Origin of the sequence: Campylobacter lari subsp. concheus (genome assembly GCF_008245025.1) — a bacterium.
GTDB classification, from domain to species: domain Bacteria; phylum Campylobacterota; class Campylobacteria; order Campylobacterales; family Campylobacteraceae; genus Campylobacter_D; species Campylobacter_D concheus.
Window position 1 is genome coordinate 457,351 of sequence record NZ_CP043426.1, and the last position, 230,686, is coordinate 688,036.

At 29.5% G+C, this 230,686-nt stretch carries 216 protein-coding genes, 16 tRNA genes, 3 rRNA genes and 1 pseudogene (2 of these 236 running past the window's edge); 151 read left to right on the plus strand and 85 right to left on the minus strand.

The features are described 5' to 3' along the window. The 6 genes from pyk to CLCT_RS02455 all read right to left on the minus strand — a co-directional run. On the minus strand, window positions 1–1,332 hold the 5' portion of the coding sequence (gene pyk / locus CLCT_RS02430; protein WP_039668148.1) for a pyruvate kinase. 120 nt of this gene lie to the left of the window's left edge; only the first 1,332 of its 1,452 coding nucleotides appear in the window; its start codon is at window positions 1,330–1,332; its stop codon lies off the left edge, out of view. Window positions 1,333–1,344: 12 nt separating this feature from the next. Continuing rightward, on the minus strand, window positions 1,345–2,691 hold the full coding sequence (locus CLCT_RS02435; RefSeq protein ID WP_039668149.1) for an FAD-dependent oxidoreductase: 1,347 nt from the start codon (window positions 2,689–2,691) through the stop codon (window positions 1,345–1,347). A 107-nt stretch (window positions 2,692–2,798) separates the two neighbouring features. Continuing rightward, window positions 2,799–3,422 carry a type III pantothenate kinase gene (locus tag CLCT_RS02440; protein WP_149062146.1) on the minus strand — a complete coding sequence of 208 codons (624 nt, stop codon included), beginning with the start codon at window positions 3,420–3,422 and terminating at the stop codon, window positions 2,799–2,801. Beyond that, window positions 3,409–3,741 carry a hypothetical protein gene (locus CLCT_RS02445; RefSeq protein ID WP_039668151.1) on the minus strand — a complete coding sequence of 111 codons (333 nt, stop codon included), beginning with the start codon at window positions 3,739–3,741 and terminating at the stop codon, window positions 3,409–3,411. Before CLCT_RS02445 ends, CLCT_RS02440 begins: the two co-directional genes overlap by 14 nt. A 1-nt stretch (window position 3,742) precedes the next feature. Continuing rightward, window positions 3,743–4,738, minus strand: a complete 996-nt coding sequence (locus CLCT_RS02450; RefSeq protein ID WP_149062147.1) for a hypothetical protein — start codon at window positions 4,736–4,738, stop codon at window positions 3,743–3,745. Further along, complete coding sequence (locus CLCT_RS02455) at window positions 4,735–5,280, minus strand: hypothetical protein (protein WP_149062148.1); 546 nt, start codon at window positions 5,278–5,280, stop codon at window positions 4,735–4,737. Before CLCT_RS02455 ends, CLCT_RS02450 begins: the two co-directional genes overlap by 4 nt. A gap of 149 nt (window positions 5,281–5,429) precedes the next feature. Here CLCT_RS02455 and gatC point away from each other — a divergent pair, with 149 nt between their 5' ends. The 8 genes from gatC to CLCT_RS02495 are packed head-to-tail and all read left to right on the plus strand — an operon-like array spanning window position 5,430 to window position 11,653. After that, a complete protein-coding gene (gene gatC / locus CLCT_RS02460) occupies window positions 5,430–5,717 on the plus strand; it encodes an Asp-tRNA(Asn)/Glu-tRNA(Gln) amidotransferase subunit GatC (RefSeq protein WP_149062149.1) in 288 nt (95 codons plus the stop codon). A gap of 21 nt (window positions 5,718–5,738) precedes the next feature. Then, a complete protein-coding gene (locus tag CLCT_RS02465) occupies window positions 5,739–6,308 on the plus strand; it encodes a CvpA family protein (RefSeq protein ID WP_039668155.1) in 570 nt (189 codons plus the stop codon). Next, window positions 6,298–6,753 carry a Fur family transcriptional regulator gene (locus tag CLCT_RS02470; protein ID WP_039617809.1) on the plus strand — a complete coding sequence of 152 codons (456 nt, stop codon included), beginning with the start codon at window positions 6,298–6,300 and terminating at the stop codon, window positions 6,751–6,753. The genes CLCT_RS02465 and CLCT_RS02470 overlap by 11 nt, the downstream gene beginning before the upstream one ends. Before the next feature lie 11 nt (window positions 6,754–6,764). Continuing rightward, on the plus strand, window positions 6,765–8,267 hold the full coding sequence (lysS, locus tag CLCT_RS02475) for a lysine--tRNA ligase (RefSeq protein ID WP_149062150.1): 1,503 nt from the start codon (window positions 6,765–6,767) through the stop codon (window positions 8,265–8,267). Then, on the plus strand, window positions 8,268–9,509 hold the full coding sequence (locus CLCT_RS02480) for a serine hydroxymethyltransferase (protein ID WP_149062151.1): 1,242 nt from the start codon (window positions 8,268–8,270) through the stop codon (window positions 9,507–9,509). After that, window positions 9,506–10,051, plus strand: coding sequence for a DUF1882 domain-containing protein (locus CLCT_RS02485; protein WP_012661221.1), 546 nt, complete (start codon window positions 9,506–9,508; stop codon window positions 10,049–10,051). The genes CLCT_RS02480 and CLCT_RS02485 overlap by 4 nt, the downstream gene beginning before the upstream one ends. A 16-nt stretch (window positions 10,052–10,067) precedes the next feature. Further along, the gene (locus CLCT_RS02490; RefSeq protein ID WP_149062152.1) at window positions 10,068–10,871 is read left to right on the plus strand and encodes an SPOR domain-containing protein; all 804 of its coding nucleotides are present in this window, start codon (window positions 10,068–10,070) and stop codon (window positions 10,869–10,871) included. Continuing rightward, window positions 10,868–11,653 (plus strand): shikimate dehydrogenase, encoded by a 786-nt coding sequence (locus CLCT_RS02495; RefSeq protein ID WP_149062153.1) that lies wholly within the window; start codon window positions 10,868–10,870, stop codon window positions 11,651–11,653. The genes CLCT_RS02490 and CLCT_RS02495 overlap by 4 nt, the downstream gene beginning before the upstream one ends. Here CLCT_RS02495 and dnaJ read toward each other — a convergent pair. Beyond that, complete coding sequence (gene dnaJ / locus CLCT_RS02500; protein WP_149062154.1) at window positions 11,647–12,768, minus strand: molecular chaperone DnaJ; 1,122 nt, start codon at window positions 12,766–12,768, stop codon at window positions 11,647–11,649. The two genes, CLCT_RS02495 and dnaJ, sit on opposite strands and share 7 nt — an antisense overlap. A 113-nt stretch (window positions 12,769–12,881) precedes the next feature. Between dnaJ and CLCT_RS02505 the strand changes: the two genes are divergently transcribed. From CLCT_RS02505 to recR, 3 genes are read left to right on the plus strand one after another with little or no spacing between them, the layout of a single operon-like run. Next, on the plus strand, window positions 12,882–13,553 hold the full coding sequence (locus tag CLCT_RS02505; protein WP_012661225.1) for a response regulator transcription factor: 672 nt from the start codon (window positions 12,882–12,884) through the stop codon (window positions 13,551–13,553). Further along, a complete protein-coding gene (locus CLCT_RS02510) occupies window positions 13,550–14,782 on the plus strand; it encodes an ArsS family sensor histidine kinase (RefSeq protein WP_149062155.1) in 1,233 nt (410 codons plus the stop codon). Before CLCT_RS02505 ends, CLCT_RS02510 begins: the two co-directional genes overlap by 4 nt. Window position 14,783: 1 nt before the next feature. Continuing rightward, window positions 14,784–15,356 (plus strand): recombination mediator RecR, encoded by a 573-nt coding sequence (gene recR, locus CLCT_RS02515; RefSeq protein ID WP_149062156.1) that lies wholly within the window; start codon window positions 14,784–14,786, stop codon window positions 15,354–15,356. Here recR and CLCT_RS02520 read toward each other — a convergent pair. Genes CLCT_RS02520 through CLCT_RS07665 form a run of 3 tightly spaced genes read right to left on the minus strand, consistent with a single transcriptional unit; the run spans window position 15,343 to window position 18,606 of the window. Beyond that, entirely contained in the window at window positions 15,343–16,371 is a 1,029-nt protein-coding gene (locus CLCT_RS02520) for a hypothetical protein (RefSeq protein WP_149062157.1), read from the minus strand. The genes recR and CLCT_RS02520 overlap by 14 nt on opposite strands. Continuing rightward, window positions 16,368–18,161, minus strand: a complete 1,794-nt coding sequence (gene uvrC, locus CLCT_RS02525) for an excinuclease ABC subunit UvrC (RefSeq protein WP_149062158.1) — start codon at window positions 18,159–18,161, stop codon at window positions 16,368–16,370. The genes CLCT_RS02520 and uvrC overlap by 4 nt, the downstream gene beginning before the upstream one ends. After that, the gene (locus tag CLCT_RS07665) at window positions 18,154–18,606 is read right to left on the minus strand and encodes a hypothetical protein (RefSeq protein ID WP_170230430.1); all 453 of its coding nucleotides are present in this window, start codon (window positions 18,604–18,606) and stop codon (window positions 18,154–18,156) included. The genes uvrC and CLCT_RS07665 overlap by 8 nt, the downstream gene beginning before the upstream one ends. A 134-nt stretch (window positions 18,607–18,740) precedes the next feature. Between CLCT_RS07665 and nhaD the strand changes: the two genes are divergently transcribed. Both nhaD and guaA read left to right on the plus strand, forming a co-directional pair. Beyond that, window positions 18,741–20,099, plus strand: a complete 1,359-nt coding sequence (gene nhaD, locus CLCT_RS02540; protein ID WP_149062161.1) for a sodium:proton antiporter NhaD — start codon at window positions 18,741–18,743, stop codon at window positions 20,097–20,099. A gap of 9 nt (window positions 20,100–20,108) precedes the next feature. Beyond that, window positions 20,109–21,644, plus strand: coding sequence for a glutamine-hydrolyzing GMP synthase (guaA, locus tag CLCT_RS02545; RefSeq protein ID WP_039668169.1), 1,536 nt, complete (start codon window positions 20,109–20,111; stop codon window positions 21,642–21,644). Here the strand turns inward: guaA and CLCT_RS02550 are convergent, their stop codons facing one another. After that, entirely contained in the window at window positions 21,645–22,196 is a 552-nt protein-coding gene (locus CLCT_RS02550; RefSeq protein ID WP_039617837.1) for a class I SAM-dependent methyltransferase, read from the minus strand. It lies immediately after the preceding gene. 112 nt (window positions 22,197–22,308) lie between these two features. Between CLCT_RS02550 and CLCT_RS02555 the strand changes: the two genes are divergently transcribed. The 23 genes from CLCT_RS02555 to CLCT_RS02665 all read left to right on the plus strand — a co-directional run bounded on the left by CLCT_RS02555 (window position 22,309) and on the right by CLCT_RS02665 (window position 40,888). After that, the gene (locus tag CLCT_RS02555; protein WP_039668170.1) at window positions 22,309–23,748 is read left to right on the plus strand and encodes a hypothetical protein; all 1,440 of its coding nucleotides are present in this window, start codon (window positions 22,309–22,311) and stop codon (window positions 23,746–23,748) included. Between the two features lie 262 nt (window positions 23,749–24,010). Then, window positions 24,011–25,261, plus strand: coding sequence for a phosphoribosylamine--glycine ligase (gene purD / locus CLCT_RS02560; protein ID WP_149062162.1), 1,251 nt, complete (start codon window positions 24,011–24,013; stop codon window positions 25,259–25,261). Next, window positions 25,258–25,716 carry an RDD family protein gene (locus tag CLCT_RS02565; RefSeq protein ID WP_039668172.1) on the plus strand — a complete coding sequence of 153 codons (459 nt, stop codon included), beginning with the start codon at window positions 25,258–25,260 and terminating at the stop codon, window positions 25,714–25,716. Before purD ends, CLCT_RS02565 begins: the two co-directional genes overlap by 4 nt. Then, a complete protein-coding gene (locus CLCT_RS02570; RefSeq protein ID WP_371821332.1) occupies window positions 25,706–27,742 on the plus strand; it encodes an LPS-assembly protein LptD in 2,037 nt (678 codons plus the stop codon). Before CLCT_RS02565 ends, CLCT_RS02570 begins: the two co-directional genes overlap by 11 nt. Next, window positions 27,742–28,398, plus strand: coding sequence for a phosphoribosyltransferase (locus CLCT_RS02575; RefSeq protein ID WP_039668173.1), 657 nt, complete (start codon window positions 27,742–27,744; stop codon window positions 28,396–28,398). Before CLCT_RS02570 ends, CLCT_RS02575 begins: the two co-directional genes overlap by 1 nt. A gap of 132 nt (window positions 28,399–28,530) precedes the next feature. Beyond that, window positions 28,531–30,639, plus strand: a complete 2,109-nt coding sequence (locus CLCT_RS02580; protein ID WP_039668174.1) for a polyribonucleotide nucleotidyltransferase — start codon at window positions 28,531–28,533, stop codon at window positions 30,637–30,639. Between the two features lie 88 nt (window positions 30,640–30,727). Further along, window positions 30,728–30,803 (plus strand) — tRNA-Lys (locus CLCT_RS02585). A gap of 12 nt (window positions 30,804–30,815) precedes the next feature. Further along, a tRNA-Val gene (locus CLCT_RS02590) sits at window positions 30,816–30,891 on the plus strand. Window positions 30,892–30,910: 19 nt separating this feature from the next. After that, window positions 30,911–30,987, plus strand: a tRNA-Asp gene (locus CLCT_RS02595). A 2-nt stretch (window positions 30,988–30,989) separates the two neighbouring features. Next, window positions 30,990–31,065 (plus strand) — tRNA-Lys (locus CLCT_RS02600). A 12-nt stretch (window positions 31,066–31,077) separates the two neighbouring features. Next, a tRNA-Val gene (locus tag CLCT_RS02605) sits at window positions 31,078–31,153 on the plus strand. 19 nt (window positions 31,154–31,172) lie between these two features. Further along, a tRNA-Asp gene (locus CLCT_RS02610) sits at window positions 31,173–31,249 on the plus strand. A 2-nt stretch (window positions 31,250–31,251) separates the two neighbouring features. Next, window positions 31,252–31,327: transfer RNA gene (locus CLCT_RS02615), tRNA-Lys, on the plus strand. A gap of 6 nt (window positions 31,328–31,333) precedes the next feature. Further along, window positions 31,334–31,409 (plus strand) — tRNA-Glu (locus CLCT_RS02620). A gap of 542 nt (window positions 31,410–31,951) precedes the next feature. Then, window positions 31,952–33,465, plus strand: a 16S ribosomal RNA gene (locus tag CLCT_RS02625). 95 nt (window positions 33,466–33,560) lie between these two features. Continuing rightward, window positions 33,561–33,636, plus strand: a tRNA-Ala gene (locus tag CLCT_RS02630). Window positions 33,637–33,644: 8 nt separating this feature from the next. Beyond that, window positions 33,645–33,721, plus strand: a tRNA-Ile gene (locus tag CLCT_RS02635). 455 nt (window positions 33,722–34,176) lie between these two features. Further along, window positions 34,177–37,082: ribosomal RNA gene (locus CLCT_RS02640) — 23S ribosomal RNA — on the plus strand. A 253-nt stretch (window positions 37,083–37,335) separates the two neighbouring features. Beyond that, window positions 37,336–37,452: ribosomal RNA gene (gene rrf / locus CLCT_RS02645) — 5S ribosomal RNA — on the plus strand. Together the 16S, 23S and 5S rRNA genes with 2 tRNA genes alongside form the textbook arrangement of a ribosomal RNA operon. Before the next feature lie 68 nt (window positions 37,453–37,520). Next, on the plus strand, window positions 37,521–37,769 hold the full coding sequence (locus CLCT_RS02650) for a hypothetical protein (protein ID WP_149062164.1): 249 nt from the start codon (window positions 37,521–37,523) through the stop codon (window positions 37,767–37,769). Window positions 37,770–38,116: 347 nt separating this feature from the next. Then, a complete protein-coding gene (locus tag CLCT_RS02655; protein WP_149062165.1) occupies window positions 38,117–38,842 on the plus strand; it encodes a class I SAM-dependent methyltransferase in 726 nt (241 codons plus the stop codon). A 43-nt stretch (window positions 38,843–38,885) separates the two neighbouring features. After that, window positions 38,886–40,241 (plus strand): ATP-dependent DNA helicase, encoded by a 1,356-nt coding sequence (locus tag CLCT_RS02660; RefSeq protein WP_282958258.1) that lies wholly within the window; start codon window positions 38,886–38,888, stop codon window positions 40,239–40,241. Between the two features lie 2 nt (window positions 40,242–40,243). Continuing rightward, a complete protein-coding gene (locus tag CLCT_RS02665) occupies window positions 40,244–40,888 on the plus strand; it encodes a flagellar basal body-associated FliL family protein (RefSeq protein ID WP_149062166.1) in 645 nt (214 codons plus the stop codon). Here CLCT_RS02665 and lolA read toward each other — a convergent pair whose 3' ends face one another. Then, window positions 40,889–41,395, minus strand: a complete 507-nt coding sequence (gene lolA / locus CLCT_RS02670; protein ID WP_149062167.1) for a LolA-like outer membrane lipoprotein chaperone — start codon at window positions 41,393–41,395, stop codon at window positions 40,889–40,891. Window positions 41,396–41,513: 118 nt separating this feature from the next. Between lolA and secA the strand changes: the two genes are divergently transcribed. The 7 genes from secA to CLCT_RS02705 all read left to right on the plus strand — a co-directional run bounded on the left by secA (window position 41,514) and on the right by CLCT_RS02705 (window position 49,033). Continuing rightward, window positions 41,514–44,105, plus strand: coding sequence for a preprotein translocase subunit SecA (secA, locus tag CLCT_RS02675; RefSeq protein ID WP_149062168.1), 2,592 nt, complete (start codon window positions 41,514–41,516; stop codon window positions 44,103–44,105). A gap of 8 nt (window positions 44,106–44,113) precedes the next feature. Beyond that, a complete protein-coding gene (locus CLCT_RS02680; RefSeq protein WP_039668178.1) occupies window positions 44,114–45,403 on the plus strand; it encodes a sigma-54-dependent transcriptional regulator in 1,290 nt (429 codons plus the stop codon). A 12-nt stretch (window positions 45,404–45,415) separates the two neighbouring features. Next, a complete protein-coding gene (locus tag CLCT_RS02685; RefSeq protein ID WP_149062169.1) occupies window positions 45,416–46,432 on the plus strand; it encodes an aspartate-semialdehyde dehydrogenase in 1,017 nt (338 codons plus the stop codon). Between the two features lie 11 nt (window positions 46,433–46,443). Beyond that, window positions 46,444–46,950 (plus strand): YqhA family protein, encoded by a 507-nt coding sequence (locus CLCT_RS02690; protein WP_149062170.1) that lies wholly within the window; start codon window positions 46,444–46,446, stop codon window positions 46,948–46,950. Window positions 46,951–46,962: 12 nt separating this feature from the next. Next, the gene (gene hemE, locus CLCT_RS02695) at window positions 46,963–47,985 is read left to right on the plus strand and encodes a uroporphyrinogen decarboxylase (protein WP_149062171.1); all 1,023 of its coding nucleotides are present in this window, start codon (window positions 46,963–46,965) and stop codon (window positions 47,983–47,985) included. Then, the gene (locus tag CLCT_RS02700; protein WP_149062172.1) at window positions 47,982–48,890 is read left to right on the plus strand and encodes a radical SAM protein; all 909 of its coding nucleotides are present in this window, start codon (window positions 47,982–47,984) and stop codon (window positions 48,888–48,890) included. The genes hemE and CLCT_RS02700 overlap by 4 nt, the downstream gene beginning before the upstream one ends. A 68-nt stretch (window positions 48,891–48,958) precedes the next feature. Next, a tRNA-Asn gene (locus CLCT_RS02705) sits at window positions 48,959–49,033 on the plus strand. Window positions 49,034–49,120: 87 nt separating this feature from the next. Here CLCT_RS02705 and CLCT_RS02710 read toward each other — a convergent pair. The 5 genes from CLCT_RS02710 to der are packed head-to-tail and all read right to left on the minus strand — an operon-like array spanning window position 49,121 to window position 55,601. After that, on the minus strand, window positions 49,121–51,523 hold the full coding sequence (locus CLCT_RS02710) for a tetratricopeptide repeat protein (RefSeq protein WP_149062173.1): 2,403 nt from the start codon (window positions 51,521–51,523) through the stop codon (window positions 49,121–49,123). 8 nt (window positions 51,524–51,531) lie between these two features. Further along, a complete protein-coding gene (gene serS / locus CLCT_RS02715) occupies window positions 51,532–52,767 on the minus strand; it encodes a serine--tRNA ligase (RefSeq protein ID WP_039668182.1) in 1,236 nt (411 codons plus the stop codon). Window positions 52,768–52,778: 11 nt separating this feature from the next. Beyond that, on the minus strand, window positions 52,779–53,738 hold the full coding sequence (trpS, locus tag CLCT_RS02720) for a tryptophan--tRNA ligase (protein WP_149062174.1): 960 nt from the start codon (window positions 53,736–53,738) through the stop codon (window positions 52,779–52,781). Further along, window positions 53,735–54,232, minus strand: coding sequence for a shikimate kinase (locus CLCT_RS02725; RefSeq protein WP_149062175.1), 498 nt, complete (start codon window positions 54,230–54,232; stop codon window positions 53,735–53,737). Before CLCT_RS02725 ends, trpS begins: the two co-directional genes overlap by 4 nt. Further along, window positions 54,216–55,601 carry a ribosome biogenesis GTPase Der gene (gene der / locus CLCT_RS02730; RefSeq protein ID WP_149062176.1) on the minus strand — a complete coding sequence of 462 codons (1,386 nt, stop codon included), beginning with the start codon at window positions 55,599–55,601 and terminating at the stop codon, window positions 54,216–54,218. The genes CLCT_RS02725 and der overlap by 17 nt, the downstream gene beginning before the upstream one ends. A gap of 99 nt (window positions 55,602–55,700) precedes the next feature. Between der and CLCT_RS02735 the strand changes: the two genes are divergently transcribed. The 6 genes from CLCT_RS02735 to pyrF are packed head-to-tail and all read left to right on the plus strand — an operon-like array spanning window position 55,701 to window position 60,371. After that, window positions 55,701–56,633, plus strand: a complete 933-nt coding sequence (locus tag CLCT_RS02735; RefSeq protein WP_149062177.1) for a DMT family transporter — start codon at window positions 55,701–55,703, stop codon at window positions 56,631–56,633. Next, on the plus strand, window positions 56,623–57,984 hold the full coding sequence (locus CLCT_RS02740) for a uracil-xanthine permease family protein (protein ID WP_149062178.1): 1,362 nt from the start codon (window positions 56,623–56,625) through the stop codon (window positions 57,982–57,984). The genes CLCT_RS02735 and CLCT_RS02740 overlap by 11 nt, the downstream gene beginning before the upstream one ends. A 21-nt stretch (window positions 57,985–58,005) precedes the next feature. Beyond that, entirely contained in the window at window positions 58,006–58,809 is an 804-nt protein-coding gene (kdsA, locus tag CLCT_RS02745; RefSeq protein WP_149062179.1) for a 3-deoxy-8-phosphooctulonate synthase, read from the plus strand. Window positions 58,810–58,820: 11 nt separating this feature from the next. Further along, complete coding sequence (gene ribH, locus CLCT_RS02750; protein WP_012661257.1) at window positions 58,821–59,291, plus strand: 6,7-dimethyl-8-ribityllumazine synthase; 471 nt, start codon at window positions 58,821–58,823, stop codon at window positions 59,289–59,291. A 1-nt stretch (window position 59,292) separates the two neighbouring features. Continuing rightward, entirely contained in the window at window positions 59,293–59,691 is a 399-nt protein-coding gene (gene nusB / locus CLCT_RS02755; RefSeq protein WP_039668190.1) for a transcription antitermination factor NusB, read from the plus strand. Then, window positions 59,688–60,371: an orotidine-5'-phosphate decarboxylase gene (pyrF, locus tag CLCT_RS02760; protein WP_149062180.1), complete on the plus strand. Its 684-nt coding sequence runs from the start codon at window positions 59,688–59,690 to the stop codon at window positions 60,369–60,371. The genes nusB and pyrF overlap by 4 nt, the downstream gene beginning before the upstream one ends. A 10-nt stretch (window positions 60,372–60,381) precedes the next feature. Here the strand turns inward: pyrF and CLCT_RS02765 are convergent, their stop codons facing one another. Genes CLCT_RS02765 through rpmH form a run of 11 tightly spaced genes read right to left on the minus strand, consistent with a single transcriptional unit; the run spans window position 60,382 to window position 71,433 of the window. After that, window positions 60,382–60,795, minus strand: coding sequence for an META domain-containing protein (locus tag CLCT_RS02765; protein WP_039668192.1), 414 nt, complete (start codon window positions 60,793–60,795; stop codon window positions 60,382–60,384). 11 nt (window positions 60,796–60,806) lie between these two features. Next, complete coding sequence (locus tag CLCT_RS02770) at window positions 60,807–62,399, minus strand: methyl-accepting chemotaxis protein (protein ID WP_149062181.1); 1,593 nt, start codon at window positions 62,397–62,399, stop codon at window positions 60,807–60,809. A gap of 15 nt (window positions 62,400–62,414) precedes the next feature. Continuing rightward, complete coding sequence (gene purH / locus CLCT_RS02775) at window positions 62,415–63,947, minus strand: bifunctional phosphoribosylaminoimidazolecarboxamide formyltransferase/IMP cyclohydrolase (protein ID WP_149062182.1); 1,533 nt, start codon at window positions 63,945–63,947, stop codon at window positions 62,415–62,417. Beyond that, window positions 63,944–64,714, minus strand: coding sequence for a TerB family tellurite resistance protein (locus CLCT_RS02780; RefSeq protein WP_149062183.1), 771 nt, complete (start codon window positions 64,712–64,714; stop codon window positions 63,944–63,946). Before CLCT_RS02780 ends, purH begins: the two co-directional genes overlap by 4 nt. A 2-nt stretch (window positions 64,715–64,716) precedes the next feature. Then, window positions 64,717–66,894, minus strand: coding sequence for a phosphoribosylformylglycinamidine synthase subunit PurL (gene purL / locus CLCT_RS02785; RefSeq protein ID WP_149062184.1), 2,178 nt, complete (start codon window positions 66,892–66,894; stop codon window positions 64,717–64,719). Between the two features lie 12 nt (window positions 66,895–66,906). Continuing rightward, entirely contained in the window at window positions 66,907–68,235 is a 1,329-nt protein-coding gene (gene mnmE, locus CLCT_RS02790) for a tRNA uridine-5-carboxymethylaminomethyl(34) synthesis GTPase MnmE (protein WP_149062185.1), read from the minus strand. Continuing rightward, entirely contained in the window at window positions 68,232–69,077 is an 846-nt protein-coding gene (locus CLCT_RS02795; RefSeq protein WP_149062186.1) for a Jag N-terminal domain-containing protein, read from the minus strand. The genes mnmE and CLCT_RS02795 overlap by 4 nt, the downstream gene beginning before the upstream one ends. After that, window positions 69,061–70,641, minus strand: coding sequence for a membrane protein insertase YidC (yidC, locus tag CLCT_RS02800; protein ID WP_149062187.1), 1,581 nt, complete (start codon window positions 70,639–70,641; stop codon window positions 69,061–69,063). Before yidC ends, CLCT_RS02795 begins: the two co-directional genes overlap by 17 nt. Next, window positions 70,605–70,988 (minus strand): membrane protein insertion efficiency factor YidD, encoded by a 384-nt coding sequence (yidD, locus tag CLCT_RS02805; protein ID WP_039668200.1) that lies wholly within the window; start codon window positions 70,986–70,988, stop codon window positions 70,605–70,607. Before yidD ends, yidC begins: the two co-directional genes overlap by 37 nt. Then, entirely contained in the window at window positions 70,976–71,302 is a 327-nt protein-coding gene (rnpA, locus tag CLCT_RS02810; RefSeq protein WP_039668201.1) for a ribonuclease P protein component, read from the minus strand. The genes yidD and rnpA overlap by 13 nt, the downstream gene beginning before the upstream one ends. Continuing rightward, window positions 71,299–71,433, minus strand: coding sequence for a 50S ribosomal protein L34 (gene rpmH / locus CLCT_RS02815; protein ID WP_012661270.1), 135 nt, complete (start codon window positions 71,431–71,433; stop codon window positions 71,299–71,301). The genes rnpA and rpmH overlap by 4 nt, the downstream gene beginning before the upstream one ends. 138 nt (window positions 71,434–71,571) lie before the next feature. On the opposite strand from rpmH, the gene CLCT_RS02820 reads away from it, so the two are divergent. The 3 genes from CLCT_RS02820 to CLCT_RS02830 are packed head-to-tail and all read left to right on the plus strand — an operon-like array spanning window position 71,572 to window position 73,870. Continuing rightward, on the plus strand, window positions 71,572–72,045 hold the full coding sequence (locus CLCT_RS02820) for a GNAT family N-acetyltransferase (protein WP_235362456.1): 474 nt from the start codon (window positions 71,572–71,574) through the stop codon (window positions 72,043–72,045). Then, the gene (locus tag CLCT_RS02825) at window positions 72,045–72,656 is read left to right on the plus strand and encodes a uracil-DNA glycosylase family protein (RefSeq protein WP_149062188.1); all 612 of its coding nucleotides are present in this window, start codon (window positions 72,045–72,047) and stop codon (window positions 72,654–72,656) included. The genes CLCT_RS02820 and CLCT_RS02825 overlap by 1 nt, the downstream gene beginning before the upstream one ends. Continuing rightward, complete coding sequence (locus CLCT_RS02830) at window positions 72,653–73,870, plus strand: hypothetical protein (protein ID WP_149062189.1); 1,218 nt, start codon at window positions 72,653–72,655, stop codon at window positions 73,868–73,870. The genes CLCT_RS02825 and CLCT_RS02830 overlap by 4 nt, the downstream gene beginning before the upstream one ends. Here the strand turns inward: CLCT_RS02830 and CLCT_RS02835 are convergent. The 3 genes from CLCT_RS02835 to CLCT_RS02845 are packed head-to-tail and all read right to left on the minus strand — an operon-like array spanning window position 73,848 to window position 77,098. Next, window positions 73,848–74,228 carry a YbgC/FadM family acyl-CoA thioesterase gene (locus tag CLCT_RS02835; RefSeq protein WP_149062190.1) on the minus strand — a complete coding sequence of 127 codons (381 nt, stop codon included), beginning with the start codon at window positions 74,226–74,228 and terminating at the stop codon, window positions 73,848–73,850. The genes CLCT_RS02830 and CLCT_RS02835 overlap by 23 nt on opposite strands. 46 nt (window positions 74,229–74,274) lie before the next feature. Further along, window positions 74,275–75,297: a restriction endonuclease subunit S gene (locus CLCT_RS02840; RefSeq protein WP_149062191.1), complete on the minus strand. Its 1,023-nt coding sequence runs from the start codon at window positions 75,295–75,297 to the stop codon at window positions 74,275–74,277. Further along, window positions 75,290–77,098: an HsdM family class I SAM-dependent methyltransferase gene (locus CLCT_RS02845; RefSeq protein ID WP_070255124.1), complete on the minus strand. Its 1,809-nt coding sequence runs from the start codon at window positions 77,096–77,098 to the stop codon at window positions 75,290–75,292. The genes CLCT_RS02840 and CLCT_RS02845 overlap by 8 nt, the downstream gene beginning before the upstream one ends. A gap of 156 nt (window positions 77,099–77,254) precedes the next feature. Here CLCT_RS02845 and CLCT_RS02850 point away from each other — a divergent pair, with 156 nt between their 5' ends. Together CLCT_RS02850 and CLCT_RS02855 are read left to right on the plus strand one after the other, a co-directional pair. Continuing rightward, window positions 77,255–77,905 (plus strand): thiol:disulfide interchange protein DsbA/DsbL, encoded by a 651-nt coding sequence (locus tag CLCT_RS02850; RefSeq protein ID WP_149062192.1) that lies wholly within the window; start codon window positions 77,255–77,257, stop codon window positions 77,903–77,905. 43 nt (window positions 77,906–77,948) lie between these two features. Beyond that, window positions 77,949–79,799 (plus strand): aryl-sulfate sulfotransferase, encoded by a 1,851-nt coding sequence (locus tag CLCT_RS02855; protein WP_149062193.1) that lies wholly within the window; start codon window positions 77,949–77,951, stop codon window positions 79,797–79,799. Between the two features lie 31 nt (window positions 79,800–79,830). Here the strand turns inward: CLCT_RS02855 and CLCT_RS02860 are convergent, their stop codons facing one another. Together CLCT_RS02860 and CLCT_RS02865 are read right to left on the minus strand one after the other, a co-directional pair. After that, window positions 79,831–81,225 (minus strand): anaerobic C4-dicarboxylate transporter, encoded by a 1,395-nt coding sequence (locus CLCT_RS02860; RefSeq protein ID WP_039668209.1) that lies wholly within the window; start codon window positions 81,223–81,225, stop codon window positions 79,831–79,833. 132 nt (window positions 81,226–81,357) lie between these two features. Continuing rightward, window positions 81,358–82,626 (minus strand): M20/M25/M40 family metallo-hydrolase, encoded by a 1,269-nt coding sequence (locus CLCT_RS02865; protein ID WP_149062194.1) that lies wholly within the window; start codon window positions 82,624–82,626, stop codon window positions 81,358–81,360. A 53-nt stretch (window positions 82,627–82,679) separates the two neighbouring features. On the opposite strand from CLCT_RS02865, the gene CLCT_RS02870 reads away from it, so the two are divergent. Both CLCT_RS02870 and CLCT_RS02875 read left to right on the plus strand, forming a co-directional pair. Further along, the gene (locus tag CLCT_RS02870) at window positions 82,680–83,204 is read left to right on the plus strand and encodes a thermonuclease family protein (RefSeq protein WP_149062195.1); all 525 of its coding nucleotides are present in this window, start codon (window positions 82,680–82,682) and stop codon (window positions 83,202–83,204) included. Between the two features lie 8 nt (window positions 83,205–83,212). Then, window positions 83,213–83,398 (plus strand): hypothetical protein, encoded by a 186-nt coding sequence (locus tag CLCT_RS02875; protein WP_149062196.1) that lies wholly within the window; start codon window positions 83,213–83,215, stop codon window positions 83,396–83,398. Here the strand turns inward: CLCT_RS02875 and CLCT_RS02880 are convergent. From CLCT_RS02880 to CLCT_RS02910, 7 genes are read right to left on the minus strand one after another with little or no spacing between them, the layout of a single operon-like run. Next, window positions 83,378–83,941, minus strand: coding sequence for a hypothetical protein (locus CLCT_RS02880; RefSeq protein ID WP_039668213.1), 564 nt, complete (start codon window positions 83,939–83,941; stop codon window positions 83,378–83,380). The two genes, CLCT_RS02875 and CLCT_RS02880, sit on opposite strands and share 21 nt — an antisense overlap. A 2-nt stretch (window positions 83,942–83,943) precedes the next feature. After that, complete coding sequence (gene cmoB / locus CLCT_RS02885; protein WP_149062197.1) at window positions 83,944–84,819, minus strand: tRNA 5-methoxyuridine(34)/uridine 5-oxyacetic acid(34) synthase CmoB; 876 nt, start codon at window positions 84,817–84,819, stop codon at window positions 83,944–83,946. Between the two features lie 38 nt (window positions 84,820–84,857). Beyond that, entirely contained in the window at window positions 84,858–85,607 is a 750-nt protein-coding gene (locus tag CLCT_RS02890) for a flagellin (RefSeq protein ID WP_149062198.1), read from the minus strand. 33 nt (window positions 85,608–85,640) lie between these two features. Next, window positions 85,641–86,108: a DUF4149 domain-containing protein gene (locus CLCT_RS02895; RefSeq protein WP_149062199.1), complete on the minus strand. Its 468-nt coding sequence runs from the start codon at window positions 86,106–86,108 to the stop codon at window positions 85,641–85,643. A 30-nt stretch (window positions 86,109–86,138) separates the two neighbouring features. After that, window positions 86,139–86,939, minus strand: a complete 801-nt coding sequence (locus CLCT_RS02900; protein WP_170230444.1) for a HemK/PrmC family methyltransferase — start codon at window positions 86,937–86,939, stop codon at window positions 86,139–86,141. Continuing rightward, on the minus strand, window positions 86,939–88,126 hold the full coding sequence (locus tag CLCT_RS02905) for a M48 family metallopeptidase (protein WP_149062201.1): 1,188 nt from the start codon (window positions 88,124–88,126) through the stop codon (window positions 86,939–86,941). The genes CLCT_RS02900 and CLCT_RS02905 overlap by 1 nt, the downstream gene beginning before the upstream one ends. A 53-nt stretch (window positions 88,127–88,179) precedes the next feature. Continuing rightward, entirely contained in the window at window positions 88,180–90,117 is a 1,938-nt protein-coding gene (locus CLCT_RS02910; RefSeq protein WP_149062202.1) for an ABC-F family ATP-binding cassette domain-containing protein, read from the minus strand. Window positions 90,118–90,187: 70 nt separating this feature from the next. On the opposite strand from CLCT_RS02910, the gene CLCT_RS02915 reads away from it, so the two are divergent. Together CLCT_RS02915 and CLCT_RS02920 are read left to right on the plus strand one after the other, a co-directional pair. Then, window positions 90,188–91,318 carry a metallophosphoesterase gene (locus CLCT_RS02915; RefSeq protein ID WP_039668220.1) on the plus strand — a complete coding sequence of 377 codons (1,131 nt, stop codon included), beginning with the start codon at window positions 90,188–90,190 and terminating at the stop codon, window positions 91,316–91,318. After that, window positions 91,319–92,128, plus strand: coding sequence for a phosphatidylserine decarboxylase (locus CLCT_RS02920; RefSeq protein ID WP_039668221.1), 810 nt, complete (start codon window positions 91,319–91,321; stop codon window positions 92,126–92,128). Here the strand turns inward: CLCT_RS02920 and CLCT_RS02925 are convergent. Genes CLCT_RS02925 through CLCT_RS02955 form a run of 7 tightly spaced genes read right to left on the minus strand, consistent with a single transcriptional unit; the run spans window position 92,103 to window position 97,947 of the window. Further along, entirely contained in the window at window positions 92,103–92,393 is a 291-nt protein-coding gene (locus tag CLCT_RS02925) for a FlhB-like flagellar biosynthesis protein (RefSeq protein ID WP_039668222.1), read from the minus strand. The genes CLCT_RS02920 and CLCT_RS02925 overlap by 26 nt on opposite strands. A 2-nt stretch (window positions 92,394–92,395) precedes the next feature. After that, window positions 92,396–94,405, minus strand: coding sequence for a flagellar hook-length control protein FliK (locus CLCT_RS02930; protein ID WP_149062203.1), 2,010 nt, complete (start codon window positions 94,403–94,405; stop codon window positions 92,396–92,398). Further along, a complete protein-coding gene (locus CLCT_RS02935; RefSeq protein WP_039668224.1) occupies window positions 94,395–95,591 on the minus strand; it encodes an MFS transporter in 1,197 nt (398 codons plus the stop codon). Before CLCT_RS02935 ends, CLCT_RS02930 begins: the two co-directional genes overlap by 11 nt. Further along, on the minus strand, window positions 95,585–96,070 hold the full coding sequence (locus CLCT_RS02940) for a hypothetical protein (RefSeq protein WP_149062204.1): 486 nt from the start codon (window positions 96,068–96,070) through the stop codon (window positions 95,585–95,587). Before CLCT_RS02940 ends, CLCT_RS02935 begins: the two co-directional genes overlap by 7 nt. Continuing rightward, window positions 96,054–96,332 (minus strand): AtpZ/AtpI family protein, encoded by a 279-nt coding sequence (locus CLCT_RS02945; protein WP_039668225.1) that lies wholly within the window; start codon window positions 96,330–96,332, stop codon window positions 96,054–96,056. Before CLCT_RS02945 ends, CLCT_RS02940 begins: the two co-directional genes overlap by 17 nt. Next, a complete protein-coding gene (gene hemL, locus CLCT_RS02950) occupies window positions 96,329–97,606 on the minus strand; it encodes a glutamate-1-semialdehyde 2,1-aminomutase (RefSeq protein ID WP_149062205.1) in 1,278 nt (425 codons plus the stop codon). The genes CLCT_RS02945 and hemL overlap by 4 nt, the downstream gene beginning before the upstream one ends. Next, window positions 97,603–97,947, minus strand: coding sequence for a c-type cytochrome (locus CLCT_RS02955; RefSeq protein WP_039668227.1), 345 nt, complete (start codon window positions 97,945–97,947; stop codon window positions 97,603–97,605). Before CLCT_RS02955 ends, hemL begins: the two co-directional genes overlap by 4 nt. A gap of 79 nt (window positions 97,948–98,026) precedes the next feature. Between CLCT_RS02955 and folD the strand changes: the two genes are divergently transcribed. The 5 genes from folD (at window position 98,027) to CLCT_RS02980 (ending at window position 103,018) form a co-directional block, all read left to right on the plus strand. Then, complete coding sequence (gene folD / locus CLCT_RS02960; protein ID WP_149062206.1) at window positions 98,027–98,875, plus strand: bifunctional methylenetetrahydrofolate dehydrogenase/methenyltetrahydrofolate cyclohydrolase FolD; 849 nt, start codon at window positions 98,027–98,029, stop codon at window positions 98,873–98,875. Further along, window positions 98,872–99,720, plus strand: a complete 849-nt coding sequence (gene lepB, locus CLCT_RS02965; protein ID WP_039668229.1) for a signal peptidase I — start codon at window positions 98,872–98,874, stop codon at window positions 99,718–99,720. Before folD ends, lepB begins: the two co-directional genes overlap by 4 nt. Before the next feature lie 163 nt (window positions 99,721–99,883). Further along, window positions 99,884–101,050, plus strand: coding sequence for a pyridoxal phosphate-dependent aminotransferase (locus CLCT_RS02970; RefSeq protein WP_149062207.1), 1,167 nt, complete (start codon window positions 99,884–99,886; stop codon window positions 101,048–101,050). Window positions 101,051–101,138: 88 nt separating this feature from the next. Further along, entirely contained in the window at window positions 101,139–102,260 is a 1,122-nt protein-coding gene (tgt, locus tag CLCT_RS02975; RefSeq protein WP_039668231.1) for a tRNA guanosine(34) transglycosylase Tgt, read from the plus strand. Then, complete coding sequence (locus tag CLCT_RS02980) at window positions 102,254–103,018, plus strand: CorA family divalent cation transporter (RefSeq protein WP_039668232.1); 765 nt, start codon at window positions 102,254–102,256, stop codon at window positions 103,016–103,018. Before tgt ends, CLCT_RS02980 begins: the two co-directional genes overlap by 7 nt. A gap of 1 nt (window position 103,019) precedes the next feature. On the opposite strand, the gene CLCT_RS02985 is transcribed toward CLCT_RS02980, so the two are convergent. Continuing rightward, a tRNA-Arg gene (locus tag CLCT_RS02985) sits at window positions 103,020–103,096 on the minus strand. A 120-nt stretch (window positions 103,097–103,216) separates the two neighbouring features. Here CLCT_RS02985 and CLCT_RS02990 point away from each other — a divergent pair. From CLCT_RS02990 to CLCT_RS03025, 8 genes are all read left to right on the plus strand, one after another. After that, window positions 103,217–104,659 (plus strand): acetyl-CoA carboxylase subunit A, encoded by a 1,443-nt coding sequence (locus CLCT_RS02990; protein ID WP_039668233.1) that lies wholly within the window; start codon window positions 103,217–103,219, stop codon window positions 104,657–104,659. After that, window positions 104,656–104,916 (plus strand): hypothetical protein, encoded by a 261-nt coding sequence (locus tag CLCT_RS02995; RefSeq protein ID WP_039668234.1) that lies wholly within the window; start codon window positions 104,656–104,658, stop codon window positions 104,914–104,916. The genes CLCT_RS02990 and CLCT_RS02995 overlap by 4 nt, the downstream gene beginning before the upstream one ends. Next, window positions 104,916–105,635, plus strand: coding sequence for an arginyltransferase (locus CLCT_RS03000; protein WP_149062208.1), 720 nt, complete (start codon window positions 104,916–104,918; stop codon window positions 105,633–105,635). The genes CLCT_RS02995 and CLCT_RS03000 overlap by 1 nt, the downstream gene beginning before the upstream one ends. 18 nt (window positions 105,636–105,653) lie before the next feature. Beyond that, window positions 105,654–106,460 carry an adenylosuccinate lyase gene (locus tag CLCT_RS03005; protein ID WP_149062209.1) on the plus strand — a complete coding sequence of 269 codons (807 nt, stop codon included), beginning with the start codon at window positions 105,654–105,656 and terminating at the stop codon, window positions 106,458–106,460. Window positions 106,461–106,530: 70 nt separating this feature from the next. Beyond that, window positions 106,531–107,694 (plus strand): putative lipid II flippase FtsW, encoded by a 1,164-nt coding sequence (gene ftsW, locus CLCT_RS03010; RefSeq protein ID WP_039668237.1) that lies wholly within the window; start codon window positions 106,531–106,533, stop codon window positions 107,692–107,694. A 111-nt stretch (window positions 107,695–107,805) separates the two neighbouring features. Then, a complete protein-coding gene (argF, locus tag CLCT_RS03015; protein WP_149062210.1) occupies window positions 107,806–108,711 on the plus strand; it encodes an ornithine carbamoyltransferase in 906 nt (301 codons plus the stop codon). 177 nt (window positions 108,712–108,888) lie between these two features. After that, on the plus strand, window positions 108,889–109,641 hold the full coding sequence (locus CLCT_RS03020; RefSeq protein ID WP_039668239.1) for a transporter substrate-binding domain-containing protein: 753 nt from the start codon (window positions 108,889–108,891) through the stop codon (window positions 109,639–109,641). Beyond that, window positions 109,638–110,396, plus strand: a complete 759-nt coding sequence (locus CLCT_RS03025; RefSeq protein ID WP_039668240.1) for an amino acid ABC transporter, permease/substrate-binding lipoprotein — start codon at window positions 109,638–109,640, stop codon at window positions 110,394–110,396. Before CLCT_RS03020 ends, CLCT_RS03025 begins: the two co-directional genes overlap by 4 nt. On the opposite strand, the gene CLCT_RS03030 is transcribed toward CLCT_RS03025, so the two are convergent. Beyond that, window positions 110,397–111,662 carry a cysteine sulfinate desulfinase gene (locus CLCT_RS03030; RefSeq protein WP_039668241.1) on the minus strand — a complete coding sequence of 422 codons (1,266 nt, stop codon included), beginning with the start codon at window positions 111,660–111,662 and terminating at the stop codon, window positions 110,397–110,399. A gap of 57 nt (window positions 111,663–111,719) precedes the next feature. On the opposite strand from CLCT_RS03030, the gene CLCT_RS03035 reads away from it, so the two are divergent. The 4 genes from CLCT_RS03035 to CLCT_RS03050 all read left to right on the plus strand — a co-directional run bounded on the left by CLCT_RS03035 (window position 111,720) and on the right by CLCT_RS03050 (window position 114,191). Continuing rightward, entirely contained in the window at window positions 111,720–112,571 is an 852-nt protein-coding gene (locus CLCT_RS03035; protein ID WP_149062211.1) for a DUF234 domain-containing protein, read from the plus strand. A 2-nt stretch (window positions 112,572–112,573) separates the two neighbouring features. Then, on the plus strand, window positions 112,574–113,590 hold the full coding sequence (locus tag CLCT_RS03040; RefSeq protein ID WP_039668242.1) for a fla regulon two-component system sensor histidine kinase FlgS: 1,017 nt from the start codon (window positions 112,574–112,576) through the stop codon (window positions 113,588–113,590). Between the two features lie 42 nt (window positions 113,591–113,632). Then, window positions 113,633–113,709: transfer RNA gene (locus CLCT_RS03045), tRNA-Arg, on the plus strand. A gap of 14 nt (window positions 113,710–113,723) precedes the next feature. Then, window positions 113,724–114,191 carry a tRNA (cytidine(34)-2'-O)-methyltransferase gene (locus tag CLCT_RS03050; protein ID WP_039668243.1) on the plus strand — a complete coding sequence of 156 codons (468 nt, stop codon included), beginning with the start codon at window positions 113,724–113,726 and terminating at the stop codon, window positions 114,189–114,191. On the opposite strand, the gene CLCT_RS03055 is transcribed toward CLCT_RS03050, so the two are convergent. Both CLCT_RS03055 and CLCT_RS03060 read right to left on the minus strand, forming a co-directional pair. After that, entirely contained in the window at window positions 114,188–114,916 is a 729-nt protein-coding gene (locus CLCT_RS03055) for an amino acid ABC transporter ATP-binding protein (RefSeq protein WP_039668244.1), read from the minus strand. The two genes, CLCT_RS03050 and CLCT_RS03055, sit on opposite strands and share 4 nt — an antisense overlap. Further along, window positions 114,909–115,661 (minus strand): amino acid ABC transporter permease, encoded by a 753-nt coding sequence (locus CLCT_RS03060; protein ID WP_149062212.1) that lies wholly within the window; start codon window positions 115,659–115,661, stop codon window positions 114,909–114,911. The genes CLCT_RS03055 and CLCT_RS03060 overlap by 8 nt, the downstream gene beginning before the upstream one ends. Window positions 115,662–115,882: 221 nt before the next feature. On the opposite strand from CLCT_RS03060, the gene CLCT_RS03065 reads away from it, so the two are divergent. The 5 genes from CLCT_RS03065 to CLCT_RS03080 are packed head-to-tail and all read left to right on the plus strand — an operon-like array spanning window position 115,883 to window position 121,250. Then, entirely contained in the window at window positions 115,883–117,325 is a 1,443-nt protein-coding gene (locus CLCT_RS03065) for an alanine/glycine:cation symporter family protein (protein WP_149062213.1), read from the plus strand. Beyond that, window positions 117,325–117,465 carry a hypothetical protein gene (locus CLCT_RS07670; RefSeq protein WP_164717489.1) on the plus strand — a complete coding sequence of 47 codons (141 nt, stop codon included), beginning with the start codon at window positions 117,325–117,327 and terminating at the stop codon, window positions 117,463–117,465. Before CLCT_RS03065 ends, CLCT_RS07670 begins: the two co-directional genes overlap by 1 nt. Before the next feature lie 34 nt (window positions 117,466–117,499). Continuing rightward, a complete protein-coding gene (glyS, locus tag CLCT_RS03070) occupies window positions 117,500–119,494 on the plus strand; it encodes a glycine--tRNA ligase subunit beta (protein WP_149062214.1) in 1,995 nt (664 codons plus the stop codon). Beyond that, the gene (gene pgp3, locus CLCT_RS03075) at window positions 119,491–120,297 is read left to right on the plus strand and encodes a peptidoglycan metallopeptidase Pgp3 (RefSeq protein ID WP_149062215.1); all 807 of its coding nucleotides are present in this window, start codon (window positions 119,491–119,493) and stop codon (window positions 120,295–120,297) included. The genes glyS and pgp3 overlap by 4 nt, the downstream gene beginning before the upstream one ends. A gap of 2 nt (window positions 120,298–120,299) precedes the next feature. Beyond that, on the plus strand, window positions 120,300–121,250 hold the full coding sequence (locus tag CLCT_RS03080) for an SAM-dependent methyltransferase (RefSeq protein WP_039669041.1): 951 nt from the start codon (window positions 120,300–120,302) through the stop codon (window positions 121,248–121,250). Here the strand turns inward: CLCT_RS03080 and CLCT_RS03085 are convergent. Continuing rightward, window positions 121,240–122,262: a bifunctional 3,4-dihydroxy-2-butanone 4-phosphate synthase/GTP cyclohydrolase II gene (locus CLCT_RS03085; RefSeq protein WP_149062216.1), complete on the minus strand. Its 1,023-nt coding sequence runs from the start codon at window positions 122,260–122,262 to the stop codon at window positions 121,240–121,242. The two genes, CLCT_RS03080 and CLCT_RS03085, sit on opposite strands and share 11 nt — an antisense overlap. A gap of 111 nt (window positions 122,263–122,373) precedes the next feature. On the opposite strand from CLCT_RS03085, the gene CLCT_RS03090 reads away from it, so the two are divergent. The 3 genes from CLCT_RS03090 (at window position 122,374) to CLCT_RS03100 (ending at window position 123,714) form a co-directional block, all read left to right on the plus strand. Then, window positions 122,374–122,448: transfer RNA gene (locus CLCT_RS03090), tRNA-Gln, on the plus strand. Window positions 122,449–122,461: 13 nt separating this feature from the next. Further along, window positions 122,462–122,537 (plus strand) — tRNA-Met (locus tag CLCT_RS03095). Between the two features lie 835 nt (window positions 122,538–123,372). Next, window positions 123,373–123,714: a hypothetical protein gene (locus tag CLCT_RS03100; protein WP_149062217.1), complete on the plus strand. Its 342-nt coding sequence runs from the start codon at window positions 123,373–123,375 to the stop codon at window positions 123,712–123,714. A gap of 8 nt (window positions 123,715–123,722) precedes the next feature. On the opposite strand, the gene CLCT_RS03105 is transcribed toward CLCT_RS03100, so the two are convergent. Further along, window positions 123,723–123,944, minus strand: coding sequence for a helix-turn-helix domain-containing protein (locus CLCT_RS03105; RefSeq protein ID WP_149062218.1), 222 nt, complete (start codon window positions 123,942–123,944; stop codon window positions 123,723–123,725). Between the two features lie 837 nt (window positions 123,945–124,781). Here CLCT_RS03105 and CLCT_RS03110 point away from each other — a divergent pair. Then, window positions 124,782–129,515: an inverse autotransporter beta domain-containing protein gene (locus CLCT_RS03110; RefSeq protein ID WP_149062219.1), complete on the plus strand. Its 4,734-nt coding sequence runs from the start codon at window positions 124,782–124,784 to the stop codon at window positions 129,513–129,515. A 61-nt stretch (window positions 129,516–129,576) separates the two neighbouring features. After that, on the plus strand, window positions 129,577–129,729 hold the full coding sequence (locus tag CLCT_RS07675) for a hypothetical protein (protein WP_170230431.1): 153 nt from the start codon (window positions 129,577–129,579) through the stop codon (window positions 129,727–129,729). A 165-nt stretch (window positions 129,730–129,894) separates the two neighbouring features. Here the strand turns inward: CLCT_RS07675 and CLCT_RS03115 are convergent. Together CLCT_RS03115 and CLCT_RS03120 are read right to left on the minus strand one after the other, a co-directional pair. Further along, window positions 129,895–129,971: transfer RNA gene (locus CLCT_RS03115), tRNA-Ile, on the minus strand. A gap of 52 nt (window positions 129,972–130,023) precedes the next feature. Next, the gene (locus CLCT_RS03120) at window positions 130,024–131,133 is read right to left on the minus strand and encodes an FtsW/RodA/SpoVE family cell cycle protein (protein ID WP_039668250.1); all 1,110 of its coding nucleotides are present in this window, start codon (window positions 131,131–131,133) and stop codon (window positions 130,024–130,026) included. Between the two features lie 71 nt (window positions 131,134–131,204). On the opposite strand from CLCT_RS03120, the gene CLCT_RS03125 reads away from it, so the two are divergent. The 15 genes from CLCT_RS03125 to CLCT_RS03195 all read left to right on the plus strand — a co-directional run bounded on the left by CLCT_RS03125 (window position 131,205) and on the right by CLCT_RS03195 (window position 147,408). After that, complete coding sequence (locus CLCT_RS03125; protein ID WP_149062220.1) at window positions 131,205–132,167, plus strand: RluA family pseudouridine synthase; 963 nt, start codon at window positions 131,205–131,207, stop codon at window positions 132,165–132,167. Further along, a complete protein-coding gene (locus tag CLCT_RS03130; RefSeq protein ID WP_039668252.1) occupies window positions 132,121–133,335 on the plus strand; it encodes a fibronectin type III domain-containing protein in 1,215 nt (404 codons plus the stop codon). Before CLCT_RS03125 ends, CLCT_RS03130 begins: the two co-directional genes overlap by 47 nt. Beyond that, window positions 133,335–134,525, plus strand: a complete 1,191-nt coding sequence (trmB, locus tag CLCT_RS03135) for a tRNA (guanosine(46)-N7)-methyltransferase TrmB (RefSeq protein ID WP_149062221.1) — start codon at window positions 133,335–133,337, stop codon at window positions 134,523–134,525. Before CLCT_RS03130 ends, trmB begins: the two co-directional genes overlap by 1 nt. A gap of 32 nt (window positions 134,526–134,557) precedes the next feature. Next, window positions 134,558–135,214, plus strand: coding sequence for a cell division ATP-binding protein FtsE (locus CLCT_RS03140; RefSeq protein WP_039625813.1), 657 nt, complete (start codon window positions 134,558–134,560; stop codon window positions 135,212–135,214). Beyond that, entirely contained in the window at window positions 135,201–136,007 is an 807-nt protein-coding gene (locus tag CLCT_RS03145; protein WP_149062222.1) for an ABC transporter permease, read from the plus strand. The genes CLCT_RS03140 and CLCT_RS03145 overlap by 14 nt, the downstream gene beginning before the upstream one ends. Next, entirely contained in the window at window positions 136,004–137,179 is a 1,176-nt protein-coding gene (locus tag CLCT_RS03150) for a murein hydrolase activator EnvC family protein (protein WP_149062223.1), read from the plus strand. Before CLCT_RS03145 ends, CLCT_RS03150 begins: the two co-directional genes overlap by 4 nt. Window positions 137,180–137,234: 55 nt before the next feature. Further along, a complete protein-coding gene (gene pyrH, locus CLCT_RS03155; RefSeq protein WP_039668256.1) occupies window positions 137,235–137,960 on the plus strand; it encodes a UMP kinase in 726 nt (241 codons plus the stop codon). Window positions 137,961–137,968: 8 nt separating this feature from the next. Continuing rightward, window positions 137,969–138,187 (plus strand): DNA-directed RNA polymerase subunit omega, encoded by a 219-nt coding sequence (locus CLCT_RS03160; protein WP_039618002.1) that lies wholly within the window; start codon window positions 137,969–137,971, stop codon window positions 138,185–138,187. Continuing rightward, on the plus strand, window positions 138,171–140,360 hold the full coding sequence (locus CLCT_RS03165) for a RelA/SpoT family protein (protein WP_149062224.1): 2,190 nt from the start codon (window positions 138,171–138,173) through the stop codon (window positions 140,358–140,360). The genes CLCT_RS03160 and CLCT_RS03165 overlap by 17 nt, the downstream gene beginning before the upstream one ends. A gap of 13 nt (window positions 140,361–140,373) precedes the next feature. Beyond that, the gene (gene tyrS, locus CLCT_RS03170; protein ID WP_039668258.1) at window positions 140,374–141,576 is read left to right on the plus strand and encodes a tyrosine--tRNA ligase; all 1,203 of its coding nucleotides are present in this window, start codon (window positions 140,374–140,376) and stop codon (window positions 141,574–141,576) included. Beyond that, a complete protein-coding gene (locus tag CLCT_RS03175; protein WP_039668259.1) occupies window positions 141,576–142,673 on the plus strand; it encodes a nitronate monooxygenase in 1,098 nt (365 codons plus the stop codon). Before tyrS ends, CLCT_RS03175 begins: the two co-directional genes overlap by 1 nt. Beyond that, on the plus strand, window positions 142,666–143,082 hold the full coding sequence (locus CLCT_RS07830) for a hypothetical protein (protein ID WP_149062225.1): 417 nt from the start codon (window positions 142,666–142,668) through the stop codon (window positions 143,080–143,082). The genes CLCT_RS03175 and CLCT_RS07830 overlap by 8 nt, the downstream gene beginning before the upstream one ends. A 93-nt stretch (window positions 143,083–143,175) precedes the next feature. Further along, complete coding sequence (locus tag CLCT_RS07680) at window positions 143,176–144,612, plus strand: N-acetylmuramoyl-L-alanine amidase (protein ID WP_428840479.1); 1,437 nt, start codon at window positions 143,176–143,178, stop codon at window positions 144,610–144,612. Further along, a complete protein-coding gene (gene mnmC / locus CLCT_RS03190) occupies window positions 144,609–146,447 on the plus strand; it encodes a bifunctional tRNA (5-methylaminomethyl-2-thiouridine)(34)-methyltransferase MnmC2/FAD-dependent 5-carboxymethylaminomethyl-2-thiouridine(34) oxidoreductase MnmC1 (RefSeq protein WP_149062226.1) in 1,839 nt (612 codons plus the stop codon). The genes CLCT_RS07680 and mnmC overlap by 4 nt, the downstream gene beginning before the upstream one ends. A 130-nt stretch (window positions 146,448–146,577) precedes the next feature. Further along, window positions 146,578–147,408, plus strand: a complete 831-nt coding sequence (locus tag CLCT_RS03195) for an inverse autotransporter beta domain-containing protein (RefSeq protein ID WP_149062227.1) — start codon at window positions 146,578–146,580, stop codon at window positions 147,406–147,408. Here CLCT_RS03195 and rseP read toward each other — a convergent pair. The 9 genes from rseP to murJ are packed head-to-tail and all read right to left on the minus strand — an operon-like array spanning window position 147,405 to window position 157,713. After that, on the minus strand, window positions 147,405–148,511 hold the full coding sequence (gene rseP / locus CLCT_RS03200; RefSeq protein ID WP_149062228.1) for an RIP metalloprotease RseP: 1,107 nt from the start codon (window positions 148,509–148,511) through the stop codon (window positions 147,405–147,407). The two genes, CLCT_RS03195 and rseP, sit on opposite strands and share 4 nt — an antisense overlap. A gap of 1 nt (window position 148,512) precedes the next feature. Further along, window positions 148,513–149,043 carry a CDP-diacylglycerol--glycerol-3-phosphate 3-phosphatidyltransferase gene (gene pgsA, locus CLCT_RS03205; RefSeq protein ID WP_039668264.1) on the minus strand — a complete coding sequence of 177 codons (531 nt, stop codon included), beginning with the start codon at window positions 149,041–149,043 and terminating at the stop codon, window positions 148,513–148,515. 51 nt (window positions 149,044–149,094) lie between these two features. Then, a complete protein-coding gene (locus tag CLCT_RS03210; RefSeq protein ID WP_149062229.1) occupies window positions 149,095–149,874 on the minus strand; it encodes an enoyl-ACP reductase in 780 nt (259 codons plus the stop codon). Next, on the minus strand, window positions 149,874–150,770 hold the full coding sequence (gene dapA / locus CLCT_RS03215; RefSeq protein WP_149062230.1) for a 4-hydroxy-tetrahydrodipicolinate synthase: 897 nt from the start codon (window positions 150,768–150,770) through the stop codon (window positions 149,874–149,876). The genes CLCT_RS03210 and dapA overlap by 1 nt, the downstream gene beginning before the upstream one ends. A 2-nt stretch (window positions 150,771–150,772) precedes the next feature. Continuing rightward, window positions 150,773–152,014: a M16 family metallopeptidase gene (locus CLCT_RS03220; RefSeq protein ID WP_039668267.1), complete on the minus strand. Its 1,242-nt coding sequence runs from the start codon at window positions 152,012–152,014 to the stop codon at window positions 150,773–150,775. Continuing rightward, window positions 152,011–153,069: a quinone-dependent dihydroorotate dehydrogenase gene (locus CLCT_RS03225; protein ID WP_149062231.1), complete on the minus strand. Its 1,059-nt coding sequence runs from the start codon at window positions 153,067–153,069 to the stop codon at window positions 152,011–152,013. The genes CLCT_RS03220 and CLCT_RS03225 overlap by 4 nt, the downstream gene beginning before the upstream one ends. A gap of 51 nt (window positions 153,070–153,120) precedes the next feature. After that, entirely contained in the window at window positions 153,121–154,884 is a 1,764-nt protein-coding gene (locus CLCT_RS03230; RefSeq protein ID WP_149062232.1) for an ABC transporter ATP-binding protein, read from the minus strand. Next, entirely contained in the window at window positions 154,877–156,259 is a 1,383-nt protein-coding gene (gene cysS, locus CLCT_RS03235) for a cysteine--tRNA ligase (protein WP_149062233.1), read from the minus strand. Before cysS ends, CLCT_RS03230 begins: the two co-directional genes overlap by 8 nt. Further along, window positions 156,259–157,713 (minus strand): murein biosynthesis integral membrane protein MurJ, encoded by a 1,455-nt coding sequence (gene murJ, locus CLCT_RS03240; RefSeq protein ID WP_149062234.1) that lies wholly within the window; start codon window positions 157,711–157,713, stop codon window positions 156,259–156,261. The genes cysS and murJ overlap by 1 nt, the downstream gene beginning before the upstream one ends. A 124-nt stretch (window positions 157,714–157,837) precedes the next feature. Between murJ and CLCT_RS03245 the strand changes: the two genes are divergently transcribed. Genes CLCT_RS03245 through CLCT_RS03270 form a run of 6 tightly spaced genes read left to right on the plus strand, consistent with a single transcriptional unit; the run spans window position 157,838 to window position 163,656 of the window. Then, on the plus strand, window positions 157,838–159,685 hold the full coding sequence (locus CLCT_RS03245; RefSeq protein ID WP_149062235.1) for a flagellar assembly protein A: 1,848 nt from the start codon (window positions 157,838–157,840) through the stop codon (window positions 159,683–159,685). A gap of 5 nt (window positions 159,686–159,690) precedes the next feature. After that, complete coding sequence (gene ruvA / locus CLCT_RS03250; RefSeq protein ID WP_149062236.1) at window positions 159,691–160,242, plus strand: Holliday junction branch migration protein RuvA; 552 nt, start codon at window positions 159,691–159,693, stop codon at window positions 160,240–160,242. A 16-nt stretch (window positions 160,243–160,258) separates the two neighbouring features. Then, window positions 160,259–161,299, plus strand: coding sequence for a D-alanine--D-alanine ligase (locus tag CLCT_RS03255; RefSeq protein WP_149062237.1), 1,041 nt, complete (start codon window positions 160,259–160,261; stop codon window positions 161,297–161,299). Window positions 161,300–161,301: 2 nt separating this feature from the next. Beyond that, complete coding sequence (locus CLCT_RS03260; RefSeq protein WP_012661347.1) at window positions 161,302–161,517, plus strand: type II toxin-antitoxin system Phd/YefM family antitoxin; 216 nt, start codon at window positions 161,302–161,304, stop codon at window positions 161,515–161,517. A 2-nt stretch (window positions 161,518–161,519) separates the two neighbouring features. Next, window positions 161,520–162,263, plus strand: coding sequence for an EstV family lipase (gene estV / locus CLCT_RS03265; RefSeq protein ID WP_149062238.1), 744 nt, complete (start codon window positions 161,520–161,522; stop codon window positions 162,261–162,263). Next, on the plus strand, window positions 162,256–163,656 hold the full coding sequence (locus tag CLCT_RS03270) for a Mur ligase family protein (protein ID WP_149062239.1): 1,401 nt from the start codon (window positions 162,256–162,258) through the stop codon (window positions 163,654–163,656). The genes estV and CLCT_RS03270 overlap by 8 nt, the downstream gene beginning before the upstream one ends. Window positions 163,657–163,667: 11 nt before the next feature. Here CLCT_RS03270 and flgH read toward each other — a convergent pair whose 3' ends face one another. Then, window positions 163,668–164,369 (minus strand): flagellar basal body L-ring protein FlgH, encoded by a 702-nt coding sequence (gene flgH, locus CLCT_RS03275; RefSeq protein ID WP_039668276.1) that lies wholly within the window; start codon window positions 164,367–164,369, stop codon window positions 163,668–163,670. An 86-nt stretch (window positions 164,370–164,455) separates the two neighbouring features. Here flgH and pta point away from each other — a divergent pair, with 86 nt between their 5' ends. Next, complete coding sequence (pta, locus tag CLCT_RS03280; protein WP_149062240.1) at window positions 164,456–165,925, plus strand: phosphate acetyltransferase; 1,470 nt, start codon at window positions 164,456–164,458, stop codon at window positions 165,923–165,925. Window positions 165,926–165,933: 8 nt separating this feature from the next. Then, window positions 165,934–167,118 (plus strand): acetate kinase, encoded by a 1,185-nt coding sequence (locus tag CLCT_RS03285; protein ID WP_149062241.1) that lies wholly within the window; start codon window positions 165,934–165,936, stop codon window positions 167,116–167,118. A 28-nt stretch (window positions 167,119–167,146) separates the two neighbouring features. Here the strand turns inward: CLCT_RS03285 and CLCT_RS03290 are convergent, their stop codons facing one another. From CLCT_RS03290 to aspS, 9 genes and pseudogenes are all read right to left on the minus strand, one after another. Then, window positions 167,147–167,917, minus strand: a complete 771-nt coding sequence (locus tag CLCT_RS03290; RefSeq protein WP_039668278.1) for a MetQ/NlpA family ABC transporter substrate-binding protein — start codon at window positions 167,915–167,917, stop codon at window positions 167,147–167,149. A 70-nt stretch (window positions 167,918–167,987) separates the two neighbouring features. Next, entirely contained in the window at window positions 167,988–169,193 is a 1,206-nt protein-coding gene (locus tag CLCT_RS03295) for a DUF8374 domain-containing protein (protein ID WP_149062242.1), read from the minus strand. A 9-nt stretch (window positions 169,194–169,202) separates the two neighbouring features. Next, a pseudogene (locus tag CLCT_RS03300) lies at window positions 169,203–169,865 on the minus strand (methionine ABC transporter permease); the annotation flags it as partial. Next, complete coding sequence (locus CLCT_RS03305; protein ID WP_039668279.1) at window positions 169,862–170,818, minus strand: methionine ABC transporter ATP-binding protein; 957 nt, start codon at window positions 170,816–170,818, stop codon at window positions 169,862–169,864. The pseudogene CLCT_RS03300 and the gene CLCT_RS03305, both read right to left, overlap by 4 nt. A 3-nt stretch (window positions 170,819–170,821) precedes the next feature. After that, window positions 170,822–173,434 (minus strand): valine--tRNA ligase, encoded by a 2,613-nt coding sequence (locus CLCT_RS03310; RefSeq protein ID WP_149062244.1) that lies wholly within the window; start codon window positions 173,432–173,434, stop codon window positions 170,822–170,824. A 78-nt stretch (window positions 173,435–173,512) separates the two neighbouring features. After that, a complete protein-coding gene (locus CLCT_RS03315; RefSeq protein ID WP_149062245.1) occupies window positions 173,513–174,544 on the minus strand; it encodes an OmpA family protein in 1,032 nt (343 codons plus the stop codon). A 36-nt stretch (window positions 174,545–174,580) separates the two neighbouring features. Then, window positions 174,581–175,099 carry an inorganic diphosphatase gene (gene ppa / locus CLCT_RS03320; protein WP_120759358.1) on the minus strand — a complete coding sequence of 173 codons (519 nt, stop codon included), beginning with the start codon at window positions 175,097–175,099 and terminating at the stop codon, window positions 174,581–174,583. Window positions 175,100–175,110: 11 nt separating this feature from the next. Then, entirely contained in the window at window positions 175,111–175,683 is a 573-nt protein-coding gene (locus CLCT_RS03325) for an adenylate kinase (protein WP_149062246.1), read from the minus strand. Beyond that, window positions 175,680–177,431, minus strand: a complete 1,752-nt coding sequence (aspS, locus tag CLCT_RS03330) for an aspartate--tRNA ligase (RefSeq protein WP_149062247.1) — start codon at window positions 177,429–177,431, stop codon at window positions 175,680–175,682. Before aspS ends, CLCT_RS03325 begins: the two co-directional genes overlap by 4 nt. 85 nt (window positions 177,432–177,516) lie before the next feature. Here aspS and CLCT_RS03335 point away from each other — a divergent pair, with 85 nt between their 5' ends. The 12 genes from CLCT_RS03335 (at window position 177,517) to mrdA (ending at window position 188,216) form a co-directional block, all read left to right on the plus strand. After that, entirely contained in the window at window positions 177,517–178,347 is an 831-nt protein-coding gene (locus tag CLCT_RS03335; RefSeq protein WP_149062248.1) for an NAD(+)/NADH kinase, read from the plus strand. Further along, complete coding sequence (locus CLCT_RS03340) at window positions 178,347–179,861, plus strand: AAA family ATPase (protein ID WP_149062249.1); 1,515 nt, start codon at window positions 178,347–178,349, stop codon at window positions 179,859–179,861. The genes CLCT_RS03335 and CLCT_RS03340 overlap by 1 nt, the downstream gene beginning before the upstream one ends. Before the next feature lie 61 nt (window positions 179,862–179,922). Next, entirely contained in the window at window positions 179,923–181,167 is a 1,245-nt protein-coding gene (gene cbrR, locus CLCT_RS03345) for a bile resistance response regulator CbrR (protein ID WP_149062250.1), read from the plus strand. Further along, window positions 181,158–181,955: a TatD family hydrolase gene (locus CLCT_RS03350; protein ID WP_039668287.1), complete on the plus strand. Its 798-nt coding sequence runs from the start codon at window positions 181,158–181,160 to the stop codon at window positions 181,953–181,955. The genes cbrR and CLCT_RS03350 overlap by 10 nt, the downstream gene beginning before the upstream one ends. Beyond that, a complete protein-coding gene (locus CLCT_RS03355) occupies window positions 181,955–183,106 on the plus strand; it encodes a lytic transglycosylase domain-containing protein (RefSeq protein WP_149062251.1) in 1,152 nt (383 codons plus the stop codon). Before CLCT_RS03350 ends, CLCT_RS03355 begins: the two co-directional genes overlap by 1 nt. Next, window positions 183,042–183,881 (plus strand): septal ring lytic transglycosylase RlpA family protein, encoded by an 840-nt coding sequence (locus CLCT_RS03360; protein WP_149062252.1) that lies wholly within the window; start codon window positions 183,042–183,044, stop codon window positions 183,879–183,881. The genes CLCT_RS03355 and CLCT_RS03360 overlap by 65 nt, the downstream gene beginning before the upstream one ends. A 4-nt stretch (window positions 183,882–183,885) precedes the next feature. Further along, a complete protein-coding gene (locus CLCT_RS03365) occupies window positions 183,886–184,374 on the plus strand; it encodes a 3-deoxy-D-manno-octulosonate 8-phosphate phosphatase, YrbI family (RefSeq protein WP_039618077.1) in 489 nt (162 codons plus the stop codon). After that, window positions 184,365–184,871 carry a hypothetical protein gene (locus tag CLCT_RS03370; RefSeq protein WP_039668290.1) on the plus strand — a complete coding sequence of 169 codons (507 nt, stop codon included), beginning with the start codon at window positions 184,365–184,367 and terminating at the stop codon, window positions 184,869–184,871. The genes CLCT_RS03365 and CLCT_RS03370 overlap by 10 nt, the downstream gene beginning before the upstream one ends. Beyond that, window positions 184,853–185,311 (plus strand): lipopolysaccharide transport periplasmic protein LptA, encoded by a 459-nt coding sequence (gene lptA / locus CLCT_RS03375; protein WP_039668291.1) that lies wholly within the window; start codon window positions 184,853–184,855, stop codon window positions 185,309–185,311. Before CLCT_RS03370 ends, lptA begins: the two co-directional genes overlap by 19 nt. Then, complete coding sequence (gene yihA / locus CLCT_RS03380; RefSeq protein ID WP_149062253.1) at window positions 185,308–185,907, plus strand: ribosome biogenesis GTP-binding protein YihA/YsxC; 600 nt, start codon at window positions 185,308–185,310, stop codon at window positions 185,905–185,907. Before lptA ends, yihA begins: the two co-directional genes overlap by 4 nt. Further along, window positions 185,897–186,388, plus strand: a complete 492-nt coding sequence (locus CLCT_RS03385) for a hypothetical protein (protein ID WP_149062254.1) — start codon at window positions 185,897–185,899, stop codon at window positions 186,386–186,388. The genes yihA and CLCT_RS03385 overlap by 11 nt, the downstream gene beginning before the upstream one ends. 1 nt (window position 186,389) lies before the next feature. After that, entirely contained in the window at window positions 186,390–188,216 is a 1,827-nt protein-coding gene (mrdA, locus tag CLCT_RS03390) for a penicillin-binding protein 2 (protein ID WP_039668294.1), read from the plus strand. Here the strand turns inward: mrdA and queA are convergent. From queA to tatB, 3 genes are read right to left on the minus strand one after another with little or no spacing between them, the layout of a single operon-like run. After that, window positions 188,209–189,231 carry a tRNA preQ1(34) S-adenosylmethionine ribosyltransferase-isomerase QueA gene (gene queA, locus CLCT_RS03395; RefSeq protein ID WP_039669047.1) on the minus strand — a complete coding sequence of 341 codons (1,023 nt, stop codon included), beginning with the start codon at window positions 189,229–189,231 and terminating at the stop codon, window positions 188,209–188,211. The genes mrdA and queA overlap by 8 nt on opposite strands. Continuing rightward, on the minus strand, window positions 189,224–189,964 hold the full coding sequence (gene tatC, locus CLCT_RS03400) for a twin-arginine translocase subunit TatC (RefSeq protein ID WP_149062255.1): 741 nt from the start codon (window positions 189,962–189,964) through the stop codon (window positions 189,224–189,226). Before tatC ends, queA begins: the two co-directional genes overlap by 8 nt. A 2-nt stretch (window positions 189,965–189,966) precedes the next feature. Then, complete coding sequence (gene tatB, locus CLCT_RS03405) at window positions 189,967–190,359, minus strand: Sec-independent protein translocase protein TatB (RefSeq protein WP_039618091.1); 393 nt, start codon at window positions 190,357–190,359, stop codon at window positions 189,967–189,969. A gap of 154 nt (window positions 190,360–190,513) precedes the next feature. Here tatB and CLCT_RS03410 point away from each other — a divergent pair, with 154 nt between their 5' ends. Beyond that, window positions 190,514–191,521 (plus strand): arsenic resistance permease, encoded by a 1,008-nt coding sequence (locus CLCT_RS03410; protein WP_039668297.1) that lies wholly within the window; start codon window positions 190,514–190,516, stop codon window positions 191,519–191,521. 8 nt (window positions 191,522–191,529) lie between these two features. Then, window positions 191,530–191,847: an ArsR/SmtB family transcription factor gene (locus tag CLCT_RS03415; protein ID WP_039668298.1), complete on the plus strand. Its 318-nt coding sequence runs from the start codon at window positions 191,530–191,532 to the stop codon at window positions 191,845–191,847. Here the strand turns inward: CLCT_RS03415 and hemW are convergent. Continuing rightward, window positions 191,844–192,893: a radical SAM family heme chaperone HemW gene (hemW, locus tag CLCT_RS03420; RefSeq protein ID WP_149062256.1), complete on the minus strand. Its 1,050-nt coding sequence runs from the start codon at window positions 192,891–192,893 to the stop codon at window positions 191,844–191,846. The two genes, CLCT_RS03415 and hemW, sit on opposite strands and share 4 nt — an antisense overlap. A gap of 80 nt (window positions 192,894–192,973) precedes the next feature. Here hemW and CLCT_RS03425 point away from each other — a divergent pair, with 80 nt between their 5' ends. The 13 genes from CLCT_RS03425 to CLCT_RS07770 all read left to right on the plus strand — a co-directional run bounded on the left by CLCT_RS03425 (window position 192,974) and on the right by CLCT_RS07770 (window position 209,023). Then, window positions 192,974–193,444: an RNA pyrophosphohydrolase gene (locus tag CLCT_RS03425; protein WP_039668300.1), complete on the plus strand. Its 471-nt coding sequence runs from the start codon at window positions 192,974–192,976 to the stop codon at window positions 193,442–193,444. Further along, window positions 193,444–194,646, plus strand: a complete 1,203-nt coding sequence (locus CLCT_RS03430; protein ID WP_039668301.1) for an aspartate kinase — start codon at window positions 193,444–193,446, stop codon at window positions 194,644–194,646. Before CLCT_RS03425 ends, CLCT_RS03430 begins: the two co-directional genes overlap by 1 nt. Next, a complete protein-coding gene (locus CLCT_RS03435; RefSeq protein ID WP_149062257.1) occupies window positions 194,647–195,183 on the plus strand; it encodes a HobA family DNA replication regulator in 537 nt (178 codons plus the stop codon). Next, window positions 195,180–195,836 carry a DNA polymerase III subunit delta' gene (locus CLCT_RS03440; protein WP_149062258.1) on the plus strand — a complete coding sequence of 219 codons (657 nt, stop codon included), beginning with the start codon at window positions 195,180–195,182 and terminating at the stop codon, window positions 195,834–195,836. The genes CLCT_RS03435 and CLCT_RS03440 overlap by 4 nt, the downstream gene beginning before the upstream one ends. Next, a complete protein-coding gene (gene folP / locus CLCT_RS03445) occupies window positions 195,823–196,965 on the plus strand; it encodes a dihydropteroate synthase (RefSeq protein ID WP_149062259.1) in 1,143 nt (380 codons plus the stop codon). The genes CLCT_RS03440 and folP overlap by 14 nt, the downstream gene beginning before the upstream one ends. Before the next feature lie 2 nt (window positions 196,966–196,967). Beyond that, window positions 196,968–198,923 carry an NAD-dependent DNA ligase LigA gene (ligA, locus tag CLCT_RS03450; RefSeq protein ID WP_149062260.1) on the plus strand — a complete coding sequence of 652 codons (1,956 nt, stop codon included), beginning with the start codon at window positions 196,968–196,970 and terminating at the stop codon, window positions 198,921–198,923. After that, a complete protein-coding gene (gene tlyA / locus CLCT_RS03455; RefSeq protein WP_149062776.1) occupies window positions 198,913–199,635 on the plus strand; it encodes a 23S rRNA (cytidine-2'-O)-methyltransferase TlyA in 723 nt (240 codons plus the stop codon). Before ligA ends, tlyA begins: the two co-directional genes overlap by 11 nt. Continuing rightward, window positions 199,601–200,452: a bifunctional riboflavin kinase/FAD synthetase gene (locus CLCT_RS03460; protein ID WP_039668307.1), complete on the plus strand. Its 852-nt coding sequence runs from the start codon at window positions 199,601–199,603 to the stop codon at window positions 200,450–200,452. The genes tlyA and CLCT_RS03460 overlap by 35 nt, the downstream gene beginning before the upstream one ends. Further along, entirely contained in the window at window positions 200,442–201,146 is a 705-nt protein-coding gene (gene cmoA / locus CLCT_RS03465; RefSeq protein WP_149062261.1) for a carboxy-S-adenosyl-L-methionine synthase CmoA, read from the plus strand. Before CLCT_RS03460 ends, cmoA begins: the two co-directional genes overlap by 11 nt. 253 nt (window positions 201,147–201,399) lie before the next feature. Then, window positions 201,400–204,009: a hypothetical protein gene (locus CLCT_RS03470; RefSeq protein WP_149062262.1), complete on the plus strand. Its 2,610-nt coding sequence runs from the start codon at window positions 201,400–201,402 to the stop codon at window positions 204,007–204,009. An 11-nt stretch (window positions 204,010–204,020) separates the two neighbouring features. Further along, window positions 204,021–207,104, plus strand: coding sequence for a two-partner secretion domain-containing protein (locus CLCT_RS03475; protein ID WP_170230432.1), 3,084 nt, complete (start codon window positions 204,021–204,023; stop codon window positions 207,102–207,104). Window positions 207,105–207,224: 120 nt separating this feature from the next. Next, a complete protein-coding gene (locus tag CLCT_RS03480; protein WP_249040756.1) occupies window positions 207,225–208,865 on the plus strand; it encodes a ShlB/FhaC/HecB family hemolysin secretion/activation protein in 1,641 nt (546 codons plus the stop codon). A 23-nt stretch (window positions 208,866–208,888) separates the two neighbouring features. Next, complete coding sequence (locus CLCT_RS07770) at window positions 208,889–209,023, plus strand: hypothetical protein (RefSeq protein ID WP_282958262.1); 135 nt, start codon at window positions 208,889–208,891, stop codon at window positions 209,021–209,023. Between the two features lie 31 nt (window positions 209,024–209,054). Here CLCT_RS07770 and ychF read toward each other — a convergent pair whose 3' ends face one another. The 6 genes from ychF to rpiB are packed head-to-tail and all read right to left on the minus strand — an operon-like array spanning window position 209,055 to window position 213,497. Next, window positions 209,055–210,155, minus strand: a complete 1,101-nt coding sequence (gene ychF, locus CLCT_RS03485; protein WP_149062264.1) for a redox-regulated ATPase YchF — start codon at window positions 210,153–210,155, stop codon at window positions 209,055–209,057. After that, the gene (locus CLCT_RS03490; protein ID WP_149062265.1) at window positions 210,152–211,603 is read right to left on the minus strand and encodes a leucyl aminopeptidase; all 1,452 of its coding nucleotides are present in this window, start codon (window positions 211,601–211,603) and stop codon (window positions 210,152–210,154) included. Before CLCT_RS03490 ends, ychF begins: the two co-directional genes overlap by 4 nt. After that, the gene (locus tag CLCT_RS03495; protein ID WP_039668313.1) at window positions 211,600–212,193 is read right to left on the minus strand and encodes a DedA family protein; all 594 of its coding nucleotides are present in this window, start codon (window positions 212,191–212,193) and stop codon (window positions 211,600–211,602) included. The genes CLCT_RS03490 and CLCT_RS03495 overlap by 4 nt, the downstream gene beginning before the upstream one ends. 1 nt (window position 212,194) lies before the next feature. Beyond that, the gene (gene apt, locus CLCT_RS03500; RefSeq protein WP_371819228.1) at window positions 212,195–212,740 is read right to left on the minus strand and encodes an adenine phosphoribosyltransferase; all 546 of its coding nucleotides are present in this window, start codon (window positions 212,738–212,740) and stop codon (window positions 212,195–212,197) included. Next, a complete protein-coding gene (locus tag CLCT_RS03505; protein ID WP_039668315.1) occupies window positions 212,731–213,063 on the minus strand; it encodes a hypothetical protein in 333 nt (110 codons plus the stop codon). Before CLCT_RS03505 ends, apt begins: the two co-directional genes overlap by 10 nt. Then, on the minus strand, window positions 213,060–213,497 hold the full coding sequence (gene rpiB / locus CLCT_RS03510) for a ribose 5-phosphate isomerase B (protein ID WP_039668316.1): 438 nt from the start codon (window positions 213,495–213,497) through the stop codon (window positions 213,060–213,062). The genes CLCT_RS03505 and rpiB overlap by 4 nt, the downstream gene beginning before the upstream one ends. Window positions 213,498–213,635: 138 nt before the next feature. Between rpiB and CLCT_RS03515 the strand changes: the two genes are divergently transcribed. Together CLCT_RS03515 and CLCT_RS03520 are read left to right on the plus strand one after the other, a co-directional pair. Then, window positions 213,636–214,187: an MCP protein-glutamate methylesterase gene (locus tag CLCT_RS03515; protein ID WP_039668317.1), complete on the plus strand. Its 552-nt coding sequence runs from the start codon at window positions 213,636–213,638 to the stop codon at window positions 214,185–214,187. 9 nt (window positions 214,188–214,196) lie between these two features. Beyond that, window positions 214,197–214,979, plus strand: a complete 783-nt coding sequence (locus tag CLCT_RS03520; protein ID WP_039668318.1) for a CheR family methyltransferase — start codon at window positions 214,197–214,199, stop codon at window positions 214,977–214,979. Here CLCT_RS03520 and CLCT_RS03525 read toward each other — a convergent pair. Then, window positions 214,976–216,169: an MFS transporter gene (locus tag CLCT_RS03525; protein ID WP_039668319.1), complete on the minus strand. Its 1,194-nt coding sequence runs from the start codon at window positions 216,167–216,169 to the stop codon at window positions 214,976–214,978. The two genes, CLCT_RS03520 and CLCT_RS03525, sit on opposite strands and share 4 nt — an antisense overlap. 104 nt (window positions 216,170–216,273) lie before the next feature. On the opposite strand from CLCT_RS03525, the gene CLCT_RS03530 reads away from it, so the two are divergent. The 14 genes from CLCT_RS03530 to CLCT_RS03595 all read left to right on the plus strand — a co-directional run. Then, window positions 216,274–217,320 (plus strand): dehypoxanthine futalosine cyclase, encoded by a 1,047-nt coding sequence (locus CLCT_RS03530; RefSeq protein ID WP_039668320.1) that lies wholly within the window; start codon window positions 216,274–216,276, stop codon window positions 217,318–217,320. Continuing rightward, entirely contained in the window at window positions 217,320–218,540 is a 1,221-nt protein-coding gene (locus tag CLCT_RS03535) for a M16 family metallopeptidase (RefSeq protein ID WP_149062266.1), read from the plus strand. Before CLCT_RS03530 ends, CLCT_RS03535 begins: the two co-directional genes overlap by 1 nt. Next, a complete protein-coding gene (recG, locus tag CLCT_RS03540) occupies window positions 218,530–220,353 on the plus strand; it encodes an ATP-dependent DNA helicase RecG (protein ID WP_149062267.1) in 1,824 nt (607 codons plus the stop codon). Before CLCT_RS03535 ends, recG begins: the two co-directional genes overlap by 11 nt. Next, the gene (locus CLCT_RS03545) at window positions 220,346–220,948 is read left to right on the plus strand and encodes a Crp/Fnr family transcriptional regulator (protein WP_149062268.1); all 603 of its coding nucleotides are present in this window, start codon (window positions 220,346–220,348) and stop codon (window positions 220,946–220,948) included. The genes recG and CLCT_RS03545 overlap by 8 nt, the downstream gene beginning before the upstream one ends. A 43-nt stretch (window positions 220,949–220,991) precedes the next feature. Further along, window positions 220,992–221,639 carry an amino acid ABC transporter permease gene (locus tag CLCT_RS03550; protein WP_149062269.1) on the plus strand — a complete coding sequence of 216 codons (648 nt, stop codon included), beginning with the start codon at window positions 220,992–220,994 and terminating at the stop codon, window positions 221,637–221,639. Then, window positions 221,632–222,291 (plus strand): amino acid ABC transporter permease, encoded by a 660-nt coding sequence (locus tag CLCT_RS03555; protein ID WP_149062270.1) that lies wholly within the window; start codon window positions 221,632–221,634, stop codon window positions 222,289–222,291. The genes CLCT_RS03550 and CLCT_RS03555 overlap by 8 nt, the downstream gene beginning before the upstream one ends. A gap of 1 nt (window position 222,292) precedes the next feature. After that, window positions 222,293–223,030 (plus strand): amino acid ABC transporter ATP-binding protein, encoded by a 738-nt coding sequence (locus CLCT_RS03560; RefSeq protein WP_149062271.1) that lies wholly within the window; start codon window positions 222,293–222,295, stop codon window positions 223,028–223,030. A gap of 77 nt (window positions 223,031–223,107) precedes the next feature. Beyond that, complete coding sequence (locus CLCT_RS03565) at window positions 223,108–223,935, plus strand: cysteine ABC transporter substrate-binding protein (RefSeq protein WP_149062272.1); 828 nt, start codon at window positions 223,108–223,110, stop codon at window positions 223,933–223,935. A 2-nt stretch (window positions 223,936–223,937) separates the two neighbouring features. Continuing rightward, a complete protein-coding gene (locus CLCT_RS03570; protein WP_149062273.1) occupies window positions 223,938–225,188 on the plus strand; it encodes an MFS transporter in 1,251 nt (416 codons plus the stop codon). Between the two features lie 36 nt (window positions 225,189–225,224). Then, window positions 225,225–226,631 (plus strand): COG3400 family protein, encoded by a 1,407-nt coding sequence (locus CLCT_RS03575; protein ID WP_039668328.1) that lies wholly within the window; start codon window positions 225,225–225,227, stop codon window positions 226,629–226,631. Window positions 226,632–226,638: 7 nt separating this feature from the next. Next, the gene (aroB, locus tag CLCT_RS03580) at window positions 226,639–227,697 is read left to right on the plus strand and encodes a 3-dehydroquinate synthase (RefSeq protein WP_149062274.1); all 1,059 of its coding nucleotides are present in this window, start codon (window positions 226,639–226,641) and stop codon (window positions 227,695–227,697) included. Continuing rightward, the gene (locus CLCT_RS03585) at window positions 227,694–229,223 is read left to right on the plus strand and encodes a mechanosensitive ion channel family protein (protein WP_149062275.1); all 1,530 of its coding nucleotides are present in this window, start codon (window positions 227,694–227,696) and stop codon (window positions 229,221–229,223) included. The genes aroB and CLCT_RS03585 overlap by 4 nt, the downstream gene beginning before the upstream one ends. Beyond that, window positions 229,220–230,476, plus strand: coding sequence for a tRNA (N(6)-L-threonylcarbamoyladenosine(37)-C(2))-methylthiotransferase MtaB (gene mtaB, locus CLCT_RS03590; RefSeq protein WP_149062276.1), 1,257 nt, complete (start codon window positions 229,220–229,222; stop codon window positions 230,474–230,476). The genes CLCT_RS03585 and mtaB overlap by 4 nt, the downstream gene beginning before the upstream one ends. After that, a protein-coding gene (locus CLCT_RS03595) for an AAA family ATPase (protein WP_149062277.1) crosses the window boundary here: on the plus strand, window positions 230,466–230,686 show its 5' portion. Its footprint extends 1,378 nt past the window's final position; 221 of the gene's 1,599 nt are visible here — the first part of the coding sequence; the start codon lies at window positions 230,466–230,468; its stop codon lies off the right edge, out of view. The genes mtaB and CLCT_RS03595 overlap by 11 nt, the downstream gene beginning before the upstream one ends.

Sequence of the window (230,686 nt, forward strand, 5' to 3'; positions counted from 1 at the left end):
CATAAGGCCTTTTTCGACTCCAAGTTTTACAGAATTGCTTAAAAGTTCTGTTAAATTTTCATGTTTTTCTATTAATATAGCAGGTTGAACTCCCCAAACTATACTTAAAAAATTTAAAGCTTTTTTGGAATGAGTGATAGCTATGATATCCATTTTTGGACGATATCTTGCTGTTTTAACCGCGGAAGCACCACTACTTGTGATGGTAAAAATTGCATTTGCATTTAAATCGGTTGCTAGTTGTGTGCTTGATTTAGCGATAATATCGGTTTCATTGAAACATTTAAAGGTTTCAAATTTTTCATAAGGATAGTTTTTTTCTGTTTCTATAATGGTTTGAGTCATAATATCAACCGCATTTGCCGGATCAATCCCTACCGCGCTTTCTTCACTAAGCATAACCGCATCAGTACCATCAAGCACAGCATTAGCAACATCTGAAATTTCAGCTCTTGTGGCAGTTTTGGATTTTGCAAGTGAAAAAAGCATTTGAGTAGCAGTAATGACAGGTTTATTAGCTTCATTGGCTTTTTTAATGATGAGTTTTTGTATATTTGGCACTCTATAATAAGGCACTTCAATGCCTAAATCCCCTCTTGCTACCATTATACCATCACTACAATTTATGATTTCATCGATATTTTCAACAGCATCAAATTTTTCTATTTTTGCAAAAATAGCAATTTTAGCATTATTTTCATCAAGTATTTTTTTAACTTCATCAATATCATGAGCATTTTGCACAAAAGAGATGGCTAAAAAGTCAACATCGTTTTTAATGCCCCATGCAAGATCGTCTTTATCTTTTTGGGTGATAACATCGATATTAATTTTTGTATTAGGAAAATTAATTCCCTTGTTTGAACTAAGCACCCCGCTATTTTCTACTTGAGTTTGGATAAAATCTTTTTCAACTTGTACTACTTTGGTTTTGATGGAGCCATCACAAAGATAGATGTATTCTCCTACCTTTAGCATAGAAAGAATTTCAGGATGATTAATACAGACTTTATAATGTTCGTTAGAAAGTTTTTCTCCTTCAAAAGTATCCTTGTAAAAGTCTAGTCTATCTCCATTTTTTAATTCAAAAGCTTCTGGAATTTTTAAAGTTCTAATTTTTGGCCCACTAATATCTTGCAAAATTCCAATTCTTGCATTAAGTTCAGTTGCTACTTTTCTAATAGTAGCTAGATTTTGACTATGATACTCATGGGTTCCATGTGAAAAATTTAAACGAAAAACATTCACTCCATTAATAATCATTTGTCTTATTGTAGCTTCGTTTTCACTTGCTGGTCCAATCGTTGCAACTATTTTTGTTTTTTTTAGCATTTCTTATCCTTTTTATAGTAGTTCGCTAGTAAATAAATCCTCATTAAAATTAGCACCCAAGTATTGACAAATAAGTTTTGCATCTCTATAGCCATTACCAAGACAACTTGTAGCACCTGGACTTGGGGTCATGTTGAAAATTATACCTGGAATTTCAGTAATACTTGCTTCTCCAAGCATTAATTCTCCTGCCTTTTTATCAAGCACTTGAGGGCGTACTCCACCAAAATTTTTAGCATAGTATATATCATCTGTTTTCAAACTAGGAACTATTTTTCTTGCATCTTTTACAAAAAGTCTTTTGTTAATGTAAGGAATTTCAAATAAATAATTATAAAGAATATAGTTTCTAATAGTAGAATCTTTAAAAAGATTAAGGCAAATTTTGACTACATTCATGTCTAAGTTAAGTGTTTTGAAAAATTCAGGTAGTGATTTAAAACCATGGTATCTTTCTAACATAGGGATAACTAAGGCAGTAGGGCCAAAGCGTGTATTCATATTAGCTAATAAATCAGGATCGCCATGTAGCGCAGCAAATGGTAGTTTTGGATTTTGCACCATGTAAACTTTACCATTTAAAATTTTTCTTTTAGACATATAAAAACTTCCTGCAACCGGAAAGCAAGATTTATCTAATCCTATACCCATTTTATGCGCTAAAAATAAAGAATGCGCTCCTGCATTTACTATAATAGATTTCGCACTATATTCTTTAAAATCTTTTGTTTTGATATAAAAAATATCATCTTTTTTTTCTATAAACACAACTTCTTGATTGTAGGCAACATGAGTATTTTTTTCTTGTTTGCAAGCTTGCTCTATAAGATTTTGACTCATCAAGCCAAAATCTACTGTAGTATAAACCGCTCCTGCTTCTACACCCATAGCTACTACTTCATCGGTTCTATTATTCACGCCATCTTCACCCAATACAACATTAGGTTCTATTTGCTTGATTTTATCTTTGGTATAAAATTTAATATAAGGATATAATTCTTTAAATTCTTCATATCTATTTTTCATATACTCGCATTCTTTGTCTCCAACTGCAAGTGCGAGTTTTTGGTGTGAGTGCATAAACTTATTTTGTGCATTTTGCAAAAGACCATATTTTACAATCATATCTGCTGTTGTTTTAACTTTTTTTGCTTTTTCTAAAGTGTAATTTGTCTCTATATCACCACAGTGGATAGTTTGTGAATTGCTTGTGCTATGGCTATTTAAAGTTGCAGCGCTATTGTATTTTTCTAACAAAGCAATATTTTGAATATTTGTGTATCTAGCCAGCTCATAAAATACTGCAGCACCAGAAATCCCACCGCCAATTACCACGGTATCAAAATGTTTTTGATCCATTGTTATCAATTCCTTTTGTGTGTTTGATTTTGCTAATAATATCAAAATATAGTTGTTTTGGGTAAATAAATTTTATAATTTCAAGTGCAGGGGTGTAGAAATAAATTTTAAAGTATAAAATTTTCACAAACAGCTTTTTTCATACCTCTAAAAATTAAAAATTTATCATAAATTGCATAGTCGAAAAAATTCGCAAGAAATTGCCCATCTCCTCCTGTAAAATATAATTTTTTATCATATGCACTATCTTTTATAAGCAAATATATGCTTTTAAAAACTCCATAACTTAAAGCATCAACGGTTTTTTGAGGGAAAGCATCAAAATTAATTTGTGTGTTTAGCTCGTATCTTAAACGTGATGAAATATTGGAAAAAGATTTTTTGTAGCTTTCAATACCTGGGAGTATAAATCCCCCAAGATGAATAGAATTAGAAATAATATCTACAGTTATTGCAGAACCCGCATCAACTACAACACCATCTTCTATAGTGTAACATGCTGCTATTCTATCAACCCCTAAATTCTTATAAATAGTATCAAAATTAAAATATGGGGCAAGATTGATAAATAAAGGATTTTGCTCTAATCTTTGCTCTAAATTCGGATTTACATTGATATAAAATACTTTTTGTGTAGGTTCGTATTGTAAAAACTGCTCAATACTCATAGAATAAAATTTTTGTTCATTTAGAAAACTAGCGGTTGTATTGCCAATATCACATAAAAGCATAATTTTTAATCCCTTTGGTAGCTAGATATTCTTTTGCTTTAGAACAAATTAAAGCTTGGTGAAATATAAAATAATTTTGAAAATTTAAGTTTAGAGTTTGGCTTAGATTTTGAAAAATATCTTCAAAATCTAAACTTTCTTTTATTAAAATTTTACTTTTTGCAAAAGAAAATAAAATTAAACAACACTGTTTATTTGTATTCTCTCCATAAATACAAATTAATTTTTTCTTTTTACTAAAAGCATGGATATCTAAGGATTTAGTATTTTTTAAAACAATCCCATATTTTATAAGAATATCGCTAAGCTCTTGATTCATTTTAGTTTAATTGTAAAAATTTGTTTTGAAAGAAAAATTTACCATTAGCCATAAAACTTTTTTTATCAACGGCTTCACTTAGTTTATATACTGTATAATCTTTCAAATTTGTATTTAGCTTGATCAAATAACCTGTTTTTTCAAAAATATACAAAGAGTCATTGTACAAGGTGCTTTTAGAAAACAGAGCAAACTGAAATTTTATTTCATCGATTTTTCTAAGATTATAATCATTTTTAATAACTCTTCCATCTTTTGTTAGTACAAAAATTTCATTATCATTAGTGTTTACTTCTTTAATATTTTCGTTTAAATATAAGGTTCTGTTTGGAGTAACAACGATGATTTTTTGTGCAGTTGCAGCAATCATAGTATCATTTTTAACATGAAGATAGATGATATTGTTAAAAAATTCTTCACTGCTTACTAAAATTTCTTTACTCACTTTTAGTGAGCTTTTACTAAGTATGGCTAATTTTCCATTAAGCATAGGATATATGATAATGGTATTTAAAAAATAAGGATTAGCATAACGACTGTCTTGAGCATAGGCTGTGCCAAGATTTTGAAGTATTTTAATACCAAGATTTTTATTTGCATATACTAAGGTATTGCTAGCTAAAATTAAAGCTATATCATCTCCATCTATACTTGCACTCACTACACTTTCATTAAATTTATGAGAAAATAATTCATTACCTTGTAAATTTAAAATCTTAAAATTTCCATTATCATCACCAATAAGAATCTCTTCTTGTTGCATATTTATAATATGATAATTTTTATCTAGTTTAAAATTAATAATATTTCCTATGGTATCTATAAAGGAATTATTGTTTAATTGTGCTATATTGTTGTTGAAATTTATAATCTTACCATTAATACTTTGAGAGCTATAAGGAAGCTGCTCTACTTGTGTTGGTTGATAATACTCCCTTTTTGTGCCACAAGCACTAAAAAATATTAAAGTAATGATAAATAAATAAAAATGTTTCATTTTATTCCTTGATAATGTTTTAAACTTGTAATAATCTGCCATAAGGGAGAATTTATAGGTATTTTATTAAATTCTATATCTGCATTTTTAAAATCATTTTGTTTTAGAAATTCAAAACCTGCCAACAAGGTATTATAATCTTTCAAAAAGTCTGATTTTTGATTGTTTTGAGCAAGCACTATTTGTTTTAACAAAGGATCTATGTTAAGACTTAAAATTTGATTAAGATCTTGATTATTTTGATTCATCATGAATATGGTGTATAGATTTGCATTTTTTTGTTTTAATTCTTCAAGTAATTTTTGGTCTGAAGGATTTTTCAATAAGTTGTTAAAAATCATATTACTTTCTTGGATATTACTTTCTTGTTTTAGATTGTAAAAATAACTTCCACTAAGATATGCAATTAAAAGTACAATGATTACAATGAAATAGTATTTGTATTTTTTTATAAAGCGCTCAGATTTGATAAAATTTTCCATCATCTGCTCTTGAGAGCTTAATTCTACTTGAACCGCTTTTAGGTTTTCTTTTAAAGCCATATTTTCCCTTTTTTAGCAAGAATAAACATTATTTATTGTTTTAAGTCTATAATTGTAACATATAAAAATGAAAAAATAAATGATTTTATGTTATAATTTTTAACCTAAAAAGAGTTTTCTTGAGTTAAAAATTAAGATTAAGGTAAATTATGCAAATTGATGATAAATTATTGACCAAACTTGAAAAACTAAGTGCTTTAAAAATTGCCGATGATAAAAGACAAGAATTGGAAGAACAATTAAGTCAGATTGTTAATTTTGTAGAAAAATTAGATGAGCTAAAACTTGATGATGTCGAAGCTATGACTAGCACTACAAATGCTGCAACGCCATTTAGACTAGATGAAAGTAGAAAATCTGATGTGATAGATACGGTTAGCAAGCATGCTCCAAATTCTCAAGATGGATTTTTTGTAGTCCCTAAGATAATTGAATAAAATATTTGGAGTTTAATATAGATGGAAAATTTTTCTTGGTTTGATGTATTTGTTTTAGGTTTAACTGTGATTTTAGGTTTAAAAGGTTTGGTAAGTGGTTTGTTTAAGGAAATTTTTGGTTTATTGGGTATAGTTGGCGGGGTTTTACTTGCTTCAAGATATGCTAAAGAAGTAGCAGAAATTATTAATAATAATTTTTATGCAATTGAAAATGAAAATCTTGCGGTTTTTGCGGGATTTTTGGTTTTGTTAATTGTAATTTGGGTAGCTTGTATGGCTTTAGGAAATATACTATCAAAGATTTTTAGTATGAGCGGTCTTGGTTTTATAGATCGTATAGGTGGATTTTTATTTGGCAGTGCTAAAATATTTTTGATTTTTGCAATTTTAGTGGCTTGTATTAATAATATAGAATTTTTAAATGCAAGTTTAGAAAAGTATGCTAAAAATAGCTATACGCTAGATCTACTTAGACAAACAGGTGATTTTATAATGAATACTGATTTTACTCAAAATGGTTTAGATAAAATACAAGAACAAATTATAGATTCTAATTTAAGTCTAAATTCGGAGGTAAATAATGCAAATTGAAAATATAGAATATGATGTTTTGCTTGAGCGTTTTAAAAAAACACTTAAAGATAATGGTCTAAAATATACTAAACAAAGAGAAGTGCTTTTAAAAACTTTATATAATAGCGATATGCATTATACTCCAGAAAGTCTATACGTAGAAATAAAGCAAAAAAATCCCGAATTAAATGTAGGCATTGCAACAGTTTATAGAACTTTAAATTTATTAGAAGAATCTGGTATGGCTACTTCTATATCTTTTGGTGCTTCAGGGAAGAAATTTGAACTTGCAAATAAACCTCACCATGATCATTTGATTTGTAAAAGTTGCGGCGAGATTGTAGAATTTGAAAATCCTATTATCGAACAACAACAAATGTTAATCGCAAAAGAATATAATTTTAAATTAACAGGACATTTAATGCAACTTTATGGCCTATGTCCACAATGCAGTAAAAAATAAAGGTATATTTAATGTTTGATAATATTTTAGAGCAACAAAAAATTCAAAAAGCGCAAGAGTTAAAAGAATTAGGAATCAACCCTTATCCGCACTTTTTAAAAAAAGAAATGAGTATAAGTGAATATAAGGCTAAATTCACCTATATTAAAAATATAGAAAATCAGCGCGATGAAAATGCTCATGGAGTATTAGCAGGAAGATTAAAGCTTCTTAGGATAGCTGGCAAATCAGTATTTGCTAATATAGAAGATGAGCAAGATAGTTTACAAATTTATTTTAATCAAAACATTTTAGGGGAAGAGTACTTTGCCATTTTAAAAAAATATCTTGAAGTAGGGGATATTGTTTTGGTTAAAGGTTTTCCTTTTATAACAAAAACAGGAGAATTCAGTCTTCATGTAGAACAAATTCAAATAGCTACAAAAGCCATAGTGCCTTTACCAGAAAAATATCATGGGTTGACAGATATTGAGCAAAGATATAGAAAAAGATATCTTGATATGATTATGAATAGCGAGGTAAGAAAAGATTTTATTTTGCGTTCTAAAATCGTTTCTTATATTAGATCTTTTTTTGATAACAAAGGATTTTTGGAAGTTGAAACACCAATGATGCATCCTATTGCAGGGGGAGCAAATGCAAAGCCTTTTGTAACTTATCACAATGCTTTGGGTGTGGAAAGATTTTTAAGAATTGCCCCAGAATTATATCTAAAACGTTTGATTGTAGGCGGTTTCGAGGCAGTTTATGAGATTAATAGATGTTTTAGAAATGAAGGGATGGATTTAACACACAATCCTGAATTTACTACAATCGAGTTTTATTGGGCTTATCATAATTATCATGATTTAATGGATTTAACAGAAGAGCTTTTTGCTATGCTTTTAGATAAGTTAAATTTAGATAAAAAACTTGAATTTGATGAAAAAATAATTGATTTTTCTAAGCCATTTGAAAGAATTACTTATAAAGACGCATTAAAAAAATATGGCGGTTTGAATGATGAGCTTATTGACAATAAAGAATTAATATTGGAAAAGCTAAAAAAAGATGGATTTGAAGCCAATGAAAAATTGGAATTAGGCCATTTGCAAGCTGAACTTTTTGATAATTATGTTGAAGATAAATTGATCAATCCTACTTTTGTGATAGATTTTCCTATTTCTATAAGTCCTTTATCTAGAAGAAGTGATAAAGATATAGATATTGCTGAAAGATTTGAGTTGTTTATCGCAGGTAGAGAAATTGCAAATGGATTTAATGAGCTTAATGATCCGCTAGATCAATATGAGAGATTTTTAAAACAAATTGAAGCTAAAAATGCAGGCGATGAAGAAGCATGTGAGATGGATGAGGATTTTGTTAATGCGCTAGGCTATGCTATGGCACCAACTGCGGGGCAAGGTATTGGAATAGATAGATTAGTTATGCTTTTAATTAATAAAAAATCAATTCGTGATGTAGTGCTTTTCCCGGCTATGAGACCACTTAAAAATGAGATAAAAGGAGAGTAAATGTTGGAAAAATTTGATAAAGAAATTTTTGATTTAACCCAAAAAGAGTTAGCAAGACAATGCGATGGTCTTGAAATGATAGCAAGTGAAAATTTTACCATACCAGAAGTTATGGAAGTTATGGGAAGTATTTTAACAAACAAATATGCAGAAGGCTATCCTGGTAAAAGATATTATGGTGGATGTGAATTTGTAGATGAGATTGAAACGATTGCTATAGAAAGATGTAAAAAACTTTTTAATTGTAATTTTGCCAATGTACAACCTAGCTCAGGTTCACAAGCAAATCAAGGTGTGTATATGGCATTATTAAATCCTGGTGATAGAATTTTGGGTATGGATTTAAGCCATGGAGGACACTTAACTCATGGTTCTAAAGTAAGTTCCTCTGGAAAAGTTTATGAAAGCTTTTTTTATGGAGTTGAGCTTGATGGAAGAATTAATTATGATAAAGTTAGAGAGATAGCAAAAGAAGTTAAGCCAAAACTTATTGTTTGTGGTGCTAGTGCTTATCCTAGAGTGATCGATTTTGCCAAATTTAGAGAAATAGCAGATGAGGTTGGCGCATACTTGTTTGCTGATATTGCGCATATTGCAGGTTTGGTTGTAGCAGGTGAACATCCTAGTCCATTCCCTTATGCTCATGTTGTAAGTTCTACTACACATAAAACTTTAAGAGGTCCAAGAGGTGGGATTATTATGTGTAATGATGAAGAAATTGCCAAAAAAATCAATTCCGCAATTTTCCCAGGTATTCAAGGTGGTCCATTAATGCATGTAATTGCTGCTAAGGCAGTTGGGTTTAAATATAATTTGAGTGATGAGTGGAAAATTTATGCTAAGCAAATCATTAAAAATACTGCTACTTTGGCACAAGTTTTAATAGATAGAAAATATGATTTAGTCAGTGGTGGTACTGATAATCATTTGATTTTATTAAGTTTTTTAAATAAAGAATTTAGTGGTAAAGATGCAGATTTAGCGCTAGAAAGAGCAGGTATTACAGCTAATAAAAATACTGTTCCAGGTGAAACTAGAAGCCCCTTTGTAACGAGCGGTTTAAGACTTGGAACAGCAGCTTTAACAGCTAGAGGTTTTAAAGAAGAGCAAATTACTATTGTTGCAAATTATATAGCTGATATTTTAGATGATATACAAAATACTAAACTACAAGAGGAAATTAAGATTAAACTAAAGGATTTAGCAAGTAATTTTATTATTTATGAAAGGGCTTTATTTTGATTACAACAATGGATTTAGCTTTAATTAAAATGGTTACAAGCCATTATTATATAAAGCGTGATACTATAGTAAATAAATACGAATACAAAGGTAGAATTTTCTTTGATAAATTTGAAAAAGTCAATGCCCCATTAACCGCTAGTGTTATACAAGAGCATATGGAAAAAAAGATAATCGTGGCGCATTCTTTGATCAATAGTTTTGATAAGGTTGAAAATATTGTATTTGATTATAACGGTTTTAATGCGGAGCGTTTTTGGCATAGAGCACAGCTTGTTTTAAGAGAAGAAGGCTTTATTAATTTTACTGCTTATAGAACAAGAACTAATAATCATTTGCATTTGTATATTCATAAAGGACATACAACCTTTAACGAGGCTTGTTCTTTGGGTTCAAAACTATCTTTGCTTTTTTCTCAAAAGATGCCAGTGGAGTGGAAGGTTTTTCCTAGTATGGATATACCTAGAGAATTTAATATATTAACCTTGCCTTATGAAGTTTATCAAAAAGAACGCGGTGCTTCTTGGTCTAAACATATGTAATTTGAAAGGATGAAAAATGGAAGAAAAAAATAAAAACGAATTTGATGATATAATTTTGCAAAAAAGCAATAAAAGCGAAAAACTTAAAAAAATTTTACTTAGATCAATTATTTTAATCATTGTATTTTTGGTTGTTATGATAGTAATGAAGCTAATTAATGACCCAGGTGAAGAAAAAGCATTACAAATGCCATCGGAACCACAAGAGCAAGCTGCTTATGAAAATAATTTTAATTCTTTGCCTATTACAGATAGTGCTAAAGAAGAGGATGAATTTGAAGCCTTAGCTAGAAAATTAAAAGAAGAGAGCTCTTTGAATGATACAAATACTACCATAGAAGAAAAGCAAGAAGCTCCAAGCAATAGTGTTTTAGATCAAATTACAGTAGAGCCAAAAGAAGAGCCAGCTAAGGTGGAAGAAAAACAAGAAGAGACTAAATCTATAGAAAAATCTATAGAAAAACCGACTCAAAAACCTTCTGAAAAACCAAAAAATAATATAGTTGAACAACAAAAAGTTCCAGAGCAAAGCAATACGAATGAATTATTTGAAAGTATTAAAACACCAAATGTTCAAACACAACTTCCTTCAGGTGCTTATATTCAAGTTTTTTCTTTAAATAGTTTAGATCCTAAATCAAAAGAGTTAAATATACTTAAAGAAAATGGATATGATTATAAAATTTATAAAACAACAGTAAATGGCAAAGAGCTAACGAAAGTTTTAGTTGGGCCTTATAAAGAGAGTGAGTTAAAGGCTGAATTAGAAAAAGTACGTTCCAAAATCGCAAAAGGTGCTTTTACATTTAGAGTAAAATGAAAACTTTTGCAGTTATAGGTGATCCTATTATGCATTCTAAATCTCCAAGAATGCATAATAATGCCTTGCAAGCTCTCAAAGAAGATGCAGTTTATACAAGATATCATCTAAAAGATAAAGCAAAACTAAAAGAGATTATTCAAAAGTTAGATGGTGCTAATATCACCATACCTTTTAAAGAAGCAGCTTATGTAATAGCTGATTTTAAAGATGAAAGTGTTATACATATAGGCTCTGCTAATACTTTATTAAATAAAGATAATAAAATTTATGCTTATAATACAGATTATTTGGGATTTTTAAAAGCGATTGAAGATTTTTCTTTCATTAAAAATGCTTTGATTCTGGGTGCTGGGGGTACAGCTAAAGCTTTGGCATATGCCTTAAAATCTATAAATATTGAAGTTGCAGTAGCAAATCGTTCTAGCGCTAGATTTGAAAATTTAGCTAACTATCCATGTTTTTTATATAATCAACTTGATTTAAGTAAAAAATTTGATTTGATAATTAATACAACTAGCGCAGGTTTAAATGATGAGAAACTACCTTGTCAAGAAGAGATTTTAAAAGGTATTTTTCAGCATGCCAAATATGCTTTTGATGTGATTTATGGTAAAAATACACCTTTTTTAAAGTTAGCAAGAGAAAATGGCTTAAAAATAAAAGATGGCACACAAATGCTTTTATGGCAAGGTGTTTTTGCTCTTGAGTTATTTTTAGAATGTCAAAAAACAGAAGAAATTTTTAAAGCCATGGAAATGGCTTTAAAACTTCCTCAGTGACTAAACCAAGATTTGATTTTATCAAACAAGCTTTCTTGCTCTATAAAGGCTTCTTCATCTGCTAAGCCAAAACTTTTCTCAAGTTGCAATAGTAGATTTTTTTGTTCATCAGTAAGCGTTTTTGGAAACTTTATTTCAATTTGTACAATATGTGAGCCTAATTTTCCATTGTGAATGTTTTTAACACCTTCATTGGCTAATTCGAATTTTTGTTTATCTTTTGCACCTACTGGAAGCTTAAGATTAGCCTCGCCTCTTATAGTAGAAACTTTAATAGTCTTACCAAGAGCAGCTTGGGTAAAAAATACGGGTACTATGGTATAGATATCATCATCATGTCTGATAAATTTATCATCATCTTCTACGATGATTTTGATATATAAATCACCTCTTTGAGAAGAATTTGGAAGCTCATTTGCTTTATTTTGTACTCTAAGACTCATACCACTGTCTATACCTTCTGGTATATCAAGTTCTATGTGATCTTTAATTTCTTCATAGCCATTACCATGACATATTTTACATTTATCTTTTATAATCTGACCACTACCTTTACAATAATCACAGCTTTGCACAAAAGTCATAAAGCCTTGTCTAACACCAACTTGCCCTTTTCCTCCGCAATGAGGACAAGTATCTAATTTTCCATTTTCTGAGCCACTTCCTTTGCATGATTTACAAAAACTTTTATAGGTAAAATCGATCGTTTTTTTGCAACCAAAAATAGCTTCTTTAAAGCTAATTTTTGCTGTTATTTTTAAATCTTGAGGATATTTATCTCCTTTTTCTTTTTTACGCGTTGAGCTGCCAAAACCAAATCCATCTCCAAAAAAGCTCGAGAATATATCCCCTAAATCAACATCTCCAAAACCACCAAAACCACCGGCTTGACCTTTAAGTCCTTCTTTTCCGTATCTATCATATATACTTCTTTTTTCATCATTGCTAAGCACCTCATAAGCTTCGTTTACAAGCTTAAATTTTTCTTCTGCTTCTTTATCTCCTTGATTTCTATCGGGATGATATTTTAAAGCCATCTTTCTATATGCTTTTTTTATGGTTTCTTTATCTGAAGTTTGGGAAATTTCTAGTATTTCATAATAATTAAGTTTCACTTCTTTCCTCTCTTGAAAAATTAATATTGTAATTTTAGCAAAAAAATAAATGAATAGTTAAATTATGTGTTATAATGTTAAGTTTGTAACATATTTTCACTAAAGGGGTAGAGATGATTAATGTTTTAATGATCGAAGATGATCCAGATTTTGCAGAGTTTTTGGCAGAATATTTGGCCCAGTTTAATATAAAAGTTACTAATTATGAAGATCCGTATTTGGGGATGAGTGCTGGTATAAAAAACTATGATTGTTTAATTCTTGATTTAACTTTACCTGGGCTTGATGGTCTTGAAGTTTGTCGTGAAATAAGAGAAAAATATAGTATTCCTATTATTATTTCTTCAGCTAGAAGTGATTTGAGTGATAAAATTGTAGGACTTCAAATAGGTGCAGATGATTACCTGCCAAAACCATATGATCCAAAAGAAATGCATGCAAGAATTATGAGTTTGATTCGTCGTTCTAAACGAACCAATGAAACTCCTGAGAAAATAATCAATTCAGCATTTAAAATTGATGAAAAAAGACATGAGATAAGTTACAATGATGAGGTTTTGGTTTTAACTCCTGCTGAGTATGAAATTTTAAGCTATATGATAAGACAACATGGTTTTTCGGTTAGCAGAGAACAACTTGTGTATCATTGCAAAAGCTTAAAAGATAAAGATTCTAAAAGCTTAGATGTTATTATTGGTAGACTTAGAACTAAAATTGGTGATAGTTCAAAAGCACCAAAACATATTTTTTCAGTTAGAGGAATAGGATATAAATTGATAGGATGAAAGTAACTATTAATCTTAAAATTACCGTTCTTTTTGCAACAGCTTTTTTGTTTGTTTGTGCTTTGTTTGTGCTTTTAGGAAAGGTTCAGATTGATTCTTATTTAACTAACGAGCAAGGAAGACAAAAAGATATTGTGGAAAAAATAATATACAATTTAGAAAGAAAAGAAGGTTTTTCAATACATGAGTATCTTCTTTCTAAATCTTTTAAGTTAGTTGAAAATGATCGCAGTGTAAAACATATCATTGCAAAAGGCGAAAAGGTATTTAGGATTAATTCTTTATACGGAAGTTTTTCTTCTATTATTTATCATAATCAAATTTTTTTCTATGTAGAAAGGTTGAATACAAAACATCTTTATGAATTAAATGCTTCTACGCGTTTAGAATATTTATTTTTATTAAGTTTCTTTTTTAGTTTGATTTTGATTGTATTTTTATATTTTTCAGTATTAAGATCTTTAATGCCTTTAAAAATTCTAAAAAAGAAAATCAAAAATATTAGCGCAGGTAAAATTGAGCCTTTATCTGAATACTCTCAGATTAATGATGAAATTTCAGAAATATCTTTTGAATTTGACCATGCTATTAATAAAATTCAAGAGCTTGTAAAATCAAGGCAGTTTTTTTTAAGAATGATTATGCATGAGCTTAAAACGCCTATTGGTAAAGGTAGAATAGTATGTGAAATGCTAGATAATCAAAAGCAAAAAGATCGCCTAGTGGCGATTTTTGAAAGACTTGAATTGTTGATTGATGAATTTGGGAAAATTGAAAAAGTCTTATCAAGAAATTGTCAACTTAATTTGCAAACCTATCATTTGAGTTTGATTTTGGAGCAAGCTGAAGATTATTTAATGAGGGATGATTTTTATCAAAAAGTAAAAATCTCCTATAAAGAAGATACTATGATAATTGCTGATCTAGAACTCTTTTCCTTAATGCTTAAAAATTTAATTGATAATGCTATTAAGTATTCAGATGATAAAGCGTGTGAGATTATATGCTCTGGAGATTATATAATTGTTAGAAATAAAGGGATGCAGCTTAAAAAAACTTTTGATTATTATTTAAAACCTTTTGTAAGAGAACAAAATACCCAAGTAGAGGGAATGGGGCTAGGACTTTATATTATTAATAATATTTGCAATCTTCACGGTTATAATTTAACTTACAGCTATGAAGATGGCTATCATACTTTTAAAATTGTTTTTTCGAGGTTAAAATAATTTGAAAGGCTTGGAAAAATTTAATGAGCTAGTATCTACCTTTTCTGCTTTGCCTACTATAGGGAAAAAATCCGCTTTAAGACTTGCATATCATGTTTGCATAAAAGATCCTTTACTAGGTTCTAAGCTTGCTTATCATATTGAAGAATCAATTAGAATGATAAAAAAGTGCGCACAATGTGGTGCTTTAAGTGAAAATGAATTATGTGAAGTTTGTTCTAATATAGAAAGAAATCATAGTATTATTTGCATAGTTCAAGATTCTAAAGATGTCTTGGTTTTAGAAGATAGTGGAAGTTATGATGGGCTTTATTTTGTACTTGATAATACAAGTGAAGAAAACATTATAAAATTAAGAAGTATGATTGAGTATAATAAAACCACAGAAATATTTTTTGCTTTCACACAAGGTTTAAATTCTGATGCTATTGTCTTTTTTATAGAAGAAAAATTAAAAGATTTAAATTTGAGTTTTTCTCAAATAGCTCAAGGTATTCCAAGTGGTGTTAGCTTGGAAAATGTTGATTTTATATCTTTGCATAAAGCTATAAATCACAGAACTAAGCTTGATTGATATATTGTTTTAACAATGCTAACCATTCGCTTTTATTAATATCATTTAAGATTAAATTTGCAAAATTACAATCTTTAACTCTGTTTTTGGAAAAAAGCAAAATTACAATTTGCGGATTTTTTATCTTATACTCTTGTAAAATTTGACTAATATGTGTTAGATCAAATTTTATAACTTCATAGTCTACTAAAATTAATTTAAATCTAAATTGTAATGCCTTTTTAAAGTCACTTAAATTATCTATAGTTTGATTATGGGAACAAAATTGATTAGTTATGTTTAAAATAAGATCATTTTCAAAGTAAGAAGATTTAAAAATTAAAACATTATAATAATCTCTTACAGTGTAATACTCTTGCGTAAAATGAATATTTAAAAAATCAACAATCTCCTCAATATGAATTTCTTCAAAAGTGAAATTTAAAACATCATCTATTTTTTCCTTTGAAACGATAAAAGAATAATTTTTATCATCTTTTTGGTTGTGTTTGAATAAAATTTCACTACTAATACCCATTTTAAGCAAAATAGACTGCAATAGAAAATTTTCATTTTTGTTGTTATTGATAATACCTGCATGTATGTTTTTAAAGCGTCTGTACTCTAAGTTGGGTTTATAATCATTGATAAAAGGTTTTAATATATAAGCAGAATTATCTAGATATAGATACCTCAAGCCGTGGACAAGATATTGATAATTTTGTTCTAAATGTAGATTTTCCCTTTTTTGCTCATGCAATTTTTTATTCATTAAATCCAACGATAATTTTAAATTTTCTTTTAATTCTTCTAAAGAGTTTGATTTTGGTAAGGAAAAATATTTTTCTATCTCTTGAATCAAGGTTTTATCTTTTTTGTTTTTATGATTTTTTGAGATTATATAAATACAGGCAATAATAAAAATCAAAATGCTTATAAAAGCATAAATGAAGAATAATTTTTGATCCATAGGATATAAAAAATAATAATTTAAAAAACATAAAATTAAAGTCAAAACACTAATAAATAATATCATAAATTTTCCTTGATTAATTTAGCTATTTTTGCATTGGAAAGTGATTTTAATTCATCAAAGCTAGCTTTGCTAATCTCATTAAAACTACCATAATAATCTAAAAATTTTTTAATATACCCTTGGGAAATTCCAAGTTGTATTAATCTAGAACTTTGCAAATCTTGTTTTCTTTTTGTTTTTTGATGAAAACTAATTGCAAAGCGATGTGCCTCATCGCGTAATTTTTGCAAAAATTGTAATTTTTTATCATCAGTAGAAAGTTGAATTTTGCCTTCTTGGGTATAAATTTTATCTTTCGCGCTTCCTTTTGCCCTGTAAGCTTTTGCATCTATTTTTTCTTTAGAAATTGCTAAAACATCTACATTTGCCCCAGAGCTTTTGATGATATCATTGGCTAGCTTTAATAAAGCATCTCCTCCATCAATTAACCATAAATCAGGCGGGGTATTTTTGTCAAATGACAAAGCCCTTTTGCTAAGGATTTGAAGCATTTGATCGTAATCATTTTTATAGGATAAATGGTAGTGTCTATAAGAACTTTTGTCAAATTTTCCATCTTTATAGGCTACCAAAGCACCGACATTTGCTTCACCTTGCATATGAGAATTGTCAAAAATTTCTATATAATTAGGATAATTTTGTAGGTTAAAAAATTCTTTTAATTCTTTTAAAAACAAATAATCATCACTTTTTAAGTGCTTTTGTATGTGTATTTTTGCATTTTCTAATGCAAGTTCACATAAGGCTTTTTTTTCACCAAGTTTTGGAGTCTTAAGATGAAATTTTTTAGAAAACCTTTCACTAAGTAAATTTTGCAAAAGGTTCATGTCTTCAAATTCTTCATGCGTATAAATTCGGGTTGAATTTATTGGGCTATCTTGGGTATAATTTTCTAATATGTATTGCTTATATACTGCATTTAGGTCAAATTCATCTTGATGATTTAGAGTTAGCACTTTATGGTTTGAGCTAATTATTCTGCCATTATTTATAACAAAACGCACCATAGAGAGTATATTTACTTCATGATATATGGCAAAAACATCAAAATCTTCTAATTTTGCAAGGTCTATTTGTATTTTTACGCTTAAATCTTCTATTGTTTTGATTTGATCTCTTATAATAGCTGCTTCTTCGTAGTTTTCATTTTTTGCATATTCAAGCATTTTATTTTCTAAATTTTTTGTTAAAGATAAGGGATTTAAAAGGGCTTGAGTGGCCTTTTGGATAATTTTTTCATAATCTTGTTTGGAAATTTTTTGCTCACATGGTCCTTTGCAACGCTTGATTTGATAAAAAAGGCAAAGTTCTTTACAAGATTTTTTTTGTCTTAGCTCAAATGATAAATACAAAGCATTTAAAAGCTCTTTTGCTCCTTTAAAAAAGGGACCAAAATATTTTATTTTATTTTTTTTGATAATTTTTCTTGTAATCTCAAATCTTGGAAAATCTTCATTTAAATCTATATAAATATAAGGGTAGGTTTTATCATCTCTTAATAATATATTATATTTTGGATGAAGTTGTTTTATAAAAGAATTTTCTAGTATTAAAGCATCAGCCTCACTTTTTGTAGTGATAAATTCTAAATGATGTGTTTGGCTAATCATTTTTTGAATTCTTAAGCTATTTTTAGGATTAGGACTAAGTTTTGGAGTGAAGTTAAAATAACTTCTAACGCGGTTTTTTAAATTCTTGGCTTTACCTACATATAAAAGTTTACCTTGAATATCAAAGTATTGATACACACCAGGTAAATCTGGTAAGGTTTTGAGTTCATTTTCAAGCATTTTTTATAAGCTTTCGTAGTTCTTCAAATTTGTTATGTAAAATAGGATTTTCAAAATTATTTTTAAAATTTCCATTAGAAAGCTCTAAGTGAACCTTTTTATGTTCATTGGTAGTATTATTTTTAGAAATAAAGTTTTGATCACTGAGTATTTTTATGTTTTCTACCTTTGCAAAATTACTCATTGGTCTAGCTAAAGTATAGTTTTTTATGAGACTTTTAATTATTTTTTTGGTATTATCGTGATTTAATTCCATATATGCAATGTGGTGCTTAACTAAAATAATCAAGGTATTATTTTTTATAAAGAGTTTGGTAATCATTTGTTGGTGATTGTAATTAAATAAATTTAAAAACTCTTTATACTGAAAAAATATTTTTAAAGGTTTATAATGATTAAAATCAGCAAGCTCGTTGATAATGTAATGACTCGTTTTGATTTTCATTTAATTATTCTAACATTTTTTTTATTAATATTTCTAAATGCATGCGGCTATAAGGATGCTCCATTTTATGAGATAAAGGATAATAATGGCAGTGCAAAGGAAATAAAAAAATTCCAATCTTTGGAGAGTGAAATATGAGTAAAATACTTTTTTTACTTTGTTTTGGTGTTAGTTTTTTGTTAGCTAGTCAAACGCATGAGCTAAATTTAGCTTTTAGTGCTTTAGGTATAGGTATTTTAATAATTTTTATATTAGGTTATTATTTTATCGCAGCAGAAGAGAAATATCATATCAATAAAACTAAGCCCGCTTTATTTATAGGAACTTTTTCTTTTATTATCATTGGTATATATATGGTGATGAATGATTTAGACACACAAATACTTGAAGAAAGTGTAAATCATCTTATTTTGGAAATTGCACAAATTGTGTTTTTCTTAATAGCTGCTATGACTTTTATAGAAGCCTTGATAGAAAGATCGGTTTTTGAAACTTTAAAATACAAACTTGTAAGCAAGGGTTATACTTATAGAAAATTATTTTGGCTAACAGGTGTTTTAGCTTTTTTTATCTCCCCAATTGCAGATAATCTTACAACTGCTTTGATTTTATCTACTGTGCTTTTAACCATAGATAAAAATAATAAAGAATTTTTAATTCCAGGCGCTATAAATATTGTCGTTGCAGCTAATGCTGGTGGAGCTTGGTCGCCTTTTGGTGATATTACTACTTTGATGGTTTGGACAGCAAAAAAAGCCACGTTTTTTGAATTTTTTGCTCTTTTTCCTGCTTCTTTTATTGGTTGGTTACTTACTGCTTATTTATTATCACGTTATGTGCCTAATATTAAGCCAAATTTTCACAAAGATAATTTAGAAAAAGTTGAGATTAAACCAGGTGGTAAAGTTTTTATTGTGCTTGGTTTTTTAACTATAGCTTTAGCGGTATTTATTCATAGTATTTGCGATTTACCTGCAATGTGGGGTATGATTTTTGGTCTTTCATTGCTTAGTTTGTATATGTATTTTTTCAACAGAAGGCAAGGCAAAAAAGATTTAAATATTTTTCATTATATGACGCGTATTGAGATGGATACTTTATTATTTTTCTTTGGTATTCTATCTGCTGTTGGCGCTTTACATTTTGTTGGTTGGCTTGCTTATGCTTCTGATCTTTATGCAAAATTTGGAGCTACTAGTATTAATATAGGAGTAGGATTTTTATCTGCTATTGTTGATAATGTTCCAGTTATGAGTGCGGTATTAAAGGCAAATCCGAGCATGGATGATACTCAATGGCTTTTAGTAACTCTTACAGCAGGAATAGGGGGATCTTTGATTAGCTTTGGTTCGGCTGCTGGAGTAGGGGTAATGGGTAAAATGAAGGGAGTTTATACTTTTAATGCTCATTTAAAATATGCATGGACGATTTTGGTTGGCTATATAATATCTATTATAGTTTGGTATGTACAATTTCAATTGTTAAATTTGTAAAGGAGTTAGATGAAAAAAGCAGATATTTTGGTTTTGGACTTTGGTTCACAATACACACAACTCATTGCTAGAAGATTAAGAGAGCAAGGTGTGTATGCAGAAATTTTACCTTTTAATGTAAGTTTAGATGAGATTAAAGCTAAAGAGCCTAAGGGTATCATTTTAAGTGGTGGGCCAGCTAGTGTATATGCAAATGATGCTTATTTTTGTGATAAGGGTGTTTTTGATTTAAATATACCAGTTTTAGGAATATGCTATGGTATGCAACTTATGGCGCATCATTTTGGAGCAAATGTTGCCCCAGCGGGCCATAAAGAATATGGTAAAGCAACTATAGATATTCAAAATGATAGTGATTTATTTAAAAATTTACCTAAAAAGCAAACGGTATGGATGAGCCACTCTGATAAGGTCGAGAATTTGCCACAAGGTTTTGAGGTTTTAGCGACTAGCGAAAATAGTCCATTTTGTGTATTTGGAGATGAGAAGCGTAAATTTTTTGCTTTACAATTTCACCCTGAAGTACAACATAGCGAATTTGGAAAAAGTATCTTGAAAAATTTTGCTAAGTATGCATGTAATTGTGATAGTGTATGGAATATGGGATCTTTTGCAAAAACTCAAGCGCAAAAAATCAAAGAAGAAGTAGGAAATGATAAAGTGCTTTGTGCAGTAAGTGGTGGGGTTGATAGTAGTGTGGTGGCTGCATTATTAGCAAGTGCGATAAAAGATCAAGTAGTAGTTGTTTTTGTTGATAATGGTCTTTTAAGAAGTGGTGAAAAAGAACAAGTTGAGTATATGTTTAGACACACCTTGGGTATTGATTTAATTAGTATTGATGCTAGAGAGATTTTCTTAAGTCGTTTAGCAGGAATAAGAGATCCTGAACAAAAGAGAAAAATCATAGGAAATACTTTCATAGAAGTTTTTGAAGAAGAAGCTAAAAAACATAAAGATGTAAAATATCTAGCACAAGGAACTTTGTATACTGATATTATCGAAAGTTCGGTTGTAGGAGCTAGTAAGACTATAAAATCTCATCATAATGTGGGTGGTTTACCTGAAAAGATGAATTTAAAACTCATCGAGCCTTTAAAGGAAATTTTTAAAGATGAGGTAAGAGCTTTGGGAATGGAGCTTGGCTTAAGTAAAGATGTAGTTTATCGCCACCCTTTCCCAGGGCCAGGTCTTGCTATACGTATAATGGGCGAGGTAAATGAGCCTAGCTTGGAGCTTTTAAGAAAAGCAGATGTTATTTTGATTGAAGAATTAAAAAGCAGTGGCTGGTATGATAAGACATGGCAAGCTTTTTGTGTGCTTTTAAACGTGCAAAGTGTTGGTGTAATGGGTGATAATAGAACCTATGATAATGCAGTTTGTGTGCGTGTTGTTAATGCAAGCGATGGTATGACCGCAACTTTTTCTCATTTACCTTATGAATTATTAGAAAATATTTCACGTCGTATTATTAATGAAGTAGAAGGAATCAATCGCGTAGTATATGATATTTCTAGTAAGCCACCAGCAACGATTGAATGGGAATGATTATTTAGTGCAAAAATAAACAAAAGCAGGGGGGAGATTTTGCCAAATGATGGGTGAAATTTCTACCTTACTAAAAGTGGCAAAAAGTTTTTTCTTAAAAGCTCTCCCTTTTGGCGTTGGGAGTATATAAGCAAATGTTGCAAAACAACCATTTTCCTCTAAAGCATCATGAATGGATTTTAGCAATAAATCTTGTTCTTTGGAATTTAATAAAGCCCAAGGAATTCCTGAGATAATTAAATCTACACTATTGATCGCTCTTTTTTCTAGCATATTTGGTAAAAATTCTGCTGAGTTGACTTCTATATCTATATTTTTTATATTTTGCTTTAATTTTTTTGCCATGTGAGGATTGATTTCTACGGCAAAAAATCTTGCATTATGGCTTTTTTGTTTGAGGATATACTTTGTAAAACTTCCTGTACCAGGCCCTATTTCAACGATATTTTTTGCATGTTGGACATGAGAAGTTATGAGTTTACTTAATTTTTTAGAGCTTGCGCAAAATGCACCTGTTTGTTTTGGGTTTTTAAAATATTGATATAAAAACATAAATAAAATACCTAAAGACGTTTATTTTGTGAAATTTTAAAATATAATTGTAAATTTATGAAAACAAAGTTAGAATAAGAATTGAATTTTTCTTTAAATCAAGGATTTGGATATGCACGGAAAAATAATGGTTTATGTGGATGCTACTGGAAGAGGAACAGTAATCAATCTAGCAAAAACATTTTTTGAATTTAATAAACACGCATGGCATGATAAAAGAAGTATGCCAACGGTTGGTATGTTTGTTGAATTTAGATCCGATGGAAAGCATATTACCGATTTACGTCCTTCTAAATTTCAAGAATTTACAGATGGTGATTTTATCAAAGAAAGAGATTTCTGGAAAACAGATAGTGATGATGAATTAGAAGATTTAAGACTAACAAGACGCGATGCTTATGTTCAAGAACTTTATAGAGAAACAGATTATGATAATCTTGATAAAATCACATTAAATTTAACTATCCCACAAGCCATTCAAAGATATTTTTATAATGAAACCTTGTCAATTAATGCGGTAAAAGACATTAACACAGATGAGGTGCCATATATTATTGATTTTTTTGCTATGAAGCGTTTTTTATATAAGGCTTTAGATACTTTATTATTTTCGGATAACACTATCAATCAAGCCGATTTTTCTGCAATGAAAAATATCATAGTACACCTTGAAATGTCATATAAAGATATGAAAGACAAGCAAAAGCATATCGATATGGAACGCTTATATGAAGAGGTTTTTTTATCTCATCAGTGTCATTATCAAGCACTTCTTGCTTCGATCGACAATAGAAAAAATAGAAAATTAGCACTTGATCGTCAAATGAGTACTTTAATAACAGATATAAAATCAAAACAAGCAAGATTAGAAGCAGAAGGTGGAAAAAAACACCATGAACTAGAAGAAATGATACAAGATAAAAAACAAAAATTAATAGAATTAAAAAATGAAGCTGATTATTTTACTAAAAGTGTAGAAAGATTAGAGTTGATAAAAAAATCTTTCTATGAAAAAAATTTTACTATTTTTAGTAATAGTTTTAATATGGCAAGAGAAAAGCTTTTTGAAAAGATTAAGCAGGGTTTAAATATATGTGCAACAAAACTAGACATAGAAATTTGGAAAAAATCTTTAAAATCAACAAGCATTAAAAACTCTTATTTTAAAACAGCAAGTGAAATTTCTTTTTGTACACTTTCTTTTGCTGAGCTTTATTTAAACAGACTAAATAAACATGCTTTAAATCCAAATGATCAATTGTTATTTTCATATGTAAAGAAAGTAAAAAAAGAATGCGAAAAGAATTTTCTAGTTGTAACTTCTAATCCTGATTTATATGTTAATATGAAGATTCAAATTTTTGCAATGAATCCTTATTATGTAGTCAAGCATGCACCTAAGAAAGTAAATTACCAAGGGTTAATGAAAAACACTGAATTTGATATAGTTTATGTCGATGAAAAGACTATATGGGCGCCTGTTGCTGATGTTATTTTGGAAGGAAAATATTTTTTAAAGAAAGATTCTAAGACAAAATTTAAGATTTTATAAAAACCTTTTAAACGCTATTTTTAAGTTTTCTTAGTTATAATTATACTGCCTAAATGGTTCGATATGGTATTAAAGAGGATCCAACACATTAATTATAAGCTGTGATGTGTGATTTACCGTGTTCTGTGACTTCGTTTGAGTTTTGAAAAAAAGCGAGAAGCTGCAGCCTTTAAAAATCACCTAATGGCATACTTTGACTTTTTGAGGGTCAGACACTTATACTCCGGCCATTTGGGTTTTTGTAATATTTTTAAGGAAAATAATGAAAATTTTAATACTAGGAAGCGGTGCTAGGGAGTATTCTATCGCTTTGGCTCTTCAAAAAACAAATGATAATTTAGAATTTTATTTTGCTCCAGGAAATGGTGCTACTGCTAAAATAGGAACAAATCTTAACATGAAAGATCCTAAAGTTATAACAGCTTATGCAAAAGCATCCGAGATTGATCTTTGCATAGTTGGAAGTGAAAATTTTTTAGCAGAGGGTATAGTAGATCTTTTTAAAGAAAACAATATTGCTATTTTTGGGCCTACTAAAGCTGCTGCTATGTTGGAAGCTTCAAAATCTTTTATGAAGAGTTTTTTAAAAAAATATAAAATCAAAACAGCTAAATTTTTAAACACAACTGATTATGAAAAAGCTAAGAAATTTATCACATCTTTAACACCTCCTATTGTTGTAAAAGCAGATGGTTTATGTGCTGGTAAAGGTGTGATTATCGCGCAAAGTCATGAAGAAGCTTTAGAAACTACTAAAAATATGCTAAGTGGAGAAAGCTTTGGGGAAGCTGGAAAAATTGTTGTGATTGAGGAATATCTTGATGGTTTTGAATTAAGCGTATTTGCGGTTTGCGATGGAAATGATTTTATATTGTTGCCTGCAGCACAAGATCATAAAAGATTATTAGATAATGATAAAGGGCCTAATACGGGTGGCATGGGGGCTTATGCTCCAAGTACTTTAGCAAGTGAAAGTTTGTTAGAGCAAGTGAAGAAAGATATAGTGGCGCCAACTCTTAAAGGCATGAAAGAAGAAGGTGCTGAATTTGTTGGAGTGTTGTTTATAGGCTTGATGGTCGTAAATAATAAACCTTATGTTTTAGAGTATAATGTGCGTTTTGGTGATCCTGAATGTGAGGTTTTGATGCCTTTAATAGAAAATCCTTTGGATTTATTTTTAGCATGTGTGAATAAAAATCTTGCTAATACTCATATAAAAATTAAAAATGAATTTGCTGTGGGTGTGGTTTGTGCAAGTAAAAATTATCCTTACAAGGACTCACCAAAAGCTTTGATTGAGATAGGTGATATTCCACAAAATTCTCATATTTCTTATGCTGGTGTGAGTTTAGAAGATGATAAATTATATGCCAGCGGTGGTCGAGTGTTGGTTTGTGTGGGAACTGGAAAAAGCATTGAAGAAGCTCAAAAAAACGCTTATATGCTTTGTGAAAATGTCCATTTTAAAGGAAAACAATATAGAAAAGATATTGCCTTTCAGGTTCTTAAATGAGCACCAATCAAGAATTATTTGATAAGCTAGAAAAAGAAGAAATAAAAATAGCAAGTTTTAAAAAAAGATTTTTAGCTTATGTTGTTGATAGTTTTGTAATTTTGGGTATCGTAAGTATTATTTTGTTTGATAAAATTAATTCTATGCAAACTTATGAAGAAATTCATAATCTTTTAATGCGTTTTGCTGGTGGGATTTTGATTTTACAGTTTGCATACCATAGTTTATTTACTTATTTATATGGCGCAACTTTAGGAAAAATGCTTTTGAAGATCATGGTGATTGATCAAGAATTGCTAGATAAACCAAATTTTACTCAAAGCGCTCTAAGAGCAGGTGTAAGACAAATTAGTGATATGTTGTATGGTTTAGGATTTGCTTGGGCTTTGAGTAATATTGTTTTGAAAACTTGGCATGATTATGCAGCCAAAACAGTGGTGATAGATCTTGCGTAAAATATTGCTTTCTTTAGTTTGCATAGGGAGTTTATATGCTTCTAAGGTAGACATTTATGCTTTAGATGTTGTAAAAATAAATGATATCATAGAAGCAAAAAACAATGTGGTTGTAGTTTCTGATTTGTATTTAATAACCGCAAGCGAGGCTAAATTTAATGAAACAACTAAAGATTTAGAATTGTTTGGTGATGTAAATATCTTACGAGGACAAAAAGAAAGAACTAATTCTACTTATACTAAAATTAATCTTAAAGATAATACAACAGCTTTTAAAAATTTATTTTTTTCAAATAACGATTTAGAGGTTTGGTTGCAATGCCATCAAGCAGATTTAAATGATAAATTTGTTGTAACTAAAAAATCGGTTGTTTCTAGTTGTAATGTTGAAAATCCTGATTGGGAAATTCGTTTTGATGAGGGTAAATTAAATAAAGAGAGTAATTTTTTACATCTTTATAATGCAAAATTATATGTAAAAAATACCCCTGTGATGTATTTGCCGTATTTTGGTTTTAGCGTAGACACTAAAAGAAAAAGTGGTTTGTTAATTCCTCAGGTGGTTTTAAAACAAAGTGAGGGGTTATATTATAACCAACCAATCTATTATGTTATTGATGATAATGCAGATATTCAATTTGAACCTCAAATTAGAACAAAAAGAGGTTATGGATTATACTCAACTTTAAGATTTATTGATGGTCCTTATTCTCAAGGTGAAATTAGCGGTGGTGTTTTTGGAGAAAAATCAAGCTATAAAAAAGAAGAAAATTTAAAAAACAAAGAACATTATGGTTTAGAGATTAAATATTCAAGTGAAGCTTTATTCAAGAGCCTTTTGAGTGATGAATTTCAAGAAGGCTTATGGATTGATGCTACTTATTTAAATGATGTAGATTATATGAACTTAAGCTCTAGTGCAAAAACTGAAGCTTCTTTGGTTACCTCAAAAATAAATTATTTCTTATCTGATGATGATAATTATTATGGTGCTTATGCAAAGTATTATATAGATACTTCTAAAATTAGTAACAAAGATACCATGCAAGAATACCCTTCTTTTCAATATCATAGATACTTAAATGGTTTTTTTGATAACTATATACAGTATAGCTTAGATGCTTCTTTTCATAGATATTATAGACATACGGGTATTTATGCTAAAACTTTAGATTTTGATTTGCCTTTAATTTATCACACAAGTTTTTTGGATGATTTTTTAAATTTTGCCTTTACAGAAAGAATTTATGCAAATTTTGTAGATTATTCTAATACAGACAGTAAAAATCAAGAGCATTTGTTTAGAAATTCACATAATTTTTCTTTATATACAGATCTTTCTAAACCTTATGAAAATTTTTATCATACCTTATATTTAGGTGCTAATTATTTTATACCTGGAGCCAAATCAGGTAAGATTACTGAGGATTTTATAGAATTAAAAGATGATCCTGAGCAGTTTAATTTTTCGATGTATCAATATTTTTATAGTGCTTTAGGCAAAAAAAAACTATATCATAGTTTGAAGGCTAAATATTTTACCAAAGAAGGTAGTTTTGGTGGTTTTGATAATGTTGTGGAATATTTTTATAATGATTATATAAGTTTAAGAAATGAGGCAGAATATTCAGGTGTAGATAATCACTTTGATAAAGTATTTAGTGAAGTCTTATTTGATTATGGTGAGTGGAAAGTTAGTTTAAATCATGCTTATAGAATATATGAAAAAGAAAAATATAATTTTTTAGGAACTAAAGCTCAGTATGATATAAATACTAACTATCAAATATTTGGTGGTTTGTGGTTTGATCTAAATAAAGATCCTGAAAAATGGGAGATAGGTTATACTTATCAAAGAAAGTGTTGGAATTATTCTTTGATGTATCGTAAGGATATTTCACCTAAACTTACTAGTGGTGGGATTAGCGCTAAAGATCAAAGCGGTGTATATTTTATGTTTAATTTTTATCCTTTGGGTGGAGTATCTTATGATTTTTCTTTGGAAGAAAATGAAAGGTCTATATAATGTTTTTTGAAGATGAAAAAGAAGCACTTGAAAGATTATATGATTTACTTCCATTAAATAAATTAAAAGATTACATCATTATTACTCCTTCTTTAAAATCTATAGTTTTTGTTGATGCGTTGGCAAAAAAATTAGAAATACCCTATGATTTTTTATTTACAGAGCAAATCAAAGCTCCTAATAATGATGAATGTCAAATAGCTATGATTAGTGAAACAAAAGAATTGGTTTATAATGAAGCCTTGGTTAAGGCTTTTGATATAAGCTTAGATTATATTTATGGTGAGGCAAATAGGACTTATGAGGAAAAAATTTTAAAGAATGTATATCGTTATAGAAAAGGTAATCTTTTAAAAGATTTAAAAGGAAAAAATATTTTAATGTTACATGAGGGATGTGAGAGTGGGATTACTGCTTCTTCATGTATAAAAAGTTTGTTAAAAGAAGAGGTTAGTAGTATTATTTATGCCACTGCTTTAATGCCAAGTGATGTATATGATTATATTAGTGTTTTTGCAGATGAGGTTTATTGTGTGCAAAAAATTGATCATTTTGTAGATATTGAGTTTTATTTTAAAAATAAAACGATTTTGCAAGCTCACGAAATTTTAGATATTTTAGAAGAAAGCAGGTATTATTTACCTTTAAAAAAATAAATTTATATCTGAGCAATAAGTTGTTTAGATATAAATTTATAGGCAAAATAAAAACAGGCTTTTTAAGTTTTAGTTTTTAAAATTTAAAAAGCTTATTTGGTTTTGCCTATGATAAAAATTTAAAGGAAAATCATGCGACATGAAATAAATATCAATAATCACCTTGAAATATTTGATACCGATAAAGTGGCAAAACAAGCAGCAGGTGCAGTTTTAATGCAAGAAAAAAATGCAGTAGTTTTAGCAACTGTAGCAAGAGAAGAAAAAATGGTAGAAGAGGATTTTTTACCTCTTACAGTACAATATATAGAAAAAGCTTATGCAGCAGGTAAAATTCCAGGAGGTTATGTAAAAAGAGAAACTAAGCCAGGTGACAATGAAACATTGAGTGCTAGGATTATAGATAGAAGTTTAAGACCTCTTTTTCCAAAAGGATATGCATATCCAACCCAAATTGTTGTAATGGTTCTTTCTGCTGATCCTGAAGTAGATTTACAAGTGATGAGTTTAAATGCCGCAAGCATTGCTTTGTATTTAAGTGATATCCCTATTAAAGCACCAGTTTGTGGTGTAAGAATAGGTCGTATAAACAATGAATTTGTTTTAAATCCAAGTAATAGTGAGTTAAAAAATAGCACCCTAGATCTTTATGTAGCAGGCGTTAAAGATGAGCTTTTAATGATAGAAATGAGAGCTTTGGCAAACAAGCAAGATGATAAACACCGTATGAATGAACTTAGCGAAGATGATACTTTAAAGGCTTTAGATTTTGCAAGTAGCGCAATCTTACGTGGTTCCAATGAATATGAAAAAGCATTTGCTGCTTATAGGAAAAATTCTAAACTCGAGTTTAAAATAGAGTCAGATAATATTCAAATTATTGACTATATAAAAAATACTTATATAACAAAACTCAAAATTGCTATTAACCAAATGGCAAAAAGTGAAAGAGCAAGTGAAATTTTACAAATAGCAAAAGAGATTGAAAGTGAATCTATGGCTATTGAAAACGAATGGAAATTTGAAGATATTGAAAAAGCTTTACATGTATGCAAAAGAGAACTTATTAGAAACCAAATTATTAATGAAAATAAAAGAGCGGATGGTAGAGGTTTAAAGGATGTTAGAAAAATAGACATAGAAACAAATATTTTACCAAGTGCACATGGATCTTGTCTTTTTACTAGAGGGCAAACCCAGGCCTTAGTTGTGGCCACCTTGGGAAATGATAATGATGCGCAAATGTCAGATATGCTTACAGAAAAAAATCCAATTTGTGAAAAATTTATGGTTAATTATAATTTTCCAGGTTTTTCGGTGGGTGAAGCTAGCCCTATAAAAGCTCCTGGTAGAAGAGAGCTTGGCCATGGAAATTTAGCAAAAAGAGCTTTGTATCCTAGTGTTGATACAGATTATGTTCATACGATTCGTTTGGTTTCTGAAATTTTAGAAAGTAATGGCTCTAGTTCTATGGCTACTGTTTGTGGTGGTGCATTGGCTTTAAGAGCTGCAGGAGTAAAAAGTGAAAAACTGGTAGCAGGTGTGGCGATGGGGCTTGTTTTTGAAGATGAAAAATATGCTATTTTAACCGATATCATGGGACTTGAAGATCATGATGGAGATATGGATTTTAAAGTGGCAGGAAGCTATGATGGAATCACTGCTTTGCAGATGGATATAAAACTTGGTGGTATAGAGCAACAGGTTTTAAAAGAGGCTTTATATCAAGCAAAAGAAGCTAGGGAACACATTTTGCAATTAATGGAAGAGGCTAATCAAAACATAGTTGTCAATGAAGCTATTTTGCCAAAGATTGAAATTTTTAATGTAGATCCAAATAAAATTCCTGATATTATAGGTCAAGGTGGTAAAACCATTAAAGAAATCATTGAAAAATTTGAAGTTAATATTGATTTAGACAGAGATAAAGGTGAGGTTAAAATAGCAGGAATTGATCATGATTTGATTTCTCAAAGTAAAGAGTATATATTAAATTTACTTCACTCTAAAGGTTCTAACAAAAAGCGCGACAAAAAGGAAATGCCTAAGTTTGATATCGGAGAAGAATTTTTAGGACGAGTTCAAAAGGTTGTAGAATTTGGAGTTTTTGTAGAGCTTAAAGAAGGCGTGGATGGTTTATTACATAATTCTAAGATTAAAGAAAAGTTAGAGGTAGGATATGAAATTAAAGTTAAAGTTGCAGAAATCAAAAATGGAAAAGTATCTTTAGATTTAGCCTAAATTTTGAGCATATTAAAAAATATACTCAAAATTTTATATTATATCTTGACAAAAGAATATTCTTTTGGCATAATTTCGTTTTTTGATTGTCTCGTTAGCTCAGCCGGTAGAGCATCTCCCTTTTAAGGAGGGGGCCGTTGGTTCGAATCCAACACGGGACACCACTAAATCTTTATGGTCGCTTAGCTCAGTTGGTAGAGCGCCACCCTTACAAGGTGGATGTCATAAGTTCGAGTCTTATAGTGACCACCATTCTTTTATTGTTTTAGGTGCGGCGGTAGTTCAGCTGGTTAGAATATCGGCCTGTCACGCCGGAGGTCGCGGGTTCGAGCCCCGTCCGCCGCGCCATTGTCTCGTTAGCTCAGCCGGTAGAGCATCTCCCTTTTAAGGAGGGGGCCGTTGGTTCGAATCCAACACGGGACACCACTAAATCTTTATGGTCGCTTAGCTCAGTTGGTAGAGCGCCACCCTTACAAGGTGGATGTCATAAGTTCGAGTCTTATAGTGACCACCATTCTTTTATTGTTTTAGGTGCGGCGGTAGTTCAGCTGGTTAGAATATCGGCCTGTCACGCCGGAGGTCGCGGGTTCGAGCCCCGTCCGCCGCGCCATTGTCTCGTTAGCTCAGCCGGTAGAGCATCTCCCTTTTAAGGAGGGGGCCGTTGGTTCGAATCCAACACGGGACACCACTTATTGACCCTTTCGTCTAGTGGCTCAGGACGTCACTCTCTCTGTGTGATAACAGAGGTTCAAATCCTCTAGGGGTCGCCATGAATGCATATCGTAATCAAATACAATAGATTAAAATTTACTTTACTCCTCTTTTTCGTATTTTTCTAATCATTCACCCATAACACACCTATAAAACCCACTCTATCTTTTTTCCTTCTTTTTCTCAACAGCTCTTCCTTTTTTATTTTCTAAAAATAATTTTCTTTTCTCAACAATCTCCTGCCCCCCCCTTTTTTTTCTTTTTTTTAACTATAATTTACACACTTGTACTACCATAAATAACAAATATAAACTCATCCTAAAACAAATTTCTTTAAATGTCTAATCTACATTTAATAAAACTTTAAGCTTTTATTGCTATAATTTCATTTCCTTTTTAAACGAAAGGGTTTTAAAAAGATAAGACTTTTTGTCTTAATTTTTTAGTATTTGTTCTTTAAATTATTAATATTGTTAATCAAATCTTATAGTCAATCTTTGAAATCTAAATAAGTGATCGATTGAGCCAGAAAGATTTATTTTTAAATCTTAACAATCAACTTTTTCTTTGAAGAAAAAGATTAAACTTTTCCAATTATTTTTTTATGGAGAGTTTGATCCTGGCTCAGAGTGAACGCTGGCGGCGTGCCTAATACATGCAAGTCGAACGATGAAGCTTTTAGCTTGCTAGAAGTGGATTAGTGGCGCACGGGTGAGTAAGGTATAGTTAATCTGCCCTACACAAGAGGACAACAGTTGGAAACGACTGCTAATACTCTATACTCCTGCTTAACACAAGTTGAGTAGGGAAAGTTTTTTCGGTGTAGGATGAGACTATATAGTATCAGCTAGTTGGTGAGGTAATGGCTCACCAAGGCTATGACGCTTAACTGGTCTGAGAGGATGATCAGTCACACTGGAACTGAGACACGGTCCAGACTCCTACGGGAGGCAGCAGTAGGGAATATTGCGCAATGGGGGAAACCCTGACGCAGCAACGCCGCGTGGAGGATGACACTTTTCGGAGCGTAAACTCCTTTTCTTAGGGAAGAATTCTGACGGTACCTAAGGAATAAGCACCGGCTAACTCCGTGCCAGCAGCCGCGGTAATACGGAGGGTGCAAGCGTTACTCGGAATCACTGGGCGTAAAGGGCGCGTAGGCGGATTATCAAGTCTCTTGTGAAATCCAACGGCTTAACCGTTGAACTGCTTGGGAAACTGGTAGTCTAGAGTGAGGGAGAGGCAGATGGAATTGGTGGTGTAGGGGTAAAATCCGTAGATATCACCAAGAATACCCATTGCGAAGGCGATCTGCTGGAACTTAACTGACGCTAAGGCGCGAAAGCGTGGGGAGCAAACAGGATTAGATACCCTGGTAGTCCACGCCCTAAACGATGTACACTAGTTGTTGGGGTGCTAGTCATCTCAGTAATGCAGCTAACGCATTAAGTGTACCGCCTGGGGAGTACGGTCGCAAGATTAAAACTCAAAGGAATAGACGGGGACCCGCACAAGCGGTGGAGCATGTGGTTTAATTCGAAGATACGCGAAGAACCTTACCTGGGCTTGATATCCTAAGAACCTTTTAGAGATAAGAGGGTGCTAGCTTGCTAGAACTTAGAGACAGGTGCTGCACGGCTGTCGTCAGCTCGTGTCGTGAGATGTTGGGTTAAGTCCCGCAACGAGCGCAACCCACGTATTTAGTTGCTAACGGTTCGGCCGAGCACTCTAAATAGACTGCCTTCGTAAGGAGGAGGAAGGTGTGGACGACGTCAAGTCATCATGGCCCTTATGCCCAGGGCGACACACGTGCTACAATGGCATATACAATGAGACGCAATACCGCGAGGTGGAGCAAATCTATAAAATATGTCCCAGTTCGGATTGTTCTCTGCAACTCGAGAGCATGAAGCCGGAATCGCTAGTAATCGTAGATCAGCCATGCTACGGTGAATACGTTCCCGGGTCTTGTACTCACCGCCCGTCACACCATGGGAGTTGATTTCACTCGAAGCCGGAATACTAAACTAGTTACCGTCCACAGTGGAATCAGCGACTGGGGTGAAGTCGTAACAAGGTAACCGTAGGAGAACCTGCGGTTGGATCACCTCCTTTCTAGAGTACAAACTGATAAGTCTCACAACTATCAGTTCACATATAGACTCAATCATCCTTGTTTAGATTTCAAAGATTGATGAAAAGCTAATTTTGGGGAATTAGCTCAGCTGGGAGAGCGCCTGCTTTGCACGCAGGAGGTCAGCGGTTCGATCCCGCTATTCTCCACCATTTATTAAGGGCCTATAGCTCAGCTGGTTAGAGTGCACCCCTGATAAGGGTGAGGTCACAAGTTCAAGTCTTGTTAGGCCCACCATAAAAAGATTTGTTTATCAATTATATAATAAAGTTTTAAAACTTAAAGCAAGTATATAACTAATAATAAAGCAGCAATTAAAGTAAAATACTTTATTGTTTATGTTTTTAAATTATTTAAACTCTTTATATATACTTCCTTTAGGTTTTAAGACCTAAGCTAAATAAATAATAGAATATTTTATATATTAGATTAGTTATTTAATGTTATTTGAATTATCATTGTTAAGAGTCACAAGCAAGTTTTAATAAAAACAATTTTACAGGACTTGTTAAAGGATAAAACCTAACTATCTTTTCTTTAGCTTTTAGTTAAAGACAAGTTTTAAACTCACAGCTTAGTGAGACTAATTTGTTTAGTTTTATTAAGTGTTTAAATGCTTTCCGTCTTAAGATAGCAAAGTCTTATCATAAAAACTTTAACAAGGAAGTGATGCGTTTTAGAATGAATTTAAAAGGTAAGCTATTAAGAGCGAATGGTGGATGCCTTGGCTGGTAAAGGCGATGAAGGACGTACTAGACTGCGATAAGCTACGGGGAGCTGTCAAGAAGCTTTGATCCGTAGATTTCCGAATGGGGCAACCCAGTATATAGAGATATATACTACCATAATGGAGCGAACGTAGGGAATTGAAACATCTTAGTACCTACAGGAAAAGAAATCAATAGAGATTGCGTCAGTAGCGGCGAGCGAAAGCGCAAGAGGGCAAACCCAGTGCTTGCACTGGGGTTGTAGGACTGCAATGTGCAATAGGTGAGGTTAGTAGAACACTCTGGAAAGTGTAGCCATAGAGGGTGATAGTCCCGTATACGAAAACCAAACCTTAGCTAGCAGTATCCTGAGTAGGGCGGGACACGAGGAATCCTGTCTGAAGCTGGGTCGACCACGATCCAACCCTAAATACTACTACCAGACCGATAGTGCACAAGTACCGTGAGGGAAAGGTGAAAAGAACTGAGGTGATCAGAGTGAAATAGAACCTGAAACCATTTGCTTACAATCATTCAGAGCACTATGTAGCAATACAGTGTGATGGACTGCCTTTTGCATAATGAGCCTGCGAGTTGTGGTGTCTGGCAAGGTTAAGCACACGCGAAGCCGTAGCGAAAGCGAGTCTGAATAGGGCGCTTAAGTCAGATGCTGCAGACCCGAAACGAAGTGATCTATCCATGAGCAAGTTGAAGCTAGTGTAAGAACTAGTGGAGGACTGAACCGATAGGCGTTGAAAAGCCCCCGGATGACTTGTGGATAGGGGTGAAAGGCCAATCAAACTTCGTGATAGCTGGTTCTCTCCGAAATATATTTAGGTATAGCGTTGTGTCGTAGTATAAGGGGTAGAGCACTGAATGGGCTAGGGCATACACCAATGTACCAAACCCTATCAAACTCCGAATACCTTATATGTAATCACAGCAGTCAGGCGGCGAGTGATAAAATCCGTCGTCAAGAGGGAAACAACCCAGACTACCAGCTAAGGTCCCTAAATCTTACTTAAGTGGAAAACGATGTGAAGTTACTTAAACAACCAGGAGGTTGGCTTAGAAGCAGCCATCCTTTAAAGAAAGCGTAATAGCTCACTGGTCTAGTGATTTTGCGCGGAAAATATAACGGGGCTAAAGTAAGTACCGAAGCTGTAGACTTGATTTTATCAAGTGGTAGGAGAGCGTTCTATTTGCGCCGAAGGTATACCGGTAAGGAGTGCTGGAGCGAATAGAAGTGAGCATGCAGGCATGAGTAGCGATAATTAATGTGAGAATCATTAACGCCGTAAACCCAAGGTTTCCTACGCGATGCTCGTCATCGTAGGGTTAGTCGGGTCCTAAGTCGAGTCCGAAAGGGGTAGACGATGGCAAATTGGTTAATATTCCAATACCAACATTAGTGTGCGATGGAAGGACGCTTAGGGCTAAGCAAGCTAGCGGATGGAAGTGCTAGTCTAAGGTCGTAGGAGGTTATATAGGCAAATCCGTATAACAATACTCTGAGAACTGAAAGGCTCTTCAAAGTCTTCGGACAGCGAGGAGAATTGCTGATGCCGTCGAGCCAAGAAAAGTTTCTAAGTTTAGCTAATGTTGCCCGTACCGTAAACCGACACAGGTGGGTGGGATGAGTATTCTAAGGCGCGTGGAAGAACTCTCTTTAAGGAACTCTGCAAAATAGCACCGTATCTTCGGTATAAGGTGTGGTTCGCTTCGTATTAGGATTTACTCCGAAAGCGAAGAAACTTACAACAAAGAGTCCCTCCCGACTGTTTACCAAAAACACAGCACTCTGCTAACTCGTAAGAGGATGTATAGGGTGTGACGCCTGCCCGGTGCTCGAAGGTTAATTGATGGGGTTAGCATTAGCGAAGCTCTTGATCGAAGCCCGAGTAAACGGCGGCCGTAACTATAACGGTCCTAAGGTAGCGAAATTCCTTGTCGGTTAAATACCGACCTGCATGAATGGCGTAACGAGATGGGAGCTGTCTCAAAGAGGGATCCAGTGAAATTGTAGTGGAGGTGAAAATTCCTCCTACCCGCGGCAAGACGGAAAGACCCCGTGGACCTTTACTACAGCTTGACACTGCTATTTGGATAAGAATGTGCAGGATAGGTGGGAGGCTTTGAGTATATGACGCCAGTTGTATATGAGCCGTTGTTGAGATACCACTCTTTCTTATTTGGGTAGCTAACCAGCTTGAGTTATCCTCAAGTGGGACAATGTCTGGTGGGTAGTTTGACTGGGGCGGTCGCCTCCCAAATAATAACGGAGGCTTACAAAGGTTGGCTCAGAACGGTTGGAAATCGTTCGTAGAGTATAAAGGTATAAGCCAGCTTAACTGCAAGACATACAAGTCAAGCAGAGACGAAAGTCGGTCTTAGTGATCCGGTGGTTCTGTGTGGAAGGGCCATCGCTCAAAGGATAAAAGGTACCCCGGGGATAACAGGCTGATCTCCCCCAAGAGCTCACATCGACGGGGAGGTTTGGCACCTCGATGTCGGCTCATCGCATCCTGGGGCTGGAGCAGGTCCCAAGGGTATGGCTGTTCGCCATTTAAAGCGGTACGCGAGCTGGGTTCAGAACGTCGTGAGACAGTTCGGTCCCTATCTGCCGTGGGCGTAAGAAGATTGAAGAGATTTGACCCTAGTACGAGAGGACCGGGTTGAACAAACCACTGGTGTAGCTGTTGTTCTGCCAAGAGCATCGCAGCGTAGCTAAGTTTGGAACGGATAAACGCTGAAAGCATCTAAGCGTGAAGCCAACTCTAAGATGAATCTTCTCTAAGCTCTCTAGAAGACTACTAGTTTGATAGGCTGGGTGTGTAATGGATGAAAGTCCTTTAGCTGACCAGTACTAATAGAGCGTTTGGCTTATCTTATTTAAGCATCACTTCCTTGTTAAGGTTTTTAATAAAGCTTTGAACGTTTTTATATGAAAACTATATTAGCTTATAAAATCTTACAAGTAAAGTTTATATTAGAACTTGCTCTTAACATTGTTTTTTAAGTATTCTAAAACAATAAAGTGATTAGTTTAGTAAAATATCTAAATATAAGAATAAGATGAAAGCTAAAAATGATTTTAATCTAGTTTTTATTATGCTATATTAAATAGAATATTTAAATAACAATGTCCGTGATTATACAGATGTGGAGACGCCTTGCTCCATCCCGAACCAAGAAGCTAAGCACATCGTGGGTGATGATACTACGCCTTACTGGCAGGGGGAAAGTAGCTCATTGCGGACTTGTTAATTCTACTTATTATTCTTACTTTATATATAATTTAATTCATATTTTTTTATTTTTAAATTTTTATGGTTTTAGATTATATTTCTTATATTTCTTATATTTCTTATATTTCTTATATTTCTTATATTTCTTATATTTCTTATATTTCTTATATTTCTTATATTTCTTATATTTCTTATATTTCTTATATTTCTTATATTTCTTATATTTCTTATATTTCTTATATTTCTTTCTTATCGCTCTTAATTATTTATAGTTTTTTTATTTTTATGGGTTTTAATGACTTAACTTTTGGTTTTTGGGTGGTTGGGTAGTTGTATTTATGTTAGCATATGGTTAGATAAAATATTTATCAAGAATTAAATATTTGGTTGTTTTAGCTGTTTGTTATGGTTTTTTTGTGTTGCTGGTTATTGAATTGTTTTAATGGCTTATTTGGTGGGTTTATTTTATTTTTTATGGTTTTTATTTAGTGGTTTAGTTAGCTTGGTTGTTGACTGCAGATAGTTTTTAATTTCTAGTTTTTAGTTGTTTGTTTGTGAAAATTTTTAATTAATTTGTTTGATTAGGTGGGGTATTTACTAAGAATTAGAGGGTTTGATTTTTTGATGAAATTTTAAATGAAAAGTTTTGATATAATAAAACTATATAAGGATGTATGATGTTAGATAATAAGTATGATGATAATATTTTTTTTGATAAATATGCCTTAATGCTAAGATCTAAAGTGGGGTTGGATGGTGCTAGTGAATGGGAAGATTTTAAAATATGGTTGCCAAGCTTAAAGGATAAAGTTATATTAGACTTAGGTTGTGGATATGGATGGCATAGTATTTATGCTTTAGAAAATGGCGCTAAAGAAGTTTTTACTATTGATTTATCTTTAAAAATGTTAGATAAAGCTAAGATTAAAACAAGTAAATATAAAAATAAAATATCCTTTTATAGAGGTTCTTGTGAAGAAATAAATAAAATCACTGATTTGCAAAATATAAAATTTGATATAGTTATTAGTTCTTTAGTTTTTTATTATATAAAGGATTATGAAAAATTAATTTTTAATATTTCAAAACTTCTTAATAAAAATATTAGTTTGGTTTTTAGTGTTGAGCATCCCGTTTTTACTGCAAATATTTCCCAAGATTTTATATATGAAAATAATGAGGATATTCAATATTTTCCTGTTAAAAATTATTTTTATGAAAATAAAAATAAATATAATTTTTTAGGCGAGGATGTGGTTAAATATCATCGTACCTTAACAAGTTATATTTCTCCATTATTGCAAAATAATTTTAAAATAACTAATATTATTGAGCTAAAGCTTTCTAATAAAATTATCAATCTTTTTCCTGAATTCAAAAATGAATTTAAAAAAAAAGAATGACATAGACCAATGATGTTGATAATAGCTTGTATGAAAGAGTAGTTTGAACTTGGTTGTAGATAAATTAATATTTTTTTTAAAAAATAACAATGTATTTTTAAGCGGTGGTGCAGGTGTTGGTAAGTCTTTTTTAACTATGGAGCTTATAAAATCTTATAGAGTTCAAGGAAAAATTGTTATTGTATTGGGTTCTACTGCGCTTAGCGCTTTTAATATAGGTGGGGTTACTTTACATAGTTTTTTTGCTTTTAAAAGATGTCAAAATTATGATGAATTATATTATGAAGATAGAAAGCAAAAAGATAAACTAGAAAAATTAAAGAGAATTTTAAAACAATGCGATTTATTGGTTATTGATGAAATCTCTATGGTAAGTGCTTCGTTGATGGAAATGATTTATTATAGATTATCAAGAAGTGGTTTTAATGGTAAAATTTTATTAGTTGGAGATTTTTTTCAACTTCCACCCGTGGTTAACCATAAAGAAAATCAAATTCAAAGTACTTTATTTCAAAATACTTTATATGCTTTTTCTTCGCAAGCCTGGAATGATCTGAAATTTATTAATTTAAAACTTAGTATTGCAAAAAGAACTTTAGATAAACAATTTTATGAATATTTGTTTTTTCTTAGAATGGGCGAAGCAAATAAAGAAATATTGAATTTCTTTAAAAAAATGTTAATTAGTTCAAAAAATTTACTTGAGTATATGGATAAGTATACTTTATTGTGCGCTACCAATAAAAAGACTAATCATATTAATACTGAAAAATTAAATCTTTTACAAGGTAAAGAAAGTATATTTAAGGCAAAAGCTGAAAAACTAGATTGTACTTTAGATGATAAAACTTACGAGCAGTGGATTAATGGACTTAATTCTTTGAGTGAGTTAAAATTGAAAATAGGCGCTAAGATTATTTTTTGTGTGAATAATAAAGAAGAAAATTATTATAATGGGGAACAAGGTGTTGTTTTAGATTTTATAAAAGATAAAGGGCAAGAATATATTCTGATAGAAAAAAATAATGGTGAAAGATTGAAATTAAAACCATATGAATATATTTTAGAAGAGTATGAGTTAGATAAAGATGAAAAACTAGAAGTTAAGATAAAAGCTAAATTTATTCAATTTCCTATAAAACTAGCCTATGCTATAACAATCCATAAATCTCAAGGTATGAGTATAGATAAATTAGTATGTGATATTGATGGAATTTTTGAAAAAGGCCAATTATATGTATGTTTATCAAGAGCCATTAATCCAAGTAATTTAAAAATAATATATAATTATAAAATGCCTTTTGAGGATTATTTTTTAAAAATTTTAAAATTTGATAAAGAGGTAAAACGATTTTATCTGCAAGAAAAGTTTATAAATTTAGAAGAAGATAGGGAGTGATTATGAGATGGGTAGTAATTTTATTTTTTTCTTTTTGTAGTATTTATGCTAATTCTTTAAGTATAGAAGATTTTAGAACGGATTTGTATTCAAAAGCCGGAAATAATACTTTAAAAAAGATTGAAATGACTTTAGATTTTGAGGGAGAAAATTTAGAACAAAAGAAAATTATAGATGCATTAAATACTATTGTATCTAGTTATTTTTATGAAGATTTGTTCACAGAGGTGGGTAAAAACAACTTCAAAGAAACTTTGCTTAAATTTAGCAATAAAAAATACAAAACTCAAATAAAAAACATTTATATTTTAAAAATTAACTCAGTGGCTCAATTTGATATAGAAGAACTGAAGCGTTTTGTAAAAGATTTAGAAAAAAAAGAAGAAGATTTAAAAGAAACTGCTAAGCAAGAAGAAATTCAAAATATTATTCAAGTTGCTAAAACTTCAGATCAAAATAATACCCAGCCAAAAGACATAAATGCTACTCAAACAAACAGTATTAAAGATAGTAATATAAGTTTTAATCAAGATGTTAATACAAGCAAAGAAGCTATGGATATGATTTTAAAAACTATGGAAAACGCTCAAATGCAAATGTTGGCACCAAGCAAAGAACAAGATTTGTTTAAAGAGATACCATTTTGATTAATGGATTATATCAAAATGGCTTGGGATTTTTGGTATAAAAATATTATCGTTGATATTTTGATCAAATTTTTGGTTGTAAAAATAAATACTAACTAAATTTCCTAATTCATCTTTATAAGAAATACTGTTAAGGCTACCGTTTTCTAGTTTGATATTATATATGATATTTTCGTATTTTGCTTCATAGTTTTCGTGAGATATTAATTTTGCATTTTTAAAAATTACTTGAAGATTTGGTAAATTTTGCAATTGAGTGTAAATGGCTTGTTCTAATTCAGGTTCTATGATAACAACTTCTTTGTTGTTGATATAAATTTGCTTTTTATTTGGTTTAGTATAATTCCAAAAGGCTTTATTTTGAGTAATGATAAAATTTCCTTTATAATTTAGCGAAGAATTATTACTTTGCACTTTTTGTTCAAAATCACTGCTGAAATTTTTAAAATTTATATCGAAAGCAAAAATATTACAAGTAAATATCATTAAAAATATAAAATATTTCATAATTATCCTTTAAAAATTTTGTAAATTATATAAAATTTATGCAAATAAAATTTTATATAGTTCTAATTAAAATCAAGGTATAATCTAGCATATATTTTTTGTAATTAAAGGTAAAAAAATGTTTTCTAGTGTATTTAAAGCAATATTTGGCACAAAAAACGATCGAGAAGTAAAAAAATATTTAAAGAGAGTTGCACAAATTAATGCTTTAGAGTCAAAATACCAAAATTTAAGTGATGATGAATTAAAACAAAAATTTATAGATTTTAAAACACAAATTCAAAAAGAAGAAAAAACTTTAGATCAAATATTAAATGATGTTTTTGCAATAGTTAGAGAAGTAGGAAAAAGAACGCTTAATATGCGCCATTTTGATGTGCAATTAATCGGTGGTATGGTTTTACATGAGGGAAAAATCGCTGAAATGAAAACCGGGGAAGGTAAAACCTTGGTTGCAACTTTACCTGTTGTATTAAATGCTATGAGCGGTAAGGGTGTGCATGTAGTTACTGTAAATGATTATTTAGCCAAAAGAGATGCAGAGCAAATGAGTGCTATTTATAATTTTTTAGGTTTTAGTGTCGGAGTAATACTTTCAGAGCAAAATAGCGATGAGGCACATAAAAAAGCTTATGAGTGTGATATAACTTATGGTACAAATAATGAATTTGGCTTTGATTATTTGCGTGATAATATGAAATTTTCAAAGCTTGAAAAAGTACAAAGAGAGCATAATTTTGTTATAGTTGATGAAGTAGATAGTATTTTAATAGATGAAGCAAGAACTCCACTTATAATAAGCGGGCCTACAAATAGGACTTTAGATGGTTATATTAAAGCAAATGAAGTAGCAAAACAAATGCAAAAAGGTCAAGCAGCGGCCACTCCTCAAGAATTACCAAGTGGAGATTTTGTTGTTGATGAGAAAAATAGAACTATTATGATTACAGAGGCTGGAATTTCTAAAGCAGAAAAATTATTTGGAGTGGAAAATTTATATAGCTTAGATAATGCAATATTAGCCCATCAGCTTGATCAGGCCTTAAAAGCACATAATTTATTTGAAAAAGATGTGCATTATGTATTAAGAGATAAAGAAGTTATAATTGTTGATGAATTTACGGGAAGGTTAAGTGAAGGAAGACGCTTTAGTGATGGTTTGCATCAAGCATTAGAGGCTAAAGAAGGGGTTAAAATTCAAGAAGAGAGCCAAACTTTAGCAGATATTACTTTCCAAAATTATTTTAGAATGTATAAAAAATTAGCAGGTATGACAGGTACTGCACAAACTGAGGCAACAGAATTTTCTCAAATATATAATTTAGATGTGGTTTCCATACCTACAAATATACAGGTTGCAAGAATAGATAAAGATGATTTGATTTATAAAACACAGGAAGAAAAATTTAAAGCAGTTATTGAAGAAATAAAAAAAGCAAACGCAAAAGGTCAACCGGTTTTAGTAGGGACTGCAAGTATTGAAAGAAGTGAAGTATTTCATAACATGCTTGTAAAAGAACGCATTCCTCATCATGTGCTTAATGCTAAAAATCACGAGCAAGAAGCTTTGATTATTCAAGATGCGGGTAAAAAAGGTGCAGTAACTATAGCTACTAATATGGCAGGTCGTGGCGTTGATATAAAAATAGATGATGAAATAAGAGCTTTAGGAGGGCTTTATATCATAGGAACTGAACGCCATGAAAGCAGAAGAATAGATAATCAACTTCGTGGTCGTGCAGGGCGTCAAGGCGATCCTGGTGTAAGTAGGTTTTATTTAAGTTTAGAGGATAATCTTTTGAGAATTTTTGGTGGCGATCGCATTAAAAATATCATGGAAAGATTAGGTATAGAAGAGGGTGAACATATAGAAAGTCGCATTGTTACAAGAGCTGTAGAAAATGCTCAAAAAAAAGTTGAAAGTTTACATTTTGAAAGTAGAAAACATTTGCTTGAATATGATGATGTGGCTAATGAACAAAGAAAGACCATCTATAATTATAGAAATGAATTACTAGATGAAGAATTTGATTTGCAAGATAAAATTTTAAAAAATATTGCTGAATATAGCAATCATTTAGTAAGTCAAATTTATCTAAATGCGGAGCTTGAGGATGATGTTAAACATTTTGAAAGCTTAAAGCAAAAAGTAAGTTATGAGTGTAACCTTGAACTAAACGAAGTTGATTTTAAAGATTTGGGTGTAATTGAAATAGAAAATAAATTAAGTGAAATTTTAGAAAAAGCTTATAAAGATAAAATGAGTATTATTGAAGATAAGGAAGCTAGAAGAATTGAAAGAATTTTATATCTTCAAATTTTAGATAATCTATGGAGAGAGCATTTATACCAAATGGATATTTTAAAAACTGGTATAGGTTTAAGAAGTTATAATCAAAAAGATCCTTTAGTGGAATATAAAAAAGAAAGTTATAATCTTTTCATGGAACTTGTTGAGCGTATTAAATTTGACAGTTTAAAATTGTTATTTAATGTAGTTTTTACTCAAAAAGAAGCACAAAATTTTGAAGAAAAAAGCCATGAGCAAAATGAGCAGTTTTTATCAAATACTACAGAAAGTGGTGTTAATGAAAACGGTGAAGCACAAATTACTAAAGTACCTAGAAATTCACTTTGTCCTTGTGGTAGTGGAAAAAAATATAAAGAATGTCATGGTAAAAGTGGTCCTAAAAAAGGTATTTTAGCTTAAGGTTTGAGATGAATTTAGTTATAGTTGAAGATGATATAAATATGAGAAAATCACTCGAAATAGCTTTGGGTGAGTATGAAGAATTTGCTATAAAATCTTATAAATCAGCAACTGAAGCGCTAAAAAAACTTAATGATGATGTTGATTTAATTATTACAGATATTAATATGCCGGGTATGGATGGTATTGAATTTGTACAAGCTTGTGAGAATAAATATGATTTTATCATTATCACAGGCAATGCAACGCTAAATCGCGCTATAGAAGCGGTAAGGCTTGGAGTAAAAGATTTTCTAGTAAAACCATTTGATATCAATACTTTAGTAACTGCAATAAAACGCGCAAAAATAATTCAAGAAAAGATTTCTAAAAAAACAAATAAAAAGACTACTAAAAAAGAAGAAAATCAAGATTTTTATGGTACTTCTAAGGCTTTGGAAAATTGTTTAAATTTGGCTTTAAAAGCTGCCAAAACAGATGCTAGTGTACTTTTTTTTGGAGAAAGTGGGGTAGGTAAAGAAGTTTTTGCAAATTTTGTACATAAAAATTCAAAAAGAGCGCAAAAGCCTTTTGTAGCAATTAATATGGCGGCAATTCCATCAAATTTGATTGAAAGTGAGCTTTTTGGTTTTGAAAAAGGTGCGTTTACTGATGCTAATACTACTAAAATAGGATTGTTTGAGCTTGCTAATGAAGGTACTTTATTTTTAGATGAAATAGGTGAAATGCCTTATGAAATTCAAGCAAAATTATTAAGAGCTTTACAAGAAAAAGAAATTACAAGATTAGGGAGTACTAAAAGTATAAAGATTGATGTAAGAATTATCAGTGCAACAAATGCTCATATAGAAAAAAAGATTGCAGATAATGAATTTAGACAAGATTTATATTATAGACTTAATACTATTCCTATTAATATACCACCGCTAAGAGAGCGTCAAGAAGAAATTTTGCAAATCGCGCAAAAGGTATTACTTGATACGTGTAAAGAATATGATTTTAATGAGAAAACTTTAAGCCAAGAAGCGCAAGATGCTTTACTAGCTTATGATTTTCCAGGTAATATTAGAGAATTGATTTCTATTATACAAAGAGCTTGCATTTTAAGTGAAAATGATGAGATTAGTGCTCAAGATTTATTTTTGGAAAGTAGAAAGAGTAAAGATATTAAAAATCTTGAAAAAGAATTGATTTTAGAAGCTTTAAAAAATTCGCAAGATATTACAGAAGCAGCTAAACTTATAGGGATGAGTGAGAAAATTTTTAGCGAAAAAATGAAAAAATACAATATTACTTAAAAAGGACGGACAATGAAAAAAATAGCTATTGTAGGTGCAACAGGAGCAGTTGGTGAAGAACTTTTAAATGTCTTAGATGAGCTTGATTTTCCAGTTGAAAGTATTTTGCCATTAGCAAGTGCAAAAAGCGCAGGTAGTGAAATAGAATTTAGAGGTAAAGGCTATAAAGTAAAAGAATTAACTCCAAGTGTTTTTAAAGAAAATCCTGTGGATATTGTTTTTTTTAGCGCTGGAGGAAATATAAGTGCTGAGTATGCAAAATATGCAGTGGAATGTGGTGCTGTAGTGATTGATAATACGAGCCATTTTAGAATGGACGAGAATGTTCCTTTGGTGGTACCTGAATGCAATAGTGAAGATATTAAAGATTGGGAAAAAACAGGGATTATTGCTAATCCAAATTGCTCTACCATACAAATGGTACATGTTTTAAAACCACTTGATGATGTATTTAATTTAAAAAGAGTAGATGTAAGTACTTATCAAGCAGCAAGTGGCGCAGGTAAAGAAGGTATGGAAGAACTAGTTCAAGGAATGCAAAGTTTTTTTGCTTTTAAATTAGATGAATTTGAAGCAAAAACCTTTCCATATACTTTGGCTTTAAATTTGATTCCTCAAATTGATGTTTTTAGCGACAATGGCTACACTAAAGAAGAATTAAAAATGGTGAATGAAACGCAAAAAATATTGCATAAAAAACTTGAAATTTCAGCAACTTGCGTAAGAGTTCCTGTGCTTAGAAGTCATAGTGAAGCCATTACTATGCATTTTGAAAAAGATGTTGATGTTGCTAAAGTTAGAGAGATACTTTCTAAAGCACCAAGTGTTGTTGTGATTGATGATGTAGAAAATAAAAAATATCCTATGCCGCTTTTTACAAGTGATACTAACGAAACTTATGTAGGAAGAATTAGACGTGATATTAATCATAAAAACATTTTACACTTATGGTGTGTGGCTGATCAAATTCGTGTAGGAGCTGCTACAAATGCAGTGCGTATTGCACAAAAATGGCTAGAATTGGTTTAAAAAGGGGAAAAATGTTAGAAAGATTTTTTGAAAATTTATTAGTTAAGAGTCGTTTGGTTACTATTTTACCTGTAATTTTTGGTTTAATAGGAGCTTTTGTTTTATTTTTTATCGCAAGTTATGATGTGATTAAAGTTTTAAAATATGTATTTGAATATTTTACACTTGCAAAGTCAAATATTGATTTACATGAAGATATTGTAGGATTAATTATTGGAGCTGTAGATTTATATTTAATGGCTTTGGTTTTGTTTATTTTTTCTTTTGGAATTTATGAATTATTTATTAGCGAAATAGAAGAATTTAAACAAACCAAACAATCTAAAGTTTTAGAAGTGCATAGCTTAGATCAACTAAAAGATAAACTTGCTAAAGTTATTATTATGGTTTTGATTGTAAATTTCTTCCAAAGAATTTTACAAATGCAACTTAATACAGTTTTAGATATGACTTATTTGGCAGGTTCTATTTTGGCTCTTTGTGTAGGGCTTTATTTCTTGCATAAAAGCGATCATTAATAAGGAATAAAAATGATTTTTATTGATGCGTGTTTTAAAAAATCAACCCCTTATATTCCAGTTTGGATGATGCGTCAAGCAGGAAGGTATTTACCTGAGTACATGGAAGTTAGAGCAAGTGCCGGGGATTTTTTATCGCTTTGCAGGGACTATAAAAAAGCAAGTGAAGTTACTTTACAACCTGTGGATATTTTGGGTGTTGATGCGGCTATTATTTTTTCAGATATTTTAGTTGTACCTTTAGAAATGGGCATGGATTTAAAATTTGAAAAAGGCGAAGGGCCAGTATTTTCAAATCCCATTAAAACTAAGGAAGATTTGGAAAGATTAGATGTTGAAAAAAGTGTTAAAAATCTTTCTTATGTTTATGATGCACTAGCGCTTACTAGAGAAAAACTTGCGCATGATAAAGCTTTGATTGGTTTTTGTGGAAGTCCTTGGACTATTGCTACTTATATGATAGAGGGTGGTGGTAGTAAAAATTATGTAAAATGTAAAAAATTAGTTTATCAAAATCCTGAATTTTTACATCAAATTTTATCCAAACTTACTTTAGCTTTAAAGTATTATATTCAAGAACAAATTAAAGCAGGGGCTAATGCTATACAGATATTTGATAGTTGGGCAAGTGCTTTAGAAAAAGAGATGTTTTTTGAATTTTCTTTTAAATACATGCTTGAAATTGCTGATTTTATCAAAGAAAAATATCCACATATTCCCGTGATTTTATTTCCTAAAGGTGTTAGTGGATTTTTGGATGGTATAAATGGAAATTTTGATGTTTTTGGTGTAGATTGGAGTACGCCTTTAGAATTAGCAAAAGAAAAACTAGGCGCTAGATATACTTTACAGGGTAATATGGAGCCTTGTAGATTGTATGATAAAAAGGCGATCGAAGTAGGAGTGGATAAAATTTTAAATATCATGCAAGATAGTGCACATATTTTTAACCTTGGACATGGTATTTTGCCTGATATTCCTGTTGAAAATGCTAAATATTTTATCAAGCTAGTTCAAGAGAAATCTAAAAAGTGAATAAAATTACTTTTGGCCCCATAAGTTCAAGAAGATTTGGGCTTTCCTTAGGGATTGATTTAAGTCCAAATCAAAAGCAATGTAATTTCGATTGTGTATATTGTGAGTTGCAAGCTGCAAAACCTGTGGAAAAGTCTTTAGCATATCCAAAAATTCAAGATATCTTGGAACAAGTAGAGCAAGCTTTAGCTAGCGATGTGAAATTCGATTTTCTCACATTAACTGCAAATGGTGAACCTAGTCTGTATCCTTATTTAAAAGAATTAGTTTGTGAGTTAAATAAAATAAAACAAGATAAAAAACTTTTGATTTTAAGTAATGGCAGCGGTGTGTTAAATCCAAATGTATTTAATGCTTTATTGGATATTGATGTGGTTAAATTTAGTCTTGATAGTGCTAAAGAAAAAACATTTTATAGAATAGATAAAGCTCTAAAACAAATTAAACTTAAAACAATGATTGATAAAATGATTGCTTTTAGGGAAAAATTTCTAGGTGAGCTTGTTATGGAAGTTTTAGTTGTACAAGGCTTAAATGACAATAAAGAAGAAATGTTAGCTTTAAATGAAGTATTTGGTAAAATAAAGCCATTAAGAGTGGATTTTAGCACTATTGATAGACCTCCGGCTTATCCTGTTAAAGGTGTATCTATGGAAAAATTAGAAGAATTAAGTATGTATATTAATACCACCCCTGTTGTTCTTGCTAAGCATTATTATAAAGGTGAAAAAATTGATTTTAATACTCAAGAGCTTTTAAAAATGTTGCAACTTAGAGCTCAAAGTGAATTTGATGTTGAAAATAAATTCAGTCAATACAGTAAAGAATTATTAGAAAAATTAATTAAAGAGCAAAAAGTCGTTGTAAAAAATTTAGCAGGAGTGAATTTTTACAAAAAAATATAATTTTTTACGAAAAACTCTTGACAAGAGCATTTTTTTCTTATATAATATCATTTCTTATTTATTGATGTTCCGGATTAGCTCAGCGGTAGAGTAGTCGGCTGTTAACCGATTGGTCGTAGGTTCGAATCCTACATCCGGAGCCACTTCTTTTTAGATTATAATCTTGATTTTTATAAGTGTTAAGTAAATTATATGATTTTTATATAACTAGTATTTTCGTTATGAAAATACTAGTTTTTGATATCAAAAGTAAAGAATTTGCTTTCGAAATTATTGCCTACTTTTTCATACTGAAACATAGCAGGTTCTAGGTTTTGCACTTCATGGTATAAAAGTCCTAAAGCAAGCCTTGCTTCTAAGGTTTCTTCATTTTCTAATCTTGCAAGTTCAAGCAAAGCAATAGCTGAGTTTGGATTATTTGAACCTATTGCTGCAACTGCAGCTAAAAATAAAGTTTGAGCATCTTTAATTTTGTAATCATCTATTAAAATATTATAAAGTGTATATGCTTCTTGGTATTCTTTTGCAAATATATCTACATAAGCTAGAGCAAAGATTAATCCAATGGAATTTTTATTACTCATAGCTAGTCTTTTTTTAATATCATTTCTAACATGATTAAGCAAGCCTGTTATTTGCATAAGTGTTACATAGCTATCTTTAACTATCCCAGCCCCGCCAAATAAAGAATTATAATCAAGTTTGGTATTTAAAAAATACATTTGAGCTTGTTTGGCGTATTCTTTGATATTTAAGTTCATACTTTTGGAGTTAAAATATAAAATATTGCTAATAATATCCTCGCTTAATAAATCTTTTAATTCTTTTATTTTTTGGTTTCTTAGGGTTTCAAGATTATTGCCATTTGCAGCTATAATAGCAAATATTAACTCCAAAGGTGTGTTATTAGTATTTGAAAGATTATCTAGGTAAGGAATAGTAGCAGTAAAGTCATTTTTGGCCAAATATAGTAAATATTTGTATATATTATTGTTTTGATCAATGGTATTATCTGCTTGGAGATTTTCTAAAAGTTCATTAGCAAGTTTTGTATAATCTTTCTTTGCTAGATCCATACAATATATGCCAAAAATTCCTGCAATATAATTTTTAGGATTTAAATGATATGCGGTTGAAAAGTGCTTATAAGCATTGTTATAATCTTGTAATTGTGCATAAGTTAGGGCAAGATTATAATGAATTACATCATGAGCATGATAAATTTCACTTAAATTTTTAAATTCTTGATTAGCCTCTCTTAGATGAAAATTAAAAGCCAAGTTAATAGCATGAGATAATTCTATATTAACCCCTGATAAAGCCTTACTTTTAACAAGTAATTCATTTTCATACTCATATCCTTGTATAAAATTTCCCAAATCAGCCTTTGTAATAAGCTCCATGCTTTGTTTAACGTCAAAAACACGATATGGTGAAAAGTAAAACAGTAAATCATATATTTGTTGTTTTCCGGTAATTAATCTCTTAGCAAAATTTTGTTGGGCGATATCAATATTTGAAAAATTTCTTTTTAATCTCGTTTTGATATTATAGTATTTTGAACCTATATCTTTATCTTTAATGTAAAGAGCTTTTAAAATTTGTGCACCACTTTCAAATTGACCAGTTTTTAATTCAACTAAGGCTAAAGCAACCTTGCTTCTAGCTTCATGCTCTCCTATCTTTGAGGCTTTTTCAAGATATTCTTTAGCTTTTTGATAGTCTCCTGATTTTGCATATAATAAGCCTAAGGGTAAGCTTGCTTCATAATCTTCTTGTTTTTGTAGAAAATCAATGGCATTTTTTTCTGATTTTAATAAAGCATAAACTTTTGCTCCAAGATAGTAAGATTCACCTTGATAACCATTGATGTTGTTTGAGCGCATAAACATTTGTAAGGCTTCAGGGTAAAATCCTTGATAATAATTAATTAAACCTAGATAATAATCATACAAAGATGATTTGGAATCTTGTGGCAAATGCACTCTTGCTAAGTCAAGATAATAATTAAATTTTTCTTTATTACCAAGATTAAAATAGCACACAGCAGTGTTTATAGCAGCAGCTACCTTGTGCTCTTCTAATTCTAAAGATTGCTTGAAATTTTCAATTGCACTAGTATAATCTTTTTGTTTCATTTGGGCTACGCCAAGATTATAACTAGATAAGGATTGGTTAAAAATGTTAATGTTATTGTAAAGTTCTAAAGCGCTTTCTACATCACCTTTTTCATATAATAAATTTGCTTTTTGTACTACAAGATCTAATGCTGATTGTTTTACTTTAGTGATGCTTGAGCTAGTATTATCATCTAAAATTTGAGTATTTAAAATAGCTTGTTTATCTTCTTTGAAAACTATGAGTAAAATTAAAACTACAAGCAATATTAGAGCAAGACCTCCAAGCGCAAAAATTAAAATAATAAATTTTTTATCAAAAAGCTTTTTTTTCTCTTCAGGTTGCGGTGTTTGAGGTTCTTCTTCCACTCTTTGAAAGGTGCTTTCTTCTTCCTCTAATTCAGGAGGTATCATGCCAGGAGGGATAGCTTGTTCTTCTACTCCTGGATTTTCATCTAACTCAGAGAAAGCTTTTTCTTGATTGTCTTGTTCTTTAAGTGTTACTTCTTCAGCCATGTTTTCTCTTAAAAGTATTTTCTTAATACATCAGGAATTCTTATATTTCCATTTTTTTCTTGATAGTTTTCCATGATAGCTACCAAGGTTCTTCCAACAGCTAGCGAAGAGCCATTAAGCGTATGCACTAATTCGTTTTTGCCTTTATCGTTTTTAAAGCGAATTTTTGCACGTCTTGCTTGAAAATCTTTACAATTAGATACAGAGCTAATTTCACGGTATTTATTTTGTGATGGAAGCCAAACTTCTAAATCCACTGTTTTTGCAGCTGAAAAACCTAAATCTCCAGTACAAAGCATCAAATGTCTGTGTGCTAGACCTAAAGAACTTAGTAAATCACTAGCACAATTTAGCATTTCTTCAAACATTAACTCGCTTTGATCAGGCTTGCATATACTAACAAGCTCTACTTTTTCAAATTGATGTTGTCTTATAATACCTCTTGTGTCTCTACCCGCACTTCCTGCTTCTTGTCTAAAACAAGCGCTATAGCAAGTCATTTTTAAAGGCAATTCTTCTTGAGCTAAAATTTCATTAGAATAAAGATTGGTTACAGGAATTTCAGAAGTTGAGATGAGGTATAAATCATCATTTTCTACCTTATACATATCATCTTTAAATTTGGGAAGCTGTCCGGTACCATACATGGTTGCACTATTTACTAAAAATGGTACATTAACCAACTCAAAACCTCTACTTCTATTAAAATCTATCATATAATTTACTAAGGCTCTGTTTAACAAAGCTCCTTCATTTTTTAGCACACAAAAGCGACTTTGCGAGATTTTAACTCCTCTTGTAAAATCAAGCCAATTTAATTTTTCTCCTAAATCATGATGTTCTTTAATTTCAAAATCAAAACTAGGTGGAGTTAGAACTTTTTTTAATTCTACATTCTCATTCTCATCTTCTCCAAAAGGCACACAATCATCAGGGGTATTTGGTATTGCTAGAGCAATTTGCTCCAGTTTTTCTTCTAATTCATTAACGATTTTTGATTGAGTATTAATCTTTTCTTTATTTTGACTTAGTTGTGCTTTTAAGCTTTCTTTATCTTGTGCTGTTGCAAGTTCTTTGCTAAATTTGTTTTGAAAAGCTTGAAATTCTTCTAAAAGTGCTTTTTCTTTTTTTAAATTTATAAATAAATCACTCAGTTCTTTGAGCAAATTTTCATCCACTTTTTTAGCTTTTAATTTTTGTGCAATTTCATCGAAATTATTTTGTAAAAGTTTTAAATCTAACATTTTAACTCCTTTTATAGTCCTATTTTAGCATAAATTTTTTCCATTGTTTCTCGAGCTTGTTTTTTTGCTTTACTTGCTCCAAATTCTAAAATTTCCTCAATTTTAGAAGGATTGGCTAATAATTTTTCATATTCGCCCTTGGCCGAGGCAAAATACTCACTAATGATTTCATTTAAATACATTTTAAAATGTCCATAACCTTCGCCACCTTTTTCATAACGGCTTTTTAAAGTTTCTTGCTCTGTTTTGTCTAAAAACAATTTTGCGATTTTAAATATATTGCAATTTTGCCAATCTTTTGGATCTTCTAAAGCTGTACTATCTGTAACAATGGAAGAAATTTGTTTTTTAATAGCTTTTGGTGTATTAAAAATATCGATTGTATTTTGATAAGATTTGCTCATTTTGGCTCCATCAGTGCCAGGTACTACCGCAACTTCATTATTAACTTTAGCTTGAGGTAGAGTGAAAATTTCACCCCATTCGTTATTTACCTTTAAGGCTATATCTCTTGCTATTTCAACGTGTTGAATTTGATCTTTACCTACAGGAACTACTTGAGCATTAAAAAGCAAAATATCTGCAGCCATTAAAATAGGGTAAGAAAAAAGTCCATGGTTGGCATTTAAACCTTTGGTAATTTTATCTTTATAGCTATGTGCTCTTTCTAAAAGTCCCATTGGAGTAAATTGAGAAAGAATCCAATAAAGCTCCATTACTTCTTTTACATCACTTTGCAACCAAAACACACTTTTTTGCGGATCAATCCCTAAACTCAAAAAAGCTGCTGCAGCTTTGAGTGAATTTTGTCTGAGCTTTTCACCATCAAAACTTGAAGTCATAGCATGGTAATTTGCTATAAACATATACATTTGATTTTCTTCTTGCATATTTAGCATTTGTTTGATTGAGCCAAAATAATTGCCTATATGTAAGTTTCCACTTGGTTGCAATCCTGTAATAACTCTCATTTTACCTCTTTTTTAATCTCTTTGATAAGTTCTTTAATATTTTTGTTTTCAATATTAATTATAATATCTGCTTTTTTTTCATATTTTTTTGCCCTTTGATTAAAAAGAATTTTGGCATTATTTATATTTGCAAGTAAAGGCCTAGTGGCTAATTCTTCCGTGCTTAATCTTTGCAAAAGATAATCAAAGCTTGCTTTTAAATATATAATTATCCCAATATCTTTTAATTTTTTTTGTTCTATAAAACCACCACCACTTGCAATAGAGCAATCTTGCACACAAGTTAAAAAAGAAACAAGTTTTTTTTCTTCTTTACGGAATTTTTTTTCTCCATATGTTTTAAAAATTTCATCAATTTCAAGATTAAATTTTTCTTTGATTAAACTATCTGTATCTAAAAATATTTTATCGTATTTTTTAGCATAAGCTCTTGCTATGGTTGTTTTACCGCAGCCCATAAAGCCTACAAAAAGGAGATTATCCTTCTTGCTCATCTTTGCTACCTTTTTTTCTTGAAGCTAAAATCAAAGGAACACCTTCAAAATTAAATTGTTTTCTGATTTGATTTTGTAAATAGCGTTTATAACTAAAATGCAAGGCTTTTGGTCTATTCATGATTAGAGCTATTTTTGGAGGTGCTAAGTCATACTGCACAGCATAGTATATCTTAACTAGTTTTCCATAATCATGAGGTAATGGGTGTGCTCTTGTGGCCTCTTCTACTAAAGCATTTAATTTTGCTGTTGGAATTTTTTGCGTGAAATTTGCAAAAACTTCTAAAATTTTATCTAAAAGCACATGTACTCTTTTTCCACTTAAAGCCGATACACTTACAACAGGTGCATAAGCTAGAAATTTAAAACGATCTAGTTTTAATTCTTTTAAAGTTTTATCAAAATCAAGCTCGCTTTTATCCCATTTATTAAGCACGATAATCACACCTAAGCAATGTTTAGCAGCAAGTCCTGCGATACGCTCATCTAATTCGTTAAACCCCTCAGCTGCATCTAGAACTAAAAGTGCAATTTGAGCATTAGCTAGGGCGTATTCAGTTCTATTTAGCGCATAACGCTCCAAACCTTGTATTTTCCCGCGTTTTCTAATTCCTGCTGTATCTACAAACTCAATGATTCTATCTTTATGAATAATGCTTTCATTAACAGGATCAATTGTAGTGCCTGCTATATCACTTACCACGCTACGTTCTTCTTTAACTAAAGCATTTAAAAGACTGGATTTTCCTACATTTACCCTGCCGATAATTCCTACTTTAATATGGTTTTCATTGATGGTTTTTAGCTTAAAATCTCCGCTATTTTCATCAAAATTTTCTAAATAACTTTCAAAGTCTTCTTCTTCATCTGCATTTAAAAAGCTTTCATTTAAAAACTTACCAGCCCACATGCAAAGCTCATCAATACCTATATTATGTGTAACAGAGATATTAAAAACTTCTTTCACGCCAAAATTAGAAAATTCCCAAGATCTTTCTTCATCTTTTTTATTATCTATTTTATTAATCACTAAGGCTATAGGCTTGTTGAGTTTTTTCATTTCATAAAAAAAAGCTTTATCTTCATCATCAGGTAAAAATTTTCCATCTACCATATAAAAGATAATATCACTATTTTTAGCAGTTTTTAATGAATTTGCTTTAACATTTTTAAAAAGCTCATTGCTCTCATCAAGTCCACCACTATCTATCAATAAGGCTCTTTTACCATCAATTTCCACTTCTATTTTATTAGTATCTCTTGTAGTTCCACTGATATCACTGGTGATAGCTATGCGTTTTCTTGCAAGTCTATTAAAAAGACTTGATTTGCCGACATTTGGTTTTCCTATTAAAATAATACTTTGCATTAATACTCATTTTTAAATTTTTATTTGTGATTATATAAAAATTGCCTTAAAATTAAGCAAAAAAGACTAAAATAACGGGAATTTTTATATGGAATTTATATGTTAAGAATAGTTAAAAAAAATTTAGGTATATATTTTATGATTATTGCTTCCATAGAATTTGCACTTGTAGGCGCTTGTGCAAAAATTCTTAGTGAAGAATTATCATCGATTGAAATTATGTTTTTTAGAAATATCATAGGCACAGCTTTTATGCTTTATGCGCTTTCAAAATTAAATTTTCATAAAAGCGGCGGTCGTTTGGGTTTGCTTATTTTTAGAGGTGTTATAGGAACGATTGCCTTATATCTTTTCTTTTATAATGTTTCTAATATTTCTTTGGGTGGGGCTTTTGCTTTTCAAAAAACAGCACCGATTTTTATAGCTTTAATTGCTTTTTTATTTTTTAAAGAAAGTTTAGGGCTAAAAGCTTGTTTTGGGATTTTGATTGCTTTTATAGGGGTATTGTTAATTTGTCAGCCTTTTGCAGATAGTACTACGCATTCAGGTTTTGATTTGAAAAATAGCATTTTGGGAATTTTAAGTGGTTTTTGTGCAGCCTTGGCGCTAACTAGCGTAAGAGAGCTAAGAAAATCATATCCAGCGCCTTTTATAGCCTTATCTTTTGTTTTAATTGGTACTTTAATGCCTTTAATGTCTATGATTATAGGTTCTTTTTATGAAATAAAAGAACTTGATTTTTTAATTGCTCCTTTTGTGATGCCTAGTTTTAAAGCTTGGATTTTTATTATTTTAATGGGTGTTTTTGGAGCAATGTATCAAATTCATGTTACCAAAGCTTATGGGGTGGCGAAAAAGGCAGGAGTTGTTGCTGGGGTTAGTTATATAGATGTAGTTTTTACTTTATTTTTGGGCATATTATTAGGAGATGAATTTCCTAGTTTGATGGTTTTTGTAGGGATTTTTAGCATTGTTATAGGAGGAATTATTTTGGTTAGTAAGCAAATAAAAGGAAATAAAAATGGAAAATAAAACAGATTTAATTTATGGTTTAGAAGACAAACCGCCTTTTGCTAAAGCTTTTTTTGCTGCTTTGGTGCATTTGATGGCTATGTTTGTGGCTGTGATTACACCTGCTTTATTAATTTGCAAGGGTCTTGGAATAGACGATACTAATACAGCTAGAATTATATGCATGTCACTTTTTGCTTCAGGTGTTGCTTCGCTTTTACAGATTAAAACTTGGGGTCCTATAGGGAGTGGACTTTTATCTATTCAAGGGACTAGTTTTAACTTTGTTGCGCCTATTATACTAGGTGGGCTTGTTTTGAAAAATAATGGTTTATCACAAGAAGCAATGCTTGGGGCTATTTTTGGTACTTTAATGCTTTGTTCTACCACTGAAATGATTATTTCTCAAATTTTACCTTTTATTAGAAGAGTGATTTCGCCTTTGGTTTCAGGTATAGTAGTGATGATTATAGGTCTTAGTTTGATTAATGTTGGTCTTGTGAGTGCAGGAGGCGGATTTGCGGCTAAGGCAAGCGGTGAGTTTGGTTCTTTACAAAATTTATTATTAGCTGGAGTTGTGATTTTTAGCATTATTGTTTTAAATCGCTTTAATAATGCATATATAAGAATTTCTTCTTTGTTTATAGCTATGATAGTAGGGCTTTTAGTGGCTATGACTTTTGAAAATTTTAGCTTTAATTTTAATGAAAATTTACCTTTAATGTTTTTACCTGATCCTTTGCATTATGGTTTGAGTATTGATTATAATCTCATTTTACCTTTGATTTTGGTTTTTATGGTAACTTCTTTAGAAACAATTGGTGATATTAGTGCTACTAGTGAAGTTTCCAATCAGCCAGTCAAAGGTGAACTTTATGCAAAAAGATTAAAAGGTGGAGTTTTGGCAAATGGTTTTAATTCTTTTGTTTCGGCCTTTTTTAATACTTTTCCAAACTCATGTTTTGGGCAAAATAATGGCGTCATAGCTTTAACAGGTGTTGCAAGTCGCTATGTAGGGTTTATTGTAGCTTTTATGTTGATGATTTTGGGTTTATTTCCTATCGTGGCTGATATTACTTTGCAAATTCCAGAGCCTATTTTAGGTGGGGCAACTTTGGTGATGTTTGGTACTATAGCTGCAACGGGGGTTAGGATTATCTCTAAAGAAAATTTAAACCGTCGTTCTATTATCATCATAGCTATGAGTTTGGGTATAGGGCTTGGAGTTTCTAATAATCCTGATATTTTAGAATTTATGCCAATGTGGTTTAAAACTTTATTTTCTTCAGGGATTGCAGCAGGTGGGATTACAGCTATTATTTTAAATTTTGTTTTTCCTCTTGAAGAAAATAATAAAAATAAAGTAAAATAATAAAAAAACAAGGAAAAAATGATGAAAAAAATGATACTAATAGCAGGGCCTTGTGTGATAGAAAATGAAGAGCTTGTTTTTAAGGTTGCACAAGAGCTTGAATACTTTTTAAAAGATAATAGAATTGATTTTTATTTTAAATCAAGTTTTGATAAAGCAAATAGAACTAGTATTAATAGTTTTAGAGGGCCAGGCATCGAAAAAGGCTTGGAAATTTTGCAAAAAGTTAAAGATAAATTTGGTATGCAAATTTTAACTGATATTCATGAGAGTTCTCAAGCAAGTATTGCGGCTGAAGTTGTAGATGTTTTACAAATTCCAGCTTTTTTATGCAGACAAACTGATTTATTGGTGGCTGCTGCTAAAACAAAAGCCAAGGTAAATGTAAAAAAAGGGCAATTTTTAAATCCTGAAGATATTAAATACAGCGTGGCTAAAATTTTACAAACTAGAGGCATTAACGAAGAAGGGTTTGAAATAGCCAAAGAAAATGGTGTTTTTGTAGCTGAGAGGGGTTCGAGTTTTGGCTATGGAAATTTGGTTGTAGATATGAGAAGTTTGGTTATTATGAGAAAATATGCTCCAGTTGTTTTTGATGCTACTCATAGTGTACAAATGCCAGGAGCAAATGGTGGAAGTAGTGGAGGCAAAAGTGAATTTGTAGAGCCTTTAGCAAGAGCTGCAGCTAGTGTAGGTGTGGATGGATTTTTCTTTGAAACGCACATTGATCCTTGTAAGGCTTTATGTGATGGACCAAATATGCTTGATCTTTCAAGACTTAAAAATTGCGTAAATATGCTTTTAAAAATTCAAGAAATCATTTAAAAAGGAAAAATATGAAGATAATAGAGGGAAATTTAAGTTTAAAAGGTGATGAGAAAATTGCAATTATTAATGCAAGATTTAATCATATTATCACAGATCGTTTGGTTGAAGGTGCTAAAGATGCTTTTTTAAGACATGGAGGTAAGGAAGAGAACTTAAGTCTTATTTTAGTACCGGGTGCTTTTGAAATTCCTTTTGCATTAAAACAAGCTTGTGAGAGTAAAAAATTTGATGGAATTTGTTGTGTTGGAGCGGTAATTCGTGGAAGTACGCCACATTTTGATTATGTAGCAGCTGAAACTACTAAAGGTATAGCAAGCGTAGGGCTTGGAGCTAATGTGCCTGTAAGCTTTGGAGTTTTAACAACTGATACTTTAGAGCAAGCTATAGAAAGAGCAGGTAGTAAAGCAGGCAATAAAGGGTTTGAAGCTATGCTTACTGTGGTTGAAATGCTTAATTTGATCCAAAAAATTAAGGCTTAAAATGGCTACTAGACACCAAGTAAGACAAAGTATTGTTTCTTTGCTTTATGCCGCGCAGTTAAATCAAGAAAATAAAGATTTTATCAATGAATTTTTAGATGAGAAAAAAATTCGCAATGAGCAAAGAAAATTCACTCTAGATTTATATAATGGTATTAATGAGCAACTTACTTTGCTTGATGAGAAAATTAACGAATGCTTAAAAGAGCACAAGTTAGATGGAGTAGCTAGTATAGAAAAGGCTATTTTGCGTTTGGGTGCTTATGAGATTTTATTTACTTCTACGCAAAAAGCGATTATTATTAATGAAGCCATAGAGCTTGCAAAAGAAATGGCAGGGGATAATGCTCCTAAATTTATCAATGGTGTGCTAGATAAAATCAACAAGGAAGTGCAATGAAACTTTGTGTGGCTTTTGATGTGGCAAGTTATGATGAGTGTATAAATTTAGCCAAAGAATTAAAAGGTTTAGATCTTTGGGTTAAAATAGGGCTTAGATCGTATTTAAGAGATGGAGCGAAGCTTTTAGAAGCGATTAAAAAAGTGGATAATTTTAAAATCTTTTTAGATTTAAAGCTTTATGATATACCAAATACTATGGCAGATGCTTGTGAAGAACTTGCTAAGCTTGATGTGGATATGTTTAATATCCATGCAAGTGCAGGTAAAAGTGCTATGTGTATGATTATGGAGCGCTTAAATGCTTTAAGCAAAAGACCTTTGGTGCTTGCCGTATCTGCTTTAACTAGCTTTGATGAACAAGAATTTTTTAGTGTATATAGACAAAATATTAAACAAGCTGTTAAAGATTTTTCTAAAATTAGTTATGAAAGCGGTCTTGATGGTATGGTTTGCTCGGTATATGAAAGCTTGCTAATAAAAGAAAATACAAGTACAAATTTTATTACATTAACGCCTGGAATTCGTCCGTTTAAAGAAAATTCAGATGATCAAAAAAGAGTAGCTGATATACAGTGTGCTAAGGATAATTTGTCAGATTTTATTGTGGTTGGAAGACCTATTTATAAAGCAAAAGAACCCAGAAGGATTTGCGAGGATATATTAGAGTATTTAAAATAAGCCTTAAGGCTTATTTTAAATAAACTTTCATTTTTTTATTTTCTAAAATAATTCCTTCATCATCGTTAATGATTTTAAATTCTCCATTAAAGTATCTTAGGAAATTGTCTTCAAATTTCATAGATTCTTGATCGCAAAGCATTTTTGTTGAAGCAAGATTATCTTCTATTTTTATGCTACTTCCTTGATCTTTATAATTTCCAAAAAATCTATTACACCCTGCTGTTCCAAAAAGCCTTTTGTCTTTATTGTCAAAACTAATACTTGTTTTTATATTTTGAGGAAGCTTATAACTTTTTCCATTTGCTTCATAAGAACTTATGGTAAATTCTTTATTTTGTAAATCATCAACACTTAAATTTGCCACAGAACATCCACTAAAAACAGCTAAACTTGCTATACTTAATGTTATTATTTTTTTCATTTTTATTCTCCTTATACATGAAAATGTTTTAATTCGTTTTCTAAATTTTGACAAACTACATTTAACTCATGAGCAACATCAAGCAAAATTTTTGAAATTTCTTCATTTTTATCGCTTAATTTTACCGTTTCTTGCATTTTATCAAGTAAAGATTGTAAAGTTTCTTGTGTACTTGAGATTTTTCGCATACAAGCATTTGCTAAGTCTCTTGCATTTTCGTTGCAAACTTTTACTTCATTGGTTCCTTCTACTAGATCTTTTGCGTCTTGATTTAAAGAATTAATTTCTTTAGCATTATGTTTTAGTTCTTTGGAAACTTCATTAATACTATCTACTAATTGCTTGGTGACAATAGCAATATTTTTTAAAAAATCTTCCGAGCTTTGAGCAAGATTTCTTACATCTTCAGCAATAACTGAAAAACCACGACCAAATTCTCCAGCACGTGCAGCTTCAATACCTGCATTTAATGATAAAAGATTAGTTTTATCAGCAATTTCTCCCATCATATCAGAAGCTTTTTTAATCTCTTCTGCTTGTTTTTCCATAACTTCAACTTTTTGAGATAAAACATCTTCATTTTCTGCAACAACTCTTACTTTATCTACTACTTGATTTAATGAATCAAGCATGGTGTTTAAAACTTCAAAAGATTTTGTGTTTGCTTTATTTGCATTGTTTGAAAGTTCAGCAAGATCTTGTAATTCTGTATGAATTTGCTCGCTTAGATGATAAGATTCGTCAGTTTTTGTATGTCCTTCTTTTGTTCTATTTGCTAGATCAAGTGCGTTGGCATTTAAAAGTTTAGATTGCTTATCTACCATTTGAGAATTTTCATTAGTAGAAATCACTGTATTTTGAATTTTTTCAATAAATTGGTTGATGTAGGTGCAAGCTTTGCCTATTTCATCGGTGCTTTTTATGTTGATTCTTGCGCGTAAATCTCCATCACCACTGGCTAATTCTTTAGCGTGTTTTAAAAGATCTAAAACTGGATTACCTACAACTATTTTTAAAATATAAAGTACAGCAAAAACAGTAAAAAGTAAAGCAACACTAAAGATTATAATATAAGTTCTAGCTGAATTTGCTAAATCATCATCAATATGTTTTAAATCATTATACATATCCATGACACCTAAAACATCACCCTCTTTAGCATTGGCATGGCAAGCTAAACAACTTTCATTGGCAATTAATGGACGTACAAGTCTTAGATAATGTCCTTGATTATTATTGATTTCAATGGCTTGTATTTGTGGCTTGTTAAATTGTTCGTTGATGATACTTTCATTGCTTTTTGTAAAATGTTTCATTTCAAAAAGCTCAATGGTGCTTTTTGATGGATAAATTTTAATATCTTTTATGCCTTCAATCTCTCCAGCATCTTTTATAGCTTGTTCTATAATAACAGGATCACCTAAATTCATTGCCATTCTTAATGTTTGAAAAACAGAAGTGCTTAAGGTATCTAAATGTGCACGGCTGATTCTATCGGTCGTTTGCTGAGAATCTTTTTGTAAGATAATTTGCATGATAATAAAACTAATTAGCAATGTAGAAATCATTGCTAAAGATATCTTTGCGCCTATGCTTTTAAACATTTAAAGCTCCTTGTGTTAATGTAAAAAGTGTCTTATGCCACTAAAGTATAGTGCAATCCCATATTCATTAGCAGCTTGAATGATATCCTCATCTCTTATACTTCCTCCTGGTTCGATAATGGCCTTTACACCTATTTTGCTGGCCTCATCTATACTATCTCTAAATGGAAAGAAAGCTTCACTTGCCAAAACACAACCTTGTAAATCAAGCCCCATTTCCTTGGCTTTATTAATAGCTGCTTTAGCTGCATCAATACGACTTGTCATACCCATACCAATAGCTACCATAGCCCCATTTTTTACATATACTACATTGTTTGATTTGGTAAATGCGGCAATTTTCATAGCTATTTCAAGATCTTTTAATTCTTGTTCATTAGCTTTTCTTTCGCTTTTTAATACTGCATTTTTTAATTCATCTTCTTTAACTTCATCGCTATCTTGATATACAAAACCACCATCTATATGTTTAAAATCATATTTGTCATAAGCTCTAGTTAAAAATGGCGCTTTTTGTGTAAAGATTTTAATACGTTTTTTATCTTTAAAAATTTCCAAAGCATCATCGTCTACATTTGCTGCAATGATTACTTCTATATAAATTTCATTGATTTTTTGTGCTAACTCTTTGTCTAAGGTTCCATTGATAGCAACAACTCCTCCGTAAGCACTCAAGGTATCGCATTTAAGCGCATGAATATAGCTTTGGAGTAAGTTTTCTTTTATAGCAAAACCACAAGCATTTGCATGTTTTACAATGGCTACTGCTGGAGCTTTATCAAAAGCGCTTGCTAAATTTAAAGCCGCGTTAATATCGGTTAGATTATTAAAACTTACCTCACCTTTTAAGGTTGTAAAATTGTGCGTGAAAAAGTCATCAAATTCATATAAAGCACCTTTTTGATGAGGGTTTTCTCCATATCTTGTGTCAAATACTTTTTGACCTACAATAAATTTACTTGCACCAAAACCACCATTAAAACGCTCGTTCATATAATTTGCTATATAAGCATCATAGTTTGCTGTATGCTCATAGGCTTTGATCATCAATGCTCTTCTAAAATCAAGATTTAAAGTATTATCTTTTAAAGCCTGTATGATTTTGTCATAATCTAAAATATCACAAACTACAATGACATTTTTAAAGTTTTTCGCACCGCTACGTATCATAGCAGGGCCACCGATATCGATATTTTCTACAATCTCATCAAAATCTTGGGTTAAAATTGTAGTTTTTTTGAAAGGATATAAATTCACACAAAGTAAGTCTATGCTTTCTATATTATGCTCTTTAGCTTGCTTTTGGTGGCTTTCGTCTTCTCTTTTGTATAAAATTCCGCCATGAATTTTTGGGTGCAAGGTTTTTACACGTCCTTCAAACATTTCAGGACTTTGAGTAAAATCACTAACTTCTTGTACTTGCAGGTTGTTTTCTTTTAAAAGCTTATAAGTGCCTCCAGTAGATAAAAGCTCAAAACCTAATTTTGCAAGCTCACTAGCAAATTCCACTACTCCTTCTTTATCACTGACACTAATTAGTGCTTTCATTGATTTTTCCTTTCTATGTATTGTTTTAAAAATTCATAAGATTCATTAACTTCTTGAAATTTTTTTACACCTTCTTTTATTTTTGCTTCATCGCTGTTGTTTGCGTTTAAAATATCAGGATGATATTTTTTAGCAAGTTCTCTATAGCGTTTTTTAAGCTCTTGTAAATTTACATTTTCGCTTACACCTAAGATCTCGCATGCTTTTTGCAAATTCATACCCACCTTTTGAGTTTGCATAGAATTTAGAAGTCTTTCAAGTATATTTACATCAAGATTAAATGCTTTGACAATGGCTTTTAATACATCTTTTTTAGTGTTGTTAAGTTCTCCATCAATCAAGGCCATTGCTACCAAAACATTTAATATATTAATTCTTTCTTGTTGAGGTAAAGGTACTTCTTTGATGAGTTCTTTGGCTACCTCATAGGTGTCGTTTAAGGTGTTTTTGTGTTCATTAAAACTTTGTTTTAAAAATTCTCTTTCTCTTGAATCTTTGGCATTGTAATCAAGAATTTGTGAGATCATATTAGCTTCATTTTCACTAACCCTGCCATCACTTTTTGCTATTTTTGCTAAAAGTGCTATAACATAGTAGTTTAATCTTCTTTTAAATCCATCGATTCTTTCTTCGTGATAGCCTTGTTTAAAACCTTGAGAGAAACTTTTAGCTCCTTTTTTAAAAGAGCCTAAAAGATCATCTTTACCCCATGTTTTATAATACCAATAAAATGCCAAAATTGCCAATACGAGTAAAACAAAAAGCATTTTTATCCTAAATACTCATTAAATTTATCAAAATAAATTGTTTGTAGTTTTGCTAAAGATATCTTAATATCATCTAAAATGAAATCTTTTTCAGTTAAATTTCCAAGTTTTGTAAATTTAACTCCAATTTCATTTGCAAATTTGATAAATTTTTCTTCATTTTTAACGCCAACTATAACTCTTGTTGGGCTTTCTTCGAAAATAAAACTCTTATCTTCAAAATCAGTTTTTATTTCAATGCCTAAATTTGCTTTTGCACTCATTTTAGCTAAGGTAATAGCAAGACCGCCTATACCTATGCTATTAGCACAATCAAGTATTTTTGCTTCGTTTGCCTTTAATAGGAAATCCCATAGTTTTAATTCTGCACTAAAATCTATATCTTCAAGCTCTCCTGCTACTTTTTGATCTAGCACTTTAGCAATCAAAGATCCTCCAAAATTACCTTTGCTTTCTCCAAGTAGATAAATAGCGCTAGTATCTTTGCTAAAATATGATTTTAAAACATTTTCTGCTTTTTCATTTACCCCAACACAAGCTATGGTTGGACTTGGAAAAATACTTACTCCATCGGTTTCATTATATAAAGAAACATTTCCGCTTACTACAGGTGTATTGAGTTCTTTACAAGCTAATTTAATACCTTCGCAACCTTGGGCAAATTGCCACATTACTTCAGGGTTTTGTGGATTACCATAATTTAAACAATCACTAATTGCCAAAGGTCTAGCTCCTGAGCATGCTATTTTTCTTCCTGCGCTTGCAACAGCTGCTGCTGCACCGATTTTTGGATTTACATAGTTTAATCTTGAGTTACACTCAATGGCCATAGAAAGTAAGCAGTTGTTTTCTTTAATTCTAATACTATTAGCTCCTAAAGCTCCATTGCTTTTTAAAGTATTAGTTTGTACGCTTGAGTCAAATTGCTCGTAAATATAAGCTTTATTGCTAACATTTTCATCTGCAAGGAGTTTTTCAAATGCTTCTTGGGTAGGAATGTTGAGCTTAAATTGATAGTTTTTTATCTCATCTAGGTATTTTGGTTTATCTACAGGTCTATCAAGTATAGGTGCTTTTTCGCTTAATGGTTCAATAGGGATTAAGCCAACTAATTCATCATGCCAAAATAGTTCCATTCTGCCAGTATCGGTAACTTCGCCTATAATAGCTGCATCAAGCCCCCATTTGTTAAAAATTTCAATAACTTTTTCTTCATAGCCTTTTTTGGCGCAAATTAACATTCTTTCTTGAGATTCACTTAGCATTAACTCATAAGGAGTCATACCTTCTTCTCTCATAGGAGTTTTGTCAAGATAAAGTTTCATACCACTACCACTGCGTCCTGCCATTTCAAAAGAGCTTGAAGTAAGTCCTGCTGCACCCATATCTTGAATTCCAACTATATAATCAGTTTTGAAAAGTTCTAAGCAAGCTTCCATTAACAATTTTTCAGCAAATGGATCGCCAATTTGCACGGTCGGCCTTAAGCTTTTGCTAGATTCATTAAAACTATCACTTGCCATTACAGCTCCACCAAGCCCGTCACGACCAGTTTTTGAACCCACATAAATTACAGGATTGCCTATACCTTCAGCTTTTGCATAAAAAATATCTTCGATTTTGCAAGTTCCAAGCGCAAAAGCATTAACTAAGATATTTCCATTAAAACATTCATCAAAAGCACATTCTCCACCAATAGTAGGCACACCCATGCAATTACCATAGTGTGAAATTCCACTTACTACACCTTTAATTAAATATTTTTGATGTTTGCCTATTTTTTCATCGTGGATGTTGCCAAATTTTAATGAATTCATACCTGCGACAACTCTTGCGCCCATGGTAAAAACATCACGTAAAATTCCACCCACACCTGTTGCTGCACCTGCAAATGGCTCTATAAAGCTTGGATGATTATGACTTTCTACTTTAAATACAGCTGCCATTCCTTTGCCTATATCTATCACCCCAGCGTTTTCACCAGGGCCTTGGATTACCCAAGGAGCCTTGGTTGGAAAGCCATTAAGGTATTTTTTGCTTGATTTATATGAGCAATGTTCGCTCCACATAGCAGAAATTACTCCAAGCTCTAGTAAATTAGGTTCTCTACCTAGTATATTTAAAATTTCTTGATATTCCTCATCGCTAATTTTGTGTTGTTTTATAATTTCTTTATCCATTGTCTCTCCTTTTTATTTACCTAAACAAAAATTACTAAACATAGCATCTAAAATTTCATCTCTTTCAAAATCTTTTGTAAATTGGGCTATCTCTCCTATGGCTAAATTTAGTTCAAAAGCAAAAAGTTCTAAAGAACTTTCCTTTAATAAATCCCTTGCACGCAAAATAGCTTCGCTAGCATTCTTGCAAGCATTGAGTATTAAGGTATTACTAATTAGCATTCCATCGCCATCTAAAGTATTTAAGTATTCATTTAAATTTTCTTTAATGGCTTGGGTGTTTTCTTGAGCACAAATGCGTATACATGAAGCACTAATTTCATGTTTAAATTTGGTAACTAGGTCACTTTTGTTTAAAACATAAATGATTTTTTTATCACAATCTTTTAAAGCTTGTAAAATTTGCTCATCTTCTTCTTCAAATTCTTTAGATCCATCAAAAACAGCTATGATAATATCTGCTTCTTTAATACTTTCATAGCTTAGATTAACTCCGATTTTTTCTATCTCATCATCTGCATTTCTTATACCTGCTGTGTCGATGATTTTGATTAAATGTGAGCCTATTTTTAAACTTTCCTCGATACGATCTCTTGTAGTGCCTGCAATATTAGAAACAATAGCTCTATTAAAAGCTAAAAGTGAATTTAACAAGGAGCTTTTTCCTGCATTTGGCTTACCGATAATAGCAACTTTAAAGCCTTCTATAAGTCCTTTTTTGCTTAAAGAAATATCTACTATATCGCGCAAAAGTTTTGAATTTTTTTCACACATAGTAATGATTTGATCAAGTAAATCTTGTGGTAAGTCATCATCTGCATAATCAATGCTTGTTTCTACAAAAGCAAGGGTTTGAACAAGATCCATTCTAATGGTATTTAAAAATTTACTTAAATCACCTTTAATGTTTTTTGCTATGATATTTGCAGCACTTGTTGATTTTGACATGATGGCATCTTGTATACTCAAAGCTTTTAAAAGATCCATTTTGCCATTTAAGCAAGCTCTTTTGCTAAATTCTCCAGGGTTAGCAAGACGCGCTCCTACTAAAATAAGCTCATCAAGTAAAATTTCACTCAAAGAAAAACCCCCATGAAGTTGAAATTCTACTATATCTTCTCCTGTAAAAGAGTAGGGTGCTTTAAAATAAATTACTAAAGCTTCATCTAAGAAGTCATTGTTGTTTTTATAAAGTTTGCACAAGTGTGCATAGCGGGGCGTTAGTTCTTTCTTGTGGGTAATTTTCAATGCAAGCTCTAAAGCTTTTTCTCCACTTACTCTAATGATACTTATAGAGCCCACTCCATGGGCTGTGGCTATAGCAGCTATAGTGTCATTCATTCATTTTTCTTCAAAAAATCATTTACAACGATATATCTTTGATCATCATTTTGTTTAATAGCTACATATTTATTAGGAAAACGTTCTCTTAATTTTTCCAATGCAAGTTTTAGCCAAATTCCATCTAAAGGCTTTGTTTGAACTCTTCCTGCGCTCTCTACTTTTTCTATAAGAATTTTTAAATAATTTTCTATAGCTTGGGTTTGATTTTCTAAAAATTGAGCAATTTCTAGTCTTGGCTGAATTTTATATTTAGCACTAAGCCAATTATAAAGCAAATAAGAAAAAGCCTTATATCTGTGAGCCTCTTTTCCTATAAGCAAAGCTGCATCTTCTCCATCAAGTTTTATCAATACGCAGTTTTCATCCCAAACGCTAACTTGTATAACCTTGATATCAAAATCAAAAGTTGCCAGTAAATTTTCTAGTGAAATTTTTATTTCATCAATATAAGAAGCGATATTTTTTTCTTCTGGTGATTCTTTGTGAAATGAATCAAAAATAACATCATTTTTTACTTTATAATGCTCTTTAGTTGGAGCATTAGTTTCAAGTGGTTTTTGAAAACTTTCTCTGTGTTCTTTGTTGTGTTCATTTTTTTCAAGATTTTTTTGTGAATGTTTGATAAAGTTTTCATTTTGAAATTTTTTAGCTTTTTCTTGATAAGGTTTTTTGGTTTTTTTGTGTCCTTTGATACAAATAATAGCATTTTTTCTAAACAAACCAAAAAACCCTGCTTTAGCATGTTGAATAACTTCGTATTCTAAGTCAATCACAGAGCACTCAAGTTGTTTTGAGGCTTCTATGAGTGCAGTTTGTAAGTCTTTAGCTTCTATGTTCATGTTTAGCTATTTCCTCTTTTTTGTGGTTTTTGAAAAGTTTATTTACAATCACTTGTTGAATAAGTGAGCATATATTATTTACACACCAATACAAAGTTAAACCTGCTGGGAAGGTTAAGAAGAAGAAAGTGAAAATTAATGGTAAAAATTTCATAATCTTTTCTTGCATAGGATCTTGTATAGCCATTGGTGTGATAAGTTGTTGGATAAACATAGTTAGACCCATAAATATAGGTAAGATAAACCATGGATCCATCACAGATAAATCTGTAATCCAAAAAGCCCAAGGTGCAGCTTTTAATTCTATAGCATTTAGTAAAACTCTATAAATTGCAAAGAAAATTGGAATTTGAATAAGTATAGGCAAGCACCCACTCATAGGATTTGCACCATGTTTTTTATAAAGTTCCATCATATGCAAATTCATTTTTTGTGGATTGCCTTTATAACGCTCTCTGATTTCTTTCATTTTAGGTGCTAAATCTTTGAGTTTATTCATAGAAATCATTGATTTATAAGTAAGTGGGAAAAGAATAATACGCACAATTAAAGTCATCACTACAATAGCCCAACCCCAATTACCCATATAGCCATGTAAGAAATTTAAAAATTCAAACATAGGTTTAGCTATAAAAGTAAACCAACCATATTCTACAACATCATCTAAAGCTGCATGAATACTTCTTAAAATTTCATGCTCTTTTGAGCCAACATAACCACTTGCTTTAAAAGTATTTGTTGCGCTTGCAAAAACGATAGAGTTTTCGTGATTGTCTTTAGTAACTACAGCATTGAGTGGTTTTTCAAAATTATAAAAGAAAGCACTATAATAGCGATCTGAAGCTGCCATAAGAGTTACGTTAGAAAAACTTTCATCATTTTCTACATCACCATCTTCTAACATTGTGATTTTATCATCTTTGTCTAAGATTAAAACTCCATGTACTGTGTAGCTATCAACCGCTATATTTGGACGATAACCTGGAGTGATAAAATAAGCTGCATCTTTGCTTAAATTAACTTCTAAATCATAGTTTCCATATTTATGGAAAGTGATTTTTTTAGTTACTACTAAATCATTTAAATTTTGAGTAAGGATCAAGGTTGTGTTTTCATCACTTACGTTGATAGTTTTTTGGCTTGTGGTATATGGTATATTAAATGCTTCTTGATTGATTTTTGCATCACTAAATCTTATTTCTAATGGTAAAGGTGATAAAGAAGTATCTACTAGATTAATACTTTTGCCATTTTCATCTTTGTATTTTTCATCACTTAGATAAAATTTAGCTATTCTACCTAAAGAGTCAATATGTGCTTCAAAATGTTCACTTTTAACAACTGCTATTTCTTCTTTTTGATTAACACTAAGTTCTGTTTTTGGAGCTTGAGTGTTGGTATTTGTAGTGCTTTGTGGAGCTGAGTTATTTTGTTCTATTTGAGTGATATTTTGCTCAGTTTGTGGAGCTTTGGGGATAAAAAAATAATCATAAACTACAAAAAATAAAAATGATAATACAACAGCAATTAATATGCGTTTTTGTTGAGATAAATTTTCTGACACGGATTGTCCTTTGGAAATATAATCTTAATTAAAAAAAATTGATTATCGTTGCAAGGGATATAAAGATAATTGAGTTGTTTTAAAGCATTAAAACTAGGTTTAAAACATATACCTGAGTTTAGATTATTCTTGCGTATTTTAGGATAATCAATACCACCTTTAAAAAACGGATTGCATTTTAAAATTCTTAAAAAAACTGCACCAAATGCTTTAAAAATATTATTTTTTTTAAATTGCCATAAGGCATATTCAGAACAACTTGGGTAATACCTACAGCATTGTGGTTTAAAAGGGCTGATAAAGAGTTGATAAAATCTGATAAGTTTTAGACAAACTATTTTATGCATCCTATTTTTTTCAAACCCCATTTCAAGTTTTTTTCTAATTTTAAAAAAGGAATTTCGCTAATACTCGTTTTAGCTACAAGTATGTATTTTCCGTTTTCAACTTGATTTTTAACCTGAAAAAAAGCTGATCTTAAGAGCCTTTTGGCTCTATTTCTTACAACAGCTTTTCCAACTTTTTTACTAGCAACAACGGCGAATTTTTTTTCTTCGCTTAAAGAGTAAAAGATGATCATGCCTTCGCAATGCCATTTTTTACCTTCTTTATAAATTGCTGCAAACTCTCCTAAGTCGTTAATACTTAGAAAATCTTTTATACCGCTAATCTTTTTCTACCTTTAGCACGTCTAGCATTGATCACTTTGCGACCATTTTTGCTTTTCATACGTACACGAAAGCCGTGAGTTCTTTTTTTAGGAGTTTTATGTGGTTGATATGTTCTTTTCATATTTTTTCCTTAACTTAAAATAAAAAACAAAATAATAAGCGAGTATGTTAGCAAAATCTTACTTAAATCTGCTTTTAATTAAGAGTTATTTTAAAACTTTTTGCTAAATTTTGATTTTATTTTATAGATTAAGGAAAAATAATGGCTTTTGAAATTTGTGAGAGCAAAAAGGAAGATTTGGAAAAAATTTTAGAATTACTCAAAGAGCTTGCTATTCATGAAAATATGCTTGAAGATGTAAAATGCACAAGCAAAGAACTTGAAGAATCATTTTTTAAACATGAATATGCTAAGGCTTTGAGCCTAAAGGTTGATGGTGAGATAATAGGCTATGTGATGTATTATTTTACTTTTTCATCTTTTTGGGGTTTGGGTGGATTATACCTAGAAGATATTTACATACAGCCAAAATATAGAAAAAAAGGTTATGCTAGAGCTGTTTTTAAATATCTAGCGCAAATCTGTAAAGAAAAAAATCTTAAACGCTTAGAGTGGGTTTGTTTAAATGATAATGATTTAGGAATTGAATTTTATACCAAGTTAAATGCAAGACATATGAGTGAGTGGAGAACTTATCGTTTAGAGGGTGAAAATTTAGAAGCATTGATGTGATGAATAAACGCAGTTTGTATTATCTAAAAGCTTTTGGTTATGAATACTTTGATGAACAAAAGCAAATTAGACATTTTAACTTAAGTTTTAAAGAGTTAAATGAAAGAGTGAAAACTTGTAATCTTTGTCATTTTTCTAAATTAAGAAAGCATGGTTTAATGGAAAAAGAAGTCAAAAATGCTAAAATTCTGATTTATCAAGCTTTTATTGATAAAGAAGAAAATGAAAGTGGAAAGTTTTTTGCTTCTAAAAATAAACAAGAGTTTTTAAGATTATGTAAAGAGCTTTTAAATTTAAAAGAAGATGAGATATATTTTTCTTATATGTTTAAATGTTTTAGTAATTTTAAAATAGATGATCAAGCGCTAAAATTATGCTTGCCGTATTTTTATAACGAGCTTGATTTTGTAAAAGCAAAGATTATTTTATGTCTTGGTCAAGAAGCTTTTGCAAGTTTGGGTTTTGGGAACTTTCAAAAATACAAAGGGCAATGTATGCGTTTTAGTAATGCTTTGCTTTTGCCAAGTTATGATTTGAATTTTTTGAGTAAAAATCCTAGCTTTTATGCTGAATTTATAGAAGATATTAAAAAAATAAAAGGTTATTTATGAGAAAAAGTTTAGTTTGTTTGATGATGGGTTTTGTTTTAACTTTAAGTGCTTTTGCAAAAGAGCAAAAACCATCACCCATAGAACCTAGTGAGTCTTTTTATCCTAATTTAGAATTTCAAAATTGTGATAATGATTGTTTATTTACTTTGCTAGAAACAGGACTTTATTTTAATTTCTTATCAAGATTTAACAATGATAATGCAAATGAACTTTTGGTTAATATTTATACTAAACTTTTAAATTCCATCATAGATTTTGAAAAAAGAATTCAAAAAAATGCTAGTGTAAAATTAGCTATTATTTTGCCTGAACAAACGATTAAAAGCTATTCTAATACTATTATAAATTCAAGCATAGCGTATTTGCTAAGACAAAGAGCGCAGATAAAAGTAAAGGTGTTTTTAATAGGCACAGAAGATGAGAGTAAGATAGCTAAAGCTTTTAAGCAAGCTCAAGAAGAAAAATTTAATTATATCATTGCAGGTTTTACAGATAAGGGTGTGAAAAATTTATTAAAAGAAAATCTTGATTTAAATGTAAAAGTTTTCATACCTACTGCACATAAAAGAAATTTTGATATGCAAAATGAAAATGTGTATTTTGGAAGTATAGATTATCAAAAACAAATTCAAAAACTTTTAGAATATTCAAATGGTAAAAATATTATTTTTTCAGATGGAACACCTTTGGCAAATCGCTTAGATGAGAATGTTTTAAACGCAGGTAATGGTAGTGAGAAAATTTACACTATCAATAGTTCTAAATTTGATTTTAGAAGTATTTTAAATCAAAATAGAAGTTTTCAAGATTCTAGTATTATTTTAAATACTTCTTTGATTAAAACAGCGCTTATAAGCTCGCAAATAAGAACTTATGATATAGAGCCTTTTGTGTTATTATCAACTCAGATTAATTATAATCCTATTTTGCTAAGCTTAACGCAAATTAATGATAGAAAAAAACTTTTACTAGCAAATTCCATTTCTAATGAGGATCAAACTCTAAGCTATCTTAATGAGCTTTTTTCGCAAAATATCAACTACAACTGGATAGCGTATGCAACTAGCGTGGGGCTTGATTATTTTTATACGCAGTTTTTAGATAAAGACTCTCAAGGAATTTTTGATGAGAGCTTAAATGATAATCAATTTGACTATAAGGTTAAAATCATTCGCTCGCAAGGCTTAGGTTTTACTCCTTTGCAAAATCAGTAAAAACCTTAGCGATAGTCTCATCTATAGGGGCTACTTTTTCATTTTTTAAAAAAGCTAGGGTAAATTCAGCCTCAAAAAGTTTAGTATTTTCTTTATAAATTTCTTGCTTTATGCAAACTGAAGCTTTTTTAAGCTTTGTGATAAATGTTTTTACTTCTATGAGATCTCCAAGTTTAGCTGGTTTTAAAAAGCTACAATTTGCTTTAGTAAGTAGGAAATGTCCTGTATTTTTATCAAAAATTTCTGCGTTTTTTTGAAAAAATATCTCACTTCTTGCTCTTTCGCAAAATTTTAAGTAGTTGCTATGATACACAACTCCACCTGCGTCGGTATCTTCATAATAAATTCGTATTTGCATTTAAAATCCTTTAGTTTGGTATGATAGTGTCTCTTTTGAGCGGAGATTAGATACAATCCCCATAAGGTAAGGATTTTATATAATCTTCCATAAATTTCCAATCAGGAGTGTTGTCTGAAGCTACCGGAAGTTTGATTTTCATATCTTTTATTGTATTGCTATAAACAGCTCTTCCATATGAAAATTTAAATTTTTCATTATTTAAGAGTGTTGTAATAAATAACAGATGAAATTTGTTTAGTTGAATTTTTGGTATAAGTATATTAACTCTACCGTGACTTACAGCATAAAAATCTTTATCTCTATAAAAAGCATTACAAAACATATCCAAAGTAATGCTGTTTTTTTTGAATATTAAAGAATCTTTTTTGTTAGAAATTGTTGATTGTCCATTTGTATAGCAAAGTATTCCAAAGTTGTTTATTCCAGATGATATTAATGGATAAAAACCATTTTCACATTCATCATTTTTTAAATCACCTTTGGCAAGTTTTACATCAAAAAAATCTTGTACCAAAAAATATTTCCAATTATTAGTATCTAAAGAACTGTTTTTTGTTTGATTTTTAGTTTCTAAACTGTTTTTATATAGACTTTGTATTTGATTTTTTAAAGATTTTATGTAATCTTCCATAAATTTCCAATCAGGAATTCCATGTTTAGTTGAAGGTAATTTTATTTGATGAGTATTGAAATTTTTAATACGATATTGTCTTCCATATTCAAATCTATATTTATCTTGAGATATAATAGAAACAATAAATAGTTTAACAAAAGGTGAAATATTTTTTGTAATATCAATTTCATCTAGTACAATGATATTGTCATCACACGCAAAGTTATATGGTTGATAAAAACAATTACAAAACATATCTATGGTAATTTTATCTTTGTATATAATTACATCATTATCAATATAATCAGAAACTCCATTATTGTTTTCACCAGCTGTTATAAATGGGATGTTACCTTTTTTTCTATCGTTTATAGTTAATCTTTTACCACGAATGGGTAAAAATAAATCTTTTAAATAAAATACCTTCCATTCGGTTGTTTTTATACTACTCATTATTATCTCTTATTGTTATTTTATAAGCTAAGAAATTTCTAATTGTCTTTTCAAAATCATCTTGTGTTAAAGTTGAATAATCTGTTTCCATATAAGCTTCTGCTAGCCATTCATCATCAGCAGTTACTTTTCTAAGAACACTTAGCCCGCTTACCTCTTGTTTTTTGGCAAACAATTCAAGCCATAATTTTTCTTTTTCTTTCCATATGCCATTATTTTTCTCAACTCTACCTAGATATTTCTTTTTAATAAAACCATCATCTTTGAAATAACCAAAGAAAGTTTCTTTTATTAAAGCTTTGTCATGTTTAATACCTAGATTGAATATCATGCAACATGCGCAAGCGCTTGCCCCTGGGTGAAATATATCAGAAGGTAAAGTGAAAACAGCTTCTAAATGATGTTCTTGTAGCATAAGTTCTTTGTATTTTTTTATACTACTAGATGATCCGATGGCGCATTGTAAAGGTAATAATACAGCCAGTTTGCCTTTTTTAACATTTTTTGCTATTTCATAGACAAAATAAAAACCTTTTGAAGGATCTTCTTTTGATGTCCCCCAGTTATCGGTGTAGCTATTAGGACAAACTGATTTTTGAGCATTATAAGGCGGATTCATTAATACTTTATCAATACCCCATTCTTCAAATTTATCTAGCATGTTAAAACAGCTTTCTTGGTAAATATTGGAATTGCCATCACCGTGTATTAGCATATTTGTAGTTGCTAATCCAAAGGCTACTTCTTCTCGTTCAATACCATAAATATTCTTTTCTTTAACACCTTCTTTTTCTTCTAAAGTTTTGCAATCATCTATAGCATCTGTTAACGCTCGAACTAAAAAAGATCCGCTTCCACAGCAAGGATCTAGAACTTTACTTTTGTTATTTATTCCTATTGCTTTACACATAAATGAAACGATGTGGTCTGGTGTAAAAGCTTGGTTTTTGTCATCTTTTCCTACATATTTATTGAAAGTTGTAAAGAAAAGATTGAGTAAATCTTGTCCTTGTGTGGATTTTTCATTAATAAATGGGTATATATTTTTATGAATAAAAGATATGATTTCTCTAAAAACATTATCTTGTAATTGTCTAATGTCTTGTTGTTCTAATATTTTTTTATCAAGTATAGTTAGTTTTTCTGATTTATTAGGATTATTATTAAGCAATTGCTCTAATATTTCTTTAATACTGGCAATAATTTGTTTTGTACTTAAATTATCATATCTTAAATTATTTTTTATGGCTAAAAGACATGTTCCTACAAATTGACCACGTAACTTCTCTTTTATTCCATATTGATGTAATATTTCATTTAACTTATAAGTGTTTTTCATTACTTCTTCACGGTTATTGGTTGTTTGTGGTTTTAATAAATCTATATACTCTTTAAAGGTTTTGAGTGTTAATTCGTTGTTTAATAGATTGTTGCTATTAATTTCGTTTTTGTAAACTTTAATTCTATCATCGGTTGTGTTTGCTAATATACCGATAATTAAATGATTTGTTAGTTTTTTTTCATAGCTAACATAAGCTTGTAGTTGCTCTTTTGCACTATCAATATCTTTTGTGAAATCTTGTTTAGTTTCAACTAAAATTGTTATTTTTGACTCAATATCAACAAACCTTAAATCAACATTTGTGTAATAAGTTTTATTTTTTTGTCTTTTTATTTTTAATTCATCAAATTTTTTATTAATAATATTGAATGCTTTTTGGTAGCTAAATTCTCCATTTTCAACATTACTGCTAAGATATTTTTCGCCTATTGTATTGATAATTGCATTACGAGAAGCCATTTTATTCCTTGCTTTATGTTTTTACAGGTTATTTTATAAAAAATAATTATATAAAATCAAATTATATCTATTTAAAATAAAAGTATAACTTTATGATGTTGGTTGATTTTACATCTTGTGTTAAAATTGCATTTTAAAAATATAAAAGGAAAAAACATGCAAATAAATCAAAAAATTCATAAACTTATAATCTTTTTAGCCTTTATGTTTGCTATAAATGCACAAGCTCTTAGCGAAGGAAAAGAATACATTACTTTAAAAACACCTATCCCAAATGCACAAAATTCTCTAATAGAGGTGTTTTCTTATCGTTGCATTCATTGTTACACCCATCATCAATTTCACACTTTAGCAAAGGTTAAAGAGGCTTTGCCAAATTTAAAATATGATCTTTTTTCAGTAAGTTCTATGAGTGAGTATGGTGGGGCTTTAAATGAGATGTTTGCTTTAGCTTCTTTTAAAGAAAAAACCTTAGGTTTAGATGTTGCTAGTGAAAAAAGTCTTACCCATAAGCTTGCTGATGTGTATTTTGTAAGTCATTTTGAGCAAAAGTTAAATTTAAATAATCTTGATTTGTTTTATAAAATAGGTTTAAATGCTATTGGTGCTAGCAAAGAAGAATTGCAAAAATTTTTACAAACTAAAGAAGCTAAAGAACTTTTAGCTACTTATGATGTGGCTAATGAAATTTCAAGAAATTATGGCACACCTGCTTTTGTAGTAAATGGTAAATATCAAATCAACCCCGAATACATTACTTCTTTAGAAGAACTAATCCGTATAGTTAAAGAACTTTCAGTCAAATAATGCCTTTATTTTAAAGGTGTTATTGATCTTATAAAGGATAAGCATGAAAATTAAAAAAATTATCAGCTTAAGCTTACTAGCTAGTGTGGTTTTGGCGCCAAATTTAGCTTTAGCTGTAGGTGGAGCAAGTGGGGCTAAGATAGACTATCAAGTACAAGGACAAATTGGAGCTATAAAGCTTAATCCTTATGGTTTATCCCCGCTTAGTGCTGTGATTGTAGATGGAGGATATAGATTAAGCGATGTGAGTGTGACTATAGTTCCAAAGCCAAATGGACAAACCATATCTTATAAGGTAAGTTCTAATAAAATTAAAACTTATGGAGGAATTCCTATTTTTGGACTTTATCCATCGTATTTAAACACAGTAAAAGTAAGCTATACTAAAAGTGCTTTTGGAAAAAGTGAAAAAGTAATAGATGAGGTATATAAAATAGCAACAGGTGGGGTAAATATAGAGCCAAGTGGAAGTCTTATGCAAAGAGGTGTGCCTTTTGAAAAAGTGGAAGTATTTAAAGTAGATAAAGAATTTGAAGATAGATTGTATCTAGTAAATAATACTCCAGGAAAATATAGTGCAAAAAGCTCTCAAGCTATATGGAATAATCCAAGTGGTGGTGCTTTAGAATGGGATGAGGCTTCTAATGCCTTCATTGTCGATACAAAGGGTGAAATTCGTTGGTATTTAGATAATGATAAACTAATGGATAAAAACAATATTTATAATCGTGGTATCATGATGGGCTTTAGACAAAACTCAGATGGGGCGTTAAGCTTTGGATTTGGTCAAAGATATGTAAAATATGATTTAATGGGTAGAGAAATTTTTAACCGTCTTTTACCTTTTTCTTATATAGATTTTTCTCATTCTATGAGTCAAATGCCAAATGGAAATTATCTTTTAAGAGCGGCTTTGGCTAATGTTAAGCGTCCTGATGGTAAAAATGTACGTTCAGTGCGGGATGTGATAATAGAAGTTGATAAAAATGGTAATGTAGTAGATGAGTGGAGGCTTTTTGAAATTTTAGATCCATATAGAGCTAATATTATCAAAGTTTTAGATCAAGGTGCAGTTTGTTTAAATGTGGATGTTTCAAAAGCGGGTAAAACTCTAAGCAATGAAGAATTAGCTAAAATGGATACAAGTGAAATTTTTGGAGATATAGCAGGAACTGGAGTAGGGCGTAACTGGGCTCATGTAAATAGCGTAGATTATGATCCAAGCGATGATAGCATTATTATTTCAAGTCGCCATCAAAGTGCTATTATAAAAATTGGCCGTGATAAAAAAGTAAAATGGATATTAGGAGCACATAAGGGCTGGGGAGAAAAATATAAAAAAGCACTTTTACAACCTATTGATAAAAATGGAAAAAATATAATTTGTGAAGATGATTATAGTAAATGTCCTGGTTATAAAAATAAGGAAGGTGGTTTTGATTTTACATGGACACAGCACACTGCTTTTAGAATAGATGAAAAATCTAATAAAAGATATATTTACATTACAGCTTTTGACAATGGCGACGCAAGAGCTATAACACAACCTGCTTTTGCTTCGATGAAATATTCAAGAGCGGTTGTATATAAAATAGATCAAAAAAATAAAACCGTAGAACAAATTTGGGAATATGGTAAACAAAGAGGCAATAAATGGTTTTCGCCTATTACTTCTTTAGTTGAGTATTATAAAGATAAGAATTCGATTATGGTTTATAGCGCTAGCGCTGGCATGGCTTTTGATTTAAGTAAGGGTATTGCTATAGGAGAGCCAAAACCTGAAATAGATGAGTTTAAATGGGGAGCTAAAGAGCCTTCAGTGCAAATTCGCTTTAGTGGAGCAAGTGTTGGTTATCAGGCTATGCCTATTGATTTAGAAAAAGCATTTAAATAAAAAAGGGCTTTATAAAATAAGCCCTTTAATTTTATAAATATCCTGCGCCTAAAGCTAAGAAATAACCTACTATACAAGAAACAATTACACCAATTAAACCTGGTAAGATAAAGCTGTGGTTGATAACAAATTTACCTATTTTTGTAGTGCCTGATCTATCAAATTGTATAGTTGCAAGATCGCTTGGGTAGGTTGGTAAAATATAATATCCATAACAAGCTGCTGCAAAAGCAATGATAATGCCTGGCTCAACGCCAATTCCTAATGCAAGTGGCACAAAAGCTGCAATTGCTGCTGCTTGAGAATTAACAAATTTAGAAATTAATAAAAGCATAACTGCATAAGTCCAAGGGTGTTCTATAACAATATTTCCTAAAGATTCTTTCATCATAGGAGTGTGAACTGCAAACATAGTATCTGCCATCCAAGAAATTCCAAAAACAGCTACTAAAGCTATCATACCTGATTTAAAAATTTCATTTTTTGCAATTTTGCTTGCATCAAGCTTGGTAAAGATGATGAGTGCTGCACCTGCTAAAAGCATAAACATTTGAATGGTTGCAACCATATTCATAGGTTTAGTAACACCTTTTGAGGTAAATTGTGGTCTAAGTTCTGGGAAGGCTCCAAGTATAGCTACTATTGCAATAGCACCTAAGAAAATCCACATAGCTACCCATTGAATAGTTGGAAGTTGTTGGCCAAGAAGTGTTTTGCTATCGCCATAGATGTATTCTCTTTGCTCTGGATCTTTAATTCTAGCTTGAAATTCTTCATCTTTGTCAAGATCTTTTCCTCTAAACCAAGAAAAAATTCCTATAGCTAAAACACCCACTAAAGTAGAAGGTATAGTAATAGCAAGTAAATCTACATAGCCATCAAATCCCGCTAAAGGATGTTTGTTGATTTCTGGATTTAAAAGCAATGCAGTTAAACTTACAACAGCAACTGAAACAGGGCTTGCTATAATACCAAGTTGAGAAGAAATGCTAGAAGCAGCCATTGGTCTTTCTGGGCGTATGCCGTTTTTAATAGCAATGTCATAAATAATAGGCATCATAGTATAAACAACATGTCCGGTTCCACAAAGTATAGTTAAAAAGCAAGTTACAAAAGGAGCTAAGATAGTTAAAAATTTAGGATTTTTTCTTAAAACTCTTTCTGCAATTTGCAACATTACATCCAAACCACCACTAGCTTGTAAAGTTGCACTAGCAACAACAACAGCTAAGATAGTAAGCATAACATCAATAGAAGGTTTTCCAGGCGCTACAGCAAAACCAAAACTTAAAACTAATAAACCTATACCGCCTAATAAACCTAGAGCGATACCGCCTTTTTTTGCCCCATAAAAAAGACAAATGAGAACTACGGCTAGTTGGATACTAAATTGAGTGCCTTCGCTAAGGCTAGTTAGTATTTCCATACTCTCTCCTTGTTTTTAAAATATGCGAGAGTATAGTGTAAGTTTTATTAATAGTAAATAAAATTTTTTATTATTTAAATAAATATTTACCAATATTTTGAATTTGTTTGTCAAAATATTGGTTTTTTCTGTTTATTGGTAATTTTTTAAGATAGCAAAAAGAATTTTACTGATTTTTTCAATAGAAGCTATTTCGCATTTTTCATCTGTTGAGTGAGGGCTATGGATATTTGGGCCTATGGAACAACATTCTAGCGGTTGCTTTTCACTTATAATACCACATTCTAAACCAGCGTGTATAGTATAAAGCTTGGCGTTTGGATTTTCCTTTTTTAAATAACTTAGAATTTCTTCCCCAAAATTAGTATCTTTATTGGCCCAAGGCGGATAAAAATTTGCACTTGAAACTTCACAATTTTGCATTTTAAAATAAGTTAAGGTTTCAAATTCTATATTTTTAAGTTCTTGCAAATCATTTGATCTTGCAAAAAGTTCAAAATGAAATTTACCTTCTTTTTCATAAGCTAACGAAAGATTGATGCTTGTTTGGACTAAATTCAATTGATGATTAAAGGTTCTAACACCTTGTGCAAAAGCATTGATAAGATTTAAAATGATTTGAGAATTTTTATAATATGTTCTTTTGATTTTACCTATATAATTTACCTTAAAATGACTATTTTCTTTTGGAGGATTTTTAAAAAATGCTATGACTTTAGCATGTTTTGGTATAGAGTTGATTCTCTCGCCCGCGTTAAACTCGCAAAGTTCACCTTGGTTTTGAGTGATAAAACAACTTACTTCTTTAATAGAAGATTTAATATTTTTAACAATATCAATCCCTGAATGCCCACCTTTAAAATTAATTGCTTCTATTTCATAGCATTTACCTTCTTTTTCGCCTATTTCTAAATTTAAACTAGCAAAAATATCCACACCACCAGCACAACCTATAACAACTTCATCATCACTCTCATGGTCTAAATTTAACAGTTTGTTTGAAATTAAAATATGTGTAAGATTGTTTGCTCCACAAAGGCCAACTTCCTCATCATTGGTAAAAAGACATTCTATATTTTCAAAGTCTTTTAAAGCTTGCATCATTAATGACACCCCTATGCCATTATCTGCACCCAAACTTGAGTTTTTAGCTTTTAAATATCCATTTTCTTTATACATTTGTATATTTGGAGCCTCTCCCATGCAGACCATATCATAATGACTTTGTAAACAAATTTTAGGTTTTCCTTTATATGCATGGATATTACCTGCTTTATCAACGTTTACTTGGCAGTTTTGACTTTTAGCAAAATCAATAAGAAAATTTTTTAATTCTTCGGTTTTAAAACTACAATGAGGTATTTGAGTAATTTGTTTAAAATTTTGTATAATTTCTTGCATAAAATCTCCTTTTTGTTGTAATTATGGCATATTTTTATATAGATGAGGTTTAAATGAAATTTTCTAAAAAGCAAATTAAATTATTAATAACTTTACTAAAAGATCCAAAGAAATTTTTAATTGTACTTTTTTTATTTGCTTTTGCTTGTATTTTAAACTATGATGGTGGCTCACATATCAATGCTAAAGTAAGTCGTGTGATAGATGGAGACACTATTGAGGCTAAATTTGAAGATGAAGAACTTAAAATTAGACTTTTTGGTATAGATGCGCCTGAAAGTGATCAAGCTTATGGAAAAATGGCTACACAATTTTTAAATGCAATTGTGTTAAACAAAGAAGTGGTTTTGAATGTAAAAGACGAGGATAAATATGGTAGAATTTTAGCTATTATGTATTTAAATGATAAAGATATCAATCAAGTTATGGTTAAAAATGGTTTTGCTTGGGCTTATGAGCATTATAGTGATTTATATGTAAATGAGCAAAATTATGCCAAAGAAAATAAAAAAGGCTTATGGGTAGATGAAAATCCTATAGAACCTTACAAATGGCGTAAACAAATAAGATTAAAATAGGAAAAGAGATGTTTAAAAAAATATTTTTTATTGGGTTTTTAGCATTATTTTTTAGTGGTTGCTTTGTAAATGAAAGAGGAATTTCAAACCGCTTTTATGATGATTGCAAAGAATATTACGATGCAAGCGGGACTTACCATAAAGAATGCCCAAAGAATTGGGTGGATTTGCCTTTAACTCCCGATTCCTTTTAAAACAGCATTTAATTCTTCTGGAGTGGCATCTTGCTTAGAGGTTTCTTGTTGGTTTTGACTGCTGGAGCTTGTGCTTTGACTTTGCTTTAATTTAAATATATGATCATCTGTGGTAATTACTTGAAAAGATGCATCAAAAATTTTTATCTCATTTACAAAGCCAACTACTTTAACCTCTCTTTTTCTTGAGTCATCGCTAAATAGGGCGCTTGCTTCAAGATTTAGAATATCTCCAACTTTTAAAGGCGCATAAAAAAAACTTCTTGAGCCTATTAAGACGCTAAATTCTTTATTAATTGCAGCTTGAGCTATATAATTTGCTGCGTTAAATACAAAACCACTATGCACTAATCCTAATTCATCTACTGCCATATCATGGGTTGTGATTAGGATACCTTTAGCAAAATTTTTTTCTATATGCGAAATGCTTCCTGCTAAAGCATTATTTATCCCTGGACAAGTGATAAGTTCTGATTTAATACGATTTAATTCTTCAGGGTCTATTAGCTCTTCTATAGTAACAGCACTTACTGTTCTTGCCATTTTTACACCTTTAATTTAACATAAACTCTTTTTGGTGCTTCATAGCCTTCACAAGTTAAATTTGAGTCATTTTTATCTAAAAATTGATCTAAAGAATAAGAATCAATCCATTGTGTTTTTCTTTGTTCTTCAAAATCAGTTTGCTTAGTTGCTATAACTTCAAATTCACTAAATCCAGCTCTATAACACCAATTTCTTAAACCCAATATCGACGGAATGAAAAAAATATTTGGTATTTTTGAATAAGTTTTTTGAGGAATAAGTGCAATTTCTCTTTCATCTTCTATATACATAGTATCTAAAAAGACTATGCCGTCTTTATTTAAAGATTGCTTGAGTTGTTTTAGCATGGCTATAGGATCACTACGATGATAAATTACACCAAGACAAAAAATCACATCAAATTTTACGCCATAATTTGGTACATCAGCCACACCCAAAAGCTCATATTGTATAGGAGTTTTTGCAATAGAGTTTAAAAGTAAAAATTGCAAATAATACTTAATAGAAGGATCAAAACCTATGAGTTTTGAAGGATTAAATTCAAGCATTTTAAACATATAGTAACCATTATTACAGCCAATATCCGCAACCACTTTACCTTTGATTTCTTGCATATAAGGCTTTAATATATTAAATTTAATAAAACTTTGCCACTCTGTATCTATGAACAAATTATTGATTTTAAAAGGTCCTTTACGCCAAGGTTTTAATTCTAAGGCAATGTCTTTAATCTTATTATCTAAGCTTTTATCGCAAAAAATATCAAAACTTTCGTTTATAAGATAATTTGAGTTTTGAATTTTTGTGCTAAGTTTTTGAATTTTTTCATATAAAGGATGTTTTAAAACTTGCTTTAATAAAGCATTATTGTGCATATTTTTCCTTAAAAAACTCCCTTATTTGGGAGTTTTTATTATTGAAGTAGGCTTGCTAATTTAGTTTGTAGCATTACATTTGAGTGAGCATTTGCAAACAAAAACGCATTTTCTTTTAGGTAATTTGTATTAAAATCATTGATATTTTGTGCTAAGTCATTATTTTGTAATTTACTTTCAGCTTCTTTAGTGTTAATGCTAGTTTGTAAAGATGAGTTGATGTTAGAATGGATAGCATTGATCCCAGCACCAATATCTGCGCGTAAAGAACCTACTTGATCTTGGAAATCGCGAATTCCATTTTGGTTTTCAAGGCTTAAGTTTGCTGTGCTTGGTTGATTTAAATTAATGCTTTCAACCCCAGATCCAACAACAAAATCCATACTTTGGAATACATTTTTTCCATTAAAAGTCGCATTTGAAAATGCATCATTGATTGAACTTATAAGTTTATTTGCTTCAGTATTTAACATGCTTTTTTGTCTATCATTTAATGCAGCATTATTTGAGCGTACTGAAAGTTCGTTAAGTCTATCTGCAGTAGCTGAGATGTTATTTAATGTTGAATCAGCAATTTGTAAAACACCTACTGAATCATAAGCATTTAAAATACCTTGATCTATGGTGCTATACTGACTTCTTAAAGAGTCAGCTATGGCTAAATTTGCTCCATCGCTCCCATCTATAGCACGCATTGCGGCTATATTTTCTAAAGCTTTTTCTTGGCTTTTTTGCGCTTGATTTAAGTAATGGTTTTGTTGAGTTGTTCCTATATCGCCTATTTTCATCTTTGACTCCTTTTAAAGACTTGTTTTATTATATCATTTTTTTGTTTTAAAATTTAAAAAAAATAAAATTACTTGTGATAACATGATAATTTTCATCACAACTTCACTCGCACCATGAATTTTTATAAATTCTTGAGTCTTAGTTGCTTCTTCTCCTAAACTTTGTACTTCTAAAACATAAGCAGTGAAGTAAAATACAAAAAGCAAACTTAGTGCCAAAATGATTAAAGAAAGCATGAATTTTGAAAAATTTATTTTAAAAGTTAAATTTTTATCCTTAAATGAGAAAATTTCCATTAAAATAGATAAAACACCCACACCTAGCAAAACATAACCAAATTGTACAAAAATGTGTGTCATTAAAAGTCCGCTTTGAAAATGAGTTAAAACTCCTTCGCCTATGAATTTAGCAGGATAAAATATAGTCGGAGCTAAAAATACACCTATGCTAATTTCAATCCCAATTAAACTTGCTAGTAAAAATAAATATATTGATTTCATTATTTTCTCCTATAAAAAGATAATTATAGTCTAATTTTTTAAATTCCATGCAACAAAGGCTCTATCAAATCCATTATAATCTTGATAAAAAGTAGCTTTAAAATCGTTTTCTTCTAAAATTTTATTTAAAATTACTTTTTGATCATAACCAAACTCACATGCTAAGACTTTTGTGTTATGATTTTTGGCAAAAAGGATAATTTCATATAAAATTTCCCAACCTTTATCCCCGCCAAATAAAGCATTATGCGGTTCATTTTGCACCCATTTATCTAAAGGATAGTCATTTTTAATATAAGGTGGATTGGAAAAAATAAAGTCAAAATTTCCTTGCATATTTTTAAAATCACAAAGTTGAAAATCAATCAAATTTGAAACATTATGAAAATCTGCATTTTTTTTAGCAAGTTCCAATGCTTTTGGATTAATATCGCAAGCTTGTATAAAAATTTGCTTTAACTTTGCTAGGCAAATGCTTAAAATTCCACTTCCAAAGCCGATCTCAAGTATATTTTTAAAAGAGTTATAATCTAAAATTTCTAAGCATCTTTCAAGTAATATTTCACTATCAAAACGTGGTATTAAAACACCTTTTTCAATAAAAAAATCCAAACCATAAAACTGCGTTTTTTGAAATAAATATTCAAAAGGCTCGCCATTTAAAAACCTATCTACATATTCTAAAAAAACTTTTTCATCGATTTGAAATTCAGGATTTAAAAAAATCCAAGCCCTATCTTTTTGCAAAAGCTCACAAAGAATAAAAAGTATATATTCTTTGTGAGTAGGATCTTTTGTGTAAGCTTGCTTTAAAGCCTGTTTGATTGAAATCATTGCAAAGCTTTGATTCTATCATAAATACAAGGATGGCTTAGATGAAAGAAAGTGTAAATTTTACTTGTTTTAACAAAGGCTTTATTCTCTTTTGCTAAAGCTATGAGAGCATTTTTCATATCTTCTTTAGAGCTTAGTTTTGCTCCATGTAAGTCAGCGTTAAATTCATTTTTTTGACTCATTTTATTAAGTAGTGGAGAGATAATAAAAGTAAAAATATTTCCAAAAATCAATAAAAGCGCAAAAACTCCAGCATTTACTCCATCTAAGTGACTTTCAATATAAAAAAAGCTTGGCAAATGAGCAAAGATAAAAAATAAAGCAAAAAGCATCAAAGCACTAGAAAATAGCATTTTTAGTAAATCTTTATGCACAAAATGTCCTAACTCATGACCTAAAACAGCGATGAGCTCTTTTTCTTTTAAAGCATTTAAAAGCGTGTCAAAAAGCACTACTCTTTTACTTTTAAATAAACCACCAAAATAAGCATTTAATCTTTTATCCCTTTTGCTTGCATCAATAACATAAACACCATTTGCACTAAAGCCACATTTTTGCATTAAATTGGTGATTTTTTCTAATAAATTTTCATCTTCGAGTTTTTTCATTTTATTAAACATGGGTGCAATAAGTGTAGGATATATAAGATTTATAATAAGTATGATTATAAAGCTTAAAGCAAAAGCTACGATCCACCAGTATGTGCTAAAAAATTCAAAGCAAAATACTAAAACATAGATGATTAAAAAGCCAAAAATAAGCATTAGGACTAAAGATTTGATACTATCTTTAACAAAAAGTGCTAAAGTCATATTTGAAAAGCCGTGTTTTTTATCTTTTACAAAGCTTTCATAATAACTAAGTGGTAAATTTAAAATACTAATAATCAATAAAAATGCAAGTAAAAATAAAGTATTTTCCAAAGTAGAATTTTCTTTTATAAAATTTTCTTTTAAATATAAAAAGCCAAAGCTAATCCAAGAAATATTAATTATTAGATTATAAAGATTTGAAAAGATTTTGTATTTTTCATTTTCTATAGCGATATTTGCAGTATTTTTATAATCATGCTCATTTAAAATAATTGCTTGTTTTTCTCTTTCTTTTTTTAAAAAAGAAATTTGCATATAAGATATAAAAACCAAAAAAGCTGTATAAATACATAAAATAGATATTAAAGTCATAATTTTTCCTTAAATAAATTTGAGTAATTTTATCTTATTTAAAATATATAAAGTTAATCAGTACTTTCACTTTTTTCTAAAACCTCAAAATAAGCTTCTTCTAAAATACTAAGTTCATTTTCTAAGGAATTTAGTTTTTCATAAAGGGTATTTATACCTAGTTCTTGATAGATTGCAGGATTGCTTAGAGCATTTTTAATTTCTTTGATTTCTTCTTCTAATTTATGAATTTTATCAGGATATGAGTTTAAAATTTCATTTTCTTTATAGCTTAGTTTTTTACTTGATTTTTCTTTTGTTTTTACACTTGTTGTGGTGTTTGTTTCTAAACTTTTGGAAAATTCTTCAAAGTCTTTGTATTCTTTTTCATTTTCTAAATATTCGCTGTAAGAAAGAACTTCTATATTAATATTTGCATTATCTTCAAAAGCATAAAGTTTAGTTGCTATTTTATCAACAAAATATCTATCATGTGATACAAGCAAAATCGCACCTTCAAAAGAAAGTAAATATTCTTCTAAGATATTTATTGTAGCTATATCTAAATCATTTGTTGGTTCATCTAAGACTAATACATCATATTCTTTAGTAAAAAGCAAAGCTAATGCAACTCTATTTTTCTCACCCCCGCTTAACACACTCACACTTTGTTCTAAAAATTCTTTTGGAAATAAAAATTGTTTTAAATATCCATAAACATGCATATTTTTACCACGCACTTGAATGTGATCACCGCCATTTGGGCAAAAAATTTCTAAAAGTTTTTTATCAGTATTGAGTAAGCTTCTACTTTGATCAAAATAGCCTATTTTAACTTCACCTCTTTTAATTTCCCCGCTATCAAGCGGAATTTGATCAAGTAAAATTTTTAAAAAAGTAGATTTACCACAGCCATTTTTACCTACTATGGCTATGCGTTCACCTTGTAAAATTCGCGCATTAAAGTCTTTAAAAAGTGTCTTGTTGGCGATAGATTTTGAGATATTTTTGAGTTCAAAAAGCATTTTTTTACGATTTTGACTTTGAGTTTGATTGAAATTTTTGCTCGCTCTTTTGATTTCAAGTTGTAAGCGTTTGATAGCTCCTGGATTTTTCTTAGCCTCTTCGCGCATTTTTAAAATGCGCTCTTTGCGTCCTTCGTTGCGTTTAAGTCTAGCTTTAACTCCTCTTCTTAGCCATTCTTCTTCACTTTTTAGTTGCTTGAGTAAGGTTTCATGGCTTTTAGCTAAGGAAGCTAAAATAGCTGCTTTTTTTTCTAGATATTGCGTATATCCACCCTCAAAAATGCTTAATTTTCCTGCTTCTATTTCTACGCATTTTTGTGCTATTGCATCGATAAAATACCTATCATGAGAGATGAAAATAACACACATTTTAGAAACTTTTAATCTTTCTTCTAAAAAGCTACTCATATATACATCTAGATGATTAGTTGGCTCATCAAGCAATAATATATCAGGATTTTTCAGCAAAAGCGTGCAAAGTCCTACGCGTCTTATTTCTCCTCCGCTTAAAGAGCAAAGTGCTCTGTCTTTATACTCTAATAGTTTAAACTCTTCTAGTATTCTTTGTATTTTTTGGTCTAAATTCCATGCGTCTTTTGAATCTATAAATAAACTTAATTCGTCTACTTTTTTTAAATATTCTTTATTTTCTGGATCAAAAGCTAGTTTTTCATTATAGTTTTCAAATTCTTTTAAGGCTTGGTAAATTTCTTCAAGTTCTTTTTTGATGGCTTCGCTCACACTTAAGCTGCTTTCAAAGCTTACTTGTTGGCTTAGCATGCCTATGCTAGCATTATTTTGTTTGATTACTCTACCACTATCTAGTTTTAAACTTCCTATAAGAGCTTTTAAAAAGCTTGATTTTCCTTCGCCATTTTTGCCTATAATGGCGATTTTTTCTCCTAAATTTGCACTAAAATTTGCATTTTCTAAAACTATTTTTGTATTAAATTTCTTATTTGCATCGATTAAATCTATTAAAGCCAAATTTCTTTCCCAAATGTTTTTTGCGATTTTACTTTAAAAAGTATTAATTTTGCTTAAATAAAATTACACTATGAGAGTGTTTGTTTTTTTTACTTTATTAGTTTTATTTTTTGCTTTGGCGAATTGGTATATTTATAAAAGATTTTTAAGTAGGGTTGATTTTTTAAAACCTTATGAGAAGTTTGTATTAGCTCTTGTTTTAATAGTTTTTGCATGTGAATTAATCTTTTTTGTAAATATGCGCGGGGATTTTTTGCATGAAAAGCTTTATTATATTTTAGCGATTTTTCCTACTATTACCTGCTTTTTCTTGTTTTTTGGAGTGGTTTTTGAAATTGGCTCATGGATTTTCTTTAACGAAAATAAAAAAGAGCAAATTTTTAGCCTTCAAAGAAGAAAGTTTTTAAAATTAATTTTTGATTCTTGGCTTATTATACTTAGCGTTAGTATGGTGTTTAAAGGCTTTGTAAATGCTATCAGCGCGCCTAAGGTTAATGAGGTAGATATTAAAATTAAAAATTTAAAAGAAGATTTAAACATAGCTTTGCTTTCTGATGTGCATTTAGGGAAAAATTTAGGTGAAGATTTTTTAAAAACCTTAATTGATGAGGTTAATGCTTTAAATGCTGATATAATCATCATAGCTGGGGATTTAATCGATGCAGATATAGCTAGTATGACTTATATTAATTTATTAGAAAATTTTAAATCAAAATATGGTACTTATTTTGTATATGGAAATCATGAGTATTATAATGATATAAATGCAATAAGTAAAAAGCTTAAAACGCTTAAAAATTTCAAAGTTTTAGAAGATGAAAGTATTGATTTTGGTGATTTTACTTTAAGTGGGACTTTGGATTTGGCTGCTAAGCGTTTGGGATTTAAAGAAAGCAATATAGAAAAAATCAAAACTCAAATCAATCAAGAAAAGGTTAATATTTTAATCACACATCAGCCAAAATATGTAAAAACTTATGATGTGAGCGGGTTTGATTTAATTCTATCAGGACATACACATGCAGGACAAATTTTCCCTTTTTCTTTGCTAGTATATTTAGAGCAAGGCTTTGTGTATGGACTTTATAAATTAAGCAAAGATAGCTTGCTTTATGTAAGTAGTGGAGCTGGATTTTGGGGGCCTGCTGTGAGATTTTTAGCTCCTAGTGAGATAGCTTTGATTAGATTAAAAGGAGAATGAGTGGGATTTAGCAATAGCGCTTCAAAAATGTTTGGAATCGTAGCAAAATATAAATTTCCAAAAATCATACAAAAAAATATTAATAAAGCTTATGTAAATGCTTTTAATATCAATATGAGTGAATTTAAGCCTTTAGAAGAATATGAGAGCTTAAATGCTTTATTTACAAGAACTTTGTTAAATGAGCGAGAATTAGAAGATGGCTTTGTAAGTCCAAGTGATGGTAAAATTTTAGAACTTGGAAGTAGTTTTCAAAATGATTTAAAAGAAAATTTAGCCTTTAGCATTAAAGGTTCAAGTTATAGCATAGAAGAGCTTTTGAAAAATTCAGCTAGTAAAGAAGAATTAGAAAATGGCATAGATTATGTAAATATTTATTTATCTCCAAAAGATTATCATCATTATCATGCACCTTGTAATATGCAAATTTTAAGTGCTACATATATGAGTGGGGCTTTATTTAGTGTGAGTGAGGCAAAATTAGCTAAGATTATAAACCTTTATACTAAAAATGAAAGAGTAGTTTTAAAGTGCTTAGTGGAAGGAAAATTTATACTTTGGATGGTATTTGTGGGTGCGCTAAATGTAGGTAAAATGCACTTTAATTTTGATACTAGCATACAAACTAATGCTGCAAATTTTGATTTTACTCATACTTATGAAGATCTTTTTGTAAAAAAAGGCCAAAGGCTTGGAAATTTTGAGCTAGGTTCGACTATAGTTTTAATCGCCCAAAAAGGATTTTTAAAATTTAGTAAAAATGCCTATGAACAAGTTGAATTTTCTAAGAAGATTGCGGATTTTGTTTAATCTCATCTTCATTGGCAACTTTATATAAAAAGGCAAAAATTTCAGCCACTGCTTTATACATATTAGGTGGGATTTCATCGCCTAAGTCGAGTTTACTAAGTACTTCTACTAAGTCTTTGTCTTCTTTTATGGGTATGCCATTTTCTTTAGCTAAAGAGATGATTTTAGCAGCGTTTTCACCTTTAGCATTAGCTAGAATTTTTGGTGCATTTTGATCTTCTTTGTTATAGCCTAGTGCAACGGCTTTTTTTATTTTTTTAGCCATTTTTAAGCCCTTGTATCAAAACCCATATTAAAGTCATTGTATTCTTCTTGATTGTGAAATTTGCTTTTAACTATATCGCTGATGAAAAAATTAGAGCTTAGAAGTCCTACTTTAACTAAGGCTTTTTTTAGCTCATGTGCTCTTTCGTAAAGTTTTTTTCTAAAATTAGCATTTTCTATCATCATATTTATATCAATGTATTTATCATTGCTTAGAGATAAAAATACATTGATTTTTCCTAATTTTTCAAATTCAAGATTAATTTGTGCATAAAATTTATCTTTTTTACCGCGTTTAAAAACTACATTAGATTTTTCTAAATCATCCCAAAAGAAAGGTAAAAAAGTATGAATGCTATTATTAGCTAAAGATAAAAGTTGATTAAACTCAAGCTGAGCTATAAGACGATTTGCTTGATTTAGTATGCTTTCATTGTCTAAATTTTTAGCCAGATTAGAAACTTGTAAAAGAGTGGATTTGATATCTTTTTGCAATTCTGAAGAAATTTCTGCGGTATCTTTTGGAGTAATTTTTCCAAGATCTTTTATAGAAAGTTCTAATTTTTTTTCTATATTTTTTATATCATCTAAAGAATTTTTTGCTTCATAATTTTTAGGATCTAAAGCTTTTAAAACCTCATTGAGTTTTCTTCCTATTAGGCCTAGTTCTTTGTTTAGATTATTTAAAAGCTCTTCTTGTAAATTTTGACTAAAATTAAGGTTTTTACTTACATTTTGTTTGAAAATATCTTCTAGTAAAATTTTGCCTGAAGTGCTTTTAAATATATCTTCTAATTTAGTATTATTTGCTTGTAAATTTTGACTTTTACTATCATTTTTGCTTGGTTCTTCAGCATTTTTTTGTAGTGTTTTAGGATCTTCTTTGGGGTTTTCTTTGATATCTTTACTTTGTGGTGTTTTTTCTTCTTTTGTGTTTTGAATATCTTTATCCTTTGTCATGCTTTCTTGTTTTTGTTGAGTTTCTTTTTTATCCTCTGTGTTTTTTTGCGGAGTTTTTATTTCCTCTTTTAACTCTTCTTTGATGTCTTTAGTATGTGGAGTTTTATTTAAATTTTCTTGTGTTGTTTCAGTTTTGTTTTTGTGATTTTTTATATCTTTTAAAAGTGTTATAAGATCTTTAATACTTTGACTAATTTCTTTTAGTATATGCGTATTTTGAATTTTTATATTTTCAGGTTTGGCTAGTTCTTTATTGATAAGTGCTAAATTTTTATTAAGATTTTTAATGAAATTATTAGCAATATTTTGTAGCTTTTCTTGGCTAATGGAGTTTGGATTTTTATTGATATAGTTTTTAAAATTTTCTATTTTATCAAATAGTTTAAAAAGTGTCTTGTAGTTTGTATTTTCTAAAGAAATTTTATTATCTTTTTTGTGATTTTGTAAGATATGAATAAGTTCTTTTAAGGTGCTTGTGGTATCAAGATTTTTAAGATCTAAATTACTTATATCACGTTTTAGATTTTCACTAGTAGCCCCTTTTATGGTATTTAAAAGACTAAAAAAGCTTTGTGGTAAATTTTGCTCTTTTAAAGAATGATTGAGTTTTGCTTCTAAAAATACACCTGAATTTTTTACCAAGGATGAAAGATTTTTATTGTTGATATCTTTAGCAGGTTTGACTAGATCTTCTAAAACTTTAAGTAGTTTTTCAAATTCAGGATTTTTAGAAAGCTCAGCTTGAAGTTTTTTAACTTCATTGGCAAAATTAGGTGCAAAATTTAAATCTTTGTGATTTTTTAATACTGCTAAATCAGGATCTTTGTTGGTTTTGATTTGATCTAAGAGTTTATTTAATAATTCTTGTAATTTTTGATCGATTTTGCTTACATAATCTTTAGGTAATTTGACTTCAGGATCATTTTTAGAAAACAAAGGATTTTTTAAAGCATCATTGAGTGAGGTTTTTTTGTCTGATTTCTCACTTTTGTTGTCTTTGCTTGTTTCGTTTTTTGCAAATTGATTTTGATTATTAGAAATATTAGTTATCATCTAGCATTACCATATTACCTGGTTTTCTTTTAAATTTGGTTAGATTTTTAAATTTTGGTTTATCTATAGCAAAGGCAATTAAAACAGTTAATAAAACAATGTAAAAATACATAAAACCATTGCCTTCAAAATAATACATCAAAGTTCCAAGCACAGCAGGTGCAAACAAAGCACCAAAAGAATAAGTAAAAAGAACGGCTCTACCAAGTTCAACTCTTTTGCTAGAATCTTCAAGCATGTCATTTGCTCTAGCTAAAGAAAGAGCATATAAACAACACATTCCCATACCTAGTAAAAAGCCAAAAAAGTATTTTAAATAAATATTATAGCTTAATAATAAAATACAAAGCATAGCACTTAAAGCCGTAAAAGCACATAAAATAATAGCAAATTTACGACTAATTTTATCAGAAAGGGTTCCGATGAAAAGTTGAGATATAAACCCTCCTAACATGGTGCAAAATATAAAAATCGAAGCTTCTTTTGCGCCAAATCCTTGTATGAGTATAAATAAAGAAGCCATGGAGAAAAATCCATTTAAAAGCATACCTGCTATAAAGCTTGTCACTAAAGCTAAAGGCACTATATCAAAAACTTTAGGGATGGAAATTTTAGTTTTTTGTGGTAAAACCGGCTCTTTAATACGGATTAAAAATAAAGGAATAGAAGCAAACATAATAAAACTAGCGCTTAAAATAAATACTGTACTACTTGGGAAATCAAATGACATAAGTAAAATTCCAAAGCCTGATGATGAATAAAATACTACTTCATAAAAGGCTATTACTCTTGAGCGAATAGCATTTTTTGCTTTTTCATTAAGCCATGATTCTATGACCATTAAAAGTGCATAATAGCAAAAACCAAGCAAAAATCTCAAAACCATCCAAAAATATAGATTAGAGTTTAAACTATGAAGCATAGTAGCTATACCAAAAATGATGGCAAAAATTCCAAAAGATCTTATATGTCCTACTTTAGAGACTATCCTATGAGCACTAATAGTGCTTACCATAGCACCAAGAAAATAACAACTTCCTATTATCCCTATATAAAAATTACTAACATCGTTATGTTTTAAAATAATTGCTATAGAATTTACCGTTAAAGCACTTCCTATAAAAACAAAAATCATACCAAAAAACAATGCAGTTAATGATCTAATCGTTCTCTTTGAGCTTAACATTTTCTTATTAAAAAATTATATATTAATACCGCTATGGGTGTGACAAACATTGCACAAAACAAGGCAAAAATACTCATTAAGCCTTGAAACTCTAAAAATAAAAATCCTGCTATTAAAAACACATAAGCAAAAATTTTAAACAAAGAAAAAAAAGCTAATGCGTTTTTAAAAATACTTTTAAATTTTGGTTTTAAATCGTCATCTATATGGATAAATTTTATAATTTTTGGCAAAGAATATTGTTGTTTAGCAAAAATTTGCAAAGGCCTTTGTGTAAAATCATAATTTTTAGCTGCTTTAAAAATAAAATTTTTATAATTTAAAAAAGAGATTAGAATGATTAAATTTTGAGCTAAAAAGCCAAATTCAAAGCTTATAAAGGTTTTAAAGCTTAATTCTTTATAGAAAAAAACTCCTGCTAAGAAAAGTAAATTTAATCCTAGCAAGAGTTTTAGTAAAATTTTAGGCTTTAGGATCATTTTTTAAGTCTTTATAGCGATTTTCTTCTTTAAATTCCTCATAGCTTTTTACTTGTGCTTTGTAAGCTTTATAAACATTTAAAATCGCCGCAGCTACTCCTATAAACACTCCTACCCAAAAAAGCCAAGCTATACCAGTTAAATTTTTTAAAAAATAGCCTATGCCAACCCCGATTAAAACAGCTACAACCATGGATATGCCAAGGCTTAATCCATCTGCAGCTTCTATACCTTTACGAATGATTGTTTGTCTTTTATTCATAGGGTTTTAAAACTTTCTTGTGCTGCTTGTATGGTTTTATCAATGATTTTTTTATCCATACATTCACATATAAAACCTGTTTCAAATTGAGATGGTGCCAAATACACGCCTTTGCTTAGCATTTGTGCATGAAATTTAGCAAATAATTTAGTATCTGATTTTAAAGCATCTTGATAGTTATTAACAGGGTTTTCGCAAAAGAAAAATCCAAACATAGATCCAACACAATTAACTTGCAAAGGAATTTTACAATCATTTGCAGCTTCTTTAAGGCCTTGAGTAAGTCTTTTGCCTAGTTTTTCTAATTTTTCATATAAACCTTCATAATTCCTTGCTTTTTTTAAGCTCGCATAGCCTGAAGCCATAGCAAGAGGATTGCCACTTAGTGTTCCTGCTTGATATACCCCGCCCAAAGGACTTAATAAATCCATAATCTCAGCTCTTGCAGCAAAAGCAGCTGCAGGCATACCTCCGCCTATAACCTTACCAAAAGTTACTATATCAGCTTTTATATTATTAATTCCAAAAGAGCCTAGATATGAAGCTCTAAAGCCACTCATAACTTCATCAAAAATTAAAAGAATTTGATGCTCATCACATAGTTTTCTTAGCTCTTGTAAAAATTCTATTTTAGCAGGTACTAAACCCATATTTCCTGCAATTGGCTCTATAATAATACAAGCTATATTATCATCATTATTGATTAAGTTTTTAACACTATCAATGTCATTATAAATAGCCACTAAAGTGTTTTTAGCTACATCAGTTAAAACTCCTAGTGAACTTGGGGTATTAAAAGTAGCTGCACCACTTCCAGCGCTTACTAATAAAGAATCAGAATGCCCATGATAACATCCTTCAAATTTGATGATTTTATCTTTTTTGCTAAATCCTCTTGCAAGACGAATTGCACTCATAGTAGCTTCTGTACCACTGCTTACAAAGCGTATTTTGTCCAAATGCGGCCAATCTTTTAGGATAAATTTAGCTAATTTAGTTTCAGCTAGGGTTGGTGCGCCAAAGCTTGAACCATGTTCTAATGCTTTTTTACAAGCTTTTTCAATATCCTCATCACAATGTCCAAAAAGTAAAGGCCCCCAACTTTGTACATAATCTATATAAGTATTATCTTCTATATCACTAATATAAGCACCTTTTCCTTGCTTGATAAATAAAGGATTGCTACCTACATTTGCAAAAGCACGTACAGGAGAATCAACCCCGCCTGCTATATATTCACAAGCTTCTTCAAAGGCTTTTTTATTATTTTTCATTTTTTACTCCTTTTGTTGTTAGTAATATAATCATAAAGCGATTTCATCTCATCTTCTGTTAATGAGTAGGTTGGCATAATGCTTTTTGCTTCTTGTGGTTGACTTAGAATTTCTCTAAAACGTGTATAAGGAGTGTTTTTAATACTTGGCACTATAAAAGGAATTTTTTCTCCATTTTTAGTATAATATCCTAGTATTTGTTGTCCTCCATCACCATGGCATTTAGCACAACTTATACCTCTTGGATTTTTGTAAAGGGATTCTTGGTATTCTTTAGGTGAGATAAAATCTTCAGCCCAAACACCATAAACTATAAAAAACAAAAATAAAATAATTTTCATTTATCACCTTTAACAAAAAAGAAGTTTTATTATGATACAATTTTTTAAGTTAAAGAAAGCTATAAATTTAAGGAAAGAAATGACACTTTTAGATGGTAAAAAGCTAAGCGATGAGATAAAAAATAATCTAAAACAAGAAGTATTAGAACTTAAAACCCAAAGCATAGAGCCTTGTTTGGCTGTGATTTTAGTAGGTGAAGATCCTGCTAGTGCTACTTATGTGGGCTCTAAAGCAAAGGCTTGTGAGCAATGCGGGATTAAATCTTTGGTTTATAGACTTGATATAAATACAACTCAAAATGAACTTTTGGCTTTGATTAATACCTTAAATCATGATGATAGTGTTGATGGAATTTTGGTTCAGCTTCCATTACCAGCACATATTAATAAAGATATCATTCTAGAAAGTATTAATTTTAATAAAGATGTAGATGGTTTTCATCCTTTTAATGTTGGGAATTTAAATTTAAATTTAAAAGGTGGTTTTTTGCCATGTACGCCTTTGGGTGTTATGAAAATTTTAGAGCATTATGATATAAAATTACAAGGTGCTGATGTGGTTGTAATAGGAGCTTCTAATATAGTAGGTCGTCCTATGGCTACGCTTTTATTAAATGCTAATGCTAGTGTGAGTATTTGTCATATTTATACAAAAGATTTAAAAGCTTATACAAAAAATGCTGATATTATCATCGTAGCAGCAGGTTGTCCAAATCTTTTAAAAGAAGATATGGTTAAAGAGGGTGTGATAGTAGTTGATGTAGGGATCAATAGAGTTGATGGTAAAATAGTAGGTGATGTTGATTTTGAAAATGTAAGTAAAAAAGCTAGTTATATTACTCCTGTGCCAGGTGGGGTAGGACCTATGACTATAGCAATGCTTTTAGAAAATACTATAAAATCAGCTAAAAATAGGATTAAAAAATGAATTTTTTGAAAAAAATCTATAAATTCACGCAATCTTGGACAGGAACTTTAATAGTTGTTTTATTGATTATATTTTTCTTTATACAAGCTTTTACCATACCAAGTGGTTCTATGAAAAATACTTTATTAGTAGGGGATTTTTTATTTGTAAAAAAATTCTCCTATGGTATTCCAACTCCACATATTCCTTGGATAGAAGTACCTGTTTTACCTGATTTTAATAAAAATGGACATTTAGTAAGTGCTGAGGGTCCTAAAAGAGGAGATATTGTAGTATTTAGATATCCACATGAGCCAAAAATCCACTATGTAAAAAGATGTGTGGCTAAAGGTGGAGATGAGGTAATTTTTGCAAATAAAACCTTATATGTGCGTATGGTTGAGGGTGATGAGTATATGAAAGATTATTATCCTAATAAAACAAAAATCATAGGTGGAAAGCTTTTTGTAAAAGAACCTTTTGTAGAAAAAGGAATACATTATGATTCTAGAGTGGATATAGAAAGTGTGTTTTTTCGCTATTTAAATTTAGGTCAATTTGCTATGAAGCCTGCTTCTTTTGATGAATTAGGTGTTAATAATATTTATGGTTTTAATGCTTATTATTATAAGGTGCCTGAAAATGAGTATTTTATGATGGGTGATAACCGTGATCACTCTAGTGATAGTAGATTTTGGGGAAGTGTAGATTATAAATATATAGTTGGTCAACCTTGGTTTATTTATTTTTCATGGGATGAAAATAAAAAAGTTAGATGGGAAAGAGTAGGGCGTTTAGTTGAAACTATAGAAAAAGATGAGCGTTTTATCCATCATAATGAAAGCGATATAGAAGCTTTGGAATAATTACTCAAAGAAACAATGTAAAATTTTTATGTGTAGAAAATGTATAGTTTCTACACAAATTTATAAAAATATACACTCTTAATTTTATTCGTAGATTTTTTTAAGCTCCAAGTTGTAACAATTAACACAAATAAAAATCAAAGCAAAAAATAAAGGATAAGAAATGCTAAGTCAAAGATCTCAAAATTTAGGAGAATCCTTAACTTTAGTAATGACTGATATAGCCAAAACTTTAAAAGCAAATGGTGAAAAAGTTATTAGTTTTTCAGCAGGTGAGCCTGATTTTGATACTCCAGAAATCATTAAAAAAGCAGCAATTGAAGCTATTGAAAAAGGTTGTGGGGCTTATACACCTGTTGTTGGTATAAAAGAAGTTATAGAAGCTATACAATATAAATTTAAAAATGATAATAATTTAGAGTATAAAGCAAGTGAAATCATTACTAATGTTGGTGCTAAGCATTCTTTGTTTATGGCGATTGAGTGTTTAGTTGAAGAAGGTGATGAGGTTATTATACCAAGTCCTTATTGGGTGAGTTATCCTGAAATGGTAAAATTTGCAGGCGCAACTCCTGTATTTATAGAAGGTGAGGCAAAAAATGGCTTTAAAATTACTCCTGAGCAATTAAAACAAGCTATTACTCCAAAAACAAAGGTTTTGATGTTTAATTCCCCATCAAATCCTACAGGAGCAATATATTCTAAAGAAGAAATTACTGCTTTAGCTAAGGTTTTAGAAGGAACTAAAATCGTAGTTTTAAGTGATGAGATTTATGAAAAATTAGTTTATGATGGAGAATTTTGTGCTTTTGCACAAGTGGGCGAAGATGCTTTAAATAGAACTGTAAGTATTAATGGTCTTAGTAAATGCGGTGCTATGCCAGGATGGCGTTTTGGTTATATGGCAAGCAAAATGAGTGGGTTTAACAATGCTGTTAAAAAGTTGCAAGGGCAAAGCACTTCAAATATCTGCTCAATCATTCAGTATGCAGCTTTACCAGCTTTACTTGGAAAAGCAGATAGCGATATTGAAATGATGAGACAAGCCTTTTTAAAGCGTAGAGAATTAGCGTGTGAAATTTTATCTAAAAGCGATAAGTTAAAATTAGAACAAATTCCACAAGGAGCTTTTTATTTATTTATCTCTTGTAAAGAAGTTGATAGTGATTCTATGAGATTTTGTAAAAGATTATTAGAAGAACAAAAAGTAGCTTTGGTACCAGGTATTGGTTTTGGCATGGAAGGGTATTTTAGACTCTCTTATGCAACTAATGAAAAAGATATTATTGAAGGTTGTGAAAAAATCGTTGAATTTGTAAAAAACTACTAATTTCTTAAGCCTGTTAAAAACAGGCTTGCTTTCAAAAAACTTATAAGCAAGTCTTTGGTATGATTGTGCAAAAAATATAGGAAAATCAATGGAATTTGAAGTTCAATATAAAAGTGCAAATGCTAGAGCTTGTCGTATAAAAACTACACATAGTGAAATTTTAACTCCCATTTTTATGCCAGTTGGGACTTTAGCTGCGATTAAAAGTTTAGATGCTGTTGATATGAGTGAAATTTTAAATGCAAAAATTATTTTAGCAAATACTTATCATTTGTATTTAAGACCAGGTTCTAAGGTAATTAAACAAATGGGCGGCTTGCATGGTTTTAGTAAATTTGAAGGCTCATTTTTAACAGATAGTGGGGGTTTTCAAGCTTTTTCTTTAAGTAAAAATTCTAAACCTGATGAAAAAGGAATTCAATTTAAAAGTCATATTGACGGAAGTTTGCATTATTTTACCCCGCAAAGTGTTTTAGATGCACAGTATGATTTTAACTCAGACATTATGATGATTTTAGATGATTTAGTGGCTTTGCCTGCAAGCAAAGAAAGAATAGAGCTTTCTCTAAAACGCACTATAAAATGGGCAAAAGAGGCTATTGATTATCATAAGTTAAAACAAAGTCAAGGTGTGGGAATAGGGCAAAATATCTTTGGTATTATCCAAGGTGGGACTGATTTTGAAGCTAGAAAAATTTGTTCTCAAGCACTTTGTGAGATGGATTTTGATGGACTTGCTATAGGTGGATTGAGCGTAGGAGAAGAAAATGAGGCTATGTATGATACGGTTGAAGCTATGATGCCTTATGTTGATAGTAATCGTCCTAGGTATTTAATGGGAGTTGGCACACCTGAAGATTTGGTAGAAAATGTAGCAAGAGGTGTTGATATGTTTGATTGTGTAATGCCAACAAGAAATGCAAGAAATGGAACTTTGTTTACTAGCTTTGGAAAATTTAATATCAAAAAAGCAGAATTTATCACCGATCATGCCCCTATAGATAATAAATGTTCTTGCTATACATGTAAAAACTTTTCAAGGGCTTATTTAAATCATTTATTTAAAGCTAAAGAATTAACCTTTTTTAGACTTGCAAGTATTCATAATTTACATTACTATCTAAATTTGGTAAAGCAAATGCGTGAAGCTATTATCAAAGATGAATTTGAAAATTTTAGAAAAGAATTTTATAGGCAAAGAATATGTTAAATGACACTTTAAAACAAATTATTAATAATATTAATATATCAAATGCTTATTATGAGTTTGATGAATTTGATGTTTTTATGTTAGATATTGCTAAAAATTCTAGAAATATTTTTATTTTTAAAGATAATCAAATTTTTGAATACAAAGATGAAAATTTGATTTTATTTTCTAATGCAGAATTTATAGCCATATTAAAAGAAATTTTACAAAACGAAAAAGAAAAAAACAATACTATTAATCTCTCTATAGAAAAAAGAGAAGAGTTGATTTTGGAAAATAAAAAAGTTAAGAATTTTTTAACCAAATATTTTATATTAAAAGTTAAGCTTGGTAAAAGTTCTAAGATTGTTTCATCTGTGCTTGAAGCTTGTAAAATATGTCACAGCAAACAACACTTTATAAAGAAAAATTTAAAAACAATTATTTTGAATTTAGCAATTTTAGAAAGAAGCATAAAAGATAATATTTTGAGATTAGAAGGAATATATACTTATATTAATACTGCAAGAAGTGAAAAAATCAATAAAAATATTTATTTTTTGAGTATTATTTCTGCGATTTTTTTACCTTTAAATTTAATTGTTGGATTTTTTGGTATGAATACTAAAAATTTATTTCTATCTGAGAATGAATATGGAACCTACTATGTTCTGACTACAATTTTAGTTATATTTTTTATTTTATTTCTATGGTATCAATTTAAAGATAAAAAAGAATTAGATTTAGATGAATTTTCTGTAAAAAAGAAAAAGAAATGAGTGGTACGCCCAAGAGGATTCGAACCTCTGACCTTTTGAACCGCAATCAAATGCTCTATCCAGCTGAGCTATGGGCGCAAAATAAAAGAATAATTTTATCAAAAAATTCTTAAAATTAGCAAAAACAAGTAATTTTATAGAATTTTTATATTTTTATGCTAATCTTCTTTGAATAATATTTTAGCTTAAGGCAAAGTAATGATACATAAGATTTTAATAGCTAATAGAGGTGAGATTGCAGTAAGGGTAATCCGTGCTTGTAGGGATTTACATATAAAAAGTGTTGCTGTTTATACTGAACCTGATCATGAGTGTTTGCATGTAAAAGTTGCTGATGAAGCATATAGAATAGGAACTGATGCCATAAGAGGATATTTAGATGGTAAAAGAATAGTTGAAATTGCTAAAGCTTGCGGTGCTGATGCTATACATCCTGGATATGGCTTTTTAAGTGAAAATTATGAATTTGCTAAAGAATGTGAAGAAGCAGGGATTATCTTTATAGGGCCAAAATCAGATGTTATCCGTAAAATGGGAAATAAAAATATAGCAAGATATTTAATGAAAAAAAATGGAATTCCTGTGGTTCCAGGTACTGAAAAATTAAATCATTGTACATTAGAAGAGATAAAACTTCAAGCTTTAAAAATAGGCTATCCTGTGATTTTAAAAGCCAGTGGTGGCGGTGGTGGTAGAGGTATACGCGTAGTACATAAAGAAGAAGATTTAGAAAAATCTTTTGAAGCGTGTAAAAGAGAGGCATTAAGCTTTTTTAAAAATGATGAAGTTTTTATGGAAAAATATGTTATCAATCCAAGGCATATTGAGTTTCAAATTTTAGCAGATAATTATGGTAATATCATTCATCTTTGTGAAAGGGATTGTTCAATACAAAGAAGACATCAAAAAATCATTGAAATTGCACCTTGCCCAAGTATTTCAGAAAAACTAAGAAAAACCATAGGAGTTACTGCAGTAGCTGCTGCAAAAGCTGTGGGTTATACCAATGTTGGGACGGTTGAGTTTTTGCTTGATGATTATAATAGATTTTATTTTATGGAAATGAACACAAGAATTCAAGTAGAACACCCAATCACAGAAGAAATCACGGGGATTGATCTTATCACAAGACAAATTCGTATAGCAAATGGGGAAATTTTAGATCTTGAACAAAGTGATATAAAACCAAGAGGCTTTGCGATAGAAGCTAGAATTACAGCAGAAAATGTATGGAAAAATTTCATTCCAAGTCCGGGTAAAATCACAGAATATTTTCCAGCTTTAGGGCCATCTGTGAGAGTGGATAGTCATTTATATAAAGACTATACTGTGCCGCCTTATTATGATTCTTTGCTTGCAAAATTAATCGTTAAAGGCTCAAGTTATGATAGTGCAGTTAATAGACTTGAGAGGGCTTTGAAAGAATTTGTGATTGATGATATTAGAACAACTGTGCCATTTTTAATTGCAATTACCAAAATAAGAGAATTTAGAAGAGGGTATTTTGATACTTCTTTTATAGAAACACATATGGAAGAGCTTTTAGAAAAAACAGAAGACAGACACCAAGAAAACAAAGAAGAAGTAATTGCTGCTATAGCTGCGACTTTACAAAAGATAAAAGAAAGTAGACAATCATGAGTTTTTTAGATGAATTAAAAGATATAAAAAAAGCACTCCAAAAAGAACAAAGTCAAACAAAAAAAGATAAGGTTAAAGCGAGTAAAAGTGGAGTTAGTATGAAAAATACTGACTTGGGTGCTATACAAAAAGACTTAGCTAAGCAAAATGAAGATAAAAAACAAGAGCAAGAATTTGAAGATATGTTTTTAAAAGAAGAGCGTTTGGCTAATGAATTTATGGAATTTGTAAAAAATAGTGATATTAAAAAGATCTAATGAATAATATTATTGGTTTTTGTACTTTAGAAGAAGAATGTCCTTATCTTGAAAATAGATACTGTAGAAATGAGTATAATTATATATCTTTTATCACAAAAACACAAAATCAAGAGCTAGTTTCAAGAGGTTGGCGTCGCTTTGGTTCGTATTTTTCAAGACCAATATGTAATGATTGTAATGAGTGTCAAAATTTACGTATTTTGGTAGAAAACTTTCATTTTAGTAAAAGTTATCGCAGGGTTTTGAAAAAAAATACATCCACTAAAATAATTTTACAAAAACCTTCTTTAAGTGATGAGCATTTATTGCTTTATGAAAAATATCACCACTACCAAAAAGATAAAAGAAATTGGAAAATTTATGATCTAAATTTTAGAAAATATTATAATCTTTATGTAGATAATGCTGGTACTTTTGGATATGAGCTTGATTTTTATATAGATAATAAGTTAGTTTGTGTTGATTTGATTGATATTTTAGAAGATGGAATTTCTAGTATTTATTGTTTTTATGATCCAGATTTTTCTCATCTAAGTCTTGGTAAATACTCGCTTTTAACAGAAATCAAGCTTGCGCAATTAAAAAAATTAAAATATATTTATTTGGGATATTTTGTAAAAGGGTGTCAATCTTTAGCATATAAAGCCGATTATAGTCCAAATGAAATTTTAAAATACACTAGTGCTTTAAATGAGCAAGCATTTTTGTGGAGTTAGGTTTATAGAGAGGATTTTATGCAAGTAGTGCAAACTTTAGAATCAGTTAGTGTTAATACTGATGATTTTTTAATGTTTAAATATTTTCAAGATCTTATCCGTAAAAATTTTTCCAAAGTTATAGGTAATAAAAATAAAACCTTGTCTTTTTTTGTAGAAAATGAAATTCCTCAAAGAAGATATTTTTTAAAACTTGTTAATCACAAATATAAAAAAAATACTGGAAATCAAATTGATAATCTTGCTTTTGCACATTATAAAACTTTTAAATTAAATCTTGCTCAAGCAAATACTTTAAAGCCTGTAATCTTTGCTAAAATAGGTTTTGCGCAAAAGAATATTTTGATCACACTAAGTTCGAATGAAAAATTATTTGCTGTGTATTTAGAGCAGTATTTTAAAGATCATAAAAGTGTGTATGATGAAAAAAATTGTATTTTTTCAATAGAATACAAAGATGATAACACTTTAAATCTTTTAGAAATTTTAGCTAGCGTAAATGAACATTTGAAATATTGTGTTGATTTTACGATTAATGAAACTCAGCTTTTAGATTTTAGAAATAAAATGAAAAACAAAGCTAATAATAATTGGAAATTTAATGCCCTAGCTAAGCTTTTTGAAAATTATTTTCAAACCTTAGGGTGCAATTCTAGTGATGATTTTGCTACTATTAGACAAAATTATCTTAATTTGGTTAAAATATATCATCCTGATCGCCATCAATGTAAAAGCAAGATTGAACAAGCTTATTGCCGTGAAGAATTTGAGAAAATTCAGCTTGCTTATGAGAGTTTAAAATCTTTATATAAAAATAATACTTGATGCTAAAATAACATCATTTTAAGTTGTAATTTATTAAAATTAACTTTTTATAAAAATTTAGGGAATAATATTGGTTGCTGATAGAAAGTTATTTTTTTTAAGTTGCATTCTTATAACTATAGGAATACTTTTTTCATATTCTTTAAGTGCTTTTACTGTTCTTTATTTAGAATATAATGAATTTCACTTTTTTATCAGACAGCTTTTTTTTGGGCTTAGTGGTATAGCTATTATTTATTTTGTTTCAAGATTAAATCCTGATAGTAAAATGGCGCATTATTTAATGATAAGCGTTTTGCTCATCTCTTTCTTATTTATACTTATTTTACCTTTTTTGCCTACCTTTCTTGCTACTGCAGCAGGTGGTGCTAAAAGGTGGATTAGGCTTGGTCCTTTATCCATCTCTCCAGTTGAATTTTTTAAAATAGGTTTGATTTATTTCCTTGCTTGGTCTTATACAAGAAGGATTGATGATAGTAAAAAAGCAATCAAACATGAAATTTTAATTTTAATTCCTTATTTTATTTTAGCTGCTTTTGTTATTGGTTATATTTATATGACACAAAATGATTTAGGACAAAGTGTTATTTCTTTTTTCTTGGTTTTTGCTCTAGCTTTTTTTGCAGGAGCTAGTAAAAGACTTTTTGCTTTTGGTGTGGTTATTGTTGGAATGATTGGGGTTTTAGTAATCTTAAGTAATCAAAGAAGAATTCAGCGTATTTCTGCTTGGTGGGGAAATATCCAAGATGCGTTTTTACCTTTCTTTCCTGATTGGCTAGCAAGTGTTTTAAGAGTAAGTCACAACTCAGAGCCTTATCAAATTTCACATAGTTTGAATGCTATAGCTCATGGTGGATTTTTTGGAGAGGGTTTAGGACTTGGAACTTTTAAACTAGGATTTTTAAGTGAGGTTCATACGGATTTTGTCTTATCAGGGATTACTGAAGAGATAGGACTATTGGGATTAAGTATTATTTGTTTTATATATTTGATGGTAATACTTCGAATTTTCAGAATAGCAGGGCGTTGTGAAAATAAAGCTCATTTTTTGTTTTGTTCAGGCGTAGCTTTGCTTTTGTTGTTTTCATTTTTTATGAATGCTTTTGGAATTATTTCCTTGACTCCATTAAAAGGTGTTGCTGTACCACTTTTAAGCTATGGAGGTAGTTCAATGTGGTCTATTTGTCTTGGAATAGGTTATGTTTTAATGATTAGTAAAAAAGTGAAAATATAAATTTGTATTTATTTGTTAAAGCATTTATATAATATAATATTTTTAATATTTTATAAATAAAACTATATTATATTATTTTTTTATTGGTATATTAAAAATAAGGACATGCAAATGAAACACTTTTTAACATTGATGGATTTTACTAAAGAAGATATTTTAAATATTATTAATCATGCTGCTGATTTGAAAAAAAATCCAAAAAAATTATTGCAAGATAAAACCTTAGCAATGATTTTTGAAAAAAATTCTACGCGTACAAGGATGGCTTTTGAACTTGCGATTACAGAACTTGGTGGAAAAGCTATATATTTAAATAGTAATGATTTGCAACTTGGTAGAGGCGAATCTATTAAAGATACAGCTAGGGTTATTGGTTCTATGGTGGATTTTATAATGATGAGAGTAAAAAATCATGATAGTTTGGTAGAATTTGCAAGATATTCTAAAGCCCATGTTATTAATGGTTTAAGTGACCTTTATCATCCAACGCAGATTTTAGGAGATTTATTGACCATTAAAGAACAAGGTAAGGAAAAAGATAACAATTTAAAAATTGCTTTTATAGGAGATAGTAATAATGTATGTAATTCTTGGTTGATAGCTTCTGCGATTTTAGGTTATGAAATTAGTATAGCCATACCAAAAAATTATAGTATAAATACACAAGTTTGGAATTTTGCCACAAAAAAATCAGAAATTTCAGGTGCAAAAATTTCATTATTTTATAATAAATTTGAAGCTTTGAAAGACAAAGATGTTGTTGTGACTGATACATGGGTTTCAATGGGTGAAGAAGGTAAAAAAGAAAATAAAATAAAAGACTTTGATGGTTTTATGATTGACAATAAAGCGATGAAATATGCAAATAAAGACGCTATTTTGCTTCATTGTTTACCTGCATACAAAGGTTTTGAAGTTAGTGAAGAAATTTTTGAGAAGCATTCTAAAGTCATTTTTGAAGAAGCTGTAAATCGTCTTTATGTGGTTAAAGCACTTCTTTGTTTTTTAAAAAAATAATTATAATTTATTTTTTAAGAAATGAAATAAAAATTAAACTATGGAAATTAAAATATTAAAAAAATATTTTTTTTGATATAATTTTAGACAATTTACTAAAACAAAGGAGTGCTAATGAAAAAATACAGGCGTTTAAACACATTATAACTTTTATTAATTTAATCTTTAGGAGATAAAATGAAAAAAATATTATGTGTTGTTTTAATATTATTTGGTGTTTTGATTTTAAGTGCTTGTTCAAAACAAGTCGAAAATCAAGATAAAATTTTAAAGGTAGGTATAGAAGCAAGTTATCCACCATATGAATTTATGCAAGATGGAAAACTCAGTGGTTTTGATGTAGATATTATCCAGGAATTAGCAAAAAGAGCTAATTTTAAAATAGAATTTATTAATATGAGTTATGATGCTCTTATTCCAGCCTTAATGGGTAAAAAAATCGATCTTATCATTTCTTCTATGGGAATTACTCCTCAAAGAGCACAAAATGTTGATTTTAGTATTTCTTATTTTAAAGATAAAAATGTATATTTAAAACATAAAATTAGCAATTTTTCAAAAAAAGATGATTTAAAATCAAAAAATATTTGTGTTTTGCTAGGTTCTATCCAAGAAAATACTGCAAAGCAAATTTCAAATGCAGTTGTAGTAGCTAATGAAAGTATGCTAAATTGTTTTTTAAACTTAGATGCTCAAAAAATTGATGCTGTGGTAACTGATAAAGCAAGCGCTATGAATTTTTTAAAACAGTATCCTAACATAATTGCTTTTTATGAAGAAGATGATGGAAGTGAAGGTTTTGGTATAGCATTTAGAAAAAACGAATTTAAGGATTTAATTTCTAAAGTTAATCAACACTTAGAAGAAATGAAAAAAGATGGCACTTTAGAAAAATTTTTAGTTCAATATAATTTAAAGGATCAAAAATGAAAAAAATACTATATGTTGTTTTAGCGTTATTTGGTATATTGGCTTTAGGTGCTTGCTCAAGCGATAAAAATCAAGCTAGTGTTTCTAGTGAAAAAGTTTATAAAGTAGGTATAGCTGCAAATTATCCTCCTTTTGATTTTGTTAAAGATGCAAAAATTACCGGATTTGATGTTGATTTGCTAGAAGAGATTGCAAAAAGAGAAAATTTAAAACTTGAGTGGGTAAACATGAGTTTTGATGGTTTGATCCCTGCTTTAAAAGCTGGAAAGATTGATATGATAGCTTCTGCTATGAGTTCAACACCACAAAGACTCACTAGTATGGATTTTAGTGATACTTATTTTAATACTAAAAATTTATATTTAAAACTAAAAACAGATTCTAGTATTAGTGATAAACAAAGTTTGGAAGGTAAAAAAATAGGTGTTCAACTTGGAACCATCCAAGAAAGTGCTGCTAAGGCTATTCCAAATGCTCAAGTGGTGGCTAGCGAAGAAATGTTAGCTGCAATTTTGGCTTTAAAAGCTGGTAAAGTTGATGCGGTTTTAACAGATAAAGATATTGGTAAAGGTTATTTAAAAACTAATGAAGAATTAGAAGCATTTTTAGAAGAAAATGATGGAAGTTCAGGGTTTTGTATAGCTTTTGACAAAGGAAAACAAATTGAGCTTGTTCAAAAAATTAATGCAGGTTTAGAAAAAGTTAAAGCTGATGGTACTTACCAAAAAATCGTAGAAAAATACGATTTACAATAATTAACTTAAAGCCTTGATACTTGCTTTCAAGGCTTTAAAAAAATACTCTATATCTTCTTTTGTATGTGTATAATGAAAACCTACTCTTAGCCAACCTGGTTTAAATTTTAATTCTTGATTATCTTTTAAATTTAGCAAATCATGCCCATAAGGTCCTGCGCAAGCACAACCTGCTCTTGTTTCTATTTTATAGGTTTTGCTTAGTTTATAAGCTAAATCAAAAGGAGAAATTCCTTCTATATTAAAAGCAAAAATAGGCAATCTATGAGTGATATTTTTTGCATATAAGATCATTTTTGGAAAATTTATACATTGTTTTAAAAAATACTCACAAAGCTCTTTTTCTTTTTTTTCTATATTTTTTAAACCTATTTCATTGCGCACTTTAAAAGCTAAACTTGCTCTAATAAGTTGAATAATTCCAGGTGTACCACCTTCTTCTAAATTTTCAACTTCACATAAGTATTGCTGAGAAGTTCTTGAAACATAACCTACAGTTCCACCTGCAGCAAAACTAGGAGTATTACCACATAGATTTTTTTTAATAACAAGCAAGCCACAAGATCCTACACCACCAAGTAATTTATGAGAACTGATAAACACTGCATCATAAAATTTAGGATTTAAATTAGCATAAGGAGCTAAGGTGGAAATATCAAAGGCGACTATGCCATTATATTGTTTGATTAGAGTGTAGATTTTTTTATAATCACTTAAAATTCCTGTGACATTTGAAGCAGCGTTAAAGCTTGCTATGATTTGTCTGTTTTCAGATTTTTTTAATAATTTTTCCAAAAAAGCATAATCTAACTCGCCTTTTTTATCTAAAGGTATGCGAACGCATTCGCACAAAGCTTCTCTGAATGAAAGTTCGTTAGAATGATGCTCATAAGGTCCTACTATAACCAAAGGTAAGGTGTTTTTATCTACATTTTTAAAGTATTTTTCTTTAATAAGCGGGGGTATATATAAACCTAAAAGCTCTTGAAATTTTTTAATAGCAGCTGAAGATCCACTTCCGCAAGCTATAAGAGCAAATCTATCATCTAATTCAAGGTATTTTTTTAAATTTATTCTTGCATTTTCATAATGTTGTTGTGTGATGAAAGAATTTAAAGAGCTATCTGAATGTGTATTTGCATAAGTTGTAAGAATTTTTTTTATTTCTTTTTCTATACTTTTTAATGCTAAAGCACTAGCTGTAAAGTCAAAATAATATATGCCTTTTTTTAAAATAATATCTTGTTTTAATGTTTCAATATTCAAAAAAATCCCCCAAAAATTTGTTAAAATTATATCATACAAAATATTTAAAATAAGGATGTGGTTATAAATTTTAGTGATTTTTCAAAACGCTGTGAAACTTTGGAGCTTAAAAATATTTTTGATTTTTATAGTATTTTTGATGAGTTTGAATTTGATTTGAAATTAAGTTTATATGATAATATTTTAAATGTTTTTATTTTAAAAGCTTTTGATATTTTATTTTATTTAAATTTAGATGATAATGCTTTGAAGGCTTTGAGTGTTTTAAGTAAAAACGATAGAAAACGTTATTCTATCAATAAATCTATTCCGCATTTTCAAGCTCTAGGACTTGTTAGTAAACTTTTAGAAAAAAATATTTTAATTTTGGAAAAAAGTCAAGAAAAGCCTATTGTAAAAAATAAAAGACAAAAGATTAAAAAAGAATTACGTTCATATAGCATTCAAGATAAGGTTATTTTTAAAAATCAAGGATTGAGATTTTTCTTTTATTTTATATATCCTAATTTAAACTTAATTACAATGAAAAAATACAACGAGCTAATGGGGATAATCCAAGAAAATTTAGAAAAATATCAAAGCTTTACTTTTGAGCTTTTGTGCAAAGAATTTTTAGCTAAAAAGCTTAAGGTAGAGCAGGTGTATAGTTTTTGGAATTATTATTGTGAGATAGATCTTTATTATAAAAAAGAAAATTTTTGTGTTTTAGGTGAGGTTAAATTTAAAGAAAGAAAAATATGTAAAAATATTTTAAATACTTTAAAAAACAAAGCAAAACAGTTACAAATTCAACCTAATTTATATGTGCTTTTTTCAAAGAGTGGCTTTAGTAAAGAGCTTATTCTAAATAAGGAGCGTAATTTGCTTTTATATACTTTAGAAGATTTTCAATTTTTAATTAAGGATTAAATGTGGATGAGAAAATTTTAAAAAGTTTAGACTCTAGTGAAAAGGAAGATTTTCAAAAAGGTTTAAAATTTTTAATAGAGCAAACTTTTGTGGTAGAAAACGCTTACAATCAATTAATAAAAAATCATACAGAGCTAATGCAAACAATGAATGAAATTATAGAAGTTTTACCAATGGCTTTATGGGTTTTAGATACTAATAAAAAGATAACACTTCAAAATAATTTAGCCAATCAACAGCCAAAACTTTTAGAAAAAATTGATCTTGAAAAAACTCACTATGAGCTTGAATTTGATCATAAATTTTATTTAATAAAAGTCACTTCTCATGCTGATAAACTTATAGTTAGTGCAACTGATATTAGTGATGAAAAAAGGAATGAAAGATTAGCCAGTATGGGTACAGTAGCAGCGCACCTAGCGCATGAAATACGCAATCCTATTGGTTCTATTTCTTTATTGAGCTCAACTTTATTTGAAAGAAGCGAGTTAAAAAATAAGCATATAGTATTAGAAATTCAAAAGGCTATTTCTAGGGTGGAGCGTATTGTAAATTCTACTTTACTTTTTACAAAAGGGGTGCATGTTAATTTAAATGAATTTAATTTAAAAGAATTACAAGATGAATGCGAACAAGCTATTGGAGCTTATAATTATCTAGCTAATATTGATTTTACATTTGAATTTTTAGATTTAAAAATCAACGCAGATAAATCTTTGCTTGCTTTGGTTTTGCAAAATTTGCTTTATAATGCCATAGATGCTATTGAAGAAAGCGAAAATGATGATGGTTGTATAAAAGTTAAATGTGAGCAAAAAGAAGATAGAGTTGTTATTAAAGTTTATGATAATGGGGTAAGTATCAAAGATAAAAAAATGGTTTTTGAGGCTTTTAAAACAACTAAGTTAAAAGGTAATGGACTAGGGCTTTCTTTGTCAAAACAAATCATTGATGCACATAATGGAGTTTTAGGTTTTGATGAAAATCCAAAATGTTTTTTTATAGAGCTTAAAATTTAAGCTCTATAAAATAAATTTTTTCTTAAAATAATAAAAATATTTGTCCTCATAGCTCAGCTGGATAGAGCGCAGAATTCCTAATTCTGAGGCCGCAAGTTCAAACCTTGCTGGGGACACCACTTTAAGGAAAAAGATGTTTCATATAGTCTTGGTTGAGCCTCGCATACCACAAAATACAGGAAGTATAGGTAGAATGTGTTTTAATGCAGGATTTACTTTACATATTATCAACCCACTTTTTAATATTGATGAAAAGGCGGTTAAAAGAGCAGGACTTGATTATTGGAAAAAATTAAATCCTTTATTATGGAATAATTTAGAAGATTTTTTAAAAGAATATGAAAAATTTCAAGATAGATTTTTCTTTGCGACAACTAAAACTACTCAAGCTTATTTTGATGTAAATTATCAAAAAGGCGATTTTTTGTTTTTTGGAAGTGAAAGTTTTGGCTTGCCCATGGATTTAATGCAAAAAAAATGGGAAAATGCCATTACTATACCGATGAAAGATTGTGGTAGAAGTTTAAATTTAGCTACAAGTGTAGGTATAGTGAGTTATGAGGCTTTGAGGCAAAATTTTGCCTCTTTTGAAAAATTTTAATGATTTAAAACTTGATTTAAAAATTCTTTTAATCTTTCATTTTTTGGGTTTTCAAAAGCTATTTTAGGACATTCATCTACTGCTATAATGCCTTTATCCATAAAGAAAATTCGATTAGCTACATTTCTTGCAAATCCCATTTCATGTGTAACTACAAGCATGGTTAAGCCTTCTTTAGCCACTTCTTTCATGATGTTTAAAACTTCACCTATCATTTCAGGATCAAGAGCTGAAGTTGGTTCATCAAATAAAATCACATCAGGATTCATCATTAATGATCTTGCTATAGCAATACGCTGTTTTTGTCCACCTGAAAGCTTGTGAGGAAAATAATTTTCTTTATCACTTAAGCCAACTTTTTTGAGTAGTTCTCGTGCTTTTTTTACTGCTTCGTCTTTACTCATGATTTTTGTTTGTACCGGTGCTAGACATAAATTTTCTAAAACATTTTTATTGTTAAAAAGATTAAAATGTTGAAACACCATGCTTACTTTTTGACGAATTTTATTGATATCTGCTTTTTTACCAAGTATATTAACATCATTGATATAAATATTACCACTATCCGGTGTTTCAAGTTTATTTAAACAGCGCAAAAAAGTACTTTTTCCACCTCCACTAGGCCCTATAATAGCAATGATATCACCTTTATGTATTTCAACACTAATATCTTTTAAGACTTCTAAATCCCCGTATTTTTTAATTAAATTTTCTATTTTAATCATGTTTATTTAATCTCACTTCTATAATTCTTGCAATAAGTGTTAAAATTTTAACACTTATGTAATATACAAGTCCTGTAAAAATAATAGGTTTAGGATTGTAATAGATTGCTTGCAAGCTTTTGCTTTGCATGGTAATATCCATAACACTAATATAACCCACTATTGAAGTTTCTTTAAATAAAGAAATAAATTCATTCATCAAAGAAGGTAAAATGTTTTTAATTGCCTGTGGGAAAATGATTAGTCTCATAGAAGCAGAATAATTAAGCCCCATTGCTCTTGCTGCTTCCATTTGTCCTTTGTCTACGCTTTGAATTCCACTTCTTACGATTTCAGCTACATAAGCAGAACTATTAAGCCCAAGTGCTATAATGGCTACATAAAAATTATCACTCCAAGTAGCAAAAATCACTACTGAAAAAATCAAAAGTTGTAAAAGAATAGGAGTTCCACGTATAATATCGATGTATTCATCTATAATAAAATTTAAACTTTGGATTTCTAAAAATCTTAAAAATGCTAGAAAAAAACCAAGCACTATTCCTATTAAAATTCCACCCACTGTTAAACCAAGTGTTGTGAAATAACTATGAACATAAGCTTTAGTTTCTATGGTATAAGCATATTCACCTGTGGCTAAACCATTTTGATCTTTAACTTGTAAAATTTCAATAGGAAATGAGAAATAAGCCCAAAAAATAATAATGGCAAAAAATACAAAAAGTTTCATCGTATTTTGTTTCAACTTGCACACCTTGATAAATTTTTAAAATCTAAGTGTATAAAAATTAAGTTTTCTTTTTACTTAAAGGTATTTTGTGTGATATTATTGTTAATATTTTGAGTTAAAATTTCACATAGCTTTAAAAAATAAAATAAATTTAACCTAAAATTATATTTTTTTATAACAAATTCATTTTTTTATGATAAATTTGTATTCTGAAATTTATAAAAAAGGAGATAAATATGGATTTAATATCCCAATTTGTTGCCTTTGTGAATAATCAGTATTATTCTATTTTAGTAATTTTACTTATTGTCACGGGGTTTTATTATAGTTACTTGACTGGTTTTGTGCAATTTCGAATGCTTCCTTATGTGTTTGATATCTTAACGGAAAAGCAAGAAAAGCACGAAAAACACCATATTACTCCTTTTCAAGCTTTGATGATTTCAACAGCTTCAAGAGTTGGTATAGGAAATATCGCAGGTATCGCAGTAGCAGTTGTTTTGGGTGGACCAGGTGCTTTATTTTGGATGTGGGCTATGGCGTTTTTTGGTGGCGCCTCAGCTTTTGCAGAAAGTACTTTAGCGCAAGTTTATAAAAGCCGTGATGGTAAAAGTTTTAAAGGTGGTCCTGCTTATTATATTAGTAAAGCTTTAAATTTAAAATGGCTTGGAGCTGTTTTTGCGGTAATTTTAATCATCACTTATGCTTATGGATTTAATGGTCTTCAAAGTCAGACTATGACTTCGGCATTTGAGTTTTACTATAAAGGCATGGTTGACGCTAGTGAAGTAAGCTTTGCTCAAAGTTGGTGGCCTATTATAATAGGAGCAATTTTAGCTGTTTTTGCTGCTTATATGTTTTTTGGTGATCACACTAAAATAGGTAAAGTAAGCTCAGTTATTGTTCCTATTATGGCGATGATTTATGTTGGTTTATCTATCATAGCGATGTTTATGAATTTTGATAAAATTCCTGAAGTGTTTTCTATGATTTTTAAAAGTGCTTTTGATTTTGAAGCTATTTTTGGTGGATTTGCAGGTTCTGCTTTGGTTATAGGTATAAAAAGAGGGTTATTTTCTAATGAAGCAGGCATGGGTTCAGCGCCAAATGCAGCAGCTTCAGCTCTTACAACTCACCCTGCAAAACAAGGAGTTATTCAAGCATTTTCTGTGTTAATTGATGTGATTATTTGTACAAGTTCAGGATTTTTAGTGTTATTTTCACTTGCTTATGCAAATAATATCGGCGTAGATGGCAAGCCTATTTTAACAGCGCTACCTTTGGTGCAAGAATCTATGAAAGAATATTATGGAAATTTAGGTGTACATTTTACTACTGTTAGTATAGTTTTATTTGCCATTACTTCTTTGATAGGAAATTATTATTATGCTCAAGCAAATATTAAATACCTTACTCAAAATCCTATTATTATTAATCTTTTTAAAGCAAGCGCTGTACTTATGATTTTTATTGGTGCAAATATGGATTTAAAATTTGCGTGGGATTTGGCTGATACTACTATGGCATTTATGGCTACGATTAATATTATTTCTATTTTATTACTTGGTGGTATAGTGAAAAAGGTATTAAAAGACTTTAGCGAGCAAAAAAGACAAGGTAGAGATCCAGTGTTTAGTGCTTCAAAGCTTGGTATTAAAAACGCAGAGTGTTGGGACTAATGATAGATTATATTATTATTGCTTTGTTTATAGCTTTTATGGTTTTTCTTGTGTTTGGCTTTAACCGCCAAATGCAAGAAAAAGCCAAACAAAGAGAAGAAAAACTAAAAACAAAGAAAGATTTTAAAAAAAATAGGTAAAATACACTAAAAAATTTTTAAAAAAGAGTGTAAAATGAAATTGTTAATAGAAATAGGCACAGAAGAGCTTCCTGCTATTCCTTTATTGAAAGAACTTCCAAATATTACTAAAAAATGGGAAAAGATTTTACAAGAGTATCATTTAGAATCTGAATTTAAATTTTTCTATACTCCTAGAAGATTGGTTTTTATCCATGAAAATTTTAAAGAAAAACAAGATGATTCTTTTGTGGAATTTATAGGTGCGCCTAGATCGATAGCTTATAAAGATGGAGAGCTTACTCAAGCAGGACTTAGTTTTTTAGAAAAAAGTGGTTTAAAAGAAGAAGAACTTGAATTTAAAGAAATTAAAGGTAAAGAAGTTTTGTATTGTCAAAAACAAGTACAAGGCTTGCAAAGCAAGGTGGTTTTAGCTCAAATGATCGAGGCTTTTTTAAAAAGCTTGAGTTTTGGTAAAACTATGAGATGGGGCGATGGTAGCTTTGAATTTATTAGGGCTATCCGCTCGCTTTGTTGTGTTTTAAATGATGAATTGATTGAGTTTGAAAGCTATGGTGTTAAAAGTGCAAAAAGTACTTTTGTGCATAGAAATGTTAGTTATGATTTGATAGCTTTTGCAAATATTGATGAATATTTTAAAACTTTAGAGCAAAATTATATTATTTTAGATCAAGAACAAAGAAAAAAACTTATCATTGAACAGTTAAAGACACTTGAAAAAGAAAATGATATTACTATTGCAGAAGATGATGAGCTTTTAGCTGAAGTTGTAGCTATTACAGAGTATCCAAAAGCATTATTAGGGCATTTTGAAAAAGAGTATTTAGAAATCCCAAGTGAAGTAATCATTACCTCTATGAGAGAAAACCAACGTTATTTTGCTGTATTTAAAAATAATACTTTAAGTAATCATTTTATCGTAGTTTCTAATGCAGTTTGTAAAGATTATTCTAAAATCATTAATGGAAATGAAAGGGTGTTAAGAGCAAGATTAAGTGATGCGATGTTTTTTTGGAAAAATGACTTAGCACAAGGCTTAAATAATGATAAAATAAGCCAAATGGTCTATCTTGAAGGACTTGGAACCTTAAAAGATAAAATTATCAGAGAACAAAAAATCGCCGCTAAGCTTTGCGGGGTTTTTGCTAACACTCAAAAAGATGAAATTTTAAAAGCCATAGAATATTCAAAAGCTGATCTAAGTACTCAAATGGTGTATGAATTTACTGATCTTCAGGGTATTATGGGATCTTATTATGCTAAAGCTATGGGTATGAGTGATGAGCTTGCTTTGGCGATTAAAGAACAATACCTTCCAAATGGCGATAATTCAGCTATGCCAAGTAATGAATTTAGTTCTATCGTAGCTTTAGCTTATAAATTTGATACACTTATGGGGCTTTTTTCAATGGGGAAAATCCCAAGTGGTACAAAAGATCCTTATGCTTTAAGAAGAGCAGTAAATGGTGTTTTAAAAATTATTCTAGCTTTAAATAAAAATTTTGATCTTAAGGTATTTTTAGAAACAATAGCTAGTGAGTATAAAAGCTTTGATTTGAAAATTTTATTAGATTTTATCTTAGAGCGTTTATATACTTTTTACGAAGTAAATGCTTCTTTTGTTAAAGCTGTGCTTAGTTCTAAAACTTATGATGTTATTTATATTGATTCTTGTATTAGAGCTTTGATTCAAAGTGCAAATAAGGCAGATTTTAGTCAAAATTTTGCTACTTTTAAGCGTTTGGCAAATATTGCAGTGTTAAGCGAGGTTCAAATTAATGAAAATTTGTTTAACACTCAAGAGGAAAAAGATTTATATCAAGCTTTTATGCAGTGTAAAGTAAAAGAAAATAATACCCAAGAGCTTTTAGAGAGTCTTTTTGCGCTAAAACCACAAATTGATGCTTTTTTTGATAAAGTAATGATTAATGATAAAGATGAAAATATTAAAAACAATCGCCAAGCTTTGGTATGTGCAATTTATCGTGAGTTTTTAAAAATAGCCGATATTAAAGAGCTTAGTGTATGAGAAAAATTCTTTTTTTTCTTTGTTTTTGGGTTTTTACTTTAGAAGCTAGAGAGATTGATCTTGTAAAAGGTCAAGTAGTTTTTTTAGAATTTGATAAAAATAATTTTTTACAAGTTAGTTCAAATTTTAAAAAACTTCCTTTTTTTGAGTATAAAAATAAAGTTATTGTTAGTATAGCTATGCCTTATAAAAATCCTAAAGATAGAAAATTAATAGCTGAATTTAAAGATAATTCCAAAGAAGAAATTAATATAAAATTTAGCGAAGGAAATTACAAAAAAGAATTTTTAAAAGTTAGTGCTTCTAAGGTCAATCCACCTAAAGAAACACTTGATCGCATTAGCAAAGAATACCAAGAAGCTATTAAGGTTTATAATACCTATACTAATATGGCCTTATTTGAAGGCAATTTTGCATATCCTTTAGAAAGTAAAATTACAAGTGCTTTTGGAAAAGCAAGGTTGTTTAATGATACCCTTAAAAGTTATCATAGCGGAACTGATTTTAGAGCAGCAAGTGGGACAAAAATTTATGCTAGTAATGGTGGTATTGTAAGGATTGCTTCAAATCGTTACTATGCAGGAAATTCAGTGGTGATTGACCATGGATATGGGATTTATTCTCAGTATTATCATCTATCAAAACTTAATGTAAAAGCGGGACAAAAGGTAAAAAAAGGCGAGCTTATAGGTTTGAGTGGAGCTAGTGGTAGGGTTACAGGGCCACATTTGCATTTTGGAATTTTAGTCAATGGTGTGCAAGTTGATCCACTTGATTTTATAGCTAAATTTAATGCTTTATAATGATAGTTTTTAGTGAATTTTTTCAAAACTGGATTGATAAATATTACTCCCAAGCTGTGAGTGTTGGCAAAAATGGAGATTTTTATACCGTAGTTAGTGTGGGAAATCTTTTTGGGGTGCTCTTAGCTAATCATTTTTTAAAACTTATAGATGATAAAAAATTAACTTTACCGGTTGAAGTTATAGAAATAGGAGCAAATGAAGGGTATTTAATGCTTGATTTCATACAAGCTTTATACACACTTAGAGCTGATGTTTTAGAACAGATTGAATGTTTTATCATAGAGCCGCATGAAAAGTTAAGATGTATTCAAAAAAAACTTTTTGATGAGTATGATTTGGATGTGAAAATTTATAATTCTTTAGAAGAATGTCATTTTAAAAATGCTTTTTTTTATGCTAATGAATTATTTGATTGCTTTGCATGTGAACTTATAAATGATAAAAAAATGGCATATGTTGATGATGATTTAAACATTGTTTTTAAGCCTATGAGTGAAGATCTTTTAAAAGAATGTGAGAAATATACTATCACTAATAGTGAGCTTTGCATTTCTTATAAACCTTTTTTATCCAAATTAAAACAAACTTGTGAAAAACTAACTTTTGCATGTTTTGATTATGCAAAAAAAGAAGAAAAAATTAGTATTAGAATGTATAAAAATCACCAAGTGTATAATCTTTTTGAAGAGAATTTAAAAGATTTTTTTGCTAAAAGTGATATTACATATAATGTAAATTTTGATCATTTTTTGCAAGTTTTAAAAGAAGAGGGCTTTGAAGTGTTAGAATATAAAAATCAAAATCAAGCCTTAATTGACTTTGGTTTTGAAGAAATTGTCGAGCACGCTAAAACTACTAACCCCCTAATTTATAAAAACTTTATCAACCAAAGTAAAAATTTGATGTTTAACTTTGGCGATAAGTTTAAGTTTTTAGAATTTAAGCTTTAAAATCACTGCTTGTAATATCAAGTCCAAAACCTTTTAAGCCTATAAATTCTTTATCGGTATTTTGACTTAGAAGTTTGATTTTTGAAATTTTTAAATACCTTAAAATTTGCGCTCCTATGCCGTAATTTTTAAATTGTGTGTTTTCTTGTTTTTCATTTTTCATGAAAATGATTACACCACCTTTTTGGCTTAAAAACTCAATCTGTTTTAATAATTCATTAAATTTATTAGAAGTTAGAAGCTCAAAATCGCTTCCACTAAGATAAAATTTAACATTCTCACATTCTTTCAAAGCACCAAAACTAAAAGCTATATGTTCATTTTCATTATGATCTTTAAAAGTCATTTTTTTAGCTTTAAAACCCGCTAAAATACTGTCTTCTTCTTTGATTAAAGAAATCAAACTTTCATTTTTTAAACGATACTCGATTAAATCTGAAATAGTAATCATATTGATATCGTGTTTTTTGCAAAACTCAAGCAAATCACTTCTTCTAGCCATATCCCCATTATCTTTAACAATCTCACATATTACGCATGCTTCTTTTAATCCTGCTAAGCGACATAAATCTACTGTTCCCTCAGTGTGACCTGTTCTTTCTAAAACCCCACCTTTTTTTGCTATCAAAGGATTGATATGTCCAGGACGCACAAAATCACCTGCCTTTGCATTATCATCAACAAAAATTTTAATCGTCATATCTCTCTCATAAGCACTTACTCCTGTCGTTGCATTTTTTGCATCAACAGTGATAGTAAAAGCTGTTTCATGATTTGATGTATTTTTAGGTACCATTAAAGGTAGTTCAAATTTTTTAGCCAGATTTTCACTCAATGCTACACACACAACACCTCTTGCGTGAGTAATGGTAAAATTTATTTTTTCTTGTGAGCTAAATTGCGCAGGGAAAATCAAATCCCCTTCATTTTCTCTATCTTCTGCATCTACCATTACTAACATCTTACCATTTTGAAGTTCTTTTATAGCTTGTTCTATACTTATATATCCCATAAAAATCATTCCTTGATAATATTTTTTCAAATACTATCACATTTTTCTTGACATTATGTTAAAAATGGTATATAATACCACTTTTAATTTACAAAAATTGCTTTTTTTTGTTGGGGTATCGCCAAGCGGTAAGGCAACAGGTTTTGGTCCTGTCATTCAGGGGTTCGAATCCCTTTACCCCATCCACTTCATATGATGCCGCGAAGTAGAGCAGTGGTTAGCTCGTCGGGCTCATAACCCGAAGGTCGGGAGTTCAAATCTCCCCTTCGCAACCAATATTTTTTAATTTTTACTTATCTCTAAAATAAGTTAATTCAAAAATCATTTTTTACCTATTATAGTGATAATTTTTTCATAATGTTCTTGTTTTATGTTGCAAGTATTGTTTTCTTGATATAAACAAAGACAATTTAATATAGGTTTTAAGCTATTGTCTAATAGGGAAAAAGATATATCCTTTCTGTGTTCTACTCTTAGGAAATTTTGTAATATATTTTTATTTTTCTTGCAGTAATGACTAAAATTTATCTATGATTTTAAATCTTTTGGAAGATTAGTAGAAGCTGGAATTTTATTTTTTATATATGCATTAATATCTTGAGCTAGTTGAAAATCATCATATATATTATCAAGGTTATAATAAGGAAGTATTTTATTATCAATGATGTGTGTTTTGAAGTCTTTGATGGTTTCTGAAAGATTTTACTTGGTATTATCTTCAAGCTCTTGAGAGATGTGAGTAAGGTTATTTCTTAGATTTTTGATGCCTGTTAAAAGTTTGTATTAGGCCTATACTTCTTTTTTTATATCCTAAATTAAATATAAAATTTATAGCATCTTCATCGCTAACTCATGAAATAGAAGAGATTAAACTGTCTAGTTTAAAAAATTTGAAATAAAATAAAGTTTAGATTAAAAAAATACAAGAAGTGTAAAAATAAATGGTGGATTTAGCAGGCGTGTAATTTACCAACTAAACCCCTAAATATCCATACTTTAATGAAATATTTTTTCATTTGCACATACTTTTGCACATACTTTGTATTTTATTGTAAAAATGTGTAAAAAAGTGATATTATTTTACTAAATATATGGAAATAAGAAATAATTATGAAATTAATGGATTTAGCTAATCGTTTAGAAATAATTCTTAGAAAATATCTAAAAACTCATCATATTAGTTTTCACATTAAAGCTAATGATAGTTTATTTGACTCTGATTGGATTAAGCCAGTAAGTTTTGTTTTAGGGCATAGATATGCTTTTGTGGATATTCAAAAAAAAGATGATATATTAAAATTTTTAGAGTGTGAATTTCAAGGAAAGAATATTGTGGATTTAAATTCTAACAAAGAAAAATACTGCCTGACTAATGAAGAACAAGTGTTTAAATATATTCAAGAAACAATTTCAAAAATAGAATATTTGTTATCAGATGAATTACTAAAGTAGGTTAAATCTCATTTTAAAGATTTAACCCCTGATACAACTTTAGCTATTTCTTCAATAGAGAATAATACATAGCGAGATACTTCCATAGATTGTATTTTACCTTTTCTTCTTAGATTATCAATAGTTCCTGAAGAAACACCTAATACTTCAGCAAATTCTTTTTTGCTTAAAGTCATTTTTTTATACTTCTCAAACAAAAATTCTTTTGTTTCTAAATAGTTCTCATTCATGCTGATTGTCCTTTTTTGATAATCAATCGTGTGTTTATTATAACACTATTTTTATGCTAGTAAGAATTATTCTATAACTTAATACTCTTGTATACTTTTAAAATCAAATTTATAAAAATATACTTAATAAAAATCAGTTTAAAACTAAACTTTGTTTATTTTTAAAGTATATATACTTTATGAATCTTAACCACCTTTCAATTTCCATTAAACATTCTATATATTATTTTACCTATTGCCTAATTTATAAAAACACATAAACTATAATTAAATATATTTTTTTAATAAGTTATTTTAAGATTATAACAACTATTATCAAATTTATATAAAACTCTATATTTTAATTATCTAAAGAGTATAATAAGATATTTATACTCTTTATTTATTACCATATATAAGCTTAGTATTTATATTTTATATACTAAATATGTATAAACAGTATTTATATTCTTATATAAATACTGTTTATACATATCTACAAATACTTTAAACAATATAATAAAGTATAAATATAAAAGTTATAAAAGACTATTTATCCATTATCTTAAAAAAGTAAATAAAAGTAATTTTTGGTTTTATGTAAATAATAATAAATATATATGCATTTTTTTAATAAAAAATAAAAGTAATTTTGATTATAGTTTATAAATAATTATTATATTTGATAGTTTTTTGGCTAATTTTCAATATTTTTATAACTTTTTTATCGATTTTGTATTTTTTGTGTTATCATATTCTCATCACAGATAAAAATTAAATGTAGGTTATGGGGGGGGGATATGAAAAAAACACTTTTACTCGTTTTACTTAATTCACACTTTTCTTTTTTCTCAAATAATGATTTTAAAAAATCAAGATAAAATCATTATAGATAACAATCAAACTCTTGCTCTTAATCATGTAAATCATGATCAAAAGCAAATACTTAAAGAACATAATAGCATTGACCCAAGAGTTAAAAAGCTATTAGAAGAAAAACCAAAGAAAGATTCTAATCTTAGTAAAGAAGATGAAGAATTATCTAATAAGGTTATTAATACTATTCAAACCATAGGCAATATATATAATGCCAAAGATAATAAAGAAAGAGATGAGCTTATAAGAGATTTAGCAGGTAATTATTTAAGCTTACAAGCTAATACTTTAATCCAAGAATATTTACATGCTCTTAATCACTCCATTAATAGTGAGTTTAATTTAAACTATAATGACAGAGGTGGCTTAAGTGGTAATGCTAAAGTTCTTTTACCTATTATGAGTGAAGATAATCCAAAAATATCTTATTTTTTACAAAGCGGTATAGGTGGATATGAAAATAATAGAATCATAGGTCATTTTGGTGGTGATATAAGATATTATCCTAATGCGTTAGCATTAAATAATTCAGGCAATATCATGCTAGGATTAAATTTAGTTTATGATCATGATTTTAGTAGAGAACATAAAAGAATATCTTTGGGCTTTGAAAGTATGTTAGATACACTAGCTTTCCATGCTAATATTTATCAAAGATTAAGTGATTGGATTAATAGTTATGATTTTAAAAATGCAAATAATGATCTAACTTTCTTAGAACGCCCTGCTAATGGTTGGGATATGGGTATTAAATATGCTTTCCCTGCTATGAGCAATGTAGCTATTTTTGCTAATATGAGTAAATGGTATGGAGAAAAAGTAGCTCCATTTGGCAATGTAAACTGCTATGAAGATTTAGAAAAAAATCCTTTAGTGTATGAAGGAGGTATTACTTATTCACCTTGTCCAGCATTAACTTTTTCATTAAGTCATAAAAGAAGTAATGAAAGTGATAAACAAGGTACAAATATAGCTATGAATTTTAATATACCTTTAGACAAAGATGCCCTCAAACATGCTTTTGATACAAACTTAGCAGGTATAAATAACACTATTGAAGGCTCTAGAACTCATTTTATAGATAGAGATTATTCTATGGTGCTTGAATATAAAGCTATTAATAATGCTTATCATATTTCTTATTGTGGAAATTTAGGAGATAATACTCATTGTATTATGCTAAAAAATGGTTTTAACCAAGCAGTTAAAAATATTGCTATGAGTGTAACTCCTGAACAAAGAAGTGTAATCTTAAAGAATGGAAATCATTATATTACTGATGATAATGGAAAAGTTTTTGTAAAAATAATCCATGCTTATGGAGTTCATCAAACTAATTTAATTGCTAAGGCAGGGAATGCTCAAGAAAGTTTTCCTATTACTATTGTAGCACCAAGACAAGACTTTAAAGTATTTGCTAAACCTTCTAATATACAAAGACATGAAAAATCTCTAATCACATTTGCAGGAAGTGATTTAGCAAGTGATTTAGATATAAATTGGAAATTAATCGGCAAAGGAAGCTTAGAAAAAACTCCAAATTCAGATAAAACTGATAAAGATGGAAATTCAAATATTATCTATAAGCCTGATATAAATATGAAAGATAAAGAAAAGGCAACAATCATTGCTAATGTATTAGGAATTACTTTAAAAGCCTTTGTTCAAGTAGCAATTTATGGAGACAATGATATTATCTTAGATAAAACTACTATAGGTAATAAAGAAAAAGCTCATGCAAGTTATAAAAACTTACAAGCTAAAACTACTAAGGTTAAATGGAGCATACAAGGAGATAATGCTTTATTTATAAATAAAGATAAAACTACTAAAGAGCTTAATTTAATAGCTGATGAAAATGGTGAAAGTAATGTAGAAATCATAGGACTTAGTGGAAATGAAAAAGTAAAAATCATTGTTAAAAATATGAGCGATGAATTAGTAAAAGCAAAAAGTAAATTTTTAAAGATCAAAAATTATACAGCTACTATGGAGCTTCCTACTGGAAAAGACCCTGTAACTCATCAAGACTTTGAAAAAGGAATGATTGATTATAAAAGCGACTTTGAAGTAAAACTTAAAGGTTTAATGCCAAAAACAAAGGTTTCATGGAAAGCTAAAGATATACAAAGTAATAAAACTTTAAGAATTAGCAATGACAAAGAAAGCACAGCTGATGATAAAGGTGAGAGTAAGGTAGTATTTGAAGGAGTAAAAGATTTTAATATTAAAAGATTACAAATCATTGCTACTTATAATCAAAGTGCAGCTAGTACTCAAGAAATAAACGGAGAAATCAAACTCCACCAATACACCCCAAGCATTAATTTTAGTAAAGATAAAATCCATGCTTATGAAAGTGAAAACACCAAAGCTTTAAAAGATCCAAAACTTGATCATGTAGAAGTAACTTTAAAAGGTGGTAAGCCTAATGAGAAAGTAGAATGGAATTTAAGTGGGGATGCTACTTTAGGTAGTCATGATGCAACATTTAATGCTAGTGGTGAAGCTAAAGCAACTATTACTGCTAAAGCTCCATTTAAAGCTAATCCTACCATTAGTGTTAGCACCCTAGGTCAAAACCTCACTAAAACTATTACTTATGATGTTAGAAAATTTGATCCTGTATTTACATATCCAAGCTTTAAAGGTGAGTTAAATACTATAGATTATAAGAGCGATTTTAAAATTACTGTTAGTGGTTTATTGGCTGATAGCACTGTAAAAGTATTAAAAGATGAAAAAGTTACTCCTAAAAAAGATAACTTCATTGTAAATAATAAGGGTGAAACTACTTTAGAATTTAGTGGTATTAGTGATTATAGTATTAAAGATTTCAAGATTAGTATTGAATATTTAAAACAAGGAGATATAAAAGATACTAAGACAAGTGATACTATCAAACTCCACCAATACACCCCAAGCATTAATTTTAGTAAAGATAAAATCCATGCTTATGAAAGTGAAAACACCAAAGCTTTAAAAGATCCAAAACTTGATCATGTAGAAGTAACTTTAAAAGGTGGTAAGCCTAATGAGAAAGTAGAATGGAATTTAAGTGGGGATGCTACTTTAGGTAGTCATGATGCAACATTTAATGCTAGTGGTGAAGCTAAAGCAACTATTACTGCTAAAGCTCCATTTAAAGCTAATCCTACCATTAGTGTTAGCACCCTAGGTCAAAACCTCACTAAAACATTAACTTATGTAGATGGAACTATATATACTCCAAAAATAGAATATCCTTCTTATAGAGTAAGTTTCTGGAAAACATTAGATAAAACCATAGATTATGACTCAGATTATGTATTAAAAGTAAGCGGTCTATTACCAAATTCAACCATTGATAATATCAGTGGAAGTAAGGGAGTAAAAGCTAAAAAAGAAAGCTTTAATGTTAATGATAAAGGTGAAGCTACTTTAGAATTTAGTGGTATTAGTGATTATAGTGTTAAAGAACTTACTATTAAGTTTAGTTATATGAAATCAGTTATTACTAAGAGTGAAATAACTGCAGATAAAATTAAGCTTTATCAAAGAGAATTGAATTTAGAACTTGATAAAGAAACACTTTATACTCAAGAAGGAGATATAGTACACGCTGTATTAAAAGGTGGTAAAGAAGGTTCTAAAGTAGAATGGAATTTAAGTGGGGATGCTACTTTAGGTAGTCATGATGCAACATTTAATGCTAGTGGTGAAGCTAAAGCAACTATTACTTCTAAAGCTCCATTTAAAGATAATCCTGTAATTAGGGTAAGTGCTATGGGTAAAAATTTAAGTAAAGAATTAAAATATAAGAAGATTCCAATCCAATTATTTTTTAGTAAAACAGTGCTGACTCCATTATTGATTGAAATTGTGGATGTAACCGCAAAAGGCACTCCTAATGAAAAAATTAAATGGAGTATTACTGGTGATGGAGTACTTCCAAAAGAAGATCTGATTCCAAAATATTTTGATAGTGAGGGTTTTGCAAGGACTAAATTCAGGACAATTAATCCTAATACTCGTCCAATAACAGTAAGTGTTGAATATGAAGATGGAAGTGGAAAAGCTAGCAAAACAGCCGTATTTGATGGTCCAATTAGACCAAGAATAGATAGATATTCTATTTCATTTGATGCAGGTGCAACTATAGAACTGTATGGATTAGTCCCAAATTATACTGTAGAAGTTCAACCAGATCAGTATCTTGGTTATATTGATTTTGTCAATAAAGGCACACTTTATACTGATGATAAAGGGTCGGTTTATTTGAATTTTAAACCTATTAGAAGTGTCACTAAGCATACTGGTAGAGTTTTTAAACTTAAAGTGAAATATAAAGAATGGGACGGTTCTTATAAAGAAGCACTCATAGGAGATATTGAAGTGCAAAAACAAATTCATGCAACGTATGATTCTTGGAAAGACCCTAATTCGTGCTATATTAGTGCAACTTTAACACTAAGCAATGGGATTGCAGGAGAAGAGGTTAATTTTGATGGAACCAAACTTATCGTTGGTCTTGGTCAAACTGTGCCAATTATACAAAGATGGGATAAAAAATTTGATAATTCTGGTGAAGCAAAAGTTACAATATCAACCACATGGTGTACAAAACCAGCGACTGAAACTCCTTCTTTTTATATGAGATTTAATACTTTTGGTGTAAGTTCTTCAGATACAGAAGTAGTTTCTTTTGAGGGTGGAGATCATAAAGAAATTCGTTAGTTGGATATCTTTTATTGGAAGAAATTCAGCATATTTTATAGTAGAAAATAGGAAGGAATATATGCCATTTTACAATTTTGTACAATTTCTATCTCTGTTGGCTCAGCTTTCAGAGATAGATATTAAAATTCTTATGGAATATAAAGATTTATTGTTAAAAGCATTATCATCTTTAAATGAAATGAAAAGATTTGACGCAAAAGAATATATGTAGCTTGTTAACATTCTTGAAGAAACTTTTTTAGATAAACTTCAAGTGGATGAAAGTAAAAAGAAAGAAATTTGCAAAAATATCATCAAAATACTAAAAAATCACTGGAAAATGTTTTTTTGAAAACCAAGTTGTAATACAAAACTAATAAGAAATAATATAATAAAATGGTGGATTTAGCAGGACTCGAACCTGCGACCAACCGGTTATGAGCCGGTTGCTCTAACCAACTGAGCTATAAATCCGCCAGAAGTTAAAATAGAAATGTTATTATATCTTTATTTCCTTAATTTAAATTTAGAATTTTATTTTTACTGCTTTTTCTATTGCTAAATATCTAAAAGTTATTAAATTTTGTAAAATTCCAAAGAAAATCATAAAGGTAGCAAAAGAACTTCCCCCATGACTAAAAAATGGCATAGGTATACCAACAACAGGAGCAAAACCTATGGTCATTGATATATTTACTGCTACATATATGAAAATAAATAAAGCAATGCAATTTGTCACCACTCTTGTAAAATAATCATCTTTGAGCTTATAATTTAAACTCAATAAATGAAAAATGAGCAGGGTATAAAGCAATATGATTACAACCGCACCGATAAAACCAAATCTTTCAGACAAATATGCAAAAATAAAATCACTCGTAGAAATAGGTAAAAATTTAAAATGTGTTTGTGTGGCTTCATCGGCCTTTTTTCCGCTCAAACCACCACTTCCTATAGCGATGATGGATTGTTTTACATGGTAACTTGGCTCTTCAGCTAAGAAATCGTGAATTCTTTGTTTTTGATAAGGTTTTAGAAAGTCGCTGTAAATAACAGGCGAAGCTATAGCTATAGCTAAAAAAATGCTAAGCCAAATTTTATAATTTACTCCTATGATAAAAAGCGTTCCAAAGCCCACTATTAAAAGTACTAAAGCTGTTCCTAAATCAGGTTCTCCTGCTATAAGTAAAAATGGGAGTAAAATATAAAAACTTAGCTTTAAAAATTGTTTTAAACCATAGCCATTATGCGGTGGTGGGTTTTGATAAATCAAATAAGCTAACATTAAAATAAAAGAGGGTTTGAAAATTTCAGAAGGTTGTATGGTGAAATGCGTAAAAGGTATCTCAAGCCATCTTCTAGCCCCAAGTTTTTCAACACCAAAAATATCGACGCTCAAAAGCAAAGCTATATTGATCCAATATAACACAGGTATAAGCCACACTAATTTTCTTAAAGGTAAAAAGAAAAAAAACGCAAATCCTGCAAAACCTACTAAAGTATAGATAAATTGTTTTTCAGCTAAGCGTGTATTTGCTTCATAAATTAAAAGAAAAGATATAGCTATGATAGGCAATACTAAAAGAGGTTGAACAAAATCAAAATGCGTTAGAATTCTTCTATCAAGTTTTATCAAAACTACCCTTTTTACAAAATATTGTGTAATTATATGCTAAAATTACAAATTTTATCACAAGGAAATATAATATGCTAAAAATTTCATCACTTTGTGAAGAAAGATTGGATATTTTTTTATCAGATACACTTAAACAAAGTCGTTCGCAAGTTGCTAAACTAATCAAAGAAAATTGCATATATATTAATGAAAAAATAGAAAATAAAAGTTCTAAAAAAATAAAAAAAAAAGATGAAATAAGTATTTTTTTACCTTTAGCAAAAGAAGCCAAAGAAAGCTACACGCCTGAGTTTGATATAGAAAATTTATATGAAGATGATGATGTTTTAGTTTTAAACAAAGCTCCTAATGTTGTTGTGCATGGTGCAAGTAGCGTTAAAGAAGCGACTTTGGTGGATTGGCTTTTGCATAAAGGCTATACTTTATCAAATTTAAATGGAGAGCATAGAGCAGGGCTTGTGCATAGACTTGATAAAGGCACAAGCGGAGCTATCATCATAGCAAAAAACAATCAAACACATCAATTTTTAGCAAATCAGCTTTTAGATAAAAGTATGGGAAGATTTTATCTTGCTTTGAGTGACTTGCCTTTGAAAAATGATAAAATGAGCAATGAAAAAGCTATCATGCGTTGTCCTAATAATAGGCTTAAAAAAATTACTACAAATACCAAAAATCCTTTAGCAAAAAATGCAAAAACAGATTTTATAAATTTATTAAGTTCTAAAAACTGCTCTTTAATAGCTGCTAAATTATATACAGGAAGAACCCATCAAATCAGAGTGCATTTAGCAGATTTTAATCGCTATATTTTAGGAGATGAATTATACGGATATAAAGGAAAAATAAAGTATAATAGAGTAATGCTTCATGCGTATTTGATTTATTTTATTCATCCTAGGACTAAAGAGTTAATGTTTATAAAAGCTCCTATGTTTGATGATTTTTATCAAATTTTAAAAGAAAATTTTACACAAGGAGAGATAGATGAAAAAACTTCATTGGATTATCTTAAGTTCTGCTTTGGCTTTTAGTGCTTGTAGTACAACTATGAGTTCGCCTCAAATTGCTCAAGTAAATGATACTTTACCAAAAATTTCAAATATTAAAAGTATAAGTGATATTACAAGCATAGCTTTTGAATGGGAACCTTTGTATGATCAAAATATAGCAGGCTATTACATTTATAGAGCAAATGCAGCTGGTGCACCTATGGAGCTTATAGCAAAAATTAAAAATAAGTTTCAAACTCATTATACTGATACAAATTTAGAGCCAAATACAAGATATTATTATTCTATGAAAACCTTTAATGAGCTTGGACAAGTTTCTCAAGATGGTGTAAGCATAGAAGCTTTTACCAATAGAGTGATTGATCCAGTGCCTTTTGTGCAAGCTATTGTGGGTTTGCCAAATCGTGTAAAAATAGTTTGGAGACCGCATCCTGATGTAAGAGTAAATTCATATATCATTGAGCGTGCAAATATGAAAGATATGAAATTTAAAGAATTAACTAGGGTTAAAAATCGCTTAAGTGCTGAATATATAGATGATTCACTAAAGCCTGATGAGAGTTTTCAATATAGAATCATAGCTTTAACTTATGATGGTATTAAAAGCACCCCAAGTAAAATAGTAGAATCAACCACTAAAGCACTTCCTCCTATGGTAAGTAATTTACAAGCAAGTAAAGATGCGCCAAGAAAAATCATTTTAACTTGGGATAAAATTGATTATGCTGATTTTGCTTATTATAAAATTTATTCTAGCTCAACTACCTTTTTACCTTTTAGCGTGGTAGCTAAAACTTCTGAAAATACTTATGAAGATGTAGTTAAAGGTGTGGCTGAAAAAAGATATTATAAAGTGAGTATGGTTGATAAAGATGGCTTGGAAAGTCCTATAGCAAATGAGCCTGTAGAAGGTATCACCCTAGGGGCACCATTAGCACCAAGTATTATTTTATGTGCTGTTGAAGATGATGGTATTAGAGTTGAATGGGTTGATAATGATGATAGAGCTAAAGAATATATAGTTAAACGAAGTGGGGGTGGAAGTAATGCTGTATTTAAAGAGATTAAATCCAAACAATTAAAAGATATCACAGCTGTTCCTGGAAAAGTATATAGTTATGAAGTTATAGCAATTGATGTAAATGGTATAGAATCAAAAGCTTCTGATAAATTTACAGCGGTGAAATAATGCCAAATTTTAAGTGTAAAGTTTTAAAAGAAATTCAACTTCCTTTTAAAAAAGATGGAGTTGAATTTTTATGGCTTGCTAAAGGTGAAAATGTTGATTTACTTTTTACGCGCATAAAGCAAGAAAACTTTTTTTTGCAGATTAAAATAGATGAAAAAAAACAAGAATGGCTTATTAAGGGCGAAAAACACACTAAACCTTCGCAAATTGGATATTTGCAAAAAGCTTTGCTTGTGTTTAAAGAAAATTTTACTCAAGATGCAGTTTGTGAAGCTGTAGCATTAAAACATACAAGGTTAATCCAAAAAACACCTTTAATTGCTAATGATTTAAAAGAATTACTAGAGCAAATAAAAAACAAAAAACAAATTTTTATTGAAATAGGTTTTGGAAGTGGTAGACATTTGCTTTATCAAGCAAGATTAAATCCTGACGTGTTGATAATTGGTATAGAAATTTACACGCCTGCGTTAGAGCAAGTAGCTAAACTTGCCTTAAGTGAAAACTTAAATAATGTTTTGTTAATAGAAACTGATGCAAGATTATTATTAAGCGTACTTGAGTCTAACTTGGTAGATAAAATCTTTTTGCATTTTCCTGTTCCTTGGGATAAAAAGCCTCACCGTAGAGTAGTTGGAGTAAACTTTGCCAATGAATGCGCTAGAGTTTTAAAAGAAAATGGGCAATTTGAACTTAGAACAGATAGCTTTTTGTATTTTGATTTTACCTTAGAAACTTTTTTAACTTTTTCACATTTAAAAGCTTTAATCAAAAAAAATGAAAATTTAGAAATTTCAAGCAAATATGAAGATCGCTGGAAAAGACAAAATAAAGATATATATGATTTAATCATTAGTGGTTTTAGCAAGAGTGAAAGTTTAAGCAAGGATCAAAAATTTGCCATTGAAGATTTAAAATTAAACACAGAAGAATTAGCTTGTATAAAAAAGAATTTTAAAAATGAAGTTTTTAAAGGTGAGGATTTTTTCTTGCATTTTGAAAAAATGTACATTAAAGACGATGAGCTTATCATTAAAATAGCTTTTGGTGCTTTTTATAAGCCTGAGCATGTTTATATAGCTTTAAATGTACAAAAGATAGAATTTGTTTTTGAACAGCCTTTTAAAACTAAAGAAAATTTAAAAGCTATAGAAAAATTAAGAGAAATATTGTATTCTTATATCAAATAATCATTTATAAAATAAATAAGGAAAAAGCAGTGATGATAGAAGCTAAAAAGCTTTGTCTTGGTTATGATGAACTTGTTATAGAAAATGCTAGTTTTTCGCTAAAAGATAATGATTTTGTTTTTATTACAGGAAAAAGTGGTAGTGGAAAGTCAACTTTGTTAAAATCTTTTTATGGAGATTTGGAGCCAATAAGCGGGAATTTAAAAGTTTGTAATAATGATTTAGTGGATATTTCTAATGCTGAACTTTTACAGCTTAGGCAAAAAATAGGAATTATTTTTCAAGATTATCGTTTAGTTCAAGAATTTAGTGTAGAAAAAAATGTAATGCTACCTTTGATGATTAAAGGTTATAGTAAAAATGTATGCAAAGAACAAGCCGCAAAGCTTTTAAAGCATGTAAATTTAACTTTCAAAGCCGATAAAAAGCCAGCTCAGCTTTCAGGTGGAGAACAACAACGCGTGGCTATGGCAAGAGCCCTAGCGCATAATCCAAAATTACTCTTATGTGATGAACCAACGGGAAATTTGGATGAGTATTCTTCAGATATTATATGGACTTTATTAAAATCAGCTAGAGAAATACTTGGAACTTGTGTGGTAGTTGTTACGCATAGAATTCCTACTAATTTAAGACTTGATTATCGTCGTTTTAATATAGAAAATGGGAGAATGAATGAAATCTTTTAAAAATCATCTTTCTTTAATATTTGCTTTAATGGTAATGATGTTTGCTTTTGAGTTTTTAATCATTACAAACAAAACTATAGAGCATTATGAAAAACTTTTAAATAAAGATTATAATATTATTTTAGTAGGTAAAACTCATTTGGATAAAAAAAGCATAGAAGATCAAGTAAATCATTTTCAGTCTTTAGAAATTTTAAATCCAAATGAAATGATAGACAGACTTAAAAATGATATATCAGCTAAAAATATAGAGGTTTTAAAAGCTACATTGCCAAAATTTTATACTTTAAAACTCAATAAACTTTTATCAGAAGATGAGCTAAATACTTTAAAAGATAAGCTTTTAAAAAATCCTAATATTACTAGAGTAGAGACTTTTGCTAAAACGCATACAAAAATTTATAAACTTTTGGTTTTAGTGAAATTTTTATTATGGTTTTTCTTATTTATCATAATATTGCTTAGCTTTGTATTATTGCTTAAGCAAATGAAAATTTGGCTTTTTGAGCACACTCAAAGAGTGGAAATCATGTGTTTACTTGGAGCACCATTTTGGTTTAGATCTTTTATGCTTTATAAGATAGTTTTTATTGATTGTTTTATAGCATTTTTATTGCTTGTATTATTTTTTACGCAAGTTTATGATCTTGAATCCATTAAACTAGCTTTACAAAGTGTGGATATTAGCTTACCTAAAATAAGTATTTTCATACATTTGTTTGTGATTTTTTTAGCAATGCTTTGTGTTTGTTTTGCTTGTGTGAATTTTGTAATGTTTAAGGTTAGAAAATGAAAAAATGCTTTTTGCTTTTTTTGTTTTCTTTTTCTATTTTATTTGCAAATGAAATTGCACAAAAACAAAAAGATATTAAAGAAAATGAGCGCATAGTAAAGCAACTTTCTAAAAAGTTAGAGGATTTAGCTAGTGAAATTTTAGATAATGAAAAAAATCTAAAAAAAATTGCTTCAGAAATTAGCACTTTAACTTCAAAAACTTCTAAACTTGAAAGTTCAGTAAAAACTCAAATAAAAGCGCTAGAACAACTTAATGCACAAAATAAAGATCTCTTGCAAAATAAAAGCAAAATAGAAGGGAAGATTATTGATTTAATTGCTAAAGATTTTGCTTATGATTTGGCAATTCCTAAAAATTATATCGAAAGTGAAGATAGTATCATAGCTTTAGAATTAGTTGGGGTTTTGGATAAAATTTTCAAAGAAGAATTTTATCAAATTTCAAAAGATTATGAAAATATAAGTAAAAAAATAGAAGAAAAACAAACTCAAATTACCACAATTAATAATAATTTAAAAGCCTATAAAGATCAAATCGATGAGCTTAAAAATCTTAGAAAAAAGCAAGAACAAGAAATAGCTAAGCAAAAAACAGATAAAGAAATCTATACTAGAAAACTTTCTAATTTACAAGCCCAACAACAAGAATTAAGAAAAACACTTAATAAGTTAAAAATTATTAAAGAAAAAGAAGAAGAAAAATTAGCACAAAAAAAAGAAGACAAAAAACCAAGCTCAAATGTTAAACAAGTAGGCTCAAGTTATCAAACAAGCAGTGTTAAGCGCTATAGTGGTCCCAAGACAATCGCTCCTTTAGAATCTTACACGGTAAAACAAAAATTTGGAAACTATGTTGATCCTATTTATAATATTAAAATTTATAACGAAAATGTGGTTTTAAAAAGTGACAGTGCTAATGCTGCAGTAAGAAATGTCTTAGATGGTAAAGTAGTTTTTGCAAAAGCAACTCCAACTTTAAAACAAGTTGTGATTGTTGAAAATAAAGATGGAATACATACCATTTATGCGCATTTAGATAAAATTGCGCCTGGGGTTAAAGTGGGTAGAAATATCAAAAAAGGTTATATTATAGGTAGGGTTGAAAGTGATTTAACTTTTGAAGTAACACAAAAGAATTTTCATATCAATCCTTTAGAGATGATTAAATAAATTAGTTTTTTTTAATGCGAATTTTGATATAGTTTCAAATCAAAGGAGAAAATTAATGAACAATAAAAGAAAAAGAGTATTGGTTAAATTTTCTGGAGAAGCTTTGGCTGGAGAAAATGGGTTTGGTATAGAAAATTCAATTTTAAAATACATAGCTTCTGAAATAAAAAGCTTGATTAATGAAAATGTTGAAGTAGGTATAGTAATAGGCGGTGGAAATATCATTAGAGGGGTATCTGCTGCAAGAGATGGACTTATAAAAAGAACAAGTGGTGATCATATGGGTATGCTTGCTACTGTGATTAATTCTATAGCTATGCAAGAAGCATTAGAAAGTGCTGGACTTGATGTAAGGGTTCAAAGCGCTATTCAAATGGAAGCATTCTGTGAAACTTATATCATGAGAAGAGCGCATAGACACTTAGAAAAAGGACGTATAGTTATTTTTGCTTGTGGTACGGGTAATCCTTATTTTACTACAGACACTGCTGCGACTTTAAGAGCAGTGGAAATTCAAGCAGATATGATCATCAAAGCAACTAAGGTAGATGGAATTTATGATAAAGATCCTAAAAAATATGATGATGCAATTATGCTTAATGAGTTAAGTTATGAAAGAGCTTTACATGATAATATTAAAGTTATGGATGATACTGCAATAGCCTTAGCTAAAGATAATGCTCTACCTATTGTGGTATGTAATATGTTTAAAGAAGGAAATTTGTTAAAAATCATCCAAGGCGATACGAGTTTATGCTCTATTGTTAAAAATCAAGATTAAGGATAAAAATGAGAGTAGAACAAATAGCTGCAAAAGCATTAAAAAAACTAAAAGATGATAGATATAAACTAGCTCTTGTGGTAGCTAAAAGAGCTGAAGAGCTTGCAAATGGTGCAGAACCTTTAGTAAATTTAGATAAAAATAAATATAAATATACCGACATTGCTTTACATGAAATAGCAGAAGATAAAATCGTTTTAGAGGGATTTATTGAAGCTAGTAAATGATGAGTTATTGTTAGATAAACTTGTTGATGATGTTAAAAATTGTAAGGATTTACAAAGAGCAAAAGAAATCCTTTTTATGGTCTTTCCACAATCTGCTGTTTTAGAAAAAGCAGTAGATTTTTGTATCCAAAAACACAAAGGACAATTTAGAAAAAGCGGAGAGCCATATGCAGTTCATCCTATATTAGTGGCTTCTTTTGTGGCATTTTTAAGTCCTGTACAGTCTATGATCATCGCTGCATTATTGCATGATGTGTTAGAAGATACAAATTGCAATGAAGAAGAATTGAGTTCAAATTTTGGTGAAGAAGTTACCAAATTAGTTCAAGGCTTAACCAAAATAGTCAGTATTAGAGAAGATCATCTTACACGCTCTAATTCTAATGAAAAACTTGCAAAATCTGCTTTGACTTTTAGAAATATGCTTTTAGCCGGTGTTGAAGATGTGAGCGTGCTTGTAATAAAGCTTTGCGATAGATTGCACAATATGCTTACTTTAAATTTTTTAAGAGAAGATAAACAAAAAAGAATCAGCGAAGAAACCTTAGTGGTATATGCACCTATAGCTCATAGACTTGGAATTTCAAGTATAAAAAATTTACTTGAGGATTTAAGTTTTAAGTTTTTATTGCCTGATGAATATGCACAAATTGATAATTATATAAATGCAAAAGATCAACAAATTCAACTTGGATTTAATGAATTTATTTCGAAAATAGAAATGTTATTTTTGGAAAATGGCTTTAGACAGGGTAGTTTTGTTATACATAAAAGAATTAAACATAATTATTCTATTTATTTAAAAATGCAAAGAAAAGGTGTAGGACTTGATGAAGTTTTAGATCTTTTAGGTGTAAGAATTTTGGTTGAAAAAGTTTATGATTGTTATTTGGCTTTAGGAATTTTACATACGCATTTTAATCCTTTAATTTCAAGATTTAAAGACTATATAGCTTTGCCAAAACAAAATGGCTACCAGACCTTACATACAACGCTTTTTGATGCAAAAAATATCATAGAAGCTCAAATTCGCACCTTTGATATGCATAAGACTGCTGAATTTGGCGTGGCAGCACATTGGAAATATAAAGAAGGAAATATAACAACACCAAATTTAGATTGGCTTGCAGATATTTCTATGCATGGTAAAGAAGATGGCAATACTGTGCAAGATTGTGATGCTATCGAACTTTATGAATATGCAAAAGATAGTTTATATATTGAGGATATAGCAGTATATTCTCCTAAAGGTGAAATTTTTACTTTACCGCGTGGAGCTACGGCTTTGGACTTTGCTTATGAGGTTCATACTAAAGTAGGACTTCATGCTAAAACTGCTTTTGTTAATCGCATGAGAGTGCCACTTTTAACTGTGCTTAAAAATGGAGATATAGTTAGTATTGAAACTTCGGAAGAAGAATTTTTTAGATGTTCATGGATAGATAGCGTTAAAACAGGAAAGGCTAGGGCTAGCATAAGAGATTTTTGCAAGCAAAAGAAAAAAGAATTAAATAACAAAATTGCTATTAATCTTTTATCTACTGTTTTTAATAAAGATTCTAAACTTATAGAAAAATGGCTTGAAAAAGAAAATTTTAATAAAAAGCTAAGACAAATTGCTTTGGATTTTAATTATTTTAAAGATGTAATTATTGCTCTAAGAAAATATATGGGGCAAAATCAAGCAGCTAAATTTGAACAAAATGAGCAAAAATTTGAAAGCATAGTGATTGGTTCTAATTATAAAATAACCACGATTAATTTTGATTATTGTTGTAGGCCTAAAAGAGGAGATGAAATTATTGCTTTTAGACATTCAACTGGAGCAACAATCCACCATAAGCTTTGTGAACAAGCAATGAAAATGATAGAAGATAACAAAGAAATGGTTTTTGTTTTTTGGAATGATAGTTCGATAAAAAGTTACAAAATCATCGTTTCTATAGAAAATAAAAAAGGTTCTTTAGCAGATTTTCTAACTACTTTAGCTAAAATGCAGATTAATGTTTTAAGTATTAACTCAGCTGATTCAGAGCCAGTCGTTGCAAATTATTTTGAAGTACAAGTTGAGTTACCTAATAATATAGATCTTGAAAATGCAAAAGAAAGATTAAAATCAAGATATAAAATTTTAGATTTTATATCTTTAAATGATGCATATAACAATCACTAAAAAAGGTTTTGTAATGAATATTGAAGAAATTATTAAAGAAATTAAACGAGGAATAGCAGAAATTATTGATGAGGAAAGATTGGTTTCTTTGGTAAAAAATTACTATGAAAAAGGTGAAAATTTTTTTGTAAAGGCTGGTTTTGATCCTACAGCTGCTGATTTACATTTGGGTCATACTGTAGTTTTAGGTAAGATGGCTTTGCTTCAAAAGCATGGGGCTATAGTGCAGTTTTTAATAGGTGATTTTACTGCTCAAATTGGAGATCCAACAGGAAAAAGTGCTACAAGAAAAAAACTTGACAAAGAAGAAGTACTTAAAAATGCTAAAACTTATGAAGAACAAGTTTTTAAGATTTTAGATCCAAGTAAAACTCAAATTCATTTTAATTCTAAATGGCTAAATGAGCTTGGTGCCGCTGGTATAGTAGAGCTTACTTCGACTTTTAGTGTTGCTAGAATGCTTGAAAGAGATGATTTTACTAAGCGTTTTAAAGAGCAAAGCCCTATATCAATTTGTGAGTTTTTATATCCACTTTTACAAGGTTATGATAGTGTTGCATTAAAAAGTGATATAGAAATGGGTGGAACGGATCAAAAGTTTAATCTTTTAATGGGTAGACAGCTTCAAAGAGTATATAATTGTCAAAAAGAACAAGCGGTAATGATGATGCCATTGCTTGAAGGCCTTGATGGTGTAAACAAGATGAGTAAAAGCTTGGGAAATTATATCGGTGTAACTGAAAATGCCAAAGATATGTATGCTAAAGTTTTGAGTATAAGTGATGAGTTGATGTTTAGATATTATGAACTTTTAAGTGAAAAAAGCTTAAATGAAATTTTACAAATAAAAGATGATATTAAAAAAGGCTCATTGCATCCTAAAGAAGCTAAAGAAAATTTAGCTTTAGAAATTACTGCGCGTTTTCATTCAAGTGAGTGTGCTTTAAAAGCTAAGGAAGAATTTGACAAAGTCCATAGTGCAAAAGAACTTCCTAGTGATATGCCAAGTTTTACTTTAGAAGGTAGTATTTGGCTTGCAAAAGCTATAGTAGAGTGCAAAATGGAAAGCTCTACTTCAGCTGCTAGAAGATTGATTAATTCAAATGCAGTAAGTGTTAATGGAGAAAAAGTTCAAGATGAACAATTTCAACTAGAAAGTGGTGAATATATTTTACAAGTTGGAAAAAGAAAATTTGCAAAATTAAAGGTAATATGATGAGTTTTAAAGCTTTAAAAATTGGAAAGCATGAGATAAAATATCCTATTTTTCAAGGTGGCATGGGGCTTGGTATAAGTTGGGACAAACTTGCTTCTGCAGTTTCTTTAAATGGCGGATTAGGGATTATTTCCTCGGTAGGAACTGGATATTATGAAAATAGAATACATATAGATAAAGAGTTCAATGCAAAGCCTTATGGTAGTGATAATTTTTATTCAAAAGCAGGTTTAAAAGCTTTGATAGATAATGCTAGAAAGGTTTGCAAAGACGCACCTTTAGGCTGTAATATTTTATATGCAAGTAATAATTATGCACAAATTGCTCGTAATGCTTGTGAGGTTGGTTTTAATGTGATAGTTTCAGGAGCAGGGCTTCCTACAAATTTGCCTGAATTTACACAAGATTATCCAGATGTTGCTTTGGTGCCTATTGTATCATCTGCTAAGGCTTTAAAAATTATCTGCAAAAGATGGCAAAGTAGATATAATCGCTTGCCTGATGCAGTTATAGTTGAAGGACCAAAAAGTGGTGGACATCAGGGTTTTACTTATGAGCAATGTTTAATGGATGAATATCAGTTAGAAAATGTAGTACCACAAGTTGCGCAAGAAATTAAAAACTGGGGAGATATACCATTAATCGCTGCGGGTGGAATTTGGGATAAGCAAGATATAGAAAAGATGATGTCTTTAGGGGCAAGTGGCGTTCAAATGGGAACTCGTTTTATAGGAACTTTTGAATGCGATGCGAGTGATGATTTTAAACAAGTATTGCTAGATTGTAAAAAAGAAGATATTGAACTTTTAAAATCTCCAGTTGGTTATCCTGCAAGAGGGGTAAGAACTAATCTTTTAAATTTAGTAGATAAAAGAATGGGGCCAAAAATTTCTTGTGTGAGCAATTGTGTTGCACCATGCGGTAGAGGCAAGGAAGCTACTAAGGTGGGTTATTGTATAGCAGATAGATTATATGATGCTTGGAGTGGTAAAAAAGAAACAGGTTTATTTTTTACAGGGGCTAATGGATATAGACTAGATAAGCTTATTAGTGTAGAAGAGCTAATGAAAAAATTAATTAATGGTGAAGATGCTTAGAATATTTTTTATTTTTTTATTATTTTGTTTTAGTGTTTTTGCTAATGCAGAAGTTAAGAAATTTGATCAAAATTTTTTAACTTCTAATTCAGAAGAAAAACTACAATTACACCAGCAGTTAAAATCTTTATATATACAAAGTGTGATTAATGATAATAATGAAGAAAAAAATGAGATTTTAAAAAGATTAATCATAAGTTCAAATTCTTTAGGTTTTGATGATAAAGCTTATGTGCAAGAGCTTAAAGAAAGCGGAGTAAATGAAGAAGAAATTTTGCGTTTAAAAAATGCTCTAAAAGTTATACAAGATCAAAAAATAAAAAAAGAACAAACAAAAATTGAAACTAATACCACATCATCATCTATTAATAAAAAAGAAGATAAAAAAGAAGATAAAAAAAGAAGATAAAAAAGAAGATAAAAAGAAGATAAAAAAGAAGATAAAAAAGAAGATAAAAAAGAAGATAAAAAAGAAGATAAAAAAGAAGATAAAAAAGCTCCAGTGCAAAAAGAACTTTTTGTGCTTGATGTAAAGAAATTAGACAATGGTATCTTACTTGATTTAAGTGAAAAAATCAGCCAAAAAGACATTAAAAACTTTACTCTCAAAGGCGATAAGAATTTTCGTTATGTTGCAGATTTTGATGGGATTTTAAAAGGACCTAAGAGAACTTTTGAATTTAAAGATTTTGATATTATCGTATCGCAATTTAACCCAACAAGTATGCGTTTGGTCTTAAGTTCAAAAAAAGAATTAAAGATCAAAATAGAGCTTAAAGATCAAAGTCTTTTTATGGGGCTTGAAAAAGTAGAAAAAAAAGAAGAGCCCAAACCTATAGTTAAAAAACAAAATGAAGTTAAAAAAACAGAAGTAAAAAAAGAAGTTGTTAAAAATGAGCCTTTATATATTTTAAAATCAAGTAAAGATAAAAATGGTATTAATTTAAAATTAAATAATGATATTGATATTGAAGATATTAAAATCAATTCTTTTAAAGATGGTAAAACATATCGTTCTATTGTAAGCTTTGAAGCTATTTTAGAAGGTGATAGAAAAAAAATCGATATTAATAAAAATCAATCCATCACAATAGTGCAGTTTAATAAAACTACAGTAAGGGTTGTTTTAAATTCTGCCAGTGATTTTAAAACTAATCTTGATTTAGACGATGAGGAATTATTTATAGGCTTTGAAAAAAAGGCTAAAAAAATACTGGCAAAAACTACTTCAAAAACGGCAAAAACTACCATTAAAAAATCAGGTAAAATCATAGTAATTGACCCAGGTCATGGAGGTAAAGATCCAGGTACTTTGGGTGATAAGGGTGTTAGAGAAAAAGATGTAGTTTTAAGCGTTGCTTTAAAACTTGGTAATGAGCTTAAAAAACGTGGATATAGAATTTATTATACTAGAAGTACAGATAAATTTATAAACTTAAGAGATAGAACCTCTATGGCTAATGAAAAAATGGCGGATTTATTTATTTCTATCCATGCAAATGCAGCTCCAAATAAACAAAGAGCTAAAACTTTACAAGGTATTGAAACTTTTTTCTTATCGCCTGCAAGAAGCGAAAGAAGTAAAAAAGCTGCTGAGTTGGAAAATCAATCCGATTTTGAAGAGATGAATTTCTTTTCAAAACAAACCTTTTTAAATTTTTTAAACCGCGAAAAAATCGTTGCTTCAAATAAATTAGCTATTGATGTTCAAAAAAAGATTTTAAGTAATGTAAGAAAAAAATATAAAGTTGTGGATGGTGGAGTTAGAGAAGCTCCTTTTTGGGTTTTGGTGGGTGCGCAAATGCCTGCTATATTGATTGAGACAGGTTATATTAGTCATCCTAGTGAAAGAAATAGATTAACAAATAAAAATTTTCAAGAATTATTAGCTATTGGTATTGCTAATGGCATAGAGAGTTATTTTTATAAAAATCAATGAAAAAAGCAAATATTATCATTAAAAACAATGCGCCTTTTTCTTTAGATTTTGATGATTATTATTTTAATTCTAGCGATGGTTTAAGTGAGAGTGAATTTATCTATACTAATGCTTTTGAATTTCAAACAAAACAAACTATCATTGCAGAGCTTGGTTTTGGTATAGGTTTAAATTTTTTTCTTACTTTAAAGCGTTTTACAAAAGAAAAAAAAGAAAATCAAAGACTATTTTATCTTAGTTTTGAAAATTTTTATATAGAAAAAGAAACATTAAGAGAAATTTATAAAAATCTTGGTTTTTATGAGGAATTTAAAGAGCTTTTAGAGCAGTTTTTAAAATTTTATCCCCCATGTAAAGATGGAGTTTATAGATTTTATTTTCAAGATTGTTTTTTAGATTTGGTATTTGGTGATGCTAAAGAAAAGTTGCAAAATTTAGATTTCAAAGCTGATATTTGGTATTTAGATGGTTTTGCTCCTGCTAAAAATCAAGAGATGTTTGATGAGGATATTATAAACAAAGTTGCTAAAAATTCAAAAATAAATGCCAAGATTTTGACCTTTTCTTCTGCAAGCATTTTAAAAAAAGCTTTAACTAAAAATAATTTTCAAGTACAAAAGATCAAAGGCTTTAGAAAAAGAGAAATGATACAAGCTATTTTTAATGGCCTTGAGTTTGAAGATAAATTTGCTTATTTTAATACCCCGTGTTTAAAAAAAGAAATACAAAAAATAGCCATCATCGGAGCAGGTATAGCTGGAGCTAGTATAGCTTATGAGCTTTCTTTAAGAAATGTTCAAGTAGATGTTTTTGAAAAAGAAAATTCATTAGGAAAAGGTGCTTCTGGAAATATCAATGGAATTTTAGGTTCTTTGATTTTAAAACCTGATGTTTTATTGGGTGAGTTTTCACAATATGCTTTTTTAGAGGCTAGTAGATTTTATAGGCAAATTTTAGATTTAATTCCTCAAGGGGTTTATGAATTTGCTCATAATGAACTTATGCAAGAGCGTTTTGATAGTCAAAAAGATAATGTTTTATTTGAAATTATTCACAATCAAGCTTTTTTAAAAGATGGAGCATGTATAAAGCCTCAAGAGCTTGTGAAAACACTTTTACAAAAAAGCAAGGCTAAGGTATTTTTTGAGCATGAATTTAAAGATTATTCTTATGAAAATGAAAAGTTTTCTTTGCAATTTAATAATCAAAAACCATTAAAAGATTATGATGTGTTAATTTATGCTCAAGGCGCTGATATTAAGAATTTTTTAGAGTATAAATATATGAAATTAAGCAGTGTCAGGGGGCAATGTACTCATTTAAAACCATTTTTAAAAAATTCTCATGCTTTATCTTCAAAAGGCTATATTTGTCCTATCAATGAAGAATTAAATTTACAACTTATTGGTGCAAGTTATGATAGGCTTAATCAAGATACAACGCTTTTAAAAAATGATGATTTGCAAAATATTGAAAATATAAAAGAATTTTTGCAAGGTGAAAAATTAGAGATAATGGGCGGAAAAGTAGGATTTAGATCATATTCGAGTGATAGATTTGCCATAATAGGTCAAGCTTATAATGAAAATTTTTATATGCAAAATTATAAGGCACTTTTATGGCATAAAAATAAAAGTCAAGTAGCACTAAATGATTTTATTCCTTTGTATTTTTCCATCGCTCATGGATCTAGGGCTTTTGCTAGTGCTATTATTGGAGCTAGAATACTTAGCGCATTAATCTTTGATGAGCCAAAAATAGAAAAAGATTTTTTACATGCCACTCATCCTGCAAGATTTTTAATTAGAATGTTAAAAAAGGGAAAAATTTTATAACAAGCAGTTTTTTGTTTGAAATGTTATTAGCTATATTGTAAAAATATAATGCTATTATAAATATAGAGTTAGCAATATTTCATGATAAATGTGAAATTTTGTATCTTTAAAATAATATATTAGAGGTTGAGTGAAAAAATATATTTTTTTAGGCTGTATATGTATAAATACATTTGCTTTAAATTTAGAAGAAAGCTTAGGTGAGGGTGAGGCTAATATTAGCAAATATCAAAAGTCAAACACTGTTTCTAAGCAAGTATTTTTTCAAAAACCACAAGAGTACCAAACTCAAAGTACAGATCTTAGTTCTTTTGCTAGTAATTCTTTAGGTCAAGTTTTAAATTTAAGCTCTAAAGATAAAACAGAGGCTAATTTAGATTATGATGCTTTAAATGTAAATATAAAAAATATTAATTCAATACTAGATTATGAAAATGCTACTTTACTTTTAGAAAAACAAGCAAGAATAGGGCAATTAGAACAAGCTTATTCTTTGGGACTTATTAATCGCTATGAATTTGATGAGTTTAATGTAGGTTTTAACTATTTTAATGATCAGTATAAAGAAACTTATGAAAAAAATAGTTTTGGTGCTGAATTTCAATTTAGTCATTATTTTAAAGCATATGCTAATCATTACAATATAAAAGAAAATGATAGCGAAGATAGTACAGAGCTTGGTTTGATGTTTGATTTGCCTTATTTGAATGTTTTAAATGTAAATTCTAATATAAAAGAATTACAAAATCAATACAACATTACTTATTCTCCAATTTCTATTTTAGATTTATCACTTAATTATCAAGATGAAAAAACTAGTGCTAAAGATCAAACGGCAATGTGGGTAAGATTTAGATTAAATTATGAGCAAAGTTTAAGTAAGCAATTTTATAATAGTTTTTACCGTAAAAACAATATAGGCGAATTTAACCGTTATGATTTTGCTACTAGGACTTATTAATTACTCATAAAACGGGTAATATCATTATAAGTTACAAACACCATTAAACTTAAAAGCAAAGCCATGCCAAAATAACTAAGATATTCAAAACATATCTTTGGTACTTCTTTTTTAAAGATTAACTCATAAAGGTTAAAAAGTATATGCCCTCCATCTAGCGCTGGAATGGGAAGTAAATTTAATACTCCAAGGTTGATAGAAATTAAAGCGGTGATTAAAAATAAAACCACTATACTAGTATTTGCTGCTTTGGAAGTTATATCTACCATAGTGATAATTCCACCCATATTTTTAGCATCTAATTCCCCGCTGATGATTTTAGCAAGACCTTTAAAAATAAGTAAAGAGGCTTCTATACTTTCTTCATAAGCATATTTTAAACTACTAAATCCTGGATGATAAATAGTAACAAACTCACCCTTAGGTGCTATGCCAATTAGTGGTTTTTGAACTTTTTGATAAAACTCATTGTAACCTTGATCAATTTGCGGGGTTAGGGTGATGTTGATGAGTTTGCCATCGCGTTCTATACTAAGTAAGGTTGGTTTTATGTGTACAAGTTTGCCGATTTCTTCAAAGCTTTGAATTTTAACTCCGTCTATAGCTAGGATTTTATCTCCAATTTGTAAATTTGCTTTTTGTGCAGCTGAGTTTGGTGCTATATTGCCAATAATAGGTGCAAGTTTTTGCACACCTAAAAAACCTATGACTATATAAAGCAAAAATGCTAAAAAGAAATTAAAAAACGGTCCTGCAAAAAGTATGTAAATTCTAGCTAGAGGACTTAGAGTATTATAGCTATTTGGTTCGTAATTTTTTTCACTAGGATTTAAATCATCTTGTCCTTTAAGTTTAACATAACCACCAAAAGGTAGTGCAGATAAGCGGTATTCTGTGTTTTTATAAGTTTTTTTAAAAACAGCTCTTCCAAAGCCTATACTAAAAATTTCTACATCGACTTTCATATGTTTTGCGGCTAAAAAATGTCCTAACTCGTGAAAAAAAATTAAAAAAGATATAACCAAAAGTGTTATTAAAAAGCTAAAAGAATAAAACTTAAAGCCAATAGCTAAGATAATAAATAAAAATAAATATGATTTCAAATTATACCTTTTTTAAATGTTTTATATAAGCTAGTATGTACTCAAAAGCCGAATAAAGTGTAAGTACTAAGGCAATAAACAACAATGTATTAGCAAAAGGCCATTGCATGATTAAAAATATAATGGCTATCATTTGAAAGGTTGTTTTTATTTTTCCCGCAAACGAAGCACTTACATCAAATTTTTCACTCACCATAACCACTCGAAAACCGGTTATAAAAAATTCTCTTACTAGAATAATATAAATCATCCAAGGATCGGCTTTTTGGGTGAGTAATAATCCTAAAAAAGCAGCCAAAACAAGCATTTTATCTGCTAGTGGATCTATAATGGCTCCAAGTTTTGTAGTTTGATTCCAAGTTCTTGCAATATAACCATCAAAAAAATCAGTCAAGGCAGCTATACCAAAAACAACACAAGCAAAATAATTTACCCAACTAGGATGAATATTTTCAAAATCATTAATAAGCAAAAAAAACAAAAGTGGAGCTAATAATATCCTTAAAAATGCTAAGATATTAGGTAAATTCATTATTTATTAATCCTTGTGTTTAAAGAAAATACCCCAAAATGGGGTAATGAATCATTTAAAAGTTGTTCCACCATCTACGATTAAGGTGTGTCCTGTGATCCAATTTGCTTTATCAGAACATAAAAATAAACATGCTCCTGCTAAATCTTGAGGCTGTCCAATACGGTTTAATGGACTAAGATTAATAGTTGCATTTTTAACTTCTTCATAGTTTGTAAATGCTTTAAGCGCGTCAGTGTCAATTGGTCCACCACTTACTACATTTACACGGATGTTTTTAGAACCAAGTTCGGTTGCAGCATATCTTGCCATAGCTTCTACCGCTGCTTTAGCTGTACCGTGTCCTGCATAGTTTTCAATATGTACTAAATTTCCTGTTGAGGAAATAGATAATATACTACCCCCACCAACTTTTTCTATTCTTTTTGCTGCTTCTTGTGCTCCAACAACAAAAGCATTTACAGTTGCCGTGAAAATATTATTAATACCTTTTGGTTTTAATTTCATAAATTTAGTATATCCACCTACAACGGCACGACCTGAGATAATAGCATTAGAGATGAAAAAATCTATTCTGTCAAAATCTTGATCGATTTTTTCAAATAAGTCTTTATAAGTTTCTGGTTCAAGTATGTTAAACTCATAAGCCTTTGCTTTGATTTTATAGTTATTTTCTAAATCTTTTACAATTTCTTGAGCTAAATCTGCGTTAGAATTATAAGTAAAAGCTACATTGGCTCCTGCTTTTGCAAACTCATATACAATAGCTTTACCAATCCCTCTTGTTCCACCGCTAATTACTAAAGTTTTATTTTGAAAAAAAGTATCCATTAAAATCCTTTGATATTATAGTTTTTCATAATCGCTTCTATTTTTGCTAAATTGCAATCACTAGGTTTACAAAGTGGCAAACGATATTCTAAAGTAGGAGTTAAACCTGCTATATACATTGCTGCTTTAATAGGTATAGGATTGCTTTCGCAAAATAAAATTTTATTGATATTATACAACTCATCATTAATTTTTTTAGCTTCAATATATTTTTCTTCTAAAGCTAAATGAGTTAATTTTGAAATCATATCAGGAAGTAAATTTGAAGTAACTGAAATCACACCTTTACCACCATTTGAAAGTATAGGATAATTAATAGCATCTTCTCCGCTTAAAAGCATCATTCTAGGTTCATGCGCTAGCAAATCAACGCATTTATCAATACTTCCACTAGCTTCTTTTACTCCATAAATATTTTCACAATCTCTAAACAATCTTATAATGGTTTCTGTTTGAAGTTCACAACCTGTTCTTCCTGGTACGTTGTATAAAAGCACAGGTATGTCTATGCTTTTTGCTATTTCTTTATAATGTAAATACAAACCTTCTTGTGTAGGTTTATTGTAATATGGAGTAACGCTTAAAATACCATCAGCTCCATGCTCTTGTGCAAATTTAGCCAAACTTACAGCTTCATGGGTAGCATTGCTTCCTGCTCCGGCTAAAACTTTACAAGAACTTCCCTTGCAAGCATCTAATGCTATTTCTATACAAATTCTATGTTCTTCATGGGTTAAGGTGGCACTTTCTCCAGTTGTTCCAACAGGCACTATCGCATCAATCCCATTTGCTATTTGCCTTTTGATGAGTTTGTGGTAAGTTTGTTCATCTAATTTTCCATTTTTAAATGGAGTTATTAAAGCTGTCATTGCTCCTATGATGATTTTATTGTCCATTTTTACCCCTTTTTTAAGATTATTGTAGTAGATTTGTTTTCATTGAAATATTTTCTAGCACAATGAATTAAATCATCTTTGCTTAGATTTTCTATATTTTTTTCATAATCAAGCAAAGGCTTTAAATCACCTTTTGCAAGATAAGATCCATAAATATTTGCAACGCTACTTGCATTGCTTAGTGAAAAAATAAAATCACTTTTTACGGTGTTTTTGATTTTTTCCATGATAGTATCATCAAAATTAGCATTTTTTACATCTTCAAGAATCTTTAAAAGTTCTTTTTCAACATCTTCTGCTTTTATACCTTCATTGCAAACACAAATAAATATAAATAAATTCTCATCTATATTTTCACTTGCATAAGCATAAAATTCATTGATAAGTTCTAATTTATCAATTAAAATTTCACTTATTAAAGAACTTTTTCCATTTCCCAAAAGTTCGCTTAATGCACAAAGTTTTGGCATATCTTCATGATTAAATGCAGGAATTTTATACGCAAGTGCTAGCAATTGCGTATCGCTTTCTTTATGTAAGATCACACGTTTAGCACCATCTTGCTCAGGTTCTTTTTCATGAACTATAGGGATTTCTTTGGTATTTTTTATATCATGAAAATGCTTTTTAGCTAAAGTAAATACTTTATCTTCATTAATATCGCCACTCACAAGCAAAATAGCATTTTTAGGTTGATAAAAAGTTTGATGAAAATCTTGTATATCTTCTATTTTCCAATTTTGTATATCTTTAAAAAAGCCTATCGGGGTCCAGTGATATGGATGGTGTAAAAAGGCATGATTGTATAATCTAAAATACAAATATCCCAAAGGGTTATTATCAGTTCTCCAACGCCTTTCTTCTAAAACTACATTTCTTTCAGGTTGAAACTCATCATCTTTTAAATTTAAATTACGCATTAATTCAGCAAAAAGCCATAAAGACTTATCTAAATTTTCACTAGAGCATTTTATAAAATAATGCGTATAGTCAAATCCCGTGCTTGCATTATCCACTCCACCAAAACCCTTGACTATTTCATCAAATTCACCTGCTTTTAAATTTTTTGTACTTTTAAAATTTAAATGTTCAAGCATATGAGCTATGCCACTTTTTCCCATTTTTTCATTTCTTGAACCAACTTTATAAAAAATATCTACACTTATAACTCCGCTTTTTTTATTTACAGGTAAAGTATAGACTTCAAGTTCATTTTCAAGGGTGATTTTTTTATAATTAATCATTTAAAATTAACTCCTATAGCTTGACTAATATGATTAAAACCATCTTGTTTTAAAAGTTCAATTAAACCTTGATTGATATTTTTGACTACACTTGGTCCTTTAAAAATCATAGCTGTATAAATTTGAACCAAACTAGCCCCGTTTTTAATGCGTTCATAAGCAAGTTCGGCACTATCTATGCCTCCGCTTGCTATTAAAATAGTATCTTGATAAATTTCTTTAGCTACTTCTTTAAAAAATGTTGCACTTTTTTGGGTGATTAATTTACCGCTAATTCCGCCAAAAGTTCTTGCATTATCAATCAAAGAATAATCTATACTAGTATTTGCCATGATAATACCATCAGCTTTTGCACTAATAGCGCTTTTGCAAAGTGAAATTGCGCTGTCTATATTCATATCTGGAGCAATTTTTAAAATCACAGGTTTATTCGTGATTTCTTTTGCTTGGCTAAATAAAGTACTTACAAATTCCTCGCTTTGTAAATCTCTTAAATTTTTGGTATTTGGAGAGGATATATTAATCACAAATAAATCACATAAATCTTTAAATTCTTTTAATAAAATAATATAATCATTAATAGCTTCTTCGTTCGGAGTGATTTTGTTTTTACCTATATTTGCCACTAAAGGTATGCTAAAAGGATAGACTTTTTTTACTTCTTTTGCAATGGCGTCTTTACCTTTATTGTTAAAACCCATAGCATTTTGAATACTTTCTTGTTCAACAAGTCTAAAAAGTCTAGGTTTTTCATTACCATTTTGAGGTTTTGGAGTAAAAGTTCCATACTCTAAAAAACCAAAACCTAAAGCACTTAGCGGTCTTATCATAGTTGCATTTTTATCAAAGCCGCCTGCTAAACCCACAGGATTGTAAAAATTCAGATTAAAAATTTCTTGATTTAAAATTTCATCATTTATTACATAATCTTTTGCAAAAAAACTAAGCCCTCCAGGAAATATACAATCTAGCGTTCGCATACTAAATTCAGCCAAAGCATGAGCATTTTCTGGATCTAATTTATATATTAAAGGTTTTAAGCTTTCATAAGTCATATTTTTCCTTTATTTGCAAAATAGCATATTGTACTAAAAAAATGATAATTTTTAGTTTTCATTTTCTTTGACTTTATCAGTTTTTTGTGCTTTTTGTTTTAATTTTTGATAAATTTCACAATGTTGCATTAAATAAGCATCATTTCCTATAGAAGCTATTTTTCCTTTATCAAGCACAGCGATTTTATCAGCATTTTCTATGGTGCTAAGTCTATGAGCGATGATGAGTATCAAACGATCTTTTTTTAAGCTTTCTATAGTTTTTACTATGGTTTTTTCGCTTTCATTATCAAGTGCTGAAGTTGCTTCATCAAAAATTAAAATTTGAGGATTTTTATATAAAGCCCTTGCTATAGCAATGCGTTGTTTTTGTCCGCCGGAGAGATTTTTCCCATGTTCTTTTAATTCAGTATGTATACCACCAAGGTCTTGGACAAAATCATAAGCATTTGCTTGTTTTAAAACTTCTATTACACGTGCTTCATCGTATTCTTTAGCATAAGCTATATTTTGAGCTATAGTGTCATTAAATATATAAATATTTTGAGTTACCAAAGAAATATTCTCTCTTAAACTAACAATATCAAAAGAACTAATATCTTTTTGATTGATTAAAATTTCACCATTATCTTTTTCAAAAAAATACATCAAAAGATTAATAATAGAAGATTTTCCTCCACCGCTTGATCCAACTAAGGCTAGAATTTCTCCTTTATCAAAAGAAAAATTTACATCTTTTAATACCATTTTATCTTTTTGATAGCTTAAAGAGACATTTTTAAAATGGATATTTTGGATATTTTCTGTAAGTTTTTCATTACCACCTGTAATTTGTGGTTTTAAATCGGTTAAATAAAAAGTTCTCTCACTAGCTGCTACTGCATTTTGTAATCTTGTATAAAGCGAAGAAAGTCTTTTAATAGGTGTATAAGCCATAAATAAAGCCGTAGTGAAGCTAAAAAAAGATCCTATGCTTAAGCTTCCATCGATTACTTCTTTACCACCTATTATAATTACTATTGCAAAGCCAATTGAACCCATAGATTCCATCAAAGGGCTACTTAAAGCTTCGATTCTAATGCCTTTTAAGGAAAGTTTGCAAACTTCACTATTAGTTTGGCTGAATTTTTGCATTTCATTTTTGCCTGCATTAGAAGCTTTAATAAGTTCTATATTGGAAAAGATTTCGCTTAATCTTGAAGTAAGATCAGAATTTTTTTCTTGGGTATTGCGTCCTATTTTTTTGATTTTTTTGGCAAAAATAGCAAGAGGATAAATTGCTAAAGGTAAAATTACTAAAGCAAAAAAAGCAAGTTTTGGACTTTGATAAATCACCACACTTAAAAGCCCAATTGCAGTTAAGCTTTCTCTTAAAATTTCAGGTATGATAGTAGAAACTATATTTTGCAGAGCTCCAATATCAGAAGTACAACGACTAATTAATTCTCCACTTCTGTATTTATGAAAAAAGCTCATATCTAAGCGCAAAAGATTACCAAGAACTAATTCTCTTAATCTTCTTAAAATATCTGTTCCAACATAAGATACATAATAAACTTGCATATAAGCACCAAGATTTTTTAAAGCATAAATTAAAACAACAAGCAAAGGCATATAATAAAGCAAATCAACATTTTTTTCTATAAAAATTTTATTTAAAATAGGCTCTATGATGTATGCACTAGCAGCTGTGCCACCACTAGTTAAAAGCATGCCAATAATAGCTAAAACAAAATAAAACCAATAATCTTTATAATAAGGCTTAAAGCGAGTAAAAACCTCTTTAAGTTTCATTTCTTTGTAGTTTTTATCCATTTTTCTCCCATACTACACCATTTGGTGTATCCATTAAAAGAATATTCTCTTTAGCTAAATCATCACGAATTTGATCTGCTAAGGCATAGTTTTTTTCTTGTTTTGCCTTATTGCGTAGAGTGATTTTTTCTTCTATTTCTTGACATTTTTCTTCACTAATGCCAAATTGAAAATATTTTATGGTATCTATAAAACCTATGCCAAAAATAAAAGAAAGTTCTTTTAAGGTTTTTTCTAATTGTATTTTATAAGTTTTATCTTTTGGGTTTTGATCTAAGTAAATATTACTTTCATTGATAAACTCATCAAGTAAAGCTAGGGCTTTAGAGGTATTTAAATCATCATTTAAAACTTCTAAGATATTTTGAGACACTTTACTCTCTATAATAGTTTTTTCATCTATAAAAGCATTTAAATTTAAGCGTTTTTTTAAGCGATAAAATTTATCAAGTCTTTTTTTAGCAGCTTGTAAGTCTTCTAAAGCATAATTAAAATGCGCTCTATAATGTACACTTAAAAGATAAAATCTCAAAACCTCTCCATTAAAAAGTTTTAAAGAATCTTTTAGAAAAAAACTATTTCCCAAGCTTTTACTCATTTTTTCACCATTAATTTGTACAAAGCCATTATGTAGCCAAAAATTAGCTAATTCATGATTGTTTTTACAACGACACTGACAAGCTTCATTTTCATGATGAGGAAAAAGTAAATCTATCCCCCCAGCATGAATGTCAAGTTTATCTTTAAAAATATTCTCTATCATCACAACACATTCTGTGTGCCAACCTGGTCTTCCTTTGCCAAAACTTGCAGGATAAAATTTTTCATCAAATTTCCATAAAACAAAATCACTATCATTTTTTTTGGCCGCGTTTTCTTTTAGGCGTGATTGACTATCTTCTAAATTTCTTTTAGAGATATAAAAGTATTTATCATCCTTGCTAGTATCAAAATAAATCCCATCTTCAAGTTTATAAGCTAGGTTTAATTCTAAAAGTTTTTCTATATAAGTAGTCATTTGCTCAATATAAGCTGTAGCTTTTGGTTTAAAATCAGGTTCTAAGATATTAAGCGCTTGCATATCTTCTTCATATCTTTTAATATAAAAATTTGTAATTTCTTCTAAACTTTTACCGCTTTCTTGCATTTTTTTTAAGATTTTATCATCAATATCAGTGTAATTTCTAGCAAAAATCACTTCATAATGACTTGCTATCAAAACTCTTCTTAAAAAATCAAAACACACACTACTTCTTGCATGTCCTAAATGCGCATCATCATATACAGTAGGTCCACATAGATAAATGTTTGCTTTTTTTGCCTTATGTGGGATAAATTCGCATTTTTTCTTTAAAACACTATCAAAAAAAACCATTAAAATAAACCTTTAAAAAAATGATAAAGTTCAATTAAAAATTGTATTAAAATATCTTTAATTTCAAATAAGCCTAAAGCAAATAAGCTTAAAAATACTATACTAATAAGCCAAAATTTAACCCTAAAAATACCCCAAATATTTTTAAAGCCAAATTCTTTTATATTAGCATATAACAAATAAAAAGCACTAATAGATGAAGCTAGTGCAATACCTAAGCTCTTATAAGCTTCTTCTTTGATAAGTAAAATAATCACTATGCTAAAAAATGCTGATATAAAAAGTGTTTTAAAGGCTATTATAGCGGCTATTTTTTGTTTAAATTTAGCATAAAGCCATAAAGAAAAAAGTTTTTGCAAGCCAAAAGGCAAAAGTCCCAAAAGATAAGCTTGTAATAAAAATGCAGTAATTTTTGTATCTTCTTGATTAAAATTTCCTCTTTGAAATAAAAACTCCACAATTTCTTTTGCTAAAATAATCCCTACTATACTAGCTAAAATTAAAAGTACACTTAAATATTCAAAAGCTTTTTGCATAAAAGCTAAGGCTTTTTGTTCTTCATTTGCTTTTAAATGTCTTAGTATTTTTGGAAAGCTTACTTGACTTAGGGCGATTGCAAAAAGTGCTAAAGGAAGCTGAAAAACCCTATTAGAATAATACAAATACGAAATACTTCCAGCCATTAAAAAACTAGCTATAGTAGTATCCAATAAAGAACTAATTTGATTTGCTGAAGAGCCTAAAAGTCCATGAGTAAATGTAGAGTGAAATTTATTTAAATTAGTCTTTGTTTTTTTAAGTTTTATGCTCAAATACATACTTTTTAAAATTCTAGTGTTTTTTAAAGCAAAAATATGCCATATAAGTTGAGCTAGACCACTTAAAACAGTCGCATACGAAAAATAATACAAAGCTTCTAAAGGTTTATCTTGAGTGACAAAAAATCCGGCAATTACCACAAAAAGATTAAAAAATGAAGCAGAAAAAGAAGTGATGAAAAAATTTTGTTTATAATTTAACAAAGAGCCTAAAAAAGTTACTAAAAAAATAAAAAATAAATACCAAAAATTAATAGAAACTAAAGGTGCAGCTAGGATAATTGTTTCTTTATTAAAACCAAAGGCAAAAATCTTTGTAAAAAATTCAGCAAAAAAACTCACTAAAACACAGGTTAAAAAAACAATTATGCTAAATTGCAATAAAACTTTTATACAAAAAGCACCTTTTTTACTTGCTTTTAAAAAACTTGGTAAAAAAGCTTGTCCAAAAGCCCCTTCTGCAAAAATTCTTCTAAAAAAAGCAGGCATTTTTAAGGCCACAAAGAAAATATCACTATAAATTCCAGCCCCTAAGTACAAGGCTAAAACAATATCTCTTAAAACACCCATAATCCTAGAAAATAAAATTCCTAAGGCATTGATGATAAAATTTTTAAAAACAATATTTTTTCTCATTAATTTTCATTCTTTAAATATTAGTTTGAGTATTATAAAATTTTTAGTAGCAATAATTTTAACTAAATTTTGATTTTATTTTTGCTAAAATCAAAATTTTATATACAATAAGGAAGCTTAAGCTATGGAAGAGAAGAAAATTTTATATACTAAAGACCCTTATAAAGAGCTTTTGATATTTGCTTCTGAAAATAAATGCGAAATTGATGAACTTGATTTTAGATTATTAAGTTTTAGTACTTCTTATACTTATGATAATCAAGAATGGATAAAAGTTAATGAAAAAGAATTAAAAATTTTTGAAGAAGATGAAAAATTTTTAATTCATGATTTAAGTATAGAGCAAGAGTACAAAATAGAAATTTATTTTAAAAAATTTACACACTCACCAGCTTTTGAGGTTAGTTTATACGCTAACGAAATTTGTACTTTATTAAAAGCTAATGTCAAAGCTAGTGAAATTATTGCTTTTCATGATAAATTGGCGCTAGAACTTTTAGAAGCTATTTATAAAGCGATGGTAAAAGAGAAATATTTGCTTGGATTTAGAATTTTTGATTTTAAAAAGCAAATTATTGATTTTAATACCAAAGTTAAAGAAAAGCAAAAATTTGATTTTGAAGTTGATTTTGAAGTATGTAAGGGAGTTAATCCACAAGAGCCTACAAATGAAGAAATTCAATATCACTATCTAGAAAATCTAAAAAAGCACAATGATGTGATGAATAGAAACTATGTAGCACCCATAGGAAAAGATGAGGTGGCTATTGAGAGGATTAAACCAAAAGAGGGCAGTGATGGCAAAGATTTAAGATTTAAAATTTTAAAAGCTCTTCCGCCAAAAACAAACAAAGAAAAAGTTGTTTGTTCGGATGATTTTGAAGTTAAAGAAGATGATGAAAGTATAAAATATATTGCTAAAAAAGATGGCTTTATTATCCAAAAAAAATCTATTTACGAGATAGAAAATTATTTAGAATTTAACAAGGTTGATTTTAAAAGTACGGGTTCTATTTGGGCGGGTTTTGATAAGCAAGTTATTATTGTGATTAAAAATACAAATAGCTTAGAAGATGCAATAGGTCCTAGGATTACCGTTGAAGCCCAGGAATTAGAAGTTACTGGCAATATGGCTCAAGATTCTGTTTTAAGAGGTAAAAAAGTAATTCTTAAAGGTAATATGCATCATAAAAGCACTATTATAGGGCAAAAGGTTGAGGTTAATATCTTAAGAGGATATTGTGAGGCCGAGGAAGTTTTTGTTGAAACTTTAGAAAATGGCTCTATCAAGGCTAAAAAAGTAAATATTAAAAAGGCCGTGGGTGGGGAGATTATTGCTGATGAAATTTATATACAAGAACTCGGTGGTAATTGTTTATGTATTGCTAAAAGCTTGATTCGTGTTGAAAAAGTTCAAGGAAGTGGTAATAAACTTGTAATTCAAGATCTCAAAGCTTTTGATAAAGAAAAAAGTGGGGAAGAGATACTCTTGCATATTGATGAGTTGAAAAAAGAACAAGAAAATTTAGTCAAAGAAATTGAAGAAACCAAGCATACTATCCATGTGAGTAAAGATTCTGTGAGAATTTTACAGCAAAAGGCAAAAGAGTTAATGAGTGCAAAAAGAGCTATACCGCAAGCTTATAAGATTACTATTAAAGATTTTAATCAAAAGATTGAAAATTTAAATATTTTAGCTAATGAAATAGAAACCTTAAAAGAAGAAGAAAAAGCAAATATAGAAAAACTTAAAAAAATTCAAGATGAACTTTTAAAATCAAAAATTATTAATAAAAGTGGAAAATGGATGGATCTAAACGAGGTTAAATTTGTTTTATTAAATCCTAGGAAAGAATTAAGCTATCATCCCCATAGCGAAGAAAAAATTCAATGTTTTGAGCTTGAAAAAATAGATACCGAAAATAGGATAAGTGTTTATGAAATTCGTTCTATTAGTAACTACAAGGAATAAGTTAAATGATAGTGGCAATTGAAGGAATAGTGAGTAAAAAAGAGCCTACCTTTGTAGTTTTAAAAACTTCAAGTGGGGTGAGTTATGGTGTTTATGTGTCGCTTTTTTGCTCAAGTAATTTTGAAAAAGATCAAAAGGTTGAGTTTTTAATCACGCAAATTATCAAAGAAGACTCTCATAAATTATATGGATTTTTAGATATTAATGAGCAAAGAATGTTTGAATTGTTAATTAAAATTAGTGGTATAGGAGCAACTACTGCTATGGCGCTTTGCTCAAGCTTAGATACTAATACTTTTTATGCAGCTTTGCAAAATGGCGATGAGAGTGTATTTAAAAAGGTTCCTGGTATTGGTCCAAAGAGTGCAAAAAGAATTATAGCTGAGTTAAGTGATGCAAAAATCAATATAGAAAATTCTAATCAAGACCAAGCACAAGCTTTGGCAGCTTTACTTTCACTTGGTTTTAAACAAGAAAATATTTTAAAGGTTTTAAGAACTTGTGAGAGTAAAAATACCAGTGAGCTTATTAAAGAGGCTTTGAAAAAATTAGCATAATAAAAGGAAAAATATAATGATATATGGTGTAATTTTTGGTGCAAATTCTTATGAGCATGAAATTAGCATTGTGAGTGCTGTGGTATTAAAAAAAGTACTCAAGGTGCAAAAAAAATTTATATTTTGTGATAAAAATAAAGAATTTTTTCTTATAGATGAAGAAAAAATGAATGCAAAAACTTTTAGCAGTGGTGCTTACAAAAAAGAAAAAGTCTTGGTATTAAAGCAGGGTGGATTTTTTATCAAAACCATGTTAGGTGAGAAAAAACTTGACATTGATGTAGCAGTAAATATCGTACATGGAAAAGATGGTGAGGATGGTAAAATAGCTGCTTTGCTTGATTTTTATGGCATAAAATATATAGGTCCACGCATAGAAGCTAGCGTTTTATCCTTTAATAAGGTTTTAACTAAACTTTATGCACAAAGTGTAGGGGTAAAAACACTTGATTATAAGGTTTTAAATTTGCATAAAGAGCAAAATATTTCTTTGGACTTTCCTTGTATTTTAAAGCCTGCAAGATTAGGTAGTAGTATAGGTATAAGTATAGTTAAAGATGAAAGCGAGCTTAAATATGCCAAAGATGTTGCTTTTGAATTTGATGAGGATGTTGTGGTTGAAAAATTCGTAAGCAATATTAAAGAATATAACTTAGCAGGTTGTATGATAGGTGAAAAAATGGAATTTTCTATTATTGAAGAGCCTAGAAAAAATGAAATTTTAGATTTTGAACAAAAATATTTAGGTTTTTCAGAAAGTTCTAAAGTCAGTGAAGCAAATATTAGCGAAGAATTAAAGCAAAAACTAAGGGATAATTTTACTAGAATTTACAATCCTTTGTTTAAAGGAGCTTTGATTCGCTGTGATTTTTTTGTGATAGGTGATGAGGTTTATTTAAATGAGATCAATCCAAATCCAGGATCATTGGCAAATTATTTATTTGAAGATTTTACTAATACAGTTGATAATTTAGCTAAAAATATAGAGCTAGAAAAGCAAATTAAGATTGATTATGCTTTTATTCACAGTATTAATGGGCAAAAAGGTAAGTTATAATCATGGCTACTTTTAGCAAAGATGAAATTTATACTGCAACTGAAGTAGTAAGAAATTTCAGTACTATGCTTGAAAAAACAAAAAAGAGCGAAAATGGTAGAGTGGTAATTGTAAAAAATAATAAATTTGAAGCCGTGCTTTTAAGCTTTGAAGAATATGAGCGTTTAAATGAAGCTGTAATGCTTTTAGAAAAGATTTATAAAGATAAAAAAGGCTAGAAATGGCAAAAACTAGAGTATATTCTAATGGATATTTTTATAATTTAAGTTATGAAATCATTAATCCAAAATGCGAAAAAACAATTCTCATTTTACACGGTTGGGGTGCTAATAAAGAGCTTATGAAACAAGCTTTTGAAAAGCCTTTGAATGATTTTAAACAAATTTATTTAGATTTGCCTGGTTTTGGAAATTCAAGTGTAGATGCAGCTATGGATTCTTATGCTTATGCTAAGGTTGTAGAAGACTTTTTAACTACAATTGAGCAAAAGGCAGATTATTTAATGGGGCATTCTTTTGGTGGAAAAGTTGCGACTATTATGTGTCAAAATGCTAATTTTCAGGGTTTGATTTTACTTTCTAGTGCAGGTGTTGTTTTACCAAAAAGTTTTAAGGTGAAGTTTAAAATAGCCTTGTTTAAAATTTTAAAAAATCTTCCTTATGGGGATTTTTGGAGGAAATTTTTTATTAGTAAAGATGCTCAAGGTATGAATGAAGTGATGTATGAAACCTTTAAGAAGGTTGTTAATGAAAATTTAGAAAATGAATTTCAAAAGCTTAAAAACTCTATTTTGATTTTTTGGGGTAATGAAGATAAAGCTACGCCTTTAAAAAGTGGAGCAATTATTCATTCTCTAGCACAAAAAGGGAAATTTTTTGCATTAGACGGGGATCATTTTTTCTTTTTAAAACATGCTGATTTTATAAATGAAAAAATACATGAGGAATTTTTAAAAAATGATTAGTATGATAGCTTTTTTAAGTTTGAATTTTTTACTTGGATTTTACCTGATTTTAGCTTTGCAGTGGTATTCTTATAAATTCTCACGTATAATTTTACATTTTGCTAAGCCTTTATGGCATTTATATTTTTTAATAATTCCTTATTTTGCTTTTGTGTTTTCTTTATATAGTGGAAATTTTTATTTATATTTTATAGTTTTTGCTTTATCTTTGTTATATGGTGGATACTTATATAAAAATTTAGATAAAAAGCTAGTTTTTACTGCTAGGATTAAGCGTTATTTTTTATTTTTGTCGCTTTTTACTTTAGTATTTATGCCATTTTTTTGGATAGGTTTAGAAGCTTTAGTAGTTGCATTTTTATTAAGTTTTTTAGTAGAAAAAATAAACCAAAATACATTTATAAAAAAGGCAAGTAAAAAGATTTGTGATAATCCAAATTTAAAAATTATTTTAATTACTGCAAGTTTTGGAAAAACAAGTATAAAAAATTTTTTATACGAACTTTTAAAAGATGAGTTTAAGTGCTATAAAACTCCAAGAAGTGTTAATACTTTCATGGGTATAGTAAAAGATATCAATGAAAATTTAGAAAATAATACTGAAATTTATATCGTAGAAGCTGGTGCAAGAGAGCAAAATGATATTTTAGAAATTACAGAGTTTTTAAATCCTCAAATTTGCATAGTGGGTGAGATTGGCTTGGCACATTTGGAGTATTTTAAAACTCAAAATAATATCCGCAGTGCTAAGTTGCAAGCTTTAAAATCAAAGCGTTTGGAAAAATACTTTTTACACTCAAGCACCTTATATGAAAATGAATTTTATGATGATTGTTTAAGTGATGTTAGGGCAAGTTTAGAAGGTTTAGATTTTAAAATAAGATTAGATGATGATATTTATGATTTTCATGCAAATTTACTAGGTGCTTTTAATGCTTATAATATTAGTGTATGTATTTTACTTGCTCATTATTTAGGAATAAAAATAGAAAAGATTATAAAAGGTGTATCAAATTTAAAAGCAGTAGAGCATCGTTTGCAAGTGATTTCTAAAGAGCCTAAATTTATCATAGATGATGGTTTTAATGGAAATTTTAAAGGTATGAGTCAAAGCTATGAGCTTTGTAAAAGCTATCAAGGAAGAAAAGTTTTGGTAACTCCTGGTATAGTTGAAGTTAATGAAAAAGAAAATATAAAATTATGCAAGATAATTAATGAATGTTTTGATTTTGTAATTATTACTTCAGAGGCTAATAGTGTGATTTTGCAAAAATACATCACATTAGATTTTTATGTATTAAAAGAAAAATCTCAACTTGTGCAAACTTTATCAAAATTAACCCAAAATGGAGATTTGATTTTATTTTCTAATGATGCACCAAGTTTTATGTAAAACCATTTAGCTTAAAAAGGCCAAATGGTTTCCATGAATTTTGTCCCCCAAGGCTTACGTGTTGATTTATCTATATCACCTTCTGTTTTATAAAGAATTTTTGCATCAGCTATGTATTTACTATCTATCATATTATCCTGAGAAATATCATAAGGTCTTATAACCCCACTTAGCTGAATGATTTGCTTTTCCCCATTAATTAAAAGCTCACGACTTCCTTCTATAAAATAATTTCCATTAGATAAAACTTTAATCACTCTAGCAGAAATGGTGGTTTGGAAATTTTCACTTCTAGTTTGGCTTCCTGTACCTTGATATTGTGAAGTGCTTGCTGTGGTATAACCTATATTTGTATAATCATTGATAAAATCTCTAGCTTTGCTAAGTCCAGCACCAGTGGTTATTTGTCCCCCGCCTAAATTAACATTATTATTTTTACTTGTAGCTTTAGAGCCTTGTGAATTTTGTGTAGCATTTTCTCTAATGACTACAGTTACTAAATCATTTACATTCATTGCTTTTTTATCAGAAAACAAAGGATTATCTCCTTTGCCAAACAGTGATCCAGGATTACTTTGAGTATTGTTGTTTTGTTTAGGAGCTAGCTCTTCTACATAAGTCGGGGGTTTCATATTAATATGTGGATCGACTGTGGCACTACAACCAAACATTACAAAAGGTAACAAGTAAAAATTAACATTTTTAAATTTCATAGCTTTATAACCTTATATTATTGTGATGAATTTTAAAATTATTATATTACAAAAAAACAATTATTTTATTAAAAAAAGAGGAAAAAATGAAATCCATGTTTTTATTAAATTGTGTTGATGAGAAATTTTTAACACAATCTTTAGAAAAAATTCAAGGTAAAATAGCTTTTTATTTTCCTGTTTTTTGTGAAAAAAATAAAGAAAAAATTGCTTTAATATGCTCAAAAACCAATTTTAAGCTAGATTTTTTTAGTAGTTTTGAAAAAAATAATTATCAAAGCAAATTTACTCAAAATTCAAATTATTTTTTTAAAAAAATAATTCAAGATTATGAAAAAATAAAAAAAGAAAATGATTTTGCTATAGTGGTTGGAGTAGATGATTTTGGCTTGATGGGAGATTTGAGTTTAAATATAGCTTTAGCTAAAGAGCTAAATGCCCCATTATATGTAAAAAGTCAAGATGAAAATCATACTATGTTAAATTTTTTACTAAGTCAAAAGCTTGGTGACTTTGTTTTGTTAAAAGAAAATGAAGATTTTACTCAAGATTTATTACAAGAATATACCTATAAAACTCAGGCAAGATTTTCTTATGAGCTTTTTGAAAAAGCAAAAGCAGATAAAAAAATAGTGGTTTTACCTGAAAGTTTTGACGAAAGAGTATTAAAAGCTAGTGAGTTTTTAATGCAAAATGAGATTGTTGATTTGATTTTGCTAGGTGATAGCAATGAAATTTGTGCTAAAGCTAATAGTTTAAATATCAATATCGATGGTGTACGTATTATAAATCCTAAAAATTCTCAATATAATGAAGAATTTGAAGAGCTTTTGTATGAAGCTAGAAAAAGTAAAGGTATGAGTAAAGAAGAAGCTAAAAAGTTAGTGCAAGATAAAACATATTTTGCGACCTTGCTTGTACATACTCAAAAAGCACATGCTATGGTAAGTGGTGCGAGTACAACTACTGCTGAAACTATTCGTCCTGCCTTGCAAATTATCAAAACAAAACCTGATGTGAGTTTGGTTTCTGGTATGTTTTTTATGTCTTTAGAAGATAAGGTTTTAGTTTTTGCTGATTGTGCTGTTATGCCAAATCCAACCCCTGAGCAACTTGCTGAAATTGCTTATGTGAGTGCAAATAGTGCTAAAGCTTTTGGGCTTGAACCTAAAGTGGCTTTACTTTCATATTCTAGTGGAGATAGCGGAAGTGGGGCTAGTGTAGATACAATTAAAGAAGCTACTAAAATAGCTAAAGAAAAATATCCTCAACTTGAGCTAGAAGGTCCTATACAATTTGATGCAGCATATGATATGTTAACAGCAAAAAGCAAAATGCCAAATTCTAAAGTAGCAGGAAGAGTAAATGTATATGTGTTTCCTGATTTAAATGCGGCGAATATTTGTTATAAGGCTGTTCAAAGAACAGCAAATTCTTTAGCGATTGGCCCGATTTTACAAGGTCTTAAAAAACCAATTAATGATTTAAGTAGAGGTTGTTTGGTAGAAGATATTGTTAATACTGTAATTTTAAGTGCTATTCAAGCACAAGAATAAGGGGAAAAATGAAAATATTAGTTTTAAATTCAGGTTCATCTTCAATTAAATTTAAGCTTTTTGAAAAAGATGAAGCTTTGGCATCTGGTTTGGTGGAAAAAATAGGCGAGCAAAGCTCTAAAATAGAATTAAAAGATCTAAAAAGTGGTCAAAAATACAAAAAAGAATTAGCGATTAAAGACCATGAGCAGGGTATTGAATTAGTAAATGAATTATTTGCTCAAAGTGGAATTTTACATGATTTAAATGAGCTTGATGGATGTGGACATAGGATAGTTCATGGAGGGCCAAATTTAACCAAGCATTGTTTAGTAGATGATGAAATTTTAAAAGAAATTGATAGGGTTGCTCACATAGCACCTTTGCATAATCCTGCGCATTTAATAGGCATTAAAACTATGATAAAAGCCGCTCCAAAAGTTCCTAATGTGACAGTTTTTGACACAGCTTTTCATCAAAGTATGCCTGATTATGCTTATATGTATGCTTTACCTTATGAATTTTATGAAAAACACCAAGTAAGAAAATACGGCTTTCATGGTACATCACATTCTTATGTAAGCAAGCAAGCTGCACATATACTTGGTAAAGATATTAATGAATTTAATGCAATTAGTGCTCATCTTGGAAATGGTGCGAGTGTTTGTGCTATAGAAAATGGAAAATGCGTAGATACTTCTATGGGCTTTACACCGCTAGAAGGTTTGATCATGGGAACTAGATGTGGAGATATTGATCCTGCTGTATTGTCATTTTTAGCAAAAGAATTAAATTTAAACCCATCTGATTTAGACACTATAATGAATAAAAAAAGTGGTGTTTATGGAATTTGTGGGTTTAATGACTTTAGAGATATTGAAGCTCAAATTGAAGAAAATAATGAAAAAGCAAGACTTGCTCTTGATATGTTTTGTTATCGTTTGAGTAAATATATTGGTTCTTATTTTGCAATTTTACCTAGAGTTGATGCATTGATTTTTACAGCTGGTATAGGCGAAAATGATGATATTGTTAGAGTAAAAGTATGCCAAAGATTAGCGCATTTAGGATTTGATATAGATTTAGATAAAAATGCACAGCTTAGAAATGGTGAGATTAGTAAAAAAGACTCTAAAATTAAAATTTTAATTGTTCCAACAGAAGAAGAATTAGAAATAGCTAAAATTACCACAGAGCTTATTAAAAATAAATAACCTTGAGTTTTAAAACTCAAGGTTTGTTTTAAAATGCAGGAACTACTGCACCTTGGTATTTTTCATTGATAAAATCTTTTACTTTTTGACTTTGTAAAGCTTTTACTAAAGCTTTGATTTTAGGATTGTCTTTATTATCTTGAGTGGTTACTAAGATATTTGCATAAGGACTTTCTTTGTTTTCTATTAAAATAGAATCTTTTACAGGATTTAAATTTGCTGATAAGGCATAGTTTGAATTAATCACTGCAAAATCAACATCATCTAAAGCTCTTGGAAGTTGCGCTGCTTTTAATTCTTTAAATTTGATATTTTTTGGATTATCTTTAATATCAAGTGGAGTTTTTAATGCAGTATTTTCAAAACTAACTAGTTTAGTACTAGCAATAATATCCAAAGCTCTACTTTCATTTGTTGGATCATTTGGTACAGCTATGGTAGCATTTTGTGGAAGATCTTGGATGTTTTTATATTTTTTAGAATAAACTGCCATTGGTTCGATATGAATTTTTGCAACGCTAATTAATTTTGTACCTTTATTAGCATTAAACTCATCTAAATAAGGCTGATGTTGGAAAAAATTTGCATCAAGTTCTTTATTATCTGTACTAAGATTTGGTAAAACATAGTCATTAAATTCCTTAATTTCCAATGTATAACCTTCTTTTTTTAGCAAATCTTTAGTTTGTTCTAAAATTTCAGCATGAGGAACAGGTGTCGCACCTACAGTGATAACTTCATTAGCAAATAAACTTGCACCTAAAATTGTGCTTGCAGCGAGCAATTTTAACAATTTCATTTTAACTCCTTTTTATAGTTTAAAATGCTTGATTATATTATAAAAATATTAAAATAAGATAATAAAAGTTTTATTTTTGATTATTTTTATATTCTTTAATAAAAGACTTAAGTTTTTTTGCAAAAAATATATAACCACCTTTATACCAATTTTTTTGAGCCTTAATAAGAGCTTGTCCGATTTTGTAAGAATAGGTATTTTGATTTTTAATACCTTCACTTTTATAATCATCATAGCTTGATAAAGGTGGAAGTTTAAGATAAGGTTTTGTTTTTAAATCTTTTTGATATTGCTTGGCAAGTTTTGTGTGTTTATAGTAAATCTTTAGTAGAGTAAAAGGTAAAAAAGGAATTTTTTTCTTATTTTTAGTACATTCTATAAAAGCATAACCTAGTTTGTATGATAAATGATATCTTATTCTTGCTTTTGCCTGAGTGTTAATAGCTTTTATTCCTTCTAAATATCTGCTTCCACCAAGTTTTAACCATTTTTCATAATATTCTTGCCATTTAGGCCATGTTTGATTGCATAAAACATTGTTCCAAAAACGATTATTATTACCTTCAGCATGTGTTATAGAGGCTTTTTGTGATAAGTTGGTTCTATAATCAATATTTCCATTATAAGTATCTTTTAAATCTTTTATTTTAAATTTATGTTCTAGTACTAGTAGTGTAAACAATCCTTGATCGTTTAAATTTTGAATATTTTCGTTTAAATGTTTATATATAAATTGATAACATCTTAAAGGATTTGGTATAAGATCTGTAAAGACTAAAATTCCAGTTAAATACGTACGTTTTTGATGATGCTCTTTTTTTGCAGGCAGGCTTTCAAGAAGCAAAGTTTTACCCAATATTGCGCCAAAATGATATTTTTTAGTTCTTAATTTACTAAGTTCATCTATGCTTTTTAAAAGTAAAACATCAAAATCAAGATAAATAATACTTTCACATTCATCTAAAAACTTAAAAGCTTCAAATCTTGCAAAAGCCATATGTGTCCATCTTTTTAAGAAAAATAAATTATTAATATCGTTTTGATTTTTACCAAGAGTAGTTAAAAAATCTTCTTGGGTAAAAGGAGCGAATTTAATTATTTTGTTTTTGACAATTTTTTGCATGATATTTTGATCATTCAAGCTAAAACCATCATGTAAAATATAAAATACGTCCACCTTCTTACCCATAACATCCATGATGTTAATGAGTAAGGTTCCTATGGTAAAGCTTGAATTTTTAGTTGCTGCTAGTAAAATACCAAGTTTATGCTTCATTGTTTATCTTTTGGTGATTTTATAAAGAATATTTCCTATAAATTGTATGATTTGCACTAGTATAATTAAAATCACAACAGTTTGAATCATAATATCAGTTCTAAAACGCTCATAACCATAGCGAATAGCTACATCGCCCAAACCACCACCACCAACAGTTCCTGCCATAGCAGAAAATCCAATAACAATAATTAAAATTAAAGTAATACCATTAATAATGCTTGGCAAAGCCTCACTAAACATAACTTTGAAGATGATTTGCGCTTTGCTAGCTCCATAAGATCTTGCTGCTTCAATGATAGCAGGATCAATTTCTTTAAAAGCACTTTCAATCATTTTAGCTAAATAAGGTGCAATTCCTATGGTAAGTGGTACTATGGTGGCAGTTGTACCTATGCTAACACCAATAAGATATTTTGTAAAAGGACTTAAAACTACAATGAGCACTAAAAATGGAAAAGATCTTAAAATATTGATAATAAAATCAAGCACACTGTAAATACTTTTATTTTCCCATAAGCCACCTTTATCAGTAACAGTAAGTACAATTGCAGGGATAAGTGCGATTAAAAAGGCTAAAAAAGTGGCTGTAAAACTCATATAAAGAGTTTCTAATAATGCTGGATAAAGTATATTTTCAAAATTTCTTAAAATTGCTTCTAAATTCATTATACAAGCTCCCAAATAACACCATTTTCTTGTAAATATTTTAAAACTTTTTCTTGATCTTTAGCTTCTATATTGATCACCAAATTTCCTAAAGCATTATTATTTAGTTTTTCTATCTTACCCCAAACTATATTAAAATCAATATTTAAACTTCTGGCCATATGAGTGATTATGCTTTGATTTGCTTTTTCTTTACAAAAATATAAGCGCACATTGACACCATTTTGTGGTAAAAAATCACTTTCTCCTAAGAATTCACGCATTTTTTCACTTGGCTTTAAGAATAAATCCTCGATTTTCCCTTGACCTATGATTTGTCCATGTTCTAACAATACAGCCTTTTGTGCTATTTGTTTTACTGCTTCCATTTCATGAGTTACTAATACTACGCTGATATTAAATTCTTGATTGATTTTCGCAATAAGTTCTAAAATATTGTTTGTAGTATTTGGATCAAGTGCAGAAGTAGCTTCATCGCTTAGTAAAATTTTAGGATTTAAAGCAAGGGCTCTAGCTATAGCTACCCTTTGTTTTTGCCCACCACTTAGCTCATTTGGATAAGCCTTGCTTTTAGTTAAAAGGCCCACAAGATCTAAAAGTTCATTAACTCTTTTTTGAATTGTACTTTTGTCAAAATTATGAATTTCTAAAGGCATGGCCACATTTTCAAACACATTTTTTCTGCTCATGAGTGCAAAATGCTGAAAAATCATTCCTATATCTTTTCTAAATACTCTTAACTCTTTTTCTTTTAAAGTAGCTATTTCTTTACCAAAAACTTGCACGCTACCGCTTTGATAATTTTCCAAACCATTAATACATCTTAGCAAAGTTGATTTTCCTGCCCCGCTATGTCCAACAAGAGCATAAATTTCTCCTTCTTTAACTTCTAAAGAAACATCATTTATAACTAATTCTTTGCTATAATATTTTTTAAGATTTTGTATTTTTATCACTTATTAACCTTCTAAATTAGAAATTTCATCATTGATTTTTTCAAGTTGAGCTTTAATACTTTCAAGTTGAGTTTTATTTTGCTCAATAACTGCAGCAGGTGCATTGGAGATAAATTTTTCATTTTTCATCATAGCATCTAGCTTGTTAAATTCTTTTTCAAGTTTTGTTTTTTGACTATTAAGCCTATTTAAAACACCACTTAAATCAAGATCTTGAGTTGGTATAAATACTTCTAAATTCTCACTTACATCTCTGATGGATTTTTCTAAATTTGCGCTAATAAACTCGATGTTTTCACATTTTGCAAGTGTTGAGATAAAATTAGTGTAATTTTTTAACTCAGCCATTAAACTCTCATCGTTTAATTTTATACAAGCTTTTTGAATTTTTGCATTTGCAAGTTCTACTAAGGTTTTTGCGCGGCGTAAACTCACTATACTTTCTATGATGATATTAAATAATTTTTCTATTTTTTCATCTCTAGAATTAAATTTAGGATATCTTGAAATCATTATAGACTCATGAGTTTGGATAGAAGTTTTACTTAACTCATGGTATAAATACTCACTAATAAATGGCATAAAAGGATTTAAAAGCTTTAATGCTTCTTTAAAAATGCTTCCAAGTTCTTTTATACTTGATTTTTCCGCCTTACTAAGTTCAATCCCCCAATCACAAAATTCATCCCAGAAAAATCTATATAAAGTATTTGCCGCATCATTAAAGCGGTAATTATCTAAATTTTCTCTTGTTTCTTTTATACATACTTCAAAACGAGATAGCATGTATTTTGCCAAGTTAGTTTGAATTTTGCTTTTATCTAAATCTTCAAATTTTTCTTCATTTAAAAGTAAAAATTTGCTTGCATTATAAAGCTTATTGGTAAAATTTCTAACTTGTATGAGTTTGTCATTGCTTAATTTTATATCTCTACCTTGGATAGCTAAAAGTGCAAGAGTAAAACGCAAGATATCAGCACTGTATTCATCCACACTTTGCACAGGATCAATGACATTACCTAAAGACTTACTCATTTTTCTACCTTGCTCATCTTTAACCAAAGCATGTAAATATATATCTTTAAAAGGAAGTTCACCTAAAGCATTAGTACTTTGAAACATCATTCTTGCAACCCAGAAAAATAAAATATCAAAGCCGGTGATTAATAAAGAATTTGGATAAAAATCTTTTAAATCATCTTCATACCAAAGTGTGTTTTTGCCCCAGTCTTTATTACCCCAACCTAAAGTACTCATAGCCCAAAGACCTGAAGAAAACCAAGTGTCTAAAACATCAGGGTCTTGTCTGAAATTAGTGCTTTGACATTTTGGACATTGACTCGGAGTTTCTTCGCTTGCCCATTCATGGGAGCATTCGCAATAATACACAGGAATTTGATGACCCCACCAAAGTTGTCTTGAAATACACCAATCTTTTAAATCCCTCATCCAAGCATTAAAGCTATTGATCCAATGTGCAGGGTAAAATTTACTTCCACCAAGATTAACTTTTTCTATACTCTCTTTCGCGATTTCATTTTTTACAAACCATTGTTTAGAAATGTAAGGTTCTACTACATTTTTGCAACGATAACAATATCCTACTTGATTAGTATAATCTTCTATTTTTTCAACAAAACCTTTTTCTTGTAATTCTTTTATAATAACATCTCTTGCTTCTAATCTTTCTAAGCCTTTAAAATGCAAGCAATGTTCATTTAAAATACCTTTTTCATCAAAGATAGTAATAAATTCAAGTTTATGTCTTAAGCCTACTTCATAGTCATTATGATCATGTACTGGGGTTACTTTCACAAAGCCTGTACCAAATTCCATATCTACATGTTCATCAGCAATAATAGGAATTTTTCTATTTATTAAAGGTAAAATGACATTTTTGCCTATTAAGTGTTTAAATCTTTCATCGTTTGGATTAACCATCACAGCGCTATCACCAAAATAAGTTTCTGGTCTTGTAGTGGCTACTACGATGTATTCTTGAGAATTTTCTAAGAAATATTTTAAATAATATAATTTTCCTTTATTTTCTTTATGCTCAACTTCTATATCGCTTAATGCTCCATCATGAGTGCACCAATTTACCATGTAATTTCCACGCACGATAAGCTTTTTATCATAAAGATCTACAAAGGCTTTTTTTACTGCATTTACCAAACCCTCGTCCATAGTAAAACGCAAACGACTCCAGGCAGGAGTGATACCCAAAATTCGCATTTGCTTAACTATAGTACCACCGCTTTGCTCTTTCCATTCCCATACTTTTTTTATAAATTCTTCTCTGCCAAGTTCTTCTTTTTTAATGCCTTGAGTTAAAAGTTGTTTTTCTACAACATTTTGTGTTGCAATGCCTGCATGATCAAGCCCTGGTTGATAAAGAGTCTTATAACCATCCATTCTTTTATAACGCGTGGTAATATCTTGTAAAGTACAAGTTAGCGCATGGCCTATGTGTAAAACCCCTGTTACATTAGGTGGAGGCATCATAATGCAAAAGTTTTTGCCTTTTTCTTGAATTTTTTCATTACCATTGATTTCAAAATATCCGCGTTCTTCGCAAATTTTATAATATTCTTTTTCTAGTGATTTATCATACATAATTGCTACCTTGAGAATGAAAATAAATTGTTATGTTAGCTTAAAATTGTTAAAGAAGTTTTGAAATTTAGAAATTAGTTATAAAAAACTAATTTCTACTTTACGATTATTTTGTCTTTGAGAGTCAGATTTATCTTTAGTAGGGTAGGTATCTTTTCCTAAAGATTCTATTTCTATAACCTCAGTAAAACTAAAGAAATGTTTAGCCACATTCATTGCTCTATTTAATCCTATCATGTAGTTTGCAAAAGTACTACCTCTATCGTCTGCATAACCTTGAATTTTGATTCTTTTGAGTATATCTTCTCTTGCTAGGTTTTGGTTGATTTTTTCAAGTAAATTTTCATTGCTATATTCGCTATATCCATTTCTTTCAAATAAAAATTTCAAATCAGAAATTTTCACATCTACATAATTATATTTTTTCTTATTTTTAGCAAAAACAATATCTTTATTATATATGCTTAATTTCATATTGTCATTTGATAGCATATCAATAAAAATAGTCAAGTTGTAATCTTGAGAATTAACTTTAACAGGATTAATCATTTCTTTTAGCATATCAATTCTGTAATCGCTTAAACTTTTCCCATCTAATACATAAACTTTAACAAAATCATTACTCAATCTTGGCTCATATCTGCTGGTTTTGCCTTTTGCAATGTATTCTTGCATGGTATTTTTATATTTTGTTGTTTTTTCTTTTTTTACGCTTGTTTGTTTGTTGTTTTCAACTGGAGTTTTTTCTTTTTCTTGGGTTGCTTTAGGAGTAATAGTTTCATTTTTAGAAACTTCAGCTATATTTGTTTGGATTGTTGGCGCAACTTCTTGAGTACTTGTATTTTCATCTATGATAGGATCATTTTGTACTGGAATTTCTTCTTTCAAAGACTCTTGAGCTATTTGTTCTGATTGATAAGTATTATCACTTATATTATTTCTTTCTTGATTGTATTGAGTGCTTGGTGGAGTGTAGCTTTGATAAGAATTACTTTTTTTATAATCATATACATAAGTATTTGAATCATCTTCAAAATACCACATATAAAAACCAATACTAGCGCCTATTAGCACCACAAAAGCTATACTAAAAGCAATAATACTTTTCATTTTTTATCCTTTGTGAAGTCCTTAAAAGGACTTTGATTATTTGTAATTTTTAATAGAATTTTCTAAAATTTCACTTGCTTTTTCAATACCTGCAAATTCTTTTACTTTTACCCATTTGTTTGGTTCAAGCATTTTATATGTTTCAAAGAAATTTTTGATTTTATCTAAGCTTGCTTTTGGTAAATCATCTAAACTTTTAATATTATCATATCTTGGATCAATTTTACTTACAGGAACAGCAAGTAATTTTTCATCCATACCGCTTTCATCTTCCATCAATAATACCCCTATTAAACGACAAGGAATCACAGCTCCTGCTTGGATAGGGTATTCGTTTAAAACCAAAACATCAATAGGATCGCCATCATCTGCAAGAGTGTTTGGTATAAAACCATAGTTTGCCGGATAAAACATAGCTGAATACATCACACGATCAACCATGATAGCTCCGCTTTCTTTGTCAAGTTCGTATTTAATGTTTGATCCATAAGGAATTTCAATAACTGCATTAAGTTTGTTTGGTACTTCTCCAACTTTGATTTTACTAATATCCATTTTTTTATCCTTTATTTTAATAAATCATTGATTAAATTTTTCATATCAGCTACGATAGCTTCAATACTTCTTTCACCATTGATTACATGGTGGATATTTTCTTTGGTATAAAAATTTGTTATTTCTTCTAAAGGTTTTAAATAAACTTTCATTCTATTATTAAAAACTTCTTCGTTATCATCAGCACCTCTAGCACGTCCTAAAACTCTTTCTCTAGCAACTTCTTCGCTAACTTTAACTTCTATAACACCTTTTAAATTTACTTCACTTTGATTTTTTAATACCTTATCAAACTCAAGCATTTGTTCAACACTTCTTGGATAACCATCTATTAATATAGTATTAGTTGGTGCATTTTTTAAAGCGGTGATGATAGTATTAACTACCACTTCCAAAGGAACCAAATTTCCTTTAGAAATAAAACTATCAATAGTCCTTCCAAGTTCGCTTCCACTAGCCACTTCTGCTCTTAGTAAATCACCTGTAGAATAATGAGTAATATTTGCATCATCTGTAGCTATAATGCTTGCATCAGTTGTTTTGCCACTACCTGGTGCGCCTATGATTAAAAATAATTGTTTCATTTAGTATTCTCCCTTAATCTTATACCTAATTCTCTCATTTGTTCATTGCTTACTTCGCTTGGAGCTTGAGTCATAAGACATTGTGCTCTTTGTGTTTTAGGAAATGCTATAACTTCTCTGATACTTGAAGATTTTGTTAAAAGCATGATAAGTCTATCAAGGCCTATTGCTATACCACCATGTGGTGGTGCTCCAAAGCTTAGTGCATCAAGCAAGAAGCCAAATTTCTTTCTTTGTTCTTCTTCATCAATATTTAAAAGTTTAAAGACTTTTTGTTGGATAGGGCTTTTATGAATTCTTATACTACCACCGCCTAATTCTACACCATTTAATACCACATCATGTGCAATAGAATTAATCTCTTCTAAATCTTGCTCATCAATATTTTTTGGCATAGTAAATGGATGGTGCATTGCAGAATAGCTTCCATCATCATTTTGTTCAAACATAGGAAAATCAATAACCCATAAGAATTCTAACTTATTCTCATCAATAATTTTCATTTCATCAGCAAGGAATAATCTAAATCTACCCATATAATCAAGCACAGTTTTTTTAGTCCCTGCACCAAAAAATACTACATCTCCAACTTCCAATTCACATCTTTGGATTAAAGTATTTAAGTTATCTTCGCTAAAGAATTTACAAAGTGGACCCTTAGGACCATCTTCTTTCATTTGTATGAATGCAAGTCCTGCTGCCCCAAATTTGCGCACAAATTCTTCAAATCTTTGCATTTGGCGTTTAGAAAAAATCGTATCGCCTTTTGGAACTCTTAAAGCTTTAATGCGATTTTTCTTTGTATCTTTTGCGATATTTGCAAAAATTTCGTTATTTGATTTTGCAAAAATATCAATCACATCAATAAATTTCATATCAAATCTTAAATCAGGCTTATCAGAGCCATAATTTTCCATAGCTTCTTTGTAACTCATTTGTCTAAAAGGTATGCTAATTTCTTTTCCGCAAGCTTTGAAAATATCTTTGAGTAAATTTTCTGCCATAGCTATGATATCTTTTTGCTCACAAAAACTCATTTCTATATCTATTTGAGTAAATTCAGGTTGGCGGTCTGCTCTTAAATCCTCATCTCTAAAACATTTTGCAATTTGAAAATATCTATCAAATCCTGAACACATTAAAAGTTGTTTGAAAAGTTGAGGACTTTGAGGTAAGGCATAAAATTCGCCTTGATGTACGCGTGATGGTACTAAATAATCCCTTGCGCCTTCTGGAGTGGCTTTAGTTAAAATAGGAGTTTCAACTTCTAAAAATCCCATACTTGATAAAGAATTTCTTGCTGCTATACAAGCAGTTGATCTTAGAGCAAAATTATCATAAAGCTTTTTACTTCTTAAATCTAAAAATCTATATTTTAATCTTAATTCTTCATTCACGCTTTCATCACCTATAGCAAAAGGTACTACAGCGCTTTCATTTTCAATAGCAAGTTTATTTATAACAACTTCTATTTCTCCGGTTTTTAATTTTGGATTTACAAGTCCTTCACCACGTGGGCGAATTTTTCCTTGTGCTATTAAAACATATTCATTTCTTATTGATGAAGCTATATTATGTGCCTCTTGATTATCTGCAGGATCACATACTAACTGTATAAGTCCGCTACGATCTCTAAGATCAATAAAAATTACACCTCCATGATCACGGTAAGAATTTACCCAACCACATAATGTTACTTCCTCGCCAACATTTTGTATGTTAAGCTCTGTATTATAATGAGTTCTCAAAATTTTTCCTTAGCTTAATTTTGTTCAATTTTGTTATTATAGTATTTTATTCTTTTGCTTAGCTAAGTTTTGTTATAATTTTTTTATGAAAAAATGTATAAATATAGAAAAAATTCAAAAAATAGGCTTATTTTGTAGGTTAAACACAAATTTAAACAAGCAAATTGATTTTTTAAGAGCAATTTGTTTGCAAAAAAATATAGAGCTTGTGTTGCTAGGGCAAGAAAAAATTAATCTAAAAGATTTACAAGAATTGGATTTTTTGATTTCTCTAGGTGGGGATGGTACGCTTTTATCTTTATGCAGACAAGTTTATCAAGCTAAAATACCTATTTTAGGTATAAATGCAGGAAATTTAGGTTTTTTAACAGCTCTTTCTTTTAATGAAGTAGAAAGTTTTTTTAAAGATTTTTTTGAAAGTGATTTTAAAATAGAAAAAGCCAAAATGCTTCAAATTACCTTGTATAAAAAAAATAAAATCATTAAAAAATTTGCTTTTAATGACGCAGTTTTTTCTCGTGATAATGCTTTAATGGCAAATGTGGAAGTTTTTTTTGAAAATAAACTTTTTAATGCTTATTATGGAGATGGTTTAATCATAGCTAGTTCAAGTGGTTCAACTGCTTATAATATTAGTGCAGGTGGGCCTATAGTTCATCCTTGGAGTGAAATTTTTGTTTTAACTCCGGTTTGTTCTCATTCTTTAACTCAAAGGCCTATAGTTTTACCTTATGGCTTTGAGCTTGAATTGAAAGTCGAGCATTGTCTGTTGTATTTAGATGGGCAAGAAGTGATTGATCCTAAGAAATATGATAAAATTTTTATAGGACTTAGTAAAAAAGAACTTAGTTTTATACATAAAAAAGATAGAGATTATTTCCAAGTTTTAAAAGAAAAGTTAAATTGGGGTAAGTGATGATAGAGAGTATTTTAATCAAAGAAAATTTAGGTTTTAAACAAGCAAAATTAGACTTAGAAGCTGGACTTACTGTCTTTACTGGCTTAAGTGGTGCTGGAAAGTCTGTGCTTTTTAAGGCTATTTTGGCAGCTTTTGCTCTAAGTGAGAGTGAAGCTAAAATGGTAGAAATTTTGTTAAATGATGAACTTGAATTAGATGAGTTTGGTATCGAAAATGAAGAATTAAATGTATTTAAACTTTTAAAAGATAAAAGCTCGCGTTATTTTATCAATAACCAACTTATTTCAAAAAAGAATTTAGCCTTGCTTTCTAAGAAATTTGTAAAATATCTTTCAGCTAAGGAAAATAATGAGTTCTCAAATGAAAGATTTTTAAACTTACTTGATTTTATGCAATCAAAAGAGGATAAGAAATTTCAAGATTTTTTAAATGAATATAAAAATATTTATAAAGAATATATGGAAAATAAAACTAAATTAGAAAAAATTCAAGAAGAAGAAAAAAAGCTAGAAGAATTAAAAGAATTTACGAGCTTTGAAATACAAAAAATTCAAAGTATTAACCCAAAAATAGGTGAATTTGATGAATTAATGAGTTTTAAAAAAAGACTTTCGAAAAAAGATAAAATTGACGCTGCTTGGAATAGGGCAAGCAGAATTTTTGAATTAGAATCAGCAGTGATTGAAGCTTTGCAAATTAGTGATGTTGATAGTTCATTTTTTTCAGAGTGTTTAAATGAACTAAGAGCAGTGTGGGAAAATCAAAGTTTTGATGATTTTGATTTTGATATAGAAGAAGTACTTGATAGGATAGAAAAACTTTCTTCTTTGATTTCAAAATATGGAAGCATAGAAGAAGCTTTAGAAGCTTTAGAAAAGAAAAAAGCAGAATTAGCTCATTATGAAAATTTAAGTTTTGAAAAAAAGGAATTAGAAGAAAAAGTACAAAATGCTAAAATACTTTTAGATGAGAAAAGTCAAAAATTAAGTACTTTGCGTAAAAAAAGATTAAAAGAGCTTGAAAAATTACTGAATTTTTATCTAGAAAAACTTTATATGAAGGAAGTTAAATTAGAACTTAAAGATTGTACTTTAAGTATTTTAGGTAAAGATGAAGTGAGTTTAAATATCAATGAAGCTGGTTTAAAAAATTTAAGCTCAGGTGAGATAAACCGTCTAAGACTTTCTTTTATTGCAACAGAATGCAATGTTACTAATAAAGCTAGTGGGATAATATTTTTAGATGAAATTGATGCAAATTTAAGTGGTAAAGAAGCAATGAGTATAGCTGAAGTATTAAAAGAGCTTGCAAAATTTTATCAAATTTTTGCAATTTCGCATTTACCACAGCTTTCATCAAAAGCAAGTAATCATTTTTTAGTAGAAAAAATAGGAAATGAAAGTAGGGTAAGAAAAATAGAAAAAGAAGAAAGAGTAAGAGAACTTGCTAGAATGGTAAGTGGAGAAAATATCACACAAGAGGCTTTAGAATTTACTAGAACTTTGCTTTAAAAACAAAAAGTAAATTTCTATATGTTATAATTATACTTTTAAATTATAAAGAGAGTTGGCTATGGAAGAAAAAATTTTAATTATTGATGATAACAAAATGCTCACAAAGCTTTTAGCAAAAAAAGTAGAAAATACTTTGGGTTTAAAAGTGGATGTTGCTTTTGATATGAATAGTGCTAAAGAATTAGTGAAAAATGATTATTTTATGGCTTTTGTAGATCTTTGTTTGCCAGATGCTCCCAATGGAGAAGTGGTAGATGTGGTTTTAGAAAAAAATATTCCTGCTATAGTACTTACGGGAAGTAGTGATGGACAAACGCGTAAGAAATTTATGGAAAAAGACATTATAGGTTATATTCAAAAAGAAAGCGAAAGTTGTATTGATGAAATGCTAAGTTCCATTAGAATGCTTCAGAAAAATAATAAAACTAAGATAATTTTAGCAATCGCTAATGTAACTTTACGTGCAGAAATGAAAAAAAATCTTAATAATCAACTTTTTAATGTTTTAGCAGCAGCACATGGAGAAGAAGCGCTAAGTTATCTTAGTGATAATCCGGATACAAAATTGGTAATTTGTGATGCAACTATGCCTGTAATTAATGGGGAAGATTTGCTTGTAGAAATTCGTTCAAAATACTCTAAGATAGAACTTGGTGTGATCATGGTTGGAGATAAAGATGATGCGCTAGAGGCAAGAGCTTTTAGAAAGGGCGTGAATGACTATGTGATTAGACCTTTCCAAAAAGAATCTCTTAATTGTAGAGTGAATAATTGCTTAGATTATATGCAAAAATGTGTTTTACTTGATGAGTATAGTTTGGGTAAAGATTTGCTAACAGGACTTGATGATTATGCAAATTTTGAAAAAAGATTTTTAGATTATTTAGAAGATATGCAAGAAAATGAAGAATTAGCTTTAGCATTAATTGATATAGACAATCTTGCAACAATTAACTATGAACTAAGTTATGATTGTGGCGATGGAGTGATTAAACACACAGCTAAAAAAATCAAAGATCAAATTCGCGGTATGGATTTAGCAACTAGAATTGAAGATGGTAAATTTTATGTACTTTTAAAAAATACAGATAATAAAGAAGCGTTGAAAGCTTTTTCAAATATAAGAGTAAATATTGCTAAAGAAAGTGTTTTAATAGCTTTAGATGAGGTTGATTACAGTGTTTCTGTAGGGGTTGCTTTTGGAGGCAAAACAAGCCAAATACAAGATTTGCTTAATAATGCTCAAAAGGCACTAGATTTAGCTAAGGCTAATGGTAAAAATAGGGTAGAGGTATGTTTTTAGATTGTGATTTTAGTGAAAAAATCATAGATACACATTGTCATTTAGATAGCCAAGCTTATTTTGGATATTTGGATGAAATGTTAAATCATGCCTTTGCTAATGGAGTGGGCAAAATCATCATACCTGGTGCAGATATAAAAGATTTACCAAGAGCAAGAGAAATTGCGCATGATTATGAAAATGTATATTTTTCTTGTGGGGTACATCCTTACGATATAGATGATTTTGATTTGGATGTTTTAAAAGAATTTATAAATGATAAAAAATGTGTTGCAGTGGGTGAGTGCGGGCTTGATTATTATCGTTTAAGGGCTGATGATGATGAAATAAAAGCAAAACAAAAAGAAGTTTTTATAGCTCAAATTCAGCTAGCTATTGAATACAAAAAGCCTTTGATTGTTCATGTGCGTGAGGCTAATGAAGATAGTTTTAATATTTTAAAAACATATGCAAAGGATTTACAAGGTGGTGTTTTGCATTGTTTTAATGCTAGTGAGCTTTTACTTCAGCTGGCAGATGATGGTTTTTATTTTGGTATAGGTGGGGTTTTAACTTTTAAAAATGCAAAAAAACTAGTAGAAGTTTTACCTAAAATTCCAAAAGATAAGCTTGTTTTAGAAACAGATGGACCTTATTTAACTCCAGAGCCACATCGTGGCAAGGTAAATGATCCTATTTTGACGCATTTTGTAGCTCAAAAAATGGCTGAGCTTTTAAATTTATCTAAAAATGAAATAATAAAACTTACTAATTCTAACGCTAATTGTTTGTTTTTCCAAGGTTTATAATGAAAAAAAACTTTTTATTTTTTATTTTAGTATTATTATGCTTAAATGCTAAAGCCTTGCAATTTACTCCAGAACACTATACTCAACAAGCACAAATTTTAAGAAATTTAGATATAGAAGCAAGCTATCTTAGCGATATGATTTTTTTAGAATTTAAAGAATCTTCCATGGATATGCATTCTAAAACTTTAGTAGATACGATGAGAGAATTTTACAAAATTACTCCGATTATCCGCAAAATATTAGAAAAAGAAAATATTCCTCAAGAATTTTTATACTTAGCAATTGTAGAATCTGGTTTAAAAATTCATTCTATCTCAAGAACTAAAGCTGTGGGTGTTTGGCAATTTATGAAACCAACAGCACAAACTTTGGGTTTAAGGATAGATCCTTATGTAGATGAGAGAAAAGATTTAGTAAAATCAACTTATGCAGCTATTGCTTATTTAAAACAACTAAAAGAGCAGTTTGGAAAATGGTATTTGGCTATTTTAGCTTATAATTGTGGTGATGGTAAATTACGTCAAGCTATAAAAAAAGCAAAAAGTGATGATTTAAGAATCTTACTTGATCCTGATAAAAAATACTTACCATTAGAAACTAGGATTTTTATTAGAAAAATTCTTACTATGGCATTTTTGGCTAATAATAATGATTTTTTAATTTCTCAAGATAGTGCTTTGCTTAATTATGCCCTATCAAGTGAGGTTAAAAAAATTTCAGTGCCACCAAGTGTTTCTTTAAGAGAGCTTGCCAAAGTAGCTAAAATGTCTTATAAAGAATTTAAGCGTTATAATCCACATTTTAATTATGACTTTACTCCACCTGATAAAAAAGATTATTATATGTACATTCCTTTAAGCAAAAGTGTGGCGGTAGAAAAGGCATTAGAGAATGTAAAATTAGCTAAGGTGGATACAACCATTCCGCATACAAAAATTTATATAGTAAAAGAAGGCGATAGTCTTTATACTATTGCAAGAAAACATAAAATAAGCGTTGAAAGTATCAAGGAATACAATAAAATAAAAGGAAATTTAATCAATATTAATCAAAAACTTGTGTTAAAAATTAAGGAGAATAATAATGCAAAAATCAAAACAACTCAAAAAATATCCAAAAGCTCTCATACAAAAGTCGTTAGTCGTTAGTTGTGTAGGAGTTTTGTTTAGTGCTTGTAGCATGGTGCCTATTAGTACACCTACTGTGTATTATCCAGAGAGGGATTTTAAAAGTGTAAAACATAATAATACTAGTTTAAAAGGCACCATGAAACCTTATACTATTAATGGCAAAACTTATTATCCAACTGTAGTAGAAGTGGGTGAGACTGCTGATGGTATAGCTAGTTGGTATGGACCGGGTTTCCATGGTAAAAAAACTTCCAATGGTGAAACTTATGATCAACACGCTTATACTGCAGCTCATAAAACTTTACCTATGAATACCATAGTAAAAGTAACTAATTTAAAAAATCACCGTCAAACTACTGTTAGGATTAATGATAGAGGGCCTTTTGTAGCAGGAAGGATTATAGATTTATCTAATATGGCTGCAAGAGATATAGATATGATTCAATCTGGAACAGCCCCTGTAAGACTTGAAGTGATTGGCTTTGGAACAAGTGCAAGTTCAGGTTCAGTTCATACTAATTCTAATTTAGGCAGCAGTGGAGAGATTGCTGATAGTGGTCATATTTTCCAAGGTGGATCTTTTATGGTGCAAATTGGAGCATTTAGAAATAAAAGTGGTGCAGAGTTAATAGCAAGTAGATATAAAAATTATAATTCTTATACTTCTACTATCCAAACAAGTGCTAAAGATGGCTTGCATAGAGTATTTTTAAAAGGTTTTAGAAGTGAGCAAGAAGCAAGAGATTTTGTTGATAGTGGATCTTTCCCAGGTGCGTTTATAGTAAGAGAGTAAGATTATGATAGAACTTATTTTTTTAGATGTAGATGGTTGTCTAACAGATGGTAAAATCATCTATACGCAAAACTATGGTGAGATTAAAGAATTTAATGTAAAAGATGGTGCGGCGATTGAAGCTTGGCAAAAGCTTGGTAAGAAAGTTGCTATCATTACAGGTAGGACTAGCGAGTGTGTGTATTTTAGAGCTAGGGATTTAAAAATTGATTTAGTCTATCAAGGTATTAGTGATAAACTAGCTTGCGCTAAAGAAATTTTAGAAAAATTAAATTTAGATTTTTCTCAATGTGCTGCTATTGGGGATTATTATAATGATATGAGCCTGCTTGAAGCAGTTGGATATAGCTTTAAGCCAAAAGATGCACATAAGGCTTTAAAAACTGATAAAGTTTTAAATAGAAAAGGTGGCAATGGAGCAGTGAGCGAGATGATTGAAATTTTAATTGAACATAATAATATGCAAGCTCAATGGGATAAACTTTGGCGATAAAAATTTTTGCTATATTAATGAGTTTATTTGCATTTGTTATGGTGATTTTAAGTACCCAAGATCCATATTTATTTGCTATAAAACCACAAAAGGTAGATGTGGCAAATATGCAAGCTTTTGATGTGCTTGATTATGAGTTAAATGCTAGTGTAATTAAGGCTACATATCAGGCAAGTCGCTGGGTAAAATATCAAGACAAAGATATTTTTGATGATTTTAAAGTTCAGGCGCTTGATTATAATTTAAGTTCGGATTTATTAGTAAGAGATGAAGAAAAATCCATTTTAGAAGGTAATGTAAGTTATTTTGATCATAATCAAACTTCTATTTTTACCCAAAAAGCAACTTACGATATGAAAAATAAAATTTTATTTTCTAATGATAATTTTAAAGCATATGTAGGTTTAAATGAGATTTTTGGGGATAATTTTTTATACGATGTTAATCAAAAAGAATTAAAAATTCAAGGGATAAAAGCATGGTTTTTAGAGCAGTAATTTTTTTGTGTTTGTTAAATTTGTTCGCATTTAGTGCACAAAAAATAGAAGTTTATGCTAAAGATTTTTACTTAGATGAAAAAAATGAAACAAGTGTATTAACTGGTAATGTAGAAGTTAAAAAAGGCAATGATGTTTTAAATTCGCAAAAATTAGTCATTTATATGAAAGACAAGCAACCCATCAAGTATATAGCTACTAAAGATGCTAAATTTAAAATCATGATGAAAGATAAAACTTATCATGGAAGCGGCGATGAGTTTATTTATAATGTAGCTAAGGATATATATGAGATTAATGGCAATGCAAAAATTATAGAAATGCAAACAAAAAAAGAACTCATAGGGGATAAAATCATAGTAGATAGAAAAAATATGACTTATAGAGTAGTGAGTAAAGATAAAAAACCTGCTAAATTTGTATTTGAAGTAAAAGAATGATATTAAATGCTAAATTTTTAATTTCTGCTTCCAAAATAGACGAAGCACCACAACCTATATACACTGAAATCGCCTTTTTAGGGCGTTCTAATGTAGGTAAAAGTTCTTTGATTAATACACTATGTAAAAATAAAAATTTAGCAAAAAGCTCTTCAACCCCAGGTAAAACCCAACTTATTAATTTTTTTGAAGTTGATTATAAAAAAGATGAGGATAAATTTAAACTAATATTTATTGATTTACCTGGTTTTGGTTATGCTAAAGTGAGCAAAAAAACTAAGGCTATTTGGAATAAAAATTTAGATGAGTTTTTAAAAGAGCGCAGTTCTATCAAGCTTTTTATTCATCTAATAGATTCTAGACATGAAAATTTAGATATTGATGCAAATTTGGATTTGTATTTAGATTCTTTTATCAGAGCTGATCAAAAAAAAATAACAGTTTTTACAAAAGCAGATAAGCTTAATCAAAGTCAAAAAGCAAAAATTTTAAATATAAATAAAAATGCTATCTTAGTGTCAAATTTGAAAAAAAGTGGTATTGATAAATTAGAACAAAAAATTATTTTAGAGAGTTTTGGTTTTAATGAGGAGTAGAAATTTAGTAAAAAATAGATTTGATTTTTCTTATTTATTTTTTTATTTATCTTTGATTTTTTATCAAATGCTAAGTTCTGTGTATTATTGGATGCCTCCTTTATTTGGAGTGTTTTTTTGTTATATGATAGTGCTTTTAAAAGAAAAAGAAAGAACTCTTAATAAGCTTGATTTTAGATGGTATTTTTCTTTGTTTTATCTTTTCTTTATTGATATTATCCATGGATTTTATCTTTTTAGTTCATGGATAGCTTTTTTTGTTTTTTATCATTTTTTTGTTGATTGGTTTAAAAGCAAGTTAAAACTAGGTCATTATTTACTCATTATATTTACTTTGTGTGCTTATATTTTTATCTATCTTTTTGATGTGTTTTTAGCATATTTAGATAATAATGAAATTTTAAAATTTGGTATTGAATATCTATGGTTTTTTGCTGTTGAGGCTTTGATTTCTTTTGTTATTTTTAAAGGGAAAATCTAATATGCGTATGCGTTTAGTGATGGGCTTTATAGCTTGTTTTTTTATACTTTTGCTTGCTAGGGTGTATTACATAAGTATTAAATCTAATGTTTATTATGAAGAAATAGCTAAACAAAATGCCATTAAAACGCAATTTTTAGCACCTGTTAGAGGGCAAATTTTAGACATAAAGGGTAGACCCTTAGCGGTAAATAAATTAGGTTTTTCAATCTCTATAAAGCCATATTTACACATAAAAAAGAAAAACAGAAATCTTTTAGAGCAAGAATTACAAGCCATAGTAGATGCTTTTCCTGATTTAAATATAACTAAATTAAAACGAAATTATATAAAAGCAGATTCTTATTATAATCAAGATTATATAGAAGTGGTTCCATTTATAGAATATGATGCGATGATTAAACATTTTACTAAGCTTAATTTGCGCGAAAATATGCAAGTTAAATCTACCACTCAAAGATTTTATCCTTATGATGCTTTAGCTAGTCATGTTATAGGTTATGTTGGAAAAGCAAATTTAAATGATATGAATGAAAATGAAATTGCAAGATTAACTAGCTATGTAGGGCGTAGTGGTATAGAGCGTTCTTATAATGAAATTTTGCAAGGCCAAAAGGGCGAAAAGGTTAGTAAGGTAAATGCATTAAATAAAGAAATAGAAGAGCTTTCTTATAAAAAACCCACTTCAAGTAATATCACTTTAAGTATTGATCTTGATTTACAAGAATATTTAACTAGTATTTTTGAAAATTTAGCAGGTGCGGCTATAATAATGGATGTAAAAAGCGGAGCTATTTTAGCAGCGGGTAGTTTTCCTGAGTATAATCTTAATCCTTTTGTTACAGGTATTAGCCAAGAAGAATGGGATAAACTTTCTAATGATTTAAACCATCCTTTTACTAATAAACTCATTAATGGACTTTATCCTCCAGGTTCAGTTATAAAAATGGGTACAGCTTTAGCCTTTTTAGATAGTGGAAAAGTGAATGAAAATCATAAATATTTATGCGATTCTAACTTTGAGCTTGGTGGTAGAAAATTTAGATGTTGGAAAGCTATAGGCCATGGTTATGTAGATATGACAGATGCTATTAGGGAAAGTTGTGATGTATATTTTTATAAAGGCGCTTTGGAAGTTGGTATTGATACTATTAGTTCTGTTTTTGAAAGAATAGGTTTTGGTGTAAAAACAGGAGTTGATTTACCTAATGAATTTATAGGAACAGTACCTAATAGAATATGGAAAAAAGAAAAATATAACCAACCATGGTATCAAGGTGAAACTTTAAATACAAGCATAGGTCAAGGTGATTTTCTTGCTACTCCTATGCAAGTGGCTAAATTTACAGCTATGATTGCTACGGCTAAAAACATCACACCGCATTTTTTATATAGCGTTGATGATAATGTTACTAAAATAAATTTTGATAATAATGAAAGTGTTTTTACGACTTTTGAACTATCAAAACTCCCACTTTTAAGGCGTGCTATGTATGAAGTTGCCAATGTTGATGGTGGAACTACGGCAAGATTTTTAAGAAATTCACCTATTACTATAGCAGCTAAAACAGGAACAGCACAAGTGGTTGGAATTTCTCAAAGTGAAAAAAAGCGTATTAAAGAAGAGGATTTAGAGTATTTTTTAAGATCTCATGCTTGGATTACTTCTTATGCACCTTATGAAAAACCACAATATGTAGTAGTGGTTTTAATCGAACATGGGAAAAGTGGTAGTAGCACAGGAGGACCTATACTGGCTAAAATTTATCAAAAACTTATAGATTTGGGCTATATTGATAAAAAATATATCAAAAAAAAGATTAAATAATTAGCATTCCATCGCCATATGAGTAAAAACGATAGTTATTTTTTATAGCTTCATAGTAAAGCTCTAGGGTTTTTTCTCTACCTATAAATGCTGCTACAAGCATAATTAAAGTTGATTTTGGTAAGTGAAAATTAGTAAGTAAATAATCAAGTCTTTGCGGAGTGTTTTGTGGGTGTAAAAACAAATCACAAAAACCTTCTTTTAATTTTTTTCTATGATAATACTCTATACAACGAGTAACCGTGGTGCCAACACCTAGTATTTTCTTAGAAGAATCAATCAAAGCACAAGTTTCATTATCAATATGAAAAAATTCTGAATGCATTTTATGATCACGTATATCTTCACATTCTACACCTTTAAAAGTTCCTGCGCCAACGTGTAGTGTGATAGTATGGATATTATGATTTTTTTTAAGTTCATTGATCATTGCTTCATCAAAGTGTAAGCTCGCAGTAGGTGCAGCAACCGCACCTTGATTTTTAGCAAAAATACTTTGATAGTTAATGCTATCTTGCACTTCATCTGCTCTTTTAATATAAGGTGGCAAAGGGATATGGCCTATTTTTTCTAAAACTTCAAAAACTTCATGATGACTAAGCTCTTTTTCATCATTAAAAAACTCTACTTCTCTTGTGCCATCATCATGTAATTTTTTGATTTTAGCTTTTAAAGAATTTTCAAAATATAAAATTTGTCCTTCTTTAACCTTACCCCGAATTTGCACTAAAAATTTATTATTTTTTAAAGGATGGTTGATAAAAAGTTCTATTTTGCTACCACTTTCTTTATTCCCATAAATTCTTGCTTTGATGACTTTGGTATCATTAAAGATGATTTCACAAGGTGGTAAAATTCTAGCTAAGTCCTTAAAGTGCAAATGTGAAATTTGATCTTTACATCTTTCATATACCAAAAGCTTGGCATTTTCTTTGGGTAAAATAGGAAAATTTGCTATAAGTTCATTAGGTAAATCATAATCATAACTAGAAAGCAAAAGATCTTTATCAATCATTTTTATCATCTTCTTTTTGACTAGGATTAACTTTTTTAGCTATATAAATAGAAATCCCATAAAGCCCGCACAAAGGCACAGCCATTAAAAATTGCGATATAACATCAGGTGGTGTCATCATAGCTGAAAAAACAAAAATCACTAAAACAGAAACTCTAAAATGTTTTTTCAAAAAAGTATCATCAATAAGTCCAAGTTTAGCAAAGAAAAAGGTTATTACAGGCATTTCAAAAGCCAAGCCAAAAGCGATTACTAATTTAGTAAAAAAGCCCACATATAAACCTATACTAATTAAAGGTTTAAAATCTTGGGTTTGCACCCCAAAATCAATCAAAAATTTAAAAGCCAAAGGTATAACTATATAATAACAAAACAAAGCACCAAGTGCAAACATGATGCTAGCAAAGCTTACAAAAGGCACTACTAATCTTTTTTCATTATCATAAAGTCCAGGTGCTACAAACTTCCAAAACTGCCAAAAAATAACCGGTAAAGAAATCAAAAAAGCTGTAAAAAATGAAACCTTCATCGCAGTAAATAAAGGCTCTTGCAATTCAACGAAGGTCATTTGTCTTGAAATTTCAGGTAAGGCTGCTTCAACAGGCGCTTTTAGTATATCTATGATGTAGTTATTAAAACTAAAACATACAAAAAACATCACAACAACACAAGCAACACTTATAAATAATCTTTTTCTAAGTTCTACTAAATGCGGTTTTAATTCTTCAAACATTCTTAGCTTTCCATTTTCTGAGTATTTTTTTCATCTTTTTGAATTTTTTCTTCAAGATTAGAAAGTTCTTGTATATCCTTTTCTAAATCATTAATTTCACTTTTTAATTCTTTGGTATTATTTAAAATATCTTCTTTAAGTTGATCAAATTCTTCAAAACTTAATTTTTTTCTGATATTTTCGTTAGTTTGTGAAAATTCATCTTTGTATTTTTGTGCTTCATCTTTTAATTCTGCTATTTTTAGTTCTTTATTAATACTTGCTTTTGCTTCATCAATATTACTTTTAATGGCTTTTAAAATTTTTGCAATTTCGACTATAGTTGAAGGTAGTTTTTCAGGCCCAAGTACTAAAATAGCTACAACTAAAATAACTAAAATTTCACCAAAACTCATTATTTTATCTTCTTTCGCTTTAATATGTGGTTTACATTTTACATAAAAATACTTAAAAATATTATTACTTTTATCATATTAATATATAAAGATATATTGATATATTAATTTATTTTAGTTATAATCACAAAAATTAAAATATCGAAAGGAAAATATGTGGGGTAAAATTTTAACTATTTTACAAGAATTTCTGTTTCTTTTTAGCGAAATTTCAATTTTGTTTATTTTGGTGAGTATGCTTGTTGCTTTTGTGAATGAAAAGTATTCTAAATTTTTTGAGACTCACCTAAAAAGTGATGGATTTGGAAGCTATATCAAAGCTATATTTTTAGGTGCTTTAACACCTTTTTGTTCGTGTTCAAGTATACCACTTTTAAATGCTTTTTTAAGATCAGGCGTTCCTTTAGGTGTATGTATAGCTTATCTTAGCACTTCGCCTTTAATTAATCCTATTATTTTAGTGATGTTTATAGCGAGTTTTGGAGTTAAGATAACCTTGTTTTATGTAGGATTTTTATTTGGGATTATTTTATTACTTGCTTTTGGAATTTCAAAAACCAACACAAGAGTATTTTTCAATGAAAATTTTTTAAATAATGAACTTCAAGAAGGACAAACCAATTCTTGTTGTTCTAGTGTTAAGTCGCAACCTACTACACAAACTTCATGTTGTTCCAGCTCTAAAATAACTCAGTTGGCTACACAAACTTCATGTTGCTCGTCAAATAATTCATCGCTAAAATTTAAAAAATATGAAAGTAGATTAAAAAAATACTTCACTCAAAGTTTAAAAGAATATAAAAAAATCTTACCTTATATTATTATTGGTATGGCTATAGGAGCTACAATACACGGTGCTTTCCCACAAAATTTCTTTGAGGAATATCTTAAAGATTATGGAATTTTGGGTGTGATTATAGCTGCTTTTATAGGGGTTTTGCTTTATATGAATTGTTCGGCTATGATTCCAGTTGCCTTGTCTTTGACTCAAGCTGGTGTACCTTTAGGGATTATGATGAGTTTTCTAATAGCAGGGGCGGGGTGTTCTTTACCTGAACTTATCTTGCTTAAAAGAATTTTCAAAACAAGTTTTTTGATTTTATTTGCAGGTATGATTGTTGCTATTGCAATTAGTTTTGGTCTTTTAATATTTTTCACATAAGGATTTTTATGCAAGAGTTTTTGAAGATAACAAGTGCAATTAATGATGAAAGCAGGATTTTAATCCTAGCTTTTTTACAAAAATACGGAAAGCTTTGTGTGTGTGATTTGCAAAGCTCTTTAAATATGAGTCAATCAAGGCTTTCAAGACATTTAAAAATTTTAAAAGAGGCTAATTTTTTAGAAGTAGATAGACAAGGTGTTTGGGCGTATTATGGAGTAAAAGAAAATTTAAATAATTTTTGTAATGATATATTAAAAAACATCAACGAGCTTTCTATAAAGCTTCCTGAGCTTAAAAGGTTTTCGTGTGAATGTAAAACTTAAGTGCTAATATACAAAGCTAGCTCATCGCTTAAAAGGTAGTTGGTGTTATAAAAAATTCCATTTTTATAAACTAGCTTTCCTTTTTTACTAAGAAACACTGCCTTTTCTTTTTCTAAGGATTTTAGCTTTGTTTCATCCACCCCTATAATGCTTCTAAGTCCTAAAAAAATATGCTCTAAGCGTAAATCTTTTGAATTTAAATTTTCAATCTCTCTAAAACAAGGATTTGTTATATAATCTTTTAAACTTTTTTTAGTATAAAATCTTTGATTTTTTAAAAATCCTACTGCACTTAAACCACAGCCTATATAGTCTTTTCCTTGCCAGTATGCAAGATTGTGTTTGCAAATTTGTCCAAAATTACTGATTTCATATTGTTTATAACCAAGATTTTCAATAGCTTTGATAAAATATTTTGCAAGGCGCGGAGCATTTTTTTTAAAATGAAATTTTTTAGCAAATCTTGTCTTTTCTTCTATAGTTAGATTATAAGCGCTCACATGGTTAATATCAAGTAGGGTTAGTTTAGAAATTTCATAATCAAGCATTTTTTTATCATCAAGTTTTGTATCATAAATTAAGTCTAAATTGATATTATTAAATCCCGCTTTTTTTGCATTTTCTATGCTAGTAAAAATGCTTTTTTGATCATGAATACGCCCAAGAAATTGTAGTTTTTTTTCATGAAAGCTTTGTACTCCAAAAGAAATACGATTAAAACCTAAATTTTTTATCTCTTTAAGCCAAGAAAAATTACTCGAGTTAGGATTGGCTTCTATACTGATTTCGCTGTCTTTTTGTAAATAATTTTGTAAAAAAATAAATATTTTCTCATAAAAACCAGTTTCCATTAAACTAGGCGTACCACCACCTATGAAAACAGTCTTGATGGAATTTTTATCAAGCTTAAAAAAATCTAATTGATTTTTTATATCTTGCATTAAAGCATTTAAATAATCTTTTTCAAAGTCCTTTTTTTTAAGTGAAGTAAAAGAACAATAAAAACACTTACTTTCACAAAATGGTATATGTATATATAAATGCATAAAACTTCTTTAAAATGTGATTATAAATTCGTATTTTTTTGTTAGAATTATATTATTAAAAAGTCAAGGATAAGAAAATTATGGAAAAAGAAAAAAAATATAGGCCAAATGTAGCTGCTATAGTACTATCATCAGCTTATCCTTTTGAGTGTAAAATTTTACTTGCTAAACGCAATGATATGGAAGATATATGGCAATTTCCTCAAGGTGGTATAGATGAAGGAGAGGATGTTAAAAGTGCGTTGTTTAGAGAATTAAAAGAAGAAATAGGTACAGATGAGGTTGAAATTTTAGCTGAACATCCTGAGTGGATTAGTTATGATTTTCCAGCCAAGGTTGCGCAAAAAATGTATCCTTATGATGGCCAAAATCAAAAATATTTTTTAGTTAGATTAAAAAATAAAGCTATTATTAATCTAAACACTAAAAATCCTGAATTTGATGCTTATAAATTTGCTTCATTGGAAGATGTTTATGATATGATTAATCATTTTAAAAAACCTATATATATTAGAGTTTTAAAATATTTTAAAGAAAGGGGGTATATTTAATGCTGGTCGTACAAAAATATGGGGGAACAAGCGTAGGAACGCTTGAGCGTATTGATGAAGTTGCTAAAAGAGTGGCAAAAAGTAAAAAAACTTGCGATAAGCTAGTTGTGGTAGTTTCAGCGATGAGTGGGGTTACTAATGAGCTTATTGACTTTGCTCATCATTTTAGCAAAAATCCTTCAGGTCGTGAGATGGATATGCTTTTAAGTAGTGGTGAGCGCGTAACTTCATCTTTGCTTGCTATTGCATTAAATGAAATGGGTTTAAAAGCCACTGCATTTTCCGGACGCAATGCAGGGATTGTTACAGATGATGTTTATACTAAAGCAAGAATAGAACACATTGATACTACAAATATCAACAAAGCTTTAGATGAGGGGTATATTGTAGTAGTTGCTGGCTTTCAAGGTATTGACAAAATGGGTAATGTTACTACTTTGGGCCGTGGTGGAAGTGACTTAAGTGCAGTTGCACTAGCAGGAGCTTTAAATGCGGATTTATGCGAAATTTATACTGATGTAGATGGAGTATATACTACCGATCCTAGAATTGAACCAAAGGCTAAAAAACTAGATAAAATTTCTTATGAAGAAATGTTAGAACTTGCAAGTTTAGGAGCTAAAGTTTTACAAAATCGCTCTGTAGAACTTGCTAAAAAACTAAATGTAAAATTAGTTACTAGAAGTAGCTTTAATGAAAATGAAGGTACGATTATTACTAAGGAGGAAAATATGGAACAAGCTTTGGTTAGTGGTATAGCACTAGATAAAAACCAAGCAAGGGTTACTTTAAGAAATATTGATGATAAGCCAGGTATTGCTGCTGAAATTTTTGGGACTTTAGCAAATGAAAATATCAATGTAGATATGATTATTCAAAATGTAGGCTTAGATGGAGCTACAAATTTAGGATTTACTGTACCTGAAAATGAACTTGATTTAGCAACTAATGCTATGAAAAAAGTTTTAGGTGTTAATGCCAATATAGAAACAGATAGTGCAGTGGTAAAAGTTTCAGTTGTGGGTGTGGGTATGAAATCACATTCTGGAGTAGCTTCAGCAGCTTTTAAAGCACTAGCAAATGAAAATATTAATATACAAATGATTTCTACAAGTGAAATTAAAATTTCAGTTATTGTACATGAAAAATACGGTGAATTAGCTGTAAGAGTATTGCATGAAGTTTATAAACTAGATATTTAAATGAGTAATGGTTTTTTAAAATTTACCCTAGAGCAAATCCGAGAAAATGGGACTTATGCAAGTTGGTTAGAAGAAAGGCGTCTTGAGTGGTCGCCTTTGATTGCTTCTAAGTTAGTTTTGCTTTTACAAGGTTATACTTTTATTGTGATTACTGATGATCAAAGGACGTGGTTTGAAGAGTATTTTTTAAGTCAAATCAATGCTAATACTACAAGACCTTTAGTGCCTTTTGTGTCTTTAAAAGGAATTTATAATAAAGCTTGCAATACCCAAGAAGATATAGATTTGCTAAATGATCTTTTAAGTATTTCTTTTCCTAATGGTTATGCCTTTTTTTATATAGGAGCTAATACAGGTTTTAAATTTAAAATCGCTAATTCTAAAGCAGAAAGTATGCTTTGGCTTTTTGATGAGCAGTTGCAAAATAGCTTTTATCTTTCCTCGCGTGATAAGGAATTAGACTATAAACTCATTTCTTTATATAAAGTATTTGAGCAAAGCCTAGAGGCTGTGCTTTTTTCTAAGGTAGAAATTTGAATCTAAGAAATAAAATCATTATTCATAATGATTTTGAACTAATACAAGAAAAGCTCACAGAAGAATATGGAGTAAAAAATCTTAAATTTTTCATACCCAAAAATCCTGACTTGGAATTAAGACTTAATGACTTAACTTATGACAAAAACGCTCAAGCAACCGCAAAAGCTATTATGAAAGAAAGTTATATAGCTGAAGCACAAGTTAAAATCATTGTTATATTAGCTAAGTCTTTTCGCGAAGAAGCGCAAAATTTTTTGTTAAAACTTTTTGAAGAGCCACCTAAAAATGTATATTTTATCATTGTCGCTCCTTCAAAAAATGTTTTTTTACCTACTATACTTTCAAGATTTATCATAGAAAAACATAAAATTCAAAAAGAAAAAATATCTTTAAATTTAGATCTTAAAAAAATAGATCTAGCTCAAATTGCTTCATTGTTAAAACAATATGAAAATATAGACAAACATGAGTGTTTGGAGTTAATTAGTGCTTTAAGCCATGAATGTTTTAGACAAGATATAAAATTAAATGATGAAGAAATTGAATTTTTTTACAAAGCTTATGAGTTAGCTAAATTAAATACAAAGCCAACTATTTTGCTAAGCACCATAGCTTTAATTTTACACGAGAGAAAAAATGAAAATCATTAAAATCAATCCTAACACAGATTTTGAACAAATTTCTAAATATATAAAGCCGCACAAAGCAGGTGAGAAAATTATGAGTGAAAAAACTCAAATTCATTTTTTTCTTATTAAAGAATTAAGAGCGCCTGCTGCAAATATACTCAAACAAGATGCACTAAGGGTTGGAGCTGAGCTTGTAACACATAAGGAAGTTATACTAGGCAAAGACCATACTAATGCCTTGCTTATGGTAACGCAAGATCAAGCCAAAAAGCTTATAGAAAAAGAAAAATTGCAAGATTTTAAGCTTAAAAATTTAGCACTATTTTTAAAGTCTAATTTCGCTAAACCCAAACACGCAAAAATCATGGGTGTGATTAATATCAATGAAGATAGTTTTAATGCTCAAAGCAGGGTTAAAGAAAATGAAGTTTTAGAAAAAATCGAACTTATGATTTCTCAAGGAGCTGATTATATAGATATAGGTGCAGTTTCTTCAAGACCTGGTAGTGTGTATTGTGGAAAAGAAGAAGAGTTTAAGCGTTTAAAAAATACCTTGGATTTAATCTATAAAGAAAAACTTTATGAAAAATGTATTTTTAGTTTAGATAGTTTTGATGAGTATTGCTTGGAATATGCTTTAAATAAAGGTTTTAAGCTTATTAATGATATTACTGGTTTTAAAAATGAAAATTTAGCCAAATTAGCTTTAAAATATAAAGCTACCTACACACTCATGCATATACAAAATACCCCACAAAATATGCAAGATAACCCGCATTATGAAGATGTATTAGTTGAACTTGATGATTTTTTTGCACAAAAGCTAGAAAGATTAAGTGAACTTGGTTTAGAAGATGTGATTTTAGATGTTGGTATTGGTTTTGGTAAAAGTCCTTGGCATAATATGATGTTAATCAAACATTTAGAGCATTTTTTACGCTTTGAAAAAGAGCTTTTAATCGGAGTTAGTAGGAAAAGTGTGATAAATGCTTATTTTAGCTCAAGTGTTGAGCAAAGACTAGCAGGTACGCTTTATTTGCATTTAGAGGCTTTTAAAAATGGTGCAAGCATTATAAGAGTGCATGATGTGTATGAACATAAGCAAATGTTTGAACTTGCAAAAGCTATGGATGAACTTTCTTTGGAGTAGTGATGACTTATCAAGAGTATTTAGAAAAGGTAAAATTAGCAAAAGAATGGATGAGGGCTTATTATGAAGACGATGAGCCTTTAGCAAGCGATGAAGAATATGATAAACTTATAAGAGAGTTAAAAGCATTTGAAACGCTTCATCAAGAAAAGATTTCTAAAGATTCTCCTACGCAAAATATCGCTCCTATTATACAAAGTGAATTTCACAAACTTGCACATAGTGCAAAAATGTGGTCTATGGAAGATGTTTTTGATGAAGCTGAGCTTAGAGCTTGGGCAAAAAGAGCTAAATGTGAGTTTGATTTTTTTATAGAGCCTAAGTTTGATGGAGCGAGTTTAAATCTTACTTATGAAAATGGTATTTTAATCAGTGGTGCTACAAGGGGCGATGGAGAAGTAGGCGAGGATATTACTTTAAATGTAAAAGAAATATCAAATATACCTCAAAAAATTCCTTATAAAAAAAAGATAGAAATTCGCGGTGAAGTAGTGATTTTAAAAGAAGATTTTGAAAAAATCAATGAAAAAAGAGCTAAAGATGGCTTGAGCTTATTTGCAAACCCACGCAACGCAGCAAGTGGCTCTTTAAGACAGCTTGATACAAGCATTACAAAAGAAAGAAATTTAAAATTTTATCCTTGGGGAGTAGGGGAGAATTCTTTAGAATTTAGCAAGCACTCTGAAGTGATGGAGTTTGTAAGAAGTCTTGGTTTTTTAAAAGATGATTTTGTTTTTTGTGTAAAAACTTTAGATGAGGTTTTAGAAAAATACCACGAGCTTTTAGAAAAAAGAGATCAAAAGCCTATGATGATGGATGGTATGGTTGTAAGAGTAGATGATTTAGCTCATTGTAAGCTTTTGGGTTATACCGTGAAATTTCCAAAATTTATGGCTGCGTTTAAATTTCCTGCTTTGGAAAAAACTACAACCTTACTGGGGGTTAATTTACAAGTTGGAAGAAGTGGGGTGATCACTCCTGTGGCAGTATTAGAACCTGTAAATTTAGATGGGGTTGTGGTAAAGTCTGCAACCTTGCATAATTTTGATGAGATAACTAGATTGGGAGTGATGATAGGCGATAGTGTAAGTGTGATAAGAAGCGGAGATGTCATACCCAAAATCACTAAAGTTTTTACTCAAAGGCGCGATGGCTTAGAAAGCCAAATTGCCAAACCAACTCTTTGTCCTGAGTGTTTAAGCGAGCTTTTAGATGAAGGTGCTTTTTTAAAATGTCAAAATTTAGACTGTAAAGCAAGACTTGTAAATTCTATCATACATTTTGTATCTAAAAAGTGTTTAAATATAGACGGCCTTGGAGAAAATATTGTAGAGCTTTTGTTTAAAGAAGGAAAAATCACTAATATAGAAAGCATATTTTTTTTAAAATATAGCGATTTTGAAGGCTTAGAAGGCTTTAAAGAGAAAAAAATCAACAACCTTCTAAGTGCCATTGAAAATGCAAAAAAATGCTCTTTATCAAGGTTTATCACTGCTTTGGGTATAGAGCATATTGGCGAAGTAGCAGCTAAAAAGCTAGCGCAATCTTTTGGCTTTGAATGGTTTATGCAAAGCTATGAAGCTTATTCAAATTTAGAAGGTTTTGGCGAGCAAATGGCTAAAAGCTTAGAAGAATTTACTCATGTCAATGCAAATCGTATTAAGCATTTTTATGAAATTTTACATTTAGAGGATGAGAAAAAAGAGCTTATTGTAAATGATAATATTTCTAATAAAACCTTTGTTATCACAGGAACTTTAAGTAAATCACGTGATTATTTTAAAGAGCTAATCGAAAGCTTTGGAGCGAAAGTAAGCTCTAGTGTATCTAAAAAAACTGACTTTGTATTATATGGAAGCGAAGCAGGCTCAAAGCTTGAAAAGGCTCAAAGCTTAGGGGTTAAATGTATTAATGAAGCTGAGTTTAATGCTCTTTTGGGCGGTGATGATGAGGTTTGATGTTTTTGTAAGTACAAAACTAAACATTTCTCGTAATAAAGCTTGTGAGCTTATAGAAAACAAGCAAATTTTACTCAATGGCGAGTTTAAAAAAACCTCTTTTAAAATCACTTGCCAAAATCCTTTAGAAGATGAGAGTTTAAAACTCACACTTTTAGAAGAGCTTTTTGTAAGCAGAGCTGCTTTTAAGCTCAAGCATTTTTTACAAGATCATACATTTGCTATAAAAGATAAAATTTGTTTAGATATAGGCTCATCGACTGGAGGCTTTGTGCAAATTTTACATCAAAATAATGCTAAACATATCACCGCTTTAGATGTGGGTTCTAATCAACTTCATGAAAGCTTAAGGAATTTAGAAAATATCCAAATTTGTGAAAATACCGATTTACGTGAGTTTAAAAGTGAAATTTTATATGATGTTATCACTTGCGATGTGAGTTTTATATCTTTAACGTATTTGATTTATCATATAGATAAACTTGCTAAAGATCTTATTATCTTGCTTTTTAAACCTCAATTTGAAGTAGGTAAAAACGTTAAGCGCGATAAAAATGGAGTAGTAAAAGATGCCAAAGCTATTAAAGTTGCCAAAGAAAGCTTTGAAAAAGCTTGTGCAAAGCTTGGCTGGATCTTACAAGCAAATCAAGAGTCACACTTAAAAGGAAAAGAAGGTAATGTTGAGTTTTTCTACGCTTATAGAAAAAACTAAGATCACAAATTTAGCCATAGGGCGTTTTGATGGTATGCATTTGGGACATTTTGAGCTTTTTAAGCATTTAGATGAAAATGGAGCTTTGTTTATCATTACTAAAGAGGAAAAAGAAACCCTAACGCCCAAGGATTTTAGAACAAATTTAGTTGATTTTCCTTTGATTTTTTGTGATTTTGATAAAATCAAAGATTATAAAGGTGAGGATTTTTTAAAACTTTTAAAGCAAGAATTTCCCAAGCTAGAAAAAATCATCGTAGGGTATGATTTTAAATTTGGCAAAGAAAGAAAATGTAGCGCCAAAGACATACAAAGCCTTTGTGGTATAAACACCATCATCGTAGATGAGTTTAAAATTCAAAACAAAAGTGTTCATACAAGTATGATTAAAACTTTACTCAAAGAAGCTAAAGTTAAAGAAGCTAAAAATTTCCTAGGTAGATTTTATGTTATACAAGCAAATATCATCAAAGGTCAAGGCATAGGCGCCAAAGAGCTTTTTGCAACTTTAAATTTATACACAAAAGACTTCTTTTTACCCAAAGATGGTGTATATGCGACTTTAGTAAAGATTGAAAATAAAAGTTATCATAGTGTAAGTTTTATAGGTATAAGATCTACTGATGAAAATTTTGCTTTAGAAACACATATTTTAGATGAAAATTTCACAAACACAAATGTAAAATCAGTGGAGTTAAATTTCATTGACTATATAAGATCTAATGAGAAATTTAATGACTTAGCTTTATTAAAAGCACAAATTAGTAAAGATATTAACAAAGCAAAGGAAATTTTAGGAAAATTAAATGAAAGATGAAATTTTTAAAAAACCCTTAGAAAAACAATTTGAATTTGATAAAAGTGTAGCAAGTGTTTTTGATGATATGGTGTCAAGATCTGTGCCTTTTTATACACAAAATTTAAAACTCATAGTCGAACTTATAGATCATTTTGCACCACAAAATGCGAGAATTTGTGATCTTGGTTGTTCTACGGCTAGTTTATTGCTTGCACTTTATGAAAAAAGAAAAGATTTTCTTTTAAGTGGGGTTGATGAGGCTAATGCTATGCTAGAGATTGCTAAAAGTAAATGCCAAGCCTTTGGTGCTAGGGTGGATTTTTATCAAAAAAATTTAGATGATTTTGAGTTTTTTATAAATGATGTTTTTATAGCTACTTATACTTTACAGTTTATCCGCCCACCTAAAAGACAAGAATTAGTTGATAAAATCTATCAAAACTTAAATGAAAATGGTATGTTTGTTCTTAGTGAAAAAATTCTTTATGAAGATGTCAAAATAGCTAAAAAAATGATACAAATTTATGAGCAATATAAATTAGAGCAAGGTTATAGTAAGCTAGAAATTTCAAGTAAAAGAGAAGCCTTAGAAAATATTCTCATACCTTATACTCAAAATGAAAACATAGCTATGCTTAAAAAGGCAGGATTTTCTAAAGTAGAAAGTGTCTTTAAATGGGTAAATTTTGAAACTTTCATAGCTTTTAAATAAGCTTATTTTATTTATATTTTACAATTGAAAATTTAAATATTTTCCAACACATAAACATAATTTCAGTACCTTAAAGCAAAAACTCAATAATTTAAGATACTTTTTCTCTTAAATTATACTTAAGCTTAAATTTATAAATAAAATAATAATATTCTTAGTATATTAATAGTTTGTTAGTAATTATTATTACTAATTCTAATGAGATAAATAATCAATCAATATATTAAATATTTTTTTGAAAGGACTTGTTTCAATGGATAAAAATATGTATAAAAAACACTCCACTGGGGGGGGGAACGATAATTTTCGTTTTTTAACTTCTTTAAAAAACTATAAATCCTCTAATCTTTTAAAACTTTCCTTATTTGCTATTTTTTCACTAAGTTCTTTAGAAGCTGCTACTGAAGCAGATTATGATAAAACTTCTAATACTTATATAATCAAAGAACATAAATTTAGTAATAATGATGTATATGATTATAATCTTAATGCTTACAAACTCTTAAGTGGTAAAAATTTTTATGGCCAAATGGCTAGCAATAAAAACCTTTCAAATATTACTTTAATTTATGATAATCCTAAAGATAAAGCTCATTCTAAAATGAATGATATGTATTTTAAACAAGACATACTTACACCAAGTATTAAAGAAGATATTTTTGTAGTTAATGGTTATCATAATTCTTATGCAGCTAATAATATCAATGCCTCTCAAATAAGTTATATACCTTTTTTAGTTTCTGCTTATACTTTCAATGCTAAAGCTAATAATAATACTTTGGTATTAAAAGCAGGAGAATTATCTTCAGTATATTATTTAAAACCTACAGATAAAGAAGTAGCTAATCCTCAAGCTAGTGGTTTGGATAATAAATATAATTTTTTAATCACTCCAGCTATAGCAAGAAAGGGTGAAGTAAATAACAATACATTAAATTTCTTAAAAGATGCCTATGTAAATATGGGTGTTGAAAATACTTATACCTTGCCTTTAAATGGCGCTCCTTATATTGTAGGTGCTTTTGGAATTGATGCTAATGCTAATAATAATAGTGTGATATTAAATAAGGGAGTAAGAATAGATTTTCATACTACTCCTTATAAACAAAGCTCTTTAGGTGCTAATATATTTGATGAAAGAATGACACATATTGTCGGTGCTATGGTATATAATGGTAATGCTAAAAATAATAAAGTGATCATTGATGGAGCTTCTTTATTAGTACATGGTCCAAGTGGAGCTTATTCTACTTCAGCTGCTACTCACTTAGCTGGAACTTTTGTAGATGTAAATAACAATCAAAGTTATGAAGTAAGTAATAATAGTGTATTGATTAATGATTTAAAACTAGATTTAAGAGTAGATACTAAAAATACCCCATTAGCTTATAATGCTATTTTACAAGGAGAAATTTATGGTGCTAAAATCATACAAGGAAATGCTTATAAAAATAATATAGATATAAAAAATCTCCAAACATTGCTCAACTTAAATGCTAATATTGAAGTAAGAGCTTTATTGGATTTATATGGGGGAGCTACCAGTAATGGTGTAGCTAATGATAATAATATTAATATTAACCTTCATGCTCCATTTGAAATCAATTCTAATCCGACTGGTAAAAATGAATTTAATCTTTATGGTGGAGTAGCAACAAAAGGTGCTAATAGAAATAATATTATTATTAAAGGTGATTTAACTCAAGATCTTATTGTTGAAAACTATCAAGATAAAATTCAAATTACAGCAGCAAAAACTCTAAGCTCTAAAGCAAATAATAATAGCATTGTTATTAAAAACTCAAATATCGCTATGCCTTTATATTTATATGGAGTAAGCAAAGCTACTTTAGATAATAAAGATTATTATGCAAGTAGTGCTAATGCTAATAGTATAGTTTTAGATAATGTAAAATCAGGTAGAAATCTAACCACTATTATAGAAGCTGATAATTTAGAAAAAAATACTATTAAATACAACATGGTGCAATCTTTATCAAATGCTTCTAATATTGATAAAGGTTCTAAAATTATTCTAAGAGCTAATCAAAGCGCAAATGATAATATTTTAAATATCAAAGATTATTCTTCTGCAGCACATGATAATGTTTATATTATTAAAGCTGAAGAAGAAAGCTCTAATAATGATTTTATATTTGATAATGTAACACTTGGAACAGCTTCTGATAAAAGAGAAGGTAGTGTAATTATTGTTGCTGGTATTTCTAAAAACACCCATGATAATTATATCCATATAAATAATTTAAATATAGATGAGTATAAAAATCAAGAAGCTATATTTATAGCTCCTTCGGCTACTTATAATATCAATGATAAAAGCTATAATAATACCTTATATTTAAGTGGTGATACTAATATCTTTAAAAATACAAATATTGATGTATTAGCAGGAAATATTTTATCTTTAAAAAATGAAAATTCTTTTAGCTATAAAGCTTTAGATCATAAAAACAACACCAATAATCATTTAATATTAAATACAAACATAAAAGCTAATATGGTAAATAACTTTGATCATTATAGTTTTATCTTAAAAGATAATGTTAAAACTTATCTAAGTACCAAAGAAAAAATAAATATAAGCAAAGAAAGTTCTATTAATATCTACACTAATAACAATGTAAAAAACAAAAGTTTTATCTTAATGCAAAGTGAAAAAGGCTTTGTAGATGAAAATAATAAGCATTTAAATCAAGAAGATTTACAAAGCTTATTAAATGTCTTAGTAAAAAACAATAAAAGCTTACACAAAAATATCAAAGCAAAAGTACAAAAAGCTAAATATACTCTAAGTGTAAGTAATGATGCAAAAAGCATAGTAGTAAATTTAAATAAAAACTAAAAGGATTAATGATGAAAACATACAAACTCTCAAATCATATAATACTTTCAGGTATAACAGTATCAATGCTTTTTTCTCCACTAATGGCTTTACCTAGTGGAGGTAAATTTACTCATGGAACTAGTGGAAGTATAAGTACTAGTGGTAATAATATGAATATTATGGGCAATGGAACAAACTCCGTCATACAATGGGGTGGAGGATTTAATATAGGCAAGAATGAGCAAGTAAACTTCAATGGCTCGAATAAAAACTACTTAAATATTGCTCATGGTACTAGTAAATCTACTATAGAAGGTATATTAAATGCAAGTGGCAATAATGTGTTTTTAATTAATCCTAATGGAGTAATCATTACTAAAACAGGAACCATTAACGCTAATCGCTTTGTAGCTTCAACTTCTTCTATGAGTGATGATAATATGAAAGCATTTGCCAACTTAAAAAGCTTTAATGAAGGTTTAAGCTTTTCACCTGTATTTAAAACACACAAAGCAGGTAATGTAGTAAATATGGGTAATATTAATGCAAATGATGTGTTGCTTATAGGAAATAAGGTAGATATACAAGGTGGCAAGTTAGGTAATGAAAAATCTAAAACACATTTAGTGGGGAATGAAGTTTTTGTGGATTTTGGAAAATCTATAATTCAGTCTGATTATAATTTTATTAGTGCTTTAGATAAATCTCATGTATATATTAGTTCTGTAGATTATTATAATAATGTAAATAAATACAATAAAGCTAACTTCGTAAAAGGAAATTATCTAACCAATGCAAAAAATATTGAAAAATTTGTCAGTATAGGAAGTGATATAGATTGGTGGCACTTTGCAAAAGGTTGGAATGAAAACGAACAATTTAGAAATACCGCCAATGAATATCGATTGATAAATTCTATAGACTTTGGTGGTAATCAAGGTAAAAACTATGCTAATTATTGTATAGATGGTCTTGGTTGTACTTCTATGATAGTAGGAAATGGATATGATTGGAATTATTTAAAATCTTTTGATAAATCTTTTGATGGACAAGGTTATACTTTAAAAAATATCAATATAGATACTACTGTATTATCTTCTGATAAAAATATGAATGTTGGTTTATTTGGAAGCTCAAAAGGAGCAGTATTTAAAAATATAAATATTGATTATATGAATGGTTCTATAAAATCTAATGGAGAATATGTTGGGGGTTTTGTTGGCAAAATAGATTATATTGGTAATATTACAAATATATCTTTAAGTAATATTAGTAGTATTGTTAATAACAATAATACTATTAATGACAATTCTACTTATAGTAGTTCTTTTGTTGGTGGGTTTGCTGGATATATTTCTACTATTGTGGAGAATGTTAAATTAAATAATATTGGCAAAATTATTGGAAATAGTAATAATAAAAATATAGAAATTTATGTTGGTGGGTTTGCTGGATTAAGCGATCAATCTATTATTAAAAATGTTATTTTAAGTAATATAAATGAAATTAGTGGTAGCAGTGATAATAAAAATGGAGGAGTTAATGTTGGAGGATTTTTAGGAAGACAAGATAATGGTAGTATAAGTAATGTTACTATAAATCATATAAATAATATTAGTGGAAATGGTCATGATAATTTTGCTTATGTTGGAGGCTTCGCAGGTGTTGTAGAATATGCTAACGCAAGTAATATTGTTTTAAATCACATAGATAGCATAAGTAGTAATGGTGATAGTGTACATACTATGTATGGATCTTCTTATGCTGGAGGCTTTGCGGGTGCTGTTGTTTATGGAGATATAAAAAATATTATCATTAATGATATTAAAAATATTTATGCTAGTGGTGTTATTGATTATAAAGTTTTTTCAGGAGGTTTTGCGGGAGGGATCTTAGATCCTTGGGGTTCTTATTATCCTAAATCAAATATCGAAAATATATATATGTTTTTTCATCCCAAAGCGAAAATAAATAATAATGGAAAATTTATAGCAGATATATTTTCATTTGCTATTAGTGGTGTTCATACTTTTAATAATATCCATGTTTATCATAAAGCTGGAGAATTAGCAAATAATATTGATAATCAAGGTTTTTGGCAAGGAAATAGAGTTATCCACACATATACCAATACAAATTCAGGTTATACTGATTTTGAAAATAAAGTATCAGCAGAGTTAGATAAAGATGGATTGCATAAAGATAAAAATGGAAATTTAGTTTTTGCAAAAGATTTTGATATTAATTCTCCATCTAAACCTACTACCGACCCTGATGTTGTTTTAGAAAGTGATGATGTAATTAGTGCAAATGATTTAAATAAATGGCTTGATGAAATATACAATGGAACATATTGGATAGATATTAAAGATCTTAAATTACAAGGTGTTTCAGAAGAAATACAACAAAGCATTGCCTTTTTAGAAGCTTTATATGGACAAAGCGGTATGCAAGATATATTGGAAAAATTTAGTACAGATTATAAAAAAGCTAGTGATAAATTTAATACTTTCAATAAAAATAAGACAGAGCTTTTACTATTTATCAATACCCAATTAAAAGATTTAGTTAATGCTACAAATGATAAATTAAATATATTGCTTGCTAAACAAAAAGAACTTGATACACTTATTAAAGCTTACAATAACTATGTAGCATTGATTAATAAGGGATTGGCAAATGAAAGCGATCCAGAATTTATTACACTAAAAAATCAAATCAATACTTTAATGAGTGAAAGTGATGTATTAGCTAGTGAAATAGGATTAAATCAAAACACTTTAAAATTATGGCAAGATAAAGCTAGTAAAGATTCTAATGGTCACTTTAAAATTATTGGTGCTTTTGCAAATGTTATTTTAAACACTAACCCAAAACTAGATCAAATCACAGAAGAAGGTGGGGGCGGAGAAGATCCAAATAAACCAGAACTTCCTGATAATGATTTAGAATTTGAGCAAACTGCTTCTTTCAACTTAATAGGTGATGAAACTGTAGAAGAAGAAAAAGAAGAAAAAGAAGTAGAAGAAACAGCAATGATGCAAAAAAATAGAACTTGTATAGTAAGTGATAATTTTAAAACTATGAATCCTTGTGCTGTTGGAGGATTATAAAATACTTTGCTAGGATAGCTATATCCTAGCAAAATAAAAAAGTTTATATCAAACAATATTTCATCATTTAATAACAAAACAAATTAATAAAAACTATAAATACAAAAAGGATTAATCATCATGAAAAAATTCTTACTTAGTACCATAGCAATTAGTTCTTTAATCTATGCTAATGAAGGAAGTATTACTATAACTAAAAATGATATGGAAAAGATTATAGAATTATCTCCTGATAGAAATATTCCACAAAACAAAGCCATTAAAGAAAATCTAAAAACTAAACAAGATTATGAAAAAACAAAGGAAGCTAAAAAAGACTTTGAAGAAAAAAAGAAAGCTCTAAAAGAAAAATTCAAACAAGAAGATAAAGCCAACTCTAATGCAACTAGCAATAATCTTACCAACTCAAACAATCAAACCAATATCAACACAAATGATACTAAAAAGATTATAACTAAGTATAAATTTGTTATTGTTAATAAAGATACTAGCTTTGGAAAACTAGGTATTAATGAGCAAGATTTACAAAACCTAGTTAGTGATTTTAGTGCTAGAAAATTTAGCTTACAAGATTTACAAGATATATCCAATATTATTGCATATTATTTCCAAGTTAATGGCTATCCTGCTGCAACAGCTTATGTGCCACAACAAGAATTTGAAGATAGTGTGCAAATAAATATAGCCTTAGGAACATTAGGTAAGTATATAATAAAAAATAAAACTACTATAAAAGATCATTTTATAGAAAGTAAACTTAATGAAAGAATTAAAGGTAAGATTATCTCTACTAAATTAATAGAAGATAGTGTATATAAAGTCAATGAAATGTATGGAGTACAAACCCTAGCAGGTTTACAAGCAGGAGAGAATGTGGGAGAAACTGATGTAGTAATAGAAGTAGAACCTGATACTAAAGCTAATGTATTATTATATGCTGATAATTATGGCATTGAAAGTGCGGGTAATATAAGAGCTGGTATTAGTATGGGATTTAATTCTATATTTAATATGGGTGATTATTATAATTTTTACCTACAATCAAGTAATGAAAAACAAGTTAACTATGGAGCTAATTATACTTTCTTTTTAGGTAATTTAAAAGTTACTCCAAGTATATCTCAAGGATCTTATTCTTTAGGTGATAAATATAAGGATGCTGGGTTTTATGGTACTTCTAAAAATTTCGGTATAGATTTTTCTTATCCTGTATGGATTAATACTTATTCATCTTTATACTTTACTTCTAGTATATATCATAAAGAACTTAGTGATACAAGTGGAGGTTTTTTAACATTTGATAAAAGTTCTAATGTTGGAAGTATGGGTTTAGAAGGTTTATTTAGAGGATTTGAAAATAATACCTTAAGTTATAGTGTTAAGGTTAGTATAGGTAAGGTAAGCGATGATGGCACTAAAATAGGTGGTTTAATTCTTGATACAAATAGTAAAGGCTTTGGCTGGTTTAGAAAACTCAATGCTAGTGTGAATAATTATTATAGTATTAATGAGTATATTACTCATACTTTAAATATAAACTATCAAAAGGTATTAGGAAATTTTGAATTAGATTCTTCTGAGAGTTCATCTTTAGGTGGTGCTTATGGAGTAAGAGCTTATGATAATGGTGAGGGTGATGGAGATAATACCATAGTGGCCAACTTTGGTATAAGAATAAATATACCAAATACTAATTTTTATTTTACACCTTTTTATGATATAGGGTATGCTTGGTATGAAAAAGACTCAGGGATAGATTAGCAGATGAACATTTTTTAGATGCAGTGGGTTTACAAATACTTTATAATAAAACTAATGAATATTACATAAAGCTTGATGGGGCAAGAGCGTTACATCAATATAAATATGATGATGATTATAGAATGAAATTGTATTTAAGTGGTGGGGTGTATTTTTGAGATTGCAAGCTAAAATAGCTTGCAATTTGAATTAAATATTAAATCTAAAATGCATTACATCACCATCTTGTACGATATAATCTTTTCCTTCAAGACGTAGTTTTCCTGCTTCTTTGGCACCACTTTCGCCTTTACAAGCGATATAATCTTCATAAGAAATCACTTCAGCTTTGATAAAACCTTTTTCAAAATCATTATGGATCACGCTTGCTGCTTTTGGTGCTTTCCAACCTCTTTGTATAGTCCATGATCTCACTTCTATTTGACCTGCGGTAAAATAACTAATTAGATTAAGTTTTGAAAATGCTGTGCGTATAACCACCTCAAGTCCACTACGTTCAATCCCTAAAGATTTTAAAAACTCAAAATGTTCCTCATCGCTTAAAGCTATCATTTCCTCTTCTATTTTAGAGCAAAGTTTGATAACCTCATGACCTGATTTTGCTGCAAATTCTTTGAGGTTTTTTACAAATTCATTATCTTCTAAAAGGGAATTTTCGTCTACATTTGCTCCATATATCACTTCCTTAGCTGAAAGCAATCTTAGTTCTTTTATAAGAGCATGATAAACTTCGTTTTTATTTGGAAATGAGCTTGCACTGTTATTTTGATTTAAATACTCTAAAAGTTCATTAGCTAAAGCTAGACTTTCTTTTGCACCTTTTTCGTTAGCTTTTGCACCTTTGGTGAGTTTTTCTATTTTTTTACTAAGTTGCTCTATATCTGCTAATATAAGCTCTGTTTCTATGATTTGCACATCACGCACAGGGTCAACACTACCTGCAACATGGGTGATATTTTCATCATCAAAACAACGAACAATATGCAAAATCATCTCAGTTTCGCGTATGTTAGATAAAAATTTATTACCCAAACCCTCGCCTTTGCTAGCTCCTGCTACTAAGCCTGCTATATCAACAAATTCTATATTTGAACGTATGATTTTTTGTGGATTAACAATTTTTGCTAACTCTTTTAAACGATGATCAGGTACAGGTACGACTGCTTTGTTTGGCTCTATGGTGCAAAATGGATAGTTTGCACTTTCTGCATTTTGTGCTCTTGTTAGTGCGTTAAAAGTGGTAGATTTTCCGACATTTGGAAGTCCTACTATACCAACTGATAAACTCATTTTTTATTCCTTGAAAGATAAAGTAAATATGAAAGACACATTCTAACACCTGCTCCACTTGCACCAAAGCTATGATAACCCCAAGCTTTTTCTAAGTAGGCTGGCCCTGCGATATCTAAATGTAGCCATTTGTCTTTGTATTCTTCTCTAATGAAAGAATTTAAAAATAATCCCGCTGTAATAGCCCCGCCATAACGACTTGAAGAGGTATTACTAACATCTGCTATATTTGATTTTATAAGCTCTTTTAAGTGTGGATTAAAATGTAAAATGGTGGTCAAATCTCCACTTTTTTTACTTACTTTGAAAAAATCATTTTGCAAATCTTCATTATTTCCCATAATAGCACTTGTGTATTCTCCAAGTCCTACTACGCAAGCTCCAGTTAGAGTAGCAAGATCTATTAATAAATCAGGTTTTAGATCTTGAGCAAACGAAAGACAATCTGCTAAAACTAATCTTCCTTCTGCATCAGTATTTCTAACCTCTATGCTCACACCTTCTCTTGAAATAAGCACATCATCAGGCTTGTAAGCATTTCCACCTATCATGTTTTCAGTTACACCTATGATAGAATGTACTTCTATATCAAGGTTTAATTCACTCGCACCTTTGATGACAGCCATTGCAGCTGCACCACCACTTTTGTCAGATTTCATCGTTAGCATGTAATCAGCAGGTTTTAAACTAAGCCCACCACTATCATAAGTTAGTCCTTTGCCTACAAACACTACTTTCATTTTTGGATTTTGTGGTTTGTATGAAAGATGAATGAGTTTTGGAGGATGGATTGATGCACGATTTACTGCTAAAAATGCTTGCATTTTTTCTTGTTCTAAAAAATCGCTCTCGTAAATTTTACATGAGATCTTGTAGTCATTTTGACTTAAATTAATTGCGTCTTCAGCCATTTTTGCAGGGGTATAAATTTGAGGAATTTCATTAACAATATTTTTTGCAAAATTACAAGCATTTGAAAAAACCTGACCATAGTTGATACCTATGAAAGCTTCTTCTAGGTTATATGTTTTGTTATTAATTTCATCTTTTGAGATGAAAATATTCTCTAACTTACTCTGTGTTTTTTCTTTTTTGTATTTATCAAACTCATAAGCTCCAAAAGTAAATCCTTGAACCATGGCATTAAAACTATTTACTACGCATGTTCCTACAACACTCTTTGTTTTAACACTTTGAATTTCAAGTTTTTTTAAAGCTTTATAAGCATTTGCAAAAGTAAGTCTTATATCTTCATATTCTAAACTTTTAAGTTCGCTATAAAGAATTTTATTTTGCATATCTATGCAAATTCCTTCACCTTTATAGTTTGAAAGCTTAAAAAGTTCTTGACTTTGAGTGTATTTCTCTATCTTTTTATCTTGTATTAAAATAATTTCAAAGTCAGCATTTATAGAATTTATAGTTTCTTCTTTAAAATTAAAAATCATTTATGTTCCCTTTTTCTAAGTATTGATTTTTCTATTTGTTTCATACCTAAAAATAAAGCAAGTAAAAAACAAGCAATAATAGGCACTGCAAAATACCAGTGATCTCCAGCCCATTCCACTGCAAGCCAAATTTGTTTTCCAAAAAACCATGCAAGTAAAATGGTTATGGCAGCCCAAGCCCAAGCACTAATGAGATTAATAAATGCAAATTTTTTCGCACTATAGCGTGTTAGTCCTATGCTCATAGGTATAATAGTTCTAAAGCCATACATATATCTTTGTATGAAAATAATAGGCCAGCCAAAACGCTGCAAGAGTAAATGTGCTATAGCAAATTTACGTCTTTGAGTACGAAGTTTTTTTTGGATATATTTTTTATTGTATCTTCCTATATAAAAATATATTTGATCACCTACAAAACCACCCAAACCCGCTACAAAGATGATAAGTCCTAAATTTACATGGCCTTCATGCGCAAAAATACCTGCTAAAATAAGCGCAAGTTCTCCCTCAAGTATGCACCATAAAAACACGATGATATAAGCCCAGTTTTTATAATCATACAAAAGTTGTTTTAAAAATTCTTCCATTTTATACCTCTAAAATACTATAAACAGAAGTTAATTTAGCTAATTCTTTAGCCCCATCAAGATCTTTTAATTCTAGTAAAAAACAAGCTTCAACGCATTTTGCATTGAGTTTTTCTATGAGTTTAACAGCAGCGATAGCCGTGCCACCTGTGGCGATAAGATCATCTATGAGCAAAACATTTGCTTTTTGATTATTAAATGCATCGATATGAATTTCTATGGTATCACTACCATATTCTAAGCTATAAGATTCTTGTAAGCATTTTGAAGGTAATTTACCTGGTTTTCTAATAGGCACAAAAGGTAGTTTTAATCTAGCGCTTAGCGCAGCTCCAAAAATAAAACCTCTACTTTCTATACCAACGATATAATCAAGCTTTGCATTTTGGTATTTTTCAACTAAATGATCCATTAAAAATGCAAACGCTTCTTTGTTGTTTAATAAAGTAGTGATATCTCTAAAGACAATTCCTTCTTTTGGAAAATCCTTAATAGCTCTAATGCTATCTAATAGGTATTTTTTATCTTGTTTTTTTATCATAGTAATGCCTCGATTTTTGCTTCTAATTCTTTGATTCTTTGTCTTAACTTTTCATTTTCGATACGATATTGTGAATTTCTTGTTCTAAGAGAGGTTAAGTCCGCTTTGCTTTTGTTTAATTCCTCAGTTAAAATGTCAATATTACCCAAACTTCTTTGAAGTTGTACTTGTAATTTTCTAATGACTATTTCAGTATCATCAAGATTATTTTTTATGAATTCTTTTGCTATTTTTTCTTTATGGAGTAAGGTTTTGTAATAAAGTAACATAATAGTCATATAAATACTAACACAAATTAATACAGTTAATACAAGCCAACTTAAAATCATAATTTTGCCTCTATTTTACTAATTCGCACGCAATGTCTTCCACCGCTAAAAGAAGTATTAATGAAATTTGAGATGATTTCAAAAGCCATATCTACTCCGGTTAGTCTAGCTCCTAAGGCTAAAACATTTGCATCGTTATGTTCTCTTGAGAGTTTAGCACTTAAAGGTTCGTTACATAAAGCACAGCGTATGTTTGTATGGCGATTTGCTGCTATACTCATACCAATACCTGATCCACACACTAAAATTCCAAAACTATTTTCATCAATTTTAGAGCTTAATAAATGCGCATAATCAGGATAATCACAGCGATCATTGCTAAAAGGACCTAAGTCTTCAAAGCTTATATTCTTTTCTTGTAAAAAATTGATAATTTCTTGCTTTAAAATAAAGCCAGCATGATCACTTGCTATGTAAATTTTTTCTCTTAACATTTAATAATCACTTATCATTTGAAATTTAAAGTATTAATTTTATCATATTTAATTAAAATTTTTCTTTCTTGTATATAATTATTTTTTATATTTTCAAATATTTAATTTGATATAATAATATTAAACTTAAGGTAAAAAATGAAGCTTATTTTGATTGGTTCTTCAACTGGCGGTCCAAGCCAACTAAAGTTTTTACTAAATGATATAGAACTTAAAGATTGTGCGGTAGTGATTGCTCAACATATGAACCCGGCTTTTATTCCTTCTTTTGTAAATCAATTCAACAAAGAAGCATTAAGTGATGTCATCATACCAAATGATAAAGAAGTGTTAAAAAATAAAATTTATATTTGTCAAAGAAATATGGTTTTAAGTGGAAATAATGCTTTGGTATTAAATACCACAGAGCAAATAAGTAGTTTTAATCCAGGAATTGATGTTTTGTTTCATTCAGCTGTAAATCTTTGCAAATATCATAAAATTTTAGCTTTGATTATGACAGGAATGGGTGATGATGGTGCTAAATCTTTATTTGAGCTTTATAAGGTTGGTGTGAGATGTTTATGTGAAAATGAAGCAGATTCTATAGTATATGGAATGCCAAAAAAAGCTAGAGATACTAATCCAAATTTAAAACCTATGAGTTTAATAGAGCTCAAAAAAGAAATAATAAATTTTATCAAATCATAGGATGGAAAGATGATAAAAATTACAGAAAATGAAATGAGTGATTTTATAAAAATAGTAGAGCAAATAAGTGGAAACAATCTTAATACCAAAAAAGATATTTTATCTATAAAACTACCTAAATTTTTACAAGAATTAGGTTTAAGTAGTCTTAGTGAATTAAATGAAAAAGTACAGTTTCAAAGAAATTTAAAGCAAGAAACTATGGATTTTATTACCGTTTGTGAGACATATTTTTTTAGAGAATTAGAACAATTAAAAGATGTAATTTTTTATATAAAATCTCTTGATCGGCCTGTAAATGTGCTTTGTGCTCCATGTTCAAGTGGTGAAGAAGTGTATTCTTTGGCTATTTTAGCAAGCGAAAATTTTGTTAAAGGTATGAATATAGTTGGTATAGACATTAATAAAAAAATGATAGATAAATGCAATGAAATGTTATATTCAGAGCGCTCAGTAGCTAGATTAAACACTATGCAAAAAACACGTTATTTTGATGTAAAAGATAGGATGTATCAGCTTAAAAAAGAAACCTTAGCTTGTAGATGTCGTTTTGAGCTTTGTAATGTTTTTGATGATTCTTTATTTAAACTTGGGAAATTTGATGTGATTTTTTCAAGAAATATGATGATTTATTTTGATCAAGATTTCAAAATAAGACTAATGGAGCGTTTCCATAGGATATTAAACAGAGAGGGTAGAATATACCCAGGGAAATCAGATCTTGTACCTGAAACAGCGTATTTTGAAAAAAACTTTTCAGCGGGTGGAGTTTATTATTCTAAGGTGGATTAATTATATTTTTTATTAAACCACCACCAATAAATCCCCGCAAAGATAAAACACACTCCTAATCCAAAAGTAAAATGACTTAATTTTACTCCATAAAATTCAAATAAATATCCTGTTGAAAAAGCAATAATTGCACTAAAAGTTAAATACACCATATCATTATAGGCAATCACTCTACCATAGTATCTTTTATCGCAATCATTTTGCAAAAGTGTGTAAGTATAGCTCCATAAAGATGAAGTGCAAAAACCTGCCATTACTAAGCCTATAAAGGCAAGATAAAAGTTAAATTGCAAACAAGCCCAAAGCATTATACCTATACCTTGTGCTAAGTATAAATATACTAAAGTATTTTTGTTAATATAAGGACTAAGTATATAAGGCCCTATGAGTAAAGATATGGCTCTTATAGCATTAGAAAGCCCTATGGCTAGAGGTATAGAAATAACTTTTGCGTATTCATATTCAGCTAAAAGAGTGATTAAAACATCATAAGCAGTTATACCTACAACTCCATGAAGTAAAATCAAATGAATGATTTTTTTATTGTTAAATACATAAACTAAACCTTCTTTGATTAGTATAAAAAGATTGTTTTGCGTGGTGTTTTTTTCATCAGGTAAGATTAAAGTTTTAAGTATAAGCATAGCACAAAATAGCATTAAAGTATCGGCTATAAAGGCTGGTTTTACTCCAAAAAGATCTATAAAAAGTCCTGCTGCACCCATACCCAAAGCATATGATACAGCCCATATAATACTATGAAGCTCATTGCCTAGTTTTAATTCTTGTGGGGTTAAAATTTTAGGTAAAACTGACATTTCTGTTTGAAAATACATACTTGCAACCGCCATGCGCACAAAGGTTAAAAAGTATAAAAACCAAAGCATAGCTAAAGAATTTACAAAAATTAGCATAAAAATAGAAATCATCTCAACACTAATCATTGTTAGTAATAAATTTTTGGGTTTAAATCTATCTACTATAACTCCATTTATAGGTGCAAGTATAATAGAAGGTAAAAAAACAAAAATGGCTGAAAAACCTATGATATTTGCAGGTGCTTGTAGCTCTTTGGTTAAGAGAGTAAAAACACCTACTTGAGAAAACCATGCACCAAAATAACTTATAAATTGTACCATTGCTAAAAGGCGAAAAGTTTTATTATTTTTAAGTAAAGACCTATAAGTCATGAACATCCTATGAATATATGAAATTAAAGGGCTTGATTATATCGTTTTTAAGATTATTTTACATTTAAATGCTATAATAATTCTTTTTATAAAAAAGGTTAATAATGAATAGATTGAGCAAAAAAGAAGCATTGAATTTACTTCAAAATGCACCTTTATATGAACTAGGCGCAATGGCATATGAGAAAAAATTAGAGCTTCATCCTGAAAAAATAACTACTTTTGTGGTGGATAGAAATATAAATTATACAAATATTTGCTGTATTGATTGTGATTTTTGTGCTTTTTGTAGAAAAGAAAAAGATGATGATTCTTATATTTTAAAATACGAAGAAATAGGGCAAAAAATAGAAGAGTTGCAAGCCATAGGTGGAACGCAAATTTTATTTCAAGGTGGGGTACACCCAAAACTTAAAATAGAATGGTATGAAGATTTACTTTCTTATATAAAAACTAATTATCCTACTATTACTGTGCATGGTTTTTCAGCAGTAGAGATAGCTTATATAGCAAGAGTTTCTAAAATTTCTATAGAAGAGGTTTTAAAAAGATTACAAGCCAAAGGACTTTTTTCTATACCTGGAGCAGGTGCTGAAGTATTAAGCGATAGGGTAAGAGATATCATCGCGCCACACAAATGTGACACAACTACTTGGCTTAGGGTGCATGAGAGTGCGCATAATATAGGTATGAAAAGTACTGCTACTATGATGTTTGGTACGGTTGAAAATGATGAGGAAATCATCGAGCATTTTGATCATTTAAGAAATTTACAAGATAAAACATATGGCTTTAGAGCTTTTATTTTATGGTCATTTCAAAGTGAGAATACTCCTCTGATTAAAAAACATCCTGAAATCATCAAGCAAAGCTCTAATAGGTATTTAAGATTGCTAGCTTTGGCAAGATTATATTTGGATAATTTTAAAAATTTACAAAGTTCATGGGTAACACAAGGCTCTTTGATAGGCCAACTTGCTTTAAAATTTGGTGCAAATGATTTAGGTTCAACCATGATGGAAGAAAATGTTGTAGCTGCAGCTGGTGCAAAATACAGAATGAATCAAGAACAAATGATAGAACTTATCAAAGATATAGGAGAATTACCTGCTAAACGCGATACAGCTTATAATATCTTAGAAAGGTTTTAATGATAAATTTAGACTTTAATGAAACTAAAATAGGCATAATATATGAGTATGATAATGAGCTTCCTGTGGTATTTTTTAAGCTTATTTTTAAAAATAGTGGAAAAATAGCAGAAAAACACAATAGAGGTTGTGCAAGTATGCTTGCTAGGCTTTTAAACGAAGGAAGCAGTGATGAGTTTTTTAGAAGCTTAGAATACCGTGCTATAGAGCTTTATGCTAAGGCTAGCTTTGAGCATTTTCAAATTAGTATTAAATGCCTGAAAGAACATTTTGATTTTGCTTTAGAAAAATTACAAGAATTATTTTTAAATGTGCGTTTTGATGAAAAAATCTTGCAAAGATTAAAAACTTTAGCCTTGGGTGAACTTGCAAGTTTAAATACTGATTATGATTATCAAGCAAAAAGACTTTTAAATAAAAATGTTTTTAAAGATGAAATTTTTGCTAGTGGTCTTGATGGGACTAAAGAAAGCATAGAAAAGATTAACTTAAAAGAATTGCAAGATTTTATGAGTGAAAATTTAGTACTTGATAATGCTTTATTTGTTTTTGGTGGAGATATCAAAGAAGATGAAGTAAAGATTAAAGTAGAAAAAATTTGCCAAATTTTAAAAAAAAATACCCCAAATCAAAACAAAAATTACAAACTCATTGATGAGAGTATAGAAGTAAGCGAGCAAAAAAGCACCGAGCAAGCTTATATATACTTTTGTTCTCCATTTGATATACAAATTAATGATGAGAAAATGTATTTAGCTAAACTTGCTTTATTTATCTTGGGTCAAGGTGGTTTTGGTTCGCGTTTGATGGAAGAAGTGCGTGTAAAAAGAGGCTTGGCATATTCAGCATATGCTATGCTTGATGTAAATTTAAATTATAGTAGAGTTTTTGGGTATTTGCAAACTAAAAATGAAAGTTCTAATGAGGCTAAAACTTTAGTTAAAGAAGTTTTTAAAAACTTTGTCCAAAATGGAGTAAATGATAAAGAATTTCAACTAGCTAAACAATTTTTAGTAGGTTCTATGCCTTTAAGATATGAAAGCTTGGCCAAAAGACTAGATATAATGCTAAATGAATATTTACATGGTTTAAAACTTGGAAATTTAAAAGAAGAAATGCAAAAGATTAAAAACACTACTTTAAATGAGTTAAATGACTTTATTAAAGCACATAGTGAAATTATCAAAGTGAGTTTTGCAAGCATAGAAAATGAAAGTTGAAGAAAAGGATTTAAAACTACTTCATGCTTTAGGGGTTAAAAATTGTATTGATTTGGCTTTGATTTTACCTAAAAAATTTGATGATTTTAGAATTTCAAAGTTTCCAAAAGATACATTTTGTACTCAAAATGTAAAAATTATTAGCACGCAAAATCATCACTCTCAGCTTTTTATACTTTGCGAATGTTTAGAATGGGGTATAAAAGCAAATATAGTAATTTTTCATCCTAATAAATGGCATTTTAAAATTTTTAAGTATAATGCTTTAATTTGTATCCATGCAAAGATGAATTTTTTTAATGGAATTTGGCAGTTTATAAACCCAAAAATAGTAAAAAATATAGGTCAAATAGTCCCTAAATATCAAATTAGCTCTATTAAAGATGAAAGCATAAAAAAACTTATCTTAAAATATGTCAATGAAGCTAATTTAAAAGCGCTAAATTTAGAACAAAAATATATTAATTTACTTTTGAATTTACATAATTATAATGATTTAACTCTTTATGAAAATTTTAATGTTATAATTAAAGACTTAAAATATATAGAAATTTTTAATCATCTAAGGCGTTTAAAGGGTAAAAAAATATCACAAAATGCTTATAAAATAGAACTTTTTGATATAAGCCCTTGGCTTAAAGGTTTAGAATTTAGCCCTACAAATGATCAGCTTTTAGCAATAGAAGATATTAAAAAAGACTTACAAAATAAAGTCGTTAAAAGGCGTGTGGTAATGGGTGATGTGGGTTGTGGTAAGACTTTGGTTATACTTGCTGCAAGCTTGCTAGTATATCCTAAAAAGGCTATTTTAATGGCTCCAACTAGTATATTAGCAGAGCAAATTTATCATGAAGCAAAAAGACTTTTACCTAATTTTGTTAATGTATTACTTTTAAAAGGTGGTAAAAAAGATAAAGATTTAGCAAAATTAAAAGAACAAGCTCATTTTATCATAGGTACACATGCACTCATTTATCAAGAAGAATTTGAAGCAGTTTTAGTGATGATAGATGAGCAACACCGTTTTGGTTCTAATCAAAGACAAAAAATAAGCGAGCTTAGTAAAAACTCTCAATATGCTCCACATATCGTGCAATTTTCTGCTACACCTATACCAAGAACACTTTCTATGATACAAAGTGAGCTTGTAAATTTTAGTTTTATTAAACAAATGCCTTTTAAAAAAGACATTAAAACTTTTTGTATACAAGATAAAGATTTTAAATATTTGCTTAAAAAAATCGACGATGAGTTAGCTAAAAATCACCAAGCAATTATCATTTATCCTTTGGTAAATGAAAGTGAAAATATAGACTATTTATCACTAGAACAAGCACAAGGATACTGGATAAATAAATACAAAAATGTTTATATAACCCATGGAAAAGATAAAAATAAAGAACAAATTTTACAAGAATTTAGAGAAAAAGGCACGATTTTGCTTTCTACGACCGTGGTTGAAGTGGGGATTTCTTTGCCAAGACTTAGTGTGATTGTTATTGTTGGAGCTGAAAGACTCGGGCTTGCTACCTTACATCAGCTTCGAGGTAGGGTAGGTAGAGTAGGGCTTGAGAGCTTTTGTTATTTATATACTAGGCAAAAAGAAATTCCAAGTCGTTTGCTTGAATTTGCTAAAACTTTAGATGGATTTAAAATAGCTGAACTTGATTTAAAAAATAGGCTAAGTGGGGACTTGCTAGATGGTAGAGTACAGCATGGAAATCATTTTAAATTTTTTGATTTTACGGATGATGAAGAGCTAGTTTTAAAAGCAAAAGAAAGTATCAAAAATATGGAAAAAGAAAATGGATAAACACTTTGAAATTTTAATTTCTAAAGGCAAGAAAAAACATTTCAACAAAGGGAATATTTTATTTTTTCAAGGTGAAAAAGCAAGTAAAATTTATATTTTACTAAGTGGAAAAGTGCGTATATATAAGGTTAATGTAAAAGGTTTTGAATTGACACTTCATACTTTAACTCCGGTAAATTTTATAGCTGAAATGCCTGTGTTTGAAGGCATTAATTACCCAGCTAATGCAATTTGTGAACAAGATTGTGAAATTTGTGTTTTTGATTTTGATGAATTTAGAAAATTATGCTTGGAAAATGGAGAATTTAGCTTTTTGCTTTTGACTTCTTTAATCGGCAAAATTCGAATTTTAGAAAATTTCATCAGACAAAAATCTTTGGATTTAAAGTCAAGATTGGTTAGCTTTTTACTAGAAAACGAAGAAAAATTGCAAAATTTAAAACAAAAAGAAATCGCTGTGATTTTAAATTTACCTCCAGAATCTTTGTCACGTTTTTTAAAAGAATTAAAACAAAATGAGCTTATTTGCACAAATAAAGGTAAAATAGTAATTTTAAATAAAGAAAAAATGCAAAATTTAATTAAGTCTTTTTAAGTCTTATTTGTTACAATAATGTATTTAAAGTATGGAAGGTTTTATGGATTTTGATTTTTTAATCAAGTTTAGCCCTATGTTTATACAAGCTTCTTGGCTTACTTTAAAACTTGCTATTTATGGAGTATTTTTTTCATTTTTAGTAGGTTTGTTTTGTGTGGGAGTAAGTTATTTTAAATTTTATTTTTTAAATGCAGTCTGTAAAATTTACATAGAATTTTCAAGAAACACACCTTTATTAATCCAACTTTTCTTTTTATATTATGCTTTGCCTGAGTTTGGGATACACCTTAGCTCTTTTGTTTGTGCTGTGATAGGACTTAGCTTTTTAGGTGGTTCTTATATGGCTGAGAGCTTAAGAGCGGGTATGGAAGCAGTGAAAAAACAACAATACGAATCAGGACTTTCTTTGGGTTTGAATAAATGGCAAAATTTCCGTTATATTGTTATGCCTCAAGCTTTGGGTATAGCTATGCCAAGCATTAGTGCAAATATCATTTTTTTACTAAAAGAAACTTCAGTAGTAAGCATTATTGCTTTAGCAGATTTAGTATATGTGGCTAAAGATCTTATAGGACTTTATTATAAAAGCAATGAAGCATTATTTGCTTTGGTGCTTTGTTATTTGATTTTGATTTTACCTTTATCTTTAGTGTTAAACCGTATAGAAAAAAGGTTAAACTATGTTTGAAATTTTAAATCAAGATACCTTTTTTAGACTAGCACAAGGTTTAAAGGTTACTTTAGAACTTTCGTTAATTAGTGTTTTGATTTCACTCATAGGAGGAATATTTTTTGGAATTTTAATGCATTCTAAAAATAAAATCCTTTATGTTTTTTGTCGTTTTATGCTCGAGTTTGTGCGTATTATGCCTTTGATTGTTTGGCTTTTTATAGTGCATTTTGGCTTGGCGAAATGGTTTGGATGGCATTTGAGTGCTTTGGGTTCAAGTATTATTGTTTTTAGTATTTGGGGTGTGTTTGAGATGATGGATTTAGTTAGATCATCTTTGGCAAGCATACCAAAACACCAGTATGAATCAGGACTTTCACTAGGTTTTAATAAATTTGAAGTTTATCTTTTTATCATCATACCTTTATCTTTAAGAAGATTGTTACCAATGAGTATTAATCTTTTTACAAGAATTATTAAAAGCACTTCAGTGATTTATCTAATCGGCGGTATAGAACTTATTAAAGTAGGTCAACAAGTGATTGAGCTAAATTTATTTCAAAATTCTTACGCAGCTTTTGTGATTTATGGTTTGATTTTACTGATTTATTTTATACTTTGTTATCCTTTGTCGGTATACTCAAAGTTTTTAGAGAAAAAATGGAGCTAATATGAGCATTTTAAAAATACAAAATTTACAAAAATATTATGACGATCATCATGTTTTAAAAGATATAAATTTAGAAGTAAATCAAAAAGAAGTAGTGGTTATACTAGGTCCAAGTGGTTGTGGGAAATCTACATTTTTAAGATGTATTAATGGCTTAGAAGAAATGGCTGATGGAGCTATTTTTGTAGATGATGAAAAAATTGATAAAAATTATAAAAAATGGACTCAAATTCGCCAGAAAATAGGCATGGTATTTCAATCATATGAACTTTTTGATCATTTAAATGTGGAGCAAAATATACTCTTAGGGCCTTTAAAGGTGCAAAAAAGAAAAAAAGGAGAGGTTTTAGAAGAAGCAAAATACTGGCTTGATAGAGTAGGGCTTTTGCATAAATTAAAAGCTTATCCTAAAGAGTTAAGTGGCGGACAAAAACAACGTATAGCCATAGTTAGAAGTCTTTGTATGAATCCTGAGATCATGCTTTTTGATGAAGTTACAGCAGCACTTGATCCTGAAATAGTGCGCGAGGTTTTAGATGTGATTTTAAATTTAGCAAAAGATGGTATGACTATGCTTATAGTTACGCATGAAATGGGTTTTGCAAGGGCGGTTGCTGATAAAATAGTTTTTATGGATGATGGAAAAATAGTAGAAATTTCAAAACCTGATGAATTTTTTGAAAATCCAAAGACAGATCGTGCGAAGAAATTTCTCAATTTGTTTGATTTTCATCGCTAATTTTGTTTTAGAAAAGATTTGTTTAAAAAATTAATATAAGGTTTAAAAAAATTAAATTTCAATTACAAGGAAAAAATATGAAAAAGATTTTTCTTTTATCGTTTTTAATGGCACTTTTTTTTAGCGCCTGCTCAAATTCAAGTTCTAATGAAAATTCCTTAGAAAAAATCAAACAACAAGGTGTAATTCGCATAGGTGTTTTTGGTGATAAACCTCCATTTGGTTACCTAGATGCTCAAGGGAAAAATCAAGGCTATGATGTATATTTTGCTAAACGTATAGCAAAAGAACTTTTAGGGGATGAATCTAAAGTACAATTTGTTTTAGTCGAAGCAGCAAATAGGGTGGAGTTTTTAGAGTCAAATAAAGTAGATTTAATCTTGGCTAATTTTACTAAAACCCCAGAAAGAGAAGCTGTGGTGGATTTTGCTTTGCCTTATATGAAAGTTGCTCTTGGGGTAGTAGCTCCTAAGGGATCGGATATTAAAACTATAGATGATTTAAAAAACAAAACTTTAATTTTAAATAAAGGCACAACAGCTGATGCGTATTTTACAAAAAATATGCCAGAAATTAAAAGTATTAAATTTGATCAAAACACAGAAACTTTTGCAGCTTTAATCGGTAAAAGAGGTGATGCGTTAAGCCATGATAATGCATTACTTTTTGCTTGGACTAAAGAAAATCCAAATTTTGAAGTAGTGATTAAAGAACTTGGAAATCATGATGTCATAGCTCCTGCTGTAAAAAAAGGCGATGAGGCTATGTTGAAATTTATCAATGATTTGATTATAAAATTACAAAATGAGCAGTTTTTTCACAAAGCTTATGATGAAACCTTAAAGCCGTTTTTTAGCGATGACATAAAAGCTGATGATGTAATAATCGAAGGTGGTAAAATTTAATAATGCAAAAAGCCTTTAAAAATACCATCTATGCTTCTTTAGGTGGTATTTTAGAATTTTATGATTTTGTTTTATTTATCTTCTTTGCAAGTGTTTTTGCAAAAATTTTTTTTCCTCAAAATGATGATTTTTGGCCATTAATCTATACTTATGTAGCCTTTGGAGCAGGGTATTTAGCTAGACCTTTTGGCGCTGTTGTTTTAGCACATTTTGCAGATATTAAAGGGCGTAAGAATGTTTTTTATATTAGCATGCTTTTGATGGTTGTACCAAGTTTTGTTTTGGCCTTTTTACCTACTTATGAAAGTATAGGACTTTTTGCTACTTTTATGCTTTTTATTATACGGATAGCTCAAGGATTAGCCATAGGAGCTGAAGTGAGCGGTGCTTGGATTTTTGTGAGCGAATTTGTGAGTAAAAAAAGACTTGGCTTGGCACTTGGTTTTATTTCAGCGACTTTAACTTTAGGTTTATTACTTGGAAATTTAGCGACTTTAAGTATATATGCGTATTTTGATAAAGAAGAAGTAGAAAGCTTTGCTTGGAGAATTCCTTTTTTTATAGGAGGATTTTTTGGCATATTGGCTTTATTTTTGCGCACAAAGCTTAATGAAACACCAGCTTTTAAAAACATAAAAGAAAAAGAAAAAATTTTAAATTTTCCACTTTTACAAGCTTTAAAAACACATAAAAAAAGTATGTTAATATGCGCTTTTCTTACTGTGGTTTTAACAAGCGGGGTAGCTACTTTAATGATACTGCCACAATATTTTGAAAGCCTATTAGGAGTTAGTAAAACTACTGCTTTGTTATATCAAAATTTGGCCATAGTTATGATTATATTAGGAAGTTTAGCACAAGGGTATTTAGCTGATTTTTTAGGACATTTTAGAATTTGTTTGATTTTTACTGTGGTTTTTGGAGCTTTTGGCATAAGTTTTAGTTTTTATAATGAGTGGTTTTTATCATTTTATTTACTTGCTTGTTTTGCACAAGGCATTATAGCTTTTGCTCCTATTTTCATGACTCAAATTTTTACTACAGAGTTAAGATCGAGTGGTCTTTCTTTTGCTTATAATGTTTCTTATGCGATTTTAGGTTTTTTAACACCCTTTGTTGTTAATTTTATGTATGAGAAGTATTTTTATATTTATATTATTTTTATAGTGATTGCTAGTTTGTTAAGCATGTTTTTGATAAAAGTATTTTTAAAGCAAAAACCAGCATTAAAAACCATAAATTATAAACTATAACTTTGCTATAATTATATTTTATATTTAGAGGTGTAAATGAATAAAATTTTATTACTAGCTGATGGGAATTTTGCTAAAGATTTTTTAAGAAAAATTCATAGCAATAAAACTTTTAAAGAATCTTTGAGTGTTGTTTATTATAATGATGAAAGTGTGGATTTAGATTTAAAAAATGAGCAAATATCTTTTTATAAATTTGATCCTACAAGTTTGGTTAAACTAGAAAATTTATTAAAGGAAGAATTCCATCAAGCTATCATCTATATGCAAGAGGAAGCAGATATGTTAGCTTGCTATAAAAATTTAAGAAAATTACACCCAAGATTAAACATAGTTATTATGGATTTGTGGAATAGTCAAATTGATGATAATTTTTGCGAAGTGATTAATGTTTATGATACTTTAAGCACGAGATTAACAGGTTGTTTAGATAACATGCCTTCTATGGCACAATTTATAGGGCTTGGACAAGGTGAGGTAATGGAGGTAAAAATTCCTGCAGGATCAAGCTTTGCTTATAGACATATAAGCTCTATTAGTCAAAAACGTTTTAAAATTGTAATGGTTTATAGAAATAATGAATTTATCCTAGCAAGACCTGGGCTTATTTTAATGCCAAATGATAGTATTTTAATCGTAGGTGATCCTAAAGTTTTACAAAGTGTTTTTACTAATGTTAAAACAAGTTTAGGACGCTTTCCATCGCCTTTTGGGGATAATATACTTTGTATTATAGATATGAAAAAAATGAGTGAGTTTGCTATAGAAAAGCTTATTTTTGCAAGTTTACTTTTACATGTAAGGATTAATAGTAAAAAGCTTTATTTTAAAGTGATTAATCCTACTTTAACTCCTATGTATTATAAACTTAAAGCCTTGCATAAAAATAGCACCGAAGTGATATTTGACTATGAAAGTACAAATGTAAAAAATATTAAGTCTTTTGTGGAAAATACTAGCATAGGTTTGCTAGTAGTGGAAGATTATCTTTTTGAAAAAGAAAAAAGCTTTCTTTTTACTTTAAAAATTCCTGTGTTAAAAGCAGGCAAAGGGGATTTTGCTGACTTAAAATCATCGGTGGTTTTAAGCTCAAACTTTGAAGATGTGGAAGGTATTGCTTCTATTATGCTTGATTTAAATAAGCAAATCCAACTAGGACTTGCTTTATATTATTACGATTTAAAACTAAATAAAGCTGAAATTTTTGAATACCATCAATATTTTGAAAGCCTTTCAAAACTCCATGATGAAAAATTATTTTTAATAGAAGAAAAAGAACATAACCCTATCAATAAATTTTCTTATAAACAAAATGTATTGCATTTTGTACCATTTAATGAAAAAATTTTAGGAAGTAATTTCAATAAAATTTTAAAAACAGATTTAAATACGATATATTATAAGATGAGTAAAAATTATCAATTATTTATACCATCGCTGTGAGAAAACAATGCAAGTTAAGGTAAATTTGAAAAATAATACAAGTTATAATGTCTATATAAATGAGCTAGAAAAGTTAAATTTTGATACTAAAGTGGTGATTTTAACTAATGAATTAGTGGCAAAGCTACATTTAGATGCGCTTTTGGAAAAAATTCAAGCTAAAGAACTTTTTATCATAAAAATTAAAGATGGTGAAGAGTATAAAAATTTACAAACTATAGAATATATCTTAGATCAAATGTGTGCTTATAAGCTAGATAGAAAAAGTCTACTTATAAGTTTTGGTGGCGGGGTTATCTCTGATATGGGTGGTTTTGTAGCAAGTATATATCAAAGAGGGATAGAATTTATCAATATTCCTACAACTTTACTAGCTTGTGTGGATGCAAGTGTGGGTGGTAAAACTGGAGTGAATAATAAATTTGGCAAAAACTTAATAGGCACTTTTTATCAGCCAAAAGCGGTGTATTGTGAGAGTAGGTTTTTAAAAACGTTGCCTTTAAGAGAACTATCTGCGGGTATGGCTGAATTTATCAAAATGGCTGTGGTTTTTGATGAAGCAATTTTATCTTTTTTAGAAAATTTGAACGAGGATAAATTTTTAAATGCTAAATTAGATGATATTACTTTGGCTCAAATCATCCGAAAAAGTATAGAGCTTAAAGCTAGTGTGGTTTCACAAGATGAAAAAGAAAGCGGTTTAAGAATGCTTTTAAACTATGGACATACTTTTGCTCATGTTATAGAAAATCAAACAGAGTATAAAAAATACTTACACGGTGAAGCTGTGGCTATAGGTATGAATATGGCAAATGTTTTAGCTTTAAATTTAGGATTATTGAGTGAGCAAGAATGCCAAAGAATACAAAATTTACTTGTGAAATTTAAATTACCTATATCTTATAAAATTTCAAATACACAAGAGTTTTACAATGCTTTTTTCTTGGATAAAAAGACACATTTTCAAAAGATTAATTTTATTTTAGCTTGTGGTTTGGGAAAAGCTTGTATAAAAAATGATATAAGCAAAGAAGATATTTTACGCACTTTAGAGGTGTTTGCATGAAAAAGATTTTTTTACTTTTATTTTTACCTTTTTTGATGCTTTTAGCACAAGATAATATAGAGCATTTAGAGCAAAAATTAAATGAACTGCATAATAATTTAACATATAATACTTGGGTAATTAAATATAATAATTTTAATATTTACAGAAAAACTCAAGATGAGATTTTGGCTTTAGAAAAAGAAAGTTTAAAGGCTAATGAGCGTAATAAAAGCATTATAGAAAGGCAAATTTTAATCTTAAAAGAAAGACTAGAACTTTTAAGTGAGTATAAAAGTGCAAATTTTTCCAAGATGGTTTTAGCTCCTGAAGAAGTTGATAAAATAGATAAATTAACTAATCCTTTAGCCATCATTTCAGCATACTCACATATAAAAAAACTAAGACGTGATAAAGAAGAATATGTTAATCTTTTAAATAGTTTTAAGCAGACTTTAGATGAGCTTATAAAAGAAAATGTTTTAGTGGCTGAAATAGCTAAATTAGTCCCTAGTAAAGAACATGATGAGTATTTAAAAATATCCAATCAAATGGTAAGAGATTTTTCACAAACCTTGCGTTTTGGGGAAATTTCTTATTCTGTATATGAAAAAAAAATCCAAGAAGAAATTGAAAAAACAACAGCTTCTATTAAAATTCAAGGCGTAAGAGCTTTTAATATTGTTTTAGCTATTATTATCGTTGTAGCTATAGCATTTTTACTCAAATTTATAGCTAGAAAATACATAGGCGATAATGATCGCTTTTATACAGCAAATAAAATCATTAATTTTATTAATATCAATGTGATTATTTTGATTTTACTTTTTGGGTATATTGAAAATATTAGTTACTTAGTAACTGTGCTTGGTTTTGCTTCTGCTGGTTTGGCTATTGCTATGAAAGATATGTTTATGTCTATGCTTGGTTGGTGTGTGATAGTTTTTGGTGGAAGTTTTAGAGTAGGTGATAGAGTTAGAGTTTTTCAAAACAATACGCATTATATTGGTGATATAATTGATATTTCGTTTTTAAGAATAACCTTATATGAAGATATTTCTTTGCTAACTTACACAGATAATCGAAGAAGTGGTAGGATAATTTTTATACCAAATAATTTTATATTTACCAATCTTATATCAAATTATACCCATCATGGTATGAAAACAGTTTGGGATGGACTTGATATTACTTTGACTTTTGATTCAAATCATCAAAAAGCCTTAGAAATAGTGGAAGAAATTGTTATAAAAGCTTCTAAAGGTTATACAAAAATTGCAAAAGAATCTATGAGTAAATTAAGAAATGAATACAGTATTAGAAATCCTAAAGTAGAGCCTAGGTTTTTTACATTTTTAGAAGGTTATGGCATGAGAATTTCTGCTTGGTATATGACAAATTCTTATGCGGCTTTGATTTTAAGAAGTAATATAAGCAAAGAAATCATTAATGAATTTAGTAAACATGATGATATAAAAATAGCTTATCCATCACAAAATTTATATATGGCAAAACATGAATTTATAGAAAATAAGGAAGATATTTGAAAAAAAAAGTATATTTTAAAACTTTTGGTTGTAGAACTAATATTTATGATACGCAATTATTAAAAACTTATATTAAAGATCATATTGTTACACAAAATGAGCAAGAAGCTGATGTGATAGTGATAAATTCTTGTACCGTTACAAATGGTGCTGATAGCGGGCTTAGAAGCTATATTAATGGTGTAAAGAAAAATGGAGTTAAGGTTATACTTACAGGCTGTGGTGCTGTGAGTAAGGGAAAGGATTTTTTTGATAAAAAAGAAATTTTTGGAGTTTTAGGGGCTTCTAATAAAGATAAAATCAATGAGTTAATCTCGCAAGATAAAGCCTTTTATGAGCTTGGAAATTTACACTTTATTGATACAAAAATCGTAAGTAATTATGAAAATCACACTAAAGCTTTTGTAAAAATTCAAGAAGGATGTGACTTTGCTTGTAGCTATTGTATAATCCCAAGTGTTAGGGGTAAATCAAGAAGTATGCCAAGTGAGGAAATAATAAAACAAATCAAACTTCTTGCACAAAATGGTTATAGTGAAGTAGTTTTAACAGGTACTAATATAGGAAGTTATGGTTCAAAAGATAAAAATACGCTTGGAAAATTATTACAAGAAATAGGCAAGGTTAATGGTATAAAAAGAGTAAGACTTGGGAGTTTGGAGCCTGCTCAAATTGATGAGAGTTTTAAAGAAATTTTAAATGAGCCTTGGCTTGAAAAGCATTTGCATATTGCCCTGCAACACACCCATGAGAAAATGCTACGCATTATGCGCAGAAGATCGCATACGCAAAATGATTTAGCGCTGTTTAATGAGTTAAGCCAAAAAGGTTTTGCTTTGGGAACAGACTTTATTGTAGCACACCCTGGAGAAAGTGAATTAATATGGCAAGAGGCTTTAGAAAATTTTAAGCAATTTAAACTTACGCATATTCATGCTTTTATTTTCTCACCACGTGATGGAACGCATTCTGCTTCTATGAGTGAGCGAATTAATGGTGAAATAGCTAAAGAAAGATTAAATATTTTAAAAGATATAGTTGTACAAAATAATTATGAGTTTAGAAAAAATCAAAAAAATACTTTAGAAATTTTAGTTGAGAGTAAAAAAGATGGTTTTTATGAAGGTTATGATCAATTTTTTAATAAAATCAAAATTACAAGCAAAGAAGATATCGCTAAACAATGGATAAGTATTGAAAAATATGAATGCAAAGAAGATTGTAACTATGTAAGGCTAGAGGATGAAAAATAAAAAGATTATCTTAGCTTCATTTTTATTGCTTTGTGTTTTTGTAATAGTTGCGTTTATAAAAAATCAACCTGATTATATTAGTAAAGCCGCTTATGAAGAGCTTTTAGAGCAAAATTTAATCCAAAAAGCCATAGTAGAAAATAATGAAATATTATTAAAAAGTAAAGAAGGAAATTTTTTAATTGCCAAAGATGTAGTAGATCTAAATAC

Excerpts from the sequence above, each read along its gene's own strand:
- CLCT_RS02435 (WP_039668149.1), bottom strand. The coding sequence starts at position 2,691 with ATGGATCAAAAACATTTTGATACCGTGGTAATTGGCGGTGGGATTTCT.
- CLCT_RS02440 (WP_149062146.1), bottom strand. The coding sequence starts at position 3,422 with ATGCTTTTATGTGATATTGGCAATACAACCGCTAGTTTTCTAAATGAA.
- CLCT_RS02445 (WP_039668151.1), bottom strand. The coding sequence starts at position 3,741 with ATGAATCAAGAGCTTAGCGATATTCTTATAAAATATGGGATTGTTTTA.
- CLCT_RS02450 (WP_149062147.1), bottom strand. The coding sequence starts at position 4,738 with ATGAAACATTTTTATTTATTTATCATTACTTTAATATTTTTTAGTGCT.
- CLCT_RS02455 (WP_149062148.1), bottom strand. The coding sequence starts at position 5,280 with ATGGCTTTAAAAGAAAACCTAAAAGCGGTTCAAGTAGAATTAAGCTCT.
- gatC (WP_149062149.1), top strand. The coding sequence starts at position 5,430 with ATGCAAATTGATGATAAATTATTGACCAAACTTGAAAAACTAAGTGCT.
- CLCT_RS02465 (WP_039668155.1), top strand. The coding sequence starts at position 5,739 with ATGGAAAATTTTTCTTGGTTTGATGTATTTGTTTTAGGTTTAACTGTG.
- CLCT_RS02470 (WP_039617809.1), top strand. The coding sequence starts at position 6,298 with ATGCAAATTGAAAATATAGAATATGATGTTTTGCTTGAGCGTTTTAAA.
- lysS (WP_149062150.1), top strand. The coding sequence starts at position 6,765 with ATGTTTGATAATATTTTAGAGCAACAAAAAATTCAAAAAGCGCAAGAG.
- CLCT_RS02480 (WP_149062151.1), top strand. The coding sequence starts at position 8,268 with ATGTTGGAAAAATTTGATAAAGAAATTTTTGATTTAACCCAAAAAGAG.
- CLCT_RS02490 (WP_149062152.1), top strand. The coding sequence starts at position 10,068 with ATGGAAGAAAAAAATAAAAACGAATTTGATGATATAATTTTGCAAAAA.
- CLCT_RS02495 (WP_149062153.1), top strand. The coding sequence starts at position 10,868 with ATGAAAACTTTTGCAGTTATAGGTGATCCTATTATGCATTCTAAATCT.
- CLCT_RS02505 (WP_012661225.1), top strand. The coding sequence starts at position 12,882 with ATGATTAATGTTTTAATGATCGAAGATGATCCAGATTTTGCAGAGTTT.
- CLCT_RS02510 (WP_149062155.1), top strand. The coding sequence starts at position 13,550 with ATGAAAGTAACTATTAATCTTAAAATTACCGTTCTTTTTGCAACAGCT.
- CLCT_RS02520 (WP_149062157.1), bottom strand. The coding sequence starts at position 16,371 with ATGATATTATTTATTAGTGTTTTGACTTTAATTTTATGTTTTTTAAAT.
- uvrC (WP_149062158.1), bottom strand. The coding sequence starts at position 18,161 with ATGCTTGAAAATGAACTCAAAACCTTACCAGATTTACCTGGTGTGTAT.
- CLCT_RS07665 (WP_170230430.1), bottom strand. The coding sequence starts at position 18,606 with ATGAAAATCAAAACGAGTCATTACATTATCAACGAGCTTGCTGATTTT.
- nhaD (WP_149062161.1), top strand. The coding sequence starts at position 18,741 with ATGAGTAAAATACTTTTTTTACTTTGTTTTGGTGTTAGTTTTTTGTTA.
- guaA (WP_039668169.1), top strand. The coding sequence starts at position 20,109 with ATGAAAAAAGCAGATATTTTGGTTTTGGACTTTGGTTCACAATACACA.
- CLCT_RS02550 (WP_039617837.1), bottom strand. The coding sequence starts at position 22,196 with ATGTTTTTATATCAATATTTTAAAAACCCAAAACAAACAGGTGCATTT.
- CLCT_RS02555 (WP_039668170.1), top strand. The coding sequence starts at position 22,309 with ATGCACGGAAAAATAATGGTTTATGTGGATGCTACTGGAAGAGGAACA.
- purD (WP_149062162.1), top strand. The coding sequence starts at position 24,011 with ATGAAAATTTTAATACTAGGAAGCGGTGCTAGGGAGTATTCTATCGCT.
- CLCT_RS02565 (WP_039668172.1), top strand. The coding sequence starts at position 25,258 with ATGAGCACCAATCAAGAATTATTTGATAAGCTAGAAAAAGAAGAAATA.
- CLCT_RS02575 (WP_039668173.1), top strand. The coding sequence starts at position 27,742 with ATGTTTTTTGAAGATGAAAAAGAAGCACTTGAAAGATTATATGATTTA.
- CLCT_RS02580 (WP_039668174.1), top strand. The coding sequence starts at position 28,531 with ATGCGACATGAAATAAATATCAATAATCACCTTGAAATATTTGATACC.
- CLCT_RS02650 (WP_149062164.1), top strand. The coding sequence starts at position 37,521 with ATGGTTTTAGATTATATTTCTTATATTTCTTATATTTCTTATATTTCT.
- CLCT_RS02655 (WP_149062165.1), top strand. The coding sequence starts at position 38,117 with ATGTTAGATAATAAGTATGATGATAATATTTTTTTTGATAAATATGCC.
- CLCT_RS02665 (WP_149062166.1), top strand. The coding sequence starts at position 40,244 with ATGAGATGGGTAGTAATTTTATTTTTTTCTTTTTGTAGTATTTATGCT.
- lolA (WP_149062167.1), bottom strand. The coding sequence starts at position 41,395 with ATGAAATATTTTATATTTTTAATGATATTTACTTGTAATATTTTTGCT.
- secA (WP_149062168.1), top strand. The coding sequence starts at position 41,514 with ATGTTTTCTAGTGTATTTAAAGCAATATTTGGCACAAAAAACGATCGA.
- CLCT_RS02680 (WP_039668178.1), top strand. The coding sequence starts at position 44,114 with ATGAATTTAGTTATAGTTGAAGATGATATAAATATGAGAAAATCACTC.
- CLCT_RS02685 (WP_149062169.1), top strand. The coding sequence starts at position 45,416 with ATGAAAAAAATAGCTATTGTAGGTGCAACAGGAGCAGTTGGTGAAGAA.
- CLCT_RS02690 (WP_149062170.1), top strand. The coding sequence starts at position 46,444 with ATGTTAGAAAGATTTTTTGAAAATTTATTAGTTAAGAGTCGTTTGGTT.
- hemE (WP_149062171.1), top strand. The coding sequence starts at position 46,963 with ATGATTTTTATTGATGCGTGTTTTAAAAAATCAACCCCTTATATTCCA.
- CLCT_RS02710 (WP_149062173.1), bottom strand. The coding sequence starts at position 51,523 with ATGGCTGAAGAAGTAACACTTAAAGAACAAGACAATCAAGAAAAAGCT.
- serS (WP_039668182.1), bottom strand. The coding sequence starts at position 52,767 with ATGTTAGATTTAAAACTTTTACAAAATAATTTCGATGAAATTGCACAA.
- trpS (WP_149062174.1), bottom strand. The coding sequence starts at position 53,738 with ATGAGAGTTATTACAGGATTGCAACCAAGTGGAAACTTACATATAGGC.
- CLCT_RS02725 (WP_149062175.1), bottom strand. The coding sequence starts at position 54,232 with ATGAGCAAGAAGGATAATCTCCTTTTTGTAGGCTTTATGGGCTGCGGT.
- der (WP_149062176.1), bottom strand. The coding sequence starts at position 55,601 with ATGCAAAGTATTATTTTAATAGGAAAACCAAATGTCGGCAAATCAAGT.
- CLCT_RS02735 (WP_149062177.1), top strand. The coding sequence starts at position 55,701 with ATGTTAAGAATAGTTAAAAAAAATTTAGGTATATATTTTATGATTATT.
- CLCT_RS02740 (WP_149062178.1), top strand. The coding sequence starts at position 56,623 with ATGGAAAATAAAACAGATTTAATTTATGGTTTAGAAGACAAACCGCCT.
- kdsA (WP_149062179.1), top strand. The coding sequence starts at position 58,006 with ATGAAAAAAATGATACTAATAGCAGGGCCTTGTGTGATAGAAAATGAA.
- ribH (WP_012661257.1), top strand. The coding sequence starts at position 58,821 with ATGAAGATAATAGAGGGAAATTTAAGTTTAAAAGGTGATGAGAAAATT.
- nusB (WP_039668190.1), top strand. The coding sequence starts at position 59,293 with ATGGCTACTAGACACCAAGTAAGACAAAGTATTGTTTCTTTGCTTTAT.
- pyrF (WP_149062180.1), top strand. The coding sequence starts at position 59,688 with ATGAAACTTTGTGTGGCTTTTGATGTGGCAAGTTATGATGAGTGTATA.
- CLCT_RS02765 (WP_039668192.1), bottom strand. The coding sequence starts at position 60,795 with ATGAAAAAAATAATAACATTAAGTATAGCAAGTTTAGCTGTTTTTAGT.
- CLCT_RS02770 (WP_149062181.1), bottom strand. The coding sequence starts at position 62,399 with ATGTTTAAAAGCATAGGCGCAAAGATATCTTTAGCAATGATTTCTACA.
- purH (WP_149062182.1), bottom strand. The coding sequence starts at position 63,947 with ATGAAAGCACTAATTAGTGTCAGTGATAAAGAAGGAGTAGTGGAATTT.
- CLCT_RS02780 (WP_149062183.1), bottom strand. The coding sequence starts at position 64,714 with ATGCTTTTTGTTTTACTCGTATTGGCAATTTTGGCATTTTATTGGTAT.
- purL (WP_149062184.1), bottom strand. The coding sequence starts at position 66,894 with ATGGATAAAGAAATTATAAAACAACACAAAATTAGCGATGAGGAATAT.
- mnmE (WP_149062185.1), bottom strand. The coding sequence starts at position 68,235 with ATGAATGACACTATAGCTGCTATAGCCACAGCCCATGGAGTGGGCTCT.
- CLCT_RS02795 (WP_149062186.1), bottom strand. The coding sequence starts at position 69,077 with ATGAACATAGAAGCTAAAGACTTACAAACTGCACTCATAGAAGCCTCA.
- yidD (WP_039668200.1), bottom strand. The coding sequence starts at position 70,988 with ATGCATAAAATAGTTTGTCTAAAACTTATCAGATTTTATCAACTCTTT.
- rpmH (WP_012661270.1), bottom strand. The coding sequence starts at position 71,433 with ATGAAAAGAACATATCAACCACATAAAACTCCTAAAAAAAGAACTCAC.
- CLCT_RS02825 (WP_149062188.1), top strand. The coding sequence starts at position 72,045 with ATGAATAAACGCAGTTTGTATTATCTAAAAGCTTTTGGTTATGAATAC.
- CLCT_RS02830 (WP_149062189.1), top strand. The coding sequence starts at position 72,653 with ATGAGAAAAAGTTTAGTTTGTTTGATGATGGGTTTTGTTTTAACTTTA.
- CLCT_RS02835 (WP_149062190.1), bottom strand. The coding sequence starts at position 74,228 with ATGCAAATACGAATTTATTATGAAGATACCGACGCAGGTGGAGTTGTG.
- CLCT_RS02840 (WP_149062191.1), bottom strand. The coding sequence starts at position 75,297 with ATGAGTAGTATAAAAACAACCGAATGGAAGGTATTTTATTTAAAAGAT.
- CLCT_RS02845 (WP_070255124.1), bottom strand. The coding sequence starts at position 77,098 with ATGGCTTCTCGTAATGCAATTATCAATACAATAGGCGAAAAATATCTT.
- CLCT_RS02850 (WP_149062192.1), top strand. The coding sequence starts at position 77,255 with ATGCAAATAAATCAAAAAATTCATAAACTTATAATCTTTTTAGCCTTT.
- CLCT_RS02855 (WP_149062193.1), top strand. The coding sequence starts at position 77,949 with ATGAAAATTAAAAAAATTATCAGCTTAAGCTTACTAGCTAGTGTGGTT.
- CLCT_RS02860 (WP_039668209.1), bottom strand. The coding sequence starts at position 81,225 with ATGGAAATACTAACTAGCCTTAGCGAAGGCACTCAATTTAGTATCCAA.
- CLCT_RS02865 (WP_149062194.1), bottom strand. The coding sequence starts at position 82,626 with ATGCAAGAAATTATACAAAATTTTAAACAAATTACTCAAATACCTCAT.
- CLCT_RS02870 (WP_149062195.1), top strand. The coding sequence starts at position 82,680 with ATGAAATTTTCTAAAAAGCAAATTAAATTATTAATAACTTTACTAAAA.
- CLCT_RS02875 (WP_149062196.1), top strand. The coding sequence starts at position 83,213 with ATGTTTAAAAAAATATTTTTTATTGGGTTTTTAGCATTATTTTTTAGT.
- CLCT_RS02880 (WP_039668213.1), bottom strand. The coding sequence starts at position 83,941 with ATGGCAAGAACAGTAAGTGCTGTTACTATAGAAGAGCTAATAGACCCT.
- cmoB (WP_149062197.1), bottom strand. The coding sequence starts at position 84,819 with ATGCACAATAATGCTTTATTAAAGCAAGTTTTAAAACATCCTTTATAT.
- CLCT_RS02890 (WP_149062198.1), bottom strand. The coding sequence starts at position 85,607 with ATGAAAATAGGCGATATAGGAACAACTCAACAAAACCATTACTTAAAT.
- CLCT_RS02895 (WP_149062199.1), bottom strand. The coding sequence starts at position 86,108 with ATGAAATCAATATATTTATTTTTACTAGCAAGTTTAATTGGGATTGAA.
- CLCT_RS02905 (WP_149062201.1), bottom strand. The coding sequence starts at position 88,126 with ATGACTTTAATATCTATTTTATGTATTTATACAGCTTTTTTGGTTTTT.
- CLCT_RS02915 (WP_039668220.1), top strand. The coding sequence starts at position 90,188 with ATGAGAGTGTTTGTTTTTTTTACTTTATTAGTTTTATTTTTTGCTTTG.
- CLCT_RS02925 (WP_039668222.1), bottom strand. The coding sequence starts at position 92,393 with ATGGCTAAAAAAATAAAAAAAGCCGTTGCACTAGGCTATAACAAAGAA.
- CLCT_RS02930 (WP_149062203.1), bottom strand. The coding sequence starts at position 94,405 with ATGATAACTAATATTTCTAATAATCAAAATCAATTTGCAAAAAACGAA.
- CLCT_RS02935 (WP_039668224.1), bottom strand. The coding sequence starts at position 95,591 with ATGTTAAGCTCAAAGAGAACGATTAGATCATTAACTGCATTGTTTTTT.
- CLCT_RS02940 (WP_149062204.1), bottom strand. The coding sequence starts at position 96,070 with ATGATCCTAAAGCCTAAAATTTTACTAAAACTCTTGCTAGGATTAAAT.
- CLCT_RS02945 (WP_039668225.1), bottom strand. The coding sequence starts at position 96,332 with ATGAATAAAAGACAAACAATCATTCGTAAAGGTATAGAAGCTGCAGAT.
- hemL (WP_149062205.1), bottom strand. The coding sequence starts at position 97,606 with ATGAAAAATAATAAAAAAGCCTTTGAAGAAGCTTGTGAATATATAGCA.
- CLCT_RS02955 (WP_039668227.1), bottom strand. The coding sequence starts at position 97,947 with ATGAAAATTATTTTATTTTTGTTTTTTATAGTTTATGGTGTTTGGGCT.
- folD (WP_149062206.1), top strand. The coding sequence starts at position 98,027 with ATGACACTTTTAGATGGTAAAAAGCTAAGCGATGAGATAAAAAATAAT.
- lepB (WP_039668229.1), top strand. The coding sequence starts at position 98,872 with ATGAATTTTTTGAAAAAAATCTATAAATTCACGCAATCTTGGACAGGA.
- CLCT_RS02970 (WP_149062207.1), top strand. The coding sequence starts at position 99,884 with ATGCTAAGTCAAAGATCTCAAAATTTAGGAGAATCCTTAACTTTAGTA.
- tgt (WP_039668231.1), top strand. The coding sequence starts at position 101,139 with ATGGAATTTGAAGTTCAATATAAAAGTGCAAATGCTAGAGCTTGTCGT.
- CLCT_RS02980 (WP_039668232.1), top strand. The coding sequence starts at position 102,254 with ATGTTAAATGACACTTTAAAACAAATTATTAATAATATTAATATATCA.
- CLCT_RS02990 (WP_039668233.1), top strand. The coding sequence starts at position 103,217 with ATGATACATAAGATTTTAATAGCTAATAGAGGTGAGATTGCAGTAAGG.
- CLCT_RS02995 (WP_039668234.1), top strand. The coding sequence starts at position 104,656 with ATGAGTTTTTTAGATGAATTAAAAGATATAAAAAAAGCACTCCAAAAA.
- CLCT_RS03000 (WP_149062208.1), top strand. The coding sequence starts at position 104,916 with ATGAATAATATTATTGGTTTTTGTACTTTAGAAGAAGAATGTCCTTAT.
- CLCT_RS03005 (WP_149062209.1), top strand. The coding sequence starts at position 105,654 with ATGCAAGTAGTGCAAACTTTAGAATCAGTTAGTGTTAATACTGATGAT.
- argF (WP_149062210.1), top strand. The coding sequence starts at position 107,806 with ATGAAACACTTTTTAACATTGATGGATTTTACTAAAGAAGATATTTTA.
- CLCT_RS03020 (WP_039668239.1), top strand. The coding sequence starts at position 108,889 with ATGAAAAAAATATTATGTGTTGTTTTAATATTATTTGGTGTTTTGATT.
- CLCT_RS03025 (WP_039668240.1), top strand. The coding sequence starts at position 109,638 with ATGAAAAAAATACTATATGTTGTTTTAGCGTTATTTGGTATATTGGCT.
- CLCT_RS03050 (WP_039668243.1), top strand. The coding sequence starts at position 113,724 with ATGTTTCATATAGTCTTGGTTGAGCCTCGCATACCACAAAATACAGGA.
- CLCT_RS03055 (WP_039668244.1), bottom strand. The coding sequence starts at position 114,916 with ATGATTAAAATAGAAAATTTAATTAAAAAATACGGGGATTTAGAAGTC.
- CLCT_RS03065 (WP_149062213.1), top strand. The coding sequence starts at position 115,883 with ATGGATTTAATATCCCAATTTGTTGCCTTTGTGAATAATCAGTATTAT.
- CLCT_RS07670 (WP_164717489.1), top strand. The coding sequence starts at position 117,325 with ATGATAGATTATATTATTATTGCTTTGTTTATAGCTTTTATGGTTTTT.
- glyS (WP_149062214.1), top strand. The coding sequence starts at position 117,500 with ATGAAATTGTTAATAGAAATAGGCACAGAAGAGCTTCCTGCTATTCCT.
- pgp3 (WP_149062215.1), top strand. The coding sequence starts at position 119,491 with ATGAGAAAAATTCTTTTTTTTCTTTGTTTTTGGGTTTTTACTTTAGAA.
- CLCT_RS03085 (WP_149062216.1), bottom strand. The coding sequence starts at position 122,262 with ATGGGATATATAAGTATAGAACAAGCTATAAAAGAACTTCAAAATGGT.
- CLCT_RS03100 (WP_149062217.1), top strand. The coding sequence starts at position 123,373 with ATGAAATTAATGGATTTAGCTAATCGTTTAGAAATAATTCTTAGAAAA.
- CLCT_RS03105 (WP_149062218.1), bottom strand. The coding sequence starts at position 123,944 with ATGAATGAGAACTATTTAGAAACAAAAGAATTTTTGTTTGAGAAGTAT.
- CLCT_RS03110 (WP_149062219.1), top strand. The coding sequence starts at position 124,782 with ATGATTTTAAAAAATCAAGATAAAATCATTATAGATAACAATCAAACT.
- CLCT_RS07675 (WP_170230431.1), top strand. The coding sequence starts at position 129,577 with ATGCCATTTTACAATTTTGTACAATTTCTATCTCTGTTGGCTCAGCTT.
- CLCT_RS03125 (WP_149062220.1), top strand. The coding sequence starts at position 131,205 with ATGCTAAAAATTTCATCACTTTGTGAAGAAAGATTGGATATTTTTTTA.
- CLCT_RS03130 (WP_039668252.1), top strand. The coding sequence starts at position 132,121 with ATGAAAAAACTTCATTGGATTATCTTAAGTTCTGCTTTGGCTTTTAGT.
- trmB (WP_149062221.1), top strand. The coding sequence starts at position 133,335 with ATGCCAAATTTTAAGTGTAAAGTTTTAAAAGAAATTCAACTTCCTTTT.
- CLCT_RS03140 (WP_039625813.1), top strand. The coding sequence starts at position 134,558 with ATGATAGAAGCTAAAAAGCTTTGTCTTGGTTATGATGAACTTGTTATA.
- CLCT_RS03145 (WP_149062222.1), top strand. The coding sequence starts at position 135,201 with ATGAAATCTTTTAAAAATCATCTTTCTTTAATATTTGCTTTAATGGTA.
- CLCT_RS03150 (WP_149062223.1), top strand. The coding sequence starts at position 136,004 with ATGAAAAAATGCTTTTTGCTTTTTTTGTTTTCTTTTTCTATTTTATTT.
- pyrH (WP_039668256.1), top strand. The coding sequence starts at position 137,235 with ATGAACAATAAAAGAAAAAGAGTATTGGTTAAATTTTCTGGAGAAGCT.
- CLCT_RS03160 (WP_039618002.1), top strand. The coding sequence starts at position 137,969 with ATGAGAGTAGAACAAATAGCTGCAAAAGCATTAAAAAAACTAAAAGAT.
- tyrS (WP_039668258.1), top strand. The coding sequence starts at position 140,374 with ATGAATATTGAAGAAATTATTAAAGAAATTAAACGAGGAATAGCAGAA.
- CLCT_RS03175 (WP_039668259.1), top strand. The coding sequence starts at position 141,576 with ATGAGTTTTAAAGCTTTAAAAATTGGAAAGCATGAGATAAAATATCCT.
- CLCT_RS07830 (WP_149062225.1), top strand. The coding sequence starts at position 142,666 with ATGCTTAGAATATTTTTTATTTTTTTATTATTTTGTTTTAGTGTTTTT.
- mnmC (WP_149062226.1), top strand. The coding sequence starts at position 144,609 with ATGAAAAAAGCAAATATTATCATTAAAAACAATGCGCCTTTTTCTTTA.
- pgsA (WP_039668264.1), bottom strand. The coding sequence starts at position 149,043 with ATGAATTTACCTAATATCTTAGCATTTTTAAGGATATTATTAGCTCCA.
- CLCT_RS03210 (WP_149062229.1), bottom strand. The coding sequence starts at position 149,874 with ATGGATACTTTTTTTCAAAATAAAACTTTAGTAATTAGCGGTGGAACA.
- dapA (WP_149062230.1), bottom strand. The coding sequence starts at position 150,770 with ATGGACAATAAAATCATCATAGGAGCAATGACAGCTTTAATAACTCCA.
- CLCT_RS03220 (WP_039668267.1), bottom strand. The coding sequence starts at position 152,014 with ATGATTAATTATAAAAAAATCACCCTTGAAAATGAACTTGAAGTCTAT.
- CLCT_RS03225 (WP_149062231.1), bottom strand. The coding sequence starts at position 153,069 with ATGACTTATGAAAGCTTAAAACCTTTAATATATAAATTAGATCCAGAA.
- CLCT_RS03230 (WP_149062232.1), bottom strand. The coding sequence starts at position 154,884 with ATGGATAAAAACTACAAAGAAATGAAACTTAAAGAGGTTTTTACTCGC.
- cysS (WP_149062233.1), bottom strand. The coding sequence starts at position 156,259 with ATGGTTTTTTTTGATAGTGTTTTAAAGAAAAAATGCGAATTTATCCCA.
- murJ (WP_149062234.1), bottom strand. The coding sequence starts at position 157,713 with ATGAGAAAAAATATTGTTTTTAAAAATTTTATCATCAATGCCTTAGGA.
- CLCT_RS03245 (WP_149062235.1), top strand. The coding sequence starts at position 157,838 with ATGGAAGAGAAGAAAATTTTATATACTAAAGACCCTTATAAAGAGCTT.
- ruvA (WP_149062236.1), top strand. The coding sequence starts at position 159,691 with ATGATAGTGGCAATTGAAGGAATAGTGAGTAAAAAAGAGCCTACCTTT.
- CLCT_RS03255 (WP_149062237.1), top strand. The coding sequence starts at position 160,259 with ATGATATATGGTGTAATTTTTGGTGCAAATTCTTATGAGCATGAAATT.
- CLCT_RS03260 (WP_012661347.1), top strand. The coding sequence starts at position 161,302 with ATGGCTACTTTTAGCAAAGATGAAATTTATACTGCAACTGAAGTAGTA.
- estV (WP_149062238.1), top strand. The coding sequence starts at position 161,520 with ATGGCAAAAACTAGAGTATATTCTAATGGATATTTTTATAATTTAAGT.
- CLCT_RS03270 (WP_149062239.1), top strand. The coding sequence starts at position 162,256 with ATGATTAGTATGATAGCTTTTTTAAGTTTGAATTTTTTACTTGGATTT.
- flgH (WP_039668276.1), bottom strand. The coding sequence starts at position 164,369 with ATGAAATTTAAAAATGTTAATTTTTACTTGTTACCTTTTGTAATGTTT.
- pta (WP_149062240.1), top strand. The coding sequence starts at position 164,456 with ATGAAATCCATGTTTTTATTAAATTGTGTTGATGAGAAATTTTTAACA.
- CLCT_RS03285 (WP_149062241.1), top strand. The coding sequence starts at position 165,934 with ATGAAAATATTAGTTTTAAATTCAGGTTCATCTTCAATTAAATTTAAG.
- CLCT_RS03290 (WP_039668278.1), bottom strand. The coding sequence starts at position 167,917 with ATGAAATTGTTAAAATTGCTCGCTGCAAGCACAATTTTAGGTGCAAGT.
- CLCT_RS03295 (WP_149062242.1), bottom strand. The coding sequence starts at position 169,193 with ATGAAGCATAAACTTGGTATTTTACTAGCAGCAACTAAAAATTCAAGC.
- CLCT_RS03310 (WP_149062244.1), bottom strand. The coding sequence starts at position 173,434 with ATGTATGATAAATCACTAGAAAAAGAATATTATAAAATTTGCGAAGAA.
- CLCT_RS03315 (WP_149062245.1), bottom strand. The coding sequence starts at position 174,544 with ATGAAAAGTATTATTGCTTTTAGTATAGCTTTTGTGGTGCTAATAGGC.
- ppa (WP_120759358.1), bottom strand. The coding sequence starts at position 175,099 with ATGGATATTAGTAAAATCAAAGTTGGAGAAGTACCAAACAAACTTAAT.
- CLCT_RS03325 (WP_149062246.1), bottom strand. The coding sequence starts at position 175,683 with ATGAAACAATTATTTTTAATCATAGGCGCACCAGGTAGTGGCAAAACA.
- CLCT_RS03335 (WP_149062248.1), top strand. The coding sequence starts at position 177,517 with ATGAAAAAATGTATAAATATAGAAAAAATTCAAAAAATAGGCTTATTT.
- CLCT_RS03340 (WP_149062249.1), top strand. The coding sequence starts at position 178,347 with ATGATAGAGAGTATTTTAATCAAAGAAAATTTAGGTTTTAAACAAGCA.
- cbrR (WP_149062250.1), top strand. The coding sequence starts at position 179,923 with ATGGAAGAAAAAATTTTAATTATTGATGATAACAAAATGCTCACAAAG.
- CLCT_RS03350 (WP_039668287.1), top strand. The coding sequence starts at position 181,158 with ATGTTTTTAGATTGTGATTTTAGTGAAAAAATCATAGATACACATTGT.
- CLCT_RS03355 (WP_149062251.1), top strand. The coding sequence starts at position 181,955 with ATGAAAAAAAACTTTTTATTTTTTATTTTAGTATTATTATGCTTAAAT.
- CLCT_RS03360 (WP_149062252.1), top strand. The coding sequence starts at position 183,042 with ATGCAAAAATCAAAACAACTCAAAAAATATCCAAAAGCTCTCATACAA.
- CLCT_RS03365 (WP_039618077.1), top strand. The coding sequence starts at position 183,886 with ATGATAGAACTTATTTTTTTAGATGTAGATGGTTGTCTAACAGATGGT.
- lptA (WP_039668291.1), top strand. The coding sequence starts at position 184,853 with ATGGTTTTTAGAGCAGTAATTTTTTTGTGTTTGTTAAATTTGTTCGCA.
- yihA (WP_149062253.1), top strand. The coding sequence starts at position 185,308 with ATGATATTAAATGCTAAATTTTTAATTTCTGCTTCCAAAATAGACGAA.
- CLCT_RS03385 (WP_149062254.1), top strand. The coding sequence starts at position 185,897 with ATGAGGAGTAGAAATTTAGTAAAAAATAGATTTGATTTTTCTTATTTA.
- mrdA (WP_039668294.1), top strand. The coding sequence starts at position 186,390 with ATGCGTATGCGTTTAGTGATGGGCTTTATAGCTTGTTTTTTTATACTT.
- queA (WP_039669047.1), bottom strand. The coding sequence starts at position 189,231 with ATGATTGATAAAGATCTTTTGCTTTCTAGTTATGATTATGATTTACCT.
- tatC (WP_149062255.1), bottom strand. The coding sequence starts at position 189,964 with ATGTTTGAAGAATTAAAACCGCATTTAGTAGAACTTAGAAAAAGATTA.
- tatB (WP_039618091.1), bottom strand. The coding sequence starts at position 190,359 with ATGAGTTTTGGTGAAATTTTAGTTATTTTAGTTGTAGCTATTTTAGTA.
- CLCT_RS03410 (WP_039668297.1), top strand. The coding sequence starts at position 190,514 with ATGTGGGGTAAAATTTTAACTATTTTACAAGAATTTCTGTTTCTTTTT.
- CLCT_RS03415 (WP_039668298.1), top strand. The coding sequence starts at position 191,530 with ATGCAAGAGTTTTTGAAGATAACAAGTGCAATTAATGATGAAAGCAGG.
- hemW (WP_149062256.1), bottom strand. The coding sequence starts at position 192,893 with ATGCATTTATATATACATATACCATTTTGTGAAAGTAAGTGTTTTTAT.
- CLCT_RS03425 (WP_039668300.1), top strand. The coding sequence starts at position 192,974 with ATGGAAAAAGAAAAAAAATATAGGCCAAATGTAGCTGCTATAGTACTA.
- CLCT_RS03430 (WP_039668301.1), top strand. The coding sequence starts at position 193,444 with ATGCTGGTCGTACAAAAATATGGGGGAACAAGCGTAGGAACGCTTGAG.
- CLCT_RS03435 (WP_149062257.1), top strand. The coding sequence starts at position 194,647 with ATGAGTAATGGTTTTTTAAAATTTACCCTAGAGCAAATCCGAGAAAAT.
- folP (WP_149062259.1), top strand. The coding sequence starts at position 195,823 with ATGAAAATCATTAAAATCAATCCTAACACAGATTTTGAACAAATTTCT.
- ligA (WP_149062260.1), top strand. The coding sequence starts at position 196,968 with ATGACTTATCAAGAGTATTTAGAAAAGGTAAAATTAGCAAAAGAATGG.
- tlyA (WP_149062776.1), top strand. The coding sequence starts at position 198,913 with ATGAGGTTTGATGTTTTTGTAAGTACAAAACTAAACATTTCTCGTAAT.
- CLCT_RS03460 (WP_039668307.1), top strand. The coding sequence starts at position 199,601 with ATGTTGAGTTTTTCTACGCTTATAGAAAAAACTAAGATCACAAATTTA.
- cmoA (WP_149062261.1), top strand. The coding sequence starts at position 200,442 with ATGAAAGATGAAATTTTTAAAAAACCCTTAGAAAAACAATTTGAATTT.
- CLCT_RS03470 (WP_149062262.1), top strand. The coding sequence starts at position 201,400 with ATGGATAAAAATATGTATAAAAAACACTCCACTGGGGGGGGGAACGAT.
- CLCT_RS03475 (WP_170230432.1), top strand. The coding sequence starts at position 204,021 with ATGAAAACATACAAACTCTCAAATCATATAATACTTTCAGGTATAACA.
- CLCT_RS03480 (WP_249040756.1), top strand. The coding sequence starts at position 207,225 with ATGAAAAAATTCTTACTTAGTACCATAGCAATTAGTTCTTTAATCTAT.
- ychF (WP_149062264.1), bottom strand. The coding sequence starts at position 210,155 with ATGAGTTTATCAGTTGGTATAGTAGGACTTCCAAATGTCGGAAAATCT.
- CLCT_RS03490 (WP_149062265.1), bottom strand. The coding sequence starts at position 211,603 with ATGATTTTTAATTTTAAAGAAGAAACTATAAATTCTATAAATGCTGAC.
- CLCT_RS03495 (WP_039668313.1), bottom strand. The coding sequence starts at position 212,193 with ATGGAAGAATTTTTAAAACAACTTTTGTATGATTATAAAAACTGGGCT.
- CLCT_RS03505 (WP_039668315.1), bottom strand. The coding sequence starts at position 213,063 with ATGATTTTAAGTTGGCTTGTATTAACTGTATTAATTTGTGTTAGTATT.
- rpiB (WP_039668316.1), bottom strand. The coding sequence starts at position 213,497 with ATGTTAAGAGAAAAAATTTACATAGCAAGTGATCATGCTGGCTTTATT.
- CLCT_RS03515 (WP_039668317.1), top strand. The coding sequence starts at position 213,636 with ATGAAGCTTATTTTGATTGGTTCTTCAACTGGCGGTCCAAGCCAACTA.
- CLCT_RS03520 (WP_039668318.1), top strand. The coding sequence starts at position 214,197 with ATGATAAAAATTACAGAAAATGAAATGAGTGATTTTATAAAAATAGTA.
- CLCT_RS03525 (WP_039668319.1), bottom strand. The coding sequence starts at position 216,169 with ATGACTTATAGGTCTTTACTTAAAAATAATAAAACTTTTCGCCTTTTA.
- CLCT_RS03530 (WP_039668320.1), top strand. The coding sequence starts at position 216,274 with ATGAATAGATTGAGCAAAAAAGAAGCATTGAATTTACTTCAAAATGCA.
- CLCT_RS03535 (WP_149062266.1), top strand. The coding sequence starts at position 217,320 with ATGATAAATTTAGACTTTAATGAAACTAAAATAGGCATAATATATGAG.
- recG (WP_149062267.1), top strand. The coding sequence starts at position 218,530 with ATGAAAGTTGAAGAAAAGGATTTAAAACTACTTCATGCTTTAGGGGTT.
- CLCT_RS03545 (WP_149062268.1), top strand. The coding sequence starts at position 220,346 with ATGGATAAACACTTTGAAATTTTAATTTCTAAAGGCAAGAAAAAACAT.
- CLCT_RS03550 (WP_149062269.1), top strand. The coding sequence starts at position 220,992 with ATGGATTTTGATTTTTTAATCAAGTTTAGCCCTATGTTTATACAAGCT.
- CLCT_RS03555 (WP_149062270.1), top strand. The coding sequence starts at position 221,632 with ATGTTTGAAATTTTAAATCAAGATACCTTTTTTAGACTAGCACAAGGT.
- CLCT_RS03560 (WP_149062271.1), top strand. The coding sequence starts at position 222,293 with ATGAGCATTTTAAAAATACAAAATTTACAAAAATATTATGACGATCAT.
- CLCT_RS03565 (WP_149062272.1), top strand. The coding sequence starts at position 223,108 with ATGAAAAAGATTTTTCTTTTATCGTTTTTAATGGCACTTTTTTTTAGC.
- CLCT_RS03570 (WP_149062273.1), top strand. The coding sequence starts at position 223,938 with ATGCAAAAAGCCTTTAAAAATACCATCTATGCTTCTTTAGGTGGTATT.
- CLCT_RS03575 (WP_039668328.1), top strand. The coding sequence starts at position 225,225 with ATGAATAAAATTTTATTACTAGCTGATGGGAATTTTGCTAAAGATTTT.
- aroB (WP_149062274.1), top strand. The coding sequence starts at position 226,639 with ATGCAAGTTAAGGTAAATTTGAAAAATAATACAAGTTATAATGTCTAT.
- CLCT_RS03585 (WP_149062275.1), top strand. The coding sequence starts at position 227,694 with ATGAAAAAGATTTTTTTACTTTTATTTTTACCTTTTTTGATGCTTTTA.